187 protein-coding genes, 14 tRNA genes and 6 pseudogenes (2 of these 207 cut by a window edge) are annotated in these 230,686 nt (G+C 62.0%); 78 read left to right on the forward strand and 129 right to left on the reverse strand.

The genetic code is table 11. From position 1 onward, the window contains the following. The 7 genes from lepA to DYST_RS04255 form a co-directional block, all read right to left on the reverse strand. Positions 1 to 1,466, reverse strand: partial view of a translation elongation factor 4 gene (gene lepA, locus DYST_RS04225; RefSeq protein WP_102302672.1) — the 5' portion only. The gene continues 325 nt to the left of window position 1, outside the view; only the first 1,466 of its 1,791 coding nucleotides appear in the window; the start codon lies at positions 1,464 to 1,466; its stop codon lies beyond the left edge, outside the window. A 298-nt stretch (positions 1,467 to 1,764) separates the two neighbouring features. Continuing rightward, on the reverse strand, positions 1,765 to 3,258 hold the full coding sequence (locus DYST_RS04230) for a DegQ family serine endoprotease (RefSeq protein WP_239950308.1): 1,494 nt from the start codon (positions 3,256 to 3,258) through the stop codon (positions 1,765 to 1,767). Between the two features lie 110 nt (positions 3,259 to 3,368). Further along, entirely contained in the window at positions 3,369 to 3,527 is a 159-nt protein-coding gene (locus tag DYST_RS04235; RefSeq protein WP_239950310.1) for a hypothetical protein, read from the reverse strand. Then, positions 3,484 to 4,023 carry a sigma-E factor negative regulatory protein gene (locus DYST_RS04240; RefSeq protein WP_239950312.1) on the reverse strand — a complete coding sequence of 180 codons (540 nt, stop codon included), beginning with the start codon at positions 4,021 to 4,023 and terminating at the stop codon, positions 3,484 to 3,486. Before DYST_RS04240 ends, DYST_RS04235 begins: the two co-directional genes overlap by 44 nt. Then, positions 4,020 to 4,616 carry an RNA polymerase sigma factor RpoE gene (gene rpoE, locus DYST_RS04245; RefSeq protein ID WP_199178941.1) on the reverse strand — a complete coding sequence of 199 codons (597 nt, stop codon included), beginning with the start codon at positions 4,614 to 4,616 and terminating at the stop codon, positions 4,020 to 4,022. Before rpoE ends, DYST_RS04240 begins: the two co-directional genes overlap by 4 nt. Positions 4,617 to 4,888: 272 nt before the next feature. Further along, positions 4,889 to 7,447 carry a putative bifunctional diguanylate cyclase/phosphodiesterase gene (locus DYST_RS04250; RefSeq protein ID WP_239950314.1) on the reverse strand — a complete coding sequence of 853 codons (2,559 nt, stop codon included), beginning with the start codon at positions 7,445 to 7,447 and terminating at the stop codon, positions 4,889 to 4,891. A 1-nt stretch (position 7,448) separates the two neighbouring features. Continuing rightward, positions 7,449 to 7,949, reverse strand: a complete 501-nt coding sequence (locus DYST_RS04255) for a hypothetical protein (RefSeq protein WP_239950316.1) — start codon at positions 7,947 to 7,949, stop codon at positions 7,449 to 7,451. 204 nt (positions 7,950 to 8,153) lie between these two features. Here DYST_RS04255 and DYST_RS04260 point away from each other — a divergent pair, with 204 nt between their 5' ends. Next, positions 8,154 to 10,253, forward strand: coding sequence for a 3-hydroxyacyl-CoA dehydrogenase NAD-binding domain-containing protein (locus tag DYST_RS04260; protein ID WP_239952070.1), 2,100 nt, complete (start codon positions 8,154 to 8,156; stop codon positions 10,251 to 10,253). Positions 10,254 to 10,327: 74 nt separating this feature from the next. On the opposite strand, the gene DYST_RS04265 is transcribed toward DYST_RS04260, so the two are convergent. The 5 genes from DYST_RS04265 to DYST_RS04285 form a co-directional block, all read right to left on the reverse strand. After that, positions 10,328 to 10,873: a DUF2058 family protein gene (locus DYST_RS04265; RefSeq protein ID WP_239950318.1), complete on the reverse strand. Its 546-nt coding sequence runs from the start codon at positions 10,871 to 10,873 to the stop codon at positions 10,328 to 10,330. A 99-nt stretch (positions 10,874 to 10,972) separates the two neighbouring features. Next, positions 10,973 to 11,191 carry a SlyX family protein gene (locus DYST_RS04270; RefSeq protein ID WP_199045968.1) on the reverse strand — a complete coding sequence of 73 codons (219 nt, stop codon included), beginning with the start codon at positions 11,189 to 11,191 and terminating at the stop codon, positions 10,973 to 10,975. 2 nt (positions 11,192 to 11,193) lie between these two features. Beyond that, positions 11,194 to 12,531, reverse strand: coding sequence for a UDP-glucose dehydrogenase family protein (locus DYST_RS04275; RefSeq protein ID WP_239950319.1), 1,338 nt, complete (start codon positions 12,529 to 12,531; stop codon positions 11,194 to 11,196). A gap of 172 nt (positions 12,532 to 12,703) precedes the next feature. Then, entirely contained in the window at positions 12,704 to 13,477 is a 774-nt protein-coding gene (locus DYST_RS04280; protein WP_102302663.1) for an FKBP-type peptidyl-prolyl cis-trans isomerase, read from the reverse strand. 213 nt (positions 13,478 to 13,690) lie between these two features. Next, complete coding sequence (locus DYST_RS04285) at positions 13,691 to 15,460, reverse strand: cation:proton antiporter (protein WP_239950320.1); 1,770 nt, start codon at positions 15,458 to 15,460, stop codon at positions 13,691 to 13,693. Positions 15,461 to 15,702: 242 nt separating this feature from the next. On the opposite strand from DYST_RS04285, the gene DYST_RS04290 reads away from it, so the two are divergent. From DYST_RS04290 to DYST_RS04300, 3 genes are all read left to right on the forward strand, one after another. After that, positions 15,703 to 15,778: transfer RNA gene (locus DYST_RS04290), tRNA-Ala, on the forward strand. Positions 15,779 to 15,789: 11 nt separating this feature from the next. Then, a tRNA-Glu gene (locus DYST_RS04295) sits at positions 15,790 to 15,865 on the forward strand. 86 nt (positions 15,866 to 15,951) lie between these two features. Further along, a tRNA-Asp gene (locus DYST_RS04300) sits at positions 15,952 to 16,028 on the forward strand. Between the two features lie 136 nt (positions 16,029 to 16,164). Here the strand turns inward: DYST_RS04300 and DYST_RS04305 are convergent. Together DYST_RS04305 and ppsR are read right to left on the reverse strand one after the other, a co-directional pair. Further along, positions 16,165 to 16,653 (reverse strand): DUF1249 domain-containing protein, encoded by a 489-nt coding sequence (locus DYST_RS04305; RefSeq protein WP_102302661.1) that lies wholly within the window; start codon positions 16,651 to 16,653, stop codon positions 16,165 to 16,167. A 16-nt stretch (positions 16,654 to 16,669) separates the two neighbouring features. After that, complete coding sequence (gene ppsR, locus DYST_RS04310) at positions 16,670 to 17,485, reverse strand: posphoenolpyruvate synthetase regulatory kinase/phosphorylase PpsR (RefSeq protein ID WP_102302660.1); 816 nt, start codon at positions 17,483 to 17,485, stop codon at positions 16,670 to 16,672. A 235-nt stretch (positions 17,486 to 17,720) separates the two neighbouring features. Between ppsR and ppsA the strand changes: the two genes are divergently transcribed. Then, a complete protein-coding gene (ppsA, locus tag DYST_RS04315) occupies positions 17,721 to 20,093 on the forward strand; it encodes a phosphoenolpyruvate synthase (protein ID WP_239950322.1) in 2,373 nt (790 codons plus the stop codon). A gap of 62 nt (positions 20,094 to 20,155) precedes the next feature. Here the strand turns inward: ppsA and DYST_RS04320 are convergent, their stop codons facing one another. Further along, on the reverse strand, positions 20,156 to 20,581 hold the full coding sequence (locus DYST_RS04320) for a nuclear transport factor 2 family protein (protein WP_239950324.1): 426 nt from the start codon (positions 20,579 to 20,581) through the stop codon (positions 20,156 to 20,158). A 146-nt stretch (positions 20,582 to 20,727) separates the two neighbouring features. On the opposite strand from DYST_RS04320, the gene lepB reads away from it, so the two are divergent. From lepB to DYST_RS04335, 3 genes and pseudogenes are all read left to right on the forward strand, one after another. Beyond that, positions 20,728 to 21,402 (forward strand): signal peptidase I, encoded by a 675-nt coding sequence (gene lepB / locus DYST_RS04325; protein WP_239950326.1) that lies wholly within the window; start codon positions 20,728 to 20,730, stop codon positions 21,400 to 21,402. A gap of 94 nt (positions 21,403 to 21,496) precedes the next feature. Next, a tRNA-Ser gene (locus tag DYST_RS04330) sits at positions 21,497 to 21,586 on the forward strand. Positions 21,587 to 21,910: 324 nt separating this feature from the next. Continuing rightward, positions 21,911 to 22,612, forward strand: a pseudogene (locus DYST_RS04335) (PP2C family protein-serine/threonine phosphatase). Between the two features lie 15 nt (positions 22,613 to 22,627). Here the strand turns inward: DYST_RS04335 and dnaQ are convergent. The 3 genes and pseudogenes from dnaQ to DYST_RS04350 all read right to left on the reverse strand — a co-directional run bounded on the left by dnaQ (position 22,628) and on the right by DYST_RS04350 (position 24,500). After that, the gene (dnaQ, locus tag DYST_RS04340; RefSeq protein WP_239950328.1) at positions 22,628 to 23,350 is read right to left on the reverse strand and encodes a DNA polymerase III subunit epsilon; all 723 of its coding nucleotides are present in this window, start codon (positions 23,348 to 23,350) and stop codon (positions 22,628 to 22,630) included. Next, positions 23,347 to 23,792: pseudogene (rnhA, locus tag DYST_RS04345) on the reverse strand (ribonuclease HI). Before rnhA ends, dnaQ begins: the two are co-directional and overlap by 4 nt. Positions 23,793 to 23,816: 24 nt before the next feature. Beyond that, positions 23,817 to 24,500, reverse strand: coding sequence for a methyltransferase domain-containing protein (locus DYST_RS04350; RefSeq protein ID WP_102302654.1), 684 nt, complete (start codon positions 24,498 to 24,500; stop codon positions 23,817 to 23,819). Between the two features lie 226 nt (positions 24,501 to 24,726). On the opposite strand from DYST_RS04350, the gene gloB reads away from it, so the two are divergent. Further along, on the forward strand, positions 24,727 to 25,491 hold the full coding sequence (gene gloB, locus DYST_RS04355) for a hydroxyacylglutathione hydrolase (RefSeq protein ID WP_239950330.1): 765 nt from the start codon (positions 24,727 to 24,729) through the stop codon (positions 25,489 to 25,491). A 221-nt stretch (positions 25,492 to 25,712) separates the two neighbouring features. Then, on the forward strand, positions 25,713 to 26,723 hold the full coding sequence (locus DYST_RS04360; protein ID WP_239950332.1) for a transglycosylase SLT domain-containing protein: 1,011 nt from the start codon (positions 25,713 to 25,715) through the stop codon (positions 26,721 to 26,723). 91 nt (positions 26,724 to 26,814) lie between these two features. Here DYST_RS04360 and DYST_RS04365 read toward each other — a convergent pair whose 3' ends face one another. From DYST_RS04365 to DYST_RS04410, 10 genes are all read right to left on the reverse strand, one after another. Next, a complete protein-coding gene (locus tag DYST_RS04365; protein ID WP_239950334.1) occupies positions 26,815 to 28,719 on the reverse strand; it encodes a SurA N-terminal domain-containing protein in 1,905 nt (634 codons plus the stop codon). A gap of 89 nt (positions 28,720 to 28,808) precedes the next feature. Continuing rightward, positions 28,809 to 28,885: transfer RNA gene (locus DYST_RS04370), tRNA-Asp, on the reverse strand. A 9-nt stretch (positions 28,886 to 28,894) separates the two neighbouring features. Continuing rightward, positions 28,895 to 28,969, reverse strand: a tRNA-Val gene (locus DYST_RS04375). Beyond that, positions 28,949 to 29,263, reverse strand: coding sequence for an HU family DNA-binding protein (locus DYST_RS04380; protein WP_239950336.1), 315 nt, complete (start codon positions 29,261 to 29,263; stop codon positions 28,949 to 28,951). The genes DYST_RS04375 and DYST_RS04380 overlap by 21 nt, the downstream gene beginning before the upstream one ends. 325 nt (positions 29,264 to 29,588) lie before the next feature. Next, positions 29,589 to 32,012 carry an endopeptidase La gene (lon, locus tag DYST_RS04385; protein ID WP_239952071.1) on the reverse strand — a complete coding sequence of 808 codons (2,424 nt, stop codon included), beginning with the start codon at positions 32,010 to 32,012 and terminating at the stop codon, positions 29,589 to 29,591. 267 nt (positions 32,013 to 32,279) lie between these two features. Then, positions 32,280 to 33,575, reverse strand: a complete 1,296-nt coding sequence (gene clpX / locus DYST_RS04390) for an ATP-dependent Clp protease ATP-binding subunit ClpX (RefSeq protein ID WP_102302648.1) — start codon at positions 33,573 to 33,575, stop codon at positions 32,280 to 32,282. Positions 33,576 to 33,681: 106 nt separating this feature from the next. Continuing rightward, complete coding sequence (gene clpP, locus DYST_RS04395) at positions 33,682 to 34,311, reverse strand: ATP-dependent Clp endopeptidase proteolytic subunit ClpP (RefSeq protein ID WP_102302647.1); 630 nt, start codon at positions 34,309 to 34,311, stop codon at positions 33,682 to 33,684. A 37-nt stretch (positions 34,312 to 34,348) separates the two neighbouring features. Then, on the reverse strand, positions 34,349 to 35,641 hold the full coding sequence (tig, locus tag DYST_RS04400; RefSeq protein WP_239950338.1) for a trigger factor: 1,293 nt from the start codon (positions 35,639 to 35,641) through the stop codon (positions 34,349 to 34,351). Positions 35,642 to 35,726: 85 nt separating this feature from the next. Continuing rightward, positions 35,727 to 35,811: transfer RNA gene (locus tag DYST_RS04405), tRNA-Leu, on the reverse strand. A 245-nt stretch (positions 35,812 to 36,056) separates the two neighbouring features. Continuing rightward, positions 36,057 to 38,000, reverse strand: coding sequence for an SUMF1/EgtB/PvdO family nonheme iron enzyme (locus DYST_RS04410; protein WP_239950340.1), 1,944 nt, complete (start codon positions 37,998 to 38,000; stop codon positions 36,057 to 36,059). 105 nt (positions 38,001 to 38,105) lie between these two features. Here DYST_RS04410 and DYST_RS23935 point away from each other — a divergent pair. The 3 genes and pseudogenes from DYST_RS23935 to DYST_RS04420 form a co-directional block, all read left to right on the forward strand. Further along, positions 38,106 to 38,336: pseudogene (locus DYST_RS23935) on the forward strand (ribonuclease D); the annotation flags it as partial. A 34-nt stretch (positions 38,337 to 38,370) separates the two neighbouring features. Beyond that, entirely contained in the window at positions 38,371 to 39,222 is an 852-nt protein-coding gene (locus DYST_RS04415; protein WP_275666926.1) for a ribonuclease D, read from the forward strand. Positions 39,223 to 39,280: 58 nt separating this feature from the next. Next, positions 39,281 to 39,356, forward strand: a tRNA-Ala gene (locus DYST_RS04420). 128 nt (positions 39,357 to 39,484) lie between these two features. On the opposite strand, the pseudogene DYST_RS04425 reads toward DYST_RS04420, so the two are convergent. Further along, positions 39,485 to 40,370, reverse strand: a pseudogene (locus tag DYST_RS04425) (EamA family transporter). A 543-nt stretch (positions 40,371 to 40,913) separates the two neighbouring features. On the opposite strand from DYST_RS04425, the gene DYST_RS04430 reads away from it, so the two are divergent. From DYST_RS04430 to DYST_RS04440, 3 genes are all read left to right on the forward strand, one after another. Next, positions 40,914 to 41,129: a DUF6229 family protein gene (locus DYST_RS04430; protein ID WP_239950342.1), complete on the forward strand. Its 216-nt coding sequence runs from the start codon at positions 40,914 to 40,916 to the stop codon at positions 41,127 to 41,129. A gap of 85 nt (positions 41,130 to 41,214) precedes the next feature. Next, entirely contained in the window at positions 41,215 to 44,052 is a 2,838-nt protein-coding gene (locus DYST_RS04435; RefSeq protein WP_239950344.1) for a type 2 lanthipeptide synthetase LanM family protein, read from the forward strand. Positions 44,053 to 44,217: 165 nt separating this feature from the next. Then, on the forward strand, positions 44,218 to 44,883 hold the full coding sequence (locus DYST_RS04440; RefSeq protein ID WP_239950346.1) for a DUF2076 family protein: 666 nt from the start codon (positions 44,218 to 44,220) through the stop codon (positions 44,881 to 44,883). A 54-nt stretch (positions 44,884 to 44,937) separates the two neighbouring features. On the opposite strand, the gene DYST_RS04445 is transcribed toward DYST_RS04440, so the two are convergent. The 3 genes from DYST_RS04445 to DYST_RS04455 all read right to left on the reverse strand — a co-directional run bounded on the left by DYST_RS04445 (position 44,938) and on the right by DYST_RS04455 (position 48,645). Beyond that, on the reverse strand, positions 44,938 to 45,654 hold the full coding sequence (locus DYST_RS04445) for a tetratricopeptide repeat protein (RefSeq protein WP_102302639.1): 717 nt from the start codon (positions 45,652 to 45,654) through the stop codon (positions 44,938 to 44,940). Continuing rightward, positions 45,651 to 46,337, reverse strand: a complete 687-nt coding sequence (locus tag DYST_RS04450; protein WP_239950347.1) for a Fe2+-dependent dioxygenase — start codon at positions 46,335 to 46,337, stop codon at positions 45,651 to 45,653. The genes DYST_RS04445 and DYST_RS04450 overlap by 4 nt, the downstream gene beginning before the upstream one ends. A 64-nt stretch (positions 46,338 to 46,401) precedes the next feature. Beyond that, positions 46,402 to 48,645 (reverse strand): TonB-dependent receptor, encoded by a 2,244-nt coding sequence (locus tag DYST_RS04455; RefSeq protein ID WP_239950349.1) that lies wholly within the window; start codon positions 48,643 to 48,645, stop codon positions 46,402 to 46,404. 531 nt (positions 48,646 to 49,176) lie between these two features. On the opposite strand from DYST_RS04455, the gene tviB reads away from it, so the two are divergent. From tviB to DYST_RS04480, 5 genes are all read left to right on the forward strand, one after another. Further along, a complete protein-coding gene (tviB, locus tag DYST_RS04460; RefSeq protein ID WP_102302730.1) occupies positions 49,177 to 50,454 on the forward strand; it encodes a Vi polysaccharide biosynthesis UDP-N-acetylglucosamine C-6 dehydrogenase TviB in 1,278 nt (425 codons plus the stop codon). Between the two features lie 11 nt (positions 50,455 to 50,465). Then, positions 50,466 to 51,476 (forward strand): NAD-dependent epimerase, encoded by a 1,011-nt coding sequence (locus DYST_RS04465; protein WP_239950351.1) that lies wholly within the window; start codon positions 50,466 to 50,468, stop codon positions 51,474 to 51,476. A gap of 102 nt (positions 51,477 to 51,578) precedes the next feature. Beyond that, positions 51,579 to 53,240 (forward strand): GMC oxidoreductase, encoded by a 1,662-nt coding sequence (locus DYST_RS04470; protein ID WP_102302635.1) that lies wholly within the window; start codon positions 51,579 to 51,581, stop codon positions 53,238 to 53,240. Between the two features lie 26 nt (positions 53,241 to 53,266). Continuing rightward, positions 53,267 to 54,010 carry a 4'-phosphopantetheinyl transferase family protein gene (locus tag DYST_RS04475; RefSeq protein ID WP_239950354.1) on the forward strand — a complete coding sequence of 248 codons (744 nt, stop codon included), beginning with the start codon at positions 53,267 to 53,269 and terminating at the stop codon, positions 54,008 to 54,010. Positions 54,011 to 54,394: 384 nt separating this feature from the next. Continuing rightward, positions 54,395 to 55,795 (forward strand): TIGR03013 family XrtA/PEP-CTERM system glycosyltransferase, encoded by a 1,401-nt coding sequence (locus tag DYST_RS04480; protein ID WP_233202371.1) that lies wholly within the window; start codon positions 54,395 to 54,397, stop codon positions 55,793 to 55,795. Positions 55,796 to 55,899: 104 nt separating this feature from the next. On the opposite strand, the gene DYST_RS04485 is transcribed toward DYST_RS04480, so the two are convergent. Both DYST_RS04485 and DYST_RS24275 read right to left on the reverse strand, forming a co-directional pair. Beyond that, positions 55,900 to 56,226, reverse strand: coding sequence for a hypothetical protein (locus DYST_RS04485; RefSeq protein ID WP_239950355.1), 327 nt, complete (start codon positions 56,224 to 56,226; stop codon positions 55,900 to 55,902). Positions 56,227 to 56,517: 291 nt separating this feature from the next. After that, positions 56,518 to 56,628, reverse strand: a pseudogene (locus DYST_RS24275) (hypothetical protein); the annotation flags it as partial. Between the two features lie 163 nt (positions 56,629 to 56,791). Between DYST_RS24275 and DYST_RS04495 the strand changes: the two are divergent. The 11 genes and pseudogenes from DYST_RS04495 (at position 56,792) to DYST_RS04540 (ending at position 79,444) form a co-directional block, all read left to right on the forward strand. Continuing rightward, on the forward strand, positions 56,792 to 57,637 hold the full coding sequence (locus DYST_RS04495) for a hypothetical protein (protein WP_239950359.1): 846 nt from the start codon (positions 56,792 to 56,794) through the stop codon (positions 57,635 to 57,637). Between the two features lie 389 nt (positions 57,638 to 58,026). Further along, a complete protein-coding gene (locus DYST_RS23940) occupies positions 58,027 to 58,161 on the forward strand; it encodes a hypothetical protein (protein ID WP_255409213.1) in 135 nt (44 codons plus the stop codon). Positions 58,162 to 58,673: 512 nt separating this feature from the next. Next, positions 58,674 to 59,372 (forward strand): annotated as a pseudogene (locus DYST_RS23945) (AMP-binding protein); the annotation flags it as partial. A 91-nt stretch (positions 59,373 to 59,463) separates the two neighbouring features. Then, a complete protein-coding gene (locus DYST_RS23950) occupies positions 59,464 to 65,463 on the forward strand; it encodes a type I polyketide synthase (protein WP_275666927.1) in 6,000 nt (1,999 codons plus the stop codon). Further along, positions 65,460 to 71,906, forward strand: a complete 6,447-nt coding sequence (locus tag DYST_RS04510) for a non-ribosomal peptide synthetase (protein WP_239950360.1) — start codon at positions 65,460 to 65,462, stop codon at positions 71,904 to 71,906. The genes DYST_RS23950 and DYST_RS04510 overlap by 4 nt, the downstream gene beginning before the upstream one ends. A gap of 68 nt (positions 71,907 to 71,974) precedes the next feature. Then, entirely contained in the window at positions 71,975 to 73,063 is a 1,089-nt protein-coding gene (locus DYST_RS04515; protein WP_233202368.1) for a glycosyltransferase family 2 protein, read from the forward strand. Beyond that, positions 73,057 to 74,151 carry a polysaccharide deacetylase family protein gene (locus DYST_RS04520; RefSeq protein WP_239950362.1) on the forward strand — a complete coding sequence of 365 codons (1,095 nt, stop codon included), beginning with the start codon at positions 73,057 to 73,059 and terminating at the stop codon, positions 74,149 to 74,151. Before DYST_RS04515 ends, DYST_RS04520 begins: the two co-directional genes overlap by 7 nt. A gap of 256 nt (positions 74,152 to 74,407) precedes the next feature. Beyond that, entirely contained in the window at positions 74,408 to 75,673 is a 1,266-nt protein-coding gene (locus DYST_RS04525; protein WP_239950363.1) for an O-antigen ligase family protein, read from the forward strand. Between the two features lie 6 nt (positions 75,674 to 75,679). Next, positions 75,680 to 77,044 carry a phenylacetate--CoA ligase family protein gene (locus DYST_RS04530; protein WP_239950365.1) on the forward strand — a complete coding sequence of 455 codons (1,365 nt, stop codon included), beginning with the start codon at positions 75,680 to 75,682 and terminating at the stop codon, positions 77,042 to 77,044. Positions 77,045 to 77,150: 106 nt separating this feature from the next. Continuing rightward, a complete protein-coding gene (locus DYST_RS04535; RefSeq protein WP_239950366.1) occupies positions 77,151 to 78,272 on the forward strand; it encodes a glycosyltransferase in 1,122 nt (373 codons plus the stop codon). Beyond that, positions 78,263 to 79,444: a glycosyltransferase family 4 protein gene (locus DYST_RS04540; RefSeq protein WP_239950368.1), complete on the forward strand. Its 1,182-nt coding sequence runs from the start codon at positions 78,263 to 78,265 to the stop codon at positions 79,442 to 79,444. Before DYST_RS04535 ends, DYST_RS04540 begins: the two co-directional genes overlap by 10 nt. Positions 79,445 to 80,606: 1,162 nt before the next feature. On the opposite strand, the gene DYST_RS04545 is transcribed toward DYST_RS04540, so the two are convergent. Both DYST_RS04545 and DYST_RS04550 read right to left on the reverse strand, forming a co-directional pair. Continuing rightward, positions 80,607 to 82,712: an NAD-dependent epimerase/dehydratase family protein gene (locus DYST_RS04545; protein WP_239950370.1), complete on the reverse strand. Its 2,106-nt coding sequence runs from the start codon at positions 82,710 to 82,712 to the stop codon at positions 80,607 to 80,609. After that, positions 82,709 to 83,899, reverse strand: a complete 1,191-nt coding sequence (locus DYST_RS04550; protein WP_239950371.1) for a glycosyltransferase — start codon at positions 83,897 to 83,899, stop codon at positions 82,709 to 82,711. Before DYST_RS04550 ends, DYST_RS04545 begins: the two co-directional genes overlap by 4 nt. 413 nt (positions 83,900 to 84,312) lie before the next feature. On the opposite strand from DYST_RS04550, the gene DYST_RS04555 reads away from it, so the two are divergent. The 5 genes from DYST_RS04555 to DYST_RS04570 all read left to right on the forward strand — a co-directional run bounded on the left by DYST_RS04555 (position 84,313) and on the right by DYST_RS04570 (position 87,951). Beyond that, the gene (locus DYST_RS04555; protein WP_239950373.1) at positions 84,313 to 84,945 is read left to right on the forward strand and encodes a polysaccharide deacetylase family protein; all 633 of its coding nucleotides are present in this window, start codon (positions 84,313 to 84,315) and stop codon (positions 84,943 to 84,945) included. Positions 84,946 to 85,011: 66 nt separating this feature from the next. After that, complete coding sequence (locus tag DYST_RS04560; protein WP_239950375.1) at positions 85,012 to 86,250, forward strand: hypothetical protein; 1,239 nt, start codon at positions 85,012 to 85,014, stop codon at positions 86,248 to 86,250. A gap of 6 nt (positions 86,251 to 86,256) precedes the next feature. Next, on the forward strand, positions 86,257 to 87,201 hold the full coding sequence (locus tag DYST_RS04565; RefSeq protein WP_239950376.1) for a methyltransferase domain-containing protein: 945 nt from the start codon (positions 86,257 to 86,259) through the stop codon (positions 87,199 to 87,201). Between the two features lie 23 nt (positions 87,202 to 87,224). Next, a complete protein-coding gene (locus tag DYST_RS24280) occupies positions 87,225 to 87,404 on the forward strand; it encodes a glycosyltransferase family 2 protein (protein WP_428993981.1) in 180 nt (59 codons plus the stop codon). After that, positions 87,346 to 87,951, forward strand: a complete 606-nt coding sequence (locus tag DYST_RS04570) for a glycosyltransferase family 2 protein (protein ID WP_275666969.1) — start codon at positions 87,346 to 87,348, stop codon at positions 87,949 to 87,951. Before DYST_RS24280 ends, DYST_RS04570 begins: the two co-directional genes overlap by 59 nt. A 1,354-nt stretch (positions 87,952 to 89,305) precedes the next feature. Here DYST_RS04570 and DYST_RS04575 read toward each other — a convergent pair. The 9 genes from DYST_RS04575 to DYST_RS04615 form a co-directional block, all read right to left on the reverse strand. Continuing rightward, a complete protein-coding gene (locus DYST_RS04575) occupies positions 89,306 to 90,841 on the reverse strand; it encodes an oligosaccharide flippase family protein (protein WP_239950378.1) in 1,536 nt (511 codons plus the stop codon). A 52-nt stretch (positions 90,842 to 90,893) separates the two neighbouring features. Next, the gene (locus DYST_RS04580) at positions 90,894 to 92,591 is read right to left on the reverse strand and encodes a hypothetical protein (protein WP_239950380.1); all 1,698 of its coding nucleotides are present in this window, start codon (positions 92,589 to 92,591) and stop codon (positions 90,894 to 90,896) included. 57 nt (positions 92,592 to 92,648) lie between these two features. Continuing rightward, positions 92,649 to 93,653 carry a UDP-glucose 4-epimerase GalE gene (galE, locus tag DYST_RS04585; protein WP_239950382.1) on the reverse strand — a complete coding sequence of 335 codons (1,005 nt, stop codon included), beginning with the start codon at positions 93,651 to 93,653 and terminating at the stop codon, positions 92,649 to 92,651. A gap of 2 nt (positions 93,654 to 93,655) precedes the next feature. Then, entirely contained in the window at positions 93,656 to 94,477 is an 822-nt protein-coding gene (locus DYST_RS04590) for an alpha/beta hydrolase (RefSeq protein WP_102304318.1), read from the reverse strand. Then, a complete protein-coding gene (locus DYST_RS04595) occupies positions 94,477 to 95,253 on the reverse strand; it encodes a serine aminopeptidase domain-containing protein (RefSeq protein ID WP_239950384.1) in 777 nt (258 codons plus the stop codon). Before DYST_RS04595 ends, DYST_RS04590 begins: the two co-directional genes overlap by 1 nt. After that, positions 95,250 to 96,593, reverse strand: coding sequence for an outer membrane beta-barrel protein (locus DYST_RS04600; RefSeq protein ID WP_233202625.1), 1,344 nt, complete (start codon positions 96,591 to 96,593; stop codon positions 95,250 to 95,252). The genes DYST_RS04595 and DYST_RS04600 overlap by 4 nt, the downstream gene beginning before the upstream one ends. A 72-nt stretch (positions 96,594 to 96,665) precedes the next feature. Continuing rightward, entirely contained in the window at positions 96,666 to 97,445 is a 780-nt protein-coding gene (locus tag DYST_RS04605; protein ID WP_233202626.1) for a polysaccharide biosynthesis protein, read from the reverse strand. 2 nt (positions 97,446 to 97,447) lie between these two features. Then, positions 97,448 to 98,992 carry an XrtA system polysaccharide chain length determinant gene (locus DYST_RS04610; protein ID WP_239950386.1) on the reverse strand — a complete coding sequence of 515 codons (1,545 nt, stop codon included), beginning with the start codon at positions 98,990 to 98,992 and terminating at the stop codon, positions 97,448 to 97,450. Between the two features lie 32 nt (positions 98,993 to 99,024). Further along, a complete protein-coding gene (locus DYST_RS04615; RefSeq protein ID WP_199179037.1) occupies positions 99,025 to 99,648 on the reverse strand; it encodes an XrtA/PEP-CTERM system exopolysaccharide export protein in 624 nt (207 codons plus the stop codon). Positions 99,649 to 100,000: 352 nt separating this feature from the next. Between DYST_RS04615 and DYST_RS04620 the strand changes: the two genes are divergently transcribed. After that, a complete protein-coding gene (locus DYST_RS04620; RefSeq protein ID WP_239950388.1) occupies positions 100,001 to 100,801 on the forward strand; it encodes a glucose 1-dehydrogenase in 801 nt (266 codons plus the stop codon). A 309-nt stretch (positions 100,802 to 101,110) separates the two neighbouring features. Continuing rightward, positions 101,111 to 102,397 carry a DUF3472 domain-containing protein gene (locus DYST_RS04625; protein WP_239950390.1) on the forward strand — a complete coding sequence of 429 codons (1,287 nt, stop codon included), beginning with the start codon at positions 101,111 to 101,113 and terminating at the stop codon, positions 102,395 to 102,397. A gap of 194 nt (positions 102,398 to 102,591) precedes the next feature. Here the strand turns inward: DYST_RS04625 and DYST_RS04630 are convergent, their stop codons facing one another. Together DYST_RS04630 and DYST_RS04635 are read right to left on the reverse strand one after the other, a co-directional pair. Beyond that, positions 102,592 to 103,794 carry an FAD-dependent oxidoreductase gene (locus DYST_RS04630; protein WP_239950392.1) on the reverse strand — a complete coding sequence of 401 codons (1,203 nt, stop codon included), beginning with the start codon at positions 103,792 to 103,794 and terminating at the stop codon, positions 102,592 to 102,594. Beyond that, positions 103,784 to 104,203 (reverse strand): GntR family transcriptional regulator, encoded by a 420-nt coding sequence (locus tag DYST_RS04635; protein WP_239950396.1) that lies wholly within the window; start codon positions 104,201 to 104,203, stop codon positions 103,784 to 103,786. The genes DYST_RS04630 and DYST_RS04635 overlap by 11 nt, the downstream gene beginning before the upstream one ends. A gap of 483 nt (positions 104,204 to 104,686) precedes the next feature. On the opposite strand from DYST_RS04635, the gene DYST_RS04640 reads away from it, so the two are divergent. Further along, positions 104,687 to 105,157 carry a helix-turn-helix domain-containing protein gene (locus DYST_RS04640; protein WP_239950398.1) on the forward strand — a complete coding sequence of 157 codons (471 nt, stop codon included), beginning with the start codon at positions 104,687 to 104,689 and terminating at the stop codon, positions 105,155 to 105,157. Positions 105,158 to 105,241: 84 nt separating this feature from the next. Here DYST_RS04640 and DYST_RS04645 read toward each other — a convergent pair whose 3' ends face one another. From DYST_RS04645 to DYST_RS24285, 3 genes are all read right to left on the reverse strand, one after another. Further along, positions 105,242 to 105,640: a peroxiredoxin family protein gene (locus DYST_RS04645; protein ID WP_239950400.1), complete on the reverse strand. Its 399-nt coding sequence runs from the start codon at positions 105,638 to 105,640 to the stop codon at positions 105,242 to 105,244. A gap of 213 nt (positions 105,641 to 105,853) precedes the next feature. Then, positions 105,854 to 106,768: a transporter gene (locus tag DYST_RS04650; RefSeq protein ID WP_239950402.1), complete on the reverse strand. Its 915-nt coding sequence runs from the start codon at positions 106,766 to 106,768 to the stop codon at positions 105,854 to 105,856. Between the two features lie 369 nt (positions 106,769 to 107,137). Then, complete coding sequence (locus DYST_RS24285; protein WP_428993982.1) at positions 107,138 to 107,674, reverse strand: DUF2946 domain-containing protein; 537 nt, start codon at positions 107,672 to 107,674, stop codon at positions 107,138 to 107,140. A gap of 84 nt (positions 107,675 to 107,758) precedes the next feature. Here DYST_RS24285 and DYST_RS04655 point away from each other — a divergent pair, with 84 nt between their 5' ends. From DYST_RS04655 to DYST_RS04675, 5 genes are all read left to right on the forward strand, one after another. Beyond that, on the forward strand, positions 107,759 to 108,211 hold the full coding sequence (locus DYST_RS04655) for a VOC family protein (protein WP_239950404.1): 453 nt from the start codon (positions 107,759 to 107,761) through the stop codon (positions 108,209 to 108,211). 487 nt (positions 108,212 to 108,698) lie between these two features. Further along, positions 108,699 to 109,109 carry a hypothetical protein gene (locus DYST_RS04660; protein ID WP_239950406.1) on the forward strand — a complete coding sequence of 137 codons (411 nt, stop codon included), beginning with the start codon at positions 108,699 to 108,701 and terminating at the stop codon, positions 109,107 to 109,109. A 22-nt stretch (positions 109,110 to 109,131) separates the two neighbouring features. Next, entirely contained in the window at positions 109,132 to 110,118 is a 987-nt protein-coding gene (locus DYST_RS04665; protein ID WP_239950408.1) for a hypothetical protein, read from the forward strand. A 90-nt stretch (positions 110,119 to 110,208) separates the two neighbouring features. Beyond that, the gene (locus DYST_RS04670) at positions 110,209 to 110,442 is read left to right on the forward strand and encodes a glycosyl hydrolase family 28-related protein (protein WP_239950410.1); all 234 of its coding nucleotides are present in this window, start codon (positions 110,209 to 110,211) and stop codon (positions 110,440 to 110,442) included. Positions 110,443 to 110,536: 94 nt separating this feature from the next. Further along, positions 110,537 to 111,460: a hypothetical protein gene (locus tag DYST_RS04675; protein WP_239950412.1), complete on the forward strand. Its 924-nt coding sequence runs from the start codon at positions 110,537 to 110,539 to the stop codon at positions 111,458 to 111,460. Here DYST_RS04675 and DYST_RS04680 read toward each other — a convergent pair. Together DYST_RS04680 and DYST_RS04685 are read right to left on the reverse strand one after the other, a co-directional pair. Then, positions 111,433 to 111,630: a hypothetical protein gene (locus tag DYST_RS04680; protein WP_239950414.1), complete on the reverse strand. Its 198-nt coding sequence runs from the start codon at positions 111,628 to 111,630 to the stop codon at positions 111,433 to 111,435. The genes DYST_RS04675 and DYST_RS04680 overlap by 28 nt on opposite strands. Positions 111,631 to 111,863: 233 nt before the next feature. Continuing rightward, the gene (locus tag DYST_RS04685; RefSeq protein WP_239950416.1) at positions 111,864 to 112,310 is read right to left on the reverse strand and encodes a MarR family winged helix-turn-helix transcriptional regulator; all 447 of its coding nucleotides are present in this window, start codon (positions 112,308 to 112,310) and stop codon (positions 111,864 to 111,866) included. A 236-nt stretch (positions 112,311 to 112,546) separates the two neighbouring features. Between DYST_RS04685 and maiA the strand changes: the two genes are divergently transcribed. Both maiA and DYST_RS04695 read left to right on the forward strand, forming a co-directional pair. Then, the gene (gene maiA / locus DYST_RS04690; protein WP_239950417.1) at positions 112,547 to 113,191 is read left to right on the forward strand and encodes a maleylacetoacetate isomerase; all 645 of its coding nucleotides are present in this window, start codon (positions 112,547 to 112,549) and stop codon (positions 113,189 to 113,191) included. 115 nt (positions 113,192 to 113,306) lie between these two features. Continuing rightward, a complete protein-coding gene (locus tag DYST_RS04695) occupies positions 113,307 to 113,555 on the forward strand; it encodes a hypothetical protein (RefSeq protein ID WP_239950419.1) in 249 nt (82 codons plus the stop codon). Positions 113,556 to 113,778: 223 nt separating this feature from the next. On the opposite strand, the gene DYST_RS04700 is transcribed toward DYST_RS04695, so the two are convergent. The 6 genes from DYST_RS04700 to DYST_RS04725 all read right to left on the reverse strand — a co-directional run bounded on the left by DYST_RS04700 (position 113,779) and on the right by DYST_RS04725 (position 122,961). After that, the gene (locus DYST_RS04700) at positions 113,779 to 114,183 is read right to left on the reverse strand and encodes a GFA family protein (RefSeq protein ID WP_239950420.1); all 405 of its coding nucleotides are present in this window, start codon (positions 114,181 to 114,183) and stop codon (positions 113,779 to 113,781) included. Positions 114,184 to 114,753: 570 nt separating this feature from the next. Beyond that, positions 114,754 to 115,548, reverse strand: coding sequence for a hypothetical protein (locus DYST_RS04705; protein ID WP_239950421.1), 795 nt, complete (start codon positions 115,546 to 115,548; stop codon positions 114,754 to 114,756). Positions 115,549 to 116,770: 1,222 nt separating this feature from the next. Then, positions 116,771 to 117,094 carry a hypothetical protein gene (locus tag DYST_RS04710; protein ID WP_239950422.1) on the reverse strand — a complete coding sequence of 108 codons (324 nt, stop codon included), beginning with the start codon at positions 117,092 to 117,094 and terminating at the stop codon, positions 116,771 to 116,773. A gap of 208 nt (positions 117,095 to 117,302) precedes the next feature. Further along, positions 117,303 to 118,115, reverse strand: coding sequence for an OmpA family protein (locus DYST_RS04715; protein WP_239950423.1), 813 nt, complete (start codon positions 118,113 to 118,115; stop codon positions 117,303 to 117,305). Positions 118,116 to 118,175: 60 nt separating this feature from the next. Then, the gene (locus tag DYST_RS04720) at positions 118,176 to 119,633 is read right to left on the reverse strand and encodes a YadA family autotransporter adhesin (RefSeq protein WP_239950424.1); all 1,458 of its coding nucleotides are present in this window, start codon (positions 119,631 to 119,633) and stop codon (positions 118,176 to 118,178) included. Further along, positions 119,569 to 122,961 (reverse strand): ESPR-type extended signal peptide-containing protein, encoded by a 3,393-nt coding sequence (locus DYST_RS04725; RefSeq protein ID WP_239950425.1) that lies wholly within the window; start codon positions 122,959 to 122,961, stop codon positions 119,569 to 119,571. The genes DYST_RS04720 and DYST_RS04725 overlap by 65 nt, the downstream gene beginning before the upstream one ends. An 861-nt stretch (positions 122,962 to 123,822) precedes the next feature. Between DYST_RS04725 and bluB the strand changes: the two genes are divergently transcribed. Further along, positions 123,823 to 124,497 (forward strand): 5,6-dimethylbenzimidazole synthase, encoded by a 675-nt coding sequence (bluB, locus tag DYST_RS04730; protein WP_102304339.1) that lies wholly within the window; start codon positions 123,823 to 123,825, stop codon positions 124,495 to 124,497. An 82-nt stretch (positions 124,498 to 124,579) separates the two neighbouring features. Here the strand turns inward: bluB and DYST_RS04735 are convergent, their stop codons facing one another. Continuing rightward, positions 124,580 to 124,999, reverse strand: coding sequence for an ester cyclase (locus DYST_RS04735; RefSeq protein WP_239950426.1), 420 nt, complete (start codon positions 124,997 to 124,999; stop codon positions 124,580 to 124,582). 80 nt (positions 125,000 to 125,079) lie between these two features. Between DYST_RS04735 and DYST_RS04740 the strand changes: the two genes are divergently transcribed. Then, entirely contained in the window at positions 125,080 to 126,009 is a 930-nt protein-coding gene (locus tag DYST_RS04740) for an AraC family transcriptional regulator (protein ID WP_239950428.1), read from the forward strand. A gap of 299 nt (positions 126,010 to 126,308) precedes the next feature. Next, positions 126,309 to 127,151 (forward strand): hypothetical protein, encoded by an 843-nt coding sequence (locus tag DYST_RS04745; RefSeq protein WP_239950430.1) that lies wholly within the window; start codon positions 126,309 to 126,311, stop codon positions 127,149 to 127,151. 281 nt (positions 127,152 to 127,432) lie between these two features. On the opposite strand, the gene DYST_RS04750 is transcribed toward DYST_RS04745, so the two are convergent. The 4 genes from DYST_RS04750 to DYST_RS04765 form a co-directional block, all read right to left on the reverse strand. Continuing rightward, complete coding sequence (locus DYST_RS04750; RefSeq protein WP_239950432.1) at positions 127,433 to 128,914, reverse strand: serine hydrolase; 1,482 nt, start codon at positions 128,912 to 128,914, stop codon at positions 127,433 to 127,435. Between the two features lie 166 nt (positions 128,915 to 129,080). Further along, positions 129,081 to 129,932 carry a S1 family peptidase gene (locus tag DYST_RS04755; protein ID WP_239952073.1) on the reverse strand — a complete coding sequence of 284 codons (852 nt, stop codon included), beginning with the start codon at positions 129,930 to 129,932 and terminating at the stop codon, positions 129,081 to 129,083. 368 nt (positions 129,933 to 130,300) lie between these two features. Next, positions 130,301 to 130,498, reverse strand: coding sequence for a hypothetical protein (locus DYST_RS04760; protein ID WP_239950434.1), 198 nt, complete (start codon positions 130,496 to 130,498; stop codon positions 130,301 to 130,303). A 93-nt stretch (positions 130,499 to 130,591) separates the two neighbouring features. Next, positions 130,592 to 131,821, reverse strand: a complete 1,230-nt coding sequence (locus DYST_RS04765; RefSeq protein ID WP_239950436.1) for an MFS transporter — start codon at positions 131,819 to 131,821, stop codon at positions 130,592 to 130,594. A gap of 83 nt (positions 131,822 to 131,904) precedes the next feature. Between DYST_RS04765 and DYST_RS04770 the strand changes: the two genes are divergently transcribed. Beyond that, complete coding sequence (locus DYST_RS04770; protein ID WP_239950437.1) at positions 131,905 to 132,555, forward strand: TetR/AcrR family transcriptional regulator; 651 nt, start codon at positions 131,905 to 131,907, stop codon at positions 132,553 to 132,555. A gap of 605 nt (positions 132,556 to 133,160) precedes the next feature. On the opposite strand, the gene DYST_RS04775 is transcribed toward DYST_RS04770, so the two are convergent. The 4 genes from DYST_RS04775 to DYST_RS04790 form a co-directional block, all read right to left on the reverse strand. After that, positions 133,161 to 133,853, reverse strand: coding sequence for a hypothetical protein (locus DYST_RS04775; RefSeq protein ID WP_239950438.1), 693 nt, complete (start codon positions 133,851 to 133,853; stop codon positions 133,161 to 133,163). Between the two features lie 83 nt (positions 133,854 to 133,936). Then, positions 133,937 to 134,203 (reverse strand): hypothetical protein, encoded by a 267-nt coding sequence (locus DYST_RS04780; RefSeq protein WP_239950439.1) that lies wholly within the window; start codon positions 134,201 to 134,203, stop codon positions 133,937 to 133,939. Positions 134,204 to 134,292: 89 nt separating this feature from the next. Then, positions 134,293 to 134,604 (reverse strand): hypothetical protein, encoded by a 312-nt coding sequence (locus tag DYST_RS04785; RefSeq protein WP_239950440.1) that lies wholly within the window; start codon positions 134,602 to 134,604, stop codon positions 134,293 to 134,295. 162 nt (positions 134,605 to 134,766) lie between these two features. Then, positions 134,767 to 135,195 carry an HD domain-containing protein gene (locus DYST_RS04790; RefSeq protein ID WP_239950441.1) on the reverse strand — a complete coding sequence of 143 codons (429 nt, stop codon included), beginning with the start codon at positions 135,193 to 135,195 and terminating at the stop codon, positions 134,767 to 134,769. A 407-nt stretch (positions 135,196 to 135,602) separates the two neighbouring features. Between DYST_RS04790 and DYST_RS04795 the strand changes: the two genes are divergently transcribed. Both DYST_RS04795 and DYST_RS04800 read left to right on the forward strand, forming a co-directional pair. Then, entirely contained in the window at positions 135,603 to 136,787 is a 1,185-nt protein-coding gene (locus tag DYST_RS04795; RefSeq protein ID WP_239950442.1) for a PepSY-associated TM helix domain-containing protein, read from the forward strand. Then, positions 136,784 to 136,993 carry a hypothetical protein gene (locus DYST_RS04800; protein ID WP_239950443.1) on the forward strand — a complete coding sequence of 70 codons (210 nt, stop codon included), beginning with the start codon at positions 136,784 to 136,786 and terminating at the stop codon, positions 136,991 to 136,993. Before DYST_RS04795 ends, DYST_RS04800 begins: the two co-directional genes overlap by 4 nt. A 74-nt stretch (positions 136,994 to 137,067) precedes the next feature. Here the strand turns inward: DYST_RS04800 and DYST_RS04805 are convergent, their stop codons facing one another. After that, entirely contained in the window at positions 137,068 to 137,856 is a 789-nt protein-coding gene (locus tag DYST_RS04805; protein WP_239950445.1) for an AraC family transcriptional regulator, read from the reverse strand. Positions 137,857 to 137,992: 136 nt separating this feature from the next. On the opposite strand from DYST_RS04805, the gene DYST_RS04810 reads away from it, so the two are divergent. Further along, positions 137,993 to 140,146: a TonB-dependent siderophore receptor gene (locus tag DYST_RS04810; protein WP_239950447.1), complete on the forward strand. Its 2,154-nt coding sequence runs from the start codon at positions 137,993 to 137,995 to the stop codon at positions 140,144 to 140,146. 153 nt (positions 140,147 to 140,299) lie between these two features. On the opposite strand, the gene mug is transcribed toward DYST_RS04810, so the two are convergent. Together mug and DYST_RS04820 are read right to left on the reverse strand one after the other, a co-directional pair. After that, complete coding sequence (gene mug / locus DYST_RS04815; RefSeq protein WP_239950449.1) at positions 140,300 to 140,938, reverse strand: G/U mismatch-specific DNA glycosylase; 639 nt, start codon at positions 140,936 to 140,938, stop codon at positions 140,300 to 140,302. 9 nt (positions 140,939 to 140,947) lie between these two features. Further along, a complete protein-coding gene (locus DYST_RS04820) occupies positions 140,948 to 142,207 on the reverse strand; it encodes an MFS transporter (protein ID WP_239950450.1) in 1,260 nt (419 codons plus the stop codon). 142 nt (positions 142,208 to 142,349) lie between these two features. On the opposite strand from DYST_RS04820, the gene DYST_RS04825 reads away from it, so the two are divergent. Continuing rightward, on the forward strand, positions 142,350 to 143,273 hold the full coding sequence (locus tag DYST_RS04825) for a LysR family transcriptional regulator (RefSeq protein ID WP_239950452.1): 924 nt from the start codon (positions 142,350 to 142,352) through the stop codon (positions 143,271 to 143,273). Positions 143,274 to 143,375: 102 nt separating this feature from the next. Here the strand turns inward: DYST_RS04825 and DYST_RS04830 are convergent, their stop codons facing one another. The 4 genes from DYST_RS04830 to DYST_RS04860 all read right to left on the reverse strand — a co-directional run bounded on the left by DYST_RS04830 (position 143,376) and on the right by DYST_RS04860 (position 152,242). Beyond that, the gene (locus tag DYST_RS04830) at positions 143,376 to 144,068 is read right to left on the reverse strand and encodes an autotransporter outer membrane beta-barrel domain-containing protein (RefSeq protein ID WP_343214854.1); all 693 of its coding nucleotides are present in this window, start codon (positions 144,066 to 144,068) and stop codon (positions 143,376 to 143,378) included. A 1,065-nt stretch (positions 144,069 to 145,133) separates the two neighbouring features. Next, positions 145,134 to 150,206, reverse strand: a complete 5,073-nt coding sequence (locus DYST_RS23955; protein ID WP_275666928.1) for an ESPR domain-containing protein — start codon at positions 150,204 to 150,206, stop codon at positions 145,134 to 145,136. Between the two features lie 124 nt (positions 150,207 to 150,330). Next, on the reverse strand, positions 150,331 to 151,146 hold the full coding sequence (locus DYST_RS04855) for a sulfotransferase family protein (RefSeq protein ID WP_275666929.1): 816 nt from the start codon (positions 151,144 to 151,146) through the stop codon (positions 150,331 to 150,333). 253 nt (positions 151,147 to 151,399) lie between these two features. Next, on the reverse strand, positions 151,400 to 152,242 hold the full coding sequence (locus DYST_RS04860) for an alpha/beta fold hydrolase (RefSeq protein WP_239950462.1): 843 nt from the start codon (positions 152,240 to 152,242) through the stop codon (positions 151,400 to 151,402). Between the two features lie 495 nt (positions 152,243 to 152,737). Between DYST_RS04860 and DYST_RS04865 the strand changes: the two genes are divergently transcribed. Beyond that, positions 152,738 to 153,952, forward strand: coding sequence for an alpha/beta fold hydrolase (locus tag DYST_RS04865; RefSeq protein ID WP_239950464.1), 1,215 nt, complete (start codon positions 152,738 to 152,740; stop codon positions 153,950 to 153,952). A gap of 190 nt (positions 153,953 to 154,142) precedes the next feature. Here the strand turns inward: DYST_RS04865 and DYST_RS04870 are convergent, their stop codons facing one another. Continuing rightward, complete coding sequence (locus tag DYST_RS04870; RefSeq protein WP_239950467.1) at positions 154,143 to 155,018, reverse strand: LytTR family transcriptional regulator DNA-binding domain-containing protein; 876 nt, start codon at positions 155,016 to 155,018, stop codon at positions 154,143 to 154,145. Positions 155,019 to 155,171: 153 nt separating this feature from the next. Here DYST_RS04870 and DYST_RS04875 point away from each other — a divergent pair, with 153 nt between their 5' ends. After that, positions 155,172 to 156,437, forward strand: a complete 1,266-nt coding sequence (locus DYST_RS04875) for a M48 family metalloprotease (protein WP_239950469.1) — start codon at positions 155,172 to 155,174, stop codon at positions 156,435 to 156,437. A gap of 3 nt (positions 156,438 to 156,440) precedes the next feature. Here DYST_RS04875 and DYST_RS04880 read toward each other — a convergent pair whose 3' ends face one another. Both DYST_RS04880 and DYST_RS04885 read right to left on the reverse strand, forming a co-directional pair. Further along, complete coding sequence (locus tag DYST_RS04880) at positions 156,441 to 156,926, reverse strand: cupin domain-containing protein (protein WP_239950471.1); 486 nt, start codon at positions 156,924 to 156,926, stop codon at positions 156,441 to 156,443. Positions 156,927 to 157,043: 117 nt separating this feature from the next. Further along, entirely contained in the window at positions 157,044 to 158,153 is a 1,110-nt protein-coding gene (locus tag DYST_RS04885) for an agmatine deiminase family protein (RefSeq protein WP_239950473.1), read from the reverse strand. A gap of 426 nt (positions 158,154 to 158,579) precedes the next feature. Here DYST_RS04885 and DYST_RS04890 point away from each other — a divergent pair, with 426 nt between their 5' ends. Further along, a complete protein-coding gene (locus tag DYST_RS04890; RefSeq protein WP_239950475.1) occupies positions 158,580 to 160,256 on the forward strand; it encodes a hypothetical protein in 1,677 nt (558 codons plus the stop codon). Between the two features lie 155 nt (positions 160,257 to 160,411). Here the strand turns inward: DYST_RS04890 and DYST_RS04895 are convergent, their stop codons facing one another. The 12 genes from DYST_RS04895 to rlmE form a co-directional block, all read right to left on the reverse strand. Continuing rightward, a complete protein-coding gene (locus tag DYST_RS04895; RefSeq protein WP_239950477.1) occupies positions 160,412 to 162,670 on the reverse strand; it encodes a winged helix-turn-helix domain-containing protein in 2,259 nt (752 codons plus the stop codon). Between the two features lie 240 nt (positions 162,671 to 162,910). Then, positions 162,911 to 163,555, reverse strand: coding sequence for a hypothetical protein (locus tag DYST_RS04900; protein ID WP_239950479.1), 645 nt, complete (start codon positions 163,553 to 163,555; stop codon positions 162,911 to 162,913). Positions 163,556 to 163,720: 165 nt separating this feature from the next. After that, entirely contained in the window at positions 163,721 to 164,044 is a 324-nt protein-coding gene (locus DYST_RS04905; protein ID WP_239950481.1) for a hypothetical protein, read from the reverse strand. A 121-nt stretch (positions 164,045 to 164,165) separates the two neighbouring features. Continuing rightward, a complete protein-coding gene (locus DYST_RS04910) occupies positions 164,166 to 164,588 on the reverse strand; it encodes a hypothetical protein (protein ID WP_239950483.1) in 423 nt (140 codons plus the stop codon). Positions 164,589 to 164,812: 224 nt separating this feature from the next. Further along, a complete protein-coding gene (locus tag DYST_RS04915; RefSeq protein ID WP_239950485.1) occupies positions 164,813 to 165,607 on the reverse strand; it encodes a hypothetical protein in 795 nt (264 codons plus the stop codon). A gap of 371 nt (positions 165,608 to 165,978) precedes the next feature. Next, positions 165,979 to 166,054: transfer RNA gene (locus tag DYST_RS04920), tRNA-Lys, on the reverse strand. A 27-nt stretch (positions 166,055 to 166,081) separates the two neighbouring features. After that, a tRNA-His gene (locus DYST_RS04925) sits at positions 166,082 to 166,158 on the reverse strand. Between the two features lie 14 nt (positions 166,159 to 166,172). Beyond that, positions 166,173 to 166,249 (reverse strand) — tRNA-Arg (locus tag DYST_RS04930). A 27-nt stretch (positions 166,250 to 166,276) separates the two neighbouring features. Continuing rightward, positions 166,277 to 166,353, reverse strand: a tRNA-Pro gene (locus tag DYST_RS04935). A gap of 175 nt (positions 166,354 to 166,528) precedes the next feature. Further along, positions 166,529 to 166,605 (reverse strand) — tRNA-Arg (locus DYST_RS04940). 399 nt (positions 166,606 to 167,004) lie between these two features. After that, positions 167,005 to 168,954: an ATP-dependent zinc metalloprotease FtsH gene (ftsH, locus tag DYST_RS04945; protein WP_199179043.1), complete on the reverse strand. Its 1,950-nt coding sequence runs from the start codon at positions 168,952 to 168,954 to the stop codon at positions 167,005 to 167,007. Next, a complete protein-coding gene (gene rlmE, locus DYST_RS04950; protein WP_239950487.1) occupies positions 168,951 to 169,601 on the reverse strand; it encodes a 23S rRNA (uridine(2552)-2'-O)-methyltransferase RlmE in 651 nt (216 codons plus the stop codon). The genes ftsH and rlmE overlap by 4 nt, the downstream gene beginning before the upstream one ends. Positions 169,602 to 169,683: 82 nt before the next feature. Between rlmE and yhbY the strand changes: the two genes are divergently transcribed. Then, the gene (yhbY, locus tag DYST_RS04955) at positions 169,684 to 169,980 is read left to right on the forward strand and encodes a ribosome assembly RNA-binding protein YhbY (RefSeq protein ID WP_239950488.1); all 297 of its coding nucleotides are present in this window, start codon (positions 169,684 to 169,686) and stop codon (positions 169,978 to 169,980) included. Positions 169,981 to 169,994: 14 nt separating this feature from the next. Beyond that, positions 169,995 to 170,372 carry an Mth938-like domain-containing protein gene (locus tag DYST_RS04960; RefSeq protein ID WP_102304389.1) on the forward strand — a complete coding sequence of 126 codons (378 nt, stop codon included), beginning with the start codon at positions 169,995 to 169,997 and terminating at the stop codon, positions 170,370 to 170,372. Positions 170,373 to 170,431: 59 nt separating this feature from the next. On the opposite strand, the gene DYST_RS04965 is transcribed toward DYST_RS04960, so the two are convergent. The 4 genes from DYST_RS04965 to surE all read right to left on the reverse strand — a co-directional run bounded on the left by DYST_RS04965 (position 170,432) and on the right by surE (position 173,603). Next, positions 170,432 to 171,427, reverse strand: a complete 996-nt coding sequence (locus DYST_RS04965; RefSeq protein ID WP_239952074.1) for a peptidoglycan DD-metalloendopeptidase family protein — start codon at positions 171,425 to 171,427, stop codon at positions 170,432 to 170,434. Positions 171,428 to 171,492: 65 nt separating this feature from the next. Then, positions 171,493 to 172,101 (reverse strand): YqaA family protein, encoded by a 609-nt coding sequence (locus tag DYST_RS04970; RefSeq protein WP_239950489.1) that lies wholly within the window; start codon positions 172,099 to 172,101, stop codon positions 171,493 to 171,495. A 22-nt stretch (positions 172,102 to 172,123) separates the two neighbouring features. Then, positions 172,124 to 172,804 carry a protein-L-isoaspartate(D-aspartate) O-methyltransferase gene (locus DYST_RS04975; protein ID WP_102304392.1) on the reverse strand — a complete coding sequence of 227 codons (681 nt, stop codon included), beginning with the start codon at positions 172,802 to 172,804 and terminating at the stop codon, positions 172,124 to 172,126. 4 nt (positions 172,805 to 172,808) lie between these two features. Next, positions 172,809 to 173,603 carry a 5'/3'-nucleotidase SurE gene (gene surE, locus DYST_RS04980; protein WP_239950490.1) on the reverse strand — a complete coding sequence of 265 codons (795 nt, stop codon included), beginning with the start codon at positions 173,601 to 173,603 and terminating at the stop codon, positions 172,809 to 172,811. A gap of 189 nt (positions 173,604 to 173,792) precedes the next feature. Between surE and DYST_RS04985 the strand changes: the two genes are divergently transcribed. Next, complete coding sequence (locus DYST_RS04985) at positions 173,793 to 174,338, forward strand: Smr/MutS family protein (protein ID WP_102304394.1); 546 nt, start codon at positions 173,793 to 173,795, stop codon at positions 174,336 to 174,338. 935 nt (positions 174,339 to 175,273) lie between these two features. On the opposite strand, the gene truD is transcribed toward DYST_RS04985, so the two are convergent. The 12 genes from truD to cyoA form a co-directional block, all read right to left on the reverse strand. Then, positions 175,274 to 176,290, reverse strand: a complete 1,017-nt coding sequence (truD, locus tag DYST_RS04990) for a tRNA pseudouridine(13) synthase TruD (RefSeq protein ID WP_239950491.1) — start codon at positions 176,288 to 176,290, stop codon at positions 175,274 to 175,276. 232 nt (positions 176,291 to 176,522) lie between these two features. After that, positions 176,523 to 176,996, reverse strand: coding sequence for a 2-C-methyl-D-erythritol 2,4-cyclodiphosphate synthase (gene ispF / locus DYST_RS04995; protein ID WP_275666970.1), 474 nt, complete (start codon positions 176,994 to 176,996; stop codon positions 176,523 to 176,525). A 31-nt stretch (positions 176,997 to 177,027) separates the two neighbouring features. After that, a complete protein-coding gene (ispD, locus tag DYST_RS05000) occupies positions 177,028 to 177,720 on the reverse strand; it encodes a 2-C-methyl-D-erythritol 4-phosphate cytidylyltransferase (protein ID WP_239950493.1) in 693 nt (230 codons plus the stop codon). Then, positions 177,717 to 178,043, reverse strand: a complete 327-nt coding sequence (ftsB, locus tag DYST_RS05005; protein WP_239950494.1) for a cell division protein FtsB — start codon at positions 178,041 to 178,043, stop codon at positions 177,717 to 177,719. Before ftsB ends, ispD begins: the two co-directional genes overlap by 4 nt. Positions 178,044 to 178,058: 15 nt before the next feature. Then, positions 178,059 to 179,372, reverse strand: a complete 1,314-nt coding sequence (gene eno, locus DYST_RS05010; RefSeq protein WP_102304398.1) for a phosphopyruvate hydratase — start codon at positions 179,370 to 179,372, stop codon at positions 178,059 to 178,061. A gap of 21 nt (positions 179,373 to 179,393) precedes the next feature. Further along, positions 179,394 to 179,654, reverse strand: a complete 261-nt coding sequence (locus DYST_RS05015; RefSeq protein WP_102304399.1) for a hypothetical protein — start codon at positions 179,652 to 179,654, stop codon at positions 179,394 to 179,396. Further along, complete coding sequence (gene kdsA / locus DYST_RS05020) at positions 179,654 to 180,505, reverse strand: 3-deoxy-8-phosphooctulonate synthase (RefSeq protein ID WP_239950495.1); 852 nt, start codon at positions 180,503 to 180,505, stop codon at positions 179,654 to 179,656. The genes DYST_RS05015 and kdsA overlap by 1 nt, the downstream gene beginning before the upstream one ends. Beyond that, a complete protein-coding gene (locus tag DYST_RS05025) occupies positions 180,502 to 182,163 on the reverse strand; it encodes a CTP synthase (protein WP_239952075.1) in 1,662 nt (553 codons plus the stop codon). Before DYST_RS05025 ends, kdsA begins: the two co-directional genes overlap by 4 nt. A 262-nt stretch (positions 182,164 to 182,425) precedes the next feature. Beyond that, positions 182,426 to 182,800, reverse strand: a complete 375-nt coding sequence (gene cyoD / locus DYST_RS05030) for a cytochrome o ubiquinol oxidase subunit IV (RefSeq protein WP_239950497.1) — start codon at positions 182,798 to 182,800, stop codon at positions 182,426 to 182,428. After that, entirely contained in the window at positions 182,800 to 183,432 is a 633-nt protein-coding gene (gene cyoC / locus DYST_RS05035; protein ID WP_239950499.1) for a cytochrome o ubiquinol oxidase subunit III, read from the reverse strand. Before cyoC ends, cyoD begins: the two co-directional genes overlap by 1 nt. A gap of 3 nt (positions 183,433 to 183,435) precedes the next feature. Continuing rightward, positions 183,436 to 185,460 carry a cytochrome o ubiquinol oxidase subunit I gene (cyoB, locus tag DYST_RS05040; RefSeq protein ID WP_102304404.1) on the reverse strand — a complete coding sequence of 675 codons (2,025 nt, stop codon included), beginning with the start codon at positions 185,458 to 185,460 and terminating at the stop codon, positions 183,436 to 183,438. Positions 185,461 to 185,463: 3 nt separating this feature from the next. Beyond that, entirely contained in the window at positions 185,464 to 186,450 is a 987-nt protein-coding gene (gene cyoA, locus DYST_RS05045; RefSeq protein WP_102304405.1) for a ubiquinol oxidase subunit II, read from the reverse strand. Between the two features lie 223 nt (positions 186,451 to 186,673). Between cyoA and DYST_RS05050 the strand changes: the two genes are divergently transcribed. The 7 genes from DYST_RS05050 (at position 186,674) to DYST_RS05080 (ending at position 196,778) form a co-directional block, all read left to right on the forward strand. Beyond that, positions 186,674 to 188,473, forward strand: a complete 1,800-nt coding sequence (locus tag DYST_RS05050) for an aminopeptidase P family protein (RefSeq protein WP_239950501.1) — start codon at positions 186,674 to 186,676, stop codon at positions 188,471 to 188,473. Between the two features lie 15 nt (positions 188,474 to 188,488). Beyond that, entirely contained in the window at positions 188,489 to 188,962 is a 474-nt protein-coding gene (locus DYST_RS05055; RefSeq protein ID WP_239950502.1) for a hypothetical protein, read from the forward strand. A 225-nt stretch (positions 188,963 to 189,187) separates the two neighbouring features. Beyond that, positions 189,188 to 191,077, forward strand: a complete 1,890-nt coding sequence (gene parE, locus DYST_RS05060; RefSeq protein ID WP_102304408.1) for a DNA topoisomerase IV subunit B — start codon at positions 189,188 to 189,190, stop codon at positions 191,075 to 191,077. 105 nt (positions 191,078 to 191,182) lie between these two features. Next, positions 191,183 to 193,681, forward strand: coding sequence for an acyltransferase family protein (locus DYST_RS05065; protein WP_239950505.1), 2,499 nt, complete (start codon positions 191,183 to 191,185; stop codon positions 193,679 to 193,681). A gap of 209 nt (positions 193,682 to 193,890) precedes the next feature. Continuing rightward, positions 193,891 to 195,060 (forward strand): GDSL-type esterase/lipase family protein, encoded by a 1,170-nt coding sequence (locus tag DYST_RS05070; protein ID WP_239950507.1) that lies wholly within the window; start codon positions 193,891 to 193,893, stop codon positions 195,058 to 195,060. Between the two features lie 72 nt (positions 195,061 to 195,132). After that, a complete protein-coding gene (locus DYST_RS05075; protein ID WP_239950508.1) occupies positions 195,133 to 196,203 on the forward strand; it encodes a PLP-dependent cysteine synthase family protein in 1,071 nt (356 codons plus the stop codon). Between the two features lie 53 nt (positions 196,204 to 196,256). Then, entirely contained in the window at positions 196,257 to 196,778 is a 522-nt protein-coding gene (locus DYST_RS05080; protein ID WP_102304412.1) for a 3-hydroxyanthranilate 3,4-dioxygenase, read from the forward strand. A gap of 9 nt (positions 196,779 to 196,787) precedes the next feature. Here the strand turns inward: DYST_RS05080 and DYST_RS05085 are convergent, their stop codons facing one another. Then, entirely contained in the window at positions 196,788 to 197,321 is a 534-nt protein-coding gene (locus tag DYST_RS05085; protein ID WP_239950509.1) for an NUDIX hydrolase, read from the reverse strand. Positions 197,322 to 197,577: 256 nt separating this feature from the next. On the opposite strand from DYST_RS05085, the gene DYST_RS05090 reads away from it, so the two are divergent. Together DYST_RS05090 and DYST_RS05095 are read left to right on the forward strand one after the other, a co-directional pair. Further along, entirely contained in the window at positions 197,578 to 199,071 is a 1,494-nt protein-coding gene (locus DYST_RS05090; protein WP_239950510.1) for an APC family permease, read from the forward strand. A gap of 74 nt (positions 199,072 to 199,145) precedes the next feature. Then, positions 199,146 to 200,597 (forward strand): amino acid permease, encoded by a 1,452-nt coding sequence (locus DYST_RS05095; RefSeq protein WP_239950511.1) that lies wholly within the window; start codon positions 199,146 to 199,148, stop codon positions 200,595 to 200,597. 460 nt (positions 200,598 to 201,057) lie between these two features. Here the strand turns inward: DYST_RS05095 and DYST_RS05100 are convergent, their stop codons facing one another. Continuing rightward, on the reverse strand, positions 201,058 to 201,390 hold the full coding sequence (locus tag DYST_RS05100) for a high-potential iron-sulfur protein (RefSeq protein WP_102304416.1): 333 nt from the start codon (positions 201,388 to 201,390) through the stop codon (positions 201,058 to 201,060). Positions 201,391 to 201,553: 163 nt separating this feature from the next. Between DYST_RS05100 and DYST_RS05105 the strand changes: the two genes are divergently transcribed. From DYST_RS05105 to DYST_RS05120, 4 genes are all read left to right on the forward strand, one after another. After that, positions 201,554 to 202,201 carry a methylthioribulose 1-phosphate dehydratase gene (locus DYST_RS05105; RefSeq protein ID WP_239950512.1) on the forward strand — a complete coding sequence of 216 codons (648 nt, stop codon included), beginning with the start codon at positions 201,554 to 201,556 and terminating at the stop codon, positions 202,199 to 202,201. Then, on the forward strand, positions 202,198 to 202,764 hold the full coding sequence (locus DYST_RS05110; RefSeq protein WP_239950513.1) for a 1,2-dihydroxy-3-keto-5-methylthiopentene dioxygenase: 567 nt from the start codon (positions 202,198 to 202,200) through the stop codon (positions 202,762 to 202,764). The genes DYST_RS05105 and DYST_RS05110 overlap by 4 nt, the downstream gene beginning before the upstream one ends. Positions 202,765 to 202,874: 110 nt before the next feature. Next, positions 202,875 to 203,561, forward strand: a complete 687-nt coding sequence (gene mtnC / locus DYST_RS05115) for an acireductone synthase (protein WP_239950514.1) — start codon at positions 202,875 to 202,877, stop codon at positions 203,559 to 203,561. A gap of 17 nt (positions 203,562 to 203,578) precedes the next feature. Then, positions 203,579 to 204,607, forward strand: a complete 1,029-nt coding sequence (locus tag DYST_RS05120; RefSeq protein WP_239950515.1) for a C13 family peptidase — start codon at positions 203,579 to 203,581, stop codon at positions 204,605 to 204,607. Positions 204,608 to 204,622: 15 nt separating this feature from the next. On the opposite strand, the gene DYST_RS05125 is transcribed toward DYST_RS05120, so the two are convergent. The 14 genes from DYST_RS05125 to DYST_RS05190 form a co-directional block, all read right to left on the reverse strand. Then, positions 204,623 to 205,738, reverse strand: coding sequence for a sulfate/molybdate ABC transporter ATP-binding protein (locus DYST_RS05125; RefSeq protein ID WP_239950517.1), 1,116 nt, complete (start codon positions 205,736 to 205,738; stop codon positions 204,623 to 204,625). 12 nt (positions 205,739 to 205,750) lie between these two features. Next, the gene (gene cysW / locus DYST_RS05130; RefSeq protein WP_102304422.1) at positions 205,751 to 206,614 is read right to left on the reverse strand and encodes a sulfate ABC transporter permease subunit CysW; all 864 of its coding nucleotides are present in this window, start codon (positions 206,612 to 206,614) and stop codon (positions 205,751 to 205,753) included. Then, positions 206,611 to 207,435 (reverse strand): sulfate ABC transporter permease subunit CysT, encoded by an 825-nt coding sequence (cysT, locus tag DYST_RS05135; RefSeq protein WP_102304423.1) that lies wholly within the window; start codon positions 207,433 to 207,435, stop codon positions 206,611 to 206,613. The genes cysW and cysT overlap by 4 nt, the downstream gene beginning before the upstream one ends. A 4-nt stretch (positions 207,436 to 207,439) precedes the next feature. Continuing rightward, positions 207,440 to 208,441 (reverse strand): sulfate ABC transporter substrate-binding protein, encoded by a 1,002-nt coding sequence (locus DYST_RS05140; RefSeq protein ID WP_239950518.1) that lies wholly within the window; start codon positions 208,439 to 208,441, stop codon positions 207,440 to 207,442. A 155-nt stretch (positions 208,442 to 208,596) separates the two neighbouring features. After that, entirely contained in the window at positions 208,597 to 209,994 is a 1,398-nt protein-coding gene (locus tag DYST_RS05145) for an FAD/NAD(P)-binding protein (protein ID WP_239950520.1), read from the reverse strand. A gap of 537 nt (positions 209,995 to 210,531) precedes the next feature. Beyond that, positions 210,532 to 211,164, reverse strand: a complete 633-nt coding sequence (gene hisIE, locus DYST_RS05150; RefSeq protein ID WP_239950521.1) for a bifunctional phosphoribosyl-AMP cyclohydrolase/phosphoribosyl-ATP diphosphatase HisIE — start codon at positions 211,162 to 211,164, stop codon at positions 210,532 to 210,534. 103 nt (positions 211,165 to 211,267) lie between these two features. Then, on the reverse strand, positions 211,268 to 212,038 hold the full coding sequence (gene hisF, locus DYST_RS05155) for an imidazole glycerol phosphate synthase subunit HisF (protein ID WP_239950523.1): 771 nt from the start codon (positions 212,036 to 212,038) through the stop codon (positions 211,268 to 211,270). Next, a complete protein-coding gene (gene hisA / locus DYST_RS05160; protein WP_239950525.1) occupies positions 212,032 to 212,760 on the reverse strand; it encodes a 1-(5-phosphoribosyl)-5-[(5-phosphoribosylamino)methylideneamino]imidazole-4-carboxamide isomerase in 729 nt (242 codons plus the stop codon). Before hisA ends, hisF begins: the two co-directional genes overlap by 7 nt. After that, the gene (gene hisH, locus DYST_RS05165; protein ID WP_239950527.1) at positions 212,757 to 213,347 is read right to left on the reverse strand and encodes an imidazole glycerol phosphate synthase subunit HisH; all 591 of its coding nucleotides are present in this window, start codon (positions 213,345 to 213,347) and stop codon (positions 212,757 to 212,759) included. Before hisH ends, hisA begins: the two co-directional genes overlap by 4 nt. Continuing rightward, a complete protein-coding gene (hisB, locus tag DYST_RS05170) occupies positions 213,347 to 214,411 on the reverse strand; it encodes a bifunctional histidinol-phosphatase/imidazoleglycerol-phosphate dehydratase HisB (protein ID WP_239950528.1) in 1,065 nt (354 codons plus the stop codon). The genes hisH and hisB overlap by 1 nt, the downstream gene beginning before the upstream one ends. Continuing rightward, positions 214,408 to 215,514, reverse strand: a complete 1,107-nt coding sequence (gene hisC, locus DYST_RS05175; RefSeq protein WP_239950530.1) for a histidinol-phosphate transaminase — start codon at positions 215,512 to 215,514, stop codon at positions 214,408 to 214,410. The genes hisB and hisC overlap by 4 nt, the downstream gene beginning before the upstream one ends. Beyond that, entirely contained in the window at positions 215,511 to 216,818 is a 1,308-nt protein-coding gene (gene hisD / locus DYST_RS05180; RefSeq protein ID WP_239950532.1) for a histidinol dehydrogenase, read from the reverse strand. Before hisD ends, hisC begins: the two co-directional genes overlap by 4 nt. A 27-nt stretch (positions 216,819 to 216,845) precedes the next feature. Continuing rightward, on the reverse strand, positions 216,846 to 217,739 hold the full coding sequence (hisG, locus tag DYST_RS05185) for an ATP phosphoribosyltransferase (protein ID WP_102304433.1): 894 nt from the start codon (positions 217,737 to 217,739) through the stop codon (positions 216,846 to 216,848). Continuing rightward, entirely contained in the window at positions 217,736 to 218,071 is a 336-nt protein-coding gene (locus tag DYST_RS05190; protein WP_239950534.1) for a YerC/YecD family TrpR-related protein, read from the reverse strand. The genes hisG and DYST_RS05190 overlap by 4 nt, the downstream gene beginning before the upstream one ends. A gap of 361 nt (positions 218,072 to 218,432) precedes the next feature. Here DYST_RS05190 and DYST_RS05195 point away from each other — a divergent pair, with 361 nt between their 5' ends. From DYST_RS05195 to DYST_RS05205, 3 genes are read left to right on the forward strand one after another with little or no spacing between them, the layout of a single operon-like run. Then, on the forward strand, positions 218,433 to 218,891 hold the full coding sequence (locus DYST_RS05195) for a MarR family winged helix-turn-helix transcriptional regulator (RefSeq protein WP_102304435.1): 459 nt from the start codon (positions 218,433 to 218,435) through the stop codon (positions 218,889 to 218,891). Then, positions 218,888 to 220,429, forward strand: a complete 1,542-nt coding sequence (locus tag DYST_RS05200) for an MDR family MFS transporter (protein ID WP_239950535.1) — start codon at positions 218,888 to 218,890, stop codon at positions 220,427 to 220,429. Before DYST_RS05195 ends, DYST_RS05200 begins: the two co-directional genes overlap by 4 nt. Before the next feature lie 9 nt (positions 220,430 to 220,438). Next, a complete protein-coding gene (locus DYST_RS05205; protein ID WP_239950537.1) occupies positions 220,439 to 221,065 on the forward strand; it encodes a DUF998 domain-containing protein in 627 nt (208 codons plus the stop codon). Positions 221,066 to 221,127: 62 nt separating this feature from the next. Here DYST_RS05205 and DYST_RS05210 read toward each other — a convergent pair whose 3' ends face one another. The 3 genes from DYST_RS05210 to hisS form a co-directional block, all read right to left on the reverse strand. Then, a complete protein-coding gene (locus DYST_RS05210; RefSeq protein WP_239950539.1) occupies positions 221,128 to 223,020 on the reverse strand; it encodes an HAL/PAL/TAL family ammonia-lyase in 1,893 nt (630 codons plus the stop codon). Positions 223,021 to 223,102: 82 nt separating this feature from the next. Beyond that, complete coding sequence (locus DYST_RS05215; RefSeq protein WP_239950540.1) at positions 223,103 to 223,441, reverse strand: hypothetical protein; 339 nt, start codon at positions 223,439 to 223,441, stop codon at positions 223,103 to 223,105. Continuing rightward, positions 223,438 to 224,865, reverse strand: a complete 1,428-nt coding sequence (gene hisS, locus DYST_RS05220) for a histidine--tRNA ligase (protein ID WP_239950542.1) — start codon at positions 224,863 to 224,865, stop codon at positions 223,438 to 223,440. The genes DYST_RS05215 and hisS overlap by 4 nt, the downstream gene beginning before the upstream one ends. A 198-nt stretch (positions 224,866 to 225,063) precedes the next feature. On the opposite strand from hisS, the gene DYST_RS05225 reads away from it, so the two are divergent. Beyond that, positions 225,064 to 225,140 (forward strand) — tRNA-Pro (locus tag DYST_RS05225). Positions 225,141 to 225,243: 103 nt separating this feature from the next. Here DYST_RS05225 and DYST_RS24290 read toward each other — a convergent pair. The 5 genes from DYST_RS24290 to DYST_RS05250 form a co-directional block, all read right to left on the reverse strand. Further along, positions 225,244 to 225,438, reverse strand: a complete 195-nt coding sequence (locus DYST_RS24290; protein ID WP_428993960.1) for a transposase — start codon at positions 225,436 to 225,438, stop codon at positions 225,244 to 225,246. Positions 225,439 to 225,567: 129 nt separating this feature from the next. After that, complete coding sequence (locus tag DYST_RS05235; RefSeq protein ID WP_239950544.1) at positions 225,568 to 228,021, reverse strand: efflux RND transporter permease subunit; 2,454 nt, start codon at positions 228,019 to 228,021, stop codon at positions 225,568 to 225,570. A gap of 19 nt (positions 228,022 to 228,040) precedes the next feature. Further along, positions 228,041 to 228,997, reverse strand: coding sequence for a WD40/YVTN/BNR-like repeat-containing protein (locus DYST_RS05240; protein WP_239950545.1), 957 nt, complete (start codon positions 228,995 to 228,997; stop codon positions 228,041 to 228,043). A gap of 260 nt (positions 228,998 to 229,257) precedes the next feature. Then, complete coding sequence (locus DYST_RS05245; protein ID WP_239950546.1) at positions 229,258 to 230,625, reverse strand: DUF1329 domain-containing protein; 1,368 nt, start codon at positions 230,623 to 230,625, stop codon at positions 229,258 to 229,260. Between the two features lie 21 nt (positions 230,626 to 230,646). Further along, a protein-coding gene (locus tag DYST_RS05250; protein WP_239950547.1) for a DUF1302 domain-containing protein crosses the window boundary here: on the reverse strand, positions 230,647 to 230,686 show its final stretch. Its footprint extends 1,721 nt past the window's final position; the window shows 40 of its 1,761 coding nt (coding positions 1,722-1,761); its start codon lies beyond the right edge, outside the window — the gene reads right to left on this strand; its stop codon occupies positions 230,647 to 230,649.

Consider the following 230,686-nt stretch of genomic DNA (forward strand, 5'->3'; position numbering starts at 1 on the left):
CCATTGATCAGCACATCCACACGCACGAACGGACCGGCCTCGAAGCGCTCGAAGTGGTAGTCCATCGAGGCGTAACCGCGCGACACTGACTTCAAGCGATCGAAGAAATCGAGCACCACTTCGGCCAACGGCATTTCGTAGGTGATCTGCACCTGCGTGGCGAGGTACTGGATGGAACGCTGCACGCCACGCTTCTCTTCGCACAGCGTGATGACGTTGCCGATGTAGTCCGGCGGCGTGAGGATATTCGCGACGATGATCGGCTCGCGGATTTCCTGCATCAGATGCGCGGGCGGCAGCTTGGCCGGGTTGTCCAGCATCAGTATCGAGCCATCGCTCCTGAGCACCTCGTACACCACGGTGGGTGCGGTGGTGATCAGATCGAGATCGTACTCACGCTCCAGGCGCTCCTGCACGATTTCCATGTGCAGCATGCCAAGGAAGCCGCAGCGGAAACCGAAGCCCATTGCCTCGGAGCTTTCGGGCTCGAAGAACAGCGCCGCATCGTTGAGGCGCAACTTGTCCAGCGCCTCGCGCAGGGCCGGATAGTCGTCAGCGGAGACCGGGAACAGGCCGGCGAACACGCGCGGCTGCATGGTCTGGAAGCCCGACAGTGGCTTGTCGGCAGGCTTGGCGGCGAGTGTCAGCGTGTCGCCGACGGGGGCGCCATGCACATCCTTGATCGATGCGGTGATCCAGCCCACTTCGCCCGACGAGAGCTTTTCGAGCTTCTTGCGCTTGGGCGTGAACACGCCTACTTCGCTGACTTCATGCGCACGGCCGGTGGACATCACCAGCAGCTTGTCGCCAGGCTTGATCTCACCTTGCACCACCCGCACCAGCGAGACGACGCCGAGGTAGTTGTCGAACCACGAATCGATGATCAACGCCTGCAGGCGATCGGTATCACCCACCTTCGGCGGCGGAATGCGCGCAACGATGGCCTCGAGCACTTCGATCACGTTCTGGCCGGTCTTGGCGCTCACTGCAACGGCGTCATCGGCATCGATACCGATGACGGCTTCGATTTCGCCCTTCACCTTTTCGGGGTCGGCCGTCGGCAGGTCGATCTTATTGAGGACGGGCACCACTTCCAGACCCATCTCCACGGCGGTGTAGCAGTTGGCGACGGATTGCGCCTCCACACCCTGGGCGGCGTCCACTACCAGCAACGCGCCCTCGCATGCGGCCAGCGAGCGGCTGACTTCATACGAGAAGTCGACGTGACCCGGGGTGTCGATGAAGTTGAGCTGGTAGGTCTTGCCGTCCCGCGCCGTGTACGGCAATGAGACGGACTGCGCCTTGATGGTGATACCGCGCTCGCGCTCGATCGGATTATTGTCGAGCACCTGCGCCTCCATCTCGCGCTCAGTCAGTCCGCCGCAGATCTGGATGATGCGATCGGCAAGCGTGGACTTGCCGTGATCGATGTGGGCGATGATGGAGAAGTTTCGGATCAGTTCCATGGAGCACGCTAGAGGCGTTCACTGACCTGCGGTACTCGCAGGCAGCGCAAGACCGGGATGGTCGTACGAACCCAGCATTATCGCATGGAACGAGGGGCCTTCGGGCACCCTGGAAAGTTAGCCACCCACGGTAGCTGGCGGGATCGGAACGCCCCGATAAGGGGGCGTCACGCGACCCTCCCTGCATCCGGAGCGACGGTAGCCCAAGCGCCCATCGCCCCGGCCCCGGTCGCGTTGAACGACCGGGTTACGACAAAGTCACGGCCCGCTGCGCTGCCATTCGCCGCGAACCACGACCTCATTCGTCCTTGCCACCGGGCACGGTAAGCCCGATGAAACCACTCTGATCGCCATGGCGGACCAGCAGAAGCACGGTGTCACCGGCCTTTGCGTCCTTCGTAGCGTCTCGGAATGCAGAAACGCTGCCAATCTTCTTCTGGTTGACCATGAGAATCACATCACCTGGCTGCAACCCGGCGCGAGTCGCCGCGGGGCCGGTGACATTACTGATGCCTACGCCTTCGCCCGCCTTGAGGCCCAGTTGCTGACGGCTATCGCTGTCCAGCTCCTGAACCGCCAAGCCAAGCGCGCTGACACCGGCACGGGCCGCAGGTTGGTCTGCGTCGCCAGAGGCTGCTACGGCATTCTTGTCACGTGGCATTTCAGCCACCGTAACTGGCACGCTCTCTTTCTTACCGTCTCGCAGGATCTCGATCGTGGCCTTGGTGCCCGGAGGCGTCTGACCCACCAAGGGCGGCAGATCCGCGCTCGAATTGATGCTTTGGCCGTTGTAGCTAAGGATCACGTCACCTGGGCGAATTCCGGCCTTTTCCGCCGCACTGCCCTTGTTCACCTGGGTCACCGCCGCGCCACTGGCATTGTCCAGCTTGAGTGCCTTGACCATGTCGTCCGTGACCTGCTGGACCATCACGCCAAGCTGCCCGCGCGACACATAGCCCTTGTCCTTGATCTGCTTGACCACGTTCATGGCCACATCGATCGGAATGGAGAAGGCCACGCCCTGGTAACCGCCCGTGTTGGAATAGATCTGCGAATTGACACCGACGACGCGCCCCTGCAGATCAAACAACGGCCCGCCGGAATTACCGCGATTGATCGGCACGTCAGTCTGAATGAACGACGTGTACGGCTGATCCTGACTGCCCAGGTTGCGCCCCACGGCACTCACGATGCCCTGGGTTACCGTGTAGTCAAAGCCAAACGGCGAGCCGATCGCCAGCACCCACTGTCCCGGCTTGAGGGAGCGCGAGTCACCGATGCTGACGGCGGGCAGCGCCGCTTTCGCATCGACCTTCAGTAGCGCGATGTCGTATTGCGGATCACTGCCCACAACCTTGGCGGTGAGCACGCGACGATCCTGCAGGCGAACGGTGACTGTGTCAGCACCATCCACTACATGCGTATTGGTGAGGACATAGCCGTCCGGCGAAATGATGAAACCGGAGCCCAAAGAGGTGCGCGCCTGCTCCTCCGGCGACGGCATCATCGGCATGCCGAAGAAGCGACGGAACATCTCCATCGACGGATCGTCGCTGTCGTCATCGCCCGGCGCCCCCGGCATGCTGCGCGCACCCGAGCGACCCTTGACCTGCTTCTTGCCGCTGTATTTAGCCTCGACGTGCACGACGGCAGGCGCGTTCTTCTGCACGATGCCGGTGAAATCGGGCAACCCTGATAGCGCGGGCGCCGCGGCTTGGGCCTGTACGCCGCCAGCCAGCGCCAAACTCATGACCACAACGCAAGACAGCGTTCGCAGAGCAAGTCGGTTCATGCACGTCTCCTTCGGCGTTTCAGGCACACCGAACCGGTCCGCAATGCGGACAGATTCGGTCAGATAAAAGGGAAACGATCAGGCCGTGGCGGTGTACACACGGCCGCCGGTTACTGCGGACCCGCCGCCTGGGCAGGCTGCTGCTGGTCCGGATGAACCAGAATCAGGTAGCTGCCATCGCCATTGCTCACCGCGGGATAGCGCGCCACCCGATAGGGCGTCAGGCTATTGCGGGAGTACAGCAGGGTGTTGCCGTTGTCGCCATCCACCGTGGCCGAGGCCTGCTGGCTGATCTTGTAGGGGACCTCCGAGTAGACGTTCAGCCCCGGGGGGAGCCACGGCCGGGGAATCCGAGCGCGCAGCCTGAGCGGTACTGGTCTCCATGGTCGTCGTCGACGGTGTCGATGCCACCTGAGGGGAGAGGTGATCCGCCCCCTGCCCGGCCGGCTGCGCCACCATCAGAGCTGCCACGGCCACGCCAGCGGCGATGGCGCCACCTGCCGACCAATGCAACCAATGGCGACGCTTGCCCTGCTGTACTGCCACGCCGTCTTGTTCGATGGCCAGCATCACTCGGGCGGCAAAACCGTCCGAGGCCAGCGGGGACAGCTCACGACGCAGGCCATCCCGGGCTATGTGATAGCGCGACCAAGCCTGCTGGAGCGGCATTTCGTGGTCGAGCCGTCGCAATAGGAAGCGCAATTCTTCCTTCGACAGCTCGCCGTCCATGCCGGCAGAAAGGTTTTCGCGTTGATTATCAGTCATGGGGTCTTGTCCTCGCGGTCAGACAATAGCGGCCGCAACTTTTCATCGATAGCTTCGCGCGCCCGAAAAATACGTGAACGAACCGTACCGATCGGACAACCCATCGCCTCGGCGATTTCCTCGTAGCTGAGGCCGTCCACTTCACGCAGGGTGATCGCGGTCCGCAATTCCTCAGGCAGCGCTTGGACAGTGGAAAACACCGTTTGTTCAATTTCCTGTCGCATGAGCTCGCGCTCGGGGGTGGCGCTCTCGTGCATGCGGTCCGCGCCGGGCAGAAAAGCGGCATCGTCAATGGCGATGTCGTCGGCCGGCGGGCGACGCCCCAGGGCTACCAGATGGTTCTTGGCCGTGTTCACGGCAATTTTGTACAGCCAGGTATAGAAAGCACTCTCGCCACGGAAGGACGCAATGGCCCTCCAGGCACGAATGAATGCCTCCTGGGCCACGTCCTCGCACTCGGCGTAGTTCTTCACATACCGGGAAACCAAGCCGATGACCTTGTGCTGGTACTTGCGCACCAATACATCGAAGGCCCGCTTGTCACCCTGTTGGACGCGCTCGACCAGCGCACTGTCCAGTTCGTTTTCGCCCATCCGGGCCATCTCCTTCGTCGATGCTGCCAAGCGCCCCGGGCTGTCTTGAGGATGGAAGCGGACTGCTCAGACAAGAACCAAGCGCTCTAGTTCAGCAAGCTTCATCCCGGGACGGCAAGTGCGCCCGTTGCGTTACCGATGATGGAAACGCACGGGCGCGCCTACGGAGCACCCGTTATGGCGAACAGGCCGCCACCACCCCAAGGGGCACGGCCCATGGACGCCTCAAGCGCCCTTGCCTGAAGTATGGGGCTCGGCGCGCGCCTTGCAAGTCAGGCGGCGGTTTCACCCACCCCGGCGAGCAGGCGCTGGCGCTCCAGCAACAGCTTTTCGAAGACCGGCTGAGGCAGCGGGCGACAGAACAGGTAGCCCTGTAGTTCGTCGCAATGATTGGCGCGCAGGAACTCCATATGCTGCTCCGTCTCCACACCCTCGGCCACCACGCCCCGCTTGAGGCGATGCGCCATCTCGATGGTGGCGCGGACGATGGCCTCGTCGTCGGGATCGACGCCGATGTTCTTCACGAAACTCTGGTCGATCTTGATGCGGTCGGCGGGCAGCTTGCGCAGGTAGTCCAAAGAAGCAGCGCCGGTGCCGAAGTCGTCGATAGCGATGCGCACGCCCAGGCGATGCAAACCCTGCAGGTTCTCCACCAGATTCGGCGCCGCCTTGATGCTGATGCTCTCGGTGATCTCCATTTCCAGCAGATTGGCGTCCAGTCCGCTTTCGTCCAGGGCCGCCACCACTATCTCCAGCAGGTTGGGCTGCATGAGCTGCACCGCCGACAGGTTCACGCCAAGGCGCAGGCCCAGACCGAAGCGACGCTCCCATTCCTGCGCGTGCCGGCAGGCCGCACGCAGCACCCACTCGCCGATGGAAACGATCAGACCCGTTTCCTCCGCCAGCGGAATGAAGAAGCCCGGACCAATAAAGCCAAGCTCCGGGTGCTCCCAGCGCACCAGCGCCTCCATGCCCACGATGTCCTCCGTGACCGCATCCACCTGCGGCTGGTAGAACACGCGCAGCTCACCCTTATGCTCGGCGTGCCGCAAGCCGGACTTCAACGCGAGATTCTGTTGCTGCGACTGTTCGGCACTGCCCTCGAAGATCTGGTAGTTGTTGCGACCCAGACTCTTGGCGGCATACATAGCCTCATCCGCGTGCTTGAGCAGGGTATCGGCGTCCGGCGCGTCGTCCGGGAAGAAGCTCACACCGATGGACGCCGTCACCTGCAGCTCCGTGCCGTCATCAATGCGCAATGGCGCACCCATCACCTGCACGATCTTTTCGGCAATGCGCAGCACATCCTCGTTCTTCACGATGTGTCGGAGGATCACCACGAACTCATCACCCGCGTAGCGCGCCACGGTATCGGACGCGCGCACGGTGCTGCGCAGCCGCTGCGTGGTGGTGAGCAACACCTGATCGCCCACGGCATGGCCGAGGGTGTCGTTGATGGTCTTGAAGCGGTCAAGGTCGACGAACAGCAGCGCGAAGCATTCGCCGGTGCGGTTGGCCTCCCGCATCACGGTATCGAGGCGATCATTGAAAAGCAGGCGATTTGGCAGACCCGTCAGCGCATCGAGCAGGCCCTCAGCGCGCCCCTGCTCGCGCGTGTGGCGCAGTTCCAATGCATGGGCGAAGCGCGACGCTGCGACGCGCAATACCGGCTGCACGATCGCCAACGATGGCAACGGCTGGCGGGTGCCTATCAGCAACGCCCCAAGTACGGTGCGACGCTCGTCCTGCAAGGGCCATCCGGCGAAGCCGGCCAGGCCCAGCTGGGCAAGTAAGGGATCCATCGGCGCCAGGCGTGCCGCGTCGGCCTGGTGCAGCATGGCCTGACCAGAGAGCACCAGTCGCAGCGAGCTTTGCAGATGCGGCCCGGGCCAAAGCTGTTCGTCGCCACGCCAGTGCTGCACGAGCTGTATGGGTGCGCCGCCCTCATCGGGGCGGGCCGACCATACGGCCACATAGTCCAACCCCACCTCCTCGTACAACAAGCGCGCCGCCTCGGCTATCCCTTCGTCACCCCCGCCGGAAGCAAACATGCGGGCAAGTAAGGCCAGAGCCACCTCAGCGCGCGCTCCCGCGCGATCGCTACGGAACATCAAGGCGACCGCGTCGCGGCCCGCGTGTCGCACGGCGCGCGCACTGACCTCACCAGAGTCCGCTCCGCGCGAGGAACGCCGCCGCCCCGAATGCCATTGGCGCGAACCTTCGGCAATCACCTGCTCCACTGTCGTGTCGGTAAACGCCAGCAGTTCCTTGACGGGACGCCCGCGCAATTCGTGATCGCCCAGCCCGCTGTTGCGCGCAACTGTGGGGCTGTAATCGAAGAGCAGCCCCCGCGCCGGGTCGACGATCAGCCACTCGGCATCGATCTCTTCAAAGGCAAACCGGTAGTCACTGTCTCCGGAGGCCGAGCCGCTCTCCGCACCATCCAGGCGCACCGCCATGCGATGCACGCGCTGCCAGCGCGAGAGCAGTTCGTGCTCGATCTGCGAGGCGTACAGCCAGTCCGCGACACCTGCCGGCAACACGTTCGGCTTCAGCACGGCGCCATCATCAAGCACGGCAAGTATGGGCGCGCCGACGCAGGCTGGCATGCCGCGCAACACCTCGATACCGGCCATGGCCTCGCGACCATCGCCCTCGAAAACCATGACGATCAACGCCAGCGGTGCCCGACCTTCCAGCAGGATGCCCGCATGCGTAGCGTCACGCGCGGAATGCACCACGAAATGCCCGTCACGATCGAACGCATCGAACAGGGCACGACGCAGCTCACGCTGTGCCGCAACGACGAGAATGCCTGCAGGACTCGCCATATCAGAGCATCCAACGACCGTCGCGCAAGCGCGGACGCTGTGCTGGCTTGGACTGGCAACTCAGGCGCACCAACACGTCGTTGAAACTCGCCACCAGCGCCTCCGGCGGGTCGAGCAATACCACCCGGCGCACATGCCCCGTCGCGGCGCGCGCTAACTGACGCAACAAAGTGGCATCGGCCATAAGGAGTGGCAGCGGCAGCCGCTGGAGGAAATAGACACCGAAATGGTTGCTCTGGAGCATGTAACGCAAGGCAATGTTGAGGCGCTGGGATCCGGGCAGCGCGACATGCTCTTCGCGCAGATTGCCTAGGCCGAGCTCAGGATTCCATAGGTAAACGGCCTGTCCGCTGCGCCGAACCAGAGGGCGCAGTTGGCCGACCAGGCCGGCCGTTTCGCCACCGTCGAGCGCGATCAAGCTGCCCCGCGCGGCCAGGATGCGCTCGAGGACCTCTGCACCCGCATGGGCAGGACTGACGGGAGTGGCGATGGACGTATTCATGCCGGTCTAAATTACGTGCTCAGGAGCGCTTCGCATAGGGAGTAATCAAGCCTTGCCGGAAACCGCTGCGCATTTCATGCGGCAGCGCACAGCTCGCGTTTTTACGGGTCGTTCATTCATGCCAGTAGCCCGCCCCGCAGCGTCTCGCAATCCTCGCTACGGGAGGGTATGGTGCAAGGCTTCATGGCCACATTCTTTACCCCCATGTTCGAAGGATTGCGCTTCAATCATTGGAAGACGAGCCTGGATGACAGCGGCATCGTCACCCTGTCACTCGACCGCGCTGGCAGCAACGTCAATGCCATCTCCCGCGAGGTGCTGGACGAACTGGGGCAGATCGTCGAACGACTCGCCATTGAGAAGCCTGCCGGCGTCCTGATCCATTCGGCCAAGCCCTTCGGCTTTGCCGTCGGCGCTGACATCAAGGAATTCGTCACCTATGCCCAACACGGCACGGTGCTGGAGAACATCGAAAACGGCCAGCGTGTGTACGAATCGCTGGCCCGCCTACCCTGCCCTACGGTCGCGGCCATCCACGGCGCCTGCATGGGCGGCGGCACGGAGCTGATCCTGGCTTGTCGCCAACGCATTGCCGCAGACGATGAGAAGACCCGCATCGGCCTGCCCGAAGTGATGCTGGGCATCCATCCCGGTTGGGGTGGCACAGCCCGACTGCCACGTTTGATCGGCGCCACCGAAGCCTTGCCCGTCATGCTGACGGGTAAGGCCTTGTCGGCCAAGCGCGCGTTGTCATTGGGCGTCATCGACCGCCTTGCGCCACCGGCCGAGCTGCTGGCCGAGGCGCGCGCCCTGCTGCGTCGTCCGCATGTACGCCCACTTGCCCAGCGCACGAAGGCATGGGCTACCAATACCTGGCTGGCGCGGCAGATCCTCGCGCCGATGGTCATCAAGCAGACGGGCGCCAAGGTACGCAAGGAACATTACCCGGCCCCCTTTGCGCTGATCGATGTATGGAAGCGCGGCGGTGCCAGCATCCAGCAGCGACTGAAGCTCGAAGCGCGTTCGGTGGCCAAGCTGGCCGAAACCCCAACGGCGCAGAACCTGATCCGCATTTTCTTCCTTCAGGAGCGCCTGAAGGGACAAGGCAGCGACATCGATCACGGCATCAAACATGTGCACGTCGTGGGTGCCGGCGTGATGGGCGGCGACATCGCTGCCTGGGCGGCGCTCAAGGGCTTCGAGGTGACGCTGCAAGACCGCGAGATGAAGTTCATCCAGCCTGCGCTGGATCGCGCCCGCCAGCTCTACGAAAAGAAGCTCAAGACCCCCGATAAGGTCGAAGCCACCGTGCGACGCCTGCGCGCGGATGTCGAAGGCAAAGGCGTGGCCAACGCCGATCTTGCCATCGAGGCAATCTTCGAGAATGCCGAAGCGAAAAGAGCTTTGTACGCAATCATCGAGCCGCAGTTCCAGTCCAACGAACTACTCGCAACTAATACATCCAGCATTCCGCTGGATGAGCTCCGTGTCGGCCTGAAGGCACCCGAGCGCTTTCTCGGTCTGCACTTCTTCAATCCCGTCGCGCAGATGCCGCTGGTAGAAGTGGTGCGTCATGACCAATTGGATGCCAACGCGGAGAAACGCGCCCTGGCCTTCTGCAAAGCCATCGGCAAACTGCCGGTTGCGGTCAAGGGAACGCCGGGCTTTCTGGTCAATCGCATCCTGATGCCCTACCTGTTGGAAGCCATGCGCCTCTACAGCGAAGGTGTGCCGGCCCCCGTGCTCGACAAGGAGGCCAAAAAGTTCGGCATGCCCATGGGGCCGATCGAACTGGCCGACACCGTGGGCCTGGATGTGTGCGCCTCGGTCGGCAAGGAGCTGGCTCCTTTCCTGGGCCTGGAGCTTCCGCCCGGCCTTGAGGACAAACTCGCCGCCGGTAAGCGCGGAAAGAAGGACGGCCAGGGCATCTATGTGTGGCAGGACGGCAAGCCGCAGAAGCCGGAAGTCGACCCCGACTATGCCGTGCCTGCAGACCTTCAGGACCGCATGATCCTCCCCATGGTCAACGAGGCTGTCGCCTGCCTTGCCGAGCACGTCGTGGATGACGCCGACCTGCTTGATGCAGGCGTGATCTTTGGCACCGGTTTCGCGCCGTTCCGTGGCGGCCCGATCCAATACGTGCGCAGCGAAGGCGCCACTGTCATCAAGGGCAAACTGGAACGCCTCGCACAACGCTACGGCGAACGTTTCACGCCAAAGAGCGGCTGGGATTTGCCAACGCTTACCAAGACCGGCTTCGACCTGCCGGCTGACGATGCGCAGGGTGTCGATACCGACGCCTGATCTCGATCCGTCATCACAACGAAAAACGCCCGGCATAGCCGGGCGTTTTTCTTGGCGCAATCAACGTGCCGGAATCACCACATCAAGTCGTCCGGGACACCGTCTTCGCCAACACTACCTTCGCTGCCCGGCTCCACCAGCAGGGCGACCTGATGGACGTCGATTACTTTGACCTGCTCGGCTAGCTCGCGAGTCACCACGAGATAACGCCCCTGCTGCTGGATGACGGCAAGCTCGCCGGCATTGATCGCCTTGAGCTGGTCAGCGTCGACGTGCACGCGACGGATCTTTCCGCCGTACTCGAAATGGCGAACGTGCTCGACATCCGCCTTGTTCAACACCTTGCCCTCCAGCAACTGCTGGATCTTCAGCTTGCGCTCGCGACGCAGGCGCGCCTCTTCAGCGGCAGCCTGCTCGGCGCGCTTTCGTTCATTGGCTTCGGTTTGCGCGCGGATCGCATAAGCCTTGGCCAGGTCTATCTCTTCCTGACTCTTGCCGCCCGAAGGCTTGCCGTGCGGCTTGTTGTGCTGTCCGGGTTTACCGCCCTTGGACGGCGAACCACCGTGGCGCGGCGGGAAGGACTTGCCCCCCCTGTGGCGCCGACGGACGCTTCTCTTCACGGACCTGTTTGACGATGCCGCTCTTGAGCAGTTGATCGCGCAGGGATTCGGCCATGGTTGGAACTCGCTTGCGTCGTACTGAAACGAAAAGGGTAACAATCAATAATGCGGCGGCGGTGGCTCGCTGTGCGGATCATGCCCCTGCGACGTGCGCAGCGACGACAGCTCGCTGCGCAATCCGCGGATGACATCTTCCAGCGCCGCCAGGCGCATCGACAGCTCGGCGTCGGCGGAAGCCAACGCGTTCACCGTATCGTCGACAAAGGTGAGCCGGACTTCAAGCTCCGTCAGACGCTGCTGCAAGGAATCGTCCGCCATGCTCACTGCCTCAGACTGCGGCCGCGACCGATACCGTAATACGCCAGCCCCGCCTCTTCCACTGCCCCGGGGTCATACAAATTGCGGCCATCGAACAGCGCCGGCTCGGCGAGCAAGCCGCGGATACGCGTGAAATCCGGGCTGCGAAACGCCTTCCATTCGGTGACGATGGCAAGTACGTCCGCACCATCGAGTGCCTGGTAGGCACTGTCGCAAAGTGCAAGATCGTCGCGGTCGCCGTAGATGCGATGCGTTTCATGGCGTGCTTCGGGATCAAAAGCCCGCACCTTGGCGCCAGCATTCCATAGCGCTTCCATCAGGTTGCGACTGGAGGCTTCACGCATGTCGTCAGTGTTCGGCTTGAAGGCCAGGCCCCACAGCGCAATCGTCTTGCCGGCAAGCTGTCCATCGAAATGACGCGAGATCAAATCGAACAGCTTGGTCTTCTGATCGTGATTCACCGCCTCCACCGCACCGAGCAGACGGGCCTGATAGCCAACGCCGCGCGCTGTACGCTCCAGTGCCTGCACGTCCTTGGGGAAGCACGAACCACCGTAACCGGCGCCGGGATAGATAAAGTGGTAGCCGATGCGCGGATCCGAGCCAATGCCCTGCCGCACCAGCTCCACGTCCGCACCCACGCGCTCGGCGATATTGGCGATCTCGTTCATGAAACTGATCTTGGTGGCCAGCATCGCGTTGGCCGCGTACTTGGTCAGCTCGGCCGAGCGCTCGTCCATCACCACGGTGCGATCGTGGTTGCGGTTGAACGGCGCGTAGAGCTTGCGCAGTACGCCGATGGCACGCTCGCTGGAGCTGCCAATAATAATGCGATCGGGACGCAGGCAATCCTCCACCGCGTCGCCTTCCTTCAGAAATTCCGGATTGGACACCACGTCGAAATCGACGGCGACGCCGCGCTGGATCAGCTCGCTGGCGATCGCTTCACGCACGCGGTCGGCGGTGCCGACGGGCACGGTCGACTTGTTCACCACCACCGTGTAGCGGTCCATGTGCTGGCCAATGGTTCGTGCCACACCGAGCACATACCTTAGGTCGGCACTGCCGTCTTCATCCGGCGGCGTACCCACGGCAATGAAGACCACTTGCCCATGGGCGATGGCCGGGGCCGGATCGGTCGTGAAGTCCAACTGTTCGCTGGCGTGGTTACGCTTGACGATGGGTTCCAAACCCGGCTCGTAGATCGGGATGTCGCCTTTCTTCAGACGCTCCACCTTGGCTACATCGATATCGACGCAGACCACATGGTTGCCCATCTCTGCCAGACAGGCACCGGTGACCAGACCTACATAGCCGGTACCGAAGATCGTGACCTTCATTGTCGCGAAAACTCCAAGAGGCAAGGCCCGTAATTCTATCAGGCTGGATATGGCATCGGACGGCAGGAGAACCAGCCCTCGCCCGCAACACCGGCTGCGCCCTTAAAAAAGAACGGGGCGCGAATCGCTTCGCGCCCCGTGCATGCTTCTAAAGAGCTGTCCCGCGCGATGATTACTTCGCGCCGCCAGCCTGATCGCCAGCAGCCGTCGGGCCGGTCTTGACCAAGGTGACGTCGAAGATGATCGTCGCATTCGGCGGGAAGCCGTTCTGCGGCTGCGCACCGTAGGCGATGTTCGAAGGGATGAAGAACTTATAGTGACCGCCGACCTGCATCAGCTGCAGACCCTCGCGGAAGCCCGGGATCACGCCAGCGAGCGGGATCGAGGCCGGGCCTGCCGGATCGTGCTTGGACGAATCGTCAAACGTTTCGCCGCTGACGAACGTGCCGACATAGTTCACCTGCACGGTGTCGTTCGGACCCGGGCGGGCGCCGGTACCCTGGCTGATCACCTGGTACTGCAGACCCGAAGCAGTGGTCTTCACACCCGGAGCAGACTTGTTCTTGGCCAGGTAAGCAGCGCCTTCCGTCTGGTTCTTGGAGGCGACCTGGGTGTACTCGGCCTTCGCCTTCGCCTGCAGGTTGGCAACGAATGCGTCACGGACCTGCTTGGCTTCGGCTTCGCTCATGGTCGGCTTCTGACCCGACAGCGCGGACTGCAGCGCACGAGCCACGGTGGCCGGATCCACTTCTTCGCGGACCAGCGGCGGCAGCGAGCTCGCCAGGTCCCAACCGACCACGTAGCTGGCCTTGGTCTTGTCGACCGCAGCCGGGGCGGCCGTCGCAGGGGCGGCGGACTTCGCGGCCTGTGCGTGCACGCCAGCGGTCATGCCCAGTGCAACAGCGAGCGCGGCCGCCGTCAGCGTGGGACGCAGAAAATGCTTCATGTGGAACTCCCTCGTATTTGGATGTACCGGCGCTACCGGACTCAAAGCCCCCCCCGATGGAGGCAGGCCTCGCATTGTGCGGTGCTTGCTGAGTCTTGGCAACGATGTGGGGCGTCTGACCGTCAGTCGTGATTAAAAGTTCACGCTTCTTGTCAAAAACGCGGATTTTTACGAATCCTGCACGCCGAGTCGGCTAACGCACCGACACCCGGATCAGGAATGTCCGTCGTCCGAACGCCCGGGCTTATCAAGCGTATCGCGCAAAGCCGCCTGCAAACGGGCATGCACCTGCACCAGACCACGCCACAACAGCCATGCCAGCAACAGCAAAACAAGCACCAGGACAATGGCAACCTCGCGTGGCGGCAGAATAGTCGACGCCAGAGCCGCAACCAGCAGGCCCAGTATCCACATGGTCGCCAGCGGAATGAAGCGCGCCAGCACGCCACGGATACGCATGTTGTAGGCGCCACCGATGCGTTCGGGAATACTCAGTTCCGCCAGCAACATGCCGAGGGCCGATGCCTTGCGATACGCCGCCACGATCATCGGCAGTGAGATCAGAGCGGCGATGGACCACGCTAGGCTGCGCTTTACCTGAGGGCTATCCGCAAGGAAATCCCAGTGGAAAAAGCCACGGCGATACAGGTAAGACATGATCAGGAAAGCGGCCACCACCAGCATCATGTTGATGATCACGTGCCAGACAAGGCGGCGGATCATCTTGGCCACGATAGCCCCCTGCCCGCCCAGACTCACATTGCCCATCCAGTCCGTGTAGGCGCTCAGAAGACTGGTAAGGCCGCCGGGCAGGCGCCGCGTGAGCACGTCGGCCAGCGGATCTGAGGCACGGATGAGGTACGGCGTGAGGAAGGTCGTTATAGCCGACACAGCCACCGCCACTGGGTAGAGGAAACTGCTGGTGACTTTCAGAGTCAGCCCTAGCGACGCGATGACGAACGAAAACTCACCAATCTGCGCTAACCCCATGCCTACACGCAGCGACGTGCGTCCATCATTGCCGGCGATGAAGGTTCCGAAGCTGCACGTGATTACCTTGCCCATTACCACTACGACGGTAACGACCAGGATCGGCAACCAGTACAGCTTGAGCATCGCCGGGTCGATCAACATGCCGATGGCAACGAAGAAGATGGCGCTGAACATATCGCGCACTGGTCCGATGATGCGCTCGATCCGCATCACGCTCTGCGACTCACCTACGATGGCGCCGATCATGAAGGCGCCCAGGGCCACGCTGTAGCCCATCTCGGTCACCAGCAGGCAAAAGCCGAAGCACAGACCAAGCACCGCAACCAGCAGCACATCGTCGCGACTCACGCGCGCGATGTAGTCGACCACGCGAGGCACCAGCAGCAACCCGACGACCAGTGACACCGCCATGAAAAGCGTAAGCCGCCCCACCGCCGCTGCCGCTTCGGCCGCCTCCAGGCCGCCAGTGCTCGCAATGCCCGTCAGCAACGCCATGAGCACAATGGCGATGACGTCCTCGATGATAAGGATGCCGAACATCAGCTGCGCGAAACGCTCGCGCTTGAGGTTCAGGCCATCCAGCGCCTTCATGATGATGGTCGTCGACGACATGGACAGCATGGCGCCAAGGAACAGCGCATCCATGGAAGTCCAGCCAAAGAAGCGCCCTATCTCGTAACCAAGCCAGACCATCAGCACGATTTCGCACAGGGCCGCCACCAGCGCCGCGCCGCCAACTTCGCGGAGCTTCTTCAGGCTGAATTCCAGCCCCAAAGCAAACAGCAACAGGATCATGCCTAGCTCGGAGAGCGTGCGGATCGTCTGCTCGTCGTGGATGAAGACCACGGGAAACGTATAAGGGCCGACCAGCACGCCGGCGATGATGTATCCGAGTACGACTGGCTGACGCAGCCGTTGGAAGATCACCGTCGTCAGGCCCGCGATCAACATGACGGTCGCGAGGTCCTGGATAAAGTGCAAATCGTGCATCAGAGAAATCCGCAAGAACGTCCCGCAAGACTAACAACCACGGGCGAGATGCACAGCCCTACATGACGCCCCTGATCATTCCCTCACCACAACGGCGTTTTGCCGCATTGACGGCGCCGCATCAAAACGCCTGTAACTATTTGTTGTGATTCATTCGTGAAAAAAAGTTGAAAGAAATTCACAACGAATGCTTGACGAAATAGCCAACCCTATCTATTCTTTCGGGCTTCCAGAGGCACTTCGGGGCCATAGCTCAGCTGGGAGAGCGCCTGCATGGCATGCAGGAGGTCGGCGGTTCGATCCCGCCTGGCTCCACCAAAATTAGATACGTCCCCATCGTCTAGAGGCCTAGGACATCACCCTTTCACGGTGGCGACCGGGGTTCGAATCCCCGTGGGGACGCCACTCTAACGGCAAACCGGTTTCCGGCGTAACCTAAGAGTGGTCAAGGATGAAATCTGTTGGTGTAGTACTGGAAGAAGTAAAAATGTGGAGCGGTAGTTCAGTCGGTTAGAATGCTGGCCTGTCACGCCGGAGGTCGCGGGTTCGAGTCCCGTCCGCTCCGCCACTTTACGAAGAGCCCGCCATTGGCGGGTTTTTTGTTGCCCGCATTTTGCCCCGTCGCTGCAGGAGCACACCTTGTGCGCGACCTGCCAACAAAGCGATGACCACGGACTCCCCTGAGTCGCACACAGGGTGCGCCCCTACAGAGTCTCATCCGGCGAGCGATGATCCTCCAGCCGCTCCAGCGTTCCCTTCGAATGCCCCTGCTCCGCCAGGTATTCCAACCAGCGAGAAAGAAACCCATTCATCCGCAAACGATGCTGTAGCACCGTGTGGGCCGGCGGAAACGGGCCGAGCACCTGCCACAGATGGCGGCCCGGATGGCAATGCAAGGCCTCGGCCACATGGGCGTCGGTGTACATGCGCAACTGCGCCGACGGCGACGGCTGACCCGTGTGCGCATCGACAAAGTTGTAGGTGAGCTCGAGCTCCAACGTGTACGGGTGCCGCTCCTGCACCTGCAAACGCACATCAAGGCCATCATCCACGCTGGACAGATAGAACCCCGGCGGTAGCTCCTGCGGCATAAACAGCCGCACCAGCCGATGATAGTTCTCGGCGTAAAGCCCCATCAGGAAGCCGAAACGTCCGGGCAACAAGGCTTGGCGACTGTCTAATACGGCACTCATGGGCGGCAGAAACTCCTCAGAACATGGTCCGCTCGATACCGAAGCGGTCAAAGATCTTGCTGGCAATCTCTTCGATGGACACGTGCGTGGTGTTGAGACTGGGAATGCTTTCGCGACGCATCAGCTTCTCGGCCTGCGCCAACTCCCAGCGACACTGTTCCAGCGTCGCATAACGGCTGCCGGCACGCCGCTGTTCGCGAATCTGCGCCAACCGCATGGGGTCGATGGTGAGACCAAACAGCCGATCCTTATACGGGCGCAGGCGCGCCGGCAGTTCTAGCTTGTCGAGGTCGTCGTCAGTCAGGGGGTAATTGGCGGCGCTGACACCGTAATGCAAGGCCATGTAGAGACATGTTGGCGTCTTGCCGGAGCGCGACACCCCCACCAGGATCAAGTCGGCCTGAGCATAGTCCACGTCTATACCGTCGTCGTGTGACAACGCATAGTTCGTAGCGTTAATGCGAGCCTCGTATTTGTCGAAGTCCACCAAGCCGTGCGAGCGATTCACCGCACCGGAACGCTTGGCGCCCAGCTCCTCTTCCAGCGGACCGATGAATGGCGCGAACACGTCCAGCATCAGTCCGCCGCTCTCGGCCACGATCTCGCACAGCTCGCGCGACGCCATGGTGTTGACCACGATGGGACGCTCGCCGGTTTGCGCATAACGGGTTTTGATACGCAGCGCCGCCGCCTCGGCTTTTTGGGCGTCGTCGATGAACGGCAAGCGGTGCTTGTCGAACTGCACGCCCTCAAACTGGGCCAAAATACTGTTGCCGATCGTTTCCGCCGTAATACCAGTGGAATCAGAGATATAAAAAACGGTTCGCTGCATGGCTAATCCAAAGTCCCTGGTGGTTCTTGACCATCACCTTAGCGCAAGGTGAAAAGCCTGTCTTTGCTTGATTCACAGCTGACTGGTATTGCGTTGGCGCTTGTTTTCGCCCGAATGGTCTTCTTGTGCTGCGCACCATCGGCAGCGGACAATACCAGTTCTTTGTAGCCCGATTTCTTGCCGAAACGGAGCTACGACCGTCTTTGAAACCCTACGAGCTCTCGAGGAGACTCCCTTGAACGATCTGGTGCTTTGGCTCGACACGCTGCGCATGACCGACCTGGGCAAGGTTGGCGGCAAGAATGCGTCGCTCGGCGAGATGATTGGCAATCTAGCCCAGCTCGGCGTGTCAGTGCCGGGTGGTTTTGCAACCACCGCCGACGCGTTCCAGGAATACCTCGACAAGAGTGGCGTGGCCAAGCGCATCCAGGAACGGCTCGCCTCGCTCGACGTCGATGACGTGATGGCCCTGACGGCTGCCGGCAAGGAGATCCGCGAATGGGTCACTGAGACGCCGCTGCCGACGGATCTGGACAAGGCCATCCGCGACGCCTACGCCAAGCTCTGCAAGGACGCCGGCGCCGAGAACATTGCCGTGGCAGTGCGCTCCTCCGCCACCGCGGAAGATCTGCCGGATGCTTCTTTCGCCGGTCAGCAGGAGACCTTCCTGAACGTGGTCGGCATTGAGGACGTGCTGCACAAGGTGAAGGAAGTCTTTGCCTCGCTCTACAACGACCGCGCGATCGCTTACCGCGTACACCAGGGTTTTAAGCATGAGGACGTATTCCTCTCCGCTGGCGTGCAGTTGATGGTGCGTTCCGACGTCGGCGCTTCCGGCGTGCTGTTCACCCTGGACACGGAGTCGGGCTTCCGCGACGTGGTGTTCGTGACCGGCTCGTATGGCCTGGGGGAAATGGTCGTGCAGGGTGCAGTGAACCCCGACGAGTTCTACGTGTTCAAGCCCACTTTGAAGGCTGGCAAGCCGGCCGTGCTGCGACGCAGCCTCGGCGCCAAGCAGCAGCGCATGGTGTATTCGAACAAGCCCGGCGAGCGCGTGCGTATCGAAGAAACGCCCGCCGAACTGCGCAACAAGTTCTGCATCACCGATGAAGACGTGCAGGAACTATCCAAGCAGGCGCTGATCATCGAGAAGCATTACGACCGCCCGATGGACATCGAGTGGGCGAAGGACGGCAACACCGGCAAGCTCTACATCGTGCAGGCCCGTCCGGAAACGGTGAAGTCGCGCGCGCATGCCACGCAGTTGGAGCGTTTCCACCTCAACGAAAAGGGCAAGGTGCTCGCTGAAGGCCGCGCCATCGGCCAGAAGATCGGGTCCGGCAAAGCGCGCGTCATCCGCTCGCTTGCAGATATGAGCAAGGTGCAGACGGGCGATGTACTGATCGCCGACATGACCGATCCCGATTGGGAGCCGGTGATGAAGCGTGCCGCCGCCATCGTCACCAATCGCGGCGGCCGCACCTGCCACGCAGCTATCATCGCCCGCGAATTGGGTGTGCCTGCCGTGGTGGGCACGGGCAATGCGCTGGAACTGATTCCGGACGGCGCGGAAGTTACCGTGTCCTGCGCCGAGGGCGACACCGGCATGATCTACGAGGGCCTGCTGAAGTTCGACCGCGTGACCGCCGACCTCGGCGACATGCCCGAAGCGCCGCTCAAGATCATGATGAACGTGGCCAACCCCGAGCGTGCGTTCGATTTCGGCATGCTGCCGAACGCCGGCATCGGTCTGGCTCGCCTGGAAATGATCATTGCCAGCCACATCGGCGTGCATCCAAAGGCGCTGCTGGAATACGCCAAGCAGGATGCAGAGACCAAGAGGAAGATCGACGAGCGCATGGCCGGCTACGCCGACCCGGTGTCGTTCTATGTTGATCGCCTCGCGGAAGGCATCGCCACTATCGCCGCTTCGGTGTATCCGAAGCCGGTGATCGTACGCCTGTCCGACTTCAAGTCGAACGAATACGCCGGCCTCATCGGGGGCTCGCGCTACGAGCCACATGAAGAGAACCCGATGATCGGCTACCGCGGCGCAAGCCGTTACGTCGACCCGGGTTTCGCTGAGTCGTTTGGCCTGGAGTGCAAGGCGGTCAAGCGCGTGCGCGAGGTGATGGGTCTGGACAACATCTGGGTGATGATTCCGTTTGTGCGCACGCTGAGCGAAGGTCGCAAGGTCATTGAGGTGCTGGCCAAGAACGGCCTCAAGCAGCGCGAGCACGACCTGAAGGTCATCATGATGTGCGAGGTGCCGTCCAATGCACTGCTCGCCGATGAGTTCCTCGACATCTTCGACGGCTTCTCCATCGGCTCCAACGACCTGACCCAGCTCACGCTGGGTCTGGATCGCGATTCGAGCATCGTCGCCAACCTGTTCGACGAACGCGACCCTGCGGTGAAGAAGCTGCTTGCGCTCGCCATCAAGACTGCTCGCGAAAAGGGCAAGTACATCGGCATCTGCGGCCAGGGGCCGTCTGATCACCCTGACCTGGCTGAGTGGCTGATGGATCAGGGCATCGAGTCCGTATCGCTTAACCCTGATACGGTCGTGGACACCTGGTTGCGCCTGGCCAAGCGCAAGGCAGCCTGAGCTTTGCCACATGCGTAACACGAAGGGCGGTGGCGACACCGCCCTTTTTCTTGCTCGCACGGTCAAGGCGTACAGGGCCGTCCGCCGGTATCAAACGTGCTGACGTCAGAACGGATTTCACCCTGCCTCACAACGAGGAAAGTGGATATGGGCAGATTCAGTGAGCGCACGCCCTCGCTACTTCTTGCCACGAAGCGCACCGCCACTCGGTCATCCTGCGCAACCATCTGCTCGATCTCATCATGTACATCGGGAAACTCAGCAAACAGCTCGCGATAGCTCCTTGCCACCTCCGCCCGCCCTCGCCTGGGATGGCAGAAATCCGAGGAAGCTAGCTGGGCATCGCTCGCATAGAGGTGCGCCAGTCCATCGGCATCGTGCCGATTGAAAGCGCCGAACATCGCCAGCACGACCGATTCGGGCCTTAGCGCTGCACCGCTCGTCGCGGTCATGGCTACGGCAAGGAGCATGGTGCTCGCCAGATTCATGAGGATCTCCTCGGCACGATTGGGGTAACCGCAGTCTCCACGCCTGCAACCCGTGGTGCGTGCCGTCTCTTGCTCTTTTCCGCCCAACGGAACCTTTGCATCACCCGCAGGGTCCACCTGGATACGGACCCTGGCGGAGACTACCCATGCAAAGACTGACAAGGCTGTTGGCGAACAACAAAGGCTTCCTCACGTTCATGCTGTGCATGTTCGTGTTCCGGAGTGCGGTTGCGGACTGGAATGTCGTTCCGACCGGCTCTATGCAACCGACCATCGAGATCGGTGACCGCATCGTTGTCGACAAGGCGGCCTATGACATTCGCCTCCCCTTCACCCACGTCTCGCTCTTGCATCGTGCCGATCCGCAACGAGGCGACATCGTCGTGCTGGACTCGAAAACGGCTGATGAGCGCCTGGTTAAGCGCGTCATTGGCGTGCCCGGCGACCAGATCGCACTGGTGCAGAACCACCTATACGTGAACGGCAAGGCTGCGGACTATCGCCCCATCCAGGTCAGTGGCATCCATGCCGACCGGGAAGATCCGGCCATCTATGCCATCGAAGATACCGGCGCCATGCAGCACGCCGTCCGCTGGTCGCTCGCCGCCCAGGGCCACACCAACGATTTCGGCCCCGTCACCGTGCCCGCCAACCAATACCTATTGCTGGGAGACGACAGGGACCACAGCGCCGATTCGCGCTATTTCGGCTTCTTCCCGCGTAAGGAGATCACCGGCCGAGCCACACGGGTCGCCCTGTCCCTTGACCCAGACAACCATTACCTACCCCGCAGCGATCGCTGGGGCGCCACGCTGCACTAACCAGAAAGCAGCAAGAAAATTGCCTTCCCCCATTGCCAGTGCCCGCCTCACCACATAGAATTACCGGCTCGCGTGGACCACACGCACCATCTTTGGAGAGGTGGCAGAGTGGTCGAATGTACCTGACTCGAAATCAGGCGTACGTGTAAGCGTACCGTGGGTTCGAATCCCACCCTCTCCGCCAAAAAAACAAAACGCCCCCGTGTGGGGCGTTTTGTTTTTCTAGTGGTGACGGCTGGGTGAGAACCCACCCGGGTTCGACAAAATTGCCTGGAGCAATTTTGGACAGCCGCAGGCTGGCCCCGTAGCGCGCAAGCGCGAAGGGGTCGGGTCCACGGATGGACCCGACAATCCCACCCGACCCCACAAGTAAGGCGTCTCGCTTTTCCAGCAGTAACGCCCGCCCGATGCACCCAAGCTGTTTTAAAACCCCTTCCCGTCCTTTTCTTCTTTACGCATTCATCCCCTATCCGTCATGCTCGTATCGCGTCGCCACACCAGGCATCCCATGATCGAGTTTGGACACGGAACACACGTCGGCTTGCGTCGTACGCGCAATGAAGACACTTACTACGCCGATGCCTCGCTTGGCCTGTTTCTTGTCGCCGACGGGATGGGCGGCCATCAGCATGGCGAGGTAGCCGCTGCGCTGGTTCGTGATGCCGTTGCCGACCTTGTCACCCGCGGGCACAGTCTCGTAGAGGCCGTGCGCGCGGCCGACGAGCGCCTGATCCAGCACAGCCGTGGCTTTCGTGATGCACGTCCGATGGGTACAACTATCGCTGCGCTACGCCTGCATGCAGACAGCTACGAAGTGGTGTGGGTGGGCGACAGCCGCGTTTATCTCTGGCAAAAAGCATTGCGCCAGGTCAGTCACGATCATTCGCTCGTGCAGGAGCTGGTGGAAGCGGGAACGCTCGATGCAACACAGGCAGCACGCCACCCGCATCGTAACGTGATCACCCAGGCACTGGGGATCACTGCCGCCGAGCAATTGCATATCGGGATGGCACGAGGAAAGCTCTAGCATGGGATGTGCTTTCTGCTCTGCAGCGACGGACTCACCGAAGAGGTAGGTGATGCCGCCATCGCAAGCATCGTGTCCCGACAGGAGCTTTCCGCCCAGGAAAGCGTGGAGCACTTGCTGCTCGCCGCGCTTGACGGCGGCGGCAGCGACAACGTCACGGTGATCCTGGCCCGCATCAACTGAGGCGAGCCAACGACCTCAGTTGATGACAGCTGCGCCTTCGCGGCGCCACACCGACGCGCCACCTGCACTCTTGTCCAGCGCATCAAGCCGCTTTTCGTGGACCGTGCTTTCGTCGGCATCCGCACGCAGCACTCGAGGACGACGATCGAGCACCACCGGTGCAAGCGTCACGGCAGCGCCTCGCTCCTGCGCACCTTCAAAACCCAAGTCAAGTACGACCTGGCCGGATGTCATTGCGATATAGACATCCGCCAACAACTGCGCATCGATCAGGCCGCCGTGCAGATCGCGTGCTGAATTGTCGACGCCCAGGCGCTTACAGAGCGCATCGAGGCTGTTGCGCTGGCCCGGATAGCGCTCGCGCGCCATCATCAGCGTATCGAGCACGCTGCAACGGTCTTCCAGGCGGCCGAACGATTCGCCCAGCCGCGCCAGCTCACCGTTGATGAAGCCCACGTCGAACGCCGCGTTATGGATGATCACTTCTGCGCCGTCGATGAAGGCGAGGAACTCCTCCACCACGTCCGCGAAATGCGGCTTGTCCAACAGGAACTCATCCTCGATGCCCGTAACCTGACGAGCACCCTCGTCGATGGCACGATCGGGATTCAGGTAGGTCTGGTAGTGACGTCCGGAGGGACGGCGCTCAATCATCTCCACGCACGCGATTTCGATCAGGCGATGGCCCTGACGGACTTCGAGACCGGTGGTCTCGGTATCAAGCACAATCTGCCTCATGCCTTGCTCCTGAATTGCTCGGCCTGCTCACGCGCTGCCACATCCACGCGCTCGTTTTCCACATGACCGTTATGGCCACGCACCCAATGCCAACGCACCTGATGCATCTGCGTTGCACTGGAAAGGCGCTCCCACAGATCCTGATTCTTTACTGGCTTCTTGTCGGCCGTCTTCCAGCCGTTTGCACGCCATTTAGGCACCCATTCCTCGATGCCCTGCATGACGTAGCGCGAATCGGTGGTAAGGGCGACATTGCATGGGCGCGTCAACGCCTCAAGCGCGCCGATCGCTGCCATCAGTTCCATTCGATTATTGGTGGTAGCCGGCTCCCCCCCCCTGAGAGCATGCGCTCGGTGCCCTTTGCACGCAGCAGCGCTGCCCAGCCACCTGGCCCGGGATTGCCCAGGCAAGCACCATCGGTAAAAGCTTGTACTTCAGTCATTGTCGCCATCGATACATAGAAAAATCAGGATGCCGCGTTGCGTCGGGCACCCGGCGCCAGACTCACGTTGACCGTGGCTGGCAAGGTCTTGGGTTTCAATCGTATGGGCGTCGCCATGCGGCGTCGCTTGCGCGCAATCAGAAGGTAGCCTCCGCCAAACGCGTGAGCAGTATCCATGCCCACGCGACTGCTCGGCCACAGGCTCCCGACGCGCTCAATGCGCTCGATATCCAACTCCCGTCGGCGCACCCATCGCTCCAGCAACAGCGGCGAATGCATCGTCGGTGCGTTTCCGCGCGTGCGCCACATCATCCATGGCAACCAGCCACTGAAGGGATGGAGCCCGGTCAACGCAAGCACTCCGCCCGGCGCCAGCACGCGCGAGGCCTCCTCGAGCATCTCCTGCGGCGTCGCGGATACCTCCAGCGCATGCCGGAGCAGCACCAAGTCGAACGCGTCGTCAACGAAGGGAAGCGGCTCATCCATCCGAGCCTTCACATCGCCACCGTAGCGCTGGGACGCCACGTTCAGACGCGTCCAGTTCCCCAGCAAAGGCAACACCGGCGGTGCATCGCCCGCGGCCGCACTCACGAGGAGCGCGTGGGGGCCGCTGCATCGCTGCAACCCTGGAGCCAGGGCGATCGTTTCCTCGGCCAGCAGGTTGCGCAACGGGGCGCTGCTGTAGATGTCTTGGTCACGCTGAGACATGAAGGGCCGACCGGTCGTCACGATATCGACAGTGTAACGGGAGCCCGCCCACAACGTGCCCTGGTCGACACCACAAGACTGGCTGACACCACAAGTCTGAATACCCCTACAGCGCATTAACGTCTCACTAACGAGTGAGCCACATTAGGGCTTTATAGTCTGCCACTTCGCGCAAGCCAGGGAGAGGGCCTGCGTCAGTCGATACGAAACCCCGGAGGACGACTCCTTGCACGTCGTACCGCTACCGGCGCTTGCCGACAACTACATCTGGTTGCTCCACGACGAGAAAGGAAACGCCATCGTCGTCGACCCGGGTGACGCCAGTCCTGTCGAGGAAGCGCTCGCGCTGCGCCACCTACGGCTGCGCGCCATCCTGCTGACACATCATCATCATGACCATATCGGCGGCGTGGATGAGCTGCTGTCTCGCCACGACGTGCCCGTCTACGCCCCACACGACGAACGCATCGCTCGGGCAACGCATCGCGTGGGCGACGCTAACGTAGTGCAGCTGGCAACACCTGCCGCGACCTTCAACGTCATCGCAGTGCCCGGACACACCACCACGCACATCGCCTATACCGGCGAAGGTGTCCTGCTTTGCGGCGACACGCTTTTCAGCATGGGCTGTGGGCGGTTGTTCGAAGGCACGCCCGCACAGATGCTGGCCTCACTCGACCGCATGGCGTTGTTACCGGGCAACACACTGGTCTGTTGTGCGCACGAGTACACCGCCGCCAACGGTCGCTTCGCGCAGACGATAGAACCAGCAAACCCCTCGCTCGCAGCGCGCCAACAAGAGGTTTCCGCGTTGCGCGCGGACAACCAGCCCAGCCTGCCGGTGGCGCTTTCCATGGAGCAGGCTACCAACCCGTTTCTGCGTACAGATAGCGAAGCGGTTATCGCCTGGAGCCGACAGCAAGGCGTGGATGGCGATCGCATCGCGCGTTTCGCCGCATTGCGAGCCAACAAGGACGTATTCACCGGATGAAAACGACTCGACACCTACGCCCTCTTCCCCTGGCGACGTCCATCTTCCTGGCGGCGTGCGCCTCTGGCCCAGCACAGAGGCCGGCGCAACCGCCGACACCTTTACCAGTACCGCAACAAGATGCATCACACTCGACTGCATCGCACCCAGAAGTCTCATCCGCTCCTGCTAATGCAGCAGACGATGGCAATATCTGGCAAAACCTGCGAAGCAACTTCGCTATGGCTGATTGCGATGCCGACCCGAACATCACGACATGGGCGCGTCGCTATACCAGCAATCCAGATCTCTTCGAAAGCCAGATTGCCGCCGCCGCACCGCGAATCGCCTATGTCCAGCAAGTGGCTGCACGCCACCATGTGGCGGGTGAGTTCGCACTGATTCCCTGGGTCGAAAGCCAATACCGCCCCATTGCAGGCAGCAAGGGAATGCCAGCCGGAATGTGGCAGATCATGCCGCAGACCGCCAATGCCATGGGCATTCGTGTCGACAAGAATTTCGATGGCCGCATGGACGTCCCTGCCGCCACCGACGCCATCATGGCGTTGCTTAGCCGGTACCACGATGACCTGGGTGACTGGCGCCTCGTTGACTACGCCTTTAACGCCGGCGAATTCGGCATCAAGCGCGTCATCAGCCAGCACGGCGCGCCGCCAGACGAGCCCGTGATCCCCAAGATGCCGGTCAAGCCGGTGACACGAGAGCACCTGGTCAAGTTGTTGGCCATCGCCTGCGTCATTCGCGACCCTGGACGCTTCAACGTGAGTCTACCCACCCTGCCTTCGGAGCAGCGCCTGGTGACCGTGAGCGTTGACAATTCCATGCCGATTGCCCGAGCTGCTAGCCACGCAGGCATGTCGACGGACGAGCTGAAAGACATGAACGCCGCCTTCCGCAACGGCGTGGTGGATAAGAACGCATCTCCATATCTGCTGCTCCCCAGCAACAAGGTCCAGCAATTCCGGAGCTCGCTGTTGGCGGAAGGCAGCAGCGGTGCACAAAGTGTGCCCGGTACGGCGACGCTTCCACCACTCGGGGCAGCACTGAGCGCCGCCGACAACAACGATGGCGACGCATCCAACAAACGCACCCACACGGTGAAGTCCGGCGAAAGCCTCTGGTCCATCGCCCACAAATATTCGGTGGACATCAAGCAGCTGGAACTCTGGAATCACTTGCAAGGGCCTGGCGTCAAGCCGGGGCAAGTGCTCAGGGTCAGCGCTCCGAGCTGATCTTGTCGTCGGAGTGGCACCCGTTCCTGCTCACATCAAAAAAGAAGGGCGACCAAGTGGTCGCCCTTCTTTTTTTCGTTGATGGCCGCGCTTACATGCGATCCGCTGCAATCTTGATTTCCGTCTTGGCCTTCAGCGCATCGAGAAAACCCTGCGTGGCGAGAATGCCGTAAGCCTGGGACATCTGGTCGCGCAGCGCGCTGCGCTGATCCGGGGTGATCTTGCTCAGGTCACCTTCCTGCACCTTATCCACGGCCACCAGAGCGTAGTTGCCATCATGCATGGCGACACGGGCAAACTGCGCCTTGCCAGCTGCAGGGTGCGGCAGCAGGAACGCCTGCTCAAGCACTTCCGGCGCCACGCCCTGCTGCATACGCACGGCGTCAGCCACGGTCTGCGCGGATGCGCCGACAGAGGATGCCACTGCCTGCATGTCATCACCCTTCTGCAGACGCACCAGCAATGCATCGGCATGCTTCTGCTCTTCGGCAGCAGTGCGCTCGTCGAGGATCTTCTTGCGCACATCGTCCTTTACTTCGGCCAACGGACGCGCAGCGGTTGGCACATGCTTGTCGACGCGCACAACCACAGCATGGTCCTGACCCAGGTCGATCAGACCCGAATTGTTGCCCTGCGTGAGGACATCGTCAGAGAACGCCGCCTGGACCAGCTTCGGATTCGCAAGAATGCCCTCGCCACCCTTGCGGGAGAACAGATCGGTCGTCTTGATCGGTAGCTTCAGCTCCTGAGCAGCAGGATCGAGCGTCGACGGGTTCTGGTAAGTCTGGTCGGTCAACTTGCCGGCAAGTTCGTTGTACTGACGATCGCGCTCGGTCGACAGGTAATCCTTGGCAATCTGATCGCGCACTTCCGCAAACGGCTTCGCGTCGCCGCTACGCACGTCGCGCAGCCACAACACGTGGTAGCCCTCGTCGGACAACACGGGCTTGGAGATCTGGCCCTTCTGCAGCGAGAACAACGCGGAGTCGAACGCCGCATTCGTCACGCCCTTTTCCAGCCAGCCCAGGTCACCGCCGGAGCGCTTGGAACCCAGGTCCTCCGAGTCCTCCGCCGCGAGCTTGGCGAAATTCTCTGGCGTCGCTTCGCCGGCGATCTTCTCTGCCTTGGCAAGCGCAGCCTTCTGCTGGTCCGGCGTAGCGTTCTTCGGAACATTGACGAGGATATGCGACACCAGTCGCTGCTCGGGCTGTACGAAGCGCTGCTTCTGGTCTTCGTAGCGCTTCTTCAGGTCGTCCTCGCTCGGCTGTGCATCGATCTTCAGATCGGCACCATTGACCTCAATGTACTTCAGCGAGACCTGCTCCGGATTCATGAAGTCGGCCTGATGCGCCTTGTAATAGGCATCAAGTTGAGCGTCCGTGACTTCGGTATCCGTCAGCGTCGGGCGCGGCACGGCAAACCAACGCAAGTCACGGCGCTGGTACAACAGGCCGAGATAGCGATCCATGTCGGTGTCAGTGATGACTGTGCTGGCGATGATCGCGCGCGGCAGCACGCCCGGCTCAAGCGAAGCACGCTGGCTGCTCTCAAACATCGCCGGCGTCATATTTTGCGCAGCCAAGATGGCGCGGTATGTGGCTGGATCGAACTGACCGTTGACCTGGAACGCCTGCTGGCTAGCAATACGATCGCGCAACTCGGCGCCGGACACCTTCATGCCGAGATCGTCATTGGCCTGACGGAGCAGTTGCTCATTGATCAGCTGATCCAGGATCTGGCGCTTGGTTTCCGGCTTCTCGAACTCTGCGGCATCGAACTGGTCGCCCATCCGCGCCATGGCGTCGCGGCGCGCATCATTCATGCGTTCCTGGAAATCGCGCTGGCTGATCTCGTGCTTGCCGACCATTGCCACGTAAGTGTCGGTACGCGAGGCGAAATACGACTCGATGCCGAAGAACGAAATAGCGAACACGCAAATGCCCAGAATAACAATGGAAGGCCATCCGTGAAGCTTGTTACGCAATGCCTGCAGCATGGAAATGTTCCCGGGCTTTCGTTGTTCGGTGCACTAAAGTGCGGGGTACTCAAATGGCAAGGGCGCCACACGGGCGCCCTTGCGAACTGTGGCGGAGCGGACGGGACTCGAACCCGCGACCTCCGGCGTGACAGGCCAGCATTCTAACCGACTGAACTACCGCTCCGCATGTTACTGGTGGGTGCTGTAGGGATCGAACCTACGACCCTCGCCTTGTAAGGGCGACGCTCTACCGCTGAGCTAAGCACCCGAAACTAAGCAAGTAGTCGCTTAGTTTCAGGGCATCCTTGAGGGTCTTGCCAGCCTTGAACGCCGGAACCTTCGAGGCCTTGATCTTGATCGTCTCGTTGGTGCGCGGATTGCGACCGGTACGGGCGGCGCGCTTGCGCACAGTGAAGGTGCCAAAGCCGACCACCGACACGTCCTCACCCTTCTTCAGCGCCTTCTGCACGGTCTCGAAAAACGCTTCGAGAGCACGGCAGGCGTCAGCCTTGGTGAGTTCAGCCTTCTCGGCGATGGCATTGATCAGATCGGTTTTATTCATTGAGACACTCCCTTAAACGGTTATGCAGCCCGCGTGGTCATTCTGGGACCAGGCGACGTCGCCTCGAGACTAGGCACCGGGACATCACCAAGCAATCCCGCATCACTGCGCACCTTGCTTGGCGTCAGGCTGCGGTGCCGCCTTTATACCAGTGGCCCCTAGGGTCCGCAATGACAAGGAATACCAAGGCTTCGCACGGTTCAGCATCATTTCGAATGCTTGCAAAGTACGTACTGAAACGCTAAGCGACAACAGCATTCGCCCATGTGATCCAGATACGAAAACGGGCGGTCAACCGCCCGTTTTCGCTGACTTCCATCACAACTCAGTGGGGCCGCGTGTAGGGCTCCTGATCCGGCGACTCCTCTCTTGGTGCATCGACCTTCGGCTTATCACCGTCGGCAGCCTGGCGCGGCTGCAGCGGACGCTCTAGCACAATATCCAGCACCTCGTCGATCCAGCGCACCGGATGGATATCCAGCGACGCTGTGATGTTCTCTGGGATGTCCGCCAGATCCTTCTTGTTTTCGTCAGGAATGATCACCGTGGTGATGCCGCCGCGGTGAGCCGCCAGCAGCTTCTCTTTGAGACCACCGATCGGCAATACACGTCCGCGCAGGGTGATCTCACCCGTCATGGCAACCTCGGAGCGCACCGGCACCTTGGTCAGCGCCGACACCAGGGCCGTGCACATGGCAATGCCCGCGCTCGGTCCATCCTTCGGCGTAGCGCCCTCCGGCACGTGGATGTGGATGTCGTACTTCTCGTGGAAGTCCGCCTCAATACCCAGGCGCTCGGCGCGCGCGCGCACCACTGACAAAGCGGCCTGGATCGATTCCTTCATGACGTCGCCGAGCTGCCCCGTATGCACCAGGCGCCCCTTACCAGGAACCACCGAGGCTTCGATGCTGAGCAGGTCGCCGCCCACCTGGGTCCAAGCCAGACCCGTCACCAGGCCCACTTCGTTCTGCAATTCCTTGCGACCGAAGTCGAAACGACGCACACCCAGGTAATGCTCGAGATTCTCTGAGTTCACCATCACGCGACCAGGTGCCTTAGCCTTCGATTTGGCCGTCTTTACGGCTGTGGCCGACTTCTTCGCCACCTCCTTCGAAGCCGCCTTCTTGACCTGCCCCAGCGTCAACTCCTTCACCACTTTGCGGCAGATCTTGGACACTTCGCGCTCGAGGTTGCGCACGCCCGATTCGCGCGTGTAGTAACGCACGATGTCGCGCACGGCACTTTCGTCCACGCTCAGCTCTTCCGGCTTTAGGCCATTGGCCTTCAACTGTTTGGTCAGCAGATACTTCTGAGCAATATTGAGCTTCTCATCCTCGGTGTAACCCGGGATACGAATGACTTCCATGCGATCCAGCAGCGGACCGGGAATGTTCAGAGAGTTCGCCGTAGCGACCCACATGACCTCGGAAAGATCCAGGTCGACTTCCAGATAGTGATCGTTGAATGCGTGGTTCTGCTCAGGATCAAGCACCTCAAGCAGCGCCGAGGACGGATCGCCACGGAAGTCCATCGACATCTTGTCGATCTCGTCCAGCACAAACAGCGGGTTCTTCGAGCCCACCTTATTCAGGTTCTGCACGATGCGGCCCGGCATGGAACCGATATAGGTACGGCGATGACCACGGATCTCGGCTTCATCACGCACGCCACCCAGGCTCATGCGAACGAATTTGCGGTTGGTCGCCTTAGCGATCGACTGCCCGAGCGAGGTCTTACCCACGCCCGGCGGGCCGACCAGGCACAGGATCGGACCACGCATGGTGTTCACGCGCTGCTGCACCGCCAAGTATTCGAGGATGCGCTCCTTGACCTTCTCCAGGCCAAAATGATCGGCATCCAACACCTCCTGCGCGAGCTGGAGATCTTTGCGGACCTTGCTCTTTTTCTTCCACGGCACGCCTACCAGCCAGTCAAGGTAGTTACGCACCACCGTGGCTTCGGCAGACATGGGCGACATCTGACGCAGCTTGCCAAACTCCTGACGCGCCTTGGCCAGCACAGGCTTGGGCATGCCCGCCGCTTCGATCTTCTTCTGCAGATCTTCGATTTCGTTCGGGCCGTCCTCACTCTCACCGAGCTCCTTCTGGATGGCCTTCATCTGTTCGTTGAGGTAGTACTCGCGCTGGCTTTTCTCCATCTGCGACTTCACTCGGCCGCGGATGCGCTTTTCCACCTGCTGCAGGTCCATCTCACCATCGACAAGCCCGATCAGCAACTCGAGACGCTGACCCACATCGGCCGTTTCCAGCACCCTCTGCTTGTCGGCCATGCGCACGGACAAGTGCGCCGCAATGGAGTCGGCCACGCGTGACGGATCATCGATACCGGACAGGGTTGCCAGCACTTCTGGCGGCAGCTTGCGGCTCTGCTTGACCAGCTGCTCGAACAACGACACCAGCGTGCGTGACACCACGTCGAGCTCACGCTCTTTTGCACTGTAGACCGGCTCAATGACACGCGACGTGGCGGTCAACATGCCGCCCTCTTCGTCGTAGTTCTCGATGGCCACGCGCGACTGGCCTTCGACCAGCACCTTCACGGTGCCATCGGGCAATTTCAGTAACTGAAGCACGCCGGCCAGCGTGCCGATTTCGTGCAGGTCGCTGATCTTGGGATCGTCGATGTCCGGGCTCTTTTGTGCGACCAGCAGGATCTGGCGCTCGCCCTCCATCGCGCGCTCCAGCGCACGCATGGACTTGTCGCGGCCGACGAACAACGGAATGACCATGTGGGGATACACCACCACGTCACGCAGCGGCAAGACTGGCAGTGCGTCCAGCGTGGCTCCGGTGACTTGGGGGGTTGGGGGCGGTCTTTGCCATCGAAGAGAATCTCTCGTGATGAAATCGTCTTTGCACCGACACTGCGCCGGGTGCATCTGTACGTCAAGTGGTGGCTCGGAGGCATGCACTCAAGTGCATGAACCACCACGCAAACAAAATGGCCCTGGCATTTCTGCCAGGGCCATTCAAGTCACTTGTTGCGCTTGAACTGCTCAGGCGGCGTCGCCGCCCTCGCCTGCCGCACGCGGCTGCTTGAGGTTGCCGCGATAGATCAGGTACGGCTCGGCCTGGCCCTCGATGACAGCATCGTCCACCACGACCTTGCTGACGTGTTCCAGCGACGGCAGCTCGTACATGGTGTCCAGCAACACTTGCTCGAGAATGGTGCGCAGGCCGCGCGCGCCGGTCTTGCGCTTCAGGGCCTTGCGAGCGATAGCCTGCAGAGCCTCTGGGCGGAATTCCAACTCCACGCCTTCCATCTCAAACAGCTTCTTGAACTGCTTGGTGACGGCGTTCTTGGGCTCGGTGAGGATCTTCACCAGCGCAGGCTCATCGAGCTCATCGAGCGTAGCAACCACCGGCAGACGACCGACGAATTCGGGAATCAGGCCGTAACGCACCAGATCCGACGGCTCGACCTCCGACAGCAGTTTGCCCAGGTTTTCCTTCCGCTCCTTGCTGCGGACCTCGGCCGAGAAGCCGATGCCCACAGTATCGGAACGCTGCTGGATCACCTTCTCGAGACCCGCGAATGCACCACCGCAGATAAACAGGATGTTCTTGGTGTCGACCTGCAGAAATTCCTGCTGCGGATGCTTGCGACCGCCCTGCGGCGGCACTGAGGCAAGCGTGCCCTCGATGAGCTTGAGCAGCGCCTGCTGCACGCCTTCGCCGGACACGTCGCGAGTGATCGACGGGTTCTCGCTCTTGCGGGAAATCTTGTCGATTTCGTCGATATAGACGATACCCGACTGCGCCTTGTCGACGTCGTAGTCGCACTTCTGCAGCAGCTTCTGGATGATGTTTTCCACGTCCTCGCCCACGTAACCGGCTTCGGTCAGCGTGGTAGCGTCGGCGATGGTGAACGGCACGTTCAGCAGGCGCGCAAGCGTTTCGGCCAGCAGCGTCTTGCCCGAGCCGGTCGGGCCAATCAGGAGGATGTTGGACTTGCCGAGCTCGATGTCATCGCTCTTCTGACGCGACTCCATACGCTTGTAGTGGTTGTACACGGCCACCGCGAGCGCCTTCTTTGCCCGCGTCTGACCGACCACGTACTGGTCGAGCGTCTCCATGATCTCGCGCGGCTTGGGCAGCTGGCTACGCCCGGAGGCGGCCTTCTCTTCCAGCTCTTCGCGGATGATGTCGTTGCACAGCTCTACGCATTCGTCGCAAATGAACACGGACGGACCCGCGATCAGCTTGCGCACTTCATGCTGGCTCTTGCCGCAGAAGGAGCAGTAGAGAATCTTGCCGCTGTCGTTGGAACGGCCCTGCCGGTCGTCGCTCATGCCTGGATCCTGCTAGTAAATCGATTGCGGTTTGAGAATAGCACAGCGTTCCGCGTCTGCAGCCAGGCGCGGAACGACTTGCAAACCCGGGACCAAATGCCTGAAATCAGCCCGATTTCACCGATTCGATGGCACGGCGGTCGAGCACCTGATCGATCAGGCCGTACTCCTTGGCCGCCTCGGCGCTCATGAAGCGGTCTCGCTCCATGTCCCGCTCGATCTTGTCCAGGGGCTGACCGGTATGCTGAACGTAAATGTCGTTCAGACGGCGGCGCAGGTACAGAATCTCCTGGGCCTGGATCTCGATGTCGGTCGCCTGGCCGCGGGCACCGCCCGACGGCTGGTGAATCATCACGCGCGAGTTGGGCAACGAGTAGCGCTTGCCCTTGGCGCCCGCCATGAGCAGCAACGAGGCCGCACTGCAGGCCTGGCCGATGCACATGGTGCTTACGTCCGGCTTGACGAACTGCATCGTGTCGTAGATCGCCAACCCGGCGGTGACGGCACCGCCCGGGCTGTTGATGTACAGATGGATGTCCTTGTCCGGGTTTTCCGACTCAAGGAACAGCATCTGCGCGACCAGCAGGTTGGCGACCTGATCGTTCACCTCGCCCACAAGGAAGATCACGCGCTCCTTCAGGAGGCGCGAATAGATGTCGTACGAACGCTCGCCGCGGGCGGTCTGCTCGACGACGATCGGTACCAGGTTAAGGTTTTGGATCGGGTCCATAGCCATGCTTTGTCGCTCTCCGGTTGATGGGCCTAAGGATGCCTCAGGCACTGACCGGGCGCATCACCTCGTCGAAGCCCAGGTTCTGGACGGTAGTCGTGGCGTGATCAGCCACCCACTCCGCCACCTGATCTTCCATGACGCGATTCTGCAGCCCGGACATCAGTTGGGGGTCACGGTTGTAAAGTTCAACAACCTTCTCCGGCTCCTCGTAGGTCGAGGCAATGGCGGCCAGCTGCTCGGCGATGCGGGTGCGGTCGATGACCAGCGCCTGCTTGCGGGCAATCTCGCCCATCAGCAGACCGGCGATAACGCGCTTGCGAGCAACCGGGGCGGCTGCATCGAGCAGCTGCGGCGGCACCTGCTGGCCACGCGGGATGCTGCCCTGCGCCAGCGCATGGGCCTCGGACTGCACCATCACGTTCGGCACATCCAGGTCCGGATGGGCGTTGGCCAGCTTCTCCGCCACTTCGGACTTCAGGCGAGCCATCAGGGTGGCCTTCAGCTCGCGCTCAAGGTTGGCGCGGACTTCCTTGTGGAACTTCTCCAGATCACCGTCGGTGATACCGAACAACTGGGCAAAGTCGCCGTCCACTTCCGGCAGCTTCGGCTCCTGCACCTTAATGACCTTAAAGTGGCACTGGGCGGTCTTGCCGGCCAGGCTTTCATTGCGGAAATCGGCCGGGAACACGACGTCGGCATCGAACTCTTCGTCAGCCTTGCGGCCGGTGAGCACGTCGTCCAGCGCCTTGAACAGGTTGCCCGAGCCGAGCACGCTGCCGGCCCGCTCCAGGCCTTCCGTCGGGAAGCGGTAGTCACCCGCCTGCGCGGAGTATTCGAACATCACGAAATCACCCTCGACCGAGGCGCGTTCGACCGGGTCGAAGCTGCGACGCTGCAGACGCAGGGTTTCGATCATCTTCTCGATGTCGGCATCAGTGACTTCGGCCACCGGGCGGCTGATCTCGAGCTTTGCGATGTCGACTTCCGGGAACTCCGGCATCACCTCAAAGGTGGCGGTATAGGCGATTTCGCCGTTTTCCGGGCGACCCGTCGTGTCGATCGCAGGGTTGGCGATGGGACGCAGATTTTCCTGGTTGACGGCTTCGCGCAGCGTGCTACCGATCAGGTCGGAGAGCACTTCGCCACGCACCTGATCACCGAAACGCTGCTGGATCACTGCGGTCGGCACCTTGCCCGGGCGGAAGCCCTTCAGGCGCACCGTGCGACCCATCTCGGCGATGCGGGCGCTCACCTGCGACTCGAAACGGTCCGCGGGGAACTTCACCGTGAGCTTGCGCTCGAGCTTGCCGACGTTTTCAACCGAAACCTGCATGACGTCTCCTGGTGTACCGGTAAGGGCGCCCGTCAAAGGCGCCTGGCGGCCCGGGGCCGCCTGCAAATAAAGAAAATCCAAGGGATGGTGCGAAAGAAGGGACTCGAACCCTCACGGTGTTACCCGCTGGAACCTAAATCCAGTGCGTCTACCAATTCCGCCACTTTCGCATCAGAACTACAAAGAGGAAATGTCCGTAAGCATCGGATTTCCAAGGGAATAAACGAGTCAAAAAAACCGTTACACCCCGCCCCGCCAGCTTCCGGGCACTCCGCCCCTAAGTCGATGATTCCCTTACACGAAAGCGGGTCATTTTACGGTTCGCGTGGGCGGCAGCACAAGCGGGGCAAGAACTCTTTGGCAACCGCCGCGACAGTACCGCAACGACTAGCCTTCTCGAGCATCAGCAAATACGTCACAACTCCCGCAGCACACGGAAGCCAACGCGCCCGCTGCGCACGCTCGCGTCGGCGCCCTGCCGATAGGCCGAGCGCACTTGATCCGGCGAACTTCCCCACGAACCGCCACGTACTACCCGAACGCCACACCCCGGATTGACCCAGGCACTGCCATCGCGGGGCGCGCGCAGGTAGCTATCGTGCCAACAGTCCTGCACCCATTCGGAGACATTGCCGTCCATGTCGTACAAGCCGAAAGCATTTGGCGCAAAGCTCATGGCCGGCGCAGGCCCCCAGTAACCGTCGCGATACCCCTGGAAGGCATTGCTCCAGCGCCGACCGCTAGGCGAGCGGTCTCCCGAGCCCGTGAGATTTTCCACCTTGCCCGTTGGTGCCCCATCCCCCCACCAATAGCGGGTCGTGGTGCCACCGCGCAGGGCATACTCGAATTCGGCCTCGCTGGGCAGGCGGTAAGTCTTGCCGGTTCGCTGGCTTAGCCAGTCCACGTAGGCCCTGGCGTCGTTCCAGGACACGTTGACCACGGGGAGTCGACTATCCGCGTTTTTGCCCGCGTAGTCGTTCTGCCAGGTAGCACTGGAATCGTCGCGCATGGCGCCGGTGCCCTCGTCGTACACGCTGGCGCCACCCAGCTTGACCGAGTCAGGCTGATAGCCGCTGGCCCGAACGAACTCGCGGAACTGTCCCACGGTGACTGACGTGCGCGACAGCGCGAAACCCTTGGCGATAGTGACTTCGTGTTGCGGCGTCTCGGCATCCTCGCGCCCGGATTCGTTGTCAGGCGCGCCCATCTGAAAACTGCCAGTAGGGATAACCAACATCGACGGCGTCTGCCCCGGGATGTCAGCAAAACGGTCAGTAAAGACCTGCCCCGGCTTGTAGCTTGCATAGAGGCGCGCGTTGGTGAGCCGCTCGGCGAATTCGTTGAGGCCCGCCAGATCCGGACTGATGACCTTGGCCTGGTCCGCCAATTGCTGTGCCAGCGCGAGGTTGCCCGCATCAAGCGCTGAGCGCGCCTGCGCAAGCAAGCCGTTGGCCCGCGCCTGCCGCATGCTATCGACGCGACCATGCACGTCACGTAGTGCCTGTGAATCGGGTGCCATCTGCCCCGCCTCGGTCAGCGCTTGATCAGCGGCCTTGAAGTCGTTCTGTGCCACGGCGGCCAGTGCGCGATCGAGGATGGCGCGCTGCACCTGCAGAGTGCCCTGCGAGGCCACCGCGTTATCCGGATCCAGCTGCTGGACCTGCCGATAGAGTTCCAGTGCATTGTTCCCGGCCGGCTGGTCGGCATTGCCTTGCTGCAACAACGCCGCCGCCTTCGCAAGCAACGGACGGACCTGGGTCAGCACCTTCAGCTTGCCTTGAAGCTGGTTCACGTCGTCCGTGGAATCTGGAATGAGCTTGAGCGTATCGAGTAGGTCGCCGGCCGAATCCGCATCACCCACGGCGACATCCTGGTTGATCTCGGCAACCAGGCGCGCGCGCACTTCGAACAGCCCTTGGGCGGCCCGGCGGCTATCGGGCTTGTCCTTGAGCGCCAGCGCGAACAGCGCCGCGGCACTGCTCGGATCGCCCGCCAACTGACCGGCCTTCAGTGCCTTATCGGCACGCGCGATCAGCGCCTCGATCTCAGGCGTATCTGCACTCAGCTGATCGGGAAGGTTGGTGTTCTTCTTGCTCAGGCGCGCCACCACGACGTCCGTGGGCGCCAAGGTCAGCGGCGGCCCCGCATCCACCTCCGACGGCTCCGGCAGGCGCGACGACGATGCCGGCGCTACCGGCGTCATCGGGCCAAGATTCATCGCGCGATGCGTAGCAGTGGCCGACGGCTCGACGTGGAACACCCGCGGGAAAAAGTGATAGACGAGTGCGAGCCCCAGCACGGCGACACCCACGGCACCGCCGAAGGATCTCTGTCGTCGTACGGTTTCCTTGCTCGGCATGTTGGGCGTCCTTGGGTGGCCTGCTATGGTGGCGGTCTAAACCATAGGCACAAACCGATGTCAGGACAATGCACACGTGCACGTCCTGCGTCGCCAGGAAGACGCATGCAACAAGAAACCTCTCTCGCGCCCGACGCCACCTGGATCCAGCGGCGCGAAGACCTGCAGGCCTGGCTGGCAGCTCTGCCGGACGATGCCGCGCTGGGCTTCTACACCGAATTCATGCGCCGAAATACCTTCTATCCGCAATTGGCGCTGATCCAGATGGGCTGGAACGGGCGTTACGCGCTGATCGATCCTCTAGCCTTCGACATCGGCGACGTACTGCGCCCGCAGATCGGCGATGGCAATGCAGTCACCGTGATGCACAGTGCAAGCGAAGACCTCGAAGCGCTCTCCCCTTCCTGCCCACGGGCCCCGCCAACTATTCGATACGCAGATCGCCGCCGCCTTTGTGGGCATGGGGCTGGGCATCAGTTATCGCGCACTCGTGGCCGAATTGGCCGGCGCGGAACTGGACAAGGGCGAAACGCGCTCCGACTGGTTGCAGCGCCCCCTCACCGATTCGCAGTGCGCCTATGCCACGCTGGACGTGGTCTATCTCAAGACCGTGCACGAACAATTGGCCGAACGACTCGCGCAGCGCGACCGCACGGCATGGCATGCCGAGGATTGCGAACGCCTGAAGCAGCGCGCCTGCTATCGCGGGGGCGATCCGCAACCGCAGCGTGGCTTCCGCAGCGCCTCGGATTGGCGTCCCGAGCAACGCGCCCTGCTGCGTCGCGTGCTGCTGTGGCGCGACCAGTCCGCACGTACACTCGATCGGCCTCGGCCCTGGCTGCTCGAAGATGCCGCCGCGATGAGCCTGGTGCAGCAACCGCCGCGCTCCGCCAACGAGCTCGACACACGTACGCGTGGTCAGCGTGCGCTGCGCTCGCCGCAGCGGGCTGAACTGCTTGACCTGCTGCAGCAGGCAGTCGATGCCGACGAGGTCGCTGCCACCGACGCCATTCCCGAGTCGCCGCAGGGCGAAGCAAAGCGCGCCCTCACAGCCATGAAGGATTGCGTGGACAAACGTGCCGGCGAACTGGACCTGCCCCCCGGCCTACTGTGCCCGCGCAAGGTGCTGGAGGAATACGTAGTCACCGCCAAATGGCCTGACTTCCTTGAGGGATGGCGCCGCGAAGCCCTGTTCGAGCCGTTGAGCCGCCTGCTTCCCTGAGCATGAGCCAGGGGCTTGGCGAACGCCAAAGATCGCTGGTAACATCTTTGGCTCATGTGGGGCCATAGCTCAGCTGGGAGAGCGCGTCGTTCGCAATGACGAGGTCGGGAGTTCGATCCTCCCTGGCTCCACCACTTCTTATAAAACGAACAGCGCTTTATGCCTCCCGGCATGAAGCGCTGTTTTGTTTGGGCGACCACAGGCTGCCGGTCGATCGCTTCCGCAAGGGTGGAACGCCATGCAGGGAATGCGCGCGCCATCGTCAATTCACCAGCGGTGGTTCGCTCACCACCGGGCGACGCACGCTCAACGCCGTTCCGGCAGCGGCCACGATGATGGCGACGATCGCCAGCCACTGCAGCAGGCTGAGGTGCTCGCTCAACAGGACTGCACCCGCCAACGCCGCGACGGCCGGCTCGAGACTCAGCAAGGTGCTGAACGTGCGTGCAGGCAATCGCGTCAACGCAACCATCTCCAGTGAATAAGGCAACGCCGAGCTGAGCACTGCCACGCCGAGCGCATAGGGCAACAGCGAAGGCGACAGCAAGGTGCTACCCGCGTGTGCGACACCAAAGGGAATCGCCAGCAAGGCGCCGATCGACGTACCCCAGGTGACCGCATCCCCACCGTGAGCCTCGCCGGCCTTCTTGCCGAAAACGATGTACAACGCCCAACCGAGACCCGCCGCGAGTGCGTAGGCCACGCCCACTGGGTCTCAGCGTTTGCACCTCGCCGTGCAATGGCAGCAACAGCCCCAAGCCCGCGACGACCAGTGCAATCCACGCGAAGTCGATCAGGCGGCGCGAACTGAATACCGCCAACGCCAGCGGCCCGGTGAACTCCAACGCCACAGCAATGCCCAGCGGAATGGTCCGCAGTGACATGTAGAACACCAGATTCATTGCACCCATGGCGAGCCCATAGGCCCACAACGAGCGCCAACTCGTGCCATTCAAGCGCCGCCACGGCCGTCGCCAAAGCAGCAGGATCAACGCACTGAGCCCCAGGCGATACGCGGTTGCACCCTGCGCGCCAACAGCCGGAAATAAGTGCTTGGCCAACGAAGCACCGCACTGATACGAAACCATGCTGATCAACAACGCGCCGATCGCGAGCGCGACCGGGCCTAGGGTGGTGCGTGAGGACATGGGGAGGGCCTCAGCGATGCAATGACAACATGATGCCTGTACACCCTTGCGAAGCCCACTGCCTCAGGCACGCGCTCGCGTCCATTGCTGACAGATACCGACAGCAGTGATGCGTCCCGCCCCCACTTTCGACGCGCACGCGCTGTGGCGTCCCTGCGCAACGACCCTCTGTACCCGACGCTCAAAGCAGAACACCCTTGCAGCATTTTCTTCCCGATACTCGGCAGCGCGTCACATCGTTGCGCGGATCAAAGCGTCGGAGCCGTGAGCTCAATTAGCTCACGTTGTCCTCACGCGCTCTCCCCGATATAGGCCGACGTGTAATGCGCCGGCCACCATGGACAGCACGCCGGCGCACGAAGAACTTGAGTGGCGCGAGCCACTCTCGTGGCGCACACCGCACCCGGGGGCAATTTCGTTAGCTATCCATTGGCTTGTTGTAGCGGCCCCGTACCGTGCTGCAAGTGTGCATGTGGGAGCGGGCACTCATCTCCAGGGGATGGGGCCCGAAATCAACTTGTCAAACCAACATGGAGTTCTGCTATGCAATTCGATGACATCGTTTCCAGCTGGCTGAATGGTGAAGACAGCTTTGGCGGCCACGCCAATCCGGCCGGTCCGCTCTATATCCAGGGAGCTGGAGCTACCGAGGCCGCATTGACGAGCGACAAAACCGTCAAGAGCATGCTCACCTCGGTCGGAACGACGTGCTCGACCTGCTCGATCCACACGAGCGGCGGTGGTTGCGCCTGCTGTTGATGCGTGACTGAGTCGGCGTGCAACCGCCGATCGGTTGCACGCCGATTTTCCCGCGAACTTTCCCTTACGCACTGGCGTCGAGCGAATGATGGCTGATACCGCATCCACCAAATCCTTTGCCGCAATCATCGAGCACTTCACGTCGCCCTCGCGAACACGCCTGGAAACCTTCCTCGCGGGCAAGGCGGTGCAACTCCGCGACGGGGAATCCGCCATGATTCTCGCCACGGCGACGCAGGCCTTGAACGATGCGGCAAGGCTAAAGCTCAATCGCGTGCTTCTGCTCGAACTGCATGCCGCCAAATTGGCGGGCGAGTTGACGGCGAGCGGTGATGACGACGGATTCGATGATTTCGTCGAACGGAGTCGTCGCCCCGAGTTCGCCGCGCACCTCGATCGTCGCTACCCACCCTTGCTGGAGCGACTGGAGACCTCGCTCAGTCAGCAGGAAAAGGCGATCGAAGCGATCGTCCAACGAATGGTGCACGACCGTGCCGCGATTGCCTCGCTGCTCAGACGCCCACCGGGTCGACTCATCGCCCTGGGCCTGGGCCATGGCGACCTGCATGCAGGCGGGCAAGCCGTCGCACGACTGACCTTTGAACATGGCATCGCCATGTACAAGCCGCGCTCGCTGCGGGTGGACGCCGTGCTCGATCGATTGCTGGCCGCTACGTTCAAATCCGGCGCGCGCATTCGCGTGCCTCGCGTGGTCGAGCGGGACGATTACGGCTGGGCCGAATTCATCGAGCATCGCTACTGCGAGGGCGACGACGAGCTTCGCTTGTTCTACCTGCGACTCGGCCATTGGCTGGCCGTCATGCGCCTACTGGGTGGTACCGACATCCATCTTGAAAATCTGATTGCGCACGGCCCCACACCGATCGTCATCGACGTGGAGAGTCTGTTCTCGCCGCTGCCCGAGGTCCCGTCATCGGGTTATGGAAAAGCCCACGATCTAGCCGAATCGATCGTGCGTAGTTCCGTCCTGCGCACCGGCATGGTGCCTTACCGCGCACCGGCACTGGGTTTCGATGGCGTGGACATGTCAGCCGCCGGCGCCCTGCCCAACCAGCAGCCACAAGTCAGCGCGCCCTTCATTGCCAATGAAGGCACCACAGATGCGCACGTGGAAATCGTCAGTGTCGACATGAACGTCGCACAGAATCATCCAAGCGCCAATCCGCAGGTCGCGCTCTATTGGAACCACATCAGCGAAGGCTTTCTTGAAGCCACCGCGATCTTCAAGGACATGGACAGCCGTGGCGAGCTGACGCCGCTCATCGATGCGTTCGAAGGTTGCCTGATTCGCGACATTCGCCGCCCCACCCAGGCCTACAGCGAGATTGGACGCATGCTGTGGCACCCTGCATCGCTGCATGACGAAGCCAAAGCCATCGAACGCGCCCGCGACCTGTTCGCGCGCAACGCTCTCGTCGTGCCCATCGCGCCTTCGTCTCACCAAGAGATCATGGACGAGATACGCGACCTGCGCTTCGGCGACATCCCGGTTTTCGTTGCGCCCTTGGGTCGAGATCGCATCGACACCGCACTAACCGACTGGCGGTCCATACGCGTCGAGCTTGAGGAAATGACGATACGCAGCGCTCTCGTCGTGACCGAACTCAATGTCGGCGCGGACGAATCCGAGAAACAGGGGGACATCCTCTATTTCGCCAGACACCCCCATACCCGCCACCTTGACGAGCGTCGCCGAACCTTGGCGGCTGCAGCAGTGGAGCGACTAATCAAACTGTCCGTGCGTGGCGATGACGACTCGGTCACCTGGATCACCCCGGAAACCACCAACGCGGGGTGGACCGTTCAACCCCTGCAGGCGGACAGCTACTTCGGGCTGGGCGGCGTGCTGTTCGCGCTGGTCGGCTACCAACATGAAGTCATAGAAGGGCGCGCAAACCCTGTCGATGGGCTCGACCGAATCGTCGATGGCAGCCTGCGCGTCATGCAGGCACTCGACGAGGCCGAACCACCGGCTACCTTCGGTGGACTCAGCGGCTTCGGCGGCCGCCTGTGGACCTGGCTGGCCCTCTACGAATTGACCGGCCGCCCCGAATGGCTACAGCGAGCCGAGCATTGCGCAGGCATGCTTGAGGCCAAGGGGTTCGATGATGATCGCCTGCTCGATTATCTCGATGGCACCTCCGGCAGCATCATTCCCCTGTGCCATCTGGCCGACGCCACCGGCGACTCGCGCTGGCATGCGCTGGCAGCAAAAGCAGCCAGCCATCTTGAAGCGCAAGCCGTGGTCGACGATCGGGGAGCCCGCTGGCACACCTTGGTATTCAACGACCCCATCGGCGGGTTCGCGCACGGCGCCACCGGCATCGGCTGGGCGCTGGCACGTCTGGCCTTGACGGAGGCCGGCACGCAGGATGATCGTCTGCGATGGCAGACGCTCGCGCAAAAGGCATTCGCTTTCCAGGACTCACTCTTCGATGAGGAACTAGGAAACTGGCTCGACGCCCGCCAACTGACTCGCGTGAAAAGCTTCCACACCTGGTGCAACGGCAGTGTCGGCATCGGCCTCGCGGCGGCGGATCTGTTTGCCCGCACCGGAGACCCGCGCTATCAGATCACCCTGCGTCGCGCCGTTGCGGCCTCCCGCAACCGATGGGGCGCGAATCACACGCTTTGCCACGGCGACTTTTCGCTTTGGGAATTGTTCGTGCGTGCGGCGCATGCCGATCCCGAAGGCTGTGCATGCGATGTGGACGAAACCAAATCTCAGGTGATCTCCGCCATTGAAGAACACGGCGGCGTCATCGGTGGCATGACGCGCGCGGCATTCACGCCGGGGCTCATGACTGGGCTGGCCGGTGCAGTGCACAGTTTCAACCGCATGCATCCCGAATGCCGCCTGCCCTCACCTCTCCTGCTAGAGCGGATGAAGGAGCACGGCTGACGGCTCACGCCATCGAAATATCCTGCGAATTGGCTGACTGCAAGGAAAACGACAGCGGCTTGCCCCTTGATGTCACGCGTGGAGGGCACACTTCCGGCACTGCACGCCGGAAAAAACGGCCGCCACAGTGATTGTCACTTGCCGTCCCACGGAGATTTGTTTGTCATGACCCCGCAGGAACAACAACTACTCGATGATTTCCTCCAGCGGCTCGCCGCCGCCGGTAGCGTGATGAAGGATCCGCAAGCCGATGGCCTGATCCGCCAGCGGCTGGCATCGCAACCCGATGCGCTTTACCTCCTCGTGCAACGCAGCCTGTTGCAGCAGCAGGCGCTCGATGCGGCCAAGGCCCAGATCGCCCAGCTTCAGTCGCAGCTTGCCTCACAGCAAGGCGGAGGTAGCTTCCTTGGCGGCCAGCCCGCGTCCTCGGCCTGGGGCACCGTGCCTCCGCCGATGCCGCAACAGCCCATGCCGCAGCAAGCCGCGCCCGGTTGGCGTGATCGGTTGTTTGGCGGCGCCCCCGCGCAGCCCGCACCGGCCGCCGCGCCAAGTTTCCTGTCGCAAGCGGCAACTACCGCCGCAGGTGTCGCGGGCGGCATGTTCCTGTTCGACGGCATCGAGAGCCTGATGGGTGGCCACCACGGCGGTGGCTTCTTCGGTGGCGGACAGCAGCCCGTGGTCGAGAACATCACCGAGAACAACACCTACTACGACAACAACAACGATCGCCTCGACAACGACCACAACCGCGACGATTTCGCCCCGAACGATGATTTCAATTCGTCGAACGACTTCGACGACAGCGGATCTGACGACAACAACTGGGCGTAACCCGCTCGCCGTTGTCGACGCATGAACGCCTCCCCGTTTGGGGAGGCGTTTCATTTATAGGGGGTCGGCGCCAGCCAGTGCCCTTAGTTGCGGGTGCCGTGATCGGCTCAGGTCCTCGCGCAGCGCTTCCACGAAATAGGTGGGCGCTGCCGCCATAACGCGGCGCAACAAAATGCAGGCTTCATCAATGCGCCCCTGCTCCGTGAGCACGGACGCCCAACTGCACTGCCCCCGATAGTCACCCTTCTCCGCGGAAAGGCGATAGAGCTCGCGCGCGCGCTCGGGATCGGCCTCGGTTTCCCAGCCGAACTCGTAGTACTGGCCGAGGAAATGCATGGCGCGGCCATGCCCGCGCTCCGCCGCACGACTGAACCACAGGAAGGCGGCCGCGCGATCTGCTTTCACACCCCGCCCTTGCGCGAGCACGTGGGCGTAGTTGTACATGCCCCAATCGGAGCCATGCTCGGCCGATTCGCGGTACCACACCACGGCAAGCTCGTAGTCAACCGCCCCGCCCCAGCCGTTTTCCAGGCAGCGTCCCAGCATGTTCATGGCCATGGCTTCGCCATGGTGCGCGGCATGCTGGAACCAGTAGCGCGCTTCCGCGCCATTGCGGTCGCACCCGATGCCTTCCAGGTACATCTGCCCCAGCGCGAGCTGCGAGGGGCCATCACCGGCCAACGCCTGCACACGCAGCATGTGCAGCGCGCTCGGAGGATCGGACCTCAGCAACTGCGGAAAGTCATCGCGGGCACCGTGCGCGGCCGTCATGTCGCTGACCACGCGCGCAACAGGTTGTGATACACGCCAGTAAGGCGCAGCACGTCCGCCTGCGGCGCATTCGCCTGCCCAAGGCTCTGGATAGAGATGTCCAGTTCGAGTAGCAGTCGGCGCTGGGCTTCGTCGCGTACCAAACTCTGGATCCAGAAGAACGCCGCCACGCGCTCGCCGCGCGTTACCGGTTCCACGCGATGCAGGCTGCTGGCGGGATAAAGAATCATGTCGCCCGCGGCGAGCTTGACGGTGTGCGAGCCGTAGGTGTCGTCGATCACCAGGTCGCCGCCGTCGTACTCCTCGGGGTCGTTGAGGAACAGCGTGGCCGACAAATCCGTACGCACGGGTACGCTGGTGTCACCGCGACGGTCATAGCGAATCGCGTTGTCAATGTGCATACCGAACGACTGCCCGCCGCGATAGCAATTGAACAGCGGCGGAAAGATGTGGCGCGGCAACGCCCCAGCGAAAAAGGTGGTGTTGCGGGCCAATGCAGCCTCGACCAACGCACCCAATTCCTCGGTCTCTGCACAGCCTTCCGGCAACTGCAGGTTGTGCTTGGCCAGCGCGGATTGATGCCCGGCGGTGACTCGGCCATCGCCCCACGGTGCCTGTGCGAGGCGTCGCCGGCATTGGGCGAGCTCGTCGGCGTTCAGTACCTCAGGGACGTGGAGCAGCATCGTGTTTCCTCAATACGTATCGGCCGTGCCCTTCTGTAGGGCACGGCCGAGGCTCACGACCGTATCAGAAACTGATGTTAGCCGTGAGAATGCCCGCCCGTCCCGGGGCGACCGATGCGTAGTGGGACGCGTAGGCCTTGTCGAAGTAGTAACGGTTCGCAAGGTTCTGCACGTTGAGCTGCAGCGACAAATGAGAGTTCACGACGTAGGACACCATGGCGTCGAACCGCGTATACGACGGCACCCATTTGGTGTTGGCCGTGTTGCCGAACACCTTGTCCTGGTAATACGCGCCACCGCCCACCGTCCACTGCGAGGTGATGGCGTAGGTGGTCCACAGGGTGAAACTATTCTTCGGCGTATTGGGGAACACATTTCCCTGGCTGGCCGCATCGCCCGGCCCGGTCTTCACCAGTTCGCTGTCGAGGTAGGTATAGCCGCCATAGACATTCCAGCGGTCGGTGACCTGACCACTGAAGCCCAGCTCCACACCATCCACGCGCTGCTCACCCGCATTGATCTGCGGACTACCGCGCCCACCCATCGCCACACGGGCATTGGTCTTTTCGCTGCGGAACACGGCTGCTGTCAGCGACAGGCGCTGGTCCAACACGTCCCACTTGCTGCCCAGCTCGATATTGCGGCTGCTTTCGGGCTTGAGGTCCTGGTTGGTCAGCGCGATGCCATCCGCGCCGTCGCCTGCATCCACACCCGGCGGATTGGACGAGGTGCCCCACGTCACGTAGACGCTGCCATTGACGGCCGGCTTGTAGACCACACCCAACTGGTAGTTCCAGAAGTTGGAGTCATTGCTGACCCGGCTCACCGCGCTGGTGGTCGTCGTCGTTGTGGTGGAGCGCGTGCTGAAGCTATCGAAGCGTACGCCGCCATTGACCGACCATTGCGGATTGAACGCCACCGTGTCGAAGGCCCATGCCGAACGCGTGTCGGTAACGATGCGCGTGGGGTTCTGTCCGCCGACGATCGCACCGTTGAACGGATCGTGCGGGGTCGGATCCTGCGCGCTGGTACACCAATAGTTGGACCGCGCACCGATGCCGTACTTGCTGCTGCAAGCGCCGTTGACGATGGAACCGGTGTTGTGGGTGTCGCTGGCATTCTTCGCCGGATCGACCAGATAGCTGGTGCGCTGCGTCTTCTCGCTGCTCAGCTCGATGCCCGCAGCAAGGCTGTGCTTGAGCGACCCGGTTTCGAACTCGCCCGTCAGGTCGATCTGGTTGGTGATGTTGGTCGTGTTGCTGTCGCGGTTGTTGTTGCGGCGCCACACGCCGCCGTTCACCAGGAAGTTGCCCTGGCTGTCATCCGGCTGGGTCCAGATGTAGTCGTTGGTGGAGCGCGCATAAACCGTGGTGTTGCGCAGCAGCCAGCCATCGCCGAAATCGTGCCTGACCAGAATGCTGCCAATGTCGTTGGACTGCTTCTGGTAGTCGCGATCCAGCCAGCCGTAGTACGTGCCGCGCGCCACCGAGTACGGGCGACCATCGCCGTTGAGGCGGGCGTACGGGCTCGTGGCGGCAAACGGGTTGTTGTAGGGAATGCCGCTGTCCGGCGTGTCATCACTCTGCAGGTGGTAATAGCTGAGCGTGACGTTGGTCGGCGAGTGCAGGCCAAAGGTCACCGACGGGGCGATGCCCCAGCGCGACATATCGGGCCCGTTGCGGCCGGCCACATCATTGCTGTGTCCCATCACGTTGAGGCGAACGGCCGAGTCCGCGCCCACCATCTGGTTCCAGTCGACCGTGCCGCGGTAATAGCTGTCGGTACCGACACCCGCCGTAGCGCGCACGAAGTTCTCCGCCTTGGGCGCCTTGGTGACCAGATTGATGCTGCCGCCGACGCCACCACGCCCGGTGTAGGCCGAGCTCGGGCCCTTCATCACTTCGACCTGCTCGATGTCGAAGATTTCGCGGGACTGCGAGCCAGAGCTGCGCACGCCGTCGATGAACACCGAGCTTTCGGAGTCGAAGCCGCGGATGATCGGGCGATCGCCGTTCGGGTTACCACCTTCGCCCGCGCCGAACGTGATGCCGGGCACTTGGCGCAGCACGTCCAGCAGCGAGGTCGCTGCCGTCTGCTGGATGATCTGCTGCGGCACCACGGTGACCGAGCGCGGCGTATCCAGCAGCGGCGCCGTGAACTTGGGCGAGGTGGCATTCACTACGGTAGAACGCACCTTGATGCTGTCCAGGTTCTGCGCGTCCTGTGGATCGGCAACCGATTCAGCTGGGGCATCGCCGGTAGCCATGGCAGAAGTCGATACCAGCGCCAGGCCAAGGGCACTGGCCATCAGGCGAATCGGCGGGTTGGCCGAAGAAGAGACAAACGTCTTGGGGGGTCATGCTCGATCCTTCGCGCAGGCGAACACCGGCCGCCCAGATTCAGGGCAGCCGCTCGCCGTCGGGTTGAGGGGAAAGGTGGGAGCGTGAGGGTCATGCCCTACACGTTTCGCATGAACTTACGGTAACAATATTGAGAATGATTCGCAATATCTTCCGTCACCACACTCGCCGCCCCTGCGCACCCACCCCTGCCGCGCTCACCGAACGTCCGGTCGCGCTAGAACACATGCGTCAGTCGAGGATCGCCCAGGCGCACCACCTCACATCTACGCATACGCCATCCGGCAAGCATCCTCTGGCCTAGCGGAAAACCGATGCGACCCTGTTAGCCTTGCGCCGCCTGCACGAGCGCGCGCGCCCTTCACGGGCTTGCACGCTATGCATTCATCGGGGGCATGTACGTTCGTACGGCGTTGGGCGATCCATCGGATACCCTGCGGGTCGAATTCACGCCTCCCACCCGACAGCGGAAGAACGGCATGCAGAACCTGGAAGACACCAAGCTCGCCATCATTGGACTCGGCTACGTCGGCCTGCCGCTGGCCGTCGAATTCGGCAAGCACTACGACACCGTCGGCTTCGACATCAACCAGCGGCGCATCGACGAACTCAGCAGCGGCATCGATCACACGCTCGAAGTCAACAACGAAGAGCTGGCGGAAGCCAAACGACTGCGCTTCGCCTCGCAACTGTCGGAACTGGCCGACCGCAACGTCTACATCGTCACCGTGCCCACGCCGATCGACTCGGCCAAGCGCCCCGACCTCACCCCGTTGATTCGCGCCAGCGAAACCCTGGCCAAGGTGCTCAAGCGCGGCGACACCGTGGTTTACGAATCAACGGTGTATCCCGGTTGCACGGAGGAAGTGTGCGTTCCCCTGCTTGAGAAAGGCTCGGGCCTGGTGTTCAACCGCGACTTCTTCGCCGGCTACAGCCCGGAACGCATCAATCCCGGTGACAAGCAGCATCGCGTTACCAGCATCCTCAAGGTCACCTCCGGCTCCACGCCCGAGGCGGCCGATTTCGTGGATCGCCTCTACGGCTCGATCATCACCGCTGGCACGCACAGGGCGAGCTCGCTGAAAGTGGCCGAAGCCGCCAAGGTCATCGAGAACACGCAGCGCGATCTCAACATCGCCCTGGTCAACGACCTCTCCATCCTGTTCAACAAGCTCGGCATCGACACGCTTGAGGTACTGCAGGCTGCTGGCACGAAATGGAACTTCCTGCCCTTCCGGCCGGGCCTGGTGGGCGGCCACTGCATCAGCGTGGACCCGTATTACCTCACCCATAAGGCACAGGAGGTCGGCCACCATCCTGATGTCATCCTGGCCGGCCGCCGCACCAACGACGGCATGGGGCCCTACGTGGCCAGCGAAGTGATTCGCCTGATGGTGCGCAAGGGTATCAACCCGGTGCGCGCGCGTGTGCTGATTCTTGGCCTGGCCTTCAAGGAAAACTGTCCTGACCTGCGCAACACGCGCGTGGTCGATATCGTGCAGGCGCTACGCGGCTACAACGCCCAGGTCGACGTGCACGACCCATGGGTCAATGCAGCCGAAGCCGAACACGAATATGCGCTTACGCCCATCGAAACCCCCAGCCACGGCGACTACGACGCGGTGATCATCGCCGTGGGCCATCGCCAATTCACCGCATGGGGGGCCGAAGGCATCCGCGCGTTCGGCAAAGGATCGTCCGTGATTTACGACGTCAAATATGTGTTGCCGCGCGAAGCGGTCGACGGTCGTCTCTAAGGGGTTGCGTCATGAAAGTGTTGGTTACGGGTACGGCAGGCTTTATCGGTTCGCACGTTGCGCAGCGTCTGCTCGAGCGCGGCGACGAAGTGGTAGGCCTGGATAACCTCAGCGATTACTACGACGTCACCCTGAAGAAGGCGCGACTGGCGCGTTTTGCAGACAATCCTGGCTACACGCATATCCAGGCTGACCTGGCCGATCGCGCCGCCGTGGAACAAGCGTTTGCCGAGCACCGCCCGCAACGCGTGGTCCACCTGGCCGCCCAGGCGGGCGTGCGCTATGCCGCGCAGAATCCGCACGTCTACACCAGCAGCAACGTCACCGGCTTTTTGCACATACTGGAAGGCTGCCGCCACAACGGCGTGGAGCATCTCGTATTCGCCTCCACCAGCTCGGTGTACGGCGCAAATACGGCCATGCCCTTCTCCGAACATAAGTCGGCTGAGCATCCGCTCACGCTCTACGCCGCCACCAAGAAGGCGAACGAGCAGATGGCGCACAGCTACGCGCATCTGTACGGCATTCCCTGTACGGGCCTTCGCTTCTTCACCGTGTACGGTCCGTGGGGTCGCCCGGACATGGCCTTGTTCCTGTTCACCCGCGCCATCCTTGCGGGCGAACCGATTCGCGTCTTCAACCATGGCAAGCACAAGCGCAGCTTCACCTATGTCGACGACATCGTCGAAGGCGTGATTCGCACACTGGACAAAGTGCCGCCCATCGACGAACGCTGGGACAGCAATCAGCCGGACCCGGCCAGCAGCGGCGTCGCGCCGTACCGCCTGTTCAACATCGGCAACGAGCGGCCCGTGGAATTGCTGAAGTACATCGAAGTGCTCGAAGCATGCCTCGGCCGAAAGGCCATTATGGAGATGCTTCCGCTGCAACCCGGCGACGTGCCAGACACCGAAGCGGATGTAACGGACCTGATACAGGCCGTTGGCTATAGGCCGCAGGTGTCGGTAGAAACAGGCATCGCCAACTTTGTACGCTGGTACAAGGAGTACTACCGCGTGTGATCGACTAAGGCGAACACCAGTCCGGAACGACTGAGCGTAACGCCAAGGACCTGATCCACGATCAACAGAGCAGTAAACGACGTGGATCCGTAGGGGGTTGGTGTGATCATCGACTACTTGAATGGTGCGCATCCGAAGGATGTGGAAGCCGACCTGTGCATCGTCGGCGCGGGTGCCGCCGGCATTGCCATCGCGCACAGCTTTATCGGCACATCGGTACAAGTGTGCCTACTCGAAAGCGGCGGACTCGGTGGCGAGGACCGCAGCCAGGCACTTTGCGAAGGCAGCTCGTCCGGCCATGTGGAATTCGATCCGGGCACATCGCGCATGCGCGTGTTCGGTGGCAGTTGCAATCTGTGGGGTGGCGGCTGCATCCCGCTGAGCAGCGACGACCTCAAGCCACGCGACTGGGTGCCGCACAGCGGCTGGCCGATCAGCTATGCCGAGCTGGAGCCTTACTACGCGCGTGCACGCTCGTTCTGCCAATTGGGTGACATCACCTTCACCGAGGGCACGTTCACCGAGCCCACCGCGCGCACCGTGCTTCCGTTCGATGACGACAAGCTCATCAACCCGCTGTTCGCACGCTGCAGCATCCTGTTTGGCGATGCCTACCGCGACACGCTCGATCGCGCACCCAACATCAAGGTGCTGCTGCACGCCAACCTGCTCGAACTGATGCCCTCCGCCGATGGCGTGCATGTCCAAGAAGCCGTCATCGGCTCGTTGGGCGGTCAGCGCGGACACGTACGGGCGCGGCACTACGTGCTGGCTTCCGGCGGTATCGAGAATGCACGCTTGCTGTTGCTGTCCAACTCCGTCGTGCAGGAAGGCCTGGGCAATCAGCGCGACGTCGTCGGTCGGTATTTCATGGACCACCCCAGCGGTACGCTGGGCACGCTGACGGCCGACGAGTCGCACCGCGTCACGCGTCCTTATGAGCGCCTGCGTGGCAAGAACGCACCTTCGTCGTTTCCAGAGATCGCATTGTCTCCGGCCTACCAGCGTTCGCAACGCGTACTCAACGGGCGCGTCCATCCCTTTGGCGTGGAAGGCCCACTTCCGCGCGGCATCCGCGCACTGCGCGAACTGCGCACCGCCATGCGCAAAACGGTGCAGGACGAAAACGCGCTGCTGGAAGCGCGCCTTTCCGAAGCGCTGCGCAACGCGCCGCCCGGAGAAGTCATCACCGCACCGTCCAGCCTCGGGCTCACCGCGCTGAAACTCGGCCTGGGCGTCGGCGACATCGCCAAGGCCTTCGTCCACAAGCTCACCGACCGACCAGCGGTACGCAATAGTCATGTCGAGCTGGTCGGCTATTTCGAGCAGGCGCCCAATCCGGAAAGCCGCATCACGCTGAGCAACGACACCGATGTGCTCGGGCAGCGCAAGGTTTGCGTGGACTGGCGCCTTACATCGCTGGATCACCACACCTATCGCCGTTCCGCCACGCTATTCGGTAACGAACTCGCCCGCTCGTGCAACGGACATTTTGCCCTGGCCCCATGGCTGGCCGACGCGGGTCGTGCGGAACCTGACATCCACGGCACCGCCCACCACATCGGCACAACGCGCATGTCCGACAACCCCGGCCAAGGCGTGGTGGATCGCGACTGCAAGGTGCATGGCATGGACAATCTGCATGTCGCCGGCAGCTCGGTCTTTCCCACCGGGGGCTGGGCGTTCCCCACCTTCACCATCGTCGCCCTCAGCCTGCGCCTTGCCGATGAACTGCGCGTCCTGCTGATGAGCGGCTTTTTGTAGTGCGAGGCAAAGGAATGCACGCTGCGATGCTCCCGAAGACGACGTTTTCCCGCTTCACACACCGTGTAGCCGCCGCGCTGCGCGCCTGCCGGTTCGCCCCACCCGCCGCAGGCGAAGCGCGCGTCATCGTCTTCGACAGCGCGCCGTGGTGGCCGCTGCGCGAGGACGCGGCGAGCCTGCTTTCGACCTATGAAGCCGGCCGCGCAGCGCGCTTCCGCCACGCGCTGGACCACGACACCTACACCATCGCCCACGCCTTCTGGCGCGTCGCATTGGGCGCGGCGCTGAATTCTGATCCAGCCGCCGTGGAGCTGGTCCGCTCGGCACACGGCCAGCCCCTGCTTCCGGACAGCGGCCTTTGCACCAGCCTTAGCCATAGCGGCACGATGGTCGCAGTGGCGATCGCCCGTGGTGCCGCTATCGGCGTGGATATCGAAGGGTTTCCTTCGCGCACGCCATTGCACGACCTCACCGGCGCACTATGCACACCCCAGGAAGCCGCAGCGATGTCGGAACTGGACGGCGAAGCGCGTAGCCGCGCACTGCTCGACCTGTGGACGCGCAAGGAAGCCCTGTTGAAGGCTTTCGGCGTAGGCCTGCGCGTACCGCCGTCCACCATCGAGGCACACCTCGACGGCCTGATCGATCCACCCGACGAAGCGAAGGACGCTCCGTCCTGCCGCCTGTTCTCACTATCGATGCCGGTGGGCTGGCTGGGATCTCTCGCCATCACCGGCGACATCGAGCACTACTCGCTGCATCACCTCTAAGAGCTTCTCCACGATTCCCGCTTAGCTCATCCCCCTCACCGTCATTCCGGCGCAGGCCGGAATCCAGTGGCCGCCACGCTAGGTTTTCGCGAAGTAATTCGAGGAATGCCGCTGACCGTCGAGCACGATCAACGCAGTCGCCACTGGATTCCGCCCTGCGCCGGAATGACGGTGAGGAATGAAAGACGCTCAAGCTAGATTGGAAACGGGCTCTGATTCATACGGCCGCGCGCCTCCGCGAAGCTTCCGCATGTAACACCCCTGAGACAGCCGAACAGGCTGTGCCATCGGTAAACCGTTAGTTGCATCGACATGCATGAAGGCGCCGCGATAGCCTCGTTTCAGTCACCGGACGTGGCTGCCAAGGGGAAGTAGGGGGATCGGATGCTTCGTTTTCTACGTCGACAATCCATGCGTTGGCTGGTGCTTCTCGGCTTTTGCGAGCTCGTGCTCCTGGCCCTGTCGCTGACGCTTGCCACTTATCTTCGCTACGCCTACAACCCCGATGAACTCGCCGAGTTCACCGTGCATCTGCCGCAGCGCTCGCTGGTGTTCGCCGTCATCATCCTGATGGGCATGATGGCCCTGGGTCAGTACCAGGCGCACATCCGCATGACGCGCTTTGGGCTGGTGGCACGCCAGTTTGTGGCCTTCGTGCTGGGCGGCGTCCTGCTGGTCGTCGGCTACTACATCGTGCCCCAGGCCTATGTCGGCCGCGGCGTACTCGCTATCGCGCTGGCGCTGGGTTTCATCCTGGTGCTTGGCCTGCGCATGCTGTTTCTGCACCTGGTGGAAGTGGAGGCGTTGAAGCGCCGCGTGCTGATCCTTGGCGCTGGCAGCCGCGCAGCGCAGATCCACAACCAAATGCGCCGACGCACCGATCGCCGTGGTTTCTGCGTGGTGGGCTACATGCCGCGCGCCAACGAAACGATTGCCGTGCCCGAGGATCACCTCATCCGTACCCACATGCCCCTGCATGTCTTCGTGCAGCGCGAGCAGATCGACGAAGTCGTGGTCGGTGTGGACGACCGTCGCGGCCACCTGCCGATGGACGACCTGCTCGAATGCCGCCAACTGGGCATCACTATCACCGATCTCACGTCGTTCTTTGAACGCGAGTCCGGCCGCCTGCAGCTGACCATTCTCGATCCCTCGTGGCTAGTGTTCTCCGGCGGTTTCAACACCACGCCCCTGCGCCAATTGAGCAAGCGCTGTTTCGACCTCGGCGCTGCCACCCTGCTCCTGCTGCTTTGCTGGCCGCTTATGCTGCTGGAAATATTGGCCATCCGCATCGAGTCCGGCGCGGGTCAGCCCGTTCTCTATCGCCAGGAGCGCGTCGGCGCACACGGGCGCACCTTCCTCCTGATGAAGTTCCGCAGCATGCGCACCGACGCAGAGCGCGATGGCGTGGCCCGCTGGGCAGCCAAGAACGATGACCGCGTCACCCGTGTCGGCCGCATCAGCCGCAAGCTGCGCATCGATGAATTGCCGCAACTATGGAACGTACTGAAAGGCGACATGAGCATCGTCGGGCCGCGCCCCGAGCGGCCGCAATTCGTGGCCGATCTCGCCACCCAGATCCGTTACTACAGCCTGCGCCATTGCTTGAAGCCCGGCCTCGCCGGCTGGGCACAACTCAGCTACCCCTACGGCGCCACCGTCGAGGAGGCCGCGGAGAAGCTCAAGTACGACTTGTTCTATGTAAAGAACCACAACCTGCTGCTCGATATGCTCATCCTGATCCAGACCGTGGAAGTAGTGCTGTTCGGCCGTGGAGCGCGGTGAGAAACGCTGACTGCACCGGCCGCCGGGTGGCGGAAGCTCGCGACGCGATCTGACCTACCGCAGATCTCCCGCGACAGCCGCCTGGCGACCCGTGCAGTCAGTCTTCAATGAGCTGTCAGACCCGTATCCGTACGCAACGGTCGCAATGGCGAGCTATGCCATTCAACGACTTCATCGTGGTCGAAACGGACCCACGACGGCCCGTACTCCCATAGGTCACCATGCACGGCGACTGGCTCACCTTCCAGCGTGCGCACATCGTCCGTGGACATGCCGACATGCAATACAGCATCTGTCGCCACCGACTCGTGCGAGACGCCGACGGCATCCACCTGAGTGGGAACATCTTCATCGGCACTATCGGACGTGTTCTGCAGCGAGGTTTCATGCACCGTCCATCCCAGCACGGCGAGCGCAGCAATGACTAGCAAGGCGACGAGCTTTCCGCGTGAACGCGACCTTGCAGGAGGCGGTGCCTCATGCGGCACCGTGTTGTGGGAAACATGGCTGCGCCGGGAGGCAAACGGATCGGCGGCCTCATGGATGGCACCGGGCCGCCCAACGGATACGGTCGGCCCACTGGCGGGCGCCGTACGCGGCGCTCCAGGCAACCGGCCATGCCGACGATGAAATTCCATCGCAGCGCCATACTGCGCGGTGAGCCGCTGCAGCCGCGCCGCCGCGCGTGGATCAACGGGGCGCCCCTGATGACGATCGGGATGCAAGGCGGCGACATGCCTGCGATAAGCCTGTTTAAGCTCGGCCAAGTCACAACCGGGGTCTATGCCCAGGCGGCGATACAAATCGAGAAAATCGGTTTCGTGCGTCACCACCGTCCCCCAACCATGGCGTCGAACCGTCGTCCCACAAGGACTTGCCGCCGAACATTCGCCAGTATTTCTACATCGTTTGGCCGTCCATTCAATGCACTTGGCGAGCTTGACACGACATAAACCGAATCACAATATCGTTCCAATACGACAGGAGAATGCGCATATGCAAGCCGGTTTCTCCTCGTTCCATACCTACCCTCGCAGCCGCCGAGCTGCCTTGCTCATGCTACTCCTCGCCTTCGCCCTGCCCGCGGCCGCCGACGACGCCATGCCGGTCATGCAAATAGCACCCACGCTCGGTGCGCACACCATGCTCACCCAGTCCGAAAGCGACGGCAGCTCACCCGCCGTCACCGCAGGGATACACACACAAGAGGAAGGCAGCTCGTTCCTGGTGCTGGTGGCAGGCCACGCCGACAACGACGCCATCCCCACCGACAGCTATGCCAATACCTGGAAGCGCATCGGCGATCCGGTGACCTACGACGGCTACGACGGTCGCTTCAACGCCAGTGCCTACCTCGCCATCGGCGCACACGGCGGCAAGCACCACACCGTACAAGTCGTGAAAGCCGGGTCGCCCAATGGCGAAATCACCATACCTTTCGTCGAGATCCTCCACGCCGGCAAATTGCAGGACGTCGCCCAGAACTACCCAACGCCCAGCGTGCCGGCCCGCGCGGCCAACAAGCTGACGCGCGCCTGGCAAGGCATAGTGGGCAGCCCGGATACCACCAACAGCCTGCTGACCAGTGGCACGGTAACAACGACCGGCCCCGCCACACTGGTCGCCGTTTGGCTGGGCGATGCCTACATCTACTCGATGACCGCGGTTCCCAGCGAAGGCTTCAAGGTCATCGACAGCTATCTGCACCTGCCGCCGAACAGCGGCGTGCAAGGCGCCGTCGCCGTTCGGCAGGTGGATGCCGCAGGCACCTATTCCGTTACCTGGAGCGGTACGCCGGCACAGGGGGCCATCCTCTGGCTGTTCGCTTTCCAGGCGCCATAAGGCGCATCAACGCCACACCTGTTACATCCCTGTATCACTTTTCACCCCAGCCATCGCCGGGCTTTCTTTTGTCGCGGCAACCGTTGCCACGACACCACGCCAACGCTACCCCTAACAGCCTATTCCGTCGGCGCTGTCGCATCTGATTCGTCGCGAGCTTCTGCTGCTTTGGGCGTATTCACACCCATGCGCGCGAGACGGAGACTAACCCTGTTCCGATGTATCACCGGGTTAGCAGAAACGCCCATCGGAATGCAGCTCTGGGGGACGGCGCCACCGACGCGCGATCGGCTCGCCATCGGCCCACGCCGCAGGAACAGCGACACTCGCCACGAGATGAATGCGATGTCGCTGCGATGCGAACCACGCTTGTGCAGGGGGAAGAAGCCATGAACGCCGATACCGGCCGGCTGATGAAGGTGGATAGCGACGCTTTCGATCCTCGCCCACGACAGGCGATGCGATACCCGGCCGCCGGCCCGTTGCTGGAACCCGACGACCCGGCCCGCGCCGCGGTCTGTTGAACGATCGCGCAACGCGCCGCGCATGGTGAACGCCCATGAATCATCCCAACATCCCATCCACGTCAGCCGCCAGCACGGAGCTGTCCTTGCTCGACGTGTTGAGCCGTCAGACGTCGGCGCCGACCGAGAATCCGCGCGCACAGCGGACCGTCGCCATCGACTCGACCGTGATCGACGCTATCGACGCGCGGGCAGCGCGCCTGGATGTTTCGCCCGTACAGCTTCGCCGCGCCGCACTTGCCTTGGTGGATTCGCGCCTTACGGGACAAGCGGAGATCGCGCTGGCTACGCAGTCCGGCAATGTGTCCCACACCATCCCGATGGAAAGTGGCGTCGACGCATGGCTGCTCATGCACACCGTGCCCACTCCCGCTGACGAACGCAGCCCGAGCGCCATTGGCGCGTGGAACGACGACGCCCTGCCGACGGTATCGCTTCCGATCCGGTGGTCCCTCCTGCCGGGAGGCGTTCATGTGCAGATCGACTACGACACCGGTGTGTTCGATGAAGCCATGGTGCTCACGCTCGCCCGTGCCCTGTCGAACGTACTGCGTTCGCTTGCACATGAAGACGCCATCGAGTCCGTATCGGCGCTCGATAGCGAAACCTTCGAATGCCTGCTGTCCACATGGAACGATACAACCGTACCGCGCAACATCGCGGATACCGTGCATGGCCTTTTCGGCGATGCGGCAGCCCGCCTAAGCGACGCCACCGCGCTCGACGGCCCGCTCGGCAAGCTCAGCTATCGCGAGCTGGATAAACGCAGCGAACGCGTCGCCACAGGCCTGATCCTGGCAGGCGTCACGCCGGGCTCGACAGTCGGGCTGCTGCTGGATCGCACGCCTGAAGCCATCGTCGCCATTCTCGGCATCCTCAAGGCGGGCGCGGCCTATCTCCCGCTGGATCGTACGAATCCGCCAGAACGACTCGCTTTCGTTCTCGGAGATGCGCAAGCCGCGCTGCTGATTGCCCCTATCGGCACGGAGCCGCTGCCGGGCGTCGTTGCCCCGATGCGGAATATCGCCTCGCTGATCGACACCACCGGCACCGCCACCCTGCCCGCACTCGACGGCGACGCACTCGCCTATGTGATGTACACCTCTGGCTCCACCGGCACGCCCAAGGGCGTGGAGATCCGCCACCGCTCGATCATTCGGCTGGTGCGTGACATCCACTACGTCGACTTTGGCGACGCTCCTCGCGTGCTGCATGCCGCTCCGCTCGGTTTCGACGCTGCCACGCTCGAAATCTGGGCCCCCCCTGCTCAACAACGGCATCTGCATCGTCCACGACGAACGCGTGCCCAGCGGCGGTGGGCTGGCCAGCACCATTCGCCAGCACGACGCGCGCATCGCCTGGCTCACGGCAGCCCTGTTCAACGCCATCGTCGACGAAGACGGCACCCACTTGAGTGGTCTGGAACAGTTGCTCACCGGTGGCGAAGCACTGTCCGTCCCGCATGTCCGCAAGGCCCAGTCGCTACTGCCGACCACCACGCTGATCAACGGCTACGGTCCCACCGAGTGCACCACCTTCGCCACGACCTTCCGCATACCGGCAAGCCTGGATGCGACGGCACGCTCCATTCCGATTGGCCGCCCTATCGCCGACACCACGCTGTACGTCGTGAACGCCCGCGGCCAACTGGTACCGCCTGGCGTCATCGGCGAGCTGTACATCGGCGGCGAAGGCGTCGCACGCGGCTACATGGCGCGCGAGGAACTCAGCGCCGCGCGCTTCGTCGCCGATCCGTTCGCCGGTAGCGGCAAGCTCTATCGCACCGGCGACCTGGTGCGCTGGCTGCCGGAAGGCATCATCGATTTCATCGGCCGCATCGACGGACAGGTGAAGATCCGCGGCTATCGCATCGAGATCGGCGAGATTGAAGCCTCGCTGCAAAACCTGCCCGGCGTGCGTGCGAGCGCTGTGCTGGCGCGCGAAGACCAGCCTGGCCAGAAGCGCCTGGTGGCCTACTTCGTCGCTGAAGATGCCGCCGTCACGGCACGCACGCTGCGCGCAGCGCTTGCGAAGACGTTGCCCGAGTACATGGTGCCTGTCGCGTATGTGCGTATGCACAGCATGCCAGTGACCACCAACGGCAAACTGGACCGCCGCGCCCTGCCCGCACCCGGCCGTGGCCGCCCGGAACTCGCCGACCGCTACGTGCCGCCGTCCGGCGAGCTGGAGCAACGGTTATGCGCACTGTTCTCCGACGTGCTGGAGATCGATCAGGTGGGCCGCCTGGATCACTTCTTCGACCTTGGCGGTAATTCGCTGCTCGCCGTCCGCCTGATGGAACGCGTGCATGCCGACATGTCCGCGACACCCACCATCCCTGCCTTCTTTGCTGACCCGACGCCCGCCGCGCTAGCCGCGCTGATCGAAGGGCGCGGCGCGCGCTCCGCCCTTGCCTCGCGCCTGTCGCGCGGACGCCAGGGCGACGCCAACGAGCCCATCGCCATCGTCGCGGCGGCAGGACGCTTCCCCGGCGCGGCCGACGTGGAAACCTTCTGGTCCCATCTGTGCGAAGGGCGCGAATCCATCACACACTTCAGCGCAGAGGAACTCGACGCATCCATCCCTGCCTCCCTGCGCAACGATCCTGCCTACGTGGCCGCGCGCGGCATCGTCGATGGCGTGGAAGATTTCGATGCCGCGTTCTTCGGTATCTCGCCGCGCGAAGCGGAGCTGATGGATCCGCAGCAGCGCATCTTTCTTGAACTGTGCTGGGAATGCCTGGAGCGCGGCGGCTATACGCCGGACCGCAACGACGTGCCGGTCGGCGTGTTCGGCGGCATGTACCACGCCACCTACTTCCAGCATCACCTGACGCATCGCCCGGACCTGATCGACAAGCTCGGCGCATTCCAGGTGTCGCTGGCCAACGAAAAGGATTTCTTCGCCACCCGCGTGGCGCACAAACTCAACCTCACTGGCCCGGCGGTCAACGTCAGCACCGCCTGCTCTACGTCGCTGGTTGCCATTTGCCAGGCCGTGGCCGCGCTGCGCGCCGGGCAATGCGAGATGGCTATCGCCGGTGGCGTATCCATCACCTGCCCGCCACGCAGTGGTTACATCGCGCAGGAAGGCTCCATGCTGTCGCCCGATGGCCATACGCGCACCTTCGACGCACAAGCGCAGGGCACGGTATTCAGCGATGGCGCAGCGGTCGTGCTGCTCAAGCGCTGGCCGGATGCGCAACGCGACGGCGACGACGTGCTCGCCCTGATCCGCGGCGTAGCGGTGAACAACGACGGCGGCGGCAAGGCCAGCTTTACCGCACCCAGCAGCGAAGGTCAGGCGGCCGTCATTGCGATGGCCCTGGCCGACGCCGGCGTGGACGCGCGCTCCATCTCCTACGTGGAAGCCCACGGCACCGCCACGCCACTGGGCGACCCCATCGAAATCGAAGGCCTGACCACCGCGTTCCGCCAGCACACGGACGATTGCGGTTACTGCGCCATCGGCTCGGTCAAGAGCAACGTCGGGCACACCGTCATCGCGGCGGGTGCCACTGGCGTGATCAAGACGGCACTGTCACTGCACGAACGGCTGCTGCCGCCCTCGCTGCACGTGCAGACCACCAATCCCAAGATCGATTTCGCCGGCTCACCGTTCGTGGTCAACGACACGTTGCGCGCATGGCCAACGAGCGAGCAACCGCTGCGCGCAGGCGTCAGCTCGTTCGGTGTAGGCGGCACTAACGCCCACGTGATCATGGAAGCGGCCCCGGCGACGACTCCGTCAGATGCGGCACAAGGACCGCAACTGCTGTTCCTTTCCGGCCGTACGCCATCGGCTGTCGCGGCATCCGCCGCGCGCCTGGCCAGCCACCTGGTAACCAAACCCGATGCCAATCTCGCCGACGTCGGCAGCACACTGTTGCACGGCCGCAAAGCTTTTGCGCATCGCGCATGCGTGGTTGCCACGACGACCGATGAAGCCGTGGCCCGCCTGAATGATCTGTCCGCCGCCAACGTGCGCGAAGCGACCAAGCCAGCACCCGAGGTGGTCTTCCTGTTCCCCGGCCAGGGTTCGCAATATGCAGGCATGGGCAAGGCGCTGTATGCCAGCGAGCCCACCTTCCGCGCCGCTATCGACGATTGCGCCGAGGCACTGCGCAACGAACTGGGCTTCGACCTGCGCGAACGCCTGTTCGACGGCGATGCCGCCGCCCTACGTGAAACCTCGTTGACCCAGCCGGCCACCTTCGCCATCGAATACGCGCTGGCAAAGCTGTGGCTTTCCATGGATATCACGCCAGTCGCGATGATCGGCCACAGCGTCGGCGAGTTCGTCGCCGCCGTCATCGCCGGCGTCATGAGCCTGACGGACGGCGCGCACCTCATCGCCCGTCGCGGCCGCCTGATGCAATCGATGCCCGCGGGCTCCATGCTCTCCGTACGACTCGGCGCCGATGCACTGCGCGCACGTCTTCCGACGTCGCTGCACCTGGCCGCGGAGAACAGTCCCAACGCCAGCGTGGTCAGTGGCGAAACCACCGACGTCGAAGCCTTCCGCCTGCAACTGGAAGCGGAAGGCGTGGCCTGCCGCCTGTTGCAGACCTCGCACGCGTTCCACTCCGCCATGATGGATCCGGTGCTCGAACCGTTCCGCGCCGAAGTGGCGCGCATCGCGCTTTCGGCACCGGCTCTACCGATCATTTCCACCCTCACCGGCGAGCTGCTCGACGCTGCCGACGCCACCTCGCCCGACTACTGGACGCGCCACCTGCGCGGCACGGTGCGCTTCTCGCCAGCGCTGCTCACGCAGATGGGTGAACAGCCGCGCGTATTCCTCGAAGTCGGCCCCCGCAACGCGCTGACCACGCTCGCACGCCAGCACACGCAAAGCCGCAAGCACCAGGTAGTGTCCAGCATCGCGGATGCGGAACTGGCAGAGCGCACCGCCTGGGTCGCCGCCATGGGCGAGCTGTGGTGCGCGGGCCTGCCCGTCGCCGTGTGCTCGCTCGATCGCCGCGCCAATCGCCGCCGCGTGCGCCTGCCCACCTACCCGTTCGAGCGCAAGCGCTACTGGGTGGAAGCCGCAGCACCGGCCGCCGCCACGCCCATCGCCACCACACCCATTCCCTTGGTGGACAACGTCGTGCCGTTGTTCGCCTCTTCGCCTGCCTCTGTTGTGGAGCCTCCCATGGATGTCAACGTCTCCGGCGCCCATGCCGGCTCGCCCCGTCACGCCCGCCTGCTCGCCCAGCTCACCGAGCTATTCGAAGACGTTTCGGGTGCCGAGCTGGAAGGCGTCGAGCCCACGGCCGGCTTCGTCGAGCTGGGGCTGGATTCGCTATCGCTCACTCAGGTCGCGCTGCAGTTGCAGAAGACCTTCGCGCTGAAGATCACCTTCCGCGAACTGATGGAGTCGTTTTCCTCATTCGAGCGCCTCGCCATGCATATCGATCAGATGCTGCCGCCGGATGCTGCCACGCCCGCTCCGGCCAACCCGGTTCTTCCCGCCGCATCCGGCGCGTCGGTGGCTCCCGCCGCCATCGCCGCGCCGGTCATGCAGATTGCCGCCAGCGGCAACGCTGTGCAGGACCTTATCCAGCAACAGATGCTGATCATGCAGCAGCAACTGGCGTTGCTCGCCGGTGCAAGCATGGCCGTGGCACCCGCCGCGCCCGCACCCGTGCAAGCCATCGCTGTGGCACCCGCGCCGGCTGCACCCGCCGCCCCGGTCGCTAGCGCAGTCGCTCAGCCGCCCGCGCAGGATGAAGAAGCGACGCTCGCCCACACCACCTATGACGTGAAAAAGGCCTTCGGGGCCATTGCCCGCATCCACTCCACCCAGACGGACCTGACCGATCGCCAGCATGCGCGCCTGGATGCTTTCATGCGTCGCTACATCGACCGCACGCGGGCCTCCAAGGAATACACGCAGCGTCATCGCGACCATCTGGCCGATCCGCGCGTGGTGAACGGCTTCCGTCCGCTGCTCAAGGAAATGATCTACCAGATCGTGGTGAACCGTTCGAAAGGCTCCAAGGTGTGGGATCTGGACGGCAACGAATACGTCGACGCACTCAACGGCTTCGGCATGAACCTGTTCGGCTGGCAGCCGGACTTCGTGCTCGACGCCGTACGCCGCCAGCTCGATGCCGGCTACGAAATCGGCCCGCAGCACCCACTGGCCGGCGAAGTGGCCGAGCAGGTGTGCGAGCTCACCGGCTTCGATCGCGCCGCGCTGTGCAACACCGGTTCGGAAGCGGTGATGGGCACCATCCGCATCGCCCGTACCGTCACCGGTCGCGACACGCTGGTGATCTTCACCGGTTCGTACCACGGCATCTTCGATGAAGTCATCGTGCGCGGCACCAAGAAGCTGCGCTCAGTGCCAGCCGCGCCGGGCATCCTGCGCAACACCTCCGACAACGTGCTGGTGCTGGAATACGGCACACCCGAAACGCTGCAGATCATCCGCGAACGCGCATCCACTATTGCCGCCGTACTGGTCGAACCGGTGCAGAGCCGCCGCCCGGATTTCCAACCGCGCGACTTCCTCAAGGAGCTGCGCGCCATTACCGCCGACGCCGGCGCGTTGCTGATCTTCGACGAAGTGGTCACCGGCTTCCGCTCGCATCCGCGCGGCGCGCAACAGGTGCTGGGCATCGATGCCGACCTGGCGTCCTACGGCAAGGTGGTGGGCGGCGGCTTCCCCATCGGCGTGATCGCCGGCAAGCGCCGCTACATGGACGCGCTGGACGGTGGCGGCTGGCAGTACGGCGATGCCTCCATCCCGACCGTCGGCGTCACCTATTTCGCCGGTACGTTCGTGCGCCATCCGTTGGCACTGGCTGCCGCGCATGCCGTGCTCAACCACCTCAAACAGAATGGTGCCGCACTGCAGGAGCGCTTGAACGCGCGCACCAGCCTGCTGATGGACGAACTCAACGCCTTCTGCGCCAGCGTCGGTGCGCCCATCCAACTGGTGCATTTCGCGTCGGTGTGGAAGACCAACTTCACCGAAGACCATCCGCTGCAGGACCTGCTGTTCGCCATGATCCGCAGCCGCGGCATCCATCTGTTGGACAACTTCCCCTGCTTCTTCACTACCGCGCACAGTGAGCAGGACTTCCAGGCCATCGCCAAGGCCTACAAAGATTCCGTGCTCGAAATGCAGGAAGCCGAATTCCTGCCGCGCAACAAGAATGTGGAAGCACTGGCCATCGATGCCAATCGCCCACCCGTGGTCGGCGCGCGGCTGGGCAAGGATCACGAAGGCAACCCAGCCTGGTTCGTGCCCAACCCCGACATGCCGGGCAAATACATGAGGGTGAATGCATGAACCCGCATGAATCCGCGCAGGCAACCGACGCCAGCCCGATCGCCGTCGACTACGACCCGTTCGCCGGTGCGGCGCTGGCTCGCGTAGTACCCGCCACCGCGCCGCAACGCGAAGTGTGGCTGGCCTCCACGTTGGAGCCCGAGGCTTCGCTCGCCTACAACGAATCGGTGTCACTGCGCCTGCACGGCGATCTCGACGTAGAGGCCCTGCAGACAGCACTACGGCAACTGCCGGAGCGCCACGAAGCGCTGCGCGCCACCTTCGCCAATGATGGCGGCGAGCTATGCATTGCTGCGGAACTGGACCTGCCTTGCCCGCTGCGCGAACTCTCGTGGCTGGGGCCCGACGAGCAACAGGCCGAGATCGAAGCCACGCTCGCGCGCGTGGTCAGCGAACCGTTCAACCTGGACACCGGCCCACTGGTGCGCGCCGAATTGCTGCGTCTGTCATCGCAAGAACACCTGCTGGTGTTCACCGCGCACCACATCGTGTGCGATGGCTGGTCGTTCGGCGTGATCGTGCGCGACCTTGCAGCCCTCTATGCGCAGCAGATCGGCAAGGGTGAGGAATTGCCGCCCGCCGACGTGTTCGCCGACTACGCACTCGCTGAGGCGGATCACACACAGAGCGCCGCCGGCAAGGACGACGAAGCCTACTGGCTCGCCCGCTTCGCCAACGCCACGCCCTCGCTGGACCTGCCCACCGATCATCCACGCCCGCGCCAGCGCAGCTTCCATTCGCGCCGCGAAGACCTGTCGCTCGACGGCGCGCTTGTCGCCGATATCAAGCGCATGGGTGCGCAGCGCGGCGCGAGCCTGTACGCAACCTTGCTCGCCGGTTTCGGCCTGTTACTGCAACGGCTCAGCGGGCAGGACGACGTGGTCATCGGCATCCCCTCGGCCGGACAAGCCGCAGGCGGCCACCAGGATTTGGTGGGTCACTGCGTCAACGTGCTGCCGCTGCGCGTGATGCTCGATACGACCGCGCCGTTCGAGGACAGCCTCAAGCAAGTGCGCGGCGACCTGCTCGATGCTTTCGACCATCAGCAGTACACGCTAGGCAGCCTGCTTGCGCGCTTGGCCCTGCCGCGCGACCCGAGCCGGCTGCCGCTGGCTGGCGTCCTGTTCAATCTGGATCAGGCGCTGGACGAGCGTACCGTCAGCTTCCCCGGACTCTCTTTCGAATTCGCCGGCAACCCGCGCGCGTTCGAGAACTTCGAGTTGTTCGTCAACGCCGTGCAGTTGCCGAACGGCATCCGCCTGGAATGCCAGTACAACAGCGACCTGTTCGAAACCGCCACCATCCAGGCGTGGCTGGACGCCTATGCCACCTTGCTGCGGCACGCCACAGCGGCGCCTCAGGCGGCCGGCAGCGCGCTCGGGCTTGCTTCGCCATCGGCGCTCGCAGCCCTGACAGCGTTGCAGCCGTCGCGCACAGCGTATCCCGCGGAACGACTGGCGCACGAATACGTCGAACAGCAGGCTGATCGCGTCCCCACCCGCGCCGCCATCGCAGGCGATGCACCACTGAGCTACGCCGAACTGGACGCCCGCGCCAATCGCATCGCCCACCTGTTGCGCGGGCGCGGCGTGCAGCGGGGCCAGTTGGTCGGCCTGTCACTCAGCCGCAGCGCGGACATGATCGCCGCGCTGCTGGCGGTGCTGAAATCCGGCGCTGGCTACGTGCCGCTCGACCCCGGCTTTCCGGCGGAACGCCTCGCCTTCATGGCGCAGGACGCCTCGCTCGCCGCGCTTATCGTCGACGATGAAGCATCGGCCATCTTTGATTTCCCGGCAGCGAATGTGCTCTCGCTCAAGCGCGACGCAGCGCTCATCGACGCAGCGAGCGCAGAGCGCCTGCCGCGTGACGAAGGCTCCGCCACGCCGGAATCCGTCGCCTACGTGATCTATACCTCCGGCTCGACCGGTAAGCCCAAAGGCGTGCGGGTGCCGCACCGCGCGACATCCAACTTCATCAGCAGCATGCAACGGGAACCCGGCATCCGCGAGGATGACCGCCTGGTCGCGGTGACCACGTTGTCCTTCGACATTGCCTTCCTCGAGCTGATGTTGCCGCTCAGCGTGGGTGCGGCCATCGTGCTGGCCGACCACGATCATGTACGCGACGGCAGCGCGCTGCGCGAGCTGGTGGAACGCAGCGGCGCCACGATCATGCAGGCAACGCCGGCCGGTTGGCGGGTACTGCTGGAATCGGGCTGGGCGGGGCACGCAGGCTTCAAGGCGATTGCAGGCGGCGAGCCGCTGCCGTTGGATCTGGCTGAAGCCTTGCTGGCGCGTTGCGGCGAACTGTGGAACGCCTATGGCCCCACCGAAACCACCGTGTGGTCCACGCTGTGGCGCGCATACGACCCGCGTGCAGGCATCACCATCGGCCAGCCCATCGCCAACACCACCGTCCATGTGCTCGACGAGCACGGCGCGCCCTGTCCGCTGGGCATGCCGGGCGAAATCTACATTGGCGGCGACGGCGTGACGCTAGGCTATCTCGACCGCCCGGAACTCAATGCGGAACGCTTCCTGCCCGATCCGTTCTCCGGCGAGTCCGATGCGCGCATGTATCGCACCGGTGATCGTGGTCGCTGGCTGGCCAAGGGCGAGCTGGAACACCTCGGTCGCCTTGATTTCCAGGTGAAGATCCGCGGCTATCGCATCGAGCTGGGTGAAATCGAAACCGCGCTGGCCGATCTGCCGGAAGTCGCCCGTGCCGTGGTGATGGCGCGTGAGGACCGCCCCGGCGACGTGCGTCTGGTCGCCTATGTGGTGGCCGCCGAAGGCGCGGACCTGGAAACAGTCGATCTGTGCCCGCCCCTGCGCCAACGCCTGCCCGACTACATGGTGCCGCAGCACTTCGTGGCGATGCCGGCTATTCCCCTGCTTCCCAATGGCAAAATCGACCGCAAGTCGCTTCCCGCACCTACGCAACCCACCGCCGAAGCGCGCCGCGACCGCCTTATGCCCCGCACCGACACCGAGCGCCGCGTGGCTACCGCGATGGAAGCCGTGCTCGCCCTGCCGGAGCTGGACGTACGCGACAACTTCTTCGCGCTGGGCGGCCACTCGCTGCTTGCCGCACAACTCACCGCACGCTTGAATCGGGAGTTCGGCATCACGCTGTCCTTCCGCACACTGTTCGACGCACCGACCATCGAAGGACTCGCCCAGACCATCGACGGCTATCGCGCACCGGATACGGCCACGCCATCGGCGGACATCCCGCGCCTCGCGAATCGCGACGTAGCACCGCTGTCCTCGATGCAGCAACGCCTGTGGTACCTGGAACAACTGCACCCCGGCCGCGTGGTCTACAACACGCCCTCCGCGCATCGTCTGCGCGGTCCCATGAATGTAGCGGCGTTCCGTCAGGCCTTGCGCGACGTGGTGCAACGCCAGCCAGCCCTGCGCACTTCCATCGAAACCGGCGAGAACGGCGGGCTGCAGCGGATTCATGCCGGACTCCTGCCCGAGTTGGTGCTGGAAGACCTTTCCACACTGCCTGCCGAGACGCGCCTGGACGTGCTGAAACAGACGCTCGACGCCGACATCGCCCAGCCGTTCGACCTTGCGCAGCCGCCGCTGTATCGCGCGCGCTTGTTCCGGCTGGACGACAACGACCATGTGTTCTTCTTCATGGCCCACCACATCGTGTGGGATGGCTGGTCATTCGACCTCTTGTACGAGGATCTGTCGCGCGCCTATGTCTCGCGCTGCGCTGGCGACGGCGCCAGCCTCCCGCCATTGCCGATCGAATACGCCGACTTCTCCGCATGGCATCGCGACTGGATGCGCACCGACACCGTGCAGAAACAACTCGCGCACTGGCTCAAAACACTAGACGGCGCGCTGGAACCGCTCGAACTTCCCACCGACCGCCAACGCCCTGCGCGCATGTCGGGCGCCGGCGCCACCGAATGGGTCCGCATCCCCGTGGAGCGCGCCGCCGCCGTGCATGCCCTGGCGCAACGCGAAGAAGCCACGTCATTCATGGTGCTGCTGGCGACGTACTACGTGCTTCTGCATCGCCTGAGCGGCCAGCGCGACCTGATCGTCGGCACGCCGGTCCGTGGTCGCGACCGCGTGGAGACCGAAAGCATCATGGGTCTGTTCGTGAACGCGCTGCCGCTGCGCGTAACGGTCGATCCCGAGGCCCCGTTCCGCGACGTGCTGAAACAGGTGCGACAGGTAGTGCTTGATGCGTTCGCGCATCCCGACGTACCGTTCGAGCAACTGGTGTTCTCGCTGGGACTGGCGCGCGACGAAAGCCGACCGCCGATCTCCCAGGCGATGTTCTCCTTCCAGGATGCACGCCGTCGCATCGTGTCCTGGGGCGAGCTGTCGCATGAGCATCTGCCCGTATTCCAGCGCGGCGCCGCGGACGACATCGGCCTGTGGTTCCTCGAACAGGAACAAGGCTTGCTGGGTGGCATCACGTATAACGCCGACATCTTCGACCCGGCAACGGCAGCGCGCTTCCGTGATTGCTACGAGAGCCTGCTCGCCTCCGCGCTGGCCGATCCTGGCCAGACTGTCGCGCGCCTGGATCTGTTGCCGGAGCACGAAAGCGCCCTGCTTGCCGAGTGGAACCAGACCTCGCTGAACGTCCCCGACGCCCGTCTCCACCAGCTGTTCGAGCAGCAATGCGACAAGGCACCGGAACGCGCGGCCATCCATTGCCGTGACGTCACATTGAGCTACCGCGAACTGGATGCGCGCGCCAACCGCATTGCGCATGCCCTGCGCGAACGCGGCGCGGCGCACGGCGCACTGGTCGGTGTATCCCTCACGCGCAGCCTCGACATGCTCGCCACCGTGCTGGCCGTGCTCAAGACCGGCGCAGGTTACGTACCGCTGGACCCGGACTTCCCCGCCGACCGCCTGTCCTATATGGCGCAGGATGCCCAGCTCGCTGTACTGGTCACCGAGTCGGCCATCGCTGCGCGTATCGATGACAACGGCGGCGCACGACTGCTGCTGGACGAAGCCGCCGCCGAGATCGCATCCCGGCCCGGTACGCGCCTGCCGACGAATGCCACGCTCGACGGTGAATCCGTTGCATACGTGATCTACACCTCGGGCTCCACCGGACGCCCCAAGGGTGTCGCCATTCCGCACCGCGCGGTGGTGAACTTCCTGGCCGGCATGGCGGAGCGCCCAGGTTTGCATGCGAACGAACGCCTGCTTGCCGTCACCACGCTGTCCTTCGACATCGCCGTGCTGGAACTGTTCGGCCCACTCAGCGTCGGCGGCGAAGTACTGCTCGCCACACGCGAGGAGTCGATGGACGGCGATGCCCTGTGCCAACTACTGGACGCACACGCCGCCACCATGATGCAGGCCACGCCCGTCACCTGGCGCCTGCTGCTGCAAACGCCCTGGCAGCCGGCAGCTGGTTTCCGTGCACTGTGCGGTGGCGAGCCGCTGTCCGCCGATCTGGCGCAACAGTTACTCGCACGCGGTGCCGAACTGTGGAACATGTACGGCCCCACCGAAACCACGGTGTGGTCCACCTGCTGGCGCGTCGAGCAGCCTGAGCGCGGCATCTCCATCGGGACGCCCATCGCCAATACCACCATCCACGTTCTCGACGAATACGGCCAGCATTGCCCCATCGGCGTACCCGGTGAACTGTGCATCGGCGGCGACGGTGTGGCGCTCGGCTACCTGCATCGCGAGGAACTGACCGCCGAACGTTTTCCGGCCGATCCCTTTGCACCCGGCAAGCACTTCTATCGCACCGGCGACCGTGCACGCTGGCTGGCGAACGGCACACTGGAACACCTCGGCCGCCTCGACTTCCAAGTAAAGCTGCGCGGCTACCGCATCGAGCCCGGCGAGATCGAAGCCGTCGCGCGCATGGAACCCAGCGTGCTCGATTGCGTCGTGGTGGTACGCGAGATCGCCCCCAATGACGAACGCCTCGTGCTGTATGCCGTGTGCACGGAAGACGAAGAACTCGTTTGGCCAAAGCTGCGCGCACAGTTGGCAGCCCGTCTACCCGCCTATATGCAGCCGCAACATTTGGTGCGCCTGTCCGCGCTGCCACGCACGCCGAACGGCAAGACCGACCGCAAGGCGCTGCCGCCACCTGTCCTCAACACCACGCTGACGACTGATGACGCCGAACCGGGCGTAAGCGCCAGCGACGACCCGCGCGAACGCTACCTCGGCGAAGTCTGGTGCAAGCTGGTGGGCGCGGACGACGTGCGGGCCAGCGACAACTTCTTCGACATCGGCGGCCATTCGCTGCTCGCGATCGAAATGGTCACGCTGGTGCGCAAGGAAACCGGGGTAAAGCTCAACCTGCTCGACGTCGCGACCAGCCCGCTGGCCTCACTGGCGGCGGCCCTGCCGGAAGGCGACCTGACGGAACCGCAAAAGAGCGCCTCGCTGGGCGGACGCTTGCGGCAACTGTTCGGCCGACGGTGAACGCGCGTGACCACAGGGGGCGGGACATGACGACAATGGCGACATGGGTATGCAGGGGCAGCTTCTGGATGCTGCTCTACATTTTCATCGGCTACCCGCTGATCGCCTGGCTGTGCGGCAAGCTGATGCATCGCCCGGTGCGCAAGCAGCCGGTGCTGCCCACCGTGTCCATCATTATTGTGGTGCGCGACGGCGTGAGGCATATCCGCGCCAAGCTGAAGAACCTGCGCACACTGGACTACCCGGCCGAGTACATCGAGATCATCGTGGCCTGCGACGGCTGCAAGGACCGCACCGCCGCTCTCGTGCGCCACTCGCACGACGCACGCGTGCGGGTACTCGAGTTTCCCGTGTCACGCGGCAAGGCGCTGTGCCTCAACGACGCCGTGGCCACCGCGCGCGGCGAGATCCTGCTGATGACGGACGTCCAGCACAAGCTGTCGCCACTGGCGCTGCGCGAAGTGGTGAGCAACCTGGGCGATCCGCAGGTAGGTGCAGTCAGCGGCAGCCTGGAACTGGAAAACGTGAGCAGCACCTTCGCCCACGGTGTGAATGCCTACTGGCACTACGAGAAGTTCATCCGCCGACAGGAAAGCCTCTGCGGCTCATCGGTGGGCGTTTGTGCGGCGCTGTATGCCGTGCGCGCCGAGTACTACAGGCCCTTGCCACCCGACACCTTGCTCGACGACGTACTTGTACCCATGAGCGTTGCCGCCCACGGCCGGCGCGTGGTGTTCGAACCGCGCGCCGTCGCCTGGGGCGAAACCGCACAGGCGCCGCTGGACGAACAGGCTCGTCGCATGCGCGCCATGGTCGGCTGCTTCCAGTTGATCGACGTGGCGCCGTGGCTGCTCTCACCCGCCCGCAACCCGCTGTGGTTCCAGTTCATGAGCCACAAGATGCTTCGCCTGCTGGCGCCGTGGTTGCTGCTGTCGCTGCTGCTGTCCTCCGCCTATCTGGCGCGTCACCAACTGGCGTATGGCGCCGTGCTTGCCGTCTTGCTGGGTGGCGTCGGGCTGGTCGCCATCGAACGTGCTCGGCCCACGGCGGGGCGCTGGTTGCCGGTGCGCCTGATGGTCGCGTTCTTCTATCTCAATCTTTACGCGGCGCAGGCGTCCATCGCCTATGCGCGCAGCCGAGGGGAACAACTATGGTGAGCCAGACGCCGCACACTGGCATCCGTGAACGGCTAGGCGAGCTGTGCTATAGCGCTGGCCTGCTCAGCCCGCTGCAGAAAATGCGCGCATGGTGGCAGAAAGACCTGCGCATCCTCGCTTATCACCGCGTGATGCCGGTACCCGATCCGGAGCAGTACGAGTTCGACATGGAGCTGGTCAGCACCACGCCGGAAGAGTTCCGCGAACAGATGACACTGGTGCGCGACCGCTATCGCCCCATGCGCCTCAGTGACGTGGCCGCCGCCATCAACGCGGGCCATCCGCTGCCGCCCGATGCGGTGGTGATCACCTTTGACGACGGTTACGACGACAACTACCGCATTGCCTATCCGATCCTTAAGGAACTCGGCGTCCCGGCCACCTTCTTCATTTCCACTGGTCACATCGATAGCGGTCGTCCGTATGCGTACGACTGGCTGGTGCACCTGATCTTGCTCAGCGATGCGTCGCGGCTGGAACTTCCCGAGCTAGGCATGGATGTGCCGATGCCAGCGACGCGCGACGAACGCCGCGCCTTGGCGGGTCGCGTGCTCGACAACATGAAGGAGATCAGCGCGCTGGCACAGGCAGCGATGATCCGCCGCCTGGAAGACGCGTGGCAGATGCCCTCCGAGCATGCGCGGCCGGCGGACTGTCGCCCGATGAGCTGGGATCAGCTACGCGAAATGCGCGCCGCCGGTCTGGAGATCGGCTCGCACGGCGTGAATCACTGGATGCTCTCCAAACTGCCGCGTGAGGAGCTGGAGCACGAGGTTCTCGACTCCCGCAATGCCTTGCTGCGCGAACTCGGCCCCATGCCGTTGCTGATGTCCTATCCGGTGGGCAGCAACCGCGCATTCGACCGGCAGGTCATCGAGGTGACCCGCGATGCAGGCTTCGACCTGGCCTGCAGCTACATCAGCGGCACCAACCCGCGACCAGCCGATAATCGTTACTCGCTGTACCGCATCGCCGTAGAGCGCTATTACGGCAAAGCCTGGTTCGCCGCTTTGCTGGCCATGCCTGGCGTGGTCGGTTATCCGACGCCCGCCCATCTGGCCACAACGGATGAGGGAGCCTGTTTATGACCTTCGCGCAGTCCGCGTTGTCCTTGAGTGGCCGCCAGGTGGTAGTGCGTGGCGCAGCGCCCGACTGGCTGTCAGGTCGAGCCGCGCGCTGCCGCATGGCGGCCACTCAAGGACAACCCTCCGGGCCGGGTCTGTTTGCCCACAGGCCGGCGTCATCGCTCAGTCGTGTATCGACATACACTCCTTCCCTCTTCCTTGGCCTGCGAGCAAACAGCTCCCGGCGCGGGCTGTGCGAAGGTCATAAACAGGCTCAGCCATGTTCCCACTGATCCTCTGCTACGTCGTCCTGACCATCGTCAGGCCGCAGGAATACATACCGGCGCTGCTCGGCGTGCCCGTGCTGCCCATTGTGCTGGCACTGGCCTTCGCCGCATGGCTCACCTCGGGCGCGCGCAGGCCGCGTGCGCCGCAGTTCGTCATACTGCTGGCCTTCTTCGCCGTACTGATGCTGTCGGAAGTCGCCAACGGCTGGGTCGGTGGCGTGAAAGATCAGCTCGGCAAGTTTGGTCCTGTCGTGCTCACCTTTTTCATGATCGCCGCAGCATGCAATACGCAGCGACGCATCCTGGTGCTTATGGCAGTGATGGTGATGTGCGCCACGGTGCTGGCGATGCACGGCATCGGCCAAGCCAGCGCCGGCATCGGCTGGACCGGCATTCCGCTTGGCGATGACGGCCGCATCCAGTACGTGGGCATCTTCAACGACCCGAACGACTTGGGCATGCTGTTCGTTTTAGTACTTCCCATGGCTTGCCTGTTGCTCAAGCGCGCGGGTTTCTTCGGCAAGCTGCTCTGGTTGGCCTGCATCCTGACCCTGCTCTACGGTGTGCGTCTCACCAATTCACGCGGCGCGATGCTGGGTGTGCTGGTCGTCGCTGGTGGTTACATCTGGTATCGCCGGGGCGCCATCGTCGCGGGCGTGCTGGGCGCGGCCGGCCTTGCGGTGATGAAGATGCTTTCGTCGCGCATGCAGGAACTCGATGCCGGCGAGGAATCGGCCAGCGGCCGCGTGGACGCCTGGTATGAAGGCCTGCAGATGTTCAAATCCCACCCGCTGCTCGGCGTGGGCCCCGGCAATTTCACCGACTACAACCCGCTCACCGCGCACAATTCGTTTGTGCTGGTGCTGGCGGAAACCGGCTTTGTCGGCTACGTGCTGTGGCTGATGCTGATCGGCTACACGTTCTGGATGGTGGCGACCGTGCTGCGCCTTAAGCCTGATCCCATTACCGATCCCGAGCGGCATGCCGCCTGGAGCATCGAGCGGCCGATGGCGCTGACCCTGCTGCTGTCGCTGTGCGGCATGTTCACCTGCGCGTTCTTCCTCAGTCGCAGCTACATGATTGTGTTGTATGTGGTGCTGGCTATCGTCACCGGCTTCTACCTGGGCGCGCGCGAGCGCATTGGCGACCTACCCTCCTTCCGCATGAGCGAAAGCGGCATGCGCTGGGTTCCCGCCGCCATCGGCAGCATCGCAGGACTGTTTGTGCTGGTCAGCATCCTGCTGAGGACGGAAGGATGATTTGCCATGAGTGAATGGTACGAACGGGTTTTCCGCCGTGTGCTCTACCCGGCCTATGAGAGCGGCCTGCGTCGCCGCAGCACGCTGTCCTGGCTGGATACCTATGAGCGCGACCAGTGGTACTCGCCGGAGGCCCTCGCGGCGCTGCAGTTCCAGCGCCTCAAGACACTGATCGAACATTGCTATCGCGAAGTGCCCTATTACCGCCGGCGCTGGCGCGAGCTGGGCATCCTCCCTGAAGACATCCGCAGCATGGACGACTATGCGCGGTTGCCGGTGCTGACCAAGGCCGACATTCGCGAGAACTTCGACGACTTACAAGCCACATCCTGGCGCGACCGTCTGCTGTTCAAGCGCACTGGCGGCTCCACCGGCGAGCCGCTCAAGCTGGGCTACACGCATGAAAGCTACGAACGCCGCATGGCTGTGATGTGGCGCGGCTACGGTTGGGCGGGATCGCGGCTGGGACGCCGCACGCTATACCTATGGGCGGGCGCGGTAGGCACCCCGGGCCGTGTGCACCAGTTCAAGGACGATGTCTACAACACGCTGTTCGCCCGCCGCATGCTCAACAGCTTCGAGATGACCGAATCGAACCTGTCCACCTATGCCGACGCCATCGATCGTTATCGACCGGCCATCATCGTCGGCTACGTGAACCCGCTGAACCAGCTCGCCAAATGGATAGTGGAGACCGGACGCAAGATGCATCGCCCCGACGCCGTGATCGGCGCAGCCGAGGCACTTCACCCCCACCAACGCGACACCATTGCCAAAGCCTTCGGTTGCCCGGTCTACAACACCTACGGCTGCCGCGAGTTCATGCTGATCGCCTCCGAATGCGCGCATCACCATGGCCTGCACATCAATGCCGACCATCTTGCGCTCGAACTGCTCGATACCGATGGCAGCCGCGTCGCCAATGGTCCCGGCGAAGTAGCGATCACCGACCTGTCCAACTACGGCATGCCGTTCATCCGCTACCTCAACGGCGACCTCGCCACCGCATCCACTGCTTACAGCTGCCCGTGCGGACGCGGCCTGCCTCTGCTGGAGCGGGTGGAAGGACGCGTGCTCGACGCCATCCGCACTCCGGATGGTCGCATCCTGCCGGGCGAATTCTTCCTGTACATGCTCAAGGATGTGCCGGGCCTCACGCGCTTCCAGTTGGTGCAACGGGAGCTCCATCGACTGGAGCTGTCCATTGTGCGCGGCGACGACTTCGACGACGCCTCCATCGCCTACATCCGACGCGAGACCGCCAAGGTGCTCGGCAACGAGGTGGCGCTGGACCATCGCTTCGTGGACGACATCCCGCTCACGCGCAGCGGCAAACACCGTGTCACGCGTTCGGAACTGACGGGAGCTTGATCGCCATGGCCCACGTCCACCACGCCGGTCACTGGCTACCAACAACCCTTGAGAAAACGAGGAAGCCCATGCCCCAACCTGGCCACGCAATGAGGTCCGATTCCCCGTGAACATCACCCACGTGGTCGAAAACCTCAATCGCGGAGGCCTCGAGCGCATGGTGCTCGACCTGGTGCAGCGACAGCAGCAACAGGGACACCAGTGCCAGGTGGTCTGCCTGTACGAAACGGGTTCTCTCGCACACGAACTGGATGCCGCCGGCATTCCCGTCATCGCCTGCAACAAAGGGCGCGGCATCGACCTGCGCGCACTGGCGCGTGCGCGCTGGGCCATCGATCGCCACGCCACCGACATCCTGCATACGCACAACGCGGTGGCGCATTACCAGGCCGTGCTGGCCTCGTGCGGCCTGCGCGTGCTGCGCATCCTCAACACGCGCCACGGCATGGGTGCAGGACAACGCACCGGCCGCAAGGAGTGGCTATACCGGCGCTCACTGGCACGCACGGACATCGTAGTGACGGTGTGCGAAGCGGCGCGCCGCAACGGGATCTCACGCGGCATGCTTCCGCAGGAATTGACACGCGTCGTGCCCAACGGCATCGCGGTCGAACGTTTCCGGCCGGCGTCTAGCCCCATGCGCGAACAGTTACTGCAGATGCTTGGACTGCCGGATGACGCGTTCCTCATTGGCAACGTCGGCCGGCTCAACTGGACCAAAGACCAGGCCGGGTTGATCCGCGCGTTTCGGCAGATCCACGCACAGCATCCATCCGCGGTTCTTCTACTGATCGGCGACGGCGAACTACGCGCCGATCTGGAGCAATGCGCCATAGAGGAAGGCGTGCGTGATGCCGTGCATTTCCTTGGCGATCGCAACGATGTGCGTGACTTATTGCAGGGACTGGACCTCTTCGTGCTGTCCTCTGCCAGCGAGGGCTATTCGATGGCGCTATTGGAAGCCTGCGCCGTCGCCCTGCCCATCGTCGCCACCGACGTCGGCGGCAACGGCGAGATCATCTACAGCGGCCGCACCGGCCAACTAGTGCCGCCGGGCGATCCGGATGCGCTGGCGGAAGCCATGCTGTCGCTATTGAACCAGCCGCACCGCGCATCAGCCTACGGCCACGCGGCGCGCGTATGGGTGGAGAAGCACGGTTCGCTGGAAGCCATGGCGGCTCGCTACGAACGCCTGTACCTCGACATGGAGTGCGAGACATGCGCCTGAAGGTGCTGGTACTCACCAATCTGTTCCCATCGCCCTGGGACCCATTGCGCAGCCCGTTCAACCGCCAACAGTTCGAGCGACTCGGCCGGGAACACGAGGTGGATGTGCTCACCGCCGTGGACTTCCGTGAACGCTTTGGCCGCAAACCCACGGCGTTCCGCGCTAACAACGTCAACACCGACCACTTCGTTTTCTTCTATCCACCGGTGATCGGCCGCTCAATGCACGCTGCCTTCTGGCTGATCTCGCTCTTGAGCCAGAAGCTGCGCCGCCTGCGGCGCGCACAGTACGACTGCATGCTGCTGAGCTGGGCGTACCCGGATGCCGCCGCGGCGAGCTGGGTCGCGCGCCACCTGGGCATCCCGTACGTGGTCAAGGTGCACGGCACCGATCTGAACGTCAAAGCCACGCAGCCACTACTGCGGCCACAGATCCGCCACGCATTGCGCGGTGCTCAGGGCGTAGTGGCAGTCAGCCAGGCGCTGGCTGACAAGGTGGTGGAACTAGGCGTCGATCCGTCGCGCGTACACGTGATCTACAACGGCGTCGAACCCAACCTGTTTCATCCCGGCTCGCTAAGCGAAGCCCGCGCAAAACTGTCACTGCCGCAGGATGAACGCATCATCCTCTACGTAGGCAACCTCAAGGACACCAAAGGCTGCCTCGACCTGCTCGAAGCCTTCCCCCGCGTACTGCTCACCCACCCCGATGCCAACCTGCTGTTCATCGGCGCCGGTCCCTCCCGCGAAGCACTACTGCAACGCGCCGCCGCCCTCGGCTGCCAGAACCGCGTGCGGCTGGTCGGCGCCATCGAACACTTCGCCCTGGGCGACTGGTTCCGCGCCGCCGACTTGCTATGCCTACCCAGCCACAACGAAGGCGTACCCAACGTCGTACTCGAAGCCATGGCCTGCGGCACACCCGTCGTCGCTACGCGCGTTGGGGGTATTCCCGAAGTGCTGCCCGAACATGCGGGCGTGCTGGTGGATGCGCATGATCGCATCGGGCTGGAAGGTGCGTTAGTCGACGCGCTGGGCAGGTCGTGGGATGGCGGACAGATTGCGGCGCATGCGGGTCGGTTTCGGTGGGATGAGAATATCCAGCGGTTGGGTGGGATTCTTGAGGCGGCGGCGATGAGTCGTACGGGGCAGGTGAAGTATTTGGCGCCATGAGTCAGCGCGCTGCTCTTGTCCCTCTCCCCTTCGGGGAGAGGGTTGGGGTGAGCCCCGAAAAGGGGGTAAAGGTTGGGTGCTCGCCGCACGGTTTCATCTTTAGCCGTCATCCCGGCGTAGGCCGGGATCCAGAGCCTCGGTGTTTGATTGTCGCGTGATCGCGATCTGGCTCGCCTGCCGCGGGCTTTCGACCTCCTGCCGGAGGCCGAGTCACTTTTCTTTGCATGCCCAAAGAAAAGTAACCCGAAGAAAGGCACCCCCACTTGGCGCTGGCCGGTGAAGCCGGCCAGTCCGTGAGGGCTGGCCGGGCTTTTCGACAGGGCATCCTGCCCTGGCGAAAAGGAATCGGCATCCCTGCCGATTCCCCTGCGGGCCTGATCGTCCACCCCTCACCGCCGCACAGGGGGCCCGAAGGTCAAAAGCGAAAGCGGACGGCTCGTGCAGCGGAGCTGCACATCGCACCGCAATGGAGCGCGTTGGTCCTTCTCTAGGGCACAAAGCTAAGGAAAAAGAGAAAGGCCATGCCGTTAGGTGGCGAGTTCTCTAGACCAGCCGGAAAGCGTGGCGTCCACTTCCCTAGCCTCTGCGATCGGGAAGCGTAGCGAAGACCGCTTTAAGTCCTCTTCGCTTCGGCGCGTTGCGAAGCGCTTCGGAGTACCCGCTGTGTAGCGGCGGAGGTTGCCAAACCCCACGATTCCTCATCCGTTCGGGCTTATCCTCACGCCATGCAGAGCTCCTCAGTGTATCGGTGCCTTGCGGTGTAGCCGTATCGCTCAATAAAGAGATCGCCCAGCGTCGGTTACCCCAAGCCCCAAGGCTTGTATTCAACACAAGCTGCCGGAGCTTTCAGGCCATTTTCTTCGGGTTACTTTTCTTTTGGGCCAGCAAAAGAAAAGTGACTCGGCCTTCGGCAGAAGGTCGAAACGCCCGCTGCGTAAGCGGCCAGGTCGCGGGAGTGCACGAGGCGATAGCCGACCACTGGTGCAACTGGATGACCAGCCCTTCGGCTGTTGAAAAGCGCCCCCTGCCTTCGCAGGAATGACGGCTAAAGAATGAAGCGGCGAGGCGAGCACCCAACCTTTACCCCCTTTTCGGGGCTCACCCCAACCCTCTCCCCCTAGGGGAGAGGGAGCCAAAGCACCAGCGCCAAGCACCTCACCCTCTACTTATCCGACACCGCCTCCCCCACCCCCGACGACACCCCCACCTCACCCCCAAACATCACATCCATCCCCCGCCTCAACCCCACCCTCGGCTCCCACCCCAACACATCCCGCGCCACCCGCTGATCAAAATTCGCCAACGGCCGCAACGAACGCACCCTATAACGCGTCAGCGGCACATTCCTGCGCAACACCTTCCCCAACCCCTCCACGCCCACCGACAAAGTGAGCAGCCACCAGGTCGGCCAGCGCATCAGCTTCAGATCCTTGCCACGCTTGCCGCGCACCCGCTCCAGGTACTCACCCTGCGTGACGATGGCCGGATCCACCACATGCACCACCTGCCCTTTGGCGCCAGGTGTTTGCGCAGCTAGCAGCAACGCATCGACTACGTCATCCACGTACACCAGCGGCAACGTCTGCAACGGTGATCCCACAGCGATCCATCGGCCGGCGATGCCCAGCGTGCCGTTGGGTGTGACCTTTTCCGAACCGGGTCCAATGATCTGTCCGGGGCGAATCACCACCGCCGGCAAGCCGCGATCGCGAATGGCATCACGCACGTAGGTTTCGGCCGTCAATTTGGTCTGCGTGTAGCTGCCACGCCAATCCGGATGAGGCTCCAGCGTCGATGTCTCGTCGATGGCCTCCGCCGGGTTGCGCCCGGCGTGATCAAGCACGCTCATCGAGCTGACGTAGACCAGGGATTCCGTGCCGTGACGCAGGCATGCGTCGACGACGTTTCGCGTGCCCCACACCGTGCCGGCTTCGAACTCGCGCGGGCCACCACCCATCGCGGCACCTACGTGGTAAACCACGCGCGCGCCTTGCACCGCATGATCAACGATGCGCGGATCACCCAGGTCACCCAGCACCACCTGCTGCGCTATGCCAGCTAGCCGTGGGTCGGGGCGACGCACCAGCACGCGGACGCGCTGCCCTTTGCGGCGCAAGGCATTGACCAGCGTGCGGCCGAGAAAGCCCGAAGCACCGGTTACCAGCGCATCCACAGGTTCCAGCGTTTCGATGCGCGCTTCCAGTTCCTGCCGGCGTTCCTCATCGGCTTGGCGGCAAGCGGCTTCCATCAGGGCAATCGGGCGTCGACCATCTTCCGCACTCACCGGCGGCGCCGTGCCGTCGAGCAGTGCGCGCGCAAACGATTCAGCCCCGGACTGGATGCCGGGTGACGGCCGCAAGCTTCCCGTGGCGAAGCGCAATACGTTCCATGGGATGCGAAACACGTCGCGCAACGCGCCAACGAATGCCCCCATGACGATGCCGATGAATTTAGGTCCCGGCAGCACACGACGTACATGGCAGACCTGCAGGAAACGGTCGACTTCGATCACGCCACGTGTGCCTTGCACCACGATGCGGTTGAGCATCGGTCGCACGTTCCACGACAGCATCACGCGACCCGTGCCTTGCTCGCATTCAGCGAACGCCTGCCACTCATCGAACTTCAACGTGGTCGAACGACCGGTGGAGCGGTAACGGATATCCACCCTAGCGATCTCGCCCAGGAAGGCCTCCATCGTATAGAGGCCATGCACGCCGAGGTCGCGGAACGGATACGAGCCCTGCGCCACCATTCCCGGCAAGGGACCGCCGCCATAGGGCGGATAGTCGGAGCTGCGCCACACGTCCACCGCGACGAGATCGCCACAAGCTCCGGCTGCAACCAGCTCCTTTGCGCGCATGATCATGGGGTCGAACAGGTCGGAATGATCGACCGACAGCACGAGGCCCTTCTCACGCGCCTTGGCGATCATCGCATCGCACTCGGCCACTGAATCGGCCATAGGCTTTTCGACGAACACGTGACAACCCATATCGAGCGCGCGCAAGGTCAATGCGCAGTGACTGGACGGCGGCGTCAGGATGAAGATCGCGTTCGGTCGCCGCTTACCCAGTTCGGCCAGATCCGACGTGGCCCAGCCGATGTCATAGGTCTGCGCCAGCTTGTTGGCTGCGTCGAAATCCAGATCGCAGACACCCACGATCTCGACCTCGTCGAGCCGCTTCAGCGCCTCAATGTGATAACGCGCGACATAACCGGCACCGACGATGCCGATACGCAAGCGCTTGTCGACGATAAGGCTCATCCTGTCACCCGACGATCGGCAAGAGTCATGTCCGCCGTGGCGAGCGACGTGGCGACTTCGCGCAGCACGTCCTCCACCCGGCGGTCCCAGGTCTGGTCCGCCACCGACGCCATGCGTTCGGCGGCACCGTGTTGCGGTCCATCGGCAATGGCCTGATCGAGCGCGGCGAGGAAGTCATCGCGACCATCCGCAATGCGCACCAGCGAAGCGAAACGTGCAATCTCCGGATTGCCAACGGCGACCACGGGCTTTCCCGTGGCGAGGTACTCGCGCAGCTTGAGCGGGTTGGCGTTTTCCACCTGCCGGTTACGGCGATACGGAATGATGGCGACGTCGAATGCCTTGGCCCATGCCGGCAGGCTTGTGTAGGGCTGCGCACCGGCCAGCACTACGTTCGGCAATGCATCCAGATCAGGCACCTTGATCGCCGCGTAGCCCACCAGCAGGAAGGTCCACTGCGGTCGTCGTTGCGCCAGCCACGCGATGAGTTCCACGTCGATCCATTCATGGATCGAGCCAAAATAGCCCACCACAGGGCCCACGAAACCCCGCGCCGCCGGCGGCAGTTCGGTGGCCGGGTCGGACGCCTGAGCGAACAGCTTGGCATCCACGCCGTGGGGCGAAAAACGCGTCTGTGGATTCTGCGCCTGCTTGGCCGCCACCAGCGCGGGCGGCGCGACGAAGACAAGGTCGGCGGCTTTGGTGAGCGCCAGGTCGCTGGCGGCGATCACCTCCGCATCCACGCCGGGATGCGCGGCGTAATCATCGATGCAGTAATACACGCAAAGGCTTTCACCCAGCTGGCGCGCAAGAAACCCTGGGTGCGGTGTGACGAACCACGATATGCGCTGGCGCCCGCCGAGCACCCGCATAGCGCGCCGAAGCGCCCACTGGCTGAACAGACGATTGAACAAAGGCACGCCCGGCACGCGGCGAAACGGCAACTGCGGAACGGTGCAGCGCCACAGACTATCCCCCACGCGCTGTGGAGCGCACAGCGCCTCACGCAGCTTGCGTAGTGCGCGGCGCAGATCACGCCCGCTCGCCTGCGGCGCACGCATGCCCGGTGAATCCACGTAGAGCACGGGCATGTGCGCGGCCAGCCGCTGGGCCACGTGATGGCTACTCGTGCGGTTCTCGGCAAACCAGTCGTTGCCGAAGTAGACGACGCCGTAGCGCTCTAACATGCCCGCTCCGTAGCGAGGGCCGGGTGTGAAACCACCATGGCTATCCCCTGTCCAGGTTGATCACGAGGGGCGAAGACCGCATGCAACCCCGGTTGCGTCGCCCTGTCTGCCCGGACGTCGGGTCCGGCCTGTATCGACGTGATGAGCCTAGCGCAACGCCCCTCGCGCTCACATAAGTCGAATTGCCAAGGCGGCACGGTAAATAGCAGCTTTTTCCGCTGTCCGGCACAGCCATTCGCCTGCCGGGCAAGGGCCATCGGCCGTTCGCCATAGCCTTTCGGTCGCATGCGGTACTGACTATGTGCCCAATGGAACTCGGGCCCACTTGGCGACACAGTGCTAACCATGAAAGTGGCGCCCGCGCGCCGCTTCGCCCGCCGCTCGTTTCTGTCCTTTCCGTGCGTGAAGTCGTCATGACGCTCCGACCGAAAAAGATGCAGTTGCTGCAATACCTGCCGCGTGGGGTGGTATCGACGTGCGCGCCGAAAGAAGAAAAAGCGTTATACCTCACGTTCGATGACGGCCCGCATCCCGACCACACGCCTGCCCTGCTCGAACTACTCGGCCAGCATGGTGCCAAGGCGACGTTCTTCCTGATCGGCCGCGAGGCGGAACGCTATCCGCAACTTGTGGAACGCATCGTCGAAGAGGGACACGTGCTGGGTAATCACTCCTATAGCCACCCCATGTTCGATGCGCTCACGCACACCGAGCAGTGGGTGGAAGTCGAACGCACCGATGAGGTGCTGTCCAGTTTCGACGGGCGCAGCCATCACGGTTTTCGGCCGCCGCGTGGCGTGTTTTCCCTGCTGCTGACGCTGCGCTTTGCGCTCAATCGGCGCAAGCTCGCATACTGGTCCTACGACACGTTGGACTACCAGGGACGGGAACCCGATGAGCTGGCCAATCGCCTGCGCGCGCAACCGCCTCGCGCTGGTGACGTGATGCTGATGCATGACGACAGCGACTGCTCGTTACGGATGCTCGAGTTGCTGCTGCCGGAGTGGAAGCAGCACGGTTTCACCTTTCGCGCGTTGCCGGCGTGAGCATGGCGAAGCGTAGCTTGTGGATCGCCACGCATTGGCACCGCAAGCACTAACAGGGGACATGTGATGAGCCAAACCTTGGTCATCGTGGTGCTGGTACTGGCGACGCTGGTGGTCTTGTTCTGCGCGGTGGCGTGGATGGCCATCCGCTCGCGCAACATGCAGGTATGGCTAGGCAGCTATCTGCGGCAGCGCCCCCGCCCCGCCGTCGAAGGCCCCACCCACATCATGTTCTGCTTCGTGGACCACTACGAACCAGCGTGGGGCCGCGTGGACCTGGAAACCCAGCGCCGCCGCGTCGACCGTTGGTACAAGGATTACCCCGCCATGGCATCCCGCCATCGCGATGCCGATGGCCGCCCGCCGCAACACAGCTTCTTCTACCCCGAAGAAGAATACCTGCCGGAGCACCTGGACAAGATCGCCGGCCTTTGCGCGGATGGCTACGGCGAAATCGAGATCCACCTGCACCACGACAACGACACGCCCAAGAATTTCTGCAACACCATCTCCCGCTTCAACGAACTGCTGCACGCACGCCATGGCGCGCTATCGCGCGACCGGCACACCGGGCAGCTGCGCTTCGGCTTCATCCACGGCAACTGGTCGCTGGACAACTCGCGTGCCGATGGCCGCTGGTGCGGGATCAACAACGAATTGATCCTGCTGCGCGAGCTCGGTTGCTACGCCGACTTCACCCTGCCCTCCGCGCCCAGCGAAACGCAGACACGCACCATCAACGCCATCTACTACGCCACCGACGATCCCTGCCACCCGAAATCCCACAATACGGGCACGCCCGTGCGGGTGGACGGTACACCCACAGGCGACCTGATGATTGTGCAGGGGCCGCTCGGACTGGACTGGAAGCGTCGGCGCAAGCTGATCATGCCGCGCATCGAAAACGCCGATGTGCGCCACAGTTGTCCGCCGACGCCGGAGCGTGTCGATGCGTGGGTGCGCACCGGCATCCACGTCGAGGGTCGTCCCGATTGGATCTTCATCAAGATCCACACGCATGGCACGCAAGAGCGCGACATGGAGACGCTGCTCGGTGATCCCATGCATGCCATGCACGACCATCTTGAGAAGCACTACAACGATGGTCGGCGCTATGTACTTCACTACGTTACCGCGCGGGAAACCTACAACATCATCAAGGCCGCCGAAGCCGGCATGGAAGGCAACCCCGCGCGCTATCGCGACTTCGAACTGGCGCCGCCGCCTGGCGTAACGAAATGGACGCACCAGGACTCCGCCTTGGATGAGGCTGAGGCCATGGCTGACGTTCCTGGCATGGGGTGATACGCAATGCATTGGCGAGCCAAAGGCGTACTGCAGAAGCTGCTGGGACACATGCCCGGTGGCGAGCAAGCGCACTACGCGCTCCAGCGCCGCTTCGGCGGACTGCGCGGATTCACCCGCGAGTTCGACATCAAGATGGACGACTGGCGACTGATGGCGGGCCACCTGCGTGAAGCTGGCCTGCCCATCGCCGGCGCACGCCTGTTCGAGATCGGCAGCGGCTGGTATCCCACGTTTCCCTTCGCCTGCTATCTCGGCGGCGCGAAGCGAATCATCACCGTGGATCTGAACCGCCATATCAAGCTTGATCTGGTGCTCGACTGCGCCGACAACCTCGCCCGTCACACCGCGCTGATCGCCGAGGCCTGCGGCGTGCCAGAGGCCGACGTACAGCGACGCCAGCAGCACCTGGCCGACCATTTGCGTAAGGGCAACGACATCGGCACCGCCACCGATGGCGTAGTCGTTTACCAGGCACCCGCGGATGCATCGAGCACGGCCCTACCTGCGCATGAACTCGACTGCGTGTTCTCCAACAGCGTGCTCGAACACGTAGTGCCGACGGCGGTGGATGGCATTTTCCGCGAAGCAATGCGCATCCTTGCGCCCGGTGGCGTGATGTTCCATTCAGTCAATTGTGGTGACCACTACGCCTACGTCGACCGCACAATCAACCAGCTCCATTACCTGCAGTACTCAGATCGCCAATGGCGACGCTGGGACAACGCCTTCCTCTACCAGAACCGCATGCGCGCCTATGAATTCGTCGACCGCGCGCTCGCTGCTGGCTTCGACATTGTCCTGAACACCGAATGCGCCCGGGAAAACCGTATGGCCGAACTGGCTTCGATGCACGTGCATCCCCAGTTCGCACACATTCCCCCGGAACGCCTGTGCGTTACCTCCATCGACTTCATCGGCCGCAAGCAGCCACGGGATGCCACACCATGAGCAGCGCACTGGTCAGCGTCGTCATGCCCGCTTACAACGCCGCCAAATACATCCGCGGCGCGGTGGTTTCCGTGCTATCGCAAACCTACCCATCGTGGGAACTGGTGATCGTGGACGACTGCTCCACCGACGAAACCCCCCCACCTGCTCGACGCCCTGGCCGATGCCGACGAACGCATTCGCGTCATCCATGCCCGCACTAACGGTGGTGTGGCTGCCGCCCGCAACACTGCCATCCATGCCGCACTAGGCAGCCATATTGCCTTCCTCGACAGTGACGACGGCTGGCATCCGCGCAAGCTGGAGTGGCAGATGGAACACATGGAGGAAACGCGCTCACGCGTCTGCTACACCTGCTACGACCGCATCACCGAGGATGGCCACCTGCTCTCGCGGGTACGCCCACCGGCATCCGTCGATTACGCACAGATGCTGCGGAGCAACCGCATCGGCAACCTCACCGGCCTCTACGACCGCGCCCTGGGTGATGCTGCCTTTCCTGCCGTGGGGCACGAGGACTATGTGTTCTGGTTGGAAATGGTGCGGCGCGCTGGACACGCCACGTGCGTCCCTGGCGACCAACCGCTGGCGTATTACCGCGTGCGCGAGGATTCGGTCTCAGCCGACAAGTGGCGCGCGGCGTGTTGGCAGTGGCGGATTTATCGAGATTTTGCGCGGCTCGGATGGTTGTCGTCGTCGTCGCATATGTGTCATTACGCGTGGGAGGCGGTGCGGAAGCGGATGGCGTAGGTGGGGTGGTTGCGCTGTCGTGGGGTGATTTTTTGGTGGCCGCCGGTGGTGGCGAGGCGCTTTGCTCCCTCTCCCTTTTGGGGAAAGGGTTGGGGTGAGGGGACATTCTTGCCTCACTACTTCAAAAGAACCGTCACCCCTGCGCAGGCAGGGGTCCAGTGACGTTGCTTTCGATTGCCGCGTAATCGCGAGCTGGCTCGCCTGCAGCGGGCTTTCGACCTTCTGCCGAAGGCCGAGTCACTTTTCTTTGCTTGCCCACGCACGCGCAGGAGCGCGTGCGAACGGCGAAGCCGGCCCGAAGGGCGAAGGGCAGGATGCCCGGAGTAAAGAAAGTAACCCGAAGAAAGGCCCCCCCCCGGAATCGGCGCCTTCCGGGCCTTTGGCCCTCCAGGTACGCGCGCGGGTTCCGGGCTTTTCGACGGGGCTCCTGCCCCGGCGAAAAGTGGCTGGCGTCCATGCCAGCCACCCCTGCGGGGCCTTTTCTCCACCCGCCCGCCGCCTCATACGGGGCCCGGAAGATCAAAAGCGCAAAGCAGACGGCTCGTGCAGCGTTGCTGCACATCGCATCGCAGCAGGTCGCTGTGCTCGTGCTCTAGGGCACAAAGCCAAGGCAGATAAGAAAGACGATCCCGTCCCGTGGCGAACTCTCCACACTGGTCGGAAAGCGTAGCGTCCTCTTTGCCCTAGCCTCAGCGATCGGGAAGCGTATCGAAGCCTGCTTTAAGTCCTCTCCGCCAAGGCGCTTTGCGAAGCGCTCCGAACTACTCGCAGTGTCCCACGGGACTAGCTTCGCGTCGTATAGGCGAAGGTTGCCAAGCGACAACGTTCCTCACCGGTTCGAGCCTATCCCCACCTAACGGCAGCGTCCGTCTTCTTTAGCTTTTTGCTCTAGAGCACGAGCAACGCGACCTCCGAGTGCGATGTGCAGCTCCGCTGCACGAGCCGTCGGCTCCGCGCTTTTGACCTTCGCCCCCCCCTGTGCGGCGGTGAGGGGTGGACGAGAAGGCCCGCAGGGGAATCGGCAAGGATGCCGATTCCTTTTCGCCGGGGCAGGAGCCCCGTCGAAAAGCCCGGCCGCCCCTCACGAACTGGCCGGCTTCGCCGGCCAGCGCCAAGTGGGGGTGCCCTTTCTTCGGGTTACTTTTCTTCGGCAAGCAAAGAAAAGTGACTCGGCCTCCGGCAGGAGGTCGAAACGCCCGCTGCAGGCGAGCCAGCTCGCGATTACGCGGCAATCGAAAGCGACGTCACTGGACCCCTGCCTGCGCAGGGGTGACGGTTCTTTTGAAGTAGTGAGGCAAGAATGTCCCCTCACCCCAACCCTCTCCCCAAAAGGGAGAGGGAGCAAAACCCGAACCTAAGGCGCCACCCTCTCCACCGGCCCCTGCAACACCCCAATCACCCGCTTCGCCACCCTACCCACCGGCCCCAACTTATCCGTAATCATCCCCATCAACCGATAATCCGCGTCACTCCAATACCGCACCAGGAAACTGGCCGGCAAGAACACCGCCGAAAACACAACTGCCCCCGCCAGAAATGCAAAATGCCCCGGCGTCACATTCGCCACGAGCCATCCCGCACCAGTCGCCACCAATCCCACGGCGAACAGCCTCGCCATCACCGCCATTGGCAAGCCAGCGCTCGCCACGCGGCGGATGTAGAAGGTGCAGATCACCAGTTCCGCCAATCGAGTGCCTGCATAGCAGAGCACCGCGCCAAGCAGGCCAAAGTGCGGAATCAGGCTAAAGCCGAGCACTACGTTGATGACCAACGCGGAGCCGGAGATGCGCAAGCGATCCCACTGACGATCGGTCACCACCTGGAATGCTGCGATGCTGTTGGTGATCAGCAGCAGGCCGGCAAGCACCAAAGTCACCTCGATGGCGGGAATGGCGTCTACGTACTTGTTGCCATACATCAGCGTCACTAGCCCTGGCGTGGTAACAAAGCCAAGTCCCGCGATCATGAGGCCGGTGGCCCAATAGAATCGGGTGGCCTCAGCCAGCACGCGTGTCGCCTGGCCCTGGCCGTTCTGCCCGAAGGCACGCGCCATGTATGGCAGCAATGTTGTCGTCAGGCCCACGGAGAACAACTCCACGGCGCCGCGCGTCAACGTGCCGGCGATGGCGAAGAAGCCTACCGCAGTGGAATTGGTATAGGTGGTGAGCAGAAATACTTCGACCGTGTTGCTCTTAAGTGCAAGCAGCAGGATCAGCACGGCGGTAAGCCGCAGGTGCCGGGTCAGTCGCTTCGACAGATCCGCAGGCACATCGCCTGGGCCGAATGGCAGGCAATAGCGCCGATAGGCGATGCGATTGATCACGTTCAACGTAAGACACGAGATGGTGAAGATGCCCACGAAGGCCAGCAGGCCTGCATGGAACACCGTGGCCAACACGACGAGCGTCAGCATGATCACGCCGGATATCACGGTGGCGATCGACACCGGCTCGAATCGCTCTTGCCCTTTCGAAATGGCTACCCACAGGCTGTAATTGGCCTTTGCTACGACACCGATGGCCACCAGCACCGCGATCGGCAGGATGGAGCCTGTCCACTCCTGCGGTCGAATGATGCCCACGCCCACGAAAAACAGGCCAATCACCGCGGCGCAACTCCATGCCTGGTTGCGTGCGAGTCGGTAGGAGATATGCGAGGCAACACCGGGGGTGTCCGCGCCGTACGCTTCGGCAATGAACTTGGTCGACGAAGTGGTCAGCGCATGATTGCTAAACGTCATCAGCCAGCCGCACAACCACACGGTGAAGGCGTAGCGGCCGAAATCCGCCGGGCCCAGCGCGCGGGCGATCCACACGCTGATGAACAAACCCAGCGCGTACTCCACATACGTGGACGCCGATACCAGCGCCACGCTGCGGAGTGCTGCCATCCGACGATTCATCTGCACCTGCCCCTGTTCATGCCCACTCCCTGAAGGTGCCCTAAGGCGCCGTATGTGTCGCGACGGGCGCCGTTGCGCCGCTGCCGGGCGGCTGCTGCAGGAACCACATCGCCACGCCCGCGCCACGGTTGTTCCAGTTGAAGCGGCGCAGCGTCTCGCCGATCTGCCCGCATTCGGTGTTGTAGGACGTGGACACCGCGTCGATACGCTTCTTGTAGGCGGCGCTCTGCGCAGGGTCACGCTCGAAGTAGTAGGCGGCTGCCATCGGCATCACCAGTTCGACGTTGTGCGCATCGCTGTACCAACCGTCGGAATCCTCGATGTCGGCCAGCTTCTTGTGGTTGGCCTGCGAGGACGCCCAGTACCAGGCGATCTGCCCGTTGGAACCGGAGCATGGGTTGCGCCAGTCGTGTCCCTGCACGATGGTGCTCACGTCGATCCAGCCGTAGCGCTCCATGTAACGGCCGAATGCGGTGATCATTTCAGGGATGCGCTTGTCGCCGGTTACGAGCCAGGTATGCCACAGACCGTCGATGATGTTCTCGCTCATCCACGGCGAGGTACCGCGCACATCGCGATCCGGGTTCCAGGAGTCGTCCTCGTGCAGGTTCCAACTGTTGCGCCATGAGCCGTCGTCACCGAGCTTGTCCGGGTTATTGCGCTGATGGTCGTATAGCCAGTTCACGCGTTCGCGCGCCAGCTCCAGATAATGCGTCGTACCGGTCAGTTCATAGGCATTGATGGTGGCCAGCAGGCCAAGGCCCGCGAGACGCTCGGTAAAGCGCTCCCCCGGCTCGGTGTACGGCCCGGCTTCGCCGCTCCAACCGTTATGCCGCCACAGGATGACCATCTTGTCGACCAGCTCCGCATCGTGCTCGCTGTCGTCACCGGTTAGGGCCAGTGCAAGCAAGATGGGCTCTATGTACACGTACTTCACGTCGCACGGCTCCTTGCCGTACGTCCAGCCACCGCCACAGAACGGGCTGAACGGCATACCGTCGCGTTTGATGTACTTCATGTAGAAGTGATAGCTCTCGTCCGCCGCTTGCAGGTAGTCGAGTCGTCCCGTGCGGATATAGGCCTTGAACAAGGTGCTCGGCCGATCGAACAGCCACGCGGTGTGATCGTCGGCAGGCAGCTTGCGTGCCCACTCAAATTGCGTGGATACATAGTTGGCGTAGGCCTCGCCCTTGGGCGCCGGTACCTGTGGCCCGGCGATCAGTGACGCACAAAGCCATGCAGGCTCAAGCGTCGCCAAGGCAGCAGCCACGCGCACGCCGTTCGCATCCGGCACCAGCTCTTGCACGTAAGGCCAACCGGGTATGTCCTTGGTCCGCGGCTTGCCCATCGCGAAGTAATAGGTGCCCTCGCCTTTCACCAGTTGCGCCTGGAACTGGGCGCGCACCGCACGGATGCTGCGATCGCGGGCGTACCACAGAAGAGTGGCCGTGACATGCGAGGGAATCTCGTTGCCCGACGCGTCGAGAATGCGTATCTGCTGAACATCGCGGAGCACGGATGGCGGAAACGGAATGCCCACCGACACACGCACATCCGTGGCATCGCCGACGTTTTTATGGACAACGATGCGCTGCGCGGCCGTACTGTCCTGGGGTGCCTGCGGCCCGGCAGGTTCCTGGCTCTTGGCCGGCGAGTCCGGCGATGTGTGATGCGAATGCGACGCCGACCACGCCGCGAGCGGCGAGCACGCAAACACCAACCCCAGCACCAACGTCACGACTAACCGGCCCGCTTTGCGAAGGGCCCCCCCCGACCACGGGCACGACGGGCATCATCACGCCACCGACGACAGTGGGGCGTGCTGACTCACCATCTTGCGCTCCCACGTCAACGCCGTACGCACGATGAAATCCAGGTCGTCGTACTGCGGATGCCAGTCAAGCACCTGCTTCAGCCGGTCGCTGCAGGCGATGAGCATGGCGAGATCACCGTCCCGCCGAGGAAACTCGACGATATTCAGCGGATGCCCACCAACGCGCGCCACCGCATCGAGCACCTCGCGCACGCTATAGCCGTGGCCGTAGCCGCAGTTGAGCTTGAGCGAAGCGCCGCCGGCGCGCAGATGATCCAGCGCGCGCAAGTGGGCCGAAGCCAGATCTTCTACATGAATGTAGTCGCGTATACCGGTGCCGTCTGGGGTGTTGTAGTCGGTACCGTAAATGGCCATGAACTCGCGCTTGCCCACGGCATGTTCGCAGGCGGCCTTGATCAGCAACGTGGCGGACGGCGCGGAATGGCCGATGCGCCCCTTGGGGTCGCAACCAGCGACATTGAAGTAGCGCAGAATGACGTGGCGCATCTGGCCGGTTGCGCAGTAATCGCACAACATCATCTCTGACATGAGTTTGGACATGCCGTAGGGGTTGGCCGGATGTGTCGGCGTGTCTTCATCCGCAACACCCTCGTCGGTTAACCCGTAGACCGCCGCCGTCGACGAGAAGATGAACTTATCCACGCCCGACGCTGCACAGGCCGCCAATAGATTGCGCGTGTTGCAGGTGTTGTTGCCGTAATACTTGAGCGGGTTGCTCACGGACTCTGGCACCACCGTGTGTGCCGCGAAATGCAGCACCGCGTCGATGCGATGTGCCTTGAGCACCGACTCGACGAGTTCTGTATCGCCAACGTTGCCTACGACCAGTTCGGCAGCACCAACGGCTTCTCGGAACCCCGTGCTCAGGTTGTCGATGACCACCACATGCTCGCCGCGCGCTGCCAATTGCTGGACGACGTGGCTCCCGATGTAGCCGGCTCCCCCGGTGACAAGTGTCTTGTGCATGCTCACGTTCCTGCTCGCGTGATGGGAAAGTGGCGCCCCATCCATTGCACGACGTGATCGATCAGTCGCTGGCGGTCGCCGCTGAGAACGTAGGTGTGGTCCGTTTCCTTGAAGAAGCTGACATCAACGCCGGGATGGTCGGCCAGCCGGCCAAAGCACTCGCGGAACTGGCGGATGTGGTTGAAATACCGCGTCACCCCGCCGCTGTAGACGAAGTCGAGCTTGAGTCCGCGCTGAAGCATGTCGGTGAGCTGAGCGCGTACCAGCTTAGGTGGCAGCGGCTCGACCACGAAAGCTGGCTCGGCCGGGCGCGGCGATGCCTCCACGTGCCGACGCAGCAACCGATTGCGCCACGTTGAGAGACTCAGCAGGCGCGGCAGGTAGTGGCGCACGCGCTGTCCGAAAGTACGGTGCCCGTAGCCATCGAGAAAGAAGGCGCCCGCCACGCGCGGATCAGCATGCGCCGCCGAGTGTGCGTTCTGCGCGCCAGAACAAAGGCCGAATAGAACAAAGCGCGTGCAGCCGGACTGCTGCTTGAGCACCTCCATCGCATCACGCACATCAGCCACCACCTGCTCGGGGCGCGACAGCCGCTGCCCACTGGCGCCACTGTCGCCGATGGTGGACATGTCGAAGCGCAGCGTCGGATACCCCAGCGCATTGAGCCGCCGCGACAGGTCGACGTGCAGCCGGAACGGGCCCACGCGATACACCATACCGGCGTTGAGGAAGATCACGCCGACTCCATGATCGATTACGGCAGGAAGCCCCACTACGCCGACCAGATGCCGAGCCACGCCGAAACGGAAGGCCTGCTCGTGCATCACGCCATCTCCTTCAGGTGACGCTTCACCGCATCGAGCAACGGATGCGAGAGGATCGCCAGCTCCAGGCAATCGACCTCGTCCCAGCGCGGCGCAACGTCTACGCTGACTCGCTTTCTGGCGTAGCGCTCGTCCGGTTGCGAGGCCTCGTCGATCACCGCCGACGAGAGCCACACCGACGCCATGCCCGGATCGAGCAAACGCAACGCCTGCAATTGATCGCGCAGGCCATCGCCCCGTTCAAAGCCAGGCCATTGGCTGCCGACATCCAGTTCGGGGCGCGCATATTCGAAGCGGTTCAGATCGACCTTTAGCGCTTCCTGCATGCGGTCGTACTGGCGCACGAGCGCCGCACCATCGGTAATGGCATCCCATGTCACCACGCCAGCCAGCCGCGCCGCCTGCGCGGTGGCCAGTGCTGCGTTGGCGCCCAGCCGCGCACCGAAGGCCAATACCCGGCCGCCGCCGTGGCGCGTGCGCAACTCGGCAGCCGCGGTAACGACATCGGCCAGGCAGCGCGTCCATTCGAACTCACGGCTATCACCCGCCGAATCGCCGGTACCGAAGTAATCGAAGCGGAGCACGGGCAAGCCACTCTCCGCCAGCCCATGAGCCAGTTGGCGATACAGACGGTGACAACGAATCTGTTCCACGCCAAACGGCGGACACAGCAACACGGCGGTGCCGGTGACCGGCGCAGCCGGATGATAGAAGCCGAACAGCTCGCGCCCCGACCCGAAGTAAAACGGCAGTTCGGCTTCGATACGCGCTTTCATCGGCGATACACCACGCCCACCATGATCTCGTTCTCGTGGTAGCTCTGCAGGGCGGCGGTGCTGGCGCGCAACTGCCGGGTATAGCTCACTCGCCAGCTCCAGTGCTGCGTAAACTCGTCGCTGAGCGCCACGCCGAAGCGGGTGGTCTTGTCCGTGCGGGTAAGCGCCGTGTAGTCGATGTGCTGGTAGTCGCCAAAACCCGTCAGCGTCAGGTTGGGCCGCAACTTGTAGTCAACAGCAATATCGACGCTCTTTTCCTTCTGGTTGAAGGTCGGCGTGTTGAGGTACTCGAGTTTGCGGTACACCGGGGCCACGGTGATCGACAGGCGGTCGCCGCGGTAGCTGTAAGTGCCCTGCAGGCTCTTGTCCAGGTACACCGTCGAATCGATGACCACGGTGCCGGTATTGAGGCCACGGTTCGGATCGTTGATCAGGTCCAGCGGGTTGCTGGACACATTGGTCATGGCATCCACGATCGTCTGTCCGGGCTGCAGCAACATGTCCTGGGCGGCGTCCGAGAACTCGTAGATGCCGGTCAGGGTGAAACTGTTCTGCGTGCTCGGGCGCCAGCCCACCGTGAAGCGGGTCATCGGCTTGGATGCGCTCGGTGCGCTGTTGAAGTCGACATAGTTCCAACCCACCAGGGCATCCACGTCGAAATACTTCAGCGTGTGCACGTAGTGACCGTAAATCTCGTCACGCGTGTAGTTGGGGCCAGCGGTCGCGGTCTTCAGATCGACGCGTTGCGATTCGAGGTTCAGTGACACCTGCGTGGTCGGACTCACGTCGCGAATCACGCGGAATGCACCCAGCCCACGCGAGGAATCGAAGTCGTCCACCTTGGAGGCGTAACTGTTGACGTACTTCAGCTCCACCTGGCCACGCGTGGCGGCGTTGAAGTCGAAGTGCAACACCGGGCCCAGCGACAGCACGTTGGTCTGCTGTCGGTTATTGGGCGCGTTGCTGGCGAGCGTATCCACCGGTTGCACGCCGGCGTCGTCTTCTACGGTGAAATCCAGCCGTTGCGGAATCGCCGACCAGTTCACCTGTGCACTGAGCGTACCCAGCGCCTGGCTATCGAACTGGCTGCTGCTGTAATCGAGGTATTCCGCCGTGCCGATCACATTCGCTTGAATGGTCGAGCCGATCTGTCGATAGGCGAAGTTGATGCCCGGGGTGAAGACATTGCTGCTCACCGGGTTGTTGGTGGACAGGGCGATATTGTCGCTGTGCTCCACACTGGTGAACAGCGAATAGGCGAAGTCCCCAGCCCACGAACAGCCGGGCACCACGACCAGCGCGAGCATGGTGGCGCGGGCAAGCCTGTTGTATGCCGGCATATCCATTCCTCTGACCCTTCCCCCTCGGGATGCCGTTCCTTCCAGGGACGGCATCTCCTTCTCCCTATCCATCTAGGGCGCCTGGTTGAACACCACTCCTGCGAGCTTGCTTGGTTCGAAATGACTCAATGCCTGACTGATCGCCCCCGGCGTGTCGCGTCCATAGCCGGCCACCACCACGACGAAGTCGGCGAGGTCAGCGAGGATGCGGGCATCGGGAGCGCCCTTGATGGCCGGGCCATCGAGGAAGAGATAGCGATCGGCGTAACGCGAGCGCAGTGAGTCGATCACCGCGCGCATGCGATGCGACGTGAAGTATTCGCTGCTGCTTTCGCGCGGCTTGCCAGCCGGGATCAAGCGCAGATGCGGCACGCCGGTGTGATAGATGATCGACTCGATGCCGATCGCCGGGTGGTCCATCAGGTCGCTCAGGCCACCGTGCGCGGGCTCTACACCCATTACCTTGTGCTGGTTCGGGTAGCGCACGTTGCAGTCGACCAGCAGGCTGGTCTTGGCCTCATCAAACGCGAAGGCCGCGGCCAGATTACGCGCCACGAAACTGCTTCCCGAGTGCGGGCTGACTGCCACCACCAGCGTCACGAAATTCTGGTGACCACCCATGGCGAGCAAGCGCGTGCGGATTTCACGGAACGCATCGGACTGCTGACGCACCGACTCTTCGCGATGAATCATCCGCCGCTGTTCGAGCTGGATCGGCGCCAGTGCGCCGCCCTCCTCGTGCATGCGTGCAATCGACTGGCTGGATGATTTGCGTATCTCCAGACTATGGGCAGCCGCTTCCAGCACTTCGCTGATGCGATCGGACATGTTGTCGTCTTCTAGATTCTTCATGGTCATCCCTTCAGCCGGATCCACACGGCAATGAGATAGACGGCGATCACGCCGGCCACGATCAAGGCCACCGTCATGTTGCGCATGCGGTCGCGGCGGCGATCGCCCGGCGTGGGATAGAACGGAATGGTGGCCAGCACAGGCGCGCCGATGGCCTGTTCGAGCTGCCACACCGAGCGCACGCGCGGGTCAAACCAGACCAACGCAAGCAGCAGGCCCAGCGGCAGCAGCACGGACAGCCCCATGCCGGCCATGCCGAAGTGCATGAAGCGCAGGCCAGATGGCGTCAGTGGCAACACGGCCGGGTTCTGCACGAGGAAGGTCAGGCCGCGCTGCTCGGCATCCAGGTTCATCGACACGCGCGCGTTTTCACGGCGCTTGAGCAGATCCTGGTAGACATCGCGATTGACGTTGTAATCGCGCGTTAGCTCGGCCGTAACGTTTTCCGAACTGGCTATGCGCGCAGCGCGGTCTAGTTCCGACTGCAGCATCGACTCGCTCGCACCCATGCGCGCCCCGGCGGCGGCGCTGGCGGCGCGCGCAGAGGCCAGCTGTGTCTTGATCTCTTGATAGGCGGGGTTGAAGCTTACGTTGTTGTCCAGGGCCGTCGCCGTACCGGAGGCCTTCGCCGCTTGCGCGCGCTGGTCTTCGCTAGCGAGCTGCTTCTTCAGATCTTCGATCTGATGCCGCACACGCACCACATCCGGGTACGAGTCCGTATAGGTCAACTGCAATCGGTTGAGCTGCGCCTGCAACTCGCCGATCTGCGCCTGCAGCACGCCACCGGTGGTCTGCACCGTGCTGACTTCGGATTCGCCATTCAGTTGCGAGGCCAGCGAACCCTCCTGCGAACGGCGCTCCATCATGTCCATGCGCGCCGTTTCGATCTGCGTGCGCAACTGGCTGATGCGTGCTGCCGTGTCGGCTTCATTACCGGGCCGCGCGTCGGCGTTGGCATCGCGATACGCTTTCAGCTTGTCTTCCGCGTCAGTGAGCTTGGCGCGGTAGGCCTCGACCTGGCTATTGATGAACTCGTACGCCTCACGACTCTCGCGCTGCTTCGATGCCAGGCTTTCGCTGATGAACAACTGGGCGAACGAACGCGCCACTTCATAGGTGCGCCGAGCATTGTTGTCGCTGTAGGTGATGGTGATCAGGTTGTCGTGCGTGATGTCCACCTGCGTACGCGACTTGATGCCCTCGGCGATACGGTCCTGCTCCACCGGCGTAGGGTTGGTAGCCATCCAGCCACCGGCATCCAGGATCTTCGCCATCACCTTGCGGCTGAAGATCACGTCGCGCGCCATGCTTGCGCGGTTCTTGTTGGCCGTGGGCGCCGCAGCGCCTTCCATCAACGGCGTGATGATGCTGCTTTCCTGCGCAAGGATCGTCGTCGACGCGACGTACTTGCGCGGCCACAACATGCCGGCCGTCAAAGCAGCCAATGCGATCACAGCAAACGCGATACCCAGTGCGAGTCGGCGACGACGCGCCTCGTTGATCAACGCTGGTACCAGGCTTGCCATCGGCCTGAGTTCTCCGCTCATGGCGATGCCCTCCCCTTAACCTTCTGGCGGCCTCAGAACGACCGCATCGGCACAGTGACTACGTCCCCCGGTTGCACCGGGTAATTGGTGTCCAGATCACCCTTCTGCAGCACCTTGTCTAAGCGCACGGCATAGGGCGTGGTTACGCCATCCTTGCCTTCACGAAACAGCTCCGTACGATCAGGCGCCGCGAATTCCGTGGTACCACCCGCTGCCAGCACGGCATCCAATACCGTCATGCCCTGACGATAAGGAAGCGATACCGGTTGGCGCACAGCTCCCGTCACGCGCACGCGGGACAGGTATTCGTGGCTACGCAGCGCGGTGAGGATCACGGCCACCTGCGGATCACGAACATACGAGCCCAACTTTTCCTTGATCGCGGCGGCGACTTCTTCCGGCGTCTTGCCGCCGGCCATCACGTCACCAATCAAGGGCACGGTGATCTTGCCGTCCGGTCGCACCGGCACGCTCACGCTCAGGTCCTGGTTCTGCCAGACCGTCACCTGCAGCTGGTCATCGACTCCGATCAGATAGGTGGACACCGCCTGTGCGCCCGGATCGATCTTCGGCGCCTCGGTTGAGCCACCGCCTGTCGCGCAGGCAGAAAGCAACGCGGTAACGCAAACGGCGAACAACAGAGGAAGTACTTTCATGGCGGGCCCCTGTACACAAAAAGTGTGAACTGCGTCACTTGCGAGTATATCCACGCCCCTTCAAAACTTGACAAAACCATTGGTTCTATGTCTTGCCGCACATGGATTCGGCGAAAAGAACGCAAGCCGTGAAATCACCTCCGGCACTCAAAGGCTTGTCGATGCCCGCGTGGCAACAGGAACGAAAACCCTTGCGGAAAATCCGTGGCGTGTCCGCATTGAGATTTAGGCCGTTTGGCCGATGGCTCGCCAGCACAGTGCGGGCGCATCGGTGACGCTCGCCCATGGGATCGCCACGCCTTAGCCTATGCGGGCTATGCGCCCGCACCGCCTTACACCGGGAACGCCCACCATGATCAGTACGCCCTCCATCGCCCCGTTCGACGCTGCGCCGCTCGCGGGCAAGACCGTCCTTGTCACGGGCGGTGCGCAAGGCATCGGTCGCGGCATCGCGCAGGCCGTGCTCGGCGCGGGCGGCAACGTTTTCATCGGTGATCTGGATGCGGAAGCCGGCAAGGCTTGCATCGACGAATGGAACGTCGGCAAGCGTGCGGCCTTCGCCGTGCTTGATGTGTCACACGAAACCAGCGTTCGCCGGTGGATGGCGGCCGCACGCAAACGCTTCGGCCGTATCGACGGACTGGTGAACAACGCAGGTATCGCCAACCCACACACCGGCCCGCTTGATGAACTGTCGCTCGATCACTGGAATCGCTACCTGGCCACCAACCTCACCGGCCCCTTTCTCTGCAGCAAGCACGCGTTGGCCGACCTGAAACAACACAAAGGTGCGGTGATCAACATCGCCTCCACGCGTGCACTGCAATCAGAAGCAGATTCGGAAGCCTATGCCGCAACCAAGGGTGGCCTGCTCGCTTTCACGCATGCACTCGCGATAAGCGCAGGCCCTGACGTCCGGGTTAACGCCATTCTTCCCGGATGGATCGCCACCGATGCGTGGCGCAAACCTGCCGAGCGTCAGGCTCCCTCACTCAGCCGTCGCGACCACGCGCAGCATCCCGCAGGCCGCGTCGGCATTCCTGAGGACATCGGTGCACTGGTCGTGCTCCTGCTGTCGGCACAGTCGTCCTTCATCACCGGCCAGCACTTCGTCGTCGATGGCGGCATGACCATCAAGATGCAGTACGTGTAAGCCGGCCGCCCAAGTCATACACATCGCCCGCAACCTGTGGGCACCGGGCTTGAGAGATCGAGCCCCGCGACCGGGGTGCGCTGCCCTGCCTTGCGGAACCCGCGCGCCCGCCATTGAGGGCGGATTGCAGGCCAGGCACTTGCAATCGCATTTCATTTCATTATTAATTCTGTCGAATACTTTCGATTGGTTATCCTGAGCCGTCCAACGAAAGGGCGACCGAGGGTAGCCCAGGCTTCCATCCGCCCATGCCTTGCCACTTCCGGGCGGTCTATCGCTGCACCACCATCTCAACCGAGAGGAGCAGTTATGCGCTACCTGGCTTTAGGCTTGGGGATAAGCATGGGCATGTGCCTGTTTGCCAGCACGGCAACCGCGCAGGACGCCGCGCCCACCGTACCGCTGGGCGGCAACGCCTACGTCACCCACCCGTCGCCCGCAGGCGACGAGACGATTACCGACACCGGCCTGCACAACTGGGATTCGCCCAAGGCCGTCGTCAGCGTGTACTTCGACGTACAACAAGCGGGCGAGTTGAACCTTGCGCTGGTGGGCGCGCTCAACGGCGGCAGCCATAGCGCGATCAAGGTCTCGATTGGCGACCAGGCACGCGTGGTCAAACTGTCCTCCGTCGCGTCACCCGTCGTTCCGGTGGGTAACTTCACTATCCGCAAGCCGGGTTACGTCAAGGTCGATCTGCAGGGCATCTCCAGCGACGGGGGCTATTTCGGCGACATCTCGGGCTTGCAGATTTCAGGCAGCGCCACCGCGACGGGCACGGTATTCGCCAACGACCCCAGCAACTTTTACTGGTCACGTCGCGGCCCCTCCGTGCACCTGGGTTTCAACGTGCCCGCCAACACGGAGTACTTCTACAGCGAAGTCACCGTGCCCGATGGCCAGGACCCCATCGGCTCCTACTACATGGCTGACGGCTTCAACGTGGGCTACTTCGGTATGCAAACGGTCTCCGCCACTGAGCGCTGGGTGCTGTTCTCGGTGTGGGATCCCACGCAAGGCAGCACGACGTTGGTCAAGCAGGGTCCGCACGTCATCGTCGACAACTTCGGCGGCGAAGGTACGGGCGGCCAAAGCCATCTGGTTTATCCCTGGGTGGCCGGCGAAACGTATCGCTTCATCACCCGCGCCCAACCCGACGGCAACGGCAACACGCTGTTCTCCGCGTGGTTCAGCCGCGCACCGCACGATCGCCACGCCGATGCGCACAAGGATGGCTGCGACTGGAAGTTCATCGCCACGTGGAAGTACCCCGGCACATCCACCTACCTGAAAGGCATGTACTCGTTCCTGGAATCGTTCGACCCCGACCACGGCTACATGGGCCGCTCCGCGCACTACGGCAATCAATGGGCGGTGGGTGCGGATGGTCAATGGACGGAAATCACTTCCGCCTATTACGACGTCGACCCGACCGGACTCAACCGCCAGCGACTCGACTTTGCCGGCGGCGTTATCGGCAACCAGTTCTACCTGCGTAACGATGGCTTCTTCAGCAACTCCGTGCCATCAGGCCAGACCTTTACGCGCACGCCGGTGAACCACAAGCCGGATGTGGATGTGAACGCGCTGCCCTAATCTCCAAAGCCCAGACGCACCGCGTCGCCGGGGTGGGCTTGCCACGCCGGCGACGCCGCGACTCTCCACCCGCGTGAATAGAGTCAGCGGTGGGCACTGCAACGATCGCTCCTGTCGGGCTGCCTTCAACCCGAGGCGGACGTCCGTGGATCCACCGCTACCACGTCAATACACCCGTCAACATCCTTCTTCTTTCAAGCCTCGCCACTGACATCAAACAAGGCGCGAGCGCTCGACTCAGAAGCAGCCAGGGCACTTGTACCGTAGGAGCGCATGGCCGCCTCGTATCGGCCAATCCCCGACAGAACAGACACCCCTCCTGCGCACGAGTCAGCCAGGCACTCCGCGAGCACGTTGGCATCCCGCAATGCCGTGTTGGCACCCAAACCACCGGCCGGGCTCATCGCGTGGATAGCGTCGCCCAGCAAAGTAACCCGACCCGTCTCCCAGGACGGCAGCGACGCCGCACTGTGTACTGATGCAATGGCCAAGCTTGCGGCGTCGCTGCATTCAAACACCGCCCGCAGCGGATAGGCCCATGGCCGCGCCGCCCTGCCAACCAAGGCCTTGATATCCTCTCGCCCCAACGAAAGCGACGCGCCGTCGGCAAGCCCAAAGGCCGCCCGCGTGCCAATGATGGCCCAGTAAAAATAGTCATCGACGCGAGTGAGCTTCACGCCACCTTCCGGTGACTCGAACGCCGATGGATCAAATGGCATGGCGTCCATGATTACCGACATGCCGTCCGCAAAGACGATGGATGTCTTGTCGTGCAGCGCTTCCACCCCGCGCGTAGCCCTCATCCGCTCCGGACAGGCCTTTCCATAGATGCATAAAGACCCCGTATCCATCGGGTCATGACCAGGCAGTCGTTGGCCTCGCACTGCGGAATGGATACCGTCCGAACCAACCAGTACGTCGGCGTCGCTGGTACTGCCGTCGGTAAAGTGCAAGGTCACGCCGTCGCGCCCTTCCTCATAGTGGGAAAAGGCCTTGCCGAACTGGACGTGTCGCTCGATGCCGTGCATCAATACTTCGCGCATCGTTTGCCGATGGGCGCATCGATCTGCATCATCAGCATCCGATGGCGTCTTTCGCCAGGCACTCACCCATCGTCCCGAAACGTCCTTCAATTGAGCATCCAGCACATTGACGCCCACGGCAGGGAGTGCACAGGTGCGCTGGAACAACTCGTAGGACGCATTAGGAAGGCAGGCTGCCAATGCTTTCTGCCCGGTGTGATCGATGCGAATGCGATAGCCCTGAGTTCGGCTGTTGGCGGCGTGATCGCGTTCGAACACATCGAATCGTATGCCACGCTTTTTCAAGCCTTGCGCAAGGCACAACCCACCAGGGCCTGCGCCCACAATGGCGACACGGAGAACGTCAGCGCGCATCGCTCACGACCTCCTTCCCGTCAAACGCACCCAGCAAGCGGTTAGCCAGCTTGACCGCCTCCTGATCACTTTCCACGACGTACGTTGGCGTGCCAAAGGCTTTGGTTGCCATCGCGGACATGGCCTTCATGGCCTGGCGTTTGAGTGGATCGGCTTCGATGCCAATCATGGCGAGACAATAGCGACCCAGTTGTTCCTTGTGGCGCTTCAGCCAGAGCCCCCGCTCCTTCCTGTCCTCATGAGCTTCGCCGCCTTCGCCGGAGCCATGCAGCATCACGAAAGGACGAGAAAGCAAAAGCAGTGCATCCATCTCCTTCGCCCATTGCGCGGCGTAACCGGGCATCGCTGCGTCATCTTTCATCCTCACCAGCGGGAAAGACGTCAGGTCGTGAATGGAGAACGATTCCATGGGGTTCATTGGGAAGACCTATCAGATGGCAAGAACGAGGGCGCGCGTAGTTCGCTGTGAATCCGCGACAGGAACCCATGGTGGGCCAGCCAGCAAAAACCAGATAACGTTATATGGACAGAAAATAATGAAATCTGGTCATGACAAAAAAACGCCTTGTCGAAGCACTCATCGATCACAGTGAGCGAACGGACGGCCCTGACCTGATCGCTACTCGTGGCGACGCGGCAACAGTTGGCGACTTCCGGCTTGGTACGCGCGAGGTGGATTGGCACCACCATCACCGCGGCCAGGTGTTTTGCGTCGAGAGTGGCCTGATGCACGTGCGCACCACCCATGGATCCTGGCTACTACCGCCGCAACGCGCGGGTTGGATACCACCAGGCGAGCCACACAAAGTGAGCATCAGCGGCGTAACGGGGGGGCTGGAGCTTGTTCATAGCCCCGCGAGCCTGTCGTGCCCTGCCCCGCCAACCGTGTGTCATGGGCCTCAACGAACTCATGCTTGCGCTGGTGCGCAGAGCAGTCGTGTGGTCCGATCAGGACGTGCTGGCGACGGCGCAAAAACGCATAATGGCTGTGTTGCTTGAGGAGATCCGCAACGCGCCACACGAACCACTGCACCTACCCATGCCCAGCGATCGCCGCCTGCTTCGTATTGCACAGGCCATACTCAAGCATCCGCACGATGCGCGAACCATCGAGCAATGGGCACACTGGGCGGGCCTGTCCGTTCGCTCCCTCAGCCGCCTCTTTCTGACTGAAACGGCGCTCAGCTTCGCGCAATGGCGCCAGCAGGCACGCTTGACCCTCGCGCTGGAAATGCTCGCGAATGATGTTTCTGTGGCAGAGATTGCCGATGCACTGGGCTATGCCACACCGAGCAACTTCATTGCCATGTTCCGTCGAAGCTTTGGCGATACGCCAAGCCGCTACTTTGCCAGGCGCGGATAACGCTGCCCTTGCAGGAAGACGGACACTTTCATTGCAAGCAGCGAGCTACTGCTGCACATCGGGTGCGCCACCTCAGCTTATGTATCAGTGAGACGGCTTCTCCAACAGTGGAGTTACCACCTGCTCGAGCCGATCGCGATTGAGTTCGGGTTGCTTGTCTTTCCACCCGTCATGGACGAGAAGGCCATTCCGATCAATGATGAAACTTACCGGAAGGCGCCATATACGGCCGTACCCCGGCACGTGCGGATCACAGAGAAGACCCGTTGGGAAACTCAGCGTGGATGCGATCCTCTTCACTTGCACTAACGTGTCCGGCGTATCAAGGCTAAAAGCCAGTACGGCAAGATGGTCGCCTGCATGCTCCTGTGCGTAGCGAGATAGCAGGGGCAATTCATCGCGGCAGGGTTCGCACCACGTTGCCCAAAAGGTGACGATGACCGTTTTTCCACGGAGCTCATCGAGCGATGATGTGTCGCCCATCCAGCGTATCGAGCGCAATGGTTGGCGCCGGCTGCCCTTCGCGAAGGTCACTGGCACATGCCACGGATGCACTGATCAACAGCAGGAATGCCATGATGGATGAGCACAGGTGTTTCATTCGAGCGTGTCGCGTTGCAAACATTGAAGGTTCGTTCCTCGGGTTGCTAAAGCATGGTCGCGTTGACGACCATGCTCTCTTGTGTGCAAGCAAGGTCACAGTTTCATGCTGAGACCGACCGTACCCGTCCAGTGCGGGAACAACTGATATCCCTGCAGATGGCTGTATACCGGTACCTGTACGAACGCGTAGAACTGGATGCTCCTGGTCAGGCTCGCGCTGATGCCGGGGCTGACGTACGCCACTGTGCCGGCCGTATCCGGCCGGTCAGCGAATGCGCCTTGATCGGCGCTGCGGCGAATGACGTTGATCTGCAGTTGCGGCACCCAGTTTGCGTGCGCCTCGTATCTCAAGCCAAAGCTGGCTGAGGCAAGGTTGCCCGGCCGGAAGTCGGCACCCGGTTGATCCATCCGCTCGCTCACGGCGGCCTGGAACTGCCCATTCACGAACATATCGAAATTTTGGCTGACGGGCTGATAGTAGTAGCCGCCGATAATGAGATCCGTGCTTCCCGTGCCGGCCTGCAGACTGCTATCCAGCGACTGCCCGAGGCCAGGACCGGAGCGAAACGTCGTCGGATGACCAACCAGATCTCCATCGTCCGTCTCACCGCCGTAATGACCAGTAGGAAGCTTGATGCCGAACTGGATGCCCAGATTGTGCATGGGCAGAAAACCCTGGTAACTGCCGATGAGTTTTACGTCGCCAAGGCCGGCGACATGGGCGTTGCTGACCTGGTCGGGCGCTGTTTCGCTTGATGTATAGGGCGCAAGTTGCGTGCCGTAGGTGTCGTGATCGCGAACAACGTAAGGCACCACAAACGTGAGGCCCCAATCCGCATTGAAGCGGTAGGTCGCGCCGACGTTGATGTAGCGATTAATCGTCTGCTTCTCGATCTCTCCCCCACCCAATGTTGGATCGGATGGCTGATTGACCACTTGCTGCGGCGAAGCTTTGCTGCTGCCGTGGCGAAGCTGATCCTGGTCGATGAACGTGTAATCGACATTCAACCGCCAACCGCTGGCCGTTGAATAGCCAGTGGCAGCGTCCGTGCTAAGTGTGCATCCGCACGTAGCGCAAGCAAGAGCCACCTGCGGGAACCCGGCGGCAAGGCATAACAAGACACTGGTCGTGCCCACCAACCGCAGAGATGAGCGGCGAGGCGCGAAAGCGAATGAGAACAGGGTGACGCGCATAGTGCGTGTTCCAATAACGTACCGCGAACGCAGGGTGGCTCGCTCGGTACGGATGTATTTGAATGCTCACGCGGCCGCGTTCGGGCACGTGGTCTCGCACGTGATCCGGCGGCCGGAGCCTCGCTGGCGTTGGCGGCAAAAGGTCAGCTCAGCGCAAAGTACGCGCAGACACTCGCCGGTACATCAGACGAAGCGTGGAGGCCCGCGCGGGCGCGCATCCTCATACGCAGTCTTCCGCACATCTGCCTCGTGAAGGGCAACGGACATGAAGGCGCGAGGTAGCGCAGGGAGCAAATGCAAGATCACATGTGCCGCAAGTGGCGACTGATGATCCAGCAAGACACAGTAGCCGCAACGATCCGTTGCGTCCGCCGGGCGGTCGGGATGGTCGCCACCTACCACCACATGCGGGCAATCGCTGCCCATCATGCCGGCCATGCCAGCCATGCCAGGCATGGATCCGTGTGCCGGCATGACACGCGAAACGAGGGGCGCAACGACGACAAGCGCTATGGCCAGCCAGGCTAGCCAAGTGACGATCTGTCGATGGGCTTTACGACGCAACACGTAGATGGCGGAGGCTGCAGGCGAAGTGCTAGAAATGTAGCACGCAGCCGTCGCTTCGGCGCTGCAATCTATGTCGCATGGTGATCGCAATAAGATGCGAATACGTTGTGGCTTGGCACCATGAGGCCAAGCCAAATGGACGCTACTTGTCACCGGTGTCGTCAGGCCAACTTTCGCTCCAAAACGGACATACCAGCAGTCAGAATGCAGCAAGCCATACAACCTGGGAGAACGTGGATGAAAAGCCGATCGATTTTCCTGCTTTGTCTAATCGTGCTTTCGATAACCAGCCTGGCGACTGCCGCGTCCGCGCCTCCCGCCGGACACATCACCGGCGTCGGTGGAGTCTTTTTCAAGGCGAAAGATCCCAAGACACTCGCGGCGTGGTATCGCGATGTCCTTGGCATGCCGGTGGAAGCCTGGGGAGGCGCAGCTCTTCGCTATGACGCACCAAAGCACCCGCCCGCTCTGGGATGGAACGCGTTTCCCGCGTCGACAAAGTACTTCGCACCATCAACCAGTGGATGGATGATCAACTACGCCGTGGATGATATGGATGCCTTGCTCGCGCGACTGCAATCCAAGGGCGTCACGATCCTTAAGCGTGACGACAGCGACCCCAACGGCCGCTTCACCTGGATTTTGGATCCTGAGGGAAACAAGGTCGAGCTTTGGGAGCCTAAGCACTAGTTTGGCTGAGGTCTGCTTTCGAACCATCGCGCACATCATCAGGCAGCCCGATCAGAGTGACGATCTCTCGAACTAGAGCCGACAATTGATGGGCCTCGCATGAATTACGGCGTGCTGTCCTCGTATTGCAATAAAGATGAATTCGGCTTGGGTTCTGGTACACCAAGAAGCCTATTGACGTCGCCCGGCGCACTGCAGTGATATTCGTCGTTGGTCAAATAAAATCAGACCTTTGACGTGAATAGGTAAAGCCTAGGGAGCGAAGCAGCTTGGAATGGTGGTTTCTGCTCGTCTTTTGCGATCGTCCAAGCGCACGGCATTCGCTCTACACTTCGAAAGAGGCCAACAAGTTACGAGTTGTCGCGCTCTCGTATGCATGCATCGGCGCCGGGACCTTACCGGTGACGCGCACGGTGCATGTTTAGTGTGTCCATTGACATTGAGAATGGGCATTTGTAACGACATTTGCTGTAGGGTCGATCGAAACGTGAAACGCTGGAATGCATTCCACGCCAACAGGGAGAAAGTCGAAATGAAGTACGGATACCTCTTCAGCGCGTTTCTTGCGCTGTGCGTCATCGCCACAAGCTGTGCGGCTGGCGTTCCAGGCTGGGGACAGGTCTATTTTGCATACGATCTGGGGACCTACAACACGGAAATCCCAGTCTCCGATTCAAACAACAACTGGTACCACCCCGGGGAAAACTTTAAGACGCCAGTTGGCCTCTACAACTTGATGCCGGACAAGGTGAACGCGCAGATAGCCAACATGCGCGCCGCGGGAATGGACTACATCGTGATCCACATCGCGATTGCAGATCTCTCTACCTGCAAGTCGAATGGAGGCTGTGATGACGGCTATCCCGCTAACTGGGTGTGGGGGGGAATTGGTCGATGATAGCCAGGGGCAACTGCGACCGATGCAGCAGGCCAATCTGGTTGCGATTCTCAATCAGGTTCGCGCCGCTGGATTCAGAACCGTAGTCATTCGATTTGCGGACTACGACGCGGGATATGCGTCTTGGCAAGAAGCCAAGTATCAAAAGGCCTGGAACCTTATCGCCAATACGCATCGTCTTGTTCAGCAGCAGATGAGCGGTGGATTGACAAACGTTCTGTATGACCTCGGATGCGAGGCACTGGGCGGCACTAATATGCAGGCGTACGTACAGCGCCTATGGTCCGATTACACGTTCTCATTTGGCAATGACGACACAGTCGGCTTCTCAACCATCCCTGATGCTGCTCACCTTGCGGGCCTATCTTGGTACGGCCAGGTAAAGCCGAAGATCTATGCTTTCGATGTCTATAACGTCGAACGCGACCTCGTCCCGGCCTGGCAGGCACTGGGATCCGAGGGAGGCAAGCCCATCATGTTGATGGAGACGTATCAGAATGACTCGGTGACGGAAGGCGAGCTGCAAACCGTGCTCGAAGCCAATCCACAGATCAATCTGATCGCCGTGAATCAATGGCCAAATACGCGAGCCGTAGAATGTAGTGGGTGTGACCCTGCCGTAAGAACAGCAGCGATCCAACTGTTGAACACCACCACCCAGCTATCCAACTACGCACCACTAGCCGATCGCGTGGTCACGGACAATTCAGACGACTCCCTGTTGAGCTTCAGTGATGTGAATTGCGCCAGCACTACCAGCAACCCCTGTACTTTGCAGGCGAACATGGCCTACGCGCCAGCCAATGGCATGCAGGATATTGAGTTGTTCGTCTCCGGGCCTGACGGAGTGCGAAAGCTCGTCACTTGTGGCGGATTGGCGACTAACATCAATATCCCGTGGATCGTTCGCAACTCGACTTACCGATTCGAGTACTACCGAGTATCAGCCTGCTTGAATGATGTTCCCTCCCGGCAGGCAGATGCGACAACGATCCTATCAGTGCGCTAAACAGAACGGATTGAAAACGGGTCAGGTTCGCTTTTGACTGTCTTGTAAGTGAGCCTGACCCTGTTATCGAATCCAAAATGGAGGATAGTCATGGAGCGTCGTCATTTTATTGGTGGCATGTCAGCAGCACTTATAACTGGTGCAATTTCAGCACCAGTCAAGGCACAGACAACGACCGGCAGCTACATTAATGTGAAAGATTTTGGAGCCAAAGGTGACGGACAGACGGATGATAGCGGGGCCTTTAATGGCGCACTTCAGGCATTGAAGACGGCCCTTGGGGGGGACTCTCTTCGTACCCGCGGGAGACTATCTTTTAAATAGCACCGCTGCTGTAGCGCAGTCATCCATTCGCATTCAAGGCGTAGGCTATAAAAGCCGCATTATTAATGGCCAATCTTCTGCGCCGGCGATCCAATTGGGCGATACTCAGGGAAGCTACTACGATTGTGGTATTTTTGATCTTGGCTTCGGGCAGGCGACAAGTGTGAGCGCAGGGTCCGGAAATTGTGGCCTTCTGTTCGTCAACGTGAATCAGACGTTTATTGAGAGATGCACCTGCAAAAACTATCCCGGCCCTCTTTTTGAAGCATACGTATTCGAAGCATGCTCAGCGCTATTCTTTAGCGGAGTGGAGGCTATTGGTAGCCTTAGCAATGGGTTTCGCTGGACGAATAATTGCGTCGACATGTACGCAGTAAATTGCCTCTCCAACTCAAATGGAGCCACCGGCTTTCTCATTCAAGATTCCCAAGGGTTCTACTTTAGTAACCTGGCAGCCTGGGGTAACTATGTTGCCTGGGGGCTCGTGACCGTTGGGGGACGAGGTAACGAAAATCTATGGTTCACGGATTGCATTGGCGATACCAGCCAACAAGTTAATTGGAATATCACGAACTGCCATATGGCCTTCTTTAATAACTGCTGGGGTTCAACGCAAAAGAGCACCACTCAAAACATTTGGGCAGGTGGATTTCTTCTTAGCGGCCCAGAGGTGGTTGATCTCACATTTACAGGCGGCGCGGCACTTGTAAATAACAGTCACGGTGTATCCGTTGACAACGGCGCATCGCGAATTTCGTTCATTGGCTTCCGCTTCGGTGGGTCAGCCGGGCCATTTGGTGTCATTGGAAATGGTGTTGGATCGAACGGTGGCGACGGACTATTTTTGGGCACCACCTCCAACATTATCGTCAGCAGCTGTTTTTTTTGTAGTAATAATGGATACGGCATTTCGCAAGGAGCTCAAGCGAGCAACGTGAATATTGCCACCTGCATTTACATCGGCAATACCCTCGGAGATACTTCCTCCGCTCAAAAGCCGGTCGCACCGTCGACGTAAGCGCTATGGGTGCCTTCATCAGGATCCAGAACGGGCGGCCAGTAGTGGATCGGCAATTCTTCTTCGTGAAAAGAAGATTCGCTTCTTTGGCAGAAGCAACTTGCCCAATCTTCAAAAAACAAGGCACGCCAAGACGATATCCCTTTGGTCGAAGGAAACAGGTCGGTCAAGTGTCTGCTTTCGACTGCGGATTCAACCAGTCGTTGCAACACACTCACGCTGCTCGCGCAGTCTTTAGTGTGTTGCAACGACTGGTTGAATCCGCACCCCGAAGCGAACGCCGAAAAGGAGATCTTCCGTGGAGCAAAAGCGGACCATAGCGGAACTCCCTCAGTCAGCTTCCAGCGTGATCTATCCAGCGGATCTTGGTGCCAGGAAAGTCACTTTGGATAACGGCCACTCGTCACTGCCCTGATTGCCGCGCGGCCAGCGCGGCGCGATCAAGGGCACTCGATACCTCACGCTGTGCCTTTGCGTCGAACTGGGCGAGGAAAAGCTCAGTCACCGTCGCTTCGTAAATTTTCCACATGCGTTTGCGCAACGTTCGACCCGCATCCGTGATGGAGACATAGGCCGCGCGCCCATCGTCGGGGGAGCGCGCACGCGTGACGAGGCCTTCCTGCTCCAGGCGATCCACCAGGCGAGTGAGGTTGTAGCGTTCGATCACGAGCGTGTCGGCCAGCTCGTGCATGCGCCGCGTGCCGTCCTTGCCGCTTTCCACGCCCCACAGTGCGTCATACCAGGCATAGGCAGGCAAGCCGGCGTTAGACAGTCGACGCTCGATCTCCCGAATCAGTGCGCGATGCGAGCGCACGAATGAGAACCAGAGATCCGGCTCCTTGTTCGCCATATGCGATGTCTCCTGCCCATTGAGTTGCAATCGCAATTATATCGCGGCATGATCGACTGATATCGATTGCAATTGCAATCGTATGTCGCCGCTGCCCCGGACGATGGCCTTCCCCTCAGGCCAATGCCCCGCACAATCCACCCACATCCCGGTTAGGCGAGATCCCATGAATCGTTTTCACGAGCAGCCCGACGTCCATAAGGTATCCCCAGAAAACCGAATAAAGGACTAGCCCCGTGACCATCCAACTCTATGGCTTCTGGCGTTCCAATGCAGCTTTCCGCGTCCGTGTCGCGCTTGCGCTGAAACAGCTCCCCTTCCATGAGATTGAAGTCGACATTCTGTCGGGTCGACAGTTCGACGCGGACTATGACGAGGTGAACGCGGAGCACGTCGTGCCCACCTTTGTGCATGAAGGGCATCGTATCTTTCAGTCGCTGGCGATCATGGAGTATCTCGACGACATCCAGCCGGAACCGCGCCTGCTGCCGGCAGACGTAAAAGAACGTGCCTATGCCCGGTCGCTCGCGCTTGTTTCGGTTGCCGACGCCCACCCCCTTGTCGTACCGCGCGTTCGCAAACATCTCGAGGCAGCCTTCGGCGCCGATACGGCGGCGATCGAGTCCTGGTGCAAGCATTGGGTGATGGAAGGATTGGCGACCTACGAGCGACTGCTCAGTCGACGCCCGGCGGCTCCATTCGCACTGGGAAGCGACCCGACGATCGCCGACATCTGCATCGCCGGCCAGGTTATTCTCGCCGCGCTTTATAAACTGGATATGGCGCCTTTTCCGAACGTAGCGACGTTAAGCCAGCACTGCTTCGAACTCCCAGCGTTTGCCGATGCGCATCCTTTCCGGCAACCCGGCTATAAGCCCTAAGAAAATCCACACTGCGCGCGATCGCTTCCATTCCCGGTCCATCTCCTCCTTGCACAGAGATAGGATCCGTTGTTTTCCATCGGTACATCCGACCACGCTTCACAAGGAGTTGCCCATGATCTTCGCCGTGTTCCTTGAGACCTCTCATGACGCGAAAACCGAGCACATGGAGGAAGCGCCCGAGTTACTCCAACGCGATGGGCGCTGGTTTTCGTTGCGCGCTGGCCCGCGCCAACCGCGGCAGACTGACCGCGTCTGGGATCCGGTGGCTGTTTACGCCCCTGACGAACTGACAGAAGAGGAATTCCAAGACCTCTTCGAGCTCAACAGAACACGCGTACCCGAATTGAATTTGAAGTACTGACTTCACCTTCGCAAAGGAAGGCCGTTTCAATGCCTGTTTCCGGCTGCGGATTCAGCCGATCGTTGCAGCTCTAAACACTGTTGCGGGGGGCGTGCTCAAACCCGGCCACATCACCATGACCGGGGACGCCGTTATTAGAACAGGGGTCAGAGTCGGCCGCTGCTGTCAGCATTCATGGAAAGTTCTCTCCGACCCCAGTTTTGGCTCATGACAGAGGGACGACTCAGAACCAATAGTCGATGACGCATCGACCGTCTTGCGGCAGGTCATCAGTGGTATCGAGTCCGTCGTGACGGACAACGGGAATTTGCGCAACACTCTCGACGTCGGCCAGCCGCAGGTTGACCCCCATGGGGCGCTGCCCGTTGCTGCTGTTCTTCAAACCCCGCCAGTACGCGACACAGCCGCATACCGAGCAAAAATGAAACACGACCCACCTACCCTGTGTGTAGGTCTGAGTCGGGCCCGAGACGTGAATACCATCCCCTTCAAAATCATAGGCCCACAGCGCGCCGTAGCGATGACATGCGGTGCAATTGCACACCGTCGCTGACTCGGGTATTCCTTTGAAGCGCCATTGAACCGTACCGCAGCGGCAAGAACCATGGATCACTTCTGTCTTGGTCACTTGATTCTCTCCTCCGACCTTGCCTGACCGCTTTTGCAAGCTGCTGCGCTTGTGCAGGCATTGGTGATAGTAGTGCGGTATTCAGATGTCCGCCTCCGCCCCAAAGCAGACATCGTGCAACGGTACTGGATAGGAAACTCAACCAAATGGATCCACACTGGAACGTGTTCGCGAAGGTATGCCAGGACGAGTTCGGGAGCTGTACTTTTCAAGACCTGCTGATTCGGGCGTGCCAAGGGCACGAAGACATCGCTTGGGCCACCTACTTCCATCTCAGGGCTGACTCCGTCAACTGGACGGAACGCTCGGTTCCAGCGCTGTCGGGAAGGACGCCCGCGTCATTAATGGACGAAGGCGACCTTGATCAAGTCAGGCATTGTCTTTGGTCAATGCCCTGCTGATACGGATGAAGTCCGTATCAGCAGGTAGACGACTTTGCGGGGAAGTCTGCCCGCCAGCGAGCAGGAAACCTCCACGTTCGGCGCGGAGCGGACTACTTGGCTACGGCTCGCTGGCCGCGCGTTTCTCCGGAGGGGAAAACAGTGATCCACCACCGTTTGATGGTTGCGATCAAAGCGTGGGGAACGGCGCAGCGTTAAGCAACATCACTCGGCGCTCAGTAGCATTGACCGAGCTGCCGCTCTTGCTTACCAGTAGGTCCTGGCGCGTCACGACAAGTTCATCGCTGAACACCACGCCTTTCACGAAGGTGGTATACCCCTTCCAGTGCGACGTGCCCGGCTTTACTTCTAGTGTCTCGGTGTGCCCGTCATGGGTGAGCTGAACGGTATGAGCATCGCTCTCCGAATAGAACCCTTCCGACGCACCCTCACGCAACAGGATCGCGGTATCTGTCGCAGCATCGACACTGACGACGGTAACCTTCTCGGTGCCGTTCGAGCCGCCGAGCTCCCACGCTTGCTTCACATCCACCGTCCAGCTCATCCCTTGCACCAGTTGCTTTGGCGGAACACCCCAGATCGTCGCGTTGTAGGTCAGGCCGCTTCCCTCGAGGTACGCATTGCAGCTCGTCTTGCCACCGGCGTTCAACTGGCAATAGGTTCGGCCATTGTCCCGAAACTCCACGGAGTCATCACCACTCGCCTGACCGTCGTAGCGCCCTTTTGCCCGGGTCACCCAGCCATCGTTACTTGCTGAAAGTATGCTGTAGTCGGCCGATCCACCGTTGCGCGAAGCATGTTCGTCATAGCCATCCGCCTTGATCGATCGCAAGATGGAAAAGACGTTACTGTAGTTCTGGCCTGCGCTGAACTGCGGCGTCAAATAGCGGTCGCCTGACGGGTGATCGGCGCTGGCGGCTCCGGCGAGAGACATAAGTGAAGCTGCTAGAAGTGACGACTTCATGGTGCACTCGCTTGGCTAGAATTGGCGTGTTACACGCTAGCAGGGTGACGCTAACCTGTCGGCACAAGCAGGATGAAAGGTCGCTTTGCTGTGACGAGCGGTATCCGGTAAATGATTTGCGGTACAGCGATGGTGATCGGTTACCTCCGGCGAGGCATTCGTGCAAAAGGGAACCACGTGATCCACGCGATATAAAAAGTTCGCTTTCAACTCAAAGCGGATATCGCTAGAAATTCAGCAAGGAATGTCCCATTGAGCCTTTCGCCACAAGACAAAGAGCTTTTCCGCAGGACCGACGAAGTCCTCCACTACATGTGGGACCCCATTGGAGTGGCTGGCACCCCACAAGCCAGAGATGAGTACGAAAGCTACGTTCCAGAGGTCTTTCGGCTCCTCAAAGGGACTGTCGACGGAAGGGACGTCGCCCAGCACCTGCACTGGCTAAGTGCTGACCACATCGGCGCGGGTGCCAACCCTCATCGTGATGCGGAGGTCGTCGACGTACTATTAGCGTGGCGTGGCCATCTTATTGGGTAGTCTTGTGGGGGCCACCCTCCACCCAAAAGCGACCCTTGCAAGATTCATCATCAGCGACGCGTATCGAGCATGGAGCGAATGTAGTGAAACGAGTCTTGGTGACGGGAAACGCTGGCTCAGGAAAGACTACATTTTCTCGCGAGCTTGCGGCGCAAAGCGGACTGCCATACTTCGGCCTGGATAGCATCGTCTGGCGGCCGGGCTGGCAGAAAGCACCGGCGGCCGAGCGACGAGAGGCCGAAAAATCCATCGCCAGTCAAGCATGCTGGATCGCAGACGGTGTCTCGGAAGAGTTACTGCAGATTGCAGACACTATTGTCCTTCTCGATGTGCCTCGACCTCTGTGCATGTTACGGGTGGCTTGGCGGAGTCTTCCCTACCTGTTTCGCTCCCGCCCCGGTCTCCCCGAAGGGTGTCCGGAACTCAAGATTCTCCCCAGGGTAGCCAGGATCATTTGGAAGTACCCCGCTACACAAAAGTCGAAGGTCTTTGACGAAGCCAGAAGAAGGCCCGTGTTTCTACTCCATATTCGAGACAGGGCGGGCCACCATGCAGCCCATCGCAACCTGCTTTCGAGGTCTGGCTAGCAAAGCCGAGTAGCCGTCCAAATATTCGCTCTCGACCCGAAGCAGATATTCGCTGTGTGCCGGAACGCCGAAACGGAGGCGGAACCTACAACTCCAACCTACTTGCACCCTTCCGCGTTGTCCGACGGAATGGAGTCCTCGCCTCGGCAGACGCGCCCGCTACGTGTTCCGGTGTTGCGGTCGGCAGCAGTGCCGATGGACCCATGCGGCGGAATGGTGGCCTTGTGGGTGTAGTGATCGGGGCAACGTGGCTCTGAGTAAACGCACCATTCGTGCGTCACAGGAAAATCGCACCGGTTCACGAAGTTGGTTCCCTGCCTGGAAACGCAATCGCCTGCATTGTCCTGGGCGGCCCTGGCGACCTCGGCAGGCACCATCGTGGTCATGGGAAGGATCAACGCGGCGGAAATCAACCAGGTCATGCGGTGCATAGCCACCTCGACTGACGTTGGGCCACTGATGGGCCACGGTGCCCGCAAGAGTGCACCTTGGCCCCGACGATGTAACCCAGACAGAAGGTGTACGGAAGCCACACCGGGTCGATACGCCAACGAGCTTCCGTGCTTGATCCCGGCCATGGTTCTGCCATGGCCGGGGCGGCGTTATCAGCCGCCTATCACGCATCAGAGGTTACGGATCGACCCTTACTTCGACACGTCGGTTGGGGGCGAGACATGCCACCATCTGCGCACGCGGGCCCTCAAGGCAGTCTTTCACGGGATCGCTTTCGCCCAACCCTTCGGCTCGGATCTTCGCACCTGGCACACCATCCTCGACGAGCACGTCCATGACGGCGCGCGCGCGGCGTTCGGATAGGTAACGATTGCTGACGGACGTGCCGAGGCGATCCGTATAGCCGGTGACGCGGATGCTTCCTATCTGCGCCAGATGTTCATGTAATTGCGTCGCCAAGTCGGCCAGCGCCTTCTTTCCTTCGGGGGTCACATCCGACTTGCCAAAGGCAAAGAGCGCATCGGCAGAAAGCGTAAACCGATGCGGCGCCTCCTCACTAAGCGGAGCAACCGCCTCCTGCTCTTTCAGCAACGAAGCGCAAGATTCAGGCTTCCAGTAGAAACTGCGCGCCACGCTGTTCTCATCAAACAGCACCTTGTACTGGCACACCGTTACCTCGTCACTGCCCGGCTTGCGAAAATTGAATAGATAGTTCCACTCGCGCACGCCCCACAAGCCTTCACTGAAATGTGGATACCCGATCAACTCGGATATCTGAGGCTTGATAAGCCCCGCCCTAACCTGCCGCAAATTGGCCAGGTTCGGAAAGGTGCCACCCTTGTGCATCGGTGTGACGTTATCCGGTGTTGGCCACACCAGTTCGCTGGCCGAGTTACCGTCCTTCGCCACGTTGCGACTCACGTTACCGCAGGCCGCAAGCACGAGCGCGGCAGTTGCCGCCACCATGATCTGTTTCCAGGGATTGTTCATATCGTTGATTCCTTCATGCGATGGAAGACGAGCGCGGCGCATAGCGCCAGGCTGCGTCCATTACCAGACCATGCCCGCACCAACGCCCGCACCGGCATCGCCGCGCGAGTTGGTGGTGGCGTTGAGCTTGAACACGTAGCGACCACTCTCCGTAATCGCAGACATACCGACGGCAACGCCTGTCTCGCCATGGAATGCACCCAGCGCTACCGCCGCCGAGCTTTGATTCGGCTGATAGGCCTGCGGCAAGCTGGCCAGCGCCATGGCCGAGGCAATGCCCGCGTTGGCGCGATTGCCAATACGGTTGAGGTCCTGATCTACGCTTTGAAAGCGCTGGTCGACATAGTCCTTCGACCAGTTCTTGGCCTCGGCAATGGCATCGCTAAGCTGCCCCACGTTCACGGCATCGGTGGCACCGACACCATTGGCTACGTTGGTAACCGTTCGCTCGTGGCCAACAGAGCCCACCGATACCGTGTTGCTCGACGACGCCACGGAACCATTACCAATCGCAACGCTGTTGTCACCACTCGCCGTCGAACCGGCACCGACCGCCGTGCTGTTGTTGCCCGACGCCGTAGCGCCAGCACCCGCTGCGGTTGAGTTGCCACCCGTGGCTGAAGACGCCGTGTTGTTGTCACCACTGGTCTGATACGTGTTGATGGTGGTGCTGCCACCCACGCCCGGAGGGAAGTTGCGGATGGTGTTGGAGAGGTTGATCACCTGCGACCCCAACTGCTGCAGCGTTTGATTGGTGGCGTACAACTCCGAGCCGTTGATTGCATCCGTGCTGGTTGCACTGATGCGTCCCGCCGCCACGTTGGTCAGAGTGCGCTCCGCTCCCGCCGAACCCACGCTCACGGTGGAGCCCGGCGTTGTGCCCGCGAACTGGTATGTCGTGCCGTTGAGCGTCGTGCTGGTGGTGGCCACCGGAGCCGCCGTCACCGAGCCCGCACCCAGAGCCACACTGCCGGCATACGCCGCTTGCGTACCGGCACCCAGTGCGAGCGCCTGGATACCGTTGGACGTGGCATTGGTGCCCAGTGCGACGCCATCGGCCAGGTTCACCGTCGCATTCTGGCCAATGGCCGTACCGCCCGGCGCGGTCTGCTGAACAATGGCGCCGTTGCCCATGCCAATGCCGTTGTCGCCATTCACCGTGGTCTGTGGGCCGACCGCCACCGAGTTCGCACCGATCGCCGCAGAATCAGAAGCGGTCGAGTTGGCGTGGAAGTACTTGATCGGCGTGACCGAGAACGAACTCATCGCCCCTTTGAGCTGGCGCAGCGTCACTGCATCCTGATCCAGGGTGCCGTCTGCCACATTGGTGATCTGTCGGAAGGCGGTGGCATTGCCCACGGATACCGCGCCGAGCAAGGTGCGATCCGTCGTGTTGTACGGGATGACATTGGTGCCCACGAGGATGGAGCCCGAGGTGGGCGCAATGGCCCGGTCAGAAACCGCCCCCGAACCCAGCGCCACACCACCCAGCACCGTAGCCTGCGTGTTCTGACCCAAGGCGGTGCCACTGGCAGCTGTCGCACTGGCTCCTACACCGGCAGCCAAGGCGTCTCAGTCCGGTGGCGCCGTTGTTGGCGTAGTTGCTGCCGGCTGTGCCACCGTCATTGACGCTGTAGTAGTGCGTCGCGTTGGCGGTCACGCTGCTGTTCAAGCTATCCAGTGCCTGATTGGTGGCAAAAAGCTGCGAACCATTGACGGCATCCGTGCTTCCTCCAGTCACCTGCCCTGCCGCCACATTGGTGATCGTGCGTTCGATGCCCGCGCTACCTACGCTCACCGTGCTGGTGGGTGCCGTACCGGCATAGGTGTAAGCGGTGCCGGCAATGGTGGCGCCCTTCGTCTGCACGACCGGCCCGGTCACACTGCCTGCACCAAGCGCTACATCACCAGCATTGGTATCCGCCGTGGCGCCATTGCCGATGGAGACCGCATTCGCCGTGCCCGCGTTAGAAACCGGGCCAATCGCCACGCTGTTGACGCCGGTGGCCGTTGAATCGGCCAACGCGGAGTTCGCGTGGAAGTACTTGATGCCACCGCCGTTCACCACGCCGCCGATCTGGTTGAACACATTCTGCAGCGAGCTATAGGTGTTGCCGCCATAGGTGATGCTGGTGGTCAATGCGCCTGTGCTCGAGTTGTAGGTGGTACCACCGCCTATGCTGCTCGCAAGGGTGTTGCCCAGGTTGGTTACCGTGGTGCCCACCGAGGTCACCGCCTGATTGGTCGAGAACAGCTGCGAGCCATTCACCGCGTCGGTGCTGGCGCCACTTAGCCGCCCGGCCGCGACATTGGTGATGGTGCGCTCGGTGTTCAACGCGCCCACGCTCACCGTGCTGGTCGGGTTGGTACCTGCGAAGGTATAGGTCGTGCCATTGATGGAAGTGCTCGGCGTGCCCACGGCGGCGCCGGAGACCGAACCCGAGCCAAGCGCCACATCCCCCACGTTCGTACCCGCGTTGGCACCGTTGCCAATAGAAACGGCATTGGCCGTGCTGGCCGTGGACACCGGACCGATCGCCACACTGTTGGCACCGCCGGCGGTGGAGTCCGCCAGTGTCGAGTTGGCGTGGAAATACTTGATGCCACCGCCATCCACCACGCCGCTAATCTGATTGAACACATTCTGCAGCGAGCTATAGGTGTTGCCACCATAGGTAACGCTGGTGGTCAGTGCGCCCGTGCTGGAGTTGTAGGTGGTCCCGCCGCCAATACTGGTCGCAATGGTGTTGCCCAGGTTGGTTACCGTGGTACCCACCGAGGTCACCGCCGAATTGGTCGCGAACAACTGCGAGCCATTGATCGCATCCGTGCTGGAGCCACTGATGCGGCCTGCGGCAACGTTGGTGATGGTGCGCTCCGTGTTCAACGCACCCACGCTCACCGTGCTAGTCGGGTTGGTACCTGCGAAGGTATAGGTCGTGCCATTGATGGAGGTGCTCGGCGTGCGCACGGCCGTGGCCGTGCTGGATCCAGAGCCCAGCGCGACATCATTCGCGTTATTGGCGGCAGCGCCGTTGCCGAAGGCCAATGAGCCGGCACCCAGCGCACTACTGCCGTTGCCCAGCGCCACCGAGCCCACGCCCTGCGCATTGTTGTTGTTGCCAATGGCCACCGCGCCATCACCGTTGGCCGTGTCATTGGCACCGGTTGCGACTGCGCCATTACCCGTCGCGGAATTCGGGTCACCAATCGCCACGGCACCGTTGCCGTTGGCAACTTGACCTTCGCCCAGTGCCACCGCACCCGTGCCACCCGACACCTTCGAATTGTGGCCGCCGGCAATGGAGCCCGTTCCCGCCGCAGCAACAACCGTATTGCTATCGCCAAGCGCCACCGTGGATGCAGCCAGCGCCTGCGAGGTATTACCTATCGCTGTGGCATTGCTCGCCGAGGCCTTCGCGAGTGCGCCCAGTGCAACCGCATTCTGGCCGCTTGCCGCCGCACCCGCACCCAACGCGGAAGCGAGCGCGGCAGTCGCCGCCGCGTTGTTGCCTACGGCAATGGCGGATTGTTGCGAGCTCAGCGCACCAGAGCCGGCGGCTACCGAACCAATACCGCTCGACACGGCCTGATTACCCAGCGCCAGTGCGAAATCAGCCGAGGCATTGGCCAAGTTTCCGACCGCCGCAGCACTCTGCCCCGCAGCGTTGGCATTCACGCCAACCGCTGCCGACGACAAACCCGAAGCTGTCGCCTGCACGCCGTTTGCCAAGGCATTCACTCCACTGGCATTCGCGCGCAGGCCAATCGCCGCCGCGCCCCCCACGCTTGCCGTGGCTTGCCCGCCGATGGCAATGGCGTTATCACCAGCCGCCACTGCACCCGCCACGGCGTTGCCGCCCAGCGCAAGCGAACCCGCACCTGATGCCGTTACCGCTGTGGCGGCGGCGGTGCCGCCCACACCCAGCGCGGTGGCATACGTGCCGGTCGCCTGCGCCATCTGGCCGACGGCGGTGGATTCTCCGCCGGACGCATTGGCGATGGAGCCGACAGCGGTACTCCATATACCGGTGGCTGCCGTCAGATTACCCACGGCCACGCTTTGCATACCCGTCGCCGTGGCCTGGTTACCTAGCGCGGCCGCTTCGAAAGTCGTCGTGGTGGCGCCATTCGGAAGCACCACGCCGGCGCTTCCGCTCGCATTGGAGTTCGCGCCGATCGCAATGGGTGAACCACCGTTGGTGGATACGGCCTTGGCGCCTGCGCCCAAGGCCACCGCCAAGCCGGCCGTGCCACCCGATGCAGCTGCATTGGTGCCAATGGCCACCGCGGATATGGTCGACGCCTTGGACGTCGACCCCATAGCAACCGCATTGGCGGCAGAGGCCGTTACGTCCGTGCCGATGGCTATCGCTCCATCCGCATTCGCACCCGTGCCCGCCGCCGAACGCGCACCCAGATAGATCGAATTGGTGCCTGCGGTTAAGGCCTGAAAGCCGAGCGCGATGTTGTTTTGCCCGGCGGCATGGGAGGCATACCCCACGGCCAATGCACCCAATACATCCGCCTTGGCACTCGCCCCCAGCGCGGTGGCTCCGGTGCCGCTGGCTGTAGCCCCATAGCCCATGCACGAGGCCGTACTGTTGTACGCGTTGTAAGGCAACGGGGTGCAGTCCACTGCCTGTGCGTGAGCCCGCTCCATCCACCCTGCTCCACCAAGCGCTGCCAGCGCCGTGAAAATGCCCAGGCCCAGGCGGCTCGGCAAAAGTCGCTGACGCTTATCGCGTCGATCCACCACGCCGCCACCGCGCCCCGTTGCAAACTCCGAGGCGACCACGACTTGCGCCAACGCGCTGTTCCACACCTTGTTGTAAATCTTGTTCATGCCTCACTCCCTTATGACTGATTCGGCATCAGGGATGAGCAGGAGACAAAAGTGCTGGGCGCAAAGGATCATCCGCGCGCGCGTGAGCCTGAGCGCGGGACGAAAGTGCCCCTGCGCTCACACTATGGCGTGAACGATGTTTTCAAAGAAAAAGGAATCGACGCGATGCGCTCGGCTACTAAGAACCCTGCACAACCCCTGTTTTGTGTCGAGGACTCAAACGAAAACGGCATGACTGGGGATTCAGCCTGATTCGTCTCGTTCTACGGGTGCGACGTCCTTGTCTTCAGCCCCAACTGCCGCGATGCAACACGCGGAACTGCTTCAAACTGAAGTACGGCTGCCGCAGGTGCAGCATGGCACCATACGAAAAATCTTGTGAGCGATCATCGACGCTATAAGCATGACGTGCATCACAATTTGTCACGATCCATTTTTAGCTCTAATGCGCTAAAGCGGGGTGCAAAGTGACGCCGAGACGTGCCCTTGTAAGTAGATGCGCCCGCCATCCCCAAGACTTTTAGCGCGGTGCACGATGGGGCTCGGCCAAATCGTTTGTTGCGATATCACAACCCCATCGCCCGATCCGCCAGGCACGCGTGCCACCGTTCTACGCATCCGCACCCATGGCCCGCCTAGTGGCAACTCACACCGTCCGTCGACAACGGGGTGTGTCTCTGCCTGCGACGCTGATGGATCGCCCCTGTGGCGTGACAGATTCGGGGCCGGCACGCCAGACCCGGCGGCACCCGCGCGGGACATCGCCAGCCCGTTCGGAGCACAGCGCTAGCAGCGGTATCATCGCAGGACCTTTGCCGTAGCCCGCCAAAGTTTCCGCTATTGCCGCAGGCCCCAAGCCCCATGAACCGCTACAACGACGGCGATATCGCCGCCATTTACCGCGTGATCGAGCAACGACGCGACATGCGCCACTTCCTGCCCGACCCGCTTGAGCCTGCCCTGCTCCAACGCCTGCTGCGCGCCGCCCACCTCGGCCCCAGCGTAGGCTTCATGCAGCCGTGGCGTTTCATCCGCGTCACCGATTCGAGCTTGCGCCAAAGTATCCACGCACTGGTGGACGAGGAACGACAACACACCGCCGCCGCACTTGGACAACGTCAGGACGACTTCATGCGCCTGAAGGTCGAGGGCATCCGTGAATGCGGCGAGCTACTCGTGGTCGCCTTGATGGACCGTCGCGAACATCACATCTTCGGGCGACGCACCATGCCGCAGATGGATCTAGCCTCCGTAGCCTGCGCCATCCAAAACCTGTGGCTGGCTGCACGCGCGGAAGGCATAGGCATGGGCTGGGTTTCGCTTTTTGACCCGGAAGCACTGGGCGCCCTGCTCCACTTGCCGCCAGGAGCAACACCCGTCGCTGTGCTGTGTCTGGGACACGTACCAGCGTTCTATACCGAGCCCATGCTGCAACAGGAGAACTGGGCCACGCGACAACCACTGGAAGCGCTCGTGTTCGAAAACACGTGGCAACACGAACACACCGACGATCCATCATCCGACGCTGTCGCTTAGCAACGCAGCCAGGACCAGAGCAGCGGCTTCAAACCTGTGCGCTGACCAGACATCGAATCTATCGCCCGGAAGGCAGCCGTTGCTACGGTGCCTTTCGATCGTAATAGGTTGAGTCACTCACAATCAGGTGATCCTTGATCGTGTAAACCGACATGATTCGAATGCTGACGGGTTTGTTTTCTGCACCTTTCAGATGGCCGGAAAGAACGAACTGAACGTAGACATAGTTCGCCGTACTTTCCATGGTGACGATGCTGTCTTTGGCGTCAGGTATGGCATCGAAAATCCAACGGTATGTATCGGCGATCTTCGAGTTGCCAGCAAGCTCAGGGTAGTCCGGGCTGTGCAAGATGGCATCTCTGGCATAGAGAGCTTCGATTGCGCCCGCGTCGTGTCGATTGAATGCCGAAAATTTCAACTCGACCGTTCGTATGGGCTCGATCTCCGGCGCACCTGGACCGGACGGCATTTGACCTGCGATGGCCGGCGACGGCGAACTCATGACGCCACATACAAGGCAAGTGAGAAGAATCATCTTCACTATGTTCATAAGCATGAGATCTCGGTTCGCTTGGTAGTAGGATGAGCAGCACGCTGGGGCCCATCGCCGAGCAATACCCCGGTAGCTGGTTCTTTTATTGCATCGCGGGTCACGCCAAGATGATTGTAAAAAGCCGACAAATGGATACGCAGCCCGGCGCTGCAAACGACCAGCTTGGTCGAGGCGCTTTTGGACAAGGCTGTGGTGTCCTGCACCATTCGCCTCCACCAGGCACTTACCAGCACACACGCCATGCCCCTCCGGATGAACTGATGGAGTGGGTCGAGCACTTCTGGCTGGAAAAGTGGGATCTTCGGGATGGCTCGCCGCAGGCGAGGGTCGTGCTTCCACACCCGAGCGTACATCTCGCGTTTGCACCCGGCCGCTCAAAGATCTACGGCGTGCAGTTGCGTCGCTTTGCGCGTGAACTGAGTGGACAGGCCACCATTCTTGGCATCAAATTTCGTCCGGGCGCGTTCTATCCGTTTTTCGGTAAGCCGATCAGCCTGATCGCTAATTCGTCGATGGCCGCAGAACACGTTTTTTCCGATGCTTTGTCCGCTGAGCAACGTGTCCTGGCATGTGGCGATGATCAGGCCATGGTGGATACCGCTGCCAAATTCCTGATCGCCCATCTGCCAGCTCTCGATCCCAACACAGGGGTCGCGCGCGCTATCGTTGAGGCCATAGTGAACGATGGCGAGATAACACGCGTGGAGCATCTCACCGCCCGTTTTGGCCTGTCAGAGCGAAAACTTCAGCGACTATTTCAACGATATATAGGTGCGAGCCCACGTTGGGTGATCAAGCGCTATCGCGTATATGACGTACTCACTCAACTCACTGTAGGCGAGCCCGCAGCGGGTGCTACCCTCGCACAGAACACTGGCTACTTCGACCAGGCGCACTTCCAAAACGACTTCCGAAAAATGATCGGTTGCTCCCCAGGCCAATACCTGAATTCAAAGTAGTGCGCGGCCCTGCCAGCTGAGCCTAGTCATCCAAGAAGCCTTGATTCACCCAGATCGGTGCCTTACGCCCTGTGGCGAGGTCGAGCATCTGTGCCAAGCCATGCTTGGTGAGTACAAATAGAACCATGCCTGCCTCCATCATCGTTGGATGCAATATCTGCAACTGAGCGGGCGCAGACGCTATTTCATATTCCAGCCGAAGCAGGCCTGGCCAGTCACTGCCAGACAGGGCGTTTCAACCCTTCCTTGGGATAGCGCATCTAACGCAGGACTTTACGAACCTCAGCGGGGAGATGTACTTGAACGCCACCTCGACAGCGCCAGCGAAGCCCTTTGACGGCAAAGACATCCTGTTCGGTATCGCCGCCTGCATTTGCGTGGTGGTGGCGCATGCCATCGCTTACTTGACGCATGAATATGCTCACTCCTTCACGGCCTGGGCGCTGGGATGGATGGCCAATCCCCTGGCGATCGACTATGGGCCACCCACGCTTTACAACATCATCTTCCTGGGCGGCGTTTCGGACAATGTGAACTACGCGCCTATCCTTGCGGGCGGCCATGGACTGGCGGTGGTAGCGATCGCCCTGGCGGGGATGCTCATCGGAAACGCCGCTCTCTACTATATGCTTTTCCTGGCCGCCCGAACTCGCCTGGTGATGACGCGCCCCGCTCTGTTGGCTGGCATCTTCACCCTCGCCTTGATGTGCGCGGGCAATGTGTGGGGATACGTTCCCATACGCGGTTTCACCACCCATGCCGACATAGCCATTGCGGCGAGCGGCTTGCACCTGCAAACGTGGGTGATGGGACTATGCCTGCTTCCACTTTCACTCCATATTGTCTGGCACTGCCTCTTTCGATTCTTGCCCCAGTGCCTTGATTCCGCCGCGGCGAAATCGGACGTCAGACTTGTGTTGATCATCACACTCACGGGTTACTGGCTTTTCGTTTTTTACGGTGGTGAAGGCACGAGTGGTGACTATGGGTTGGTGTCACAGCTGCTATCCATCACATCCAAGTACTTCCTCTTTCCGCTATCGGTGGCGGCCCTTGTTACGCGCCACCATTCCGCTCGTTCCATGAACAGGTGGCTGAATTCGCAGTCGAAAGCGGACCTTACAGCCACATCAAATCGGTGATCTAGCCTTGCAGTAATTTAAGCTCACCGGTACCCGGGCCGCTGTAGTTGTCCATCTGACAGACCAAATTTGGCCAGTACCAACCTTGGTCCGTCCATTCGCGCGGTGCGCTGTCGCAACATCGCCCCACATATGCGTTCGAACAAACAGGTCGACAAGCCTCATCAATCCCCTTTCCGCCGCTTCATGCTCTGGCTCCCAGTGCGACACAACCGTGCATTGACCATGAAATCCCAGTCGAAAACGGACGTTGGCGGCACGCCACTGTTTGCGTCAAATGATTACTTCTTGACGCCTCTATCGTCCTGGCCATTTTGGTGGAACACGACGTATTTTACGTGCCCCGCGCTGTCTGGAAAAAATTCAATCTCGGCGTTCACAACTTTCCAAAAGAACCTGGTTTCCGATTCTGGAAAAACCGGAAACTTGTGTTGATTCGTGGCCTGGGCCATCAGCTGTCCATCCTCAAGCGTGAAGACGAGGCTGAAGTCCGGTGCCAATTGGTATGTCCCCACATAACGAGCAAGAACGGACCGATCCAACTCGATGGCTGTGCGGACTACGGGTTGAAAATCCGGCCAAGCGTATGCAGCCGCAATGCCCATCATGACCTGCGAAGCGAGTCGTCCTCCCCCTTTGGCGTTGGTCATGACGACCGCGCCTTCTCCGTTGTGCTCATATCCAACCAAGAGGCTCTCGAAGCCCTCATCCACACCTCCGTGGGAAAAATAGGGCTCGGTCGGGGAGCCGCCGATCTCAAGACCAAGGCCCCAATGTCCTTTGCCAGGAGTAAGCATTTGCTTCGTCAAGTCTGGATTGAGCACGTGGTTGGCTTTGCCCTGCAATGACTGCTGGACCTCAAGCACATACCGAGCGAGATCGGATGGTGTGGTCCACAGACCTGCGGCGGCTTTCTCCGGATAGGTATGTGCGCCGCCGGGAATGGGCTCGTCATTGACACCGTAAGGGGTCGCCGCCTCGGCCTTGAGCGAAGCCGGCAGGGGCTGCTCATAGGTGCTATGGATCATGCCTATCGGAATCAACACCGTATCGCGAAGCAACTCGGCGAAAGGTCGTTTTGATGCGTCCAAAAGAAGTTGTTGCATGACGGTGTAACCACCGCCGGAATACTTCCACTGACTACCCGGCACGCTTTCCAGTCGAATGGGCTCGTTGTTGGCGGGCTTTTCGCCATTCAGCACCTGAACAAGCGTTGGTACGGGAGTATTGGCTGCGTAACCGGGAAAGCCATGCACGGTAAACCCTGCCGTATGCGTGAGAAGTTCACGCAAGGTCGCCGCTGCGCCAGGTGCGGCGGGGCTCGCCGGAACCTTCCACGTCGTGAGCACGCTATTCACATCCGAGTCGAGCGAGAGCTTGCCCTGTTGGACGAGATGAAGAGCAGCCATGGCCGAAATCGGCTTGCTGATCGATCCCGCTTGAAAGAGCGTTTCGGGGGTGATGGGCTCTCCGCCAATCCGCTCAACACCAAAGCCCTTTGCCCATTCGAGGGCCCCATGGTGAATAACAGCAACGCTTATTCCAGGAACATGTAACTCCTGCATCCGCTCCGCGAGCGTGTGACAGGAAGGTGGCTCGCCCTTGACGATGACAGGATCCGGAAGACAGGATTCAATTTCATTGATCCGTCGCCCCAAGTCAGTCGGAACATGGGTAGTGCCTGGAATCGCCTGACCAAATAAAGGGCCATTGGCAATGCATAGAAACGCACATGCCGCGACAATCTTTGCACGATGAGCCACTGGCGCTTTCCTTTATCCATAAGGGGGAGGCAAAGGCATGAACTACATCTTGGCGGCCACTACTATTTTGTAATCGATCGATAGGATCCGTTCTCGCCCGGACTGGACGTTTTACGTAGGTGCCTACTGGACCCTTGAAACGTCTGCTATAGATCGGAAGCGGACATTACGGATTAGCGCTTGCAGACATCGCGCCTTCTATCCACTGGATGTAGCTTGAGGCGCGAACGGCGTACACGATTTCGCCGTAGAGGCCCTCCACGAATGGGCGATCTGATGTCCACTTTTTCAAGAATGGATGGTCCGGAGGATATTTGCTCCAAGAGGCCAGCCCGACGAGTTGCGTTGAGCTCCCTTCCCCGATGAGCAACGGGCCGCCACTGTCGCCGCTCCCCGTGATGCCTTCAAGCGGAAGGGCGGACGATGGCGCGTCAAATCGATACCAAACATAGCGCGCGTCGTCACCAACAATCACGTTGAAGGCATGTCGCAGAACGGTGCGATGCGAGCTTTGAGCGTCCTGGCCTTTGGTGCCATTGCCCGTGGCGCCCTTACCCACAAGCTCCGCGGTCATCCCCACTTCTTTGTTCCCACGATAGATAGGAACAGGAGTTACATCCGTGACCGGCGACGCGAGTTCGATCAGCGCAATGTCGTCAGATGAGTCCAGAAATGCATGCACCTTGGATAAATCACCAGATGCCAGTGCCTCCTTGATCAGCTGATCGGGCATCTTCTTGTAACCGGGATGAATGATGACGCGCTTGACCTTGCGCGCTACACCGCCAATAGATACGTCATCCTCCATGTCTTGCATTTGCATTGGCGCCGTGTGAGCCGCGGTGACGACCCACTGAGGTGCAATCAGGACACCATGTCCCTCACCAGGCATGTCTACCAATGCGGGAAATGCGGAAGCCTGGACTCGATACTTGGCATCATCAACGTCTGCTCTGATGACAACGGCTCCGACAGCGGTCGATACAGCTAACAGGCAAAAGGCGAGACTCCATTTCATTTGCTCATCCTTATCGTTCTCCAGAATCACCGGATCGCAGTCCTAGTGACTGAGCAAACGATATGCCATCTCTAGATCGAGAGGAGCGATCATCCGAATCATAGAGTTACGGCAACGTCCCATCGTGTGTCGCAGCGTCCGCGGACACTCCTGCGGACACCACCCGGACAGTCGACGAAGGTAGACCGCCGAGCGTTCGCCTCATCGTTGATCACACAGTTCGTCACTCATTGATTGGCGCAAATGGTTGCCCGCGCGATGTCCGCTGTGGGTCGGAAGCGGATATGTTAAACAATCACAAGATTCGGGTTGTCGTTCAAAGTCCACTGAAAACGAACCGTAAAATCGTCGACGCACTGCTGGCAGACTCAGTAACGCCCATCTGCTGTACACCAGCCTACCCGTAGTTCGCCCGGGAGGCCGAGCTTCGAGAACTTGGCCCAGCAGAGAGCGCAATGGTCATGATCGTCTTCGGCGTACGCCGGTGCCCATTCGCGACATGTGAGCGTGACGCCAATCAGGTGATCCGCCTGATCGGTCAACCAGCCGTCGTCCTTCTCGGCCATGTTTCTCCCTTTGAAATCTGTCCGCTTCGGGTCGAAAGCGGACCTTGCGAAGCATCAACAAGGACATCTCCAGCCCCTGATTAATCTGGGTGATCAAGTGATGTTCCTTATCGAAGTACCTCTTGCGGCGACTGCGCTAATGCAGATCAGAATGCCACCTGCCAGAAGGAACAACGCTGAGACATTCACCAACAACGCGAGGCCTGCCAGACCCATCGAAAGCGGCGCTATGCCTAGCGAACCCAGAATAAGCACACTGGATACGCGGCCGCGCACTACAGGGTCGATACGCTGCATCACCCAGGCGCCAATATGCACGTTGACGAATCCCGCCACGCATCCGATCAACGCCAGCACGCACGCCAGCCAGTAAACCCCCGTGTGCTGCAGACCGATACCGACGAGGCATACGCCCAATGCTGCACTACCTCCGAGTATCAGCAAACCTCGCCGTTGAACTTTCCACACGCTAGCCAGCACGGCGCCGGCAAGGGCACCCGCTGCGGCCGCCGATAGCAGCACGCCATAGGTACTCGCCGAGCCAAGCTCGGTTTTCACCAGGTCCGCAATACCTACTGACAAAGGCCCGGTCACGCACAGGTTCACCACCATCGCCAGCAGCATCATGGCGCATAGCGGCGCATCAGCAAGCACATAGGAGATGCCTTGCTTCATGGCCTCGATCGGATGAGTAGAGGACGCCACTCGTTGGGGGTCTGGCAATCGCATCAAAGCGATGATCACGACAATGAAGCTCACTGCATCGATGTAGAACGCCGAGGCAACGCCCAGCTTCGCAATCACCAAACCCGCAGCGATAGGCCCAAGGATGGATGTGAGTTGCCCGGCAACCTGGCTCAGACCCGTGCCGGCCACCAGTTGGTTGCCCCGCAATAGCCAGGGCAGGTAGGCCGATTGCGCCGGCATGGCGAAGGCGTCGGCGATGCCAAACGCCACTACCAGCAGGTATAGCTGTGCCAGATGAAGGTGACCTTGCGCTGCAAGTACACCGCTCAGCGTCACACAAAGCGCGCGAATGACGGCGGTCGTCAGCATGATCCATCGCGCGGAAAGCCGGTCGGCAATCACTCCGCCGACTAACAGCAGCGCGGCACGGGGAATCGCGCCAGCCATCATCAAGCTGCCCAGCGTGGTCGCCGAACCCAGTTTATCCAGCACCAGCCAAGGCAAGGCGACGAGGTAGAACTGATCCCCCAACAGCGAAATGGTGCTGCCTGTTAGCCAACGGCGAAAGGCGGCGTTCCGCAGCGGATGCTCACTATTCGCCGGAATCCCAGCGGCTTCGGCGTGCTCAAGGTCCATGGCCCACCCCTCAATCGATGTAAATGCAAATTTACATTTACATTCTTAGCCTGTCTACTACCCCGGTCGACCAGGAATGACCGATGACCAAAACACCCCTCGCCCCCCGCCAGGCACGCAGTCGTGAATCCGAAACGAAGCTGATCAAAGCGACCGTGGAGGTGCTGGGGCAGTACGGTCTGGAGGGCGCAACCGTTCCGCGCGTCGCCGAATATGCGGGCCTTACGCCCGGAGCAATCTACCGCCGCTTCCCCGACAAGAACGCGCTGCTAGAGCGATGCATCATTCGTATTCTTGAAGACCAACTGGTACACCTGAAAAAGGTGTTCACCATGGAAGTTGCACAGCAAAGCAGCCTCCGAGCACTGGTTGAGGGCATCACGCGCACCATGCTCGCAAGCTATCGAAAGAACGCCAGACTGATCCGGGCACTGCGGCAGTTCGTGCAGGCCACCGATCATCTAGCGTTCAAACGCCAGGCGATGCAGCTGGAAAACGACACCATGGACTACTTTTCGGATGTGCTGATGGTCCATCAGAAGCACATGAGCCACCCGCACCCCAAGTCGGCGTTAACCATGGCCTTCCTTATGGTCTCGGCGACGCTTGTAGAGCTCCTGGTAGCCGGCGATAACGCAGAAAAATTGCAGTCGATGGTCCCTACCGACGATCAATTTCTGGAGCGCGAACTAGCCCGGATGTTTCTCAGCTACATCGGGGCGGTCGACTCTTAGGTCTGCTTCGGGTCGGAAGCGGACTCAATGTGACCACATTGAGACGGGACCAGGCTTAAGGACCTTTCCGTCCATGAGTACCCAGCAATCCATCGTTGGCCAGGCACCCGTTGCTGGGCCTGCCGGGGTGAGCCCGTACGTGATGACCCATGCCCAACTATTTAGGACCTTTCGCAGACTGACTTCAGTTAGTGCCCAATATTCCTTACCCGTATTACCCAGAACACCCAGGTCAACTTGGCCCGGAGGGATCTTGGCAATGCATTCCCGGCTCTTAGCAATGGCCTCGGAGGCCGACAGCGGAGGATTTGGCTGCGTTGCCTGATTCCATTTCGGAGCCAGATCGACCATTTCGGCCGTAATGGTGTACTCGTACCTGTGCCGGCTGCCGTCGAAATACGAAGGGTGAACCTCACTATCGTCACGCGCAGAGGCCGAACACGCGGCGGCCAAAAGAACGGCGGCAGAAACAAGTCTTGGCATTCCGTCTCCAGGGATCTGTCGGCGCGACTGTTGCCGGCGACGCCGACTCGCTAAGCGATAGAGAACATCCGTAATGGCCAAAATCCCCCGTATAAAGTGTCCGCTCCGGGTCGAAAGCGGACTTACGGCGAATTCGATTGCGCTGATGTCCGCGTCATATCTGTGCCGGATACGTGCACGGAGATGACGGCTGGAACTGTCGCTACCGGGGTGTCGTAATACAGGTCTACGCGCCCCTTCATTCCCTGATAGAAGACTTCGACTGGCTGCGGCTCGGAAAGGGTGCCGATCCGCTTAAGGCCTATCGCCTCCAGGTCCGCCTCGGCCTCTCTAAGGGTCAGGGTATCGGCACCACCTATGCACGTCAGGTCGAGATTCGAGGATCGGGTGCCATTGATGCGACGCTGCATCCGCTGCCAGGAATACGGATGCGGTGTGGGAGACGGGTCATGATGCAGCTCCAATCGCATCGAAAGTTGGGCGCCCCCGGTCATTGCGGGCCATCCCGGGACGGCCGAGGGAACCGAATAGGGCGCCTTCCATTCGAGACTACTGATGGTGTCGGTAGAGCTGATGGAAACGGGCGCAGGAAGCTTGATCTTCGCGATACGCTCCAGGTCCCCGGCGACGATATAGCCGTTATGAGCATCAACCAAGGGCATCAACGCCTTCCACAATCCCCTCATACACATCTGAGACGTATTCTCCGGTTTCTCGCCGACAGACGCGCTTTGCCCGATCGCATGGCGTGGCGTCAGGAAGACCAAAAGAGCAACGACGGATACGATCAGGCCAAACCTGTTGTCATTGCGCATGGGCAACCTTGTCGAATGTTCCCGGGGGCCGCTGTGGGTCGAAAGCGGACATCGTACCCGCAACAGACGCCTCCACCCCGGCCTTAGCGTCCACCCAGAATTTGGTTCTGAAACTGAGCGTACGCTTCTTCCACTTCGGGGAACTCATGAAATGCGCCGTCCGACCAAACCATGTATCCGCCGGGAATTTGCCTATCCGGCGGAACCGTCACCTGCTTACTGATGGCTTTTTTAAGAAGCGGGTTCAGTTCGCCCAGCAGAGCCCGGGCTGCTTCTACGGACGGAGAAAGATCGCCCAAAATCTTCCGTAAGCGCGACGCCTTCAAACATAGAGCTTCCTGATCGATCACTCTTTTTCCCTCTTTGACCTGGGCCCGGCAAGGTCCGCTTCGGGTCGAAAGTGGACCTCCTAATCGTACGAATTTCTTGGAGGAGAACGTTATAGGCCACCAATAAGGGCGCTAGCTATAACGCTTCCGACAAAGACGAGCACAAAGCCCGCAAATGCGAGAACGAAGCGCACGCTCACCTTCTTGAGTCTGAGCGTATCCGAGTTGAGCCCACTCTCATGGGCCTTTAGTTGCCAAAGAAACTCGGCCTTTCTTGAGAGCGCGCTGGGTGAACCTATCTTGGCGTACACGTCCGGGTAGCCTTCCCTTAGCCGAAAAATAAGCATCGTGCAGGTTATCCACGAACCTATCAGTGAAACGATCGCGCCTATCCAGAGCAAAACCAGCACAAACGTCGGCATCCACCCCTCCTACTGCACCGAATTTCTCAGCTTGCATCTGAGTATAAGCTTCGGGTGGCGGCATCAACCGGTCCATGCAACGCACTAACGACTGTGCAAGCAGCAGGAGTATTGCATCGACCGGTTGAGACCGCCGTCGAAAGCAGACCTTACGATGGCGACCTAGTCTTCTCCGCCAAGCAAAACTAACCGAACAACCTTGTACTCTTCGACCCTTGCATAGTCTCGCTCTGTCGGTTCGGCTATCCGCGATAGATCCATGTTCTCCGCGTTGTCGGCAAGCTTCACCAAGCGGGCGATGGGGTCTTGCTTTGCCCTGTGTGCGGCGTCGATCCGAGATTCGCCCTGTCGTTTCGTTAGGGCATCGACAGCGGATATGACTTCCGGCGGGAAACCTTCCGCCCTGAGAAAGTCCAGTGTCACGCTGGAGTCCTCGACAACATCGTGAAGTACCGCGGCTATCCTCTCTGTCGACGTGCTCATGCGAAGCATCACGCGAAGCGGATGCAGGATGTAAGGTTGCCCAGCTTTGTCTACTTGGCCGGCGTGGGCCTCAGCCGCTATTGCTATTGCGCGTTCAAGCGTCGCCATGTGTTCCCCGTCAAGTCAAATACGTGACCATCCCTGAAGTCCGTTTAGGATCGAAAACGGACCTGCCAACGGTACTTGGAATTGCTGAACTGTACGCCATGCTTCGGCGAGAACTCCGAGCTGTAACTGCGCGGGCCTGGACGAGAGGCAACACGAGTTGCCGGAGTATCAACTGCCTGCCCATGCTGACGGGCATGTGCCCAGCAGGGCAGCGAACACGAGGCGTTTCGCACCAGAGGGGCTTTCCAGGCCCGATCAGATCGGTCAATAATGAGAATTATTCTCAATATTGACCGAGGGACCGGCATGGCAGTGGTTGGCGACGGAGGCGCGTGGCGCAGGGCAGTTCTTTACATGGCGTGCGTCGCCCGATACGCGTTAGCGCCACTCGCCACGGCTAAATGGCCATGACGGCCGCCCGCTCACTCAAACGCTGGTACAGCGTCCACAAGTGGACCAGCCTGATCTGCACGGCATTTCTGTTGCTCGTCTGCCTGACCGGCCTGCCTCTTGTGTTTCACGAGGAGATCGACGGTTGGCTTGAGCCGCACCACTATGCGTCGCTGCCGGAAGGCACGCCCAACGCCAGCTTCGACCGCTTCGCCGAAGCCGCGCACCATCTTCATCCCAACGACGTCATCGCCTCGATGTTTGCGGATGACGACGAGCCCGCCGTTTACGTGTGGATGGTGCCGTCGTTTGATGCCATGAAGGCGAACCCGCATGTGATGTACTCCATCCGTTTCGATGCGCGTACAGCAGAGGTGCTGGAGACGTCCCAACCGGGGACCGAAAAGCCCAAGAGGTTTATGGAGATCATGCTTGCGCTTCACACCGACCTGTTTGTCGGCCTGCCCGGCGAACTGTTTCTTGGTGTGATGGCTTTGCTGTTTGTCATTGCCATCGTGTCGGGCATCGTGCTGTACGGACCGTTTATGAAGAAGCTCGATTTCGGGACGGTGCGCCGCGGACGCGCCACTCGCCTGAAGTGGCTAGATCTGCATAAACTGCTGGGTATTGTGACTATGGCCTGGGCGTTGGTGGTGGGCGCCACCGGCGTGCTGAACGAGCTGTCGACGCCGCTCTTCGGCCTGTGGCAGCAGACCGACGTCAGGCAACTGCTGGCCTCCTACGAAGGTCAGGCCACCCCACCAGGGGATGCCCTCCCCTCCGTACAGGCTGCGCTGGAAACGGCCCAACGCGCGGTGCCTGGCATGACCATCACAAGCATCGCCTATCCCGGCAACCCGTTTGGAAGTCCATACCACTATGTTTTATGGGCCAAGGGTGATCGCACGCTAACGTCGCGCCTATTCAGTCCTGTCCTTGTCAATGCGCATACGGGCGAATTGAGCGGTGTGGTGAAGATGCCGTGGTACCTGCGCGCGCTTGAAGTGTCGCGGCCCCTGCACTTCGGCGACTATGGCGGCCTGCCCCTCAAGATTCTTTGGGCGCTGCTGGATCTCATCACCATTGTCGTGCTTGGGAGCGGATTGTATTTGTGGTTCGCTCGTCGGAAGACGCATGCCGAACGCATCGCCCACTTGATCGCCGCGCACCAGTCCGGCGAAGCGAAAGGATCCGCCCCATGAAGAGCACGCCATCCTTTCGCAAAGTCTGGGGGGTGCCCCTGCTGCTGTCCGCGCTCACACTCATCGGCCTGCTCTCTGCGCTTCTTGGGGAGCATGTTGTCTGGAAGACCATGGGCTGGCTGTCGCTAACCGTGCCGGTCGCCGCAGGACTGTGGCTGGCCCGGCCCCGCAAAGAAGTACAACGCCCGGTGTCACGCACCTTTTGAAGACGTCCGGCTGACCTTGCACGGCCGCCATCACCCCGTGATGCTTCTTCCCAGCACTTTGCTTCGGGGACGATCTATGTCGCTCCCCGCATGTAGCGAAGCGGCGGCACGCCCAGTACGCGACGGAACATGGCGCTGAACGCGTTGGCATTAGTGTAGCCAAGGTGGCGGGCGACCCTGGAAACCGTTGAACCGAGCGATAGCTGACAGACAGCCTCCGACAGCATCGCCTGTTGCCGCCATTGACCAAAGGTCAATCCGGTCTCCTGCTTGAACAGCCGCGTCATTGTTCGCGTACTCGCACCCACTTGGGCGCTGATTTGCTCCAGCGTGTTTTCGCTGCCGGGGCTTTGAATCAGCAGTTCGCATACCTGTAGCAAGCGTTTGTCGCGTGGCAAAGGAAGCCGCCCATGCTCGACGGGTTGTGCCGTTTCGAGACAACGCAATGCCAAGGGGGCCATCAAGGCGGCATCGTTGTGCGCATCGTATTCAAAGGGGTCGCGCGCCATGCTCAGTAGTAGCTCGCGCAATAACGGAGTGACCACGATCAGGCTGCACTCGCGCCATAACCAGGGCGCGGCATCGGGCTCCACACGCAAGGTGCTCAGCGTGACTGAGCCGACCATATGCAATTCATGGTCGACGCCTGGCGCAATCCACAACGCGTGCAAGGGAGTGACTGCCCACGCCCCCACCGACGTCAGCACGCGCACCACCCCTTGGGTCGGGGCAACCAACTGTCCCTGCTCGTGGCTGTGCCAGATCTGGCGCTCGCCACCTTGATAGGTGTTGGCCCAGGCCATCACCGGCCACTTCTGCCGTTGGTAGTCCGCCGCGAAGCGTTGCCGCCAGAGGTTGTCCATGTGCAGCCGTTTCAAAGAAAGGATGTGAACACGCCAATGTTTGGCGAGTTGTCATCGTTATTTGGCCACACGGCTTTGGAAGCATCAAGTTAAATAAGAAAGATTCTTATTTCGCTTTCTTCCAGGGGTACCCTCCATGCCGTCTTGCTTGACGACCGGCCGCACGTTCACGACATCCGCCCTCACCCTTGCCCTGCTGGCTTGCTGGACCACTTCTGCATCGGCCCAGCAGGCCGACCCACAACAGTTGGCCACCATCCATGTCACCGGCAAGACTGACAAGGAAAAGGCCGATAAGCCGGTGACCGGCTACGTCGCCACGCGAAGCAGCGCAGGCAGCAAGACGGATACCGCACTGATCGACAACCCACAGTCGATCACGGTGATCACGCGCGAACAAATGGATGCACAAGGTGTGCAGACGCTGGACCAAGCCCTCCGCTACGTGCCGGCTGCATCCAGCCAGGACAACGACCTGCGCTTTGATCAGCTCAGCATCCGGGGCTTCGACGCGGACTCATATCTCGATGGCACGAAGTTGAACCGCACTACCTGGTTTGCCAATCCGCGCATCGATCCTTATTTCCTTGAGCGTATCGACGTGCTGCGCGGACCCGCGTCCGTGCTCTACGGACAGGCCAGCCCGGGCGGCGTCGTCGATATGGTGAGCAAGCGGCCCACCGACGACCCCTTCCATTCGGTGCTGCTCAGCATCGGCAACTACGACCGCCGGCAGTTGGGCGTGGACTTTGGCGGCCCCCTGGATGCGAGTGGCCAGTGGCTCTATCGCATCACCGGCTTGGCCCGCAATGCCAATACGCAGACCGATCACATCGGCGACGAACGGCTCGGCATCGCTCCGGCACTCACCTGGCGGCCCAGTGAAGCCACCAGCCTGACGTTGCTCAGCAACTTTCAACGTGATCCGCAGGGCGGGCTTTTCAATCCCCTACCGGCGTACGGCACGGTGCTCTACAACCCCAATGGCAAGATCAACCCCGATCACTATCTGGGCGATCCCCAGCGCGACCACTTCACGCGCACTCAGTACTCCATCGGCTATCTGTTCGAACATCGCTTCAACGACTCCGTGCAGGTACGTCAAAACCTTCGTTACCTGCACGACGATATCGACTACTACCAGACGTCGTTGTCCAGCTTGTTGAACGCCGATAATCGCACTGGCTACTACTGGGGCAACATCAACAAGGAGCACATGGGCCAGTTCACGCTGGACAACCAAGTGCAGGTCGATTTTAGTACCGGCAATCTGCAACATACGTTGCTGGCCGGCGTCGACTATCAATACCTCTACAACCATATTCATCGAGGCGGTGCGTACTTCGGCGCGAACGCGATCGACATCTACGATCCAGACTTCAGCGAGATCGCTAGCGTGCCCGTTTCGCTAAACCAGTCCACCCGCCTTACTCAACTGGGCGGCTACTTTCAGGACCAGGTACGCCTTGATCGCTGGTTGCTCACGCTGGGTGGCCGATTCGACTGGGCCCGTACCCTGGACACGCAGCAAAGCGCGACCACCGGTGCGGTGTCCTCATCCACCGATCAGCGCGACCATGCGTTCACGTGGCGAACGGCCCTGAACTACAAGTTCGACAGTGGCATCGCGCCCTACCTCAGCTACTCGACGTCGTTCCAGCCGCAGACCGGTAACAGTTGGACAGGCAGCTCATTCGCTCCCACGCTGGGTAAGCAGTACGAGCTCGGCGTGAAATACCAGCCGACCGGCATGCGTGCGTATATCACCGCTGCGGTGTACGACTTGCGGGAAACCAATGTCCTCACTGCCGATCCGCTGCACGTCAACTACCAGGTGCAGACGGGCGAAGTGCGTTCGCGCGGCATCGAGCTTGAAGGACACGCGGAGATCACAAAAAACTTCAGCGTGCTGGCGTCGTACTCGCACCTTTACCAGACCGTGCTTCGCTCCAACGATGGCGACCAGGGCAAACACCCGACCTCGCAGCCAACGCAAATGGCTTCTGCATGGGGCGACTACACCATTGACGGTGGCACATGGGACAAGCTCGGATTCGGCATGGGCGTGCGCTACGTCGGGAAGAGCTACGGAAGCGCGGACAACACGCTGACTGTGCCGCAACATACCCTTGTCGATGCTTCTGCGCACTATGCCGTTGGCCAATGGATGCTTGGCTTGAACGCCAACAATCTGTTCAACAAGACTTACGTCTCTTATTGCTCCAGCTACATGTTCTGTTACTACGGAGCCAAGCTCACAGTGATGGCAACAGCGCGCTATCAGTGGTGATCTGAGAGGATCACCACCGAAGCCTGATTCCATCTCACGTCTGAGCCGCTACACACGGAATCTTGTACCGCCCTGCGGAACGACAGGGCGGAGTTCAATATCGGCCAGTCGACGTACACGCCCCCCTACCCTGAGCATGCATGCTCGGATGCCCTACCTCCGCGCCTTAGGCGTTGGTCGATGCGGTGCCCCGCTCCCGTCGCGCGTAGCGAGCACTTCCAGATAGAGTTCGCGGTACGCCGCCGCCAGACGGTCTAGCGAGAATGACCGGTTTCTTCCGCTGGGATTGGGCAATACCCAAACCGCGGCGCCGTGCATGCGATCCCGTTGAAGCCCCCAATCGACGCTGCGCAATCGTCCCATCCCCGCATACGCAGCTTTGCCCAGGAAGGCAACAAAGCGCGGCTGATAGTGTGCAATTTTCTGCTCGAAGCCACGCGCGGCCAAGGTGAATTCCCTTGGGGAGAGCTCAGATGCGTTCGCCGTGGGCCGTTGTATGACCGAGGTTATGCCGTATCCGTACTTGAGTAAGCCATGATCATCCTGAGGCGATAACTCTTCTGGAGTGAAGCCTGCTTGATGCAGAACCTGCCAGAAGCGATTGCTCCTTCCCACGAAATGATGTCCTGTCATTGCCGCCATCAGCCCTGGGTTGATGCCGCAGAACAACACATCGAGGTTCGTGCTGATGATGTCTGGCAATGCTTGTTTCGTGGCAGGGCTCGTGCAAACGCCACGGGTTGAAACACGGCTGTCGGCATCCTCACGCGGCGCACCTGATCGGCGTTGCATGGGCTTGCCTCAAGAAGCACTTGTCGATGTCTGCACTGCTTTCACTGCCGTCGCGTCGTGCGCGCCGCTCACGCTGCGTGGTGCGGAGAGACGGTGGAAGCCGAAGGCGATGACCCCGAGCGCAATGCCAAAAGCAACCACGCCACTCCAGCCGAATCGCGTCATCAGCCAGCCGCTTGCCATGGTGCCTACCGCGCCACCGAAGAACGTGGCCGTCATATAAAGGCTGTTGATGCGACCCTGCGCTTTCGGATCGACGGCAAACGCGCGAGTCTGATTGGATACCAGTCCGGCCTGTACGCCGATGTCCAGCACAACGACACCCATCACAAGAAGCACGAGCGAGCTGTTCGCACCCGCAAGTAGCACGTAGGCCAGCGTAACGATGCCGATGCTTGCGCCCACTACGCTACGCGGCCCGCGTCGATCTGAAGCACGCCCGCCAAGCGAGGCGGCAAGTGCGCCGGCGGCGCCGATGATGCCGAACCCACCTGCCCATGCACTACCCAAATGCCACGGGCCATTCGCGAGCAGCGCGGCGAGGTTCACCCAGAAGGCGTTGAAGCAGGCCCACAGCAATGCCTGCACCATCATGGATTCACGAATCGGGCGATGATCCCGCACCAGCGGCCACAACGACGCCAACAAGCGTCCGTAAGAGAGGCTGGTGGACGGCACCCCGCGCGGCAACATCAAGGCAGCCGCGATCCACACGGGAATCATGAAGGCCGCTTCCATCCCGTACACCGCACGCCAGCCCCACGTGGCGCCGACCAGACCCGCTACCGTTCGCCCGGTGAGGATGCCCACCATGATGCCGCTGACGACAGTCCCCACCGAACGACCGCGCTCGCTAGGCTCTGACATGGTCGCGGCGAAGGGCACGAGTTGCTGCGGTACACAACTGACGATGCCAAGACCGAACGATGCCGCAATCAACGCCCAGATGCCGGGCGCCACGGCCGCCGCACCCGCCAGAACAAACGCCAGTGCGATCTGCCCCAGCACGAGCTTGCGTCGGTCAAATCGATCGCCAAGCGGTAGCAGCAAACCCAGGCCCGTCGAGAATCCGAGTAGTGCCGCGCCCGCGACCAGGTCGACGGCTGTCAGGTCCACACCCAGACCTGTCGCGATCAGCGGCAGAATGGGCTGGGTGCAATAAATATTGGTGATCACCGCGCCGGCGATGATCGCCATCATCAAGATCTTCCCGCGTGACACGGTCGCTGGCGGGGACGGGCTTTCAGATGTGCTCGCTAGGTCGCTCATGGCGCTCTCCTGTCGGTGGGGTCTTCCCGCCACTGGAGCGACTAGCCGCAGCGCGGGAACTACAGGCCAACGGTAACTGCCCACACCCAGCAAGATAATCTGCCAAAATTAAGAATGATCCTTCCAGAAAGTGAGAGGGCGCGTGAACCTTCTTGAGTCCATGTCCATCCTTGTCACCGTGGTCGACTCAGGCAGCCTGTCGGCCGCCGCGCGGCGCCTGGACCTGCCGCTGGCAACGGTCAGCCGAAAGGTGGGCCAACTGGAATCGCATCTGAAAATTCGCCTGCTCCACCGCACAACACGTCAACTCTCGTTGACTGAAGCGGGAGCGTCCTACGTGGCTGCTTGTCGGCGCATCCTCGAGGAGATCGGCGAGGCCGAGCGCGCGGCGACGGGAGAGTACGCGTCGCCAAAGGGCGAGCTGGTGGTCACGGCTCCCATTGTTTTCGGGCGCCTGCACCTTGTGCCTGTTGTGGCCGACTTTCTCTCGCACTATCCGCAGATCGACATCCGCCTGATCTTGACGGATCGTGTCATGCATCTGATGGAGGAGAACATCGACGTCGCGGTGCGCATCGGCGACATGCCCGATAGCACGCTGATGGCAACCGGTGTCGGCTCGGTTCGCCGGGTGATCTGTGGGAGCCCTGCCTATTTGGCGGCCCATGGCGTACCGACTCGTCCGCACGACCTCGCCGGACACCAGTGCATCAGTTTCGAGGTGCTCGAATCCAAACGCGCGTGGACATTCCATTCGGACAAGGCGGAGTTGTCGGTGCCGGTGCATTCACGACTTGCCGTGAACACGGCAGAGGCCGCCATCGCCGCCGCGATCCTTGGTGTCGGCTTGATACGCGTGCTGTCCTACCAGGTAGCCGACGCCGTACGTGACAACGCGCTTTCTGTGGTGCTCGACTCCTTCGAGTCGGCGCCCCAACCGATCCATCTGGTACACCGAGGGCAAGTGCCGCTGCCACTAAAGCTGCGCGCTTTTTTCGACTTCGTAACCCCACGCCTGCGCGCACGCACCTTGCACCAACAAGTGGAACTTCCCGCTACCTCATAAAACGTCGCATGCTGCGGCCCTATCTGCCACCTGCTGTGAAGCGCGGAATCGCCCTGGCAAAGTCCGCGACACATCCTTGTGCCGCGGCTGCGGGGAAACGGCTTAGAACGCCTTGGTAAAGCCCACGCTCAACGCGTTGTCGCTGAGGTGGCTGGCGAACTGGCCCTGGTAATCCAGATACAGGCTCCACGATGCGCCAGCCTTGGCGCTGATGCGTGCGCCCACGGTTGCTGCACCACGGCCCAGGGAATCACCCGGCACCGCGAACACGGTGCCATCCTGCGTGGTTTCCCGCACCACCGGGGTGTTGCCGTTGCGCGTGTCGTAGCGATAGCCCACGTCGAACTGCGGTACGTAGCTGACGCCTTGCGCCACGAACGCCGTGGCGAACGACACCTTTGCGTAGGGCTGCATGGTGTTGTAGGTGGTGTGCGCACCATTCACCCCAAACGCGGAGGCCAGCGGACTGGTGCTCGTCACGGTTTCGCTAAACGCGTCCAGTGTCTGGTGCTGATACAGCGCGCCCACGGCCGGCGTGATCTGCCACTGTGCCGCCGCCAGCGGCCATGCAGCCTGCACCGCAGCCGAGGTGATGTCGCCATCGGGCGAGGCCACGCCGTGGCCCAAGCCGGTCTGGCGATTCACGCGGTAGCTGTCACGCGCTGCGTCGAGCGTGCCCGACAACACCACCGGCCCGACGCTGCCGAACGCGTACAAGCCACCGTGCACGCTGTCGACGGAGCCGTTGCCGCCGTTGCGGTCATTGCCGTTGATGCGATTAAAGCCTGCTTCCACACCGATGTGCGCGACGTCCGCTACCGCATGATCCCAGCCCCCCCCTGCAAACCAAATACGGTGCTGTTCAAACCGTTGTTGCCGGTAAGCGAATCGCTGCTGCCGCTGTACTGCACCCACAAACCGCTGTTGCATGCGGAGGTAACGGTATTGCTGTGCGCGGCATTCGCGGAGCCGCATGCCACTTCGGTGGAGCGCAGCGTCGCGTCGAGCACACTCGTCAGCGATTGCTGACCCACCAGGTTGACGCTGCGCATCAGGTTGGCATACAGACCGCCGTCAGCCGGTGCGATCACCTTGACCGTTGTCGCCGGAGGCGTGGTGGTCGGAGGCGTCGTTGCATCGCCTGCCAACGTCAAATCCACCTGCGTCGCGCTGTAGCTCACCTTGGGATCAAGCGCTGTCGGCACCGAACCGGTGGCGTTGACCGAAGCAAATTGCCCGCTCACTGCCTTGGCCTGCACCAGCGCGTACGTCGTGCTGTTGTAGGTGCCCGGCGCGTAGATCAGGTTCAACGTACCGGCGAGGCTGGCGTTGCCGTTCACCAGCAACTGCGAAGCCGCCGTCGGGGTTACATCGATCTGCAATGCGCCGTCGCTGTTCTGCGTGTAGTTGCCATTGATGGTGAGCACACCAACGGAGCCGCCCGGCCACACGATGCCATCGTTGATCACATTGCCGTCAATCGTGCCGTGGCCGCGCAGGGTGCCGCCGCTTTCCACGTTCACTTGCGTGGTGGTGAGTTTGGCGGTGCTGCCGGAATTGGCGTCGCCAACTTCCAGCGTGCCCTTGGTGAGCGTGGTGGCGCCGGCGATGGTGTCGACACCATTCAAGATCTGCGTGTCGCCACCCTGCACGGCGAGCGTGCTGGCGATGACCGTGCCGGTAAAGGTGCTGCTACCGCCCGTGCTCAGCGTCAACGCATGGCTGCCGGTGGTGACGGTGCCAGTGCCGGTCAAGGACCCCAGCACCACGTTGCTGGTGATCGCCGAGAGATCCAGCGTGCCCTGCTGCACGTTCCAGGCAAGACCGCTCACCAACGTACCGGTGAGAGACCAGGTGCTGCTACCGGTTTTCTCGTAGGTGTTGAAGCCGTAGTACTGGCTGGTGCTGCCGTTGTAGCCAGTCGGTGCACTGGCAACGATCTGCGACGCGTTGAACGTGGCATTCGTGTTGCCGCCGAAAGCAAGCGTATCGCCACCCTTTGTGCTGCCGCTGGTGGAAATCACATTGCCGATAAAGCTGTAGCCGCTTTCCAGCACCAACGTGTTGCCGCCGCCAGAGAAGTTCACCGCATCGGCCTGCGCGCCCTTGCCGCCGTTGGCAACACCACCTTCGATGATGCCGGCGTTGATCACCGTGCTGCCGCCGGTGGAGACCACGCCCACACCACCCAGGCCCGCGATGCCGCTGGCGCCATTGGCACCTGTTGTGCCGGCAGCACCATACGCACCGCCATAACCATTGCTGCCACTGGGGCCCGTGGCGCCAGGGGGGAAAGCCAAGCGCGCCACCGGGGCCGCCAGCACCACCTATACCCGCCGTACCGCCGGTACCGGCTCCGCCACCGGCACCGCCTTGTCCCCCCACACCGGCCCCGCCACCATCGCCACCCCAGATCTTGCCTGTATTGGTAAGGGTGAAGTTGCTGCCGGCGACGCCGACACCACCGGTGCCGCCGTTGCCACCATTGCCGCCATTGCCACCGACGCCGCCGTTACCGCCGACGCCGCCATCGCCACCATTGCCACCCGCGCCACCGTTACCGCCTGGCGTGCCCGGGAATGGGATTCCACCTGGGCCGAGAAAGCCGGGAGTACCAACGGTGCCCATGGTGCCCGAGCCGCCTGCACCGCCACTGCCACCGAAACCACCATTGCCGCCGCTGCCACCGTTACCGCCATCGCCGCCATAGCCGCCGATCCGGCCGGAGATGCTGCCGGTGTTGACCAGGGCGAAGTTGCTGCCGCTGACGCCGGCACCGCCCGTGGCGCCATTGCCGCCGTTTCCGCCATTGGCGCCAGCCGTGCCATTGCCGCCGATGCCACCATTGCCGCCGGCGCTTCCGCTAAAGAGTCCGCCCGGCACGCCAGCTGCGCCGGTGCTGCCGACGTTGCCAGCCGCTCCGTTGGTGCCGGTGTCGCCGCCGCCACCCGCGCCACCAAAGATGCCGCCCGCATTGGTAATGGTGGACTGAGTGCTGCTGGCTTCCACCATGACACCTGCGCCGCCAACGCCTGCGTCACCGTAGGCGTTGTTGCCTCCACCAATACTGCCGTCGATACCGCCAGTACTGGCATTGGTCAAACTGAAGGCGCTGCCGTCGACACCGGCACCGCCGACACCGCCCGCGCCGCTCACACCACCGGTGCCTTGCGTATAGCCGCCGCTGCCGCCTATCAGATTGCCGGCGTTGTTCACGGTGAAGCCACTGCCTTGCACGCCGGCACCGCCCGCACCACCGCTCGCGGCGCCGATACCCTGGCCATAGGTGTAACCGCCACCGCCACCGGTAACGCGCGCCCGCACGGCATTAGTCACGGTGAAGCCAGTGCCGCTAATGCCCGCGCCACCCGCAGCACCGCTGGTGTTCAGGCTGCTGCCACCATTACCTCCCTCGATGCGGTTGGCATTGGTCACAGTAAACCCGGCGCCGGTCACGCCCGCGCCACCCGCGCCCGCACTGCCCGTGCTACTGGAGGAGTAACCGCCCCCACCACCTTCGACCAGGCCGCTGTTGTTCAGCGTGTTGCCCATGCTGCTGGCCCCGAAATGGACGCCTGCACTACCGGCGCCGTTCGATACGGCATTACCACCCTGAAGTGAACCGGCGGTGGCGACAGTGGCGGTAAAGCCTGCGCCTGAAACGCCCGCGTTGCCGTTGCTGCCGAACAACCAGCCGTTGTTGACCACTAGGTTGGTGCCGGCAGCCATGGCGATGGAGAGGTTGGCCAGCTGGCCTTGGTACTGGGCGTTACCGATCTGCAAAGTACCGCCCTGCACGGTGATGACACCCTGCAGCGGTTCGTAATTGGCGAGCACCAAGGTGCCCGCGTCGGTCTTGGTGAAGCCGTCGTTGCCGCTGAGCTGGGTCTGTACGACGGCGGTCATGCCCGCACTGGCGCTGCTGCCGTTACCCACGCGGATGATCGGGGCGACGCTGGTGCCGTTGCTGGTCGTGGGATCCAGCTGGATCGCGCCACCGGACAGTGTGTAGCCGTCCACGGCGAACTGCATGCCGGTGGCATTCACGCTGAGGGTGTTGACGCTTACCGTGCCCGCCGTGCCGCCGAAAACAGCGAAGCTGTCTTGTGTCCACGGGCCGTTGGGTATGGCGGCGGTGGCGTTCGTCCAATTACCCGTGTTGGCGCCGGAGATGCCCCACGTACCGCTGCCGCCACCCATTTGCGTGGCGTTCGCCTGACCATTGGCGTTCCAGTAGTTGAGCGTGTAGCCGGTGGTGTCGATCAGGTTGACCTGGTTCTGCCCGGTAAGCACTTGCAAGGCCAGACTTTGCCCCACCGGCGTGTTGCCCAGCGTGAGGCCGGAGCCACTTTGCGAGAGGCCGCCCGTGTACGTGAATACGTTATAGATGCCCGGCCCCATGTTGCCGGCATTGATCACATTGAGCGTGGCGCCCGCCAGGGTGAGGCCACCGTTTACCTGGATGCTGTCACCGATGCCTGCGCTCTGGAAGCTGCTGCCCGGTGCGCCAAATGCAAGATTGAAGGCGCTGCCTGCGTTGGCGACGAGGGAGCCGTTGACGGTGAACCTGCTCAGCGAGGTATCGCCAGCGATGCCTGCGCCGCCCAGGGTCAGGTAGCTGCCGCCTTCCAGCGTCACGCTACCGACGCCGCCATGACCACCCAGCGTGCCGCCGCTATTCACTAGCACGGTGCCGGCCAACGTGGCGCCGGTGTGCGAGGCATCACCCACCTGCAAGGTAGCGCCGGTCCCCACGCCGGTCGGGCCGGTATAGGTATTGACGCCATTGAGGGTTTCCATGCCGCCAGCAAGGGAAAGGTAGCCGTTCGTGCCGCTGATGACGCCGTTGAACAAACCATTGACCGGGTGGAGCGTGAGTCCATAACTGCCCAGGCTCACGGTGCCGGCACCGTCGAGTGATCCGATCGAGGTCGAATGGCCCTGGGAAATGTCGAAGGTGGCGCCATTGGCGACGTACACGCCAGACGACGCAGCGATGCTGCCGCCAGACAGCAACTGCAACGTGCCGCTATTGATGGTGGTGGCGCCGGTGTAAGTGTTGGCGCCCGCCAGCGCCACGGCGCCGCCGCCCGCGCTATCCGTCACGGTCAGGCCGCCAGTGCCGCCGATCGCTTGCAAGATCCCCGTGTCGTTGCCGTTGGCGTCGATGGTGCCGCCGCCGGCATCGAGCGTGATCGCACGCGTGCTGGCGAGATTGAAGCTGCTGCCCAATTGCAGCGTGCCACCGTTGAACGCAAGACTACCGTTGGGATTACCGAGGGCGGCATCTGAGGACACCGATAACGTGCCACCGTTGATCGCGGTGCCGCCGGTGTACGCGTTGGCGCCCGCCAGCGTCAGCTTACCGCCGCCCGTGTTGTCTGCCACGGTCAGGCCGCCCACGCCAGCAATCGACTGAGAAATCGTGGTGGCGTTGCCGTTGGTGTCGATGGTGCCGCCACCCGCATCGAGCGTGATCACGCGCGTGCTGGCAAGGTTGAAGCTGCTGCCGAATTGCAGCGTGCCGCCATCGAACGTAAGGCTGCCGCCATGGTCACCGAGGTTGGCGTCGGAGGACACCGACAACGTGCCGCCGGAGATCGTCCAAGGTGTTACCGCGGCGGTGACATTCGTCAGGGTCCAGGTGCTGGTGCCGGTTTTTGCGTAGCTGTCGAAACCCGTGAACGGACTGCCTGCACTACCGATGCTGGACACATCGAAGCTTGCGTTGGTGCTGCCGCCCAGTGCGAGCGTGTTGCCGTTGCCGGATACGGAAACCACCGTACCGGTGAAGCTATAACCGTGGTCGAGCTCCAGCGTGTTGTTGGTGCCGGTGATATCCACGGCATCGTTCTGGTAGTTGCCCGAGGAATCCAGGCCGCCGGTACCGCCGCTGATAATGCCGCTGGTAGCCAGCGTGTTGTTGCTGCCTGAAATGCCAACGCCAACACCACCAGGCCCAACGACGGAGCCACCACCGCCCACACCGGCGGCAATGCTGCCGGTATTGCTTACCGAGTTACTGTTGCCCGTGATGCTCAAGCCGGCGCCACCTGCGCCACCGCTACCGATCTGTCCGCCAGCTTTGGCAACACCCGCATCGCCACCTTGGCCGCCAACAATGCTGCCGCTATTGGACAGCTGATTACCGGCACCACCGAGACTAAGCCCCATGCCACCGCCGCCACCGCCGCCGGTATAGGCACTGTAGGCGCCAGCGCCGCCCTTGCCACCCGTGATCGTTCCTGCGTTCGTCACCGAAGCATTGGCGATAGCAACGCTCACACCGGCGCCGCCGCCACCACCGCCGCCACCTACGACCCATGCGGCGCCGCTTCCTTGACCAGCCCCCATCGCGGGAGCATCGCCACCGGCACCGCCAATGACCATCACTCCGCTGCCAAGGGTGGTGCTACCCGTGGCGACGATGCCTGGATTGCCGCCGCCACCGCCGGTATTACCGCTGCCGCCGCCAGCGCCGCTACCGCCACCGCCATAAACCCCACCACCACCGCCATTGCCAACACGGTTGAATCCGGCACTGGCACCGAACCCACCATTGCCACCGAAAGCACCGCCCACGCCCGGGCTCGAAAAAATCGCACCCGTGCCGCTTCCGACTGCCAACGGACTTCCGCCCGCCCCGTAGCCAGCCGCCCCGGAGCCACCCGCACCGCCAATGGAACTGGTCGAACCGGTGCAGGAGCCCGTCAACGTGCCCGACGTCTGTGTGCAGGTCTGCGCCAAGGTCGGCAACGTCACCGTAGCGAGTGCGAGGCCCACCGCCGCCGCCAGCAGGCGCGACTTCAGGCCAAGCCTCGGCAACGTATCCACGCCACCGACAACCACACCACCGGGTGCGCTCGCCAGCTCGGAGACCACTTGCGGCACGCCGAGCGTGCGATTGAAAACGATGCGGTAGATGCGGTTCATGGTGTAGCCCCTGTGATATTGCGGTGTTGTTGGCGTTGGTTTTTTCGCTCGCTATGCCGGCGAGCGCGGGGATCGAGCGACTTCAAGTCAGGCAGTGCAGAAACCAAGGAATGACAAACAAGCGTCAGACCACGCGTACGCCGCGCGGATTAAGGTTCGGATCCAACCAAAAGGCGTCGTTGGCAAAGCGGTTGAACACATCCGGTGGCAGGATCGTGTTGCGCTCATTGGCTTTCACGCGCGGCCGCACAGCGTGCAGCCCGGGCGTACCGGCCTTGGCGTCAAACTCGCTGGCGTCGTAGCGAAGGTTGTTGATGTCGTGCGCGAACGCGGGTTCGCCGAGAAAGTCGTACACGGCAGCGATCGCACGCGCCGGATCGCTGGTCAGCGTCTCGTAGCGCAACAGCATCAGGTTGGTGGTGTCGTCACCGTAGAACGCTTCTTTCAATGCGTTGTAGGCGTAACCCACCATGCCGTCGCCATTGGCCAGACCTTCAGCGCGCGTATAAACGGTGCCGCCGGCCTGGTAATTGAAAATGGACGAAGGCTGGAAGGCGTTCTTGCGTACCAGTTGCTCGATGCTGTCGATGATCCACGACACATGCCGCACACAGGCAATCACCTTGCCCTGCGGGAACAGCTGCTTGAGCTGAGGCAGCTTGCTGCACCAGGCGCGATTGGTGTCGAACACGACTTCGGCGCTGTACTCGGGACCGTAGTAGTTGTCGAACAGGCCTTTGAGCATGCGGCGACGCTGTTCGTCGGAAACGAATACGGAGTACTCGTTGCGGCCGCTCAGTTCGCCCAGCATCGTGGTGAAGGCGCCGCCGATGGGGCCACTCATGCCCGCATGGAAGCGCGGGTTCTGGCTCAGAATGGCTGACAGCAACGTTGACCCGGACCTGGGCAGGCCCGAAATAAAGTGAAACCGGCGATCCATTAGCTCCCCTGAAAGCTCTGGCAAAAAACCCCGGACACGACCAGCCCCCGCCGCATCGCGCCGTTCATTTATGTGAAATTGATCACGCCCACTGGGCTTGCGGGGATGCTAGGTGATAGGCAGAGGGAGGGACATGTCTGTGCGTCTCAGGTTTAGGACGCACGGATAAGAAACGCGCGGCGATGTCAGACCGCTGTTCCAGCGACGCGCCGTCACGTCGACCGAAGGATTTTGTGAGTCGTCGATGCGCGTACTAGGGAAGCACTTTCGCGAGAAAGGCGAGCACCACGCGATTGAACTCGTCCGGCCTTTGCAGCGGCGCAAAGTGGCTCACACCCCGCAAAATGATCAACTCTGCGCCCGGAATACTCTGCGCCAGATACTCGGCATACTCAGGTTTAATGAATTCATCGTGCTCGCTCTGCACCACCACGACCGGTACGCGGATCGTGGCGAGGCGATCAGCACCGTAGTTGGGCTGCGTTTTCATCATTTCAGTGATGGATCCAACGAAAGCATTGAAATCGTTGGGCGTGCTGGAGAGTTGTGCGTAATCGTTAGCATGACGACTGAAACAGCGTTCAATGAGCGGCGTGGACACAAACTCCTTCGTACCGCTCGGGTCCATATTGCACCCGAAGAAAAAGACTCCCGCCACCCGCTCAGGCGCTTGCATGCCAACGATGAGCGCGATACACGCACCATCGCTCCAACCGATGAGTGCCGCTTTCTCAAGCCGCAGGATGTCCATCACAGCTAGGACATCGGAAGCCATCAACTCGTACGAGTAAGGCTGCGAATCGCGGGTGCTCCTGCCATGCCCGCGACTGTCGATCAGCACGACACAGTGACCCGCCTCGACCAAAGTGGGGATCTGATAACCCCAGTTGCCACTATGACCTAAGCCACCGTGGAGCAGAATGACCGGAGGGCCTTCGCCGTAAGTTGCGTACCAGATCCGGGCGCCGTCGTGATCGATGTAGGCCGATGCAAGTTCCGGCGGAAGCGCGGCTGCACCCTGTACTTCGAACCGCTGAAGGTTATCGTCGTGGGCGTGCATGGGGATCCTCAGGCAAGAAGAAAGGTTGGAATGCATGCTTAGACTCGTTGCGGATTTCCCGGGAATGCCTCCGGTCAGGGAACCACATCAACTGGAAAAGCTCACTCGTATCCATGGCGGCTCCCATCCCCAGGACCTCAAAACGGAATGTCTGTTTTTGGTCTGCACACAGCTTGTTTGTACACCGAGAATAAAGGGTTCGCGACGACGCCCCGCTTTTGGCTCGGTTCCCCGGCGTCCATATTGTCCCAGGACCTGCTTGGACAGGCTCTTCAAATCAATCGCCGTGAAGCATTGCTCACCCATAGCAACAGACGTCCACGTGCTTCCGGCGGAACGCTGGCCGGGGCACAGCAATGACCAACGACACATTTGTCGTCAATCGCAGTGGCGCTAGCCTTCCTTGTGGAGCAATGAGCAGGAACCGGACGCCATGTGAGGCGATGCTATGGCGGGCTGCGCTTTGGCATCTCGCAACGAGTCACGGGTGTCTGCAGCCTTCCAGGCGATGGAACCTAAAAAGGATTGAACATGGAAAAGCGTGACGCGTCACACTCACTGCTGGCCGTTGCGTTATCCGTACTGGCAGCGCTGGTTATCCCCATTTCTACGGCCTTGGCGCAGACGCAGCCGACGGATTTCCAGTTCACTGAGAAACCCGGGCCTTATGCCGTTGGATTGAAAGTAGTCAATCAATACGACCGATCCAGGAAGTTCGCTCTGCATCCCACGAACCATGCGGCGCCCTCCGTCAGCGACACGGGTCCGCGCCCTATCCAGACGTTGGTGTGGTACCCCGCCTCCGGTCACAACGCCAAAGCAATGACCGCTGGCGACTACGCACAGCTTGCGAAGACAGAAATTGATTTCGACCAACCCGATGAAAACAACCGGTGGGTGTCGAAGCTGGCTGCGTCAGCGAACACACTACTTTGGGCACAACGTGATGCGCCCATGGTCGAGGGGCGATTTCCACTTGTCGTTTATGCACCTGGCCAATCATCCGTGGCCTGGGACAATGCGGACATCTGTGAGTATCTTGCGAGCCACGGGTATGTCGTTGTTGCCAGCCCCTCACTCGGTAAATCGACGCGGGATGCCGACGACAACCTCGACGATATCAATGCTGCAGCGACCGACATATCGTTCCTGATCAGCTATGCAAAAACGCTTCCCGATGTGGACATGGCCAAGGTCGCAGTTGCCGGATGGAGCTGGGGTGGCATCGCCAATCTCTTTGCTGCCACTCACGACAGCCGGATCAAGGCGCTGGTCGCGCTGGATGGAAGCATGCGTTATTACTCTGGCCTGATAAAGAAATCCGGCGATATTCATCCCAAACGCATGACCATCCCCTTGTTGTTCTTTACGCGGGGATATTTGTCTCTGGAGGATTGGAATCGCTATGCCACTGCCGATAACGAAGGGCCCAGTGTGCTCAATGCGTGGACGCATGGGGATCTTTTGACCGTCCACATGCTTGGCATGTCCCACCCTGCCTTTGCTTCGATGTATCAGCGCGCCAGTAGCGAACAGAAGTTCGCCGAGAATCAGATGGAAGACTATGGCCGGGAGGACGTCAACATCAGTTATGGGTGGGTGGCACGCTACACCCTGGCTTTTTTGAACGCCTATCTGAAGGGCCAGGCCACTGAGATGGCCTTCCTCAAGGCAGCCCCTGCCGAGCACGGGGTCCCGAAGCATTTCATGAGCGTTGATTTCCGCGCTGCTGAACGCTCTCCTTGAGCGTCCGCGGGGCTTCGTCATCGGTATTTATGCTGCGCTTCGCATCATACCCATCGCATCAAGCGGCCCGTTGCACGACTTTGCGCTCCAGATATCTTCTTGTGCGGACCTACGCGAAAGCCATTGAGCGAGCGTTGGAAGTACGGTCCAAAGTTCGTGGCAGGATTACCCGAACGATCAGGCGCTTGAACTAGAACGAGCGCGAACTATCCGCGATGACCTTTATCTGCTCGATGCTTGCCGCGAGCTGCTTCCTGTAGCTCCGGCTGACGCGTACGACTTGCCCCGTGCGGAGACGCAATTCCGCATCCCCGTTGGTCAGCGGCTTCAAATCCTGGATGCCATGCAGGCACACCATGGCCCGACGATGCACGCGAGCGAACTGTCGAGGGTCGAGCCGCACTTCGAAAGCTGTGATGGTTTGCCTGATGAGATACGTGGCATCACCCACATGCAAGGCAAGGTAGTTGCCCTGGGTTTCCAGCCAATCCACTTGATCCAGCGCCACCTGCACCTGGCGTCCACGGACCTTGGTAGTGACATGCGACAAGGGGCGAGCCGCCGTAGACGCTAAAGTCGAGGGTGCGTCGTCGTCCGTCGTCCGCACCCTACTCAACAAGCGGGCCACGGCAGCCTGGCCGATCAAGGCATAAACCAGCAGCAGCCAGTTGTCTGCCACCTGCCAATAGATCTCCCCCAGGGTGGGCAGCCACGTGTGGGAAAACGCCCAGGCCGCCAATACGCAGGAAAGCAGGATCAGGCCCAATGCAAATCCAGCGACGCCCAGGCCATGAAAAAGCAGGTTGCGCAGGCGATGCTGCCCACTGATTGGAAAGCGATCACCCAGCAACAGCATGGCCGGTGTCGTCATCGCGCCAATCAGGGCGGCCCCAAGCATCCTGGCTGTCTCATGTGACAGAACCAGATGGGCGCCCATCTCCGACGCGCGCATAAGGTTGCCCGGCTCCAGCACCAGCAGAAAGGCCAGCCAGTAGATGAAGCCATACGCCCCCTGGCGCAACCACGGGGGAGGCACGGGGTGAATCATCGCCCGGGTGGCATCCATGCGCGCAGTCTGCCGCGAGCCATGCACACCGTCCATCCCTGGGGGCACTCGACCGGATTTGTGCCGAGTCGTGCCGAAATCGTGGCGAGCCGGTCTCAGGTACAAGCCAAGCCGAATCATAGGCTTGGCCAGTGATGTCTACGAGAGCGAAGCATGGCGAAGAAGACGAACGTGTACTGGCGGACCTCTGGCATAGCGGCTGTCCTGGGGCTGACCGGCGTTGCCGCGACGGTGCACGCCCAGGTTTCTATTCCTCCGGCGCCGCTCCATGAGGCGAGCGTCAATCGACTGCTGGATGCGTATTGGTTGGGCAGTAAGGTGTTACAGCTAGTGCTGCCATGGGTGTTGCTTTACAGCGGATATGGCGCACGTCTATGTCGCTGGCTGGCCGGGCGGGTTGGCGGCTCGCGCTTTCTCACCATTGGCGTGTTCGGCAGCGTCTATATGGTGCTGTACACGTTGCTCAGCCTGCCATTGGACTACGCACGTCATTACCGGCTTCCGATGTCTTTGGGGTGGCTGCACGGCGAAACCATCGGGCAATGGCTGTGGGCGCAGGCACTGGGCCTGATTCCATGGATCGTGGCGGCCATGCTCCTTCTGTGGATTCCCTATGCGTTGATGCGCCGGAGTCTGAAACGCTGGTGGCTTTGGGCAACGGTAGCCACCGCCCCCATCACCGTGTTCTTTCTGATCGCACAACCGGTATGGATAAAACCGCTGACAACGCCCTACGTGGCGCTGGCGGACACGAGCCTGCGCGCATCCATCGACGATCTCGCATCACGGTGCGGCCTCGCACATGTGGCCGTGGTGGTGGGCGGCAGCGACACGGCGGTCTATGGGGTCGGCCCCACGGTACGCATCTTTCTCGAAAGCGACATAGCCAAGAAGGAAACGCCGGACCAGATTCGCTTCACGATTGCCCACGAGCTCAAGCATTACGTGCTGGGCGACAACTGGAAACTGCTGCCTGTCGCCGTCGCGCTAGCACTGCTCGGGTTCTGGATCACCTACCAGGTAGGCCACTGGGCGACACGGCGCTTTCAGCGGCGCATGGGCTTTTCAAGCCTTGAGGACCCGGCATCACTGCCATTGCTCATCCTCTGCATCACTGCGTTGTGGCTGGCGGTGACACCAGCATTCCTCGCCTTCGATCGGCATATCGAGCGCGAAGCTGATCGCTTTGGCTTGGAGCTTTCGCACGAAAACAACGCTGCCGCTCTTCTGTTTGCATCGTGGGCGCAAGATGGCACGGACTGGGTGCAACCCGATGCGTTCGCCCGCGCCTTCTTCTATACGCATCCGTCCATCGCCGAGCGGATCACGATGGCCCATGACTATCATCCCTGGCGAGAAGGCGCACCGCTGCGCTACGCGGACAAATGCACCATGCCATCGGCACCCGTAGCCCAATAGCCCTTATGAACCGGGCGCTCCCTTGGGCGCGGGCACGAGCACATCGTCATCCTTACTCCACGCAGGGGTCGTGATGGCATAGAACTTAAGAACCTCGCCTTTGCTGGCACGAATAGAGCGGACCACCGCGGGTGGAATCAAGATGTAGTCGCCCGGCCCTACCGGATGAGCCACACCACCCGTCCAAACCTCACCATGCCCTTCCAGAATGAAGAAGGATTCTTCGCCAGCCTTGTTGTGGCTCCACGCGCTTGCATGACCCGGATCGAGTTCAAATAGCGCGACGCTGCCCAATTTCGATTTGGCGCCATCAGGGGCCGCATGACCCGTGAGCTCCTTCAGCCGCACACCCTCGGACACTTGCACAAAAGGCAGATCACTGGGAGTGATGACCTTGGGCGCGTTACCGCCCTGCCCGGCTTCTGCAGCCATCACCCCGAAGGATGCGAAGAGGCAGAGAGGAACTGTCCAAATGTACTTGTTCAACATGAGTCACCTAAAGGTATGGAGCTATAGCCAGTGATCAAGCGAGAGAAACACCTCTCGGTCCAATTGACCACGCCTGACTAGTTCAAGAGCGAGCATGCATAACGCTGAGCCTTACGCTCAAGCAGGTTGCTGCTGCGTTGTGCAATGAATGCCACCGCCGCCAGCGGCAATGGCGTCGATATTAAGCTGTATCACCTCGCGAGAGGGAAACAGCTCGCGAAGCATGGCCCGGGCATCTCTATCAGCCTTGCCATCGCCAAACTCGGGGCCAATCACCGCGCCGTTGCACACATAGAAATTGACGTAGCCGGCCGCGAAGTCCTTCGTTTCATACTGCGGTCGAATGGCTGATGGCGCAGGTAACACGACGACCTCCAACTTGCGTCCTTTCGCATCCTCTGCACTACGAAGAATGTCGAGATGACGCTTGGTTACGGCATGGTCGTACGACGAGATGTCGGTATCCAATCCGACCACCACGACACCTGGCTTAGCGAATCGTGCGTAGAAATCCGTATGACCATCGGTGATGTCCTTGCCGGCAATGCCAGGGATCCAGATGATCTTGTCCAATCCCAAAAGTCGCTTCAGCTCGGCCTCGCATGCCGCCTTGGTCAAACCAGGATTGCGGTTACGGTTGAGTATGCAGCTTTCGGTCAAGATGGCCGTTCCCGCGCCATCCACTTCGATGGCGCCGCCTTCCAGTACCAGCCGCGTCGTCAGCGACTGCGCTCCGGCCAGCCGATTGACGGCGCTTGCCACCAAGGCGTCGGCATCATGCTCTTGCTTGCCACCCCAACCATTGAAGTTGAATTCAATGCCCGCTAATTCGCCCTGACCATTCTTCACAAAGACTGGGCCCGTATCGCGCATCCAAAGATCATCAATATCCTGGACGATAAGATGGACGCTGGACCCACACAGCTCCTGTGCGAGATCGTAGTCATCCTCACGCACCAGCATGTTGACCGGTTCATGGGCCGCAATGACCTTCGCGATAGCGCCCAGCGCATGTTGAGCGCCGCTCAGAAGATCTCTTCCCCAGACTTCTTCGCTGGGGCCAAAGGCCATCCACGTTGCCTTGTGGTGCTCACCTTCATCCGGCATGAACCACGGTTTGAACTCCGAGGCAAAGGCGCCACCGACAAGTTCCTCACCCATCGAGCCCAGATACAAGGCGCCCGCCGCCATAGAGCATTGCTTTAGAAAATCACGCCGCGTTTTCATGGCCATCACCGGATAAGAGCGAGCGTCTTGGCTCGAGAAAGTGTTGTTGGAGAAATATGAACGTCGCGACTCAACACAAACATGACATGCCGTCGAGACCGCACCCATCGCGGGAACGGATCATGCGGAAATGAGCTTCGCGACGCAAAAAGTTTCGCCATGGCCCATGATGACATCATTGGGTTTAGCCATGTGCCGGGGTGGCTTTGATCGATTCAGCGAACAAATTTGATACTCGCCACCGTTTTCGAAAGCCCATGCGACGCAGGCTTTTTCGATGTGCAAAATTCGCTTTGTGATGCGGACGTATAGAAGTCCTGCTTGCTAATTTAATCCGAAGAAACCTGTCAAGAATCCTTCATGGGTGGTCACTAGCGTGGCCCTGCCCGCCCAACCCTGGGCGGGCCAGACCTTCTGGAGACCACCATGACAAATCGTTTTGCTCGGCAGCGTATTGGCGCGACCCTTGCGCTCGTTTTGTTCGGCACCGGCATGGTTGCCCATGCCGATGATTCATGGAATCGGCGTGACTTCCACTTTTGGCCAGGCAATCTTGTGCTGAGTCGCAGTGTGTACGACAACAAGGCAAGCAACGTACAGGTCGGTACCGTCCTTCCCGTGAATTGCGCCAGCACAACAGGTGGCTGCGGCGCTGCCAGCGGCGCTCCATTCGATGGCACGTACCCCTATGTGTGGAACAACGACCTGTACGATGGCAGCTTTGGCATCACGGCACGTATCTACCTCGACCAGCTCACACTAGACGGTCATTTGATCGATTCGTTGCAAGTTCCCAATAGCCTGCTGCCGACCGCACCCGAAGGCGAGCTGGTGACCAGCTTTAGTTCAAAGTCCGAGCTTGCGCTGCATCTGTCGCAGGATCACAGGTACCTCAGTTTCATGGGTTACGTCGCACCGGTGAATGCCATCGACGTCTCCAATTCCAATACACCCGGCGCGGTTGATCTGACGAATCCGGATGGTCAAAGCATCTACCGGGCAGTGGCCACAGTTGATCGCAAGGGCCATTTCAACTTCACGGAAACCAATGCCTACAGCGGCAACAACGGCCGTGCTGCCATCCTGCTCAACCGCGACGGTGCCGACTATTTCTTCACCGCCGGCAATGCCGGCAATGGCAGCAATCCGCAACCCGCCGGAGTCGTTCTTGGGGCAGGCGCGCAGTTCATCACGCCGACACACTTGCCGGAGATTGCACAGCACCCCGTCGCCACTACCCCACTGGCCAGCTTCTCTATCGCTGCGCTTGGCCTGAAGGCCGACAAGATTGGCAAGGATGATAATTTTCGCGGCATGACCGTGCACGACGACGTTGTGTACTTCACCAAGGGCAGCGGAAGCAATGGCGTGAATACGGTGTATTTCGTCGATACCACGGGCACGGCATGCCCCAACGGTGTCGGCGTACCGGTGCTCGGCGCCGCGTTACCCAGTGCACCGCTGGCTTATAACGCGAGCACCGTGCTGAGCGATGGACTGCCGACCAATATGTGCATCCTCGCCGGATTCCCGACCACGCCCGCGAAGACCGCGAAGACGCTGGCTTACCCGTTCTCGCTGTGGTTTGCCGACGCCAATACGCTTTATGTGGCCGACGAAGGAGACGGCTATGTGGGAGGCGCCGATCTGTACACACACGCTGCCGCACAGACGACGGCGGGTCTGCAGAAATGGACGTACGACAGCAGCAGCAAGACGTGGGTACTGGCTTATACCTTGCAGGCGGGACTCAATCTTGGCCACGCCTATACGGTGGGTGGCTATCCAACCGGCATCAACGCCGCCACCGAGCTGCCTTGGTCGCCGGCCACCGACGGACTGCGCAACCTCGTGGGTCGCGTCGATCGCGATGGTCGCGTGACGATCTGGGCCACAACATCTACCGTCAGTGGCAATGGCGATATAGGTGCCGACCCGAATCAGCTAGTGGCCATTCGCGACACATTGAAGAACAGCAATGCCACTGTCGCCGCGCAGGAGAAGTTCGTGACACTGCGCACCGCTAACTTTGCAGAAGTGCTCCGTGGCATCTCGTTTACACCGGATCAGGACTCGGACGATCGTGACCACGATCACCATTAAGTCGACTACTGGCAAGCGCTGAATCTCAACGGGGGCGCCGGCGAAAACGCGCCGGCGCCTTGTAGACAAATTCGACTGAGCATCCCTGTAGCAACGGCGTCGACGCGCCATAGCCCCTTTTAAGACCCAGCTAAGCTAGCCATGCGAATGGCAGACTAGCTACCGACGGGATACTTCCGCAGCAGCGCCTTGAAGCGTGGGTCGTCACGCAGCGGATCCCATAGGGGATCGAGCTGGAGCAATGCGCTCGACAGAATGGCCCCAGCCGGCATGGACAGCACGCGTTCGATCAGAGGAATAGCCTGATCGGGCTGACCGACCCGCACGTAAAGCTGCGCCTGGTACGCGAGCATGTCCGCACCCGTGAGGGCATCTTGGGCGACCGGCATCAAGGCAACAGCACGCTCGCCTTCAGCAACGGCTTCAGGCTTTCGTCCAAGCCCGGCGTAGGCAAATCCCAGGGTGAGGTGCAGGTCCGCGTCGTCCGGCCGCTCAGCCAGCGCAGCTTGAGCATGCGTGGCTACATCGTCATACACCTCTGCCGCCTTGGCCGTGTCTCCAGCGGCCTGCAAGGCCCACGCTAGATACAAGCGCCGAGGTAAAACAACGTTGTCCGGATCGTCCCAGTTCTCTGCCTTGTCCGCCTCAGCCACTTTGACGGCGCCTGCATAGTCGCGAGCCAACTCGCGCTCGAAATACATGGACATGATATTGGCAGCGTAGGCATCGCTGCCCGGCTTGAGTGCCGCTAGCGCGGCATGCATCGCTGCCGGATCGCCCTTCCACACCAGCTCATTGAAGACCTGAGCCATACGTTCGCCGACAGGATTTTTGCTCAACGCGAAAGCGGCGGCATAAGCCTGATCCGCTTCTGCGTAACGGCGCATGCTCTGATAGGTCACGCCGAGTTGGTTGAATGCATATTCGCTGTGTGGATCAAGCACAGTGGCTGCGCGAAAGCGCGTCAACGCTTCATCCCAGCGCCCCTGGCGCCGCGCGATCGCGGCGATAAGCAGCTCGACCGTGGCACTGTTCGGTAGCGTCTGCCGTGCCAACTCGAGTCGGGTAGTGGCACCGGCGTAGTCCCGGTGCCCCCAGTAGTCATACAAGCCGAGGGCGTAGTGTCCCTGGCCCAGGTTCGGCTGCAGCGCCAGCGCACGATCGGCGGCAGTTTTCGCCTCAGCCAATCTCGCGTTTGTGCGATCAGGTGCGAAGAAATACATCTGCATGTGAGCCCGCGCCAGCGCTGCCGAGGCGAGCGCGAAGTCCGGGTCCATGGCCAACGCCTGTTGATACATCGAGATCGCCGTGGGCAACTCGGACGATGACAGCGTGGGATCATCGTAGGCGCGGTTCGCGTGCACGCCGGCTCGCAGGTACAGATCGTAGGCGCCAGCGTTGCGGGTTGGCACGGTGTCGATACGCGCGGTCTCGGCGGACGTCAGTTGTACTTTCAGCGCCTCCGCAACGTTCTGCGCAACCTCGCCTTCCACATTGAAAACGTTGTCCAGCGTGCGTGTGTAGGCTTTCGCCCAAAGGTGATTGCCACTGCTTACATCGATCAACTGCACATTGATCAGCACCTGATTGCCGACCTTTTGTACCGTGCCCTCAAGTAGCGTAGCCACACCCAACTGTCGCGCTATGGTTTTGATGTCTTCCGGATGGCTGGGGTACTTCTCTGTCGAGGTGCGAGAGATCACCTTGAGGCCGCCAATGCCCACCAATTGGGTCAGGATCATGTCCTGCATGCCGCTGGCGAAATACGCGTTGCCCTTGTCTGTACTGAGATTCTCGAATGGCAGCACCGCGATCGACTTGAGATCGACCACTGACGCTGCGTCCGCGGAGTGATGTACGAGCTGGTGACGACCGAGCAATACGGCAACCACCACGAGCAGACCTGCGATCACCGCGACGAGAAGCTTTCCAAACTTGCGTGTCTTATCTGGTCGCTGAGGTATTGCCGGGTTCGTGGCCGTTGCCGCCTCAGGCACGGCGACGTCATGGGCGAGGATCGGCACGAACACCGGTTCGGGGGCGACCAGTGCCTTGTTTGTGCTCAACCCCTCGCGCGACGAGGCAAATTGCACCTCGGCATCGAGGCGAAAGCCAACGCCATGCACGGTATGCAGATAGTGGTTTTCTTCACCGCTCTCGCCAAGCGCATGGCGCAGCAACGCGATGATGCGACTGAGGGAGGAAGGCGTGACATGGCTATGCCCCCACACCTCGTCGAGAATCTCATCACGACTCAACACGCGGCCAGGGTCGCGCGCCAATAGGACAAGCACGGCGAACGCCTTGCGCTCGAGCCCGACTTCCTCGCCATCGACAAACAGACGATGGCCTAGGGTGTCGATCTCGATCGTGCCGAACGCCATCCACGCAGCAGAGGCGGACTCTACAGCCATCGGTTCGACCTCCGTTACCGCCCTTGGTCCCGTTCAGGTTACACCAAATCTGTCGCAAGCCCGGGTAGAGCCTAGGTGTGGATTCCGTTGTGACTGAACAGCATTCCGGGGTCACGTGAACCAACCGCGGGGCTACCCAGCGTTACGCTCGTGCTGCAAGCACGCCCTCCCACCTACATGCTCGGCGCAACGGTGCCGTCAGACCATTTGCCGGCAGGCATCATGAACACGTTTATCGGCTCAGGGGCGCCATGAAACTGTGGATTCAGCATGACAGGGGACCCCGCTTGGTCCGCACCCCAGTTCACGCCAGTGGCCGTGTAGAACATCAGGTGGGGAATCCAGTGACCGGCCTGATCGTCCAGATATCCTTGCTTGAGACATCATGTAGGACATGGCCCCCGGCTCCAGTGGCGGCAGTTGCTTGGCGGCAAGCGCGGCCTCAATGCTCTTTTTGATCTCCTCCTTTGATTGCCCGGCCAGCACCAGGGCTGTCCTTCTATAAGTCATGGGCAGGATCGATCTGGCTGCCTCTGGATTGAAGCAGACAGGCCCCCGCAACTTGGGGTTCCAGAACTGGGGAGCGTCGAATGGGGACATCCACCCCCGCTCGACCACGCACACAAAGCCATTTTTGCCCTCGACTGCCGTGACGTAGCCATGCGGCTCGAGGACCAGGATAGCTGCGGCGTCAGAGATCGCCGCAGGCGCGGCGCTTCGCGCCAACGCTATTTCCGCAGCACGGTCGTTCATCAGGTATCGCGGTAACGGCGCCATGCGCGGGTAATTAGAATACGACTGAGCTGCCGCGACGGTGCTGACAACAAGCGCAGAGAGCATGCAAATCGCGACCAGACAGCGGAAGCCATGGACTTCACTCTTCATCTCTCGCTCCTTTATGCCGTTCGCCAATCGAGGTTATTGGGGCGTACCGAGCCAGCCGCTGGTGGCTGCATCTAAGAACCCTGCCTCTAAACGACGAACCAGGGACTGGCAAATCGACATCCGTACCCGTGCGATCTTCCGTCCGAAAGCAAACCTCGGTCGACGCTAGCCGTTGCTGGCGACCCGCTCGAACACGCCTGACGCCACAAGGGCGGCAGTGACATCCACCAGCACCACCGCATGATGGCTCCGCGGAAGAATGAACAAACCGCACCAATCATCGGAGATCTCAAAGGAGCCACCCAGGTATGAACAGACCCATAGAAAATCATCGGGCGCCGGCTCAGATCCCGATGCCATGAATCCGCTGAGTTGACGGTCAAGAATGGACATCACGGACGGAAAACCCTCCGCCCGATGATCTCCTCGAAACTCGAGAATCAGTCGGCCACTTCCATCCAGCGCGGGCCGAACTACGAACTGATTCACCACCCCTCCTGTCCACTCAACATTCGCTGCCGGCATGTCCGCCATCGGCTGTAATTTCAATCGGTCAAGCGGCCATTGAGAAGGTTTCAGGTGCAAGTATCACGCGCGGGGTTGTCCCCCTTTAGTATCCGGGGGACTGGGTAAAGGCGCCTCCGGCAATCTGTGAGATCAGCGCAGGCAGATCATCGGGATCCTTTCCGCCCGCACCGCCCCACACCAACACCGGATCTTTCTTCGAGATATCCAGAACAACCGCTGCGCGAAAGGGCGCAAAGCCGCCTATCACATAGAAGATGATGCAACGATCGCTCGACACACCACCGATGAGCAATCGTCGCCAAGGCAACCGAGGGCCGCGACCGATGACATCAGTCGCCTGATAAGGCTGCCCTGGATTGGCCAATTCGAAATCTGGCGTGTGTGCTAACGCGGAAAATCCGCGCTTACAACTTGAGGGGAACGCGGTGATGTCGCGTACCTCGACGAAATGCTCGGCGAGCAACTTTTCGCGTTCTGAGGATGAGGGCAACGAAGCCTTGAGCACCGCCGCGCCGACGTCCTGCGAAGGCACATGCGGCGCGGCACCCACCTGAGCCCATGCCGACGGGGAACTGCAGGCTAGAAGTCCGGCCAAGACCATGGCATGCACATGGGTAGAACGCGGAACATCCTTCACCGATATCACTCCGTTGGCAGCACTTCCTATACAACGCAACGAGGACGCGAATGGGTTGGCCGGATCAAAAAGCCGCGCGAGTGCTTAAGCCTTCATACCCGATAGGCTGCAATGCCAGGAAGGTCTCCGCGGAAGTCGTACCTGCCGGTATGCGTGATCGGTATCCACGAGCAGCCTAGGATCTCACCGCCGGTGGCGCGGACCTGCTCGCAGAAATACATGTCCTCGCCAATCGTCATACCCTCGCGCGTCTCGGTACGAAAGAATTGGTAATACGGCGCGCGCCCGTCCTTGGCCGCCATCGCGGGGAAGTCGGCATTCTCGATGCGTGGGGCACGGCCCGTATCAACGAGGCGCATCAGGCACTCTCGCGAGATCAGCATGATGCCAGCCCCGATGGCGGAAACACGCGTAGGCTTCGGGCCAATAACGACGGTCGGCTCGTCATCCGCCACGCGAAACATGTTCTCGTAGTTGCCCGCTAGCGCGGGAAGTACGGCGGGATCGATATTTGGGTGGGTAAGTACGGCCCGCCTGATGCGCGCCCAATCGATGGACTTCTTGGGACACATGGCGGCCACCACATCCGCGCGCCGCCATTCGAACATCTTCATTAGCTCGGGGACGCCAAAGCCCATGTCGTCGTCGACGAACAGCAGATGCGTCGCACTGGTGGTCCACAGGAACAAATTGGCCAATCGGTTTCTCGCGTGCTCGATGATGCTGACGTGAGCGACAAAGAGTGTCTCGAAACCAATGCTGCGCTGATTGCACTCGCGTTGAAGATCAAGCGCGCTGATCACATAGCCAATGCAGAAGGATCCGCCGTGCGTTGGCGTTGCCATAGCAATGGAGAATTCGCCTACTGACAGGTCTTGAGGTTCCACCGGGCATCACCTCTGAGGCTAACGATGTCGAGATTGCTTGGTGTGACGAAACGCGTATCGTGGCGAGGCCGCGTACACGCGCCCAGCACGCCGTGCGTGCGTGCGCTGCATGGCGACATGATGTTACGCGAAGATTCGCGCGCTCTGCCGCCTCCATCAGGCGCCCCTTCTGCGCATCAACTCCATTGACCTTGGATCGACCAGGCTAACGCTGTGCAGCCGAGAGCTGACGTTCACCCCCGTCTGCCCCGCTGTGTCGGAACCAGCCATGCATTCATTGATGCTGGAGGCGGTGGGTGGCCGCTTTTTCCGGGCATTTTTTCGATAGGCAAAAGAAAGGGACTTAGCTTTCGCTAAGTCCCTGTCTTAGTTGGTGGGCCGTGTAAGATTCGAACTTACGACCAATTGATTAAGAGTCAACTGCTCTACCAACTGAGCTAACGGCCCTGAAACTTTTGTACTTGCAACATCAACTGGGGTGGAAGATGGGACTCGAACCCACGACCCTCGGAATCACAATCCGATGCTCTAACCAGCTGAGCTACATCCACCGCAAACCTTGAACTGGCGCGCCCGACAGGAATCGAACCTGCAACCGTCGGCTTAGAAGGCCGATGCTCTATCCGGTTGAGCTACAGGCGCTCGTGCACAGTGTGCATAGCATCTGCATGGTCGGGGCAGAGGGATTCGAACCCCCGACATCCAGCTCCCAAAGCTGGCGCTCTACCAGGCTGAGCTATACCCCGATTTCGAACCCTCAACCACTTTCGCGGACTGAAGCCTTGAAATGCTACGGGTGACGCCTAGTCTAGTCAATCCGTATCAAAGCACACCGAACTTTATATCTTATGTCCGGCCCGTTTGGCGATTCACTGCCTTGCGGCGCAAGTGGTGATGCGAACATCACACCTTGCTATTAAATGGCGCGCCCGGAGAGATTCGAACTCCCGACCACCAAGTTCGTAGCCTGGTACTCTATCCAACTGAGCTACGGGCGCGTTTTTTAAACTTTTGCTTTGTCGCTTAACCACCGGAGTGGAAAGCGCCGAAGCCAGAAGCGGAATTATTCAGATTTGAGAGTCGTGCGTCAATACTTTTTTTCAGATTTTTTTCATCGCCGTCTGAGAATCTTCACGTTCGGCGATGAAAGCACTTCACTCGAGCCGAGTAGTTTAGCCATCTGTTTCACATTCGGCTAGACCTTTGCATGATTTTTTTCACATATGTGAAGCAGAGGCTACAGGCGGTATTCATGCCTGCGCTCTGTCGGCACCTTCCAATGATGCCGTCTATCGTCAAGCGCACGTACGTTCTGAACGCGCAAGGCGCACGCCCTACCCTACAAAGAAAAAAGGCGGCCCATGGCCGCCTTTTCTCAATTTGCCGCAACAAGCTGATCAGCGATCGGCGATGCGACTCTGCGTTGCTGGATCACCGACCTTTGCGCCGCTATCGCCACGCGGCGGCGGAGGTGGCGGCGTGGAGCCCGTATTGGAGTTCTTCGACCAATCCGCTGGCGGGCCCGGAACGCGGCCAGCCATGATGTCTTCGATTTGATGCGCGTCGATGGTCTCGTACTGCAACAGCGCATCGGCCATCGCATGCAGCTTGTCGATGTTGCCGGTGAGCAGATCCTTGGTGCGCGAATAGGCGCGATCCAGGATGGCGCGCACTTCTTCGTCGATCTTGCGCGCGGTTTCGTTGGAGACGTTTTTGTGCTGGGTTACGGCACGACCCAGAAACACCTCGTCCTCTTCCTCGCCATAGGTCATCGGACCAAGCGTGTCGGACAGGCCCCACTTAGTGGCCATGTTGCGGGCCATTTTGGTGGCGCGCTCAATGTCGTTCGACGCACCGGTGGTGACCTTGTCCTCACCGAAGATCAGCGCCTCGGCCACGCGACCGCCATACAGCGAGCACAGCTGCGACTCGATGGCCACGCGGTTCATGCTGTACTTGTCGCCTTCCGGGAGGTACATGGTCACACCCAGCGCGCGACCGCGCGGAATGATAGTGACCTTGTAGACCGGATCGTGCTCTGGCACGAGGCGACCGACGATGGCATGACCGGCCTCGTGATACGCGGTGAGCTTCTTCTCGTCCTCGCTCATCGCCATGGAGCGACGCTCGGTACCCATCAGGATTTTGTCGCGCGCCTTGTCCAGATGGATCATGCGCACGTCACGGGCATTCTCACGCGCTGCGAACAGCGCCGCCTCGTTGACGAGGTTGGCGAGATCGGCACCGGAAAACCCGGGCGTACCACGCGCAATCGTCATGGGGTCGACATCAGCTGCGGTCGGCACTCGGCGCATATGCACCTTGAGGATCTGTTCGCGCCCTCTCACATCCGGCAGCCCGACCACCACCTGGCGATCGAAGCGACCCGGACGGAGCAACGCAGGGTCGAGCACATCGGGGCGGTTGGTGGCGGCAATGACGATGACACCCTCGGTGCCTTCGAAACCGTCCATTTCCACCAGCAACTGGTTCAGCGTCTGCTCGCGCTCGTCATGGCCGCCACCAAGCCCGGCGCCACGATGGCGACCAACGGCGTCGATTTCGTCAATGAAGATGATGCACGGCGCGTGCTTCTTGGCCTGCTCGAACATGTCGCGCACGCGGCTGGCGCCGACGCCCACGAACATTTCCACGAAATCCGAACCGGAGATCGAGAAGAACGGCACCTTGGCTTCGCCGGCGATGGCCTTGGCGAGCAGGGTCTTACCGGTGCCCGGCGGGCCCACCATGAGCACGCCGCGGGGAATTTTGCCGCCCAGCTTCTGGAACTTGCCCGGGTCGCGCAGGAACTCGACCAGCTCGCCCACTTCTTCCTTGGCTTCGTCGCAACCGGCGACGTCGCTGAAGTTGACCTTGATCTGGTCCTCACCCTGCAGCTTGGCGCGCGAGCGGCCAAAGCTCATGGCACCTCGTCCGCCGGCACCCGCCTGCATCTGGCGCATGAACCAAATAAACACGCCAACGATCAGGATGATGGGTAGCCAGTTGAGCAGCAGGCCCAATAGCGAGAAGCCGTTATTGGAAGGCTCCTGGCGAACCTCCACGCCCTTGTCCTGCATCTGCTTGACCACCGAGTTGGTGGACCAGCCCAGGACCGGTGCGACGGTGCGGAACGTGCTGCCGTCCTTCAGCTTGCCGCTGATGGCGGCCGGCTGGTCGGCACTGATGTTGGCCGAAGCCACGTTGCCGTTGTCCACGCTCTGCACGAAGCTGCTATAGGGCATATCCGAAGACGCCCCACCGTGCGGATTGAAGCTCTGGAATACCGTCAGCAGTACGACTGCGATGATCAGCCAGAGCAGGAGGTTTTTCGCCATTTCATTCATGCACGGTTCTCGCCCGATTGCCCGCCGTGGACCTTTCGCCCCACGGCTAATGCATACACCTCCCGCGAACGCGCGCGGGAGGCCTTAGGTTTACGCATCGTTACGCGGGTGAAGTCTGCGCGCAAGCTGCGTATGTATTCGTCAAAGCCGGTCCCCTGGAACAACTTGATCAGGAACGACCCGCCCGGCTTCAGCCACTGCCGGCTGAAATCGAGCGCCAGCTCAGCCAGACCCATAGCCCGGATCTGGTCGGCCAAGGCCACACCACTCATATTGGGGGCCATATCAGACAGCACAAGATCGACTTGCTGGCCAAGCAGACGGCTTTCCAGCTCCCGCAGGACCGATTCTTCGCGGAAATCACCCTGCAGGAAATCTACTCCGCCGATGCCCTGCATGGGCAGAATATCCATAGCCACCACGTGCCCGGTGTCGCCCAGGCGCTGACGCACCAGCTGCGACCATCCGCCCGGGGCGGCGCCCAGGTCCACCACCCGCATGCCAGGTTTGAGCAGGCGATCCTTATCGATCAGCTCTTCCAGCTTGAAGACCGCGCGCGAGCGCAGGCCTTCGGCCTGGGCTTTCTTCACATAGACATCATCGAAATGCTCCCGCAGCCAGCGGGAACTACTTTTGCTGCGAGACATGGGTTGGCAACAGCCACAGATACGGGGAGATGGCGCATGATACCCTTAGCGGTCCTATCGCAGCGAATCCGAGACTGAACGCATGGCACTTTCCCCCTCGCAGCGCCGTTACTTGCGCAGCCTTGCGCATGATCTCAACCCCGTCATCCTGCTGGGCGCCAAGGGTGCGACTGAAGCCGTGCTCAAGGAGCTAGACCTGGCGCTGTCTCACCACGAGCTGGTCAAGGTGAAGCTGTCAGGCGGTGACAAGGAAGAGCGCCAGGCCCAGATCGACTTCTTCACCGAAGGTACCCGGGCGGAGAATGTGCATCAGATCGGCCATATCGTGGTGCTGTTCCGCCGCAACGAGGACGAGCCCAAGCTCGCCCTGCCCCGCTAAGCAGGGGTTGGCTGATGGACCTGTCGCTCGATCGTCCCGGCAATTACCTGTTCGTTCGGCGGGTCGGCCCCCGTTCGATCTTCGTTGTCGATCGCGAGCTCACCACGAGCTTTCTTCTTTCGCCTGAGCGCGCCATCGAGAATTGGCCGGTAACGGCCGCGAGCGAACTCGAGGCCAGCCATGTCGACGCGATCCTCGAACTGAAGCCCGAAGTGGTGCTTCTAGGCACGGGCGAACGACAGGTCTTTCCCGCTCACGCCTTCATGGCCGGCCTACTGCGCAAGGGCGTAGGCATAGAAGTAATGGACAACGCGGCTGCGGCCCGAACTTATGACCTGTTGGCCGGCGAGAGCCGGCGGGTGGTTGTGGCCTTTATTCTGCCGGCCCAATAACCCGGGCTCTGAACGACGAGGGCGCATGGAGTGCGCCCTCGCAGTAAGCGCACACGCCATCACCGCGATGGCAGATAGCCCATCGGGTCGACCGGGTTGCCGTCCTTACGGATCTGGAACTGGAGTTCGTCGCGCGACGAGCCTGTGGAACCCATTTCCGCGATCTGCTGACCCGCCGTGACGCGCTGGCCTTCCTTCACCAGTCGCTTGCTGTTGTGGCCATAAGCCGACAGGTAGCTGTCGTTGTGCTTGACGATGACCAACTCGCCATAGCCCACCAGACCGTTGCCGCTGTACACGACCACGCCATCGGCCGCTGCCCGCACAGGGTCGCCCGTCTTGCCGCCGATCTCGATGCCAGGAATGGCATCACCCGACTGGAAGCGCTTAATGAGCGTGCCGTCCGCAGGCCAGCGCCAGGTCACGCCGCCATTACTGCGGGTTGCCCCGGGCGCTGCTGGCACAGGCGGTGCCGGCGGGGGTGTATTGCTGGCGGTGGCAGCAGGCGCGCCAGCCACCGGAACCACCGGGGTGGTCGCAGCCGCTGGCGTGGTTGCCGAATGTGCAGGAGCCGCTGTGCTGGCGGCCGCTGCGGGAGCTCCGACCGACGCCACATCGGCCGCCACCGTTGCTGCCGGCTGTCCGCCCTGCTGAGTGTCCTGGGTCGACGAGACGACATGGCCAGCGGATGCCACCGGCTTGGCGGTCGTCACGACCGCAGCGGTGTGCATGGCTGCCGCGGCAGGCGGCCTGCCGTTGGCGGGAGCCAGTTGCAGCTCCTGCCCCGGCCAGATCGTGTAGGGCGAATCGATGTGATTCCAGCCGGCCAGGTCGCGGAAGTCCACGCCATTGCGGAAGGCGATCGAATAAAGCGTATCGCCCTTCATCACCTTGTAGGTTCCGCCCGGTGCGGATCGGGCTGAAGGGGCGACAACGCGCGACGAGCTATTGGCTGCCGGCTCCACGACGACGGACCGCTGGGTGCCACAGGCAACCAGCAGGATGGCGGAGGTGAGGGTCAGCGACCGGAGATATCCATTCATGGTGGTCAGCATAACGAGGCGAGACGGTATTTTCATGCGTACCCTGCTGACAGGCACGTGGACCTGCCGCCCAGCGTTCAGCGCGACAGGAACCACCATGCCGCCAACGCTGCCAGGATGATCAGCGCCGCCCAGCCAATGCGCTCGATGTGCTTGTGCAGGATGCGCTCGGCACGCTCGCCGAAAAGACGAATAAGCAGCGCCAGCAACCACACGCGCTTGCCACGCCCCACCGCCATGCACACCAGGAACGGGACGATCGGCACGCCGACGATACCCGCCGCCCAGGTGACGAACTTCATCGGCACCACCGGCTGCAGCGCAGCCAGCGCCAGCACCACCATCAGACCCAGCCAATGCTGGTTCATCTGCATTCGCAGGTTGTCCACGCCCTTTTCAATGGGCGCGAGCAAGTGCAGGCTGTCGAGCAATGGCGACAAGGCATGGAAAGCCCAATGGCCCAGCGCATAGCCCACCAGCGAACCCAGCAGCGAGAACAGCAGGCTGATGTTGGCGTAGAAAAACGCCTTGTGGCGCTTGCCCAGCATCATCGGCGCAAGCATCACTTCCGGCATGATCGGGAAGATGAAGGCCTCGACGAAGCTCAGGCCGCACAGGTAATACAAAGCCCGGGGGTGGCGCGCCCACGTCAGTGCGCGCGCATACAACGGTCCAAACAGACGCATGCTTAGTAGCTTCCTTGTGACATCAGCCGATGCCGCCGAGCAGGGGCACGAAACTGACCGCGGCCAGTTCCTCTTGGACAAAATCGCCCTGCCCGTCGCCACGCATGCGGATCAGCGTCTGGTTGCTGGGTGAACCCACCGGCGCCACGAGCACACCGGTCGGGCTGAGCTGGTCCAGCACGGCATGCGGAATCGCATCGCCGGCTGCCGTCAGAATGATGGCGTCGAACGGTGCTTCATCCGCCCAACCCAACTTGCCGTCGTCATGGCGCGAGCGGATGTTGTTAAGACCGAGCTGGCGGAAACGACGACGCGCCTGGCGCAGCAGTTCCTCAATACGCTCGACCGTAAAGACCTGGGGCACGATCTGCGCCAGCACCACAGCCTGGTAACCCGAACCGGTGCCGATCTCCAGCACCTTCTGCGGCACTCCAAACTCGAGCAGCGCCTCGGTCATGCGCGCTACCACCCACGGCTGGGAAATGGTCTGACCATGACCGATCGGTAGCGCAGTGTTCTCATAGGCGCGCGAATGCAGCGCCTGATCGATGAAATGATGGCGCGGCGTGTTGCGGATCACATCGATCACACGCTGATCGCGGATGCCTTCGTCCTTCAGCTTCACGACAAGGCGATCGCGCGCGCGTTGCGAGGTCATGCCCTCGCCTTTCAATGCAGATGGCGGCAACGGATGCACGTTCATGCCCTCATGCTGCCTCGTCGGCGGGCTTGCCGGCTGCCACGCCCTGGTTCAATGCACCCACCCAACTACTGACCTTCTCCAATGCCTGGAAGCGCGTCAGGTCGACATGGATGGGCGTGACCGATACGTAACCGCGACGCACAGCGTTGAAGTCCGTACCGGGGCCTGCATCATCCACGTCACCGGCTGGGCCGATCCACCAGATTTCCTTGCCACGCGGATCGGTCTGCTTGATGCACGGCTCCGCACGATGGCGCTTGCCCAGGCGCGTCACCTCAAAACCGCAGATCTGATCCCATGGCAGGTCGGGCACGTTGACGTTGAGGATGGTGTCCGCCGGAAGCGGATCGACCCGCAGGCGCTGCATGAGCAGCAGCACGGCGTTGGCGGCCGAGTCGTAGTGCTCGCCCTTGTGATCCTTGCTGACCAGCGACACCGCGATGGCCGGCAAGCCGAGGAAACGCCCCTCCATCGCGGCCGACACCGTGCCCGAATAGATGACGTCATCGCCAAGGTTGGCGGAATTGTTGATGCCAGATACCACCATGTCGGGCTCATGGTCGAGCATGCCCGCCAGCGCCAAGTGCACGCAGTCGGTCGGCGTGCCAGCAACACGGTAGTAGCCGTTGTCCATGCGCAACGCACGGATAGGCGCATCCAGCGTGAGGGAATTGCTGGCGCCGGAGCGATCGCGATCAGGCGCCACTACGGTCACCTGGCCGATCGCGCCAAGGCGCTCGGCGAGCACGCGGATGCCCGGTGCATCCACCCCGTCGTCGTTTGAAACCAGAACTCGCATGATGATCCGTTCAAGGCCAGTCGCGGCAACGCTGCGTAGGCAGCGCTCGCCGGGTCAAGCCTGAAGTCTACCGGACCGGCGCAGCGGTTTCACATCACGCCGGCTCACGTTTCCGATGCATCCCAACTCAGGCAGCGACTCAACCGCGACGCGACGCGCCAGCACCCCGGGTGCATTAGGATTCAGGACATGAAACATCGTCCGCCCACCCCGGTTTCAGACGACGACACCCGCCTGTTCCGCGAGGCCATCGGCGACGTCAAACCGTTCGACCCGGTCGCGCCAGCGCCGGCCGCCCCCAAGCCTGAGCCGCATCCGTACATGCTGGAAGCGGACGAAGCCGCCGTGCCGGGCGAACTACTCGACATGGCGTTCGATCCAACGCTGATCGAGGTGGGCGAGGAACTGAGTTACCTCAGAGACGGCTATTCACCCAAGCTGCTGCGCCAGCTCAAGCGCGGCCAATACAGCGTCCAGGACGAGATCGACCTGCATCAGATGAACGCAGCCACCGCGCAAGCCTGCATTGTGGATTTCCTGGCGGAAGCGAAGCACCAGGGCATTCGTTGCGTGCGCATCGTGCATGGCAAGGGGTTGCGGTCGCGGGCGGCCGGTCCCGTGCTCAAGGCACTGACGGATCGGATGCTTCGCCGACGGGACGATGTGGTGGCGTTTGCTTCGGCGCGGCCGATGCAGGGGGGAACGGGGGCGGTGGTGGTGCTTTTGAAGGGGTAATGGTGATTAATGTGGGGTTCTGTTTGTCGTTTCTTGTCGCGTATGCGGAGTGCGCGTGAGTCGTTTAGGTGTCGTCAGTGGTCGGCCGTCGCCTCATGCGTTACCGCGACCTGGCCGCTTGCGCAGCGGGCGTTTCGATCGTCTGCCGACGACGCGAAGCTAGTCCCGTGGGACGCTCGAGTCACTTTTCTTTGTTGGCCCAAAGAAAAGTAACCCGAAGAAATGGCCTGACAGGCCAACGCCTGCAGCATTACGTTGGGATAAGCCCGAACGGATGAGGAACGTTGTTGCTTGGAACCTTCGCCGCTACACAGCGGGTACTTCGGCGCGCTTCGCAACGCGCCATAGCGGAGAGGACTTAAAGCAGGCTTCGCTACGCTTTCCTACCGCAGAGGCAAGGGAAAGAAGACGCTACGCTTCCCGACCGTTGTGGAGAACTCGCCACGTAACGGCATCGCCCCCCCCTACCTCGACTTTGAGCATCAGAGCAGGAGCAACGCGACCTGCCGCGATGCGATGTGCAGCGCAGCTGCACGAGCCGTCCGCCTTCGCCTTTGACCTCCGGGCCCCCTGTGCAGCGGTGAGGGGCGGACGAGAAGGCCCGTAGGGGGATCGGCAAGGATGCCGACCCCTTTTCGCCAGGGCAGGAGGCCCTGTCGAAAAGCCCGGCCGCCCCTCACGAACTGGCCGGCTTCACCGGCCAGCGCCAAGTGGGGGTGCCCTTTCTTTGGGTTACTTTTCTTCGGGCAAGCAAAGAAAAGTGACTCGGCCTCCGGCAGGAGGGCGAAACGCCCGCCGCGTAGGCGGCTAGGTCGCGATCACACGACAACCAAGCGCAAAGTCACTGGACCCCTGCCTACGCAGGGGTGACGGTTCTTTTGAAGTAATGAGGCAAGGGTGTCCCCTCACCCCAAAAGGAGAGAGGGAGCAGAAACTCAACCCGCCCGCGCCAACTCCCGAACCACCGTCGTCGCATAAGCCCCCGCCGGCAATTCAAAACTCAACTCCAACGCAGCGTCATCCAACCAACGCCACTTCAGGTCCTTCGGAATCATCCGCAGCGCCCGACGCTCCTGATCCATCTTCGCCGCCACCAACCCATCAGCCAGATCCGCATTCTCAGCCGCAATCGCATTCTCTAGCGCCGCGACATCATCCTTCGCTGGCGTTTCATCACGCCCCCACAACGGACCTGACGGATGAATATCACCCGTCGCCAATCGCTGCGACAACGTTGCGTCGAACGGCTCGGGTCCAAACCATGAGCGTGAGCCGGCGAGCGACCAGATCTCACCCTCCATCGGAGAATCCCAAGCATCGCGCTCAACGCGCGCCGCGAGCACGGCGTTGAAGATGTGCGAACGCGCTGCAGACAGCAGGAAGTGGCGCTTGTCCCGATCCACTCGACGACCGGCGAACATGGCGCGCGCTTGCGCTACGTTGCCACCCTCGCGTCCGAAACGCTGCTCGCCAAAATAGTTGGGCACGCCGCGCTGCGCGATCTGCGTGAGCACCTGCTCGGCCACGCTGCGATCACCGTCGACCTGGCGAAGCACCAGCACGAAACGGTTGCCGCGCAAGGCGCCGCGCTTGAGCTTGCGCTTGTGGCGGGTGACGGCCAATACCTTCGCGTCCTCGCCAGGAAAGGCAGTCCAGTCCGGATGAGGCTTGCCTGCCAGCTGCACCGAGAACGTCTGGCGCGTCACCGCGTGGCGATCCTTGAGTCCCGCATAGCCCACGTCCAGCGGTGGAACGCCCGCGAATTTCGCCAGCTCGCGGGCCACCCAGTCGGTGTTGGCACCGCGCTTCTCCACCCACAGCAAGGCATGTTCACCCTCGCCGTCGGCGTCGTAACCGAGGATTTCCTCGACCTGGAAATCGTCGGGCGTGCTGCGCAGGACTGCGGTCAGCGGTGGGTTGCCATAGGCATAAGGCAGTTCGAGATCGGACATAGGACTCCACCGGCATCGCCGGCAACAAAAGAAAGATCGCGCGAGCAGCGCATTACATCAGGAACAGTGTGGCGAGGCCGAGAAAGGTGAAGAACCCGCCCGAGTCAGCCGTTGATCAGGGTGACGGCGATCTCCTTGCACTACAGACGCCGCGCACGTGCGAGCGTGATTTCGCTGATCTCATCAAGCTGGTTGTGCAGGCGCGAGGCCGAACTTCGGCCGCCGGCCTCGCTTACGCCAGAACCAGCAACACGCAGGCTTGCGCCGCGATGCCCTCGCCGCGACCCGTGAAGCCGAGCTTCTCAGTGGTCGTGGCCTTAACGCTGATACGGTCGAGCTCGCAGCCCAACTCTTCGGCAACGGCTTCGCGCATGGCGAGGGAATGAGGCCCCACCTTGGGCGCTTCGCAAATGACGGTGACGTCGGCGTTACCCAGCGCATACCCCTGATCACGCATCAGCTTGGCCGCGTGACGCAGGAATATCCGGCTGTCCGCGTTGCGCCACTGTTCTTGGCTGGGTGGAAAATGCCGGCCGATGTCGCCCAGTGCGAGCGCGCCGAAGATGGCATCACACAGTGCATGGATGACCACGTCGCCATCGGAGTGGGCCACGATGCCGCGTGTGTGCGGCACGCGTACACCGCCAAGCATCACGTGGTCGCCTTCGCCGAAGATATGGACGTCGAAGCCCTGTCCGATCCGCATCATGGGAAACTCCTTGCAGCCGTTTGGGCTTTCACTTCATATGCGACAACAGGAATTCGGCCAATGCGAAATCCGTTGCCGTGGTGACCTTGATATTGTCTTCGGCGCCCTCGACCAGCAACGGCGCAAAACCTGCGCGCTCCATCGCCATGGCCTCGTCGCTCACCGTCACGCCGGCTGCATAAGCCGATTGCAGTGCTGCAGCCAGCTCGCCACGACGGAACATCTGCGGCGTGAAAGCACGCCAGCGGTGGTCGCGCGGCTCGGTGACTTCGCTGCGCCCCTCGCCATTCGCACGCTTGAGCGTGTCGCGCAACGGTGCGCCAAGCAGGCCGCCGCCAGCGGGAACACCGATGTCGATGAGTCGCGTGATGTCGGCTTCGCGCACGCACGGACGCGCGGCGTCGTGTACCAGTACGAAGGCGTCTTCTGCTACGTCACCGGGCAAGGCGCGAACGCCAGCCAGTACGGAATCGCAGCGCTCGGCTCCGCCCAAGGTGGTGAGTACGGGCTTTCCGTACAGATTATCGACGCCGGGCCAGTGCCCGTCGTTGCCACCCAGTACGACCATCAGTCCGGCGATGCGGGGATGGATCGCCAGCCGCTCCAGCGTATGCAGGATCAGCGGCCTACCGGTCAACGGCAGGTATTGTTTGGGAATGGTGCCACCTACACGCGTGCCACGCCCCGCCGCAGGCACCACGCACCAGAGGCCCGCACTCATGGGTTACCGCTGGTCGAACTGGTGGGCGCGGGCGCTTCGGCGGTGCCCGGCTTTTCGACGACCTGATAGAACGTTTCGCCCGGCTTGATCAGGCCGAGCTCGGCGCGGGCGCGAGCCTCCACGGCTTGCTCGCCATGCTTGAGGTCGCTCACGTCCGCACCCAGGGCCTGGTTTCGCGTGGTCAGCTTGTCGTTGTCCTCACCCTGCTTTTTGACGGCGGCACGCAGTGTTTCCACTTCGTGCACGCCGCCATGACCGTTCCACAGTTTTACCTGCAGGGCGATCAGCAGAAGGATCAGGATCAGGGCGACCCAACGCACCATGGGCTAAGCGTCTCCTCAGCCCGGCAGCTTGGCGAGATTCGGGAAGGCGTTACGGCCCGCATAGACTGCGGCCGAGCCCAGTGCCTCTTCGATGCGCAGCAGCTGGTTGTACTTCGCCACGCGATCGGTGCGGCACAGCGAACCCGTCTTGATCTGGGTCGCGGTGGTTGCCACGGCGATGTCCGCAATGGTGGTGTCTTCCGTTTCGCCCGAGCGGTGCGAGATCACGGCCGAGTACTTCGCCGCATCGGCCATCGCGATGGCTTCGAGCGTCTCCGACAGCGTGCCGATCTGGTTCACTTTGATCAGGATCGAATTGGCGATGTGCTTGTCGATGCCTTCCTGGAAGATCGTCGGGTTGGTCACGAACAGGTCGTCACCGACGATCTGGATGCGGTCGCCGATCTTGTCGGTCAGCAGCTTCCAGCCATCCCAGTCGCCTTCGGCCATGCCGTCCTCGATGGTGACGATCGGATACTGCTTCGCCCAGCCGGCCAGCAAGTCGACGAATTCGGCGGAGCTGTAGACCTTGCCTTCGCCGGCCAGGTCGTACTTGCCGTTCTTGTAGAACTCGGAACTGGCGGCATCGAGGCCCAGCAGGATATCGCTACCCGCCTTGTAACCGGCCTTGTTAATCGCTTCGAGGATGGTGTCGAGCGCTTCGATATTCGAGCGCAGATCGGGCGCGAAACCACCCTCGTCACCCACGGCCGTGTTCAGGCCCTTGCCCTTGAGCACGCTCTTAAGGGCGTGGAAGATTTCCGCGCCGGCGCGCAGCGCCTCGGCGAAGCTCGACGCGCCCACCGGCAGCACCATGAACTCCTGCACGTCCACGTTGTTATCTGCATGCGCACCGCCGTTGATGATGTTCATCATCGGCACCGGCAGCGCACCCGGCTTGCCGGTGGTGCCGTTGATGGTGGCGAGGTACTGCCACAGCGGCTGACGATTCTGCGCGGCCACGGCGTGTGCGGCGGCCATAGAGACGCCGAGGATGGCGTTGGCGCCCAGCTTGCCCTTGTTCGGGGTGCCGTCCAGGTTGATCAGCTTGGCGTCCAGGCCGCCCTGGTTTGCAGCGTCAAAACCCTTCAGCTCGCTGGCAATGGAATTGTTGACGTTGAGCACTGCGTTCTTCACGCCCTTGCCCAGGTAACGCGACTTGTCACCGTCACGCAGTTCGACTGCCTCACGCGAGCCCGTCGACGCGCCGCTCGGCACGGCTGCACGGCCAAAGCCGCCGCCCGCCAGGGTCACTTCCGCTTCGAGCGTGGGGTTGCCGCGGGAATCGAGGATTTCACGTGCGTGGATATGGGTGATCTGGGTCGTCATTAACTCAATCCCTGCTGGCATTTAGTGAGGTAGCAAACGAAGTACGACTAATGCAATAACAATAACAGCGATACAGATGGCCAGCAGGCGGCCGCGCTTGCGAAAGCGCTCGATGAATTCCAGTGCGCGCCCCTGCCCGGCAAGGGCTTGCTCCTGCTTGGCCAAGGCCTGCTGGACCCTGGCCTCTGCCTGCTCGCTTTGTTTCCTGTAGAGCTCAAGATGCTCGCGCTGGAGATCACGGATCTCGGTCAGTAGCGCGATCAGCGGCTCTTGCGATGACATCAGCGTGCTTGGCTGCCGGTGACCGTGTTTTCCAGGAAGCCATGTCGCTTGGTGACCTGATCGAGCTCGAGCAGGGTTTCCAGCAATGCTTCCATCTTGTCCAGCGGCCACGCATTGGGGCCGTCGCTGAGCGCCTTGGAGGGGTCCGGATGCGTCTCCGCAAACAGGCCCGCCACACCCACCGCCACGGCAGCACGCGCCAACACGGGCACGAACTCTCGCTGGCCGCCCGAACTGGTGCCCTGCCCGCCCGGCAACTGCACCGAGTGCGTGGCGTCGAACACCACCGGGCAACCGGTGTCGCGCATCACGCTCAACGAACGCATGTCGGACACCAGGTTGTTGTAGCCGAAGCTGGCGCCACGCTCGCAGACCAGGATGTCGTCATTGCCGACGGCCTTGGCCTTGTCGACGACGTTCTTCATGTCCCACGGCGACAGGAACTGGCCTTTCTTGATGTTCACCGGAATGCCGGCGCGCGCCACGTTCCGGATGAAATCCGTCTGGCGGCACAGGAAGGCCGGCGTCTGCAGCACGTCGACAACCGCAGCCACTTCGTTCATCGGCGTGTATTCGTGCACGTCGGTAAGCACCGGCACGCCAAGCTGGCGCTTCACTTCGGCCAGGATCTTCAGACCCGCTTCCATGCCGGGGCCGCGGAAGCTGGTGCCGGAGGAGCGGTTGGCCTTGTCGAAGCTGGACTTGAAGATGAAGTTGATACCGAGCTTGCCGGTGATTTCCTTGAGCTTGCCGGCGGTGTCCATCTGCAGTTGTTCGGATTCGACCACGCAGGGACCGGCGATCAGGAACAGCGGCTTGTCCAGGCCGACCTCGAATCCACACAACTTCATGCGACAGACTCCTTGGCGAGACGCTCACCCTCGCGCACCGCCTTGAACTCACGGGCGGCCTGCACGAAGCCGATGAACAGCGGATGGCCATCGCGCGGAGTGGACGTGAATTCCGGATGCGCCTGGCAGCCGAGGAACCACGGGTGCTTCTGCTGCGGCAGCTCGACAATCTCGACCAACAGATCGTCCATCGACTTGCCGGAGATCACGAGACCGAGGTCTTCGAACGTCTGGCGGTAACGGTTGTTGAATTCGTAACGGTGACGATGACGCTCGCGCACCACGTCCTGGCCGTAAAGCTCGCGGGCCAGCGTGCCGGCCTTGAGGCGGCATTCCTGCGCACCCAGGCGCATGGTGCCACCCAGATCCGAACGCTCGGTGCGGGTCTCGACTTCGCCGGTGGCTGTGGTCCACTCGGTGATCAGGCCGATGACGGGGTCCGGGCTGTTGCGGTCGTTCTCACTGGAATCGGCCTCGGTGAGACCCGCCACGCTCCGCGCGAAGTCCACCACCGCGGCGTGCATGCCGTAGCAGATGCCGAAGTACGGCACGCCCTTCTCACGGGCGTACCTGGCGGCCAATACCTTGCCCTCGAAGCCGCGCTTGCCGAAGCCGCCTGGCACCAGGATGGCGTCGGCATTGCCCAGCACCTTGGCGGCGCCTTCGGCCTCAACCTGCTCCGAATCAACCCAGCTGAGATTGACGCGGGTGAGCTGCTTGATGCCGCCGTGGCGCAGCGCCTCGCCCAAGGACTTGTAGGCGTCCTTGTGCTCGACGTACTTGCCGACAATGGCGACGTTGACCTCGTCCTTCGGGTGCTCCACGGCCTCGACCGTGCGCTGCCACGACGACAGGTCGGCCGGACCCGCCTGCAGGCCCAAGCGCTTGACCACGATCTCATCGAGGCCCTGCTTGTGCAGCCACAACGGCTGCTTGTAGATGATGTCCACATCGGCCGCGCTGATCACGGCATTCTCGGGAACGTTGGTGAACAGGGCGATCTTGCGGCGCTCGCCGTCCGGCAGCGGCTGCTCGCAGCGGCACAGCAACACGTCTGGCTGGATACCGATGGAGCGCAGCTCCTTCACCGAGTGCTGGGTCGGCTTGGTTTTGATCTCGCCGGCAGCCTTGATGTACGGCACCAGGGTCAGGTGCATGAACATCACCTTTTCCGGGCCGTGCTCGATACGCAGTTGGCGGATGGCCTCCAGGAACGGCAGCGACTCGATGTCGCCCACCGTGCCGCCGATCTCCACCATCGCCACATCGTAGCCACGGGTGGCCTCGTGGATGCAGTGCTTGATCTCATCGGTGATATGCGGAATCACCTGCACCGTGGCGCCCAGGTAGTCGCCGCGGCGCTCCTTGCGGATCACCGATTCGTAGATCTTGCCCGTGGTAATGGAGTTCTTGCCCGTGAGACGCGTGTTGACGAAGCGCTCGTAGTGGCCCAGGTCCAGGTCAGTCTCCGCGCCGTCATCGGTCACGTAGACCTCGCCGTGCTGGAAGGGACTCATGGTGCCCGGATCCACGTTGATGTACGGGTCGAGCTTCATCATGGTGACCGACAGGCCACGCGCTTCCAGAATGGAAGCCAGCGACGCCGCGGCGATGCCCTTGCCGAGAGAGGACACCACACCGCCGGTGACGAAAATCAGGGGGGGTCATGGGATGCAGCCGTGCTGGAAATATGTATTTTAGAGGAAGAACGGGCTGGCCGCGAGGGTTTGCGGGGGTGTAAATGACTGGCGCGTTCAAGTTAGGGGCGCTGGCGGCACCCTGGGGCGACGTCGGCGCTGCTTTTGCTCGTCATTCCGGCGCCGGCCGGAATGACGGATCGAAAAATTGAAGCCGCCCACCCAGCCCCAGAAACGACAAGGGCGCCCGAAGGCGCCCCGTCGCGAACCCTGACGAGCCGCCTTATTCGACCGGCATCATCTGGGACGTCGGATGCATCATGTTCGCATTCATGTTGTGCATCACCCACAGCGAACCGACCACCACGATGGCCAGGATCAGCAGAGTGAACAGCATGATGGCGAAATTGCTGCGCTGGGACGGTGACAGACCCATATGCAGGAAATACTTCAGCTGGACGATGAGCTGAGCCACGCCGAACACGATGATGCCCGGCATCATCAGGTCGTGCGGAACCTTGCCGCTCATGACCACGCCGAATGACGCCAGCGTCAGCACCACCGACAGCACGAAGCCGACGACGTAGGACTTGGTGCTGCCGTGATCGGCATGCTCGGCGCCGTGGTGGGCGTCGTGGGAATGGTGGTTGCCGGACATCAGATGGCCCCCCGCAGGTACACAAAGGTGAAGACGCAGATCCAGACGATGTCCAGGAAGTGCCAGAACAGGCTCAGGCACGACAGGCGACGCTGGGTGGCATCGGTCAGACCGAAGCGACGGATCTGATCCATCATCACCACCAGCCAAATCAGGCCGCAGGTGACGTGCAGACCGTGCGTGCCCACCAGCGTGAAGTAGCTGGACAGGAACGCGCTATGGCTCGGGCCCGCGCCTTCATGGATGAGCTTGGCGAACTCGTAGACTTCCATGCCGATGAAGCCGGCACCGAAGAGGAACGTCACCGCCAGCCAAGCCACCACGCCGCCCTTCTTGCCGGCATGCATGTTAAGCATGGCCATGCCGAAGGTGACCGACGAGAAGAGCAGCAGCATCGTCTCGCCGAGCACATACGGCAGCTCGAACAGTTCCTTGGCGGTCGGGCCGCCGGCCGTGCTGTTACCCAGCACGGCGAAGGTTGCAAACAGGCCTGAGAAGATCAGGCAGTCGCTCATCAGATAGATCCAGAACCCCAGCAGGGTCTTGGATCCATCGTCGTGGTGATGGGCGTCTCCACCATGGGAGACGCCGTCGAGCGCGCCATGCGTGGCGCTTGCTGCAGGACTGCTCATGGGTTACGCCACCTTCTGACGCTGCGGCGCGGCCACCGGAGCCACCTGCGTGGTCTGGAACTGTTTGAGCTGCGCGTGACGCGAACGCTCGATCTTCTCGACCTCGGCCGCCGGCACCCAGTAATCGATGTCGCGGTCGTAAGCGCGGACGATGAAGGCACCAATCATGCCCAGCAGGCCCACGGCCGCCAGCCACCAGATGTGCCACACCAGGGCAAAGCCCAGGACCGTACCGAATGCGCCCATGACCACACCGACGCCGGTGTTACGGGGCATGTGAATGTCTTCGTACTTGGCAGGCTGCACGTAGGCGACTCCGTTTTGTTTGTCTTCCCAGAATTGGTCGAGCTCTTTGACCTGGGGAACGATGGCGAAGTTGTAGAAAGGCGCGGGCGAGCTGATGGCCCACTCCAGGGTGCGGCCACCCCACGGGTCGCCGCTGGGATCGGTGAGGCTCTTGCGGTCGCGGATGGAGACATAGAACTGCACGAGGGTGCAGAGGATGCCCACCGCAATGACCGCGGCGCCGAGGGCGGCGACGATCAGGAACGGCTGCCAATCCGGGTTGGCGTAATGGTTCATACGACGCGTCATGCCCTTCAGGCCGAGCACGTACAGCGGTGCAAAGGCCATCCAGAAGCCGACCAGCCAGCACCAGAAGGACGCCTTGCCCCAGAACTCATTGAGGCGGAAGCCGAAGGCCTTCGGGAACCAGTAGTTGATTGCCGCGAACACGCCGAACACCACGCCGCCGATGATCACGTTGTGGAAGTGCGCGATCAGGAACACGCTGTTGTGCAGCACAAAGTCTGCGCCCGGCACAGCCATCAGCACGCCGGTGACGCCGCCGATCACGAAGGTGACCATGAAGCCCACCGTCCACAGCATCGGCACGTTGTATTCCACGCGGCCGCGATACATGGTGAACAGCCAGTTGAACAGCTTTGCACCCGTGGGCACCGAGATGATCATCGTCGTGATGCCGAAGAAGGCATTGACGCTGGCACCCGAACCCATGGTGAAAAAGTGGTGCAACCACACAACGAACGAGAGCACGCCGATGCACGAAGTCGCATAGACCATCGACTTGTAGCCAAACAACGGCTTCTTGGAGAACGTCGCGACGATCTCCGAGTACGCACCGAAGCACGGCAGGATCAGGATGTAGACCTCCGGGTGACCCCAGATCCAGATCATGTTCACGTACATCATGGCGTTGCCGCCAAGCTCGTTCGTGAAGAAGTGCATGTCGAGGTAGCGATCAGCCGTGAGCAGCGCCAGCGTCACCGTCAGGATCGGGAACGCGGCCACGATCAGGATGTTGGTGACCAGTGCAGTCCACGTGAACACCGGCATCTTCATCAGCGTCATGCCAGGGGCACGCATCTTCATGATGGTGACGATGAAGTTGATACCGCTCAACGTGGTACCCAGGCCAGACAGCTGCAGTGACCAGATGTAGTAATCCACGCCTACTGTTGGGCTGTACTTGATGCCCGAGAGCGGCGGATAAGCGAGCCAGCCGGTGGCGGCAAAGTCGCCCACGAACAGCGACACCATCACCAGCACCACGCCCGACATGAACAGCCAGAAGCTGAGCGAGTTCAGGAACGGATAGGCCACGTCGCGCGCGCCGATCTGCAGCGGCACCACCATGTTCATCAGGCCCGTGATGAACGGCATGGCCACGAAGAAGATCATGATGACACCGTGCGCGGTGAACACCTGATCGAAGTGGTGCGGCGGCAGATAGCCGGCCGATTCACCGGCGGCCATGGCCTGCTGCATGCGCATCATGATGGCATCGGAGAAGCCACGCAGCAGCATGACCAGCGCCACGATGATGTACATGATGCCGATTTTCTTGTGGTCCACAGACGTGAACCACTCCTTCCACAGGTAACCCCATAGACGGAACTTGGTGATGATGGCGAGCATCGCCAGACCGCCAAGAATGACGGCAACGAGCGTGCCCATCACGATTGGCTCGTGATACGGGACCGCGTCAAGGGTGAGCTTTCCAAACATGGCTTACTTCTCTGCCTTGGCCGGGGTGATGTTCGAGGACACTGCGTCCCCGCCCTCGTGGTTGTGCATGTCCATCTGCATGCCTTCCTGCGGCGCGTCGTGATGCATGCCTTCCATCTGCATCTCGCCGTGCTTGGCGGCGTCATGCGACATCCCGCCCATGTGCTGGTTGATCACGCCCACAAAGAGGTTGGGTGTGACGTTGCCGTAATACGTGACCGGAGCCTTCTCGCTGGGCTGCGCCAGCGCCTTGTAGCCCGCGTCATCAAGATTCGCCTGCGAGGCCTTGGCCTTGGCGATCCACTCGTTGAAGCCGTCTTCGGAGGTCGCGATGGCCTTGAAGTGCATGTCCGAGAAGCCTTCGCCACTGAAGTTGGTCGAAAGGCCTGCATAGGTGCCCGGCTCACGCGCGATCAGGTGCAGCTTGGTTTCCATACCCGCCATGGCGTAGATCTGACTGCCCAGCTGCGGAATGAAGAAGGCGTTCATCACCGAATCGGAGGTGAGCTGGAAGTTCACCGGGCGATCGGTCGGGAAGGCCAACTCGTTCACCGAGGCCACGCCGTATTCCGGGTAAACGAACAACCACTTCCAGTCCATCGAGACCACCTGCACGGTGATCGGCTTGGCTTCCGATTCCAGCGGCTTGTACGGATCAAGCGCATGCGAACTCGTCCAGGTGATCACCGCAAGAATCGCCACGATGATGGCCGGGATGGTCCACACCACCACCTCGATCTTGTTCGAGTGCGACCAGTTCGGCGCGTAGGTAGCTTTCTTGTTCGAGGAGCGGTAGCGCCAGGGGAACCACAGCGTCATCGCAATCACCGGAATCGCCACCACGGCCATCAGGCCCAGCGCGATCAGGATGAGGGACTTCTCATGGGCACCCACATCGCCCTTGGGCGTGAGGACTTCCAAGTTGCAGCCGCTGAGCAACACAGCGACGCCAACGCCTGCGTAACGCAGGCGCGAAAAAAGGGCTTGCATGTTCACTGACTACCTGGGGTGCAGCGTGGGGACGCGGCATGGTAGCCATGTTAGGTTCGCGTTGGTACTTCTTTGAGACACAATGCCGCACATGTAATTTTTTGCGCAGACGCCTGCGGCCACTTGACTAAAAAAAGCAAGTGCGCGCACCCGCATTCGCACGCCGACTTTCGTAGCAGAACCCCGAAAATCGACGGATCGACGCCCCTGCTACCATGCGTCGATGGACCACACCACGCCCGCGAAACTGGTCGCCTTGCGGCAAGCCATGCAGCAGCACGACGTTGCCGCCTGCCTCGTCCCTAGCGCTGACCCACATCTGTCCGAGTACCTGCCCGCCCATTGGCAGGCTCGCGCATGGCTTTCTGGCTTTAGTGGCTCGGCCGGCACGCTCGTCGTCACCGCCAACCATGCGGGACTGTGGACCGACAGCCGCTATTTCGCGCAGGCCGCGACGGAACTGGCCGGTAGCGGCGTTGATCTGATGAAGCAGCGCGTAGCCCACGCGCCCGAGCACGTCGAGTGGCTGCTGGACCATCTGTCCGAGGGACAAACCCTCGCCGTGGCCGGTGACAGTTTTCCGCTGGCCGTCGCACGACAGCTCGAGCGACGCCTGGAGCGCATCGGCGCCCGCCTGCGCACCGACCTGGACCTGCCCGGACTGATCTGGCCGGATCGTCCCACCCTGCCCTCCGCTCCCGTGGTTGAGCACGCCATCCGTTATGCGACCCAGCCGCGAAGCGACAAATTCGGCCGCCTGCGTACCGCCATGCGCAAACTGGGCGCGACGCATCACCTGGTGTCCAGCCTGGATGACATCGCTTGGTTGACCAACCTGCGCGGCAGCGATGTTGAGTGCAATCCGGTGTTCCTCGCACATCTGCTGGTGCAGGCAGAAGGTCACGCCACGCTGTTTGTCGATCGCGGCAAGCTCACCGACGCGCTCGTAAGCGCACTCGGTACTGATCAGATTCGCATCGCTGATTACGGCACAGTGACAGACGCGCTTTCCGAGCTCGGTGCACAGGATCGCCTGCTGCTCGACAGCAATCGCGTCGTGGTGGCCGTGGCCGCCGCCATTCCCAGCACCACGGGACCGGTCGAAGCGGCCAACCCTTCCACACTACTCAAGGCGCGCAAGACGGAAGCCGAGCTGGAACATATTCGCGACGTGATGCGCCGGGACGGCGCAGCACTCGCACGCGCCTTCCGCCGGCTGGAGGAACGCGTCACCGCCGGCATGACGCAAACCGAGCTGGACGTGGACACACTCCTGCGCGAGGAACGCTCGGCCCAACCGAACTTCGTCGGTGAGAGTTTCTCGACCATCGCCGGCTATATGGCCAACGGCGCGCTGCCGCATTATCGGGCCACGCCGGAGGCGCACAGCACGCTCAAGGCCCAGGGCCTGCTGCTGGTCGATTCCGGTGGCCAGTACCTGGGTGGCACCACCGATATCACGCGTGTGCTTGCCCTGGGCGAAACCACGGCCGAGCAACGGCGCGACGGGACGCTCGTATTGAAGGGCATGATTGCTCTCAGTCGCGCCCGCTTTCCGAAAGGGGCCAGCGGCCCGCAGCTCGACGCGCTGGCGCGCGCACCGCTCTGGGCCAGCGGCATGGACTATGGCCATGGCACCGGCCACGGCGTGGGCTACTTCCTTAATGTCCATGAAGGGCCGCACGGCATCCGCCCGCCCGCCTCCGGCGCCACACTGGTGCCACTGGACCCGGGCATGATCACTTCGATCGAACCGGGCCTCTACAAGCCGGGGCGACACGGTATTCGCCACGAGAACCTGGCCGTTGTGGTCGAGGCCGAAAAGACCGAGTTCGGCGAGTTCTATGGGTTCGAAACGCTGACCCTGTGCCCGTTCGACCGCCGCGCGCTGGAACCGAGCCTGCTCAACCCCGAAGAGCGCGCCTGGCTGGATGATTACCACGCCACCGTCCGCGCCGCGCTGGCGCCGCTATTGGAGGACGCTGACCTGGCATGGCTCGAGCGGCACTGCGCACCACTCTGACGGGCGGACGCCAGCATGCTTGACCTGCCCAGCGGCATCGTGGACTTCGGTGACGGCGAAACGTTGGCCGTCGATAGCGAACTGACCGCCTTTGAGCAGACCCGGGCCTACGCCCGGCTCACCTGCCACCCCAATCCGCATGTGCCAGACCTGCTCACATTCCAGGGCTGGCAGGAAGCCATCGAAGCGCACCGATGGTATGTAGCCCTCACGTTCTACCGGGGCCGTGGGGCCGGCATGTCCATGCACCTCGCCAACGGCCCCCTGAGCCCGTTAGACTGGAACCGGGTCAGCGAGGCCCTGCTCAAGCGGGAGGTCCAGCTGTTAGTACGCATGGCGCAAGCCGCACTGGGCCGGGCCGCCGATCACGCCACGTTCGCTCATGCGCCAGCATTCGGTGGTACCTGGGAGCTGCCCTGGGGCCAGCTCAGCGCACATGGCGAGCCGCGCTCCTACACCGCCGGGATCTATCTCACGCCCCGGCATTGAATCGGCAAGACCTACCCTGACTAATCGCCTCCGGCAGGACGGGCGGCCGCTAACTACCCTGACTATATGTATATAAGTGGTCCGACGGCCTGGCAGCTCGCCATAGCGGGGGCGGCCGGCGGATCCCTCAATGCCCCGGAAGCACCGCAAGATCGTGTCAATGCTTGACCTCCCCGCGCCCGCCACTCATCCTCCCGCGATTAACCACGCTGTCCACTTTCCCGCATGAGCAGTCGCTACAACGCCGCCGACATTGAAGTCCTCTCTGGCCTTGACCCGGTCAAGCGCCGCCCCGGCATGTATACGGACACCTCCCGCCCGAACCACTTGGTGCAGGAAGTGGTCGACAACTCGGTGGACGAGGCCCTCGCTGGCCACGCCAAATCCATTGAGGTGATCGTCCATACCGATGGCTCGGTCGAGGTGAGCGACGACGGCCGCGGCATGCCGGTGGACATCCACCCGGAAGAAGGCGTGCCGGGCGTTGAGCTGATCCTCACTCGTCTGCACGCGGGCGGTAAGTTCTCTGGCAAGAACTACAACTTCTCCGGTGGCTTGCACGGCGTCGGCGTGTCCGTGGTGAACGCGCTGTCCAATCGCGTGGAAGTTACCATCCGCCGCGACGGCAACGAATACCGCATGGCCTTCGAGAACGGCGACCGCGCCAGTGAGCTCGAGATCATTGGCACGGTGCCGAAGAAAAAGACCGGCACCACGGTGCGCTTCTGGGCCGACCCGAAGTATTTCGACTCGCCGAAGATCTCGCTGGGCAAGCTGCGCCACCTGCTGCGCGCCAAGGCCGTGCTGTGCGCCGGCCTCAACGTGAAGCTGGTGGACGAAGCCACGGGCGACGTCAACGAGTGGTATTACGAGGACGGCCTGCGCGACTACCTGCGCGACGAGTTGTCCAACGCCGAGGCCATCCCGGCCGAGCTGTTCGTGCACCACGTACAGCGCGAGGCCGATGGTCTCGACGTGGCCCTCGCCTGGCTGCCTGAAGGCGAGCTGGTGCAGGAAAGCTACGTCAACCTCATTCCCACCGCCCAGGGCGGTACGCACGTGAACGGCCTGCGCTCGGGCCTCACCAATGCCATTCGCGAGTTCTGCGACATCCGCAACCTGCTGCCGCGCGGCGTGAAGCTCGCGCCGGAAGACGTGTGGGAGCGCCTCGCCTTCGTACTGTCGGCCAAGCTGCAAGACCCGCAGTTCGCCGGCCAGACCAAGGAGCGCCTGTCCTCCCGCAATGCGGCTGGCATGGTCGAAGGCGTCATCCACGATGCCTTCAGCCTGTGGCTCAACCAGCACGTGGACCTGGGTGAGCGCATCGCCCAGCTCGCCATCGAGCGCGCCAGTGCGCGCCTGAAGGCCGCCAAGCAGGTGGTGCGCAAGAAGATTACCCAGGGCCCCGCCCTGCCCGGCAAGCTCGCCGACTGCACCGCCACCGACCTTAGCCGCACCGAGCTGTTCCTGGTGGAAGGCGACTCGGCGGGCGGTAGCGCCAAGCAGGCGCGCGACAAGGAATTCCAGGCCATTCTTCCGCTACGCGGCAAGATCCTCAACACCTGGGAAGTCGAGTCCGGCTCGGTGCTCGCCTCCGAAGAAGTGCACAACCTCGCCGTCGCCATTGGTTGCGACCCCGGCAAGGACGACCTGTCCGGCTTGCGCTACGGCAAGGTGGTGATCCTCGCCGACGCGGATTCCGACGGCCTGCACATCGCTACCTTGCTCAGTGCGCTGTTCCTCAGGCACTTCCCGTCGCTGGTCCGCGAAGGGCACGTGTTCGTTGCCATGCCGCCCCTGTTCCGCGTGGACGTGGGCAAGCAGGTTTTCTACTGCCTGGACGAAAACGAAAAGAACGCGATGCTCGAGCGCGTGCAACGCGAAAAGATGAAAGGCCAGGTCAGCACCACCCGCTTCAAGGGTCTGGGCGAGATGAATCCGGGCCAGTTGCGCGAGTCGACCATCCATCCGGACACGCGCCGCCTGGTGCAGCTCACCGTGGATGGCGACGATGGCACGACCAAGCTGATGGACATGCTGCTTGCCAAGAAGCGCGCCAGCGACCGCAAGGCGTGGCTCGAGGAAAAGGGCGATCTGGCGACATTGGAGGTTTGACCGCAGGGGCGCAGCAAGTCGCCCCGGATTTGCCCGTTTTGGCCGTCGCTGCAGCACAAACGACGGCCATGCTTATGGACAAGGCCCCTAACCAAGAACGGCACCATGCTACTCGCAGAGTATCCACAGGAAGTGGAAGGCCACCCGGATGTGGCAACAGTCACCACGCAGATCGTTCCATCCGTCCACACACGACTTTCCGGACTCGATGGCCTCCGGGCCATCGCGGTGTCGGCCGTCGTGCTTTTTCATGCCGATTTTTACTGGGCGCGAGGTGGCTACCTCGGCGTCGATCTGTTCTTTGTCATTTCCGGCTTCCTCATTACGGGGCTGATGGCCCGTGAAGTGGACCGCAGGGGTCGGCTGGATCTGCGCGACTTCTACTGGCGTCGCGCCAAACGCCTGCTGCCCGCATCGTGGCTGATGATGGCCGTGGTGGTGGCGATCGCCACGTGGGTCGCGCGCGATGCACTGCCCCATCTGCGCAACGACGTCGTCGCTTCGCTCGCCTACGTCACCAACTGGGAATTGCTGCGCAGCCAGACCTCCTACTTCGAGGCCACGGGCCGACCACCGCTTCTGCAGCACCTGTGGTCGCTCGCCATCGAAGAGCAGTTCTACATCCTGTGGGCGCCGCTGGCCTTCATTCTTCTACCGCGCATGAAGCGTCGAGGCATGGCGGTTATCGCCATCGCGCTTGCCGCGGCTTCCGCCGCATGGATGGCGCTGTTGGCGCACAAGATCGGCTATCCCGGACAGGGTGATCCGTCGCGCCTGTATTTCGGCACCGATACCCACGGCTTTGCCCTGCTGCTCGGTTCGGCCCTGGGCCTGCTCTGGCAGCCGTCACCCGAACTGGATCGCCCAGGTGTGATGGCCCGCGCCACCGGCTGGCTGCTCGGTCTGATCGCACTGACATGCATGGTCGCGCTGTTCGCCATGATGGGCGAAGACACGCCCAGGCTTTATCCGTGGGGCTTCCTTGCCGCTGCGGCGACGTCGCTCGCACTGATCATGATCGCCACGCATCCGGGCATGGCGTTCGGCCGCTGCCTTGATAACCCCGTGATGCGCTGGATCGGCGAGCGCTCCTACGGGATCTACCTGTGGCACTGGCCGGTGTTCATGCTGACGCGCCCGGGTATGGATCTGCGCGCGCTGGACAACCGCTCGGTGCTCGTCGTGCGCATCGTGCTGACGCTCGTCGTGGCAGCGCTCTCCTACCGCTATCTGGAAATGCCCATTCGTCGCGGTGCGCTCGGACGCATCTTCACCAGCACGCGCCGCCACGCATGGCCGGGACGCGTGGCGGTGATCGCTACGCTGGTGCTGGTATTCGCCTCCATGGGCGTCTCGCTCTGGCACGCGCCCGCGCAAGCGAAGCCCGCGCAAGACGTGCGCGATGCGCTCGACCTCACTGCACCCGTAGCACCAATCCAACTACAGGACACGATTGCACCCATTGCAGCCGTGTCGGTGGAAGCGCCTGTCGAACCCGTGGTTGCACCGGTAGTCGACACGCAACCGGATCAACCCGCCGTGGAGGCGTTCACCGGTGACGAGCTGACGGCCGTGGGCGACTCCGTGTTGCTGGGCTCCAGCCGCCTGCTGAAGGCCACGCTGCCCGGCGCGGACGTGCACGCAACGATGGGCTGGCAGGCCGCCGATGTCATCCGACAGATCAAGACGCTCAAGAGCGCAGGCGCCGTGCGCGAAGTGGCACTGGTACACCTGGGAACCAACGGCTACGTCACCGAGGATCAGCTGCGGCAGATTCTTTCCATGCTGTCCGACTGCAAGCGCGTGGTGCTGGTCAACACGCACGTGCCGCGTCGCTGGATGGAAGCCAACAACGCACTGATCGACCAAGTGGCGCCCGACTATCCGAACGTGGTTACTGTGCGCTGGAACGATGCGTCGGATAACCAGCCCGATTACTTCGTTTCCGATGGCGTTCACCTGACCACCATCGGCCAGCGCGCCTTCATCACGGAAATCATGCGCACAGGTCATCTGGCGCGTGACAAGGCGGAAACCGCAGCAGCAGACACGACCGAGACCGCGGCGACCCATGCCACGGGCGATCTTTCACCTACGCTCGAACTGGCCCCGCAACCGGCGGCCAGCGACGACTACTGGAACAAAATGGCCCGTTGCGAGACGGATGCCAATTGGCAGAACGGCGGTCGTCATTCCGGCGGCCTTGGCATGTCGGTGGACGACTGGAAAACCTGGGGTGGTAATCAATTTGCCCCTACCCCGGCCGAAGCTACGCCCGCCCAGCAGATCGAAGTCGCCAATCGCATCTCGACGCAGGGCTGGACGAATGACACGGGCGATATCGTCAAACCCATCGGCTTCGTACGCTGGCGCTGCGTGGCAGCATTGGGTCGCCCGCACTCCGCCTCACCCAACACGTATACGCGAGATAGCGTGCTGGCGCAGACGTTCCATCTGGGCGAGCGCGGCGACGTCGTGCGTGATCTGCAGCTGATCCTCACCGAAACACCCGATGGCATCTACACCATGAAGCTACGCAAGAAACACCTTGCGTATCTGAAGCAGAATGGCCTGCCCGAGAACCTCGCGGGCACGGATTCTTGAATGACCGGAGCATATGGCGCATGGCACCAGTAACACGTTTTTTGATGATCAGTGCCTGGTGCGCTGGCCTTTCCGCTCTTTCCTGCAGCCTTCCCGCTCAAGCACAGGATGCCCCTTCGTCGCTCGACGGCGTCAGCGACCTTGTCTGCCCCAACGCGCCGCCAGCGCCACCCAAGCCGATAGCGGGCCGCCCCGCCGCCCGCGTCAACATGAGCGGCACCCAGATGCCCAGCGACGCCGAACTCGGCCCGCTGGCCAGGACGACCATCCGCCCGCAACCCCTGGTTGATACACAGACCCTTGCTGGATTCGCGCCGGGCAACAGCGAGCAACCGCGACGCATCGCCATCTGGGGAGACAGCCATATCGCCGGTGGTCCGTTTGCATCGACGCTGATCCAGTCGCTGCGCGACAAGGGACTGAGCGTCGCCCCTCGCTTACTGCCGCCAACGATGGGCCGCGCCAATGTGGTGCTACCGGGTTTGCGCGCGTACTGCATCGGCTCGAGCTGGACGACCGACATCGCCTACACCTCGCCATCGCCGCTCGACATCGGGCCAGGCTTGGCTAACCGTGTCGTCGACGCCGGGCCGGACAGCTACGTCTGGCTCGACGTGCGCAATCCCTCGCGGCAAGCCGATGTGCGACAGCTCCAGGTGATCTATAGCGCACCCGCCGGCGCGACCATCGATTACGTGATCGACGATGGCGCACAGCGCACCGTGACATTGCCTGCATCGAATACCAGCCAGGCGTTAGCGCTCGGCACCAACGGCGCCATGTCCACCATCAAGCTGCGCGTATCGCAGGGCAAGCTGGTGCTGCAGGGTTTCATCCTTGACCGACCGCAGATGCCCGACGTCAGCTTCGACGTGTTCGGCCTGCCTTCCGCGACGGTAAAGGGCTGGGCCAACGTCAATCCGAGCACGTTCGCCCAATCACTGCATGGCGTGAGTTACGACGGCGTGTTGTTGGAATTCGGTACCAACGAAGGCGCGGACCCTGACTTCGACACCGAGAAGTACGCCGCGATGCTGGAGCGCGCGCTCGGCAATATGCGACAAGTATTTCCCAAGGCATCGTGTGTGCTGGTGGGGCCACCCGATCGCGGCGTGTTGCGCCAAGGCAAGGGCGGCACGCTGCCGCTGCTCACCTACAGTCGCGTACACCAGCGCATCGAGCAGGTACAACGAGACGTAGGCAGCCGTTTCGGCTGTGCGGCCTGGAGCTGGCAAGACCTCATGGGCGGACAAGGCGGCAGCTACGGTTGGGCGCATGCGCAACCCAGTCTGATGGGCCACGACCTGATCCACCTCAGCCCGGACGGCTATCGGCTCACCGGCCGCTCGCTGGCTCACAGCCTGGGCTGGTCGCCCTGATCGCAAAGGCAACAACGCCTTGTCCATGATCGGGGACAAGGCGTTCACTCGACCGGGTGCTAATCTCGCCGAATGCACGCCCATTGGATCAGCCACGCCATCCAGACGCTGGACGCCGAGGCCCATCGCTCGGCGGACACGCACCTCATCCGATTGGATTTGCCTGCCTTTCCCGGCATTCCGCTTTACCTCAAGGATGAATCGGTCCACCCCACCGGCAGCCTGAAGCATCGACTGGCACGTTCGCTGTTCCTCTATGCCATCTGCAACGGCTGGCTCGAGCAGGGACGCCCCGTGGTGGAAGCATCCAGCGGCAGCACCGCAATCTCCGAGGCTTATTTCGCGCGGCTGCTCGACCTGCCCTTCTTTGCGGTAATGCCGCGTAGTACCTCACGCGACAAGATCACGCAGATCGAATTCTTCGGCGGCCACTGTCATCTCATCGACGACACCGACGTCTATGGCGCCGCGCAACGGCTGGCCGACGAGATCGGCGGCCACTACATGGACCAGTTCACCTATGCCGAGCGCGCCACCGACTGGCGCGGCAACAACAACATTGCCGAATCGATCTTCCGGCAGATGCAGCACGAGCCCGATCCCACGCCGCGCTGGATCGTCGTACCGGCCGGCACGGGCGGCACTTCCGCCACCATCGGCCGCTACATCCGTTATCGCGGCGGCCAGCTTGATCGCACGCAACTGGCCGTGGTCGATCCGGAACACTCAGTGTTCTACGACTACTACCATCATCGCGATCCGTGCCTGCAACTATCGCGCGGCTCGCGCATCGAAGGCATCGGTCGTCCGCGTGTGGAACCGTCGTTTATGCCCGGCGTCATCGACCGCATGCTGCGCGTGCCCGACGCCGCCAGCATTGCCGCCCTTGGCCTATTGGAAATGCTGCTCGGGCGGCGATGCGGTGGCTCTACCGGCACGAACTTGGTCGGTGCGCTACAACTGATGGCTGAAATGAAAGCACGAGGTGAACACGGCCCGATGGTCACCCTGATCTGCGACGGCGGCGATCGCTACAGCGGCAGCTATTACGACAGGAATTGGCTGGATCGCGAAGGCCTCCATCAGCCCGACGAACGCTCGCGTCTGGAAACGGTGCTCGGCGAAGGACGCTGGATCGACTGAGCCGCGGTGCTTACACTCCCCACCTGTCGCCCTCCCCACCGACGGAGCCCTACATGGCCCTGACGCCACCCATCGACCTGCAACGCTGGATCGACGAACACCGTCACCTGCTGAAGCCGCCCGTCGGCAACAAGTGCATCGTGGACGGTGACTTCATTGTGATGATCGTAGGCGGCCCGAATGCGCGCACGGACTTCCATTACGACGAAGGTCCGGAATTCTTCTATCAGCTCGAAGGCGAGATGGTGCTGAAGGTGCAGGACGAGGGCATGTTGCGCGATATACCGATCCGCGCCGGCCAGATGTTCTACCTGCCGCCCTGCGTGCCGCACTCCCCGCAACGCATGCCCGAATCCATCGGCCTGGTGATCGAGCGGCGACGCCTCGCCGGCGAGAAAGACGGCCTGATGTGGTACTGCGAGCGCTGCAACCACAAGTTGTACGAGGAGTACTTCACCCTCGACAGCATCGAGCAGGATTTTCCACCCGTGTTCGAACGCTTCTACCGCTCGATCGATGCCCGCACTTGCGTGGAATGCGGGCACCTGAATCCGGCACCCGCGAAGTACGCCTAAGCAGCGGCCTCAGCTACGCTGCAGCCACTTGCTCGCCATGCGGCGCAATGATTCGTCGCTCGCAGGGTCGTCGGCGATTTCCCGAATGGAGCGCCACGCTAGTGCGTGTGATTCCTCGCTGACTTCGAAGGCCTCGTTCGCACCCGCACGCACGACGTAACGCACGTCGTAATGCCAGTGCTCCGGCTCCTGCGCGCGGGCGGGAATGCGATGGCGATCGAGATCGAATGGCCCAAGCTCGACGTTGAGACCGGTGAGTCCGGACTCCTCTTCCGCCTCACGCAAGGCAACCTGCGAAAGATCCATATCACCGTCAGCATGGCCGCCCAGTTGCAGCCAACGACTCAATTTGCGGTGGTGGGTCAGCAGGACGCGTTCGCCATCGGCACTGACGAGCCATGCCGATCCGGTGAAATGTCCCTCAAGGGATTCGCGCAGAAACACCTGCTGGCCGCCTGCCAAAAAATCGATGAAGTGCGAGACATCGCCCTCATGGGGCCACTGCTGGCCGTAATGCTGAAACTGTGCGAGCAGTGCGCTCATGGATCGTCCATTGCGTAAGAACATAAAGAAGTGGCCGCGTACCTACGTCGCCGCCGAACTGCATTATTTCAGAGATGGGCGGGCTTGACCCAGTTCAGAAGCGGGCCGCAGGCGACCGCAGTGCAACTTGTACCGCCAAGGTCCGCTGGGCTATGGTGGCCTGTCGTCGCTGGGGAGGCGACGCATGCATGGACCGTGGCGAAAGTCACGGTGGCAAGTTCATAAGAAACGACAGATCCGGCGGTAGGGGAGAAACATGCTGAAAAACCTGTTCGCGACGCACCCGATTCAGGCGTCGCCACACGTCGATGCAGGCGAATTGCCGCACGACAGCCTGGAAGGCGAAGCCAGCCTCAAGCGCGTACTTACCGCCCGCCATCTGGTGACGCTCGGCGTCGGCGCGGTCATCGGCGCCGGCATCTTCGTCATCACCGGACAGGCCGCCGCCGAACACGCCGGCCCCGCCTTGATCATCAGCTTCATCGTCGCCGGCATTGCTTGCGCTTTCGCGGGCCTGTGCTACGCGGAATTCGCGGCGATGATTCCCGTTTCCGGCAGCGCGTACGCCTATTCCTACGCAACCCTGGGCGAAATCGTCGCCTGGTTCATCGGCTGGAACCTCGTCCTCGAATATTTGTTCGCCGTGGCAACGGTGGCGGCCGGCTGGTCCGGCTATTTCAACGAGTGTCTTTCCATCCTCGGCCACTGGACTGGACTATCGCTGGCGCTGCCCGACTATCTGTCGACCGCGCCGCTCAAGTTCACCGACACGCACCAGATCGTCACCACCGGCGCACTGATCAACCTGCCGGCGGTACTCATCGTCAGCGGCCTGACCTGGCTCTGCTACGTGGGCATCACACAGTCGACCTTCGTCAACTCGCTGATCGTGACCATCAAAGTGGTGGTCATCGCGCTGTTCCTGATCTTCGCGTTCCGCTTCATCAATCCGGCCAACTGGCATCCGTTCATTCCGCCGGAAGAAGGCCCGGGCCGTTTCGGCACCAGCGGCATCTTCCGCGCCGCCGTACTGGTGTTCTTCTCCTACGTAGGCTTCGACGCCGTGTCGACGGCGGCAGGTGAAGCGAAGAATCCGCAGCGCGACATGCCCATCGGCATCCTCGGCTCGCTGGCTATCTGCACCGTTCTGTATATCGCGATGGCACTGACCCTCACCGGCATTGCTCCGTACTACAAGCTGGGCACACCGGAGCCGGTCGCTACCGCGCTGAGCCTCTACCCGCAGCTGAACTGGCTGAAGGCCATCGTGTCGTTCGGCGCGCTTGCCGGCCTGTCGTCAGTGATCCTGGTGATGCTGCTGGGCACCTCGCGTATCTTCTTCAGCATGGCGAAGGACGGCTTGCTGCCGAAGGGTATGTCACGCGTGCACGCCAAGCACCGCACGCCGCACGTGGCCACCATCATTGGTGGCGTTGCGGCGCTGGTGATTGCCGGCCTGTTCCCGGTGAGCATCCTTGGTGAATTGGTATCGATGGGCACACTGCTGGCGTTCACCACGGTGTGCATCGGCGTGCTGATCCTGCGCTATACCCGCCCTGAACTGCCGCGTTCGTTCCGCGTGCCTGGCATCTGGTTTGTGAGCGTGGCCGGGTCGGTGATCTGCCTTTACTTGTTCTGGCAGTCGTTCCGCGCCAATTGGCCGCTGATGCTCGGCTGGACTACCATCGGCATGCTCATCTATGCCATCTATGGGTATTCCCATAGCAAGCTCCGCAAGCAAAACTCCTGATCCGACACGAAGGGCCGGCCCAGCGCCGGCCCTCTCGTTTTGACCCCGCGCCTCCCGCAGCACCAGGCCGACGCATGCTCAAACAGTTATTCGCTCGCAAAACCGACTTCTCCGACGCCGACGACGCTTCTCACGGCCCTACCCTTCGCCGCACGCTAGGCCCCTGGGGCATCACTGCGCTGGGCATCGGCGCGGTCATCGGCACCGGCATTTTCGTGGTGACCGGCCAGGCCGCTGCGGAACACGCCGGCCCGGCCGTGCTGATCTCCTTCATGCTGGCAGCGATCTGCAGTGCCTTCACCGCGCTGTGCTACGCCGAGTTCGCCACGCTGATCCCAATCTCAGGCAGCTCGTACTCATACGCCTACGCGACGTTAGGCGAACTGGTGGCCTGGTTCATCGGCTGGAACATGGTGCTTGAGTACGGCATCTCCGCCTCCGCGGTGGCGGCGAGTTGGACCGGCTATTTCACCAGCCTGCTCGACAGCATGGGTGTCCATCTGCCGGTGTCGCTGACGGAAGCCCCACTAGCCTTCACTGATGGTCATCTGGTGGCTACGGGTCACCTGATGAACCTTCCTGCAGTGGCGATCGTGCTGGCGCTGACCGCGCTGTGCTACGTGGGCATCAAGGAGTCGTCCGGGCTCAACGTCCTCATGGTGGCGCTCAAGGTGGGCCTGATCATCATCGTGGTGGTCGCCGGCTATCGCTATATCAACCCGGCCAACTGGCACCCGTTCATTCCGGCCAACGAAGCACCTGGCAAGTACGGCTGGTCGGGCATCATGCGCGGCGCCGCCATGGTGTTCTTCGCCTACATAGGTTTCGAGGCGACATCCACTGCGGCGCAGGAATGCAAGAACCCCCAGCGCGACCTGCCATTCGGAACGCTGGTCTCGCTGGTGATCTGCACGGTGCTCTACCTCGCGATGGCCGCCGTGCTCACGGGCCTGCTCTCCTACACCCAGCTCGGCACGGCAGAGCCTGTCGTGACGGCGGTGAAGAACTACCCGCAACTCGGCTGGTTGCGACTGGTGGTTGAGATCGGTGCGCTCATCGGCCTGTCGTCCGTGATCCTGGTCATGATCATCGCGCAGCCGCGCATCTTCATGATCATGTCCCGCGATGGTCTGCTGCCGAAGGTGTTCAACCGCATCCATCCCAAGTACCGCACGCCACATATCAACACCGTCATTACGGGTATCGGCATCGCTGTCCTGGCGGCGGTGTTTCCGCTGGATCTGCTCGCCGACCTGACGTCAATGGGCACGCTGATCGCCTTCGTGGCGGTCTGTGCAGGCGTGCTGATCCTGCGCTATACGTCGCCCCACCTGCACCGCGGCTTCCGCGTGCCCTGGGCCTGGTTTATCTGCCCCGCGGGCGTGATCAGCTGCCTGTCCCTGCTCTATTTCATGAGCTGGTTCAACTGGCTCCTGATGATCATCTGGACGGTGCTGGGCATGGCCATCTACTTCGGCTACGGAATGCGCCACAGCCGGCTCCACCGGCAGGCCAAACAGGGTTAAGCGGGCTTTGGCGGCGATTTGCCGCCAACGTCGCCGAAAATGTCGCCAGGGGGTACATCACCTCCTGGGTACGAATGATTGGTCCCCGGCAAGGATTCGTGAGGCCCAGTCTTTAATAAACTTACAACTCGTTGATTTTAATCATTTTAACGAGACTTTTTCGAGAAAATTTTGAGGCCCCCGGGCCCCAAAATGCCCTGCCAGGAGTATTATCTGTGCTCCGTGGGTTGATCACTTGGCAGTGGGCCCCGGATTGCCGCCCGGCGCGTCAGGCGGGTCAGCTCCTCGGCCTGACGCGTCTGGGCAGCACCTTCTCTCACCGAGTTCTTCGGTTCGAGTTTTCCTTTGCGAATACAACATGCGCATCACGCAAAACGTGATCGTGTGTGTGACGAGCACGTCATAAAAAAAGAAAGGCCGGCGTGGTGGCCGGCCTTCTGTGTCGCGTCGAACGCAGTGATCAGGCTTTCTTCGGCGCGTGCGATACGCACCAGCCCTTCGAGCTCACTGCCTTGCCTGGGAACAACTGGCACGGACCGTAACCCGTCGGACCACCGGAGTAGAACTGGCAGTTGGCGCAAGAGTCGCCCGCCTTGTGCTTTGCGTCGGCCGTCTTGCTGGCGTCTTCGACGTAACCGAGTGCTTTGGCGGTCGGATCCGAATCAGCCAGGTGCGGCAGATCGGCAGCGCGCGCGACGCGCGGCAAGGTCCCGATCATGGCAGCTGCGACAGCCGTCCCGGCTGCGGCCTTGAGAAACCGGCGGCGCGATTCGATATCTTTCTCTTGCGACATGGATCCAACCTCCGTCGTAAAGCATTCATGTTCGCCACGCCCGTGACAAACCTTCGCCGATCCTACTCGTCCCGTCGATAAGTCGTGAGAATGGATCGCATTTTCGGCGCATCGAGGAAAACGGGCGTGGTATAGTGCCACCCCGTTTGGACGTCCATACATTATGAGCCAGGTTCTCCCAGACACCATTTCGCCCGCGTTGTTCGCCGAGCGTTCCGACGCCATCGCCGACGCTGCGCGCGAACTCGCTGCCGCCGGCTGGACGCCCGCCACCAGTAGCAATTTCTCGATGCGCATCGATGGCGACCACGCCGCGATCACCATCTCGGGCCGCGACAAGGGCAAGCTCGGTCGCGACGACATCATGCTGATCGACATGCACAGCAAGGCTGTCGGCACCAGCGCTCGTCCCAGCGCTGAGACCGAACTGCACACGCAGATCTACCGTCGCTTCCCTGAGATCAACGTGGTGCTGCACACGCATTCGCGTACCCAGAGCGTGGCCTCGCGCCTGTTCGCTCCCGATGGCGTGGTGAAGCTGGAAGGGTGGGAGTTGCAGAAGGCCATCGCCGGGCAGACCACACACGACGCCGAACTGGCAATCCCGGTGTTCCCGAACACGCAGCACATGCCGGAGCTGGTTGCGCAGGTGGATGCGTGGCTGGACAGCGGTCGTCCCTTGCATGCCTATCTCATCAACGGCCACGGTATCTACACCTGGGGCCGCGACATGGCCGAGACGCGCCGTCATCTGGAAGCGCTCGAATTCCTACTCGGTTGCGAACTTGATCTCCGGAGGTTGTCGGCATGAGCCGTCTGCGCATTTTCAATGACACCCAGCCCCATGCCCCGCTATCGGTCCACACCGAGCACAGCGACATCGCCAGCGAGCTGGCCAAAGTCGGCGTGCGCTTCGAGCAATGGGAAGCCAACCAGCCGATCGCACCGGGCGCCAGCCAGGACGAAGTGATCGCGGCTTACCGCGGCGACATCGACCGCCTGATGTCCGAAGAGGGCTACCAGGCCGTCGACGTGATCAGCCTCAAGCCGGACCATCCGGATCGGGCCACGCTGCGCCAGAAGTTCCTCAGCGAGCACACGCACAGCGAAGACGAAGTGCGCTTCTTCGTTGCCGGTGCCGGCCAGTTCACCCTCCACCTCAACGGCAAGGTCTACGACGTGCTGTGCGAGCAAGGCGACCTGATCGGCGTGCCGGACGGTACCCGCCACTGGTTCGACATGAGCGAAGCCCCCTACTTCGTGGCGATCCGCCTGTTCACCAACAAGGATGGCTGGGTGGCGCAATTCACCGGCGAGGATATCGCCACACAGTTCCCCCGCATGACGCCGCACACCTCCGCGCAGGCCGCCTGAGCCTTGCACCGGCCCGGCCGGGTGACCCGGATCATGAACCGGCATACCGCCCCTCGCTCCAGGGGTGGGGGCCGGGTAAGCTTGTCGCTCCCCCTATCAAGCCTTCCCGCATGACTGTCATCCGCGCCATCGTCACCGATATCGAAGGCACCACCAGCTCGATCAGCTTCGTCAAGGACGTACTGTTCCCGTACGCCTACAAGCGCCTGCCTGCCTTCATCGAAACGCATGGCGACACGCCGGAAGTGCAGCACTGGCTGCACGAGGCGGCCAAAGAGGCGGGCATCGTCGAAGCACCGCGCCAGGAAGTGATCGAACTGCTGCTGCGCTGGATCAAGGAAGACCGCAAGTCCACCGCGCTGAAAGCACTGCAGGGCATGATCTGGCAAGAAGGCTATGCCGGTGGCGAGTACCAGGCACACCTCTACCCCGAAGTGTCGGCCAAGCTGCATGAGTGGCGCGCCGACGGCCTGCACCTGTACGTCTATTCGTCGGGCTCAGTACCTGCGCAGAAGCTGTTCTTCCGCTATAGCGAAGCGGGCGACCTGACCCCGATGTTCTCTGGTTACTTCGATACCGAGACTGGGCCCAAGCGCGAACAGCGTTCCTACGAGCTGATCGCCGACGCCATCGGCGAATTGCCCGAGCACCTCCTGTTCCTGTCCGACATCGTGGAGGAACTCGACGCCGCGCGTGCCGCCGGATTCCGCACCGGCTGGCTGCTGCGCGAGCCGCTGGAGATACCGGACGCACCGCGTCACCCGGCCTACCGCACGTTCGACGACATCGTCCTCTGACCTTTCGGGTTGCCGCCATGCGTACTGCCCTGACCGCACTGCTCGCCTTTGCAGCCGGCGTATTGCTCATGGTGGGCCTGTCTCATCACGCACCTCCTGCTCCGGCGGCCGGCGCGCTGGAGCAGGCAGCGCAAAGCACGACCGCACCCGCACCCGCCAGCACGGCGGAAACGGACGACGACAACTCCCCCTCGGACAATTGGCCCCAACAGGCACCGTCACCCGAACAAGTCATGTACGCCCAGCGCAACATGGTGCACAAGGCGCTGGCCGAGCTGGGCCCGCGCACGCCGGGTCGACCCAATCTCTATGTCGTGGCCTTCGGCGGCGATGGTGGTGAGGATGTCTTCCGCAACGAGGCCGAGTACGCAGCGAAGATGTTTCCAGAGCGCTTCGGCCACGACACACACGTAGTCGTGCTGGAGAACAATCCTGGCTCGCTGGAGCGACACCCCCTCGCCAGTTGGAGCAATCTGGAGGAAACCCTCGACGGCATCGCGAGCCTGATGAAGCCGGACGAGGACATCCTGCTGCTCTATCTCACCACGCATGGTGGTGAGGACCACACGCTGCTGGTGGATATGGATCCACTCCCGCTGGACCAGATCGGCACGGACGATCTGTCCGGCATCCTGTCCAAGCGCCCCTTCAAGTGGAAGGTCGTGGTGGTCAATGCCTGCTACTCCGGCGGCTTCGTGCCATCGCTTCAGGGCCCTGGCACGCTGGTCATCACGGCGGCACGCGCTGATCGCAGCTCGTTCGGTTGCGGTAGCGATTCGGACATCACTTATTTCGGGCACGCGTGGTTGGTCGATGGGCTCAACCACACCACCGATTTCATGGAAGCCTACCGCCAGGCCTCTTCCGAAATCGCCAAATGGGAAACCAAGGACAAGCTGACACCGTCGGAGCCGCAGATGAGCGTGGGCACCGGTATTGCCGAACAGCTCGCCTTGTGGCGCAAGCACATCACGCCGGGGCCGGTCGTCGCCTTCAAGCCGGCTGTCCCCGCAACGATACTGGGCCGCCCCGGCGAAGCTCGCTGAGCCGCCCAGCTGCGTTCATGCGGGCACAGGGCTGCGTGCGTACCAGATCCAGCGCTCCTCGCTGAGCGGCTCGCCCCTCCCATCCAGTGGAAACAGCACCACGTTGCGCGGCGCCACGCGTAGATCCATGCCCGGCTGCAGCCCGAACCGCGAAAGATCTTCGCTAGCCACGTCCGCTTCGAGCGCAAGGTCGAGCGAGGCGACGTGGAGATCCAGATGGGCGACACCGCCAGCTAAATAGATATGCCTTAGATGCGCCTGCCACGCCGGCGACGACGACGGCGTTGCCAGCCGCAGTTGCTCCGGTCGTACATAAGCCACGGCTTCGGTGAAGCGCCCTTGCCATGGATCACCCTCCGCCATCCATCCACCAGCAGCAAACCCGCCAGCGTGCCGGCGTACCGAAAAGCGGTTCACCTTGCCGATGAACTCGCAGACGAAGGGCGTAGCAGGCTGCTGGTAGATGACCTCGGGTGGCGCCACCTGCTCGATGCGTCCCTTATTCATCACGGCAACGCGGTCGGCCAGTTCCAGGGCTTCTTCCTGGTCATGCGTGACGAAGATGCTGGTAAGCCCGAGCTCTTCGTGCAGCTCGCGCAGCCAGCGTCGCAAGGCCACGCGCACCTGCGCGTCGAGCGCACCGAATGGCTCGTCCAGCAGCAGCATGTCCGGCTCCACCGCAAGCGCACGAGCCAGCGCCACGCGTTGTCGCTGACCACCGGAAAGCTGAGTGGGGTAACGCGTACCCAGGCCATCCAGTTGCACGCGACGCAACAGCCGGTCCACACGCGCACGGATCTCGACACGCGACGGCCGTGTACGCCAGGGCCGCACACGCAAACCGAAGGCGATGTTCTCGATCACCGTGAGGTGGCGAAACAAAGCGTAGTGCTGGAACACCATGCCGATGCGGCGCTCGCGCGCTGGCGTGGCGAGGAAGTCATCGCCGTTCCTGAGCACGCTGCCACTGTCGGGGTAATCGAGGCCGGCCAGGATTCGCAGCAACGTCGTCTTGCCCGAGCCCGAAGGCCCGAGCAAGGCGAGGAATTCGCCCGGCGCAATGTCCAGGCTGACGTCATCCAACGCCTGGAAACCCGCGAAACGGCGATGGAGTCGGGACAATTCAAGCACCGCGTGGCCCTCTTAATGCCCGCCGGGAGCGTGCGCGGCGATCTCATCACCGTAGCGCCATTCCAGCAGGGTTTTCACCGCCAGCGTCACCAGCGCCAGCAAGGCCAGCAACGAGGCGACCGCGAAGGCACCGACGTATTCGTACTCGTTGTAACGCATTTCCACTTCCAACGGCATCGTAGTGGTCAGCCCACGTATGTGACCCGACACGACCGAAACCGCGCCGAACTCGCCCATGGCGCGGGCATTGCACAGCAGAACGCCGTACAGCAGCGCCCAGCGGATGTTGGGCAGCGTGACGCGGAAGAACATCTGCCAGCCGCTGGCGCCAAGTACACGGGCCGCCTCTTCTTCTTCGCTACCTTGCGACTGCATCAGTGGAATGAGTTCGCGCGCAACGAATGGCAACGTGACAAACATGGTCGCTAATACCAGCGCCGGCACGGCGAAGATGATCTTGATGCCATGACTGTCCAGCCACGGTCCGAACCAACCCTGCGCACCGAACAGCAACACATAGACCAAGCCAGAAACCACCGGCGACACGGAAAACGGCAGGTCGATGAAGGCCCCGAGCAACGCCTTGCCGCGAAATTCGAAGCGCGTCATGGCCCAGGCAGCGGCAACACCGAACACCACATTCATCGGCACGGCAATCGCCGCAACCAGCAGCGTCAGCTGGATCGCGGACAACGCCTCGGGCTCCTTGATGGCGTCAAGGTAAGGCACGACGCCCTGCCGAAATGCCTCGACAAAAACTGTCGCCAACGGCAAGAGCAGGAACAGCGTGAGAAATAACAACGCCAGCACGATGAGTACGAAGTGCACCACGCGGCGGGGCCACGCTACCGGACGCGAAGGTTTCCGGGCATTCATGCCGCCCGCTCCGCCCAACGCCGGCTCCAGCGTTGCAACAGCGACACCAGCACCAACAAGCCGAACGACAGCAACAGCATGGCCACACCCAGCGCCGCGGCGCCCGCCACATCGAACTGCTCAAGCTTCTGCACGATCAGCAAGGGCGCAATTTCCGAACGCATCGGAATATTGCCGGCGATGAAGATCACCGAACCGTATTCGCCCACGGCGCGCGCCAGCGCCAATGCAAAACCTGTCAACAGAGTCGGCGCCAGCATGGGCAGGATCACGCGAAAAAAAGTTTGCCAGCGCTGCGCGCCCAGGCTTTCCGCGGCCTCCTCCACATCGCGCTCCAGCGCGGAGAGTACAGGCTGCAAGGTACGCACGACGAACGGAAAGCCGACGAACACCATGGCGACAAATACGCCGAGCGGCGTATAGGCCACCTTGATGCCCAACGGTTCCAGCCATCGCCCCAGCCAACCGTTGGAGGCATAAAGCGTGGTCAGCGCAATGCCGGCCACCGCCGTTGGCAGAGCGAAAGGAAGATCCACCAGGGCATCGAACAGGCGTCGCCCGGGGAAGCGATAGCGCACCAGCACCCAGCCCACCAGCAGGCCGATCACGACATTGATGAGCGCCGCCACGACGGCGCCGCCCACACTCAATCGCAGCGCAGCCAGCGTGCGCGGTGCCGACAGCAACCGCACCAATCCCTCGAACCCGATGCCGGACGCCTTCCACGCCAACGCTGCCAGCGGCAGCAGCACGATCAACCCGAGATAAGCCACCGCGTAGCCGAGGCTGAGACCAAATCCCGGAAGCACGCGCCTTCGCATGACGTTAGCTTCCCGGCCCCAGCTGATCAAAGATCGCACCATCGCTGAAGAACTTGGCCTGCACCTGGCGCCAGTCACCGAACAACTCACCTAAGGTGAACGTATGCGTGGTTGGGAACTGGCTGGCATAACGCGCCGCCACCTCCGGCGAGCGCGGGCGATAGAAGTTCTTGGCGGCGATGTCCTGCCCCTGCGGGGAGTACAGGAACTCCACGTAAGCCTGCGCGACCGCGCGCGTGCCGTGCTTGTCCACGTTGCTGTCCACCACGGCCACCGGCGGTTCGGCCACGATGGTGACTGACGGCACCACGATCTCGAAGGTGTCACCGCCCAACTGCCGCTTCGCAAGCAACGCTTCGTTCTCCCACGCAATCAGCACGTCGCCGACACCACGCTGCACGAACGTGTTGGTGGCGCCGCGTGCGCCGGTGTCCAGGACGGGCACGTGCTTGTACAGCTCCTTCACATAAACCTTGGCGGTGGCGTCGCTGCCACCCGGTTGCTTCAGTGCATAGCCCCAGGCCGCGAGGAAGTTCCAGCGCGCACCGCCGGAGGATTTCGGATTCGGTGTTACTACCTGGATGCCCGGTCGCACGAGGTCGGCCCAGTCCTTGATGCCCTTGGGATTACCCTTGCGCACGAGGAACACGATGGTCGAGGTGTAAGGCGTGGCATTGTCCGGCAACTTCTTCTGCCAGTCCTTCGCCAGCAGGCCGCGATCGGCAATCGCGTCGATGTCGTAGGCCAGCGCGAGCGTCACCACGTCAGCGGGAAGCCCGTCGACCACGGAGCGCGCCTGCTTGCCCGAACCACCATGCGACATCCGGATGTTGACGGTGTCGCCGTGCTGCGCCTTCCATTGCGCCGCAAACGCCGTGTTGACCTGTCGATACAGTTCGCGCGTCGGATCGTAGGAGACGTTGAGCAGCGCTACGTCCCCGGCGAAGGCGGCAGCCGACAGCAGTACGCTGGCGGCGGCGAGCAGTACGAGGAAGAACTTCTTCATGGCGCCTCCTGCGGAACAATGGAGCCGCAGACTAACGTCGGCGGGCAAAGCTTCGAAATCGCAATATGGCATATCGTCATGTCGCGACCTTGCGCAACATCAGCACCGAAGCGTCTGATTTGCGCATGAAGGCGTACCGACGCCGTGCATCTATCTCAAGGCAACTCGTTCGCACTTTCGCGGGGAAACGTACTTGCCTGCGACAGCTGTACCGCCAAGCGATGCGCCGCCACGCGAATTTCCGGCATGGCCGTACACTCCCACAGGTTGCCGCGAACCAGCGAGCCGATGGCGTACAAACCGGGCAGCGGGCGTCCATCGGCATCGGTCAATTGTCCGTCGGGCTGAGCAAGCACACCCAGTTGCAGGGCATCTGCCGCCGCCAAACCATCGCGCAGCAACTGCGAAAGCAAGTCGTGCGCACCATAAGCCACGGCCGTGTCCAGCCCTGTCGCCTGGATGACCAGATCTGCTTCCAGCGCGCTCACCAATTGCGTGGAGCGCTCGCGCAGCGTCACCTGCAGCGGTGCCGTGCCGTCCACATCCAACACGCGTGCGGCGAGCACCTGCAGACGACCTTCCTCCTGCAACTGATAGATCGCCTCGCCCGTCGCCGGCGCCATCCGATGCCGCGCGGCTTCCCATATCCAGCGCACATGGCGGAGAAACTGCCGGCGACGCGCGTGCGAGAGTTCCTGCCACAGCTGCGCATTGATCGGCCGCATACCGTCGATGATGCTGCGCCATTCAGGGCCTTCGGCGTCGCTCAAGGCTTCACGTACTTGACGGAACATTCGAGCGGGGCCGTCGCTGGCCAGCAGCGCGCGATTGAGCGCGTCCTGTCGCGCATACGGCGCCAGTGGCAAGGCAGAGTGGGTGAAGGGCAACAACCCGTGGCGCGACACCGCAACCAGTTCCGCATGCGGCCATCTGAGCGCAGCTGACAGCACCGTATCCACCGCCGTCAGGCCCGTGCCGATCACCATCACCCGGCGTGGTGCCTGGGTATGTCGATCCAGCCGCCACGGATCGAGTTCATAGGCCCCGCTAGCCAGCGCCGTGGTGGACACCGTGCGCAACGGACGCTGCGCCAATGCGCCCACCGCCAACACCACCTTGCCCACTTCCAGCCAACGATCGGCACCGACGCGCACGGCATAACCGCCCGGCCCGCGAGAGACAACTTCGCGGGCACTCTCCGGATGAATGCGGAAGCTGCGTCCCGCACGACGCGCCGCATCGATGCGCGCGCCCACCTGGGCTTGGATGAAATCACCAAAGATGCGTCGCGGCAGAAAATCTGTGCCTTTCACCTGACCCAGTTGGCGCGAAGCGTGCTGGATAAAATCCTCACCGTGCTCCTGAAAAACCCCCATCGCCGAAGCACGTACATTCAAAAGATGTTGATCCTCACCGGTGCCGTAAGCCACGCCCCGTCCCGGCGCGTGCTGTCCCACGATCCAGTGCACCGTGCCGCCGTCGAACCGCGCGAGCAGTTCGCCGAATGCTGCGGCACCCGCCGCCCCACCACCGATCACTGCGACATCTGCCATAACGCCGTCCTCAAAAGGGGGACACGAACCCCACGCGATCTGCTCTCGGCAGGTCACTACGAGTTGCGTCCCCTGGAAAGAAATCTCGGGTGAAGGCTGCCTTCACATCGCATGGCAGCCGGGTGACTCAACCTTGCTCAACGGCTCATGAAACGATCTGGCATGGTGTATCCCCGGCCTATCAGCGTGCCCGGGAAAAAGAGCCTGTTCAATGTCTCCACGTGGCCCGCGTTGTCCACCCAAAGCGCCCAGCGAGCGGGCCGTAGCGCCGCGCCTGACTGGTGGTCAGGTCAAGCTGCGGACTGCTCGCTGGGCGCTTTGGTGGACAACCCTTCGGGCCGGGTCTATTTGCCCACAGGTCTGCGTCATCACTCAGTCGTGTACGGACGTACACTCCTTCGTTCTTCCTTGTCCTGCGGGCAAACAGCTTCCGGCGCGGGCCACGTGGAGACATTGAACAGGCTCTAAGAAACCACAGCATCCGTTAAGGCTGCGCTAGTCATACGTGGACTTGTAGCGCACCTCATTCCCGAGAGGTTATGACGCGACGCGAACCGCATGACGTTGCGACAGCACGCCCGCGACGTCGGACAGACCCAGCCCGCGCGCCCGCAAGGCCACGGCAAGGTGATAGACAAGGTCGGCAGCCTCCCCGAGCAGGGCATCGTCGTCCTGCGCCACAGCCGCCAGCGCTGTCTCGACGCCCTCCTCGCCCACCTTCTGCGCCATGCGGCGAATGCCACCCTCGAAAAGCTTGGTGGTGTAACTGCCCGCCGGCCGCTCTGCGTGTCGCTGTGCAATCAACGCATCCAGTTCAGCCAGGAATCCGAGCGGTGGTTGTACCTCGTCGCCGAAGCAACTGCTGGTACCGTTGTGGCAGGTAGGGCCATGCGGTTCGGCGAGCACCAGCAAGGTGTCGGCATCGCAATCCATGCGCACGGACTTGAGCGCCAGCACATGGCCAGAGGTTTCTCCCTTGGTCCACAAGCGCTGCTTGCTGCGGCTGAAAAAGGTCACGTGGCCGCTCTTTTGCGTGGCGACCAGCGCCTCTACATTCATGTAGCCCAGCATCAACACCTCGCCCGTCAACCAGTGCTGGACGATGGCAGGCAGCAGGCCGTCGCCTTTAGCCCAGTCGAGTCGGGAGGGATCAAGGGTGGATGCGTTCATGGCGAATCTCTTCTGAAAACGGGCTGATCGGCGACCGGTGGACATGCCTCGGCCACGTTAACTCGCCCCTCTCGGCTGTCCGGGGCAACAAGTCGTTGTTCGGTTACAACCTTACGTCCACGCCCCAGTCGGCCAGCGCCTGCTTGAGCGTGGGAATGGTGATCGCGCCGGAATGGAACACGCTCGCCGCGAGCGCGCCGTCAACGTCCGCCTCAACAAACGCATCACGAAAATGTTCCGGTGCGCCGGCGCCTCCCGAGGCGATCAGCGGCACGTTGCACAGGCTACGCACCACCATGAGCTGTTCCAGGTCGTAGCCCTGCCGCACGCCATCGCTGCCCATGCAATTGAGCACGATCTCGCCCGCGCCGCGTTGCTGCGCCTCTACGATCCAATCCAGCGTACGGCGCGGCAGTGCCTGTGTGCGTGAAGGATCGCCGGTGTACTGGCGCACGCGCCATTCGCCATCGGCATCGCGCAGACTGTCGACGCCCACCACCACGCACTGCACGCCAAATGCAGCAGCCAGTTCGTCGATAAGTCCGGGACGCTCCAGCGCCGGCGAGTTCACCGAGATCTTGTCGGCACCGGCATGCAGCACTGCCCTCGCCTCATCCACGCTGCGGATGCCGCCCGCGACACAAAACGGGATATCGATCACGCTGGCCACGCGTTCTACCCAGCCGCGGTCGACGCTGCGCCCTTCCGGGCTGGCCGTGATGTCGTAGAACACCAGTTCGTCGGCGCCTTCGTCGCGGTAGCGCAGCGCGAGATCAACGATCTCACCCATCACCACGTGATCGCGAAAACGCACGCCCTTCACGACTTTGCCGTCACGCACGTCCAGGCAGGGAATCAAGCGACGGCTCAGCATGACAATGCGTCCTTCAGGCTGAAGCGGCCTTCAAGCAGGGCTCGGCCAAGGATCACCCCTCGCGCCCCGGCCTCGCGCGCCGCGCGAATATCGTCCAGCGAGCGCACGCCGCCGGAAGCCTGCACCGCCATGGTCGGCACCGTCGCGGCGAGATACCGGTAGAGATCCAGATTGAAACCGGCCAGCATGCCGTCGCGATCAATGTCGGTGCATAGCAAGTGTGTAGCCCCATGCGCCGCGTACCAGGGAGCGAGATCATCCAGCGTGCGCGATTCCGTTTCCGTCCAGCCAGCGCTGGGCAACGTCCACGCGCCATCGCGATACAACGTGTCCAGTGCAAGCGTGAACCTATCGGCACCACGCGAGGCCAGCCATCCTTCCACCGTCTCCGGCTCACGGATGGCCAGACTGCCAAGCACCACGCGAGACACACCGGCACCGAGCAGGCGCTGCACGTCGGCCTCGGAACGCACGCCACCGCCGGCCTGTATGCGCATACCGTCGCGGGCAATCGCTTCGATCACCGCAAGGTTTTCAAGGCTGCCTCCGCGCGCACCGTCCAAGTCGACCAGATGCAGCCAATCGGCGCCCGCCGCTGCATAGTCGCGGGCCAGCGCACGCGGATCGAAATCGTATGTCGTCTGCTGCGCATAGTCGCCCTGCTTCAGGCGAACGACGCGACCAGCACGCAGATCAATGGCGGGAATGACGGTGAAACTCATAGCTCGAGGAAGTTCTTCAGCAGGCGAGCGCCGACCTGGGCCGAACGCTCGGGGTGGAACTGCATACCGTGGAAGTTGCTGCGCGCGATCACCGAAGCGAACTCACCGCCATACTCCGTGGTGGCCAGGGAGTAGTCCCCCGTAGAGACCGCGTAGCTGTGCACGAAGTACGCCCAATCGCCATCGGTCACTCCTTGCAGCAAGCCATGCTCACGGCGGCGCTGCAGGCGGTTCCAGCCCATGTGCGGCACGCGCAGGCCCGGCTGCTCAATAAAACGCGTCACGGTTGCCGGAATCACACCAAGACAAGCGGTATCGCCCTCCTCCGAGCGCTCGCACAGGAGCTGCATGCCCAGACAAACCCCGAGCACGGGTTGCGTCAGCGAACGCATCAACTCCACCAGACCCAACTCGCGCAGGCGAGCCATACCAGGACCGGCTGCGCCCACGCCGGGCAGAATCACTTTGTCTGCCGAGCGGATGGATACGGGATCCGAAGTGAGCGCGGCATCCACACCCAGCCGCTGCAATGCATAGCGCACCGAGCCGATATTGGTACCGCCGGCATCCACCAGCACCACGCTCATCAAAGTGCTCCCTTGGTACTCGGCAGTTCGCTACCTTCGCGACGTATCGCTTGGCGCAACGCGCGGGCCACCACCTTAAAGCAGGCTTCCACCATGTGGTGCGCGTTCTCACCGCGTACGCTCAAATGCAGGTTGGCACCCAGCGTCTCGCAAAGTGAACGGAAAAAATGCGGGACCAGTTCGGTGGGAATGTCACCGACGCGTTCACGCGGAAACTGTCCATCGAAGACAAAGTAGGGTCGACCGGAAAGATCCAGTGCCGCGCTCGCCTGCGATTCGTCCATGGGCAGCACGAAGCCATACCGGCCAATGCCACGCTTGTCGCCCAGCGCCTGTCGCAACGCCTGGCCCAAGGCCAGCGCGCAATCCTCGATGGTGTGGTGCTCGTCGATATGAGTGTCGCCATCGCAACGCAGTGCCAGCGCGAAACCGCCGTGCTTGCCGATCTGCTCCAGCATGTGGTCGAAAAAGCCCAGCCCGGTGTGCACCTGCGGCTCCACCGTCTTGTCGAGGTTCACGCTCACCGTGATGCGCGTTTCCCGCGTATTGCGCTCCACCGTGGCCATGCGCGGAGCATCGAGCAACTGGTGCGCAACCTCCTCCCACGCCAGCCCGTGCGAGCCGACCCGAAAGCCACGCACACCCATATTGGCGGCGAACTGCAGATCCGTTTCACGATCACCCACCATGGCCGACGCCGCGCGACTCCAGCCATCGTCGGCAAGGTAGTGGCGCATCATGCCGATGCCCGGCTTACGGGTGTCCTTACGCTCGTGCAGAAAACTGCGATCGATCAACACATCGCGCACGGCGATGCCCTGCGAAGCCAGGATGCGCATCAGCAGCTCGTGCGGCCCGACGAAATCGGCTTCCGGAAAGCTGTTCGTGCCCAAGCCATCCTGATTGGTGACCATGACCAACTCGTAGCCTGCAGCGATGAAGCGTTGCAGCGCTGCGATCACGCCCGGCAGTAGCGCGAACTTCTCGTAGCTGTCGATCTGGAAGTCTTCTGGCTCTTCGATCAGGCAGCCATCGCGGTCGATAAAAAGAATCTTGCGACTCATGTGAATGATCCCGTCACCGTTCCGTTGGCCTGTTCGCGGGCAGTCCATGCCTGATTGTTCAGAACGTCGAGCACGCGGTCGTTCTCCTCCGGCTTGCCGATCGTGATGCGTAGTGCGTCTTCAAGTTGCGGGTAGCGCTGTATGTCGCGCACCACAATGCCGGCATCAAGCAAGCACCGATATACCGCACCTGCTTCGTCGAATCGCACCGCGAGGAAATTGGCCTGCGAAGGCAACACCTGCCGCACACCCGGTGTACCAGCAAGCGCAAGCGCCATGCGTTCGCGCTGCTCCAGCACGATGGCGATGTGAGATCTGGCTGCGACCTGCCCGGCTTCGGACAATGCCTCCAACGCCAAGGCCACGCATGGGCTCGGCAAGGGATACGGCGCCATGATGCGACGGAGCAAGGCAATCACGTCCTCATTCGCCAACAGCATACCCACGCGCGCACCCGCGAGCGCCCAGGCCTTCGAAAGCGTGCGTAGCACGGCGAGGTTGTCATATCGGTCCAGCAGCGATGCCGCGCTCGGAGCATCGGAAAACTCGATATATGCCTCATCGACCACGACCAGCGCACGGCCACGCAGTTCGCGCGCAAGACGCTCCACGTCGCTCAATGGCACCAGCTGCCCGGTCGGGTTGTTGGGCGTGCATACGAACACCAGCTTGACCGCGGGCGTCATGGTGGCCAGCACCGTATCCGCATCCAGCCTGAAGTCCGCATCGAGGGACACAGTGACGACGCCGGCGTTTTGGATACGTGCACTCACCGCGTACATGCCGAAGGTCGGCGGCTGGATGGCGATGGCGTCCTGTCCGGCGCGACAGAACGCGCGCACCAACAGATCAATCGCCTCATCACTACCCCGCCCTACCAGCACCTGCGAGGCGCGCACTCCGTATAGCCGCGCAAGCGCATCGACCAGCGCCGCGGGCTGCGGATCTGGGTAACGGTTGCACGACAGGTCATGATCACCCAGTGGCGCCCATGCAGACTCGTTGGCATTGAGCAAGACGCGTCCCCCACTGGCCTCCATGCGCGCGGACGAGTACGGCTGGAGCGCGCGGATTTCTTCACGCGCAAGATCGAGCACGCTCATGCTGCGTCCTCCAGCGCCGCCAACCGCAGCGTTACTGCACGCCGGTGGGCTTCCAACTGCTCTGCGGCCGCCAGGGTCGCCGTACAGGGGCCGATGGCGCGCAAGCCTTCCGGCGACAATTCCTGCACGGTGATCTGCTTCTGGAAGCTGGCCACGGAGACGCCGCTGTAGCTGCGTGCATAGCCGTAGGTCGGCAACACATGATTGCTGCCACTGCAGTAGTCGCCGACGGATTCAGGGGTCCACGGGCCGAGGAACACCGAGCCCGCGCTTTCAATAGAGCCAAGCAGCGAACGCGGTTCGTTGACCTGCACGATCAAGTGTTCCGGCGCGTAGCGGTTGCTGACCTCCACCGCCTGCGCGAGCGACGACACCGCAATGAGGCGGCTCTGCGACAGGGCTTGCTCCGCGATGCCTGCCCGGGGCAAGACAGCGCACTGGCTCGCCACTTCCACCTCGACCGCATCCAACATCGCGAGCGAGGGGCTGAGCAGGATCACCTGCGAATCGGGGCCGTGCTCTGCCTGTGAGAGCAAGTCCGCCGCGACAAACGCCGGGTTGGCGCTGTCGTCTGCGATCACCAGCACTTCGGACGGGCCAGCCGGCATATCGATGGCGGCGCCCTCAGGGTCGGCTGATACCTGCAACTTGGCCTCGGTGACCCAGGCATTGCCGGGGCCGAACAGCTTGTCGCACTTGGGCACGGATTCCGTCCCATACGCCATGGCCGCAATGGCCTGCGCGCCGCCGAGCTTAAAGACGCGGTGTACGCCGGTGACGCGTGCGGCGTACAAGACAGCGTCATCGCAGCGACCATCCGGCCGCACCGGCGAGCACAGCACCACCTCCGCACAACCCGCAATACGCGCGGGCACGCCCAGCATCAACGCGGTGGAGGGTAATGGCGCGCTGCCAGCGGGTACGTACAGGCCCACCCTCTGTATGGGGCGCAGCATGCGCTCGACGCGTACACCACGGGCAGTATCTAGCGCCACTGGTTGCGGTGCAGCCGCACGATGGAAGGCATCGATGCGCGATGCCGCCTCGTCGATGGCGGCTTTCAACTCAGGAGCAAGCCGGGCTTCCGCCTCGTTCCACTCCCGCTGCGATACCTCGATGGCATGCAGCGCACAGCGATCAAGCTTCGCGGTAAGTTCGCGCAAGGCCACGTCACCGTCAGCGCGCACGCGGGCGATGATCTGCTCCACGCCGGCACGTAGGCTTTCAGCGCGCGACTGCACCGGGCGTGACAGCGCCGCGCACTGCCCTCGCGTATCTAAGGTATTCCAGTCCAGGCGATTCATAGGTTTCGCTCGTTCAGTCCGCCTGCGTTACGCAAGCATCTTTTCGACCGGCAGCACGAACATTTCGCGTGCACCAGCCTTCTTGATTTCTTCCAGCTGTCGCCAGCTGACCTCACCGGCACATAGCGCCTGCAGCATGAGCTGGTCGGGCTGTCCCGCCACCGGTAGCAGCGTCGGCTGCGGTCCGCCAGGCAGTAGCCGGATGACCGCATCGAGCGAGCCGCGCGAGGTCTGCAGCAGAAGCAAACGCGATTCGCGTACCTGGATGACACCGTCGAGCCGCTTGAGCAGCAACTCAATCATGTCGCCACGCTCATCCGAAGGCAGTGCCTGCGGACCGGCCAGCACGGCCTCGCTCTCCAGCAGCACATCCACTTCGCGCAACTGGTTGGCCACCAGGGTGCCGCCGCTCTGCACCAGATCGCAGATGGCATCCGCGGTGCCAAGTCGCGGCGCGATCTCAACCGAGCCAGCCAGCGTCACCACGCCCGCGTCGACACCGCGCTCGCGCAACCACTCGCCCAGCAGGCCGGGATACGACGTAGCGATGCGCATGCCCTGCAACTGCGATGCGTCGCGGTAGTCGACTTCCTGTGGCACAGCGACCGACAACCGGCAGCGGCCGAAGCCCAGCGGTCGCCATTCGGCGAGTGCCGGGCCACCCAGGCCCGCCGTGAAACGGTATTCGTCAAGCACGTTGCGCCCGACGATGCCGAGGTCGCATACGCCCTGCGCGATCAGGCCGGGGATATCGTCATCGCGCACCAGCAGCAGGTCGACGGGCTCGCCTTCGCCGAAGCAAAAAAGCTTGTCGCGACTCTGGCGGAAGGTGAGTCCACAACGGTTGAGCAGTTCCAATGCCGGCTCGGTAAGTCGGCCGGATTTCTGCATCGCAATACGCAGTCGGTCGCGCGCCTTCATGCCTTGGCCTTATTACTTGCTGAGCGTCGACGAGCCGCACGAGCCGCCGCAGCGAGGTATCCGCCCGCGCCAGCATTGAGATAACGCGCCACACGCCCGATGGTGGTGATGCTTACCGCCGTGCGCTCGTGAATCTCGCGATAGGACACCCCTTCAAGCAGGTAAGGCACGACGCGCCAGCGGTCGACCATGACCTCCAGCTCAGCGGGCGTGCAAAGGTCGTGCAGGAAGGCCGACATCTCATCGGCGTTCTTCAGCGAAAGCAGAGCCTCGCAAAGACTGAGCTCGGCGGACTCGGCAGGCATCTCGGGATCGATCGATCGGCGCTTCATAATGTACTAATGCGTTAATACAGTGGAGCGCATCTTACCCGGCGAAAATCACACAGGCAACCCATCCAACGCGTGCCGCCGCGCTGCGGCCATCCCGACAATGGGCGTGCCACAGCAAGGTATTGCGCTCGGCCAAGGGCCGCACCAGGCGCTCTACGGGGGACTTCGGCATCGACAGCCCGCGCCATGCCCTGCGCCCCGCAGGACTCCCCGCCTGAACGAAACCGATCCAGCTCCATGCGCCCCGCGCCGTCCCGATGCCCTCCCGCGAACCTCGCCCCGAAGCCGGCACTCGCCAACGGCACCCGATCGGCGTAAACTAGATAGGTAGCCTACCTACCCAACTCTCCTGGAGAACGACGTGAGCGCGAACACTTCGGCTGAAGCCGATGCACGCGAACTGGCCGAGCAACTGCGGCCCGCGTTGCGCCGCCTTGTACGCCAGTTGCGACGGCAGCCCAGCAACGAACCCATCTCGTCACTGCACGCGCCCCTGCTGATGACCATCCTGGAGAACCCGGGTATCGGCGTCGGCGAGTTGGCCCAGATGGAAGGCCTGCGTAGTCCGACCATGACCGGGCACATCAACAGCATGGTGGCCGCGGGACTGGTGAAACGCACCGAACCCAGTGAGGGTGACCGTCGCCGCATCGGCCTCGTCGTGACGCCGCACGGGCACACCCTGATCGACGCCAAGCGCAAACGGCGTACCGACCAGCTAACTAGAGCGCTGACCCGGTTGTCGCCCGATTCGCGTGCAGCACTGTGGGCGGCCATACCCGCCTTGAACGACGTTGAACTGGAAGAGATCGACGCATGAGCATTCCCGGTACCGCAACCATCGCGCCCTCACAGACCGTCCATCGTCCCGACGAACAGGAGATCAACCGGGTTTTCGCCGGCCTTGTGATCGTGCTGGCGCTGGGCGCCATCGACCAGAGCATCGTCGCCACGGCCCTGCCCCGCATCGTGAGCGATCTCGGCGGCATGAGCCATCTGTCCTGGGTGGTGACGGCCTATGTGCTCGCCTCCACCGCCACCATGCCGCTCTACGGCAAGCTGAGCGACCAGTACGGCCGCAAGCCGGTGATGTACTTCGCCATCTTCATGTTCCTGCTCGGCTCGGTGCTGAGCGGCGCGGCGCGCAATCTGCTTGAGCTGATTATCTTCCGCGCCATCCAGGGCGCCGGTGCAGGTGGCTTGTTGCCACTGTCGCAAATCATCATCGGCGACATGGTGCCGCCCACGCAGCGTGGCAAGCGACAAGGTATTGCGGCGGGTATTTTTGCACTGTGCAGCGTGGTGGGGCCGGTGATCGGTGGCGTGATCACCGACGTGCTGTCGTGGCACTGGATCTTCTACGTCAACCTGCCCGTCGGCGCGGTGGCACTGGTGATCCTCGCCCGCTCGCTGCGCCAGTACACCCCGTTGCATACACGACGCATCGACTACCTCGGCTCGCTGCTGATGACCGTCAGCACCGTCGCACTGTTGTTGGTGCTGACGCTTGGCGGCGGCGAATGGCCTTGGCTGTCTGCGCCCATTGCTACGCTCAGTGCCTTCGCACTAGTCACGGGTGTGCTGTTCATCCGGCACGTAAAGCACGAGCCGGAGCCCGTGCTGCCATTGGACCTGTTCCATAACCGCGTGTTCGTGATCGCCAGCATCGTGATGGCGCTGACCTTTATGGGGCTAATGGGCGCAAGCCTGTTCTTCCCGTTGTTCTTCCAGTTGGTGATGGGCGTCAGCCCGGCGCGCTCTGGCTTGTTGACCGGCCCGATGATGATGGGCATCGCGATCTCCGCGCTGTTCAACGGGCGAGTTTTGATGCGCGCCGGCCGCTACAAGCCCACCGTGGTGATCGGGCTTGCCGTCGCCACGTTGGCGTTCGGCGTGCTGGCGTGGAGTGCCGCGACGGCGCAGGGCCTGGGCATTATCGAGCCATCCATCTTCGTACTTGGCCTGGGTCTTGGCCTGGTGATGCCCAACGTGACGATCGCGGTGCAGAGCGCACTGACACCCGTACACCGCGGCGTTGGCACGGCCACGCTTACCTTCTTCCGCTCACTGGGCGGCCTCATCGGTGTGGCAGGTTCCGGCGCCATTCTCGCGTGGCAGATGCGCAGCCACGGCAACGCAACAGCGCCGTCCATTGTCGCCATGCCAGAGGGCGGCGTCGCCCATCCCGCGTGGCAGCACGCGGCCGATGCCGCGGTCATGATGTACCGCCATGCCATCGCGTCGACCTTCACGATAGGTGCGTGCATCGTCGCGTGCGCGTTCGTGCTCATCCTGCTCTTGCCGGAGATTCCCTTGCACGATCATCATCACGCCTCACCTGCCCCTGTCGCCGAGTAAGGACGTTCGATGATCGCTCCGCGGCGCGATTTACACGTCACGCTGTGTTCCGGCTGGATAGCGATTGCCACTGTGGCTTTCGCTGTCACCGCAGGCGCCTTGCAATGGATCCGGGCAGATCTCGATGCTATGGCTATGCCATTGAGCGCCTACCTTCGAGGTCCTGGCGGTGTCTGGCTGCGCGGAGCCTACGACCTGATGGCCAGCGCACTGGCCTGCCTCGCATGGGCCGGCCATCGCGTTACGCGCGAGAGCTTGCGCAGCGGGCTGGCTAGCGCGCTGTTTGTCGTAGCCGCCATTACCCTTCCCGTCGTCGGGGCCACGGTGCTCTATGAAAACACGCCAAGCGAGAATCTCGCCCGCCTGCTCCATGGCGTAGCAGCACAGACCACGTTCCTCTGTCTGGTCATGGGCATGCTTCTGCTATCGACGCGATGGCTGCGCGACGCACGCATGCAGCGCAACCGCTACACCGGCGTCGTGCTTGCCTGGCTGGCGTTTGTGCAGATGTGGGTTCTGGCGCTCTGGAAGGGCCTGCCACCGGGGCTTACCCAGAAGGCACTGATCGTGCTGATCCTGCTGTGGCTTGCGTGGGCGGCGCGCCAATTGTGCCCGGCAAGTGCGCAGCCGAATTGACCCAAAGCGCAAGGCACACACATCGAAAGAAAAAGGGGCGCCGAAGCGCCCCTTTCTGATCACTACTGCTCGAATACGCGCTGTCGCACCAGCTCGCACACCGTCCGCACATCGCCATCCATCGCGCGGTCGCGCGACATGAAGCCTATGTGCTTGCGCAGCGTGTCGTGCGCCTCACGCACAGCCGAGCCTGCGTGGAAATCGCCGACGTTCGCCAGCGCGGCCTTCAGTTGCTGCACCTCGCCCACGAACTGCTCGTAATGCGCATGATCTTCGCGCGGTGCATTGGACACCTTGCCCGCCAGCGCCTGCCAGTCGCCACGTGCGGCGAGGCGGCAAGCGGCATTGAGCATGGCCTGACGGAAATCCAGCGCCTGCGCGGCGGTGTAGAGCTCCAGCGCAACGACGTAGCTGAGGTCTTCCATCATCTCTAGTACGTGTCGCGCCTCGTTGGCGCCCATCGACACATGGTCTTCCGCATTCGCGCTGGTCGGCACGGAATACACGCTGGCCGGATGCGCACGCGTAGCCAGGTCGTTCACCAGTGCTGCTGCCGTGTACTGCACGATCATGAAACCCGAATCGGTGCCGTCTTCATTGCCGGTGAGGAACGCCGGCAGGCCATCATTGGTGGCCGGGTCGACCAGCTTGTTGAGGCGACGCTCCGAAATGGAGGCCAGCACCGGGATGGCTGCCTTTACGTAGCTCATCGCCAATGCCAACGGCATGCCGTGGAAGTGACCCGCAGAGATCACTTGCTCTTCGATGAACTCCGCGTCCTCGGCATCCGGGAAGATCAGCGGATTATCGGTGACCGAATTCAGTTCGATATCGATCACACGACAAGCCTGCGCCCATGCATCACGCACTGCACCGTGCACCTGCGGCATGCAGCGCAGACAGTAGGCGTCCTGCGGCTGGTGCTTCTTGCCGCCCTTGAACGGCAGGAAGCGTGCATAGAACGCTTCGCGACCGTGGCGCTGGTTCGCCGGCACCCAGTCCCAACCGATGTCGAAGGTCAGCGCCTGATCCGCCGGATCCGCCCATGCCTCGGCCGACCACTGCTTGAAGCGCGGCACGAGGTGATAAGGGATGTCGACCAGGGTGCTGCCGGCGAGCAGGCCACGGACGTTGGCAGCCACATCGACCTGTCCCGGATGCGGGCGCAGCGCATGCACCTCCGGTCGCAGCGCGCCACTGCGGCCAGCGAAAGCATCGAGCGTCATCGCCGCCGCGAGATCCGCCAGCTCCAGCAGATGTTCCAGTTCGTCCAGCGCGAGCGTAGCGGTCGCCAGCATCTGCGCCGTGCCGTTGTTCAGCGCCAAGCCTTCCTTGAAGGACAGGCGGATCGACGTGAGACCCGCGCGCTTGAGCGCTTCGGCGCCCGACAGGCGCTCGCCCTGATAGAACGCTTCGCCACCGCCGAGCAGCACGATGGCCAGATGCGACAGCGGCGCAAGGTCACCACTGGCGCCCACCGAACCCTTCTCAGGCACCACCGGCACCACGCCCGCATTGAGCATGGCAGTCAGCGCCTTGAGCGTTTCCACACGAATGCCGGAATGGCCACGCATCAACGTATTGATGCGGATCACCAGCATCGCGCGCACCACGTCCGGCGCGAACGGCTTGCCCACGCACACGGCGTGCGTGGTGATCAGGTTGTGCTGCAACTCTTCCAGCAGCGTACCTTCCGGCTTGTCGGGGTGGCCGCCAGGCAACTCATCACGCAGACGATGCGCGCCCAGCAACTTGTCGGCGTTGCTGCCGAAGCCCGTGGTCACGCCGTAGGTAGGTTCGCCACAGCTCACCTTGTCCGCAAGGAAATCGGCGGCGCGCTGCACGCGCTTGAGCTGCGCTTCGTCCAGCTCCACGCGCAGCCCCTGCCGGGCAACGGCCACCAGCTGTTCGCGCGTGAGGCTATTGCCGTCCAGGAGTATGGTCTTTGCGGTCATGCTTGGCTCCAGCCCGGACGGGCCATCAAGGGAATGTCAGCGACTCGCCGTTCAAAGGCGGCCGCAACGAATGGAAAAGTGTTTAATCATGTGCAGGCGCAGTTTCACAGCGCACCGTGGCACTCAGCATCACCGTAGGGCACTCGCCCGTCACGGCCGATCCGCGCATGCCCGAGTTGCTCAGCTGCACATCCGAAAGACTGTGGCCCGCCGGGCAGTAGCGTGCGGCGCGCTCTTCAATGGCCGGTCGCATGCTGTCGATCAGCGGGTCTGGCGAAGCATCAGGGGTCGCCGCGCGAAAACCGCAAGCAAGGTGGCTTATCTCGTAGACACCCGGCCGGATCTTCCGGGCGGATGTCTCCTCGATCTGGCAACCGGTCAATGACATGGCTGCCATCACCACGGTTGCCCAATGCCTCATTGACTGATTTCCGCCTGCGCCAGTTCGACGCGCAACGTCTTGATGAGTTCCGCGCGCGACACCTCGAACTGGTCCTCACGGCGCAGATCCTTCACGGTGACCACGCCCTTGGCGAGTTCGTCCTCGCCCAGCACGATCACAAAGCGGATGCCGGCGCGATCAGCGTACTTGAACTGCTTGCCCAGCTTGCCGCCGTCCAGCACCACCTCGGTGGCAATGCCGGCGCTGCGCAATTCGCTGGCTAAGGCCAGGTAGGCCGGCAACTGCGCCGGATCCATCTGCGTCACCAGCACATCCACGGTGCTGCGCGCAGTGCCGATGAGGCCCGCATCGCGCAGCTGCCAGTACAGGCGCGTCAGGCCAATGGAAATACCCACGCCCGGCAGGTGCGACTTGGTGTACTGGCCAGCGAGGTTCTCGTAGCGACCGCCCGAGCAGATCGAGCCGATCTGCGGGTGATCGTTGAGCGTGGTCTCGTAAACCGTGCCCGTGTAGTAATCCAGGCCGCGTGCGATGGACAGGTTCAGCGCGTAGTGCGATTCCGGCACGCCAAACGCGTGGATCAGGCCAAGCACTTCCTTGAGTTCAGTGCGCCCCTGCTCCATCGCTTCCGGGCCAGGGCCCAGCGCGTCAAGCTTGTCGTAGGCGTCCTGCAGCGAGACCGAGCGCACTTGCACGAAATCGAGGATCTTCTGCGCGGTATCCGCGCTCAAACCGAACTGCTCACCGGTAAGCGTGTCGCGCACGTAGTCGGCGCCGCGCTTGTCGAGCTTGTCCACCTCGCGCAGCACCAGCGTCTGCTGCTCGCCATCGGTCACACCTAGGCTTCCGAAGAACCCGAGCATCAGCTTGCGGTTGTTGAGGTGGATGGTGAACGGGCCGATGTTCAGCTCACGGAACACGCTGTAGATCACCGCCGGCAGCTCAGCGTCATAGCGCACCGACAGGCTGTCCTTGCCGATCACGTCGATGTCGCACTGGTAGAACTCGCGGAAGCGTCCGCGCTGAGCGCGTTCGCCGCGATACACGCGCTGCATCTGATAGCGACGGAACGGGAAGGAAAGGTCGTGCTCGTGCTCAGCTACATAGCGGGCCAGCGGCACGGTGAGATCGAAGCGCAACGCCAGCTCGGGCACCGCAACTGGACGCGGAAACTCCGAGCCGCTCATAGCGTCGTGAGCACGCATGAAGCTTTCATGTTGTAGCGCGCCGGTGGACTGCACGAAATACACCTGGCGCTCGGTCTCGCCGCCCGTCTTGGTGAGCAGCACATCCGAGAATTCCATCACCGGTGTTTCCACCGGCAGAAAGCCAAAGCGCTCATAGTTGCGGCGGATCACGTCGAGCATGCGCTGGAACGCAATCTGGTCGAGCGGCAGCAGCTCGAGCACGCCGGGCATGGTACGGGCCTGGGTAAGCGCCATGAAGTCCTCAGCTAAGCGGTGTGGGAGGCCGGCCAGCCGCCTGTTGGCGTACGGTCCGACAGAGCCGTATAGGTTAGCAGAAGGCCGCTTCCACACCCTCCTCAAAGGGGTTGCGACAGCCCCTTTGACCTTTGTGAAGAATTTTTTTCACAAAGTGTTGCCAAGGCTCCTGGGGGTCATTAAGATACGCGGCTCCCACGGGGTGTAGCTCAGCCTGGTAGAGCGCTACGTTCGGGACGTAGAAGTCGCATGTTCGAATCATGTCACCCCGACCAAAATTCGAAGTAGTCAAGACCCTGAAATCCGCTTCACAGCGTACTTTCAGGGTTTTTTTTGGGCAATTTCTAAACAAATCCGGCCAAATCCGACAGGATCTGGTCAAGAGTCGATGCCCCATGTGTGGTGGCGGCCGCACTTATCGATGAGGTGCCGGTCACTTATAAGTACCGGTTCGGCAGGCGGCGTTTCAGCCGCGACACCCATTTGCCGGCAGACGGCAGCAACCACCTCTTCGGACTCCGCCAATCGCAGTGCATAGGCGATCTGCTCCTCGGTGTATCTCGACTTCTTCATCGCTCCTCCTGCCCTTCCGCGATAGCACAAGGCGACAAAGCTGCAGGTGTGGCAGCGTAAGAGAGTGCCGATGGGTGCCGACTAATTTCAATGCCACTACGGCGCACCATGATTTGAGCCCGACAGCGCTCAAGTCGATGCCGTACTCTGAACGGACATGGAGGGCTCAGCCTCACCGAGCTGCCGGGGATTATTTCCACGGAATATAGCGTCGAGCAGGATGAAGCTCGACAAGGCTGGAACCAACAAGAGCGAGCCGAGCATGTTCCATACAAACATGAAGGTAAGCAGGATGCCCATGTCCGCCTGGAACTTGATCGGGGACCACGCCCACGTCAGCACTGCCGCCGCGAGCGTCAGGCCGATAAGCGCAATGACCTTGCCGGTGAAATGCACGGCGCTGGCATAGGCTTCGGCCAGCGAGGCGCCCTGTCGTTGCAGATTGAGCTGGACGCTGAGCAGGTAGAGCGCATAGTCCACGCCAATGCCGACGCCAAGCGCGGTTACTGGCAAGGTAGCCACCTTGACCCCAATGCCCAATGTCACCATCAGCGCCTCGCACAGAATGGAGGTGATCATCAGTGGCACCACGGCCACAATCACCGCGCGCCAGCTGCGGAACGTGACGAAGCACAGGACGATCACCGCACCGTAGACCAATAGGAGCATCAGGCGATTGGCCTTCTCCACCGCCCTATTGGTAGCAGCCTCGATCCCTGCCCCGCCCGCGGCGAGCAGAAACACCCGACCCCCACCGTCATGTGTTGCTGCAAAAACCTCCACCGTCTTGACCAGACGCTCCAGAGTGTCCGCCTTGTGATCGACGAGAAAGGCGATGACTGGCGCAACGGAGCGGGCGCCATTGACCAGCTCCGGATTAGCCACGTAAGCGTCGTTTAAAGCCTCGGTAGTAATATATGGATCGCGACTGAGTGTCATCCAGCGCGGATCTCCCTCGAAACTGGCGGCGGTATTACGCCGCGCCAGCCCGCCGATCGACGTGGTGGTCTGTACTCCCGGAAGGGCACGCAAGGTTTGCTCGAGACGATCCATTTCCAGCAAGGTCTCGAAGTTGGCGATACCACCTTCCGGCGTCTTGACGATAACGGCGAACAGGTCCGTCGACAGGTTGTAGTGATGGGTGATGTACGCGTTGTCGCGGTTGTAGAGCGATTGTGGCCGCAACTCTGGCGCCCCCGCATCGAGGTCACCGATCTTCAGCTGCCGGCCAATCACCAATCCTCCGATAGCCAATACCGCTGCGACTAATACAACAGCAGTCGCAGGCCCCCTGCGGGTCAACGGCAACAGCAGGCGCTCGACCAACGATCGGCGCTCGCCAGCGCGAAGGCTATGCGCAGCCCCTCTGGCGCTGACACCGGTATAGGACAGCAGCACCGGCAACAACACGAGATTGGTGAAGATCAGTACGGCGACACCGATGCTGGCGGCAATGGCAAGACCGCGGATCACCGGTATATCGATCAGCATCAACACCGAAAAACCCACGGCATCGGCAATCAGCGCGGTCAAGCCCGCCAGGAAAAGGCGGCGAAAGGTGTAGCGTGCTGCCACGTAACGGTCGGTGCCCCGACCGATATCCTGCATGATGCCATTCATTTTCTGGGCGCCATGGGATACGCCGATGGCGAAGATCAGGAACGGCACAAGGATCGAGTACGGATCCAGATCCACACCCAGTAGATGAACAATGCCAAGCTGCCACGACACAGCTACCAGCGAGCAGCCGATCACCATGGCCGTACTGCGTAAGCAGCGGGTATAGGCATAGATGATGATCGCAACGATAACGGCGGCCAGGGCGAAATACAGGGCGATCTGCAACAACGCATGGATCAGATCACCAACCAGCTGGGCAAAACCGATCACATGCAACGTGATGCCGCTATTCTCATGCGCTTGGCGAATCCGCTCGATCGCATCGTGCACCGCCCTCGCATCGAGCGGCTTGCCCGTATCGGCATAGCGATCCAGCAACGGCAGAAAAATCATACTCGAGCGCTGGTCGTTGCCTACCAACGATCCGGCAATACCTGCACGGGCGACGTTGATGTGCAGTTGTTCGATGCTCGCAGGCGAGCCATCAAAGTCATCCGGCATCACCGGGCCACCCTGGAAGCCGGCCTCAGTAACCTCTGTCCAGCGAACCACCGGCATCCACAGCGACTTTACGAAGGGCCGATCGACACCCGGCATGGTGTAAAGCTGATCGTTGATCTCGCGCAATGCTTTCAGATACGCCGCATCGTAGATGTCGCCCCTCCGGTTCTCGACCACAACACGAACCGAATTGCCCAGGCCGCGCAACGACCCCGCATTGTCGAGATAATTTCGGATGAATGGGCTGGACTGCGGCATCATCCGCTCATAGCTGGCACTCATGGTCGTACGCGTTGCGGCAGCTCCGAATACCAGAGTCAAGAGCACACACCATGCGATGACCCATCGACGGTGATTGAAGATCAGCCGCTCTAGCGTTGAGCCCGATCGCGCATCGAAATCAAGGCGATTACGCACGATGGGCATGGCATCGACGCGCTCCACGGACGTGTTGGCAGTCATCTGGAATTCCTGGGCGTCGTCAAGGCGAGCCGATAAAAATGGGGCCCGCAAGGCTTGAGGCGATCAGCGCACCATGCGTATCCGTCTGAATGCCAGTGAATGGCGCCGGCCGTGGCGCATGCAACAGATGAAGTGGCGTCGTGGCAGCGGAGTTCACGGCGATCTCGCCGGCGGCGGTCACGAAGGCAAACGAAGCATGTGACGCATCGTAAACGCCACCAGTAACCGTGGCATGCAACGGGCTCTCCCAACGATGCCAACTGGCGCCACGATCAGTGCTGCGATAAAGCGTGCCACGCAATCCATAGGCAATCAGCACATCCTTGCTGCCCGTGATGCCAAAGAAACTACCGGCGTAATCAGTCTGGACCAGACGAAACCGACTACTGGTTGCATCGAACTGGAACAGCGCCCCCTGTTCGGCGGCGATGTATATCTCGCCGTCGATCTCGACGATGGCATTCAGATGCAGAAACTGGGGGTTGTCGACATGGTCAAGCCATGGATGCCAGGTCTTGCCCCCATCATCGGTGCGGATGACCATGCCAAACGCGCCCACTGCCGTGCCGTGCAGCGCATCCTTGAACCACACGCTCAGCAACGGCAGCGAAGGCCCTGCCTTGTCATTGAGCACAAGCTGGTCGAGGAACGGCTGCAGCGAGGTGTCGCCGGCGCGGATGCGCTCCAGATAGTCGGCTTCCAGCACGATGGCGGCACGGCGCCCATCAAGCTGCTTGGTCCATGAAAGACCGCCGTCTGCCGTATGCAGCACCACATTGTTGTGTCCAACCACCCACCCTTGCAACGGCGTGGGAAAAGCGGCGGCAATGAGATCGGTGGCCACCGGCGAGGGTCTTTGCTGCCAGTGCTTGCCGTCGTCATCGGACAGCAGAATGAGGCCGCGCATGCCCACGCCAACCAGTCGCTGGCCTGCCCGTGTAATGGATAGCAGTGGCTGGGTCTGCGGCGACGGCATGCTTGCCGAAGGCGTATCGAGAGGGTCAACGAACGGATCGCCCGCAACGCGGCACGCGGCTGTGGTCGACCACGCCGACAAGACGCCCGTGGCCGCGGCGAGTATCAGCAAAAGTCGGAGGTGGCGGGTTAGCGCTCCCGCTCTTCGTGGTGGATACATCATCAACCCTCAAAACCTGAAACGCTCGCCATGATCTGGACTGCAAAGGCGGGACAACGGCAGGCCCGCGTACAACGAGCCTGCCGTTTCTCTCCCGCTGTTTAGTGCAGGCCCGTGCCTGCCATGCCGGCAGGAGTGAACAGAGCCGGCTTCTCGAGCTTGTCGGATACCGTCACTCGCGGCGAGCCCTTGGCGGCGGTGGAGTACAGAACGAAGTAGTTGCCCTTCTGCAAGTCGTAGAAGCCGTACGAACCGGTGAACATGCCGCCACCGCCATCGTAGAAGGCGAACGGGAAGTCCAGACCCACGCGCCAGAGCTTGCCGTCCTGGCCGTAGCCATCCGTTTCCAGCAATGCCCAGCTGTCCTCGTCGATATAGAACACGCGCTTGGAATACGCATGCCGCGCGCCGGCTTTCAGCGTCGCCTCGACCATCCACACGCGATGCAACTCCCAGCGGATGGCATCGGGCTGGATATGCTTGGGGCCATAGACCTGCGCCACCGGCAACTGCGAGAACGAGTAGTCGTTATAGGGAACGATGACCTCCTTCTTGCCGATCAACTTGAAGTCAAAGCGATCCATGCGTCCGCGGAACAAGTTGGTTTCGTCCCAGAACAGCACGCCGCCATAGTTTGAAGCGGGCGTGTCGTATTTGTAGTCGGGCGCCATACGCGTACGACGCTGACCGGGGAAGTACGCCCACGTGGTCTGGTCGTCGTCTCCGTAGTTGATCGGGTAATTCATCAGCACGGCCGTACCCGCGGTGACTGGTGGTGTCGTCGTCTGCACCCACAGGCGATCGAAAGAGCCCTTGAATTTGTCGCGTCCAATGCTCTGGTCGTAGTACGGGCGGTACTCCACCCAGTCGAGTACCGGCAACTCAGTCTTGGCGCCCGAGCTGTCGACCAGATAGGCGCCGGCGTTCTTGACCGCATACTGCGTGCGCTCGAAGGCCAGTAGGTAGTTCCACATCACCTGATAACCATCTTTGGGCTCGGGAAACGCCACGCCGCCAAAGGCCCCTTCGACACCATCGCCCTCCACCTTGCCGGTTAGCTTGGCTGCACTGGCATTCTTGACCGTGTTGTCCAGCACCCACTGCGGGTAATGCATGGTGCGATGGGACGGATAGACGTCCATGCGTTCGGTCGGAAAACGCTCCAGCAGGGCCTTCATGCCACCGGTAAGCTTGTCACCGTACTGCGAGGCATTGGCGGCGTTCACGCTGAACAATGGCTTCTCGCCCTTGAACGGGTCGGGCCATATACCGCTTCCGGCCACATAGCCCGCGGGCGGCGTGACCAGACCGCCGTCATAGGCGGGAATACCACCATCGGCATTGCCCGCATGCTCGGCGCCAAATACGGTGATGTCCCCACCTGGTTTGCCGGAAGGGTTGGCCGCCATCGCACTGGCACAACACAACGCTACCGTGCAGGCCCATGCCAGATGCACCTTAAGCTTCATCGTTATCTCCTGCACTGCAAATCAGAAAGAGGTCTGGAAGGTCAACGACAACCAGCGACGA

Origin of the sequence: Dyella terrae (genome assembly GCF_022394535.1) — a bacterium.
Lineage (GTDB): Bacteria > Pseudomonadota > Gammaproteobacteria > Xanthomonadales > Rhodanobacteraceae > Dyella.

Coding starts and splice junctions, on each gene's coding strand:
- galE (WP_239950382.1), bottom strand. CDS start 93,653: ATGCACAAGACACTTGTCACCGGGGGAGCCGGCTACATCGGGAGCCAC.
- DYST_RS04820 (WP_239950450.1), bottom strand. CDS start 142,207: ATGAGCGACCTAGCGAGCACATCTGAAAGCCCGTCCCCGCCAGCGACC.
- DYST_RS04610 (WP_239950386.1), bottom strand. CDS start 98,992: ATGAGCGGAGAACTCAGGCCGATGGCAAGCCTGGTACCAGCGTTGATC.
- DYST_RS05050 (WP_239950501.1), top strand. CDS start 186,674: ATGGACCACACCACGCCCGCGAAACTGGTCGCCTTGCGGCAAGCCATG.
- DYST_RS05105 (WP_239950512.1), top strand. CDS start 201,554: ATGAGCCAGGTTCTCCCAGACACCATTTCGCCCGCGTTGTTCGCCGAG.
- DYST_RS04870 (WP_239950467.1), bottom strand. CDS start 155,018: ATGGATGCCACCCGGGCGATGATTCACCCCGTGCCTCCCCCGTGGTTG.
- DYST_RS04230 (WP_239950308.1), bottom strand. CDS start 3,258: ATGAACCGACTTGCTCTGCGAACGCTGTCTTGCGTTGTGGTCATGAGT.
- DYST_RS04755 (WP_239952073.1), bottom strand. CDS start 129,932: ATGAAATGGAGTCTCGCCTTTTGCCTGTTAGCTGTATCGACCGCTGTC.
- DYST_RS04805 (WP_239950445.1), bottom strand. CDS start 137,856: ATGGACAACCTCTGGCGGCAACGCTTCGCGGCGGACTACCAACGGCAG.
- truD (WP_239950491.1), bottom strand. CDS start 176,290: ATGTCCGATCTCGAACTGCCTTATGCCTATGGCAACCCACCGCTGACC.
- DYST_RS05120 (WP_239950515.1), top strand. CDS start 203,579: ATGCGTACTGCCCTGACCGCACTGCTCGCCTTTGCAGCCGGCGTATTG.
- DYST_RS05075 (WP_239950508.1), top strand. CDS start 195,133: ATGCACGCCCATTGGATCAGCCACGCCATCCAGACGCTGGACGCCGAG.
- DYST_RS04595 (WP_239950384.1), bottom strand. CDS start 95,253: ATGAAAGCGCGTATCGAAGCCGAACTGCCGTTTTACTTCGGGTCGGGG.
- DYST_RS04770 (WP_239950437.1), top strand. CDS start 131,905: ATGACCAAAACACCCCTCGCCCCCCGCCAGGCACGCAGTCGTGAATCC.
- DYST_RS04785 (WP_239950440.1), bottom strand. CDS start 134,604: ATGCCGACGTTTGTGCTGGTTTTGCTCTGGATAGGCGCGATCGTTTCA.
- hisH (WP_239950527.1), bottom strand. CDS start 213,347: ATGAGCGTGGTGCTGGTGGATGCCGGCGGTACCAATATCGGCTCGGTG.
- DYST_RS04260 (WP_239952070.1), top strand. CDS start 8,154: ATGTTCGAAGGATTGCGCTTCAATCATTGGAAGACGAGCCTGGATGAC.
- DYST_RS05070 (WP_239950507.1), top strand. CDS start 193,891: ATGAGCGGCACCCAGATGCCCAGCGACGCCGAACTCGGCCCGCTGGCC.
- hisG (WP_102304433.1), bottom strand. CDS start 217,739: ATGAAGGCGCGCGACCGACTGCGTATTGCGATGCAGAAATCCGGCCGA.
- DYST_RS04875 (WP_239950469.1), top strand. CDS start 155,172: ATGGCGAAGAAGACGAACGTGTACTGGCGGACCTCTGGCATAGCGGCT.
- DYST_RS04530 (WP_239950365.1), top strand. CDS start 75,680: ATGAGTGAATGGTACGAACGGGTTTTCCGCCGTGTGCTCTACCCGGCC.
- rlmE (WP_239950487.1), bottom strand. CDS start 169,601: ATGTCTCGCAGCAAAAGTAGTTCCCGCTGGCTGCGGGAGCATTTCGAT.
- DYST_RS04285 (WP_239950320.1), bottom strand. CDS start 15,460: ATGCACGATTTGCACTTTATCCAGGACCTCGCGACCGTCATGTTGATC.
- DYST_RS04575 (WP_239950378.1), bottom strand. CDS start 90,841: ATGGCAGCACTCCGCAGCGTGGCGCTGGTATCGGCGTCCACGTATGTG.
- DYST_RS24290 (WP_428993960.1), bottom strand. CDS start 225,438: ATGAAGAAGTCGAGATACACCGAGGAGCAGATCGCCTATGCACTGCGA.
- DYST_RS04740 (WP_239950428.1), top strand. CDS start 125,080: ATGAGCAGCACGCTGGGGCCCATCGCCGAGCAATACCCCGGTAGCTGG.
- DYST_RS04435 (WP_239950344.1), top strand. CDS start 41,215: ATGATGGCTGATACCGCATCCACCAAATCCTTTGCCGCAATCATCGAG.
- DYST_RS04590 (WP_102304318.1), bottom strand. CDS start 94,477: ATGCACGAGCAGGCCTTCCGTTTCGGCGTGGCTCGGCATCTGGTCGGC.
- DYST_RS05055 (WP_239950502.1), top strand. CDS start 188,489: ATGCTTGACCTGCCCAGCGGCATCGTGGACTTCGGTGACGGCGAAACG.
- clpP (WP_102302647.1), bottom strand. CDS start 34,311: ATGGCTATGGACCCGATCCAAAACCTTAACCTGGTACCGATCGTCGTC.
- DYST_RS04520 (WP_239950362.1), top strand. CDS start 73,057: ATGGTGAGCCAGACGCCGCACACTGGCATCCGTGAACGGCTAGGCGAG.
- DYST_RS05085 (WP_239950509.1), bottom strand. CDS start 197,321: ATGAGCGCACTGCTCGCACAGTTTCAGCATTACGGCCAGCAGTGGCCC.
- hisF (WP_239950523.1), bottom strand. CDS start 212,038: ATGCTGAGCCGTCGCTTGATTCCCTGCCTGGACGTGCGTGACGGCAAA.
- DYST_RS04800 (WP_239950443.1), top strand. CDS start 136,784: ATGAAGAGCACGCCATCCTTTCGCAAAGTCTGGGGGGTGCCCCTGCTG.
- hisA (WP_239950525.1), bottom strand. CDS start 212,760: ATGAGTTTCACCGTCATTCCCGCCATTGATCTGCGTGCTGGTCGCGTC.
- ppsR (WP_102302660.1), bottom strand. CDS start 17,485: ATGCAGCGAACCGTTTTTTATATCTCTGATTCCACTGGTATTACGGCG.
- cyoC (WP_239950499.1), bottom strand. CDS start 183,432: ATGAGCAGTCCTGCAGCAAGCGCCACGCATGGCGCGCTCGACGGCGTC.
- DYST_RS05095 (WP_239950511.1), top strand. CDS start 199,146: ATGCTCAAACAGTTATTCGCTCGCAAAACCGACTTCTCCGACGCCGAC.
- DYST_RS05015 (WP_102304399.1), bottom strand. CDS start 179,654: ATGTCATCGCAAGAGCCGCTGATCGCGCTACTGACCGAGATCCGTGAT.
- tviB (WP_102302730.1), top strand. CDS start 49,177: ATGCAGAACCTGGAAGACACCAAGCTCGCCATCATTGGACTCGGCTAC.
- DYST_RS04515 (WP_233202368.1), top strand. CDS start 71,975: ATGCTGCTCTACATTTTCATCGGCTACCCGCTGATCGCCTGGCTGTGC.
- DYST_RS04715 (WP_239950423.1), bottom strand. CDS start 118,115: ATGAACAATCCCTGGAAACAGATCATGGTGGCGGCAACTGCCGCGCTC.
- DYST_RS05240 (WP_239950545.1), bottom strand. CDS start 228,997: ATGCCGTCGCCGCAGACCCAGCCACTGCTATCCATTACACGGGCAGGC.
- DYST_RS04450 (WP_239950347.1), bottom strand. CDS start 46,337: ATGCTGCTCCACGTCCCTGAGGTACTGAACGCCGACGAGCTCGCCCAA.
- clpX (WP_102302648.1), bottom strand. CDS start 33,575: ATGAGCGACGACCGGCAGGGCCGTTCCAACGACAGCGGCAAGATTCTC.
- hisIE (WP_239950521.1), bottom strand. CDS start 211,164: ATGAACGCATCCACCCTTGATCCCTCCCGACTCGACTGGGCTAAAGGC.
- DYST_RS04620 (WP_239950388.1), top strand. CDS start 100,001: ATGATCAGTACGCCCTCCATCGCCCCGTTCGACGCTGCGCCGCTCGCG.
- rpoE (WP_199178941.1), bottom strand. CDS start 4,616: ATGGGCGAAAACGAACTGGACAGTGCGCTGGTCGAGCGCGTCCAACAG.
- lepB (WP_239950326.1), top strand. CDS start 20,728: ATGCAAAGACTGACAAGGCTGTTGGCGAACAACAAAGGCTTCCTCACG.
- DYST_RS05205 (WP_239950537.1), top strand. CDS start 220,439: ATGATCGCTCCGCGGCGCGATTTACACGTCACGCTGTGTTCCGGCTGG.
- DYST_RS04600 (WP_233202625.1), bottom strand. CDS start 96,593: ATGCCGGCATACAACAGGCTTGCCCGCGCCACCATGCTCGCGCTGGTC.
- DYST_RS04775 (WP_239950438.1), bottom strand. CDS start 133,853: ATGCGCAATGACAACAGGTTTGGCCTGATCGTATCCGTCGTTGCTCTT.
- mug (WP_239950449.1), bottom strand. CDS start 140,938: ATGCAACGCCGATCAGGTGCGCCGCGTGAGGATGCCGACAGCCGTGTT.
- DYST_RS05190 (WP_239950534.1), bottom strand. CDS start 218,071: ATGAAGCGCCGATCGATCGATCCCGAGATGCCTGCCGAGTCCGCCGAG.
- DYST_RS05110 (WP_239950513.1), top strand. CDS start 202,198: ATGAGCCGTCTGCGCATTTTCAATGACACCCAGCCCCATGCCCCGCTA.
- mtnC (WP_239950514.1), top strand. CDS start 202,875: ATGACTGTCATCCGCGCCATCGTCACCGATATCGAAGGCACCACCAGC.
- DYST_RS04665 (WP_239950408.1), top strand. CDS start 109,132: ATGCAGCAGGCCAATCTGGTTGCGATTCTCAATCAGGTTCGCGCCGCT.
- DYST_RS04495 (WP_239950359.1), top strand. CDS start 56,792: ATGCAAGCCGGTTTCTCCTCGTTCCATACCTACCCTCGCAGCCGCCGA.
- DYST_RS04885 (WP_239950473.1), bottom strand. CDS start 158,153: ATGAAAACGCGGCGTGATTTTCTAAAGCAATGCTCTATGGCGGCGGGC.
- DYST_RS04410 (WP_239950340.1), bottom strand. CDS start 38,000: ATGCCGAGCAAGGAAACCGTACGACGACAGAGATCCTTCGGCGGTGCC.
- DYST_RS05210 (WP_239950539.1), bottom strand. CDS start 223,020: ATGACCGCAAAGACCATACTCCTGGACGGCAATAGCCTCACGCGCGAA.
- DYST_RS04350 (WP_102302654.1), bottom strand. CDS start 24,500: ATGTCTCAGCGTGACCAAGACATCTACAGCAGCGCCCCGTTGCGCAAC.
- hisD (WP_239950532.1), bottom strand. CDS start 216,818: ATGAATCGCCTGGACTGGAATACCTTAGATACGCGAGGGCAGTGCGCG.
- DYST_RS04250 (WP_239950314.1), bottom strand. CDS start 7,447: ATGGCGAGTCCTGCAGGCATTCTCGTCGTTGCGGCACAGCGTGAGCTG.
- ftsB (WP_239950494.1), bottom strand. CDS start 178,043: ATGGTGCGTTGGGTCGCCCTGATCCTGATCCTTCTGCTGATCGCCCTG.
- DYST_RS04605 (WP_233202626.1), bottom strand. CDS start 97,445: ATGAAGAATCTAGAAGACGACAACATGTCCGATCGCATCAGCGAAGTG.
- DYST_RS04895 (WP_239950477.1), bottom strand. CDS start 162,670: ATGGCTGTAGAGTCCGCCTCTGCTGCGTGGATGGCGTTCGGCACGATC.
- bluB (WP_102304339.1), top strand. CDS start 123,823: ATGAACCGCTACAACGACGGCGATATCGCCGCCATTTACCGCGTGATC.
- cyoA (WP_102304405.1), bottom strand. CDS start 186,450: ATGCAAGCCCTTTTTTCGCGCCTGCGTTACGCAGGCGTTGGCGTCGCT.
- DYST_RS04565 (WP_239950376.1), top strand. CDS start 86,257: ATGCATTGGCGAGCCAAAGGCGTACTGCAGAAGCTGCTGGGACACATG.
- cyoD (WP_239950497.1), bottom strand. CDS start 182,800: ATGTCCGGCAACCACCATTCCCACGACGCCCACCACGGCGCCGAGCAT.
- yhbY (WP_239950488.1), top strand. CDS start 169,684: ATGGCACTTTCCCCCTCGCAGCGCCGTTACTTGCGCAGCCTTGCGCAT.
- tig (WP_239950338.1), bottom strand. CDS start 35,641: ATGCAGGTTTCGGTTGAAAACGTCGGCAAGCTCGAGCGCAAGCTCACG.
- DYST_RS05065 (WP_239950505.1), top strand. CDS start 191,183: ATGCTACTCGCAGAGTATCCACAGGAAGTGGAAGGCCACCCGGATGTG.
- DYST_RS04305 (WP_102302661.1), bottom strand. CDS start 16,653: ATGAGTGCCGTATTAGACAGTCGCCAAGCCTTGTTGCCCGGACGTTTC.
- DYST_RS04555 (WP_239950373.1), top strand. CDS start 84,313: ATGACGCTCCGACCGAAAAAGATGCAGTTGCTGCAATACCTGCCGCGT.
- hisS (WP_239950542.1), bottom strand. CDS start 224,865: ATGGCGCTTACCCAGGCCCGTACCATGCCCGGCGTGCTCGAGCTGCTG.
- parE (WP_102304408.1), top strand. CDS start 189,188: ATGAGCAGTCGCTACAACGCCGCCGACATTGAAGTCCTCTCTGGCCTT.
- lon (WP_239952071.1), bottom strand. CDS start 32,012: ATGGTCATTCCGTTGTTCGTCGGCCGCGACAAGTCCATGCGTGCGCTG.
- DYST_RS04795 (WP_239950442.1), top strand. CDS start 135,603: ATGACGGCCGCCCGCTCACTCAAACGCTGGTACAGCGTCCACAAGTGG.
- DYST_RS04985 (WP_102304394.1), top strand. CDS start 173,793: ATGAAACATCGTCCGCCCACCCCGGTTTCAGACGACGACACCCGCCTG.
- DYST_RS04510 (WP_239950360.1), top strand. CDS start 65,460: ATGAACCCGCATGAATCCGCGCAGGCAACCGACGCCAGCCCGATCGCC.
- DYST_RS04440 (WP_239950346.1), top strand. CDS start 44,218: ATGACCCCGCAGGAACAACAACTACTCGATGATTTCCTCCAGCGGCTC.
- DYST_RS04455 (WP_239950349.1), bottom strand. CDS start 48,645: ATGGCCAGTGCCCTTGGCCTGGCGCTGGTATCGACTTCTGCCATGGCT.
- DYST_RS04655 (WP_239950404.1), top strand. CDS start 107,759: ATGAAAAGCCGATCGATTTTCCTGCTTTGTCTAATCGTGCTTTCGATA.
- surE (WP_239950490.1), bottom strand. CDS start 173,603: ATGCGAGTTCTGGTTTCAAACGACGACGGGGTGGATGCACCGGGCATC.
- DYST_RS05090 (WP_239950510.1), top strand. CDS start 197,578: ATGCTGAAAAACCTGTTCGCGACGCACCCGATTCAGGCGTCGCCACAC.
- DYST_RS04635 (WP_239950396.1), bottom strand. CDS start 104,203: ATGGAATCGTTCTCCATTCACGACCTGACGTCTTTCCCGCTGGTGAGG.
- DYST_RS04540 (WP_239950368.1), top strand. CDS start 78,263: ATGCGCCTGAAGGTGCTGGTACTCACCAATCTGTTCCCATCGCCCTGG.
- DYST_RS04640 (WP_239950398.1), top strand. CDS start 104,687: ATGGGCCTCAACGAACTCATGCTTGCGCTGGTGCGCAGAGCAGTCGTG.
- DYST_RS04625 (WP_239950390.1), top strand. CDS start 101,111: ATGCGCTACCTGGCTTTAGGCTTGGGGATAAGCATGGGCATGTGCCTG.
- DYST_RS05080 (WP_102304412.1), top strand. CDS start 196,257: ATGGCCCTGACGCCACCCATCGACCTGCAACGCTGGATCGACGAACAC.
- DYST_RS04670 (WP_239950410.1), top strand. CDS start 110,209: ATGGAGCGTCGTCATTTTATTGGTGGCATGTCAGCAGCACTTATAACT.
- DYST_RS04890 (WP_239950475.1), top strand. CDS start 158,580: ATGACAAATCGTTTTGCTCGGCAGCGTATTGGCGCGACCCTTGCGCTC.
- DYST_RS04445 (WP_102302639.1), bottom strand. CDS start 45,654: ATGACGGCCGCGCACGGTGCCCGCGATGACTTTCCGCAGTTGCTGAGG.
- DYST_RS04645 (WP_239950400.1), bottom strand. CDS start 105,640: ATGGGCGACACATCATCGCTCGATGAGCTCCGTGGAAAAACGGTCATC.
- DYST_RS04275 (WP_239950319.1), bottom strand. CDS start 12,531: ATGAAGGTCACGATCTTCGGTACCGGCTATGTAGGTCTGGTCACCGGT.
- hisC (WP_239950530.1), bottom strand. CDS start 215,514: ATGAGCGTGCTCGATCTTGCGCGTGAAGAAATCCGCGCGCTCCAGCCG.
- DYST_RS24280 (WP_428993981.1), top strand. CDS start 87,225: ATGCCCGCTTACAACGCCGCCAAATACATCCGCGGCGCGGTGGTTTCC.
- DYST_RS05145 (WP_239950520.1), bottom strand. CDS start 209,994: ATGGCAGATGTCGCAGTGATCGGTGGTGGGGCGGCGGGTGCCGCAGCA.
- DYST_RS04960 (WP_102304389.1), top strand. CDS start 169,995: ATGGACCTGTCGCTCGATCGTCCCGGCAATTACCTGTTCGTTCGGCGG.
- DYST_RS04710 (WP_239950422.1), bottom strand. CDS start 117,094: ATGACCTGGTTGATTTCCGCCGCGTTGATCCTTCCCATGACCACGATG.
- ftsH (WP_199179043.1), bottom strand. CDS start 168,954: ATGAATGAAATGGCGAAAAACCTCCTGCTCTGGCTGATCATCGCAGTC.
- DYST_RS04790 (WP_239950441.1), bottom strand. CDS start 135,195: ATGGCGACGCTTGAACGCGCAATAGCAATAGCGGCTGAGGCCCACGCC.
- DYST_RS04965 (WP_239952074.1), bottom strand. CDS start 171,427: ATGCTGACCACCATGAATGGATATCTCCGGTCGCTGACCCTCACCTCC.
- eno (WP_102304398.1), bottom strand. CDS start 179,372: ATGACGACCCAGATCACCCATATCCACGCACGTGAAATCCTCGATTCC.
- DYST_RS05215 (WP_239950540.1), bottom strand. CDS start 223,441: ATGAGGCATTGGGCAACCGTGGTGATGGCAGCCATGTCATTGACCGGT.
- dnaQ (WP_239950328.1), bottom strand. CDS start 23,350: ATGAGGCAGATTGTGCTTGATACCGAGACCACCGGTCTCGAAGTCCGT.
- DYST_RS04255 (WP_239950316.1), bottom strand. CDS start 7,949: ATGAATACGTCCATCGCCACTCCCGTCAGTCCTGCCCATGCGGGTGCA.
- DYST_RS04975 (WP_102304392.1), bottom strand. CDS start 172,804: ATGAACGTGCATCCGTTGCCGCCATCTGCATTGAAAGGCGAGGGCATG.
- kdsA (WP_239950495.1), bottom strand. CDS start 180,505: ATGAAGTTGTGTGGATTCGAGGTCGGCCTGGACAAGCCGCTGTTCCTG.
- DYST_RS04475 (WP_239950354.1), top strand. CDS start 53,267: ATGCTCCCGAAGACGACGTTTTCCCGCTTCACACACCGTGTAGCCGCC.
- DYST_RS04270 (WP_199045968.1), bottom strand. CDS start 11,191: ATGGCGGACGATTCCTTGCAGCAGCGTCTGACGGAGCTTGAAGTCCGG.
- DYST_RS04430 (WP_239950342.1), top strand. CDS start 40,914: ATGCAATTCGATGACATCGTTTCCAGCTGGCTGAATGGTGAAGACAGC.
- hisB (WP_239950528.1), bottom strand. CDS start 214,411: ATGAGTCGCAAGATTCTTTTTATCGACCGCGATGGCTGCCTGATCGAA.
- DYST_RS04480 (WP_233202371.1), top strand. CDS start 54,395: ATGCTTCGTTTTCTACGTCGACAATCCATGCGTTGGCTGGTGCTTCTC.
- DYST_RS23940 (WP_255409213.1), top strand. CDS start 58,027: ATGAACGCCGATACCGGCCGGCTGATGAAGGTGGATAGCGACGCTTTC.
- ispD (WP_239950493.1), bottom strand. CDS start 177,720: ATGAGTGCGGGCCTCTGGTGCGTGGTGCCTGCGGCGGGGCGTGGCACG.
- DYST_RS04545 (WP_239950370.1), bottom strand. CDS start 82,712: ATGAGCCTTATCGTCGACAAGCGCTTGCGTATCGGCATCGTCGGTGCC.
- DYST_RS04880 (WP_239950471.1), bottom strand. CDS start 156,926: ATGTTGAACAAGTACATTTGGACAGTTCCTCTCTGCCTCTTCGCATCC.
- DYST_RS05140 (WP_239950518.1), bottom strand. CDS start 208,441: ATGAAGAAGTTCTTCCTCGTACTGCTCGCCGCCGCCAGCGTACTGCTG.
- DYST_RS05100 (WP_102304416.1), bottom strand. CDS start 201,390: ATGTCGCAAGAGAAAGATATCGAATCGCGCCGCCGGTTTCTCAAGGCC.
- DYST_RS04760 (WP_239950434.1), bottom strand. CDS start 130,498: ATGGCCGAGAAGGACGACGGCTGGTTGACCGATCAGGCGGATCACCTG.
- cyoB (WP_102304404.1), bottom strand. CDS start 185,460: ATGTTTGGAAAGCTCACCCTTGACGCGGTCCCGTATCACGAGCCAATC.
- DYST_RS05235 (WP_239950544.1), bottom strand. CDS start 228,021: ATGACTGCCAACACGTCCGTGGAGCGCGTCGATGCCATGCCCATCGTG.
- DYST_RS04900 (WP_239950479.1), bottom strand. CDS start 163,555: ATGAAGAGTGAAGTCCATGGCTTCCGCTGTCTGGTCGCGATTTGCATG.
- DYST_RS04685 (WP_239950416.1), bottom strand. CDS start 112,310: ATGGCGAACAAGGAGCCGGATCTCTGGTTCTCATTCGTGCGCTCGCAT.
- DYST_RS04615 (WP_199179037.1), bottom strand. CDS start 99,648: ATGAAAGTACTTCCTCTGTTGTTCGCCGTTTGCGTTACCGCGTTGCTT.
- cysT (WP_102304423.1), bottom strand. CDS start 207,435: ATGCGAAGGCGCGTGCTTCCGGGATTTGGTCTCAGCCTCGGCTACGCG.
- DYST_RS04240 (WP_239950312.1), bottom strand. CDS start 4,023: ATGACTGATAATCAACGCGAAAACCTTTCTGCCGGCATGGACGGCGAG.
- DYST_RS23955 (WP_275666928.1), bottom strand. CDS start 150,206: ATGAACCGCATCTACCGCATCGTTTTCAATCGCACGCTCGGCGTGCCG.
- DYST_RS04855 (WP_275666929.1), bottom strand. CDS start 151,146: ATGGATCGCCGGTTTCACTTTATTTCGGGCCTGCCCAGGTCCGGGTCA.
- DYST_RS04525 (WP_239950363.1), top strand. CDS start 74,408: ATGTTCCCACTGATCCTCTGCTACGTCGTCCTGACCATCGTCAGGCCG.
- DYST_RS04630 (WP_239950392.1), bottom strand. CDS start 103,794: ATGCGCGCTGACGTTCTCCGTGTCGCCATTGTGGGCGCAGGCCCTGGT.
- DYST_RS04320 (WP_239950324.1), bottom strand. CDS start 20,581: ATGAATCTGGCGAGCACCATGCTCCTTGCCGTAGCCATGACCGCGACG.
- DYST_RS04860 (WP_239950462.1), bottom strand. CDS start 152,242: ATGCATTCCAACCTTTCTTCTTGCCTGAGGATCCCCATGCACGCCCAC.
- DYST_RS04865 (WP_239950464.1), top strand. CDS start 152,738: ATGGAAAAGCGTGACGCGTCACACTCACTGCTGGCCGTTGCGTTATCC.
- DYST_RS04970 (WP_239950489.1), bottom strand. CDS start 172,101: ATGCGTCTGTTTGGACCGTTGTATGCGCGCGCACTGACGTGGGCGCGC.
- DYST_RS04465 (WP_239950351.1), top strand. CDS start 50,466: ATGAAAGTGTTGGTTACGGGTACGGCAGGCTTTATCGGTTCGCACGTT.
- DYST_RS05245 (WP_239950546.1), bottom strand. CDS start 230,625: ATGAAGCTTAAGGTGCATCTGGCATGGGCCTGCACGGTAGCGTTGTGT.
- DYST_RS04560 (WP_239950375.1), top strand. CDS start 85,012: ATGAGCCAAACCTTGGTCATCGTGGTGCTGGTACTGGCGACGCTGGTG.
- DYST_RS04705 (WP_239950421.1), bottom strand. CDS start 115,548: ATGAAGTCGTCACTTCTAGCAGCTTCACTTATGTCTCTCGCCGGAGCC.
- ispF (WP_275666970.1), bottom strand. CDS start 176,996: ATGCGGATCGGACAGGGCTTCGACGTCCATATCTTCGGCGAAGGCGAC.
- DYST_RS04765 (WP_239950436.1), bottom strand. CDS start 131,821: ATGGACCTTGAGCACGCCGAAGCCGCTGGGATTCCGGCGAATAGTGAG.
- DYST_RS04550 (WP_239950371.1), bottom strand. CDS start 83,899: ATGTTAGAGCGCTACGGCGTCGTCTACTTCGGCAACGACTGGTTTGCC.
- DYST_RS04280 (WP_102302663.1), bottom strand. CDS start 13,477: ATGAAGCATTTTCTGCGTCCCACGCTGACGGCGGCCGCGCTCGCTGTT.
- DYST_RS04360 (WP_239950332.1), top strand. CDS start 25,713: ATGGCTGATTGCGATGCCGACCCGAACATCACGACATGGGCGCGTCGC.
- DYST_RS04725 (WP_239950425.1), bottom strand. CDS start 122,961: ATGAACAAGATTTACAACAAGGTGTGGAACAGCGCGTTGGCGCAAGTC.
- DYST_RS04695 (WP_239950419.1), top strand. CDS start 113,307: ATGATCTTCGCCGTGTTCCTTGAGACCTCTCATGACGCGAAAACCGAG.
- DYST_RS04365 (WP_239950334.1), bottom strand. CDS start 28,719: ATGCTGCAGGCATTGCGTAACAAGCTTCACGGATGGCCTTCCATTGTT.
- DYST_RS04735 (WP_239950426.1), bottom strand. CDS start 124,999: ATGAGTTCGCCGTCGCCGGCCATCGCAGGTCAAATGCCGTCCGGTCCA.
- DYST_RS04810 (WP_239950447.1), top strand. CDS start 137,993: ATGCCGTCTTGCTTGACGACCGGCCGCACGTTCACGACATCCGCCCTC.
- DYST_RS05200 (WP_239950535.1), top strand. CDS start 218,888: ATGAGCATTCCCGGTACCGCAACCATCGCGCCCTCACAGACCGTCCAT.
- cysW (WP_102304422.1), bottom strand. CDS start 206,614: ATGAATGCCCGGAAACCTTCGCGTCCGGTAGCGTGGCCCCGCCGCGTG.
- DYST_RS04380 (WP_239950336.1), bottom strand. CDS start 29,263: ATGAATAAAACCGATCTGATCAATGCCATCGCCGAGAAGGCTGAACTC.